This is a genomic window from Oleiharenicola lentus, assembly GCF_051660365.1.
Lineage (GTDB): Bacteria > Verrucomicrobiota > Verrucomicrobiia > Opitutales > Opitutaceae > Lacunisphaera > Lacunisphaera lenta_A.
This window is the reverse complement of record NZ_JBOZXB010000003.1, coordinates 1-230,686: the sequence shown is the minus strand read 5'-3', so window position 1 is coordinate 230,686 and position 230,686 is coordinate 1. Positions and strand designations below refer to the sequence as shown.

At 58.8% G+C, this 230,686-nt stretch carries 156 protein-coding genes, 3 tRNA genes, 1 other RNA gene and 1 pseudogene (1 of these 161 cut by a window edge); 98 read left to right on the top strand and 63 right to left on the bottom strand.

Annotated elements, in window-relative coordinates:
* On the top strand, positions 1-290 hold the 3' portion of the coding sequence (locus tag ACRRQW_RS20300) for a RidA family protein (RefSeq protein WP_438483456.1). 172 nt of this gene lie to the left of the window's left edge; the window shows 290 of its 462 coding nt (coding positions 173-462); its start codon lies beyond the left edge, outside the window; it ends in the stop codon at positions 288-290.
* Between the two features lie 67 nt (positions 291-357).
* Here the strand turns inward: ACRRQW_RS20300 and ACRRQW_RS20295 are convergent, their stop codons facing one another.
* The 3 genes from ACRRQW_RS20295 to ACRRQW_RS20285 all read right to left on the bottom strand — a co-directional run bounded on the left by ACRRQW_RS20295 (position 358) and on the right by ACRRQW_RS20285 (position 4,493).
* Positions 358-2,385 (bottom strand): ATP-binding protein, encoded by a 2,028-nt coding sequence (locus ACRRQW_RS20295; RefSeq protein ID WP_438483455.1) that lies wholly within the window; start codon positions 2,383-2,385, stop codon positions 358-360.
* A gap of 125 nt (positions 2,386-2,510) precedes the next feature.
* Positions 2,511-3,809 carry an amino-acid N-acetyltransferase gene (argA, locus tag ACRRQW_RS20290; RefSeq protein WP_438483454.1) on the bottom strand — a complete coding sequence of 433 codons (1,299 nt, stop codon included), beginning with the start codon at positions 3,807-3,809 and terminating at the stop codon, positions 2,511-2,513.
* A 60-nt stretch (positions 3,810-3,869) separates the two neighbouring features.
* Positions 3,870-4,493, bottom strand: coding sequence for a hypothetical protein (locus ACRRQW_RS20285; protein WP_438483453.1), 624 nt, complete (start codon positions 4,491-4,493; stop codon positions 3,870-3,872).
* Between the two features lie 83 nt (positions 4,494-4,576).
* Between ACRRQW_RS20285 and ACRRQW_RS20280 the strand changes: the two genes are divergently transcribed.
* The 7 genes from ACRRQW_RS20280 to ACRRQW_RS20250 all read left to right on the top strand — a co-directional run bounded on the left by ACRRQW_RS20280 (position 4,577) and on the right by ACRRQW_RS20250 (position 11,381).
* Positions 4,577-6,364: a proline--tRNA ligase gene (locus tag ACRRQW_RS20280; protein WP_438483452.1), complete on the top strand. Its 1,788-nt coding sequence runs from the start codon at positions 4,577-4,579 to the stop codon at positions 6,362-6,364.
* Positions 6,361-6,666: an ATP-dependent Clp protease adaptor ClpS gene (locus ACRRQW_RS20275; protein ID WP_438483451.1), complete on the top strand. Its 306-nt coding sequence runs from the start codon at positions 6,361-6,363 to the stop codon at positions 6,664-6,666. Before ACRRQW_RS20280 ends, ACRRQW_RS20275 begins: the two co-directional genes overlap by 4 nt.
* Entirely contained in the window at positions 6,653-7,111 is a 459-nt protein-coding gene (locus tag ACRRQW_RS20270; protein ID WP_438483450.1) for a hypothetical protein, read from the top strand. The genes ACRRQW_RS20275 and ACRRQW_RS20270 overlap by 14 nt, the downstream gene beginning before the upstream one ends.
* Before the next feature lie 61 nt (positions 7,112-7,172).
* Positions 7,173-7,354: non-coding RNA, 6S RNA (gene ssrS / locus ACRRQW_RS20265), on the top strand.
* Between the two features lie 23 nt (positions 7,355-7,377).
* Positions 7,378-7,728, top strand: a complete 351-nt coding sequence (locus ACRRQW_RS20260) for a SirB2 family protein (protein ID WP_438483449.1) — start codon at positions 7,378-7,380, stop codon at positions 7,726-7,728.
* Positions 7,729-7,734: 6 nt separating this feature from the next.
* On the top strand, positions 7,735-9,906 hold the full coding sequence (locus tag ACRRQW_RS20255; RefSeq protein ID WP_438483448.1) for a DNA polymerase domain-containing protein: 2,172 nt from the start codon (positions 7,735-7,737) through the stop codon (positions 9,904-9,906).
* Positions 9,906-11,381: a hypothetical protein gene (locus ACRRQW_RS20250; RefSeq protein ID WP_438483447.1), complete on the top strand. Its 1,476-nt coding sequence runs from the start codon at positions 9,906-9,908 to the stop codon at positions 11,379-11,381. Before ACRRQW_RS20255 ends, ACRRQW_RS20250 begins: the two co-directional genes overlap by 1 nt.
* A gap of 44 nt (positions 11,382-11,425) precedes the next feature.
* Here the strand turns inward: ACRRQW_RS20250 and ACRRQW_RS20245 are convergent, their stop codons facing one another.
* The 4 genes from ACRRQW_RS20245 to ACRRQW_RS20230 form a co-directional block, all read right to left on the bottom strand.
* A complete protein-coding gene (locus tag ACRRQW_RS20245; RefSeq protein WP_438483446.1) occupies positions 11,426-13,663 on the bottom strand; it encodes a molybdopterin cofactor-binding domain-containing protein in 2,238 nt (745 codons plus the stop codon).
* The gene (locus ACRRQW_RS20240; RefSeq protein ID WP_438483445.1) at positions 13,660-14,139 is read right to left on the bottom strand and encodes a (2Fe-2S)-binding protein; all 480 of its coding nucleotides are present in this window, start codon (positions 14,137-14,139) and stop codon (positions 13,660-13,662) included. Before ACRRQW_RS20240 ends, ACRRQW_RS20245 begins: the two co-directional genes overlap by 4 nt.
* Before the next feature lie 123 nt (positions 14,140-14,262).
* The gene (locus tag ACRRQW_RS20235; protein WP_438483444.1) at positions 14,263-14,796 is read right to left on the bottom strand and encodes a DUF5069 domain-containing protein; all 534 of its coding nucleotides are present in this window, start codon (positions 14,794-14,796) and stop codon (positions 14,263-14,265) included.
* Between the two features lie 59 nt (positions 14,797-14,855).
* On the bottom strand, positions 14,856-17,099 hold the full coding sequence (locus ACRRQW_RS20230) for a ribonuclease R family protein (RefSeq protein ID WP_438483443.1): 2,244 nt from the start codon (positions 17,097-17,099) through the stop codon (positions 14,856-14,858).
* A 99-nt stretch (positions 17,100-17,198) separates the two neighbouring features.
* Here ACRRQW_RS20230 and glgA point away from each other — a divergent pair, with 99 nt between their 5' ends.
* The 4 genes from glgA to ACRRQW_RS20210 all read left to right on the top strand — a co-directional run bounded on the left by glgA (position 17,199) and on the right by ACRRQW_RS20210 (position 20,771).
* Positions 17,199-18,641, top strand: coding sequence for a glycogen synthase GlgA (glgA, locus tag ACRRQW_RS20225; protein WP_438483442.1), 1,443 nt, complete (start codon positions 17,199-17,201; stop codon positions 18,639-18,641).
* A gap of 6 nt (positions 18,642-18,647) precedes the next feature.
* A complete protein-coding gene (locus tag ACRRQW_RS20220; RefSeq protein ID WP_438483441.1) occupies positions 18,648-20,099 on the top strand; it encodes a cryptochrome/photolyase family protein in 1,452 nt (483 codons plus the stop codon).
* Between the two features lie 118 nt (positions 20,100-20,217).
* Complete coding sequence (gene ndk, locus ACRRQW_RS20215; RefSeq protein ID WP_438483440.1) at positions 20,218-20,637, top strand: nucleoside-diphosphate kinase; 420 nt, start codon at positions 20,218-20,220, stop codon at positions 20,635-20,637.
* Between the two features lie 59 nt (positions 20,638-20,696).
* Positions 20,697-20,771 (top strand) — tRNA-Glu (locus tag ACRRQW_RS20210).
* 62 nt (positions 20,772-20,833) lie between these two features.
* Here ACRRQW_RS20210 and ACRRQW_RS20205 read toward each other — a convergent pair.
* From ACRRQW_RS20205 to ACRRQW_RS20185, 5 genes are all read right to left on the bottom strand, one after another.
* Positions 20,834-22,507: an ABC1 kinase family protein gene (locus ACRRQW_RS20205; RefSeq protein WP_438483439.1), complete on the bottom strand. Its 1,674-nt coding sequence runs from the start codon at positions 22,505-22,507 to the stop codon at positions 20,834-20,836.
* 107 nt (positions 22,508-22,614) lie between these two features.
* Complete coding sequence (locus ACRRQW_RS20200; protein WP_438483438.1) at positions 22,615-22,998, bottom strand: hypothetical protein; 384 nt, start codon at positions 22,996-22,998, stop codon at positions 22,615-22,617.
* Between the two features lie 57 nt (positions 22,999-23,055).
* Positions 23,056-23,259 (bottom strand): hypothetical protein, encoded by a 204-nt coding sequence (locus ACRRQW_RS20195; RefSeq protein WP_438483437.1) that lies wholly within the window; start codon positions 23,257-23,259, stop codon positions 23,056-23,058.
* Positions 23,260-23,389: 130 nt separating this feature from the next.
* Positions 23,390-23,944, bottom strand: a complete 555-nt coding sequence (locus tag ACRRQW_RS20190) for a glycine zipper domain-containing protein (RefSeq protein ID WP_438483436.1) — start codon at positions 23,942-23,944, stop codon at positions 23,390-23,392.
* Between the two features lie 242 nt (positions 23,945-24,186).
* Positions 24,187-25,593: a phospholipase D-like domain-containing protein gene (locus tag ACRRQW_RS20185; protein ID WP_438483435.1), complete on the bottom strand. Its 1,407-nt coding sequence runs from the start codon at positions 25,591-25,593 to the stop codon at positions 24,187-24,189.
* 123 nt (positions 25,594-25,716) lie between these two features.
* Here ACRRQW_RS20185 and ACRRQW_RS20180 point away from each other — a divergent pair, with 123 nt between their 5' ends.
* Positions 25,717-26,448 (top strand): TVP38/TMEM64 family protein, encoded by a 732-nt coding sequence (locus ACRRQW_RS20180; protein ID WP_438483434.1) that lies wholly within the window; start codon positions 25,717-25,719, stop codon positions 26,446-26,448.
* A gap of 40 nt (positions 26,449-26,488) precedes the next feature.
* Here ACRRQW_RS20180 and ACRRQW_RS20175 read toward each other — a convergent pair whose 3' ends face one another.
* Positions 26,489-26,728 (bottom strand): hypothetical protein, encoded by a 240-nt coding sequence (locus tag ACRRQW_RS20175; RefSeq protein WP_438483433.1) that lies wholly within the window; start codon positions 26,726-26,728, stop codon positions 26,489-26,491.
* A gap of 105 nt (positions 26,729-26,833) precedes the next feature.
* On the opposite strand from ACRRQW_RS20175, the gene ACRRQW_RS20170 reads away from it, so the two are divergent.
* The gene (locus ACRRQW_RS20170; RefSeq protein WP_438483432.1) at positions 26,834-27,577 is read left to right on the top strand and encodes a hypothetical protein; all 744 of its coding nucleotides are present in this window, start codon (positions 26,834-26,836) and stop codon (positions 27,575-27,577) included.
* On the opposite strand, the gene ACRRQW_RS20165 is transcribed toward ACRRQW_RS20170, so the two are convergent.
* From ACRRQW_RS20165 to ACRRQW_RS20145, 5 genes are all read right to left on the bottom strand, one after another.
* Complete coding sequence (locus tag ACRRQW_RS20165; protein ID WP_438483431.1) at positions 27,465-29,879, bottom strand: endonuclease/exonuclease/phosphatase family protein; 2,415 nt, start codon at positions 29,877-29,879, stop codon at positions 27,465-27,467. The two genes, ACRRQW_RS20170 and ACRRQW_RS20165, sit on opposite strands and share 113 nt — an antisense overlap.
* Before the next feature lie 2 nt (positions 29,880-29,881).
* Positions 29,882-31,156 carry a glycosyltransferase gene (locus tag ACRRQW_RS20160; protein ID WP_438483430.1) on the bottom strand — a complete coding sequence of 425 codons (1,275 nt, stop codon included), beginning with the start codon at positions 31,154-31,156 and terminating at the stop codon, positions 29,882-29,884.
* Positions 31,153-33,411 (bottom strand): hypothetical protein, encoded by a 2,259-nt coding sequence (locus ACRRQW_RS20155; RefSeq protein WP_438483429.1) that lies wholly within the window; start codon positions 33,409-33,411, stop codon positions 31,153-31,155. The genes ACRRQW_RS20160 and ACRRQW_RS20155 overlap by 4 nt, the downstream gene beginning before the upstream one ends.
* 97 nt (positions 33,412-33,508) lie before the next feature.
* Complete coding sequence (locus ACRRQW_RS20150) at positions 33,509-33,931, bottom strand: hypothetical protein (RefSeq protein WP_438483428.1); 423 nt, start codon at positions 33,929-33,931, stop codon at positions 33,509-33,511.
* 6 nt (positions 33,932-33,937) lie between these two features.
* Positions 33,938-34,258 (bottom strand): DUF2934 domain-containing protein, encoded by a 321-nt coding sequence (locus ACRRQW_RS20145; protein ID WP_438483427.1) that lies wholly within the window; start codon positions 34,256-34,258, stop codon positions 33,938-33,940.
* Positions 34,259-34,494: 236 nt separating this feature from the next.
* On the opposite strand from ACRRQW_RS20145, the gene ACRRQW_RS20140 reads away from it, so the two are divergent.
* The 4 genes from ACRRQW_RS20140 (at position 34,495) to ACRRQW_RS20125 (ending at position 36,853) form a co-directional block, all read left to right on the top strand.
* The gene (locus ACRRQW_RS20140; RefSeq protein WP_438483426.1) at positions 34,495-35,247 is read left to right on the top strand and encodes a response regulator; all 753 of its coding nucleotides are present in this window, start codon (positions 34,495-34,497) and stop codon (positions 35,245-35,247) included.
* 161 nt (positions 35,248-35,408) lie between these two features.
* A complete protein-coding gene (locus ACRRQW_RS20135; protein WP_438483425.1) occupies positions 35,409-35,747 on the top strand; it encodes a hypothetical protein in 339 nt (112 codons plus the stop codon).
* A gap of 111 nt (positions 35,748-35,858) precedes the next feature.
* A complete protein-coding gene (locus ACRRQW_RS20130) occupies positions 35,859-36,218 on the top strand; it encodes a hypothetical protein (RefSeq protein WP_438483424.1) in 360 nt (119 codons plus the stop codon).
* Positions 36,219-36,256: 38 nt separating this feature from the next.
* Positions 36,257-36,853: a DUF4142 domain-containing protein gene (locus ACRRQW_RS20125; protein ID WP_438483423.1), complete on the top strand. Its 597-nt coding sequence runs from the start codon at positions 36,257-36,259 to the stop codon at positions 36,851-36,853.
* Positions 36,854-37,159: 306 nt separating this feature from the next.
* Here the strand turns inward: ACRRQW_RS20125 and ACRRQW_RS20120 are convergent, their stop codons facing one another.
* On the bottom strand, positions 37,160-38,374 hold the full coding sequence (locus tag ACRRQW_RS20120) for an NAD(P)/FAD-dependent oxidoreductase (protein WP_438483422.1): 1,215 nt from the start codon (positions 38,372-38,374) through the stop codon (positions 37,160-37,162).
* A 216-nt stretch (positions 38,375-38,590) separates the two neighbouring features.
* On the opposite strand from ACRRQW_RS20120, the gene ACRRQW_RS20115 reads away from it, so the two are divergent.
* The 5 genes from ACRRQW_RS20115 (at position 38,591) to ACRRQW_RS20095 (ending at position 48,531) form a co-directional block, all read left to right on the top strand.
* Positions 38,591-39,229 carry a response regulator transcription factor gene (locus ACRRQW_RS20115; RefSeq protein WP_438483421.1) on the top strand — a complete coding sequence of 213 codons (639 nt, stop codon included), beginning with the start codon at positions 38,591-38,593 and terminating at the stop codon, positions 39,227-39,229.
* A gap of 168 nt (positions 39,230-39,397) precedes the next feature.
* Positions 39,398-40,675: an aspartyl protease family protein gene (locus ACRRQW_RS20110; RefSeq protein ID WP_438483420.1), complete on the top strand. Its 1,278-nt coding sequence runs from the start codon at positions 39,398-39,400 to the stop codon at positions 40,673-40,675.
* A 30-nt stretch (positions 40,676-40,705) separates the two neighbouring features.
* Positions 40,706-40,861, top strand: coding sequence for a hypothetical protein (locus ACRRQW_RS20105; RefSeq protein ID WP_438483419.1), 156 nt, complete (start codon positions 40,706-40,708; stop codon positions 40,859-40,861).
* Between the two features lie 154 nt (positions 40,862-41,015).
* Positions 41,016-43,073 carry a PAS domain-containing protein gene (locus ACRRQW_RS20100; protein ID WP_438483418.1) on the top strand — a complete coding sequence of 686 codons (2,058 nt, stop codon included), beginning with the start codon at positions 41,016-41,018 and terminating at the stop codon, positions 43,071-43,073.
* A gap of 118 nt (positions 43,074-43,191) precedes the next feature.
* The gene (locus ACRRQW_RS20095; RefSeq protein WP_438483417.1) at positions 43,192-48,531 is read left to right on the top strand and encodes a PAS domain S-box protein; all 5,340 of its coding nucleotides are present in this window, start codon (positions 43,192-43,194) and stop codon (positions 48,529-48,531) included.
* Here the strand turns inward: ACRRQW_RS20095 and ACRRQW_RS20090 are convergent.
* Positions 48,528-50,192: a peptide chain release factor 3 gene (locus tag ACRRQW_RS20090; RefSeq protein WP_438483416.1), complete on the bottom strand. Its 1,665-nt coding sequence runs from the start codon at positions 50,190-50,192 to the stop codon at positions 48,528-48,530. The two genes, ACRRQW_RS20095 and ACRRQW_RS20090, sit on opposite strands and share 4 nt — an antisense overlap.
* 140 nt (positions 50,193-50,332) lie before the next feature.
* Here ACRRQW_RS20090 and ACRRQW_RS20085 point away from each other — a divergent pair, with 140 nt between their 5' ends.
* A complete protein-coding gene (locus ACRRQW_RS20085; protein WP_438483415.1) occupies positions 50,333-51,493 on the top strand; it encodes a class I SAM-dependent rRNA methyltransferase in 1,161 nt (386 codons plus the stop codon).
* 15 nt (positions 51,494-51,508) lie between these two features.
* Here ACRRQW_RS20085 and ACRRQW_RS20080 read toward each other — a convergent pair whose 3' ends face one another.
* The 3 genes from ACRRQW_RS20080 to ACRRQW_RS20070 form a co-directional block, all read right to left on the bottom strand.
* Positions 51,509-52,003, bottom strand: a complete 495-nt coding sequence (locus tag ACRRQW_RS20080; protein WP_438483414.1) for a hypothetical protein — start codon at positions 52,001-52,003, stop codon at positions 51,509-51,511.
* A 181-nt stretch (positions 52,004-52,184) separates the two neighbouring features.
* Complete coding sequence (gene eno, locus ACRRQW_RS20075) at positions 52,185-53,462, bottom strand: phosphopyruvate hydratase (RefSeq protein WP_438483413.1); 1,278 nt, start codon at positions 53,460-53,462, stop codon at positions 52,185-52,187.
* 111 nt (positions 53,463-53,573) lie between these two features.
* Entirely contained in the window at positions 53,574-54,602 is a 1,029-nt protein-coding gene (locus ACRRQW_RS20070) for an ankyrin repeat domain-containing protein (RefSeq protein WP_438483412.1), read from the bottom strand.
* Positions 54,603-54,735: 133 nt separating this feature from the next.
* Between ACRRQW_RS20070 and ACRRQW_RS20065 the strand changes: the two genes are divergently transcribed.
* Positions 54,736-55,158 carry a response regulator gene (locus tag ACRRQW_RS20065; protein ID WP_438483411.1) on the top strand — a complete coding sequence of 141 codons (423 nt, stop codon included), beginning with the start codon at positions 54,736-54,738 and terminating at the stop codon, positions 55,156-55,158.
* Between the two features lie 18 nt (positions 55,159-55,176).
* On the opposite strand, the gene rpoN is transcribed toward ACRRQW_RS20065, so the two are convergent.
* Both rpoN and ACRRQW_RS20055 read right to left on the bottom strand, forming a co-directional pair.
* Positions 55,177-56,634, bottom strand: coding sequence for an RNA polymerase factor sigma-54 (gene rpoN, locus ACRRQW_RS20060; protein ID WP_438483410.1), 1,458 nt, complete (start codon positions 56,632-56,634; stop codon positions 55,177-55,179).
* A 12-nt stretch (positions 56,635-56,646) separates the two neighbouring features.
* Positions 56,647-57,654, bottom strand: a complete 1,008-nt coding sequence (locus ACRRQW_RS20055) for a serine/threonine protein kinase (protein ID WP_438483409.1) — start codon at positions 57,652-57,654, stop codon at positions 56,647-56,649.
* Positions 57,655-57,761: 107 nt separating this feature from the next.
* Between ACRRQW_RS20055 and erpA the strand changes: the two genes are divergently transcribed.
* Positions 57,762-58,106, top strand: a complete 345-nt coding sequence (gene erpA / locus ACRRQW_RS20050; protein ID WP_438483408.1) for an iron-sulfur cluster insertion protein ErpA — start codon at positions 57,762-57,764, stop codon at positions 58,104-58,106.
* Positions 58,107-58,146: 40 nt separating this feature from the next.
* Here the strand turns inward: erpA and ubiE are convergent, their stop codons facing one another.
* Positions 58,147-58,842 (bottom strand): bifunctional demethylmenaquinone methyltransferase/2-methoxy-6-polyprenyl-1,4-benzoquinol methylase UbiE, encoded by a 696-nt coding sequence (ubiE, locus tag ACRRQW_RS20045; protein WP_438483407.1) that lies wholly within the window; start codon positions 58,840-58,842, stop codon positions 58,147-58,149.
* Positions 58,843-58,922: 80 nt separating this feature from the next.
* On the opposite strand from ubiE, the gene ACRRQW_RS20040 reads away from it, so the two are divergent.
* Genes ACRRQW_RS20040 through ACRRQW_RS20025 form a run of 4 tightly spaced genes read left to right on the top strand, consistent with a single transcriptional unit; the run spans position 58,923 to position 62,217 of the window.
* Positions 58,923-59,291, top strand: a complete 369-nt coding sequence (locus ACRRQW_RS20040; protein ID WP_438483700.1) for an HU family DNA-binding protein — start codon at positions 58,923-58,925, stop codon at positions 59,289-59,291.
* A 25-nt stretch (positions 59,292-59,316) separates the two neighbouring features.
* Positions 59,317-60,630, top strand: coding sequence for a histidine--tRNA ligase (gene hisS, locus ACRRQW_RS20035; RefSeq protein WP_438483406.1), 1,314 nt, complete (start codon positions 59,317-59,319; stop codon positions 60,628-60,630).
* 3 nt (positions 60,631-60,633) lie between these two features.
* Positions 60,634-61,416 (top strand): alpha/beta hydrolase, encoded by a 783-nt coding sequence (locus tag ACRRQW_RS20030; protein ID WP_438483405.1) that lies wholly within the window; start codon positions 60,634-60,636, stop codon positions 61,414-61,416.
* A 9-nt stretch (positions 61,417-61,425) separates the two neighbouring features.
* Positions 61,426-62,217 (top strand): alpha/beta hydrolase, encoded by a 792-nt coding sequence (locus ACRRQW_RS20025; RefSeq protein ID WP_438483404.1) that lies wholly within the window; start codon positions 61,426-61,428, stop codon positions 62,215-62,217.
* Here ACRRQW_RS20025 and ACRRQW_RS20020 read toward each other — a convergent pair.
* The 7 genes from ACRRQW_RS20020 to ACRRQW_RS19990 form a co-directional block, all read right to left on the bottom strand.
* Positions 62,209-62,628, bottom strand: a complete 420-nt coding sequence (locus tag ACRRQW_RS20020; RefSeq protein WP_438483403.1) for a cytidine deaminase — start codon at positions 62,626-62,628, stop codon at positions 62,209-62,211. The two genes, ACRRQW_RS20025 and ACRRQW_RS20020, sit on opposite strands and share 9 nt — an antisense overlap.
* On the bottom strand, positions 62,625-63,815 hold the full coding sequence (locus tag ACRRQW_RS20015) for a glycine C-acetyltransferase (protein WP_438483402.1): 1,191 nt from the start codon (positions 63,813-63,815) through the stop codon (positions 62,625-62,627). The genes ACRRQW_RS20020 and ACRRQW_RS20015 overlap by 4 nt, the downstream gene beginning before the upstream one ends.
* A gap of 5 nt (positions 63,816-63,820) precedes the next feature.
* Complete coding sequence (gene tdh, locus ACRRQW_RS20010; protein WP_438483401.1) at positions 63,821-64,861, bottom strand: L-threonine 3-dehydrogenase; 1,041 nt, start codon at positions 64,859-64,861, stop codon at positions 63,821-63,823.
* A gap of 102 nt (positions 64,862-64,963) precedes the next feature.
* Positions 64,964-65,980, bottom strand: a complete 1,017-nt coding sequence (locus ACRRQW_RS20005; protein WP_438483400.1) for a magnesium transporter — start codon at positions 65,978-65,980, stop codon at positions 64,964-64,966.
* A gap of 34 nt (positions 65,981-66,014) precedes the next feature.
* Positions 66,015-66,623, bottom strand: coding sequence for a DNA-3-methyladenine glycosylase family protein (locus ACRRQW_RS20000; protein WP_438483399.1), 609 nt, complete (start codon positions 66,621-66,623; stop codon positions 66,015-66,017).
* A 127-nt stretch (positions 66,624-66,750) separates the two neighbouring features.
* The gene (locus ACRRQW_RS19995; RefSeq protein ID WP_438483398.1) at positions 66,751-67,278 is read right to left on the bottom strand and encodes a methylated-DNA--[protein]-cysteine S-methyltransferase; all 528 of its coding nucleotides are present in this window, start codon (positions 67,276-67,278) and stop codon (positions 66,751-66,753) included.
* Between the two features lie 26 nt (positions 67,279-67,304).
* Positions 67,305-69,557 (bottom strand): S9 family peptidase, encoded by a 2,253-nt coding sequence (locus ACRRQW_RS19990; RefSeq protein ID WP_438483397.1) that lies wholly within the window; start codon positions 69,555-69,557, stop codon positions 67,305-67,307.
* Between the two features lie 45 nt (positions 69,558-69,602).
* Between ACRRQW_RS19990 and dgt the strand changes: the two genes are divergently transcribed.
* The gene (gene dgt, locus ACRRQW_RS19985) at positions 69,603-70,874 is read left to right on the top strand and encodes a dGTP triphosphohydrolase (protein WP_438483396.1); all 1,272 of its coding nucleotides are present in this window, start codon (positions 69,603-69,605) and stop codon (positions 70,872-70,874) included.
* Positions 70,875-70,889: 15 nt separating this feature from the next.
* Here dgt and ACRRQW_RS19980 read toward each other — a convergent pair whose 3' ends face one another.
* Positions 70,890-71,768, bottom strand: a complete 879-nt coding sequence (locus ACRRQW_RS19980) for an alpha/beta hydrolase (protein ID WP_438483395.1) — start codon at positions 71,766-71,768, stop codon at positions 70,890-70,892.
* A gap of 432 nt (positions 71,769-72,200) precedes the next feature.
* Here ACRRQW_RS19980 and ACRRQW_RS19975 point away from each other — a divergent pair, with 432 nt between their 5' ends.
* Positions 72,201-72,716: a hypothetical protein gene (locus ACRRQW_RS19975; protein ID WP_438483394.1), complete on the top strand. Its 516-nt coding sequence runs from the start codon at positions 72,201-72,203 to the stop codon at positions 72,714-72,716.
* Here the strand turns inward: ACRRQW_RS19975 and ACRRQW_RS19970 are convergent.
* From ACRRQW_RS19970 to ACRRQW_RS19960, 3 genes are all read right to left on the bottom strand, one after another.
* Positions 72,713-73,207, bottom strand: coding sequence for a hypothetical protein (locus tag ACRRQW_RS19970; protein ID WP_438483393.1), 495 nt, complete (start codon positions 73,205-73,207; stop codon positions 72,713-72,715). The genes ACRRQW_RS19975 and ACRRQW_RS19970 overlap by 4 nt on opposite strands.
* Before the next feature lie 18 nt (positions 73,208-73,225).
* The gene (locus tag ACRRQW_RS19965) at positions 73,226-74,833 is read right to left on the bottom strand and encodes a rhamnogalacturonan acetylesterase (RefSeq protein ID WP_438483392.1); all 1,608 of its coding nucleotides are present in this window, start codon (positions 74,831-74,833) and stop codon (positions 73,226-73,228) included.
* 78 nt (positions 74,834-74,911) lie between these two features.
* Positions 74,912-75,538: an HD domain-containing protein gene (locus tag ACRRQW_RS19960; protein WP_438483391.1), complete on the bottom strand. Its 627-nt coding sequence runs from the start codon at positions 75,536-75,538 to the stop codon at positions 74,912-74,914.
* 172 nt (positions 75,539-75,710) lie between these two features.
* On the opposite strand from ACRRQW_RS19960, the gene ACRRQW_RS19955 reads away from it, so the two are divergent.
* The 7 genes from ACRRQW_RS19955 (at position 75,711) to thrC (ending at position 86,450) form a co-directional block, all read left to right on the top strand.
* Positions 75,711-77,858 (top strand): prolyl oligopeptidase family serine peptidase, encoded by a 2,148-nt coding sequence (locus ACRRQW_RS19955; RefSeq protein WP_438483390.1) that lies wholly within the window; start codon positions 75,711-75,713, stop codon positions 77,856-77,858.
* 182 nt (positions 77,859-78,040) lie between these two features.
* Positions 78,041-80,179: a prolyl oligopeptidase family serine peptidase gene (locus ACRRQW_RS19950; protein ID WP_438483389.1), complete on the top strand. Its 2,139-nt coding sequence runs from the start codon at positions 78,041-78,043 to the stop codon at positions 80,177-80,179.
* 116 nt (positions 80,180-80,295) lie between these two features.
* Positions 80,296-81,339 carry an alkene reductase gene (locus ACRRQW_RS19945; RefSeq protein WP_438483388.1) on the top strand — a complete coding sequence of 348 codons (1,044 nt, stop codon included), beginning with the start codon at positions 80,296-80,298 and terminating at the stop codon, positions 81,337-81,339.
* Positions 81,340-81,527: 188 nt separating this feature from the next.
* The gene (gene serA, locus ACRRQW_RS19940) at positions 81,528-83,117 is read left to right on the top strand and encodes a phosphoglycerate dehydrogenase (protein WP_438483387.1); all 1,590 of its coding nucleotides are present in this window, start codon (positions 81,528-81,530) and stop codon (positions 83,115-83,117) included.
* A gap of 3 nt (positions 83,118-83,120) precedes the next feature.
* Positions 83,121-83,741 carry a glycerol-3-phosphate 1-O-acyltransferase PlsY gene (gene plsY, locus ACRRQW_RS19935; protein ID WP_438483386.1) on the top strand — a complete coding sequence of 207 codons (621 nt, stop codon included), beginning with the start codon at positions 83,121-83,123 and terminating at the stop codon, positions 83,739-83,741.
* 96 nt (positions 83,742-83,837) lie between these two features.
* Positions 83,838-85,058, top strand: a complete 1,221-nt coding sequence (locus ACRRQW_RS19930; protein WP_438483385.1) for an aspartate kinase — start codon at positions 83,838-83,840, stop codon at positions 85,056-85,058.
* Between the two features lie 33 nt (positions 85,059-85,091).
* Complete coding sequence (gene thrC / locus ACRRQW_RS19925) at positions 85,092-86,450, top strand: threonine synthase (protein ID WP_438483384.1); 1,359 nt, start codon at positions 85,092-85,094, stop codon at positions 86,448-86,450.
* A gap of 73 nt (positions 86,451-86,523) precedes the next feature.
* On the opposite strand, the gene ACRRQW_RS19920 is transcribed toward thrC, so the two are convergent.
* From ACRRQW_RS19920 to ACRRQW_RS19880, 9 genes are all read right to left on the bottom strand, one after another.
* Positions 86,524-87,972, bottom strand: a complete 1,449-nt coding sequence (locus ACRRQW_RS19920) for a phospholipase D-like domain-containing protein (RefSeq protein WP_438483383.1) — start codon at positions 87,970-87,972, stop codon at positions 86,524-86,526.
* A 105-nt stretch (positions 87,973-88,077) separates the two neighbouring features.
* Positions 88,078-88,164: transfer RNA gene (locus ACRRQW_RS19915), tRNA-Tyr, on the bottom strand.
* A 100-nt stretch (positions 88,165-88,264) separates the two neighbouring features.
* On the bottom strand, positions 88,265-88,984 hold the full coding sequence (gene radC / locus ACRRQW_RS19910) for a RadC family protein (RefSeq protein ID WP_438483382.1): 720 nt from the start codon (positions 88,982-88,984) through the stop codon (positions 88,265-88,267).
* Positions 88,985-89,028: 44 nt separating this feature from the next.
* A complete protein-coding gene (locus ACRRQW_RS19905; protein WP_438483381.1) occupies positions 89,029-90,030 on the bottom strand; it encodes a peptidylprolyl isomerase in 1,002 nt (333 codons plus the stop codon).
* Positions 90,027-93,386 carry a transcription-repair coupling factor gene (mfd, locus tag ACRRQW_RS19900; protein ID WP_438483380.1) on the bottom strand — a complete coding sequence of 1,120 codons (3,360 nt, stop codon included), beginning with the start codon at positions 93,384-93,386 and terminating at the stop codon, positions 90,027-90,029. Before mfd ends, ACRRQW_RS19905 begins: the two co-directional genes overlap by 4 nt.
* Positions 93,387-93,443: 57 nt before the next feature.
* Positions 93,444-94,160: a ribonuclease III gene (rnc, locus tag ACRRQW_RS19895; protein ID WP_438483379.1), complete on the bottom strand. Its 717-nt coding sequence runs from the start codon at positions 94,158-94,160 to the stop codon at positions 93,444-93,446.
* 2 nt (positions 94,161-94,162) lie between these two features.
* Positions 94,163-94,960 carry an ABC transporter permease gene (locus ACRRQW_RS19890; protein WP_438483378.1) on the bottom strand — a complete coding sequence of 266 codons (798 nt, stop codon included), beginning with the start codon at positions 94,958-94,960 and terminating at the stop codon, positions 94,163-94,165.
* 3 nt (positions 94,961-94,963) lie between these two features.
* The gene (locus ACRRQW_RS19885) at positions 94,964-95,776 is read right to left on the bottom strand and encodes an ABC transporter permease (RefSeq protein WP_438483377.1); all 813 of its coding nucleotides are present in this window, start codon (positions 95,774-95,776) and stop codon (positions 94,964-94,966) included.
* A 37-nt stretch (positions 95,777-95,813) separates the two neighbouring features.
* Entirely contained in the window at positions 95,814-96,644 is an 831-nt protein-coding gene (locus ACRRQW_RS19880) for a ParA family protein (RefSeq protein ID WP_438483376.1), read from the bottom strand.
* 107 nt (positions 96,645-96,751) lie between these two features.
* Between ACRRQW_RS19880 and ACRRQW_RS19875 the strand changes: the two genes are divergently transcribed.
* The 4 genes from ACRRQW_RS19875 to ACRRQW_RS19860 all read left to right on the top strand — a co-directional run bounded on the left by ACRRQW_RS19875 (position 96,752) and on the right by ACRRQW_RS19860 (position 99,018).
* Positions 96,752-96,826, top strand: a tRNA-Cys gene (locus ACRRQW_RS19875).
* A 173-nt stretch (positions 96,827-96,999) separates the two neighbouring features.
* Complete coding sequence (locus tag ACRRQW_RS19870; RefSeq protein ID WP_438483375.1) at positions 97,000-98,058, top strand: tyrosine-type recombinase/integrase; 1,059 nt, start codon at positions 97,000-97,002, stop codon at positions 98,056-98,058.
* 62 nt (positions 98,059-98,120) lie between these two features.
* Positions 98,121-98,546 carry a hypothetical protein gene (locus ACRRQW_RS19865; protein ID WP_438483374.1) on the top strand — a complete coding sequence of 142 codons (426 nt, stop codon included), beginning with the start codon at positions 98,121-98,123 and terminating at the stop codon, positions 98,544-98,546.
* Between the two features lie 4 nt (positions 98,547-98,550).
* Positions 98,551-99,018 carry a hypothetical protein gene (locus tag ACRRQW_RS19860; protein ID WP_438483373.1) on the top strand — a complete coding sequence of 156 codons (468 nt, stop codon included), beginning with the start codon at positions 98,551-98,553 and terminating at the stop codon, positions 99,016-99,018.
* Positions 99,019-99,206: 188 nt separating this feature from the next.
* Here the strand turns inward: ACRRQW_RS19860 and ACRRQW_RS19855 are convergent, their stop codons facing one another.
* Positions 99,207-99,548 carry a hypothetical protein gene (locus ACRRQW_RS19855; protein ID WP_438483372.1) on the bottom strand — a complete coding sequence of 114 codons (342 nt, stop codon included), beginning with the start codon at positions 99,546-99,548 and terminating at the stop codon, positions 99,207-99,209.
* Between the two features lie 723 nt (positions 99,549-100,271).
* Here ACRRQW_RS19855 and ACRRQW_RS19850 point away from each other — a divergent pair.
* Complete coding sequence (locus ACRRQW_RS19850; RefSeq protein ID WP_438483371.1) at positions 100,272-101,351, top strand: PA0069 family radical SAM protein; 1,080 nt, start codon at positions 100,272-100,274, stop codon at positions 101,349-101,351.
* 171 nt (positions 101,352-101,522) lie between these two features.
* On the opposite strand, the gene ACRRQW_RS19845 is transcribed toward ACRRQW_RS19850, so the two are convergent.
* The 4 genes from ACRRQW_RS19845 to ACRRQW_RS19830 form a co-directional block, all read right to left on the bottom strand.
* The gene (locus ACRRQW_RS19845; RefSeq protein WP_438483370.1) at positions 101,523-102,365 is read right to left on the bottom strand and encodes an MIP/aquaporin family protein; all 843 of its coding nucleotides are present in this window, start codon (positions 102,363-102,365) and stop codon (positions 101,523-101,525) included.
* The gene (locus ACRRQW_RS19840; RefSeq protein ID WP_438483369.1) at positions 102,365-102,868 is read right to left on the bottom strand and encodes an arsenate reductase ArsC; all 504 of its coding nucleotides are present in this window, start codon (positions 102,866-102,868) and stop codon (positions 102,365-102,367) included. Before ACRRQW_RS19840 ends, ACRRQW_RS19845 begins: the two co-directional genes overlap by 1 nt.
* The gene (locus ACRRQW_RS19835) at positions 102,865-103,275 is read right to left on the bottom strand and encodes an ArsR/SmtB family transcription factor (protein ID WP_438483368.1); all 411 of its coding nucleotides are present in this window, start codon (positions 103,273-103,275) and stop codon (positions 102,865-102,867) included. Before ACRRQW_RS19835 ends, ACRRQW_RS19840 begins: the two co-directional genes overlap by 4 nt.
* A gap of 203 nt (positions 103,276-103,478) precedes the next feature.
* Positions 103,479-104,687 carry a flavoprotein gene (locus tag ACRRQW_RS19830; RefSeq protein ID WP_438483367.1) on the bottom strand — a complete coding sequence of 403 codons (1,209 nt, stop codon included), beginning with the start codon at positions 104,685-104,687 and terminating at the stop codon, positions 103,479-103,481.
* 416 nt (positions 104,688-105,103) lie between these two features.
* On the opposite strand from ACRRQW_RS19830, the gene ACRRQW_RS19825 reads away from it, so the two are divergent.
* From ACRRQW_RS19825 to ACRRQW_RS19750, 16 genes are all read left to right on the top strand, one after another.
* Positions 105,104-106,825, top strand: a complete 1,722-nt coding sequence (locus ACRRQW_RS19825) for an outer membrane beta-barrel protein (RefSeq protein WP_438483366.1) — start codon at positions 105,104-105,106, stop codon at positions 106,823-106,825.
* An 11-nt stretch (positions 106,826-106,836) separates the two neighbouring features.
* Positions 106,837-107,454 carry a polysaccharide biosynthesis/export family protein gene (locus ACRRQW_RS19820; protein WP_438483365.1) on the top strand — a complete coding sequence of 206 codons (618 nt, stop codon included), beginning with the start codon at positions 106,837-106,839 and terminating at the stop codon, positions 107,452-107,454.
* 12 nt (positions 107,455-107,466) lie between these two features.
* Complete coding sequence (locus tag ACRRQW_RS19815; RefSeq protein WP_438483364.1) at positions 107,467-109,623, top strand: GumC family protein; 2,157 nt, start codon at positions 107,467-107,469, stop codon at positions 109,621-109,623.
* Positions 109,620-110,939, top strand: a complete 1,320-nt coding sequence (locus tag ACRRQW_RS19810; protein WP_438483363.1) for a hypothetical protein — start codon at positions 109,620-109,622, stop codon at positions 110,937-110,939. Before ACRRQW_RS19815 ends, ACRRQW_RS19810 begins: the two co-directional genes overlap by 4 nt.
* Positions 110,936-112,384 (top strand): tetratricopeptide repeat protein, encoded by a 1,449-nt coding sequence (locus ACRRQW_RS19805; RefSeq protein ID WP_438483362.1) that lies wholly within the window; start codon positions 110,936-110,938, stop codon positions 112,382-112,384. Before ACRRQW_RS19810 ends, ACRRQW_RS19805 begins: the two co-directional genes overlap by 4 nt.
* Positions 112,385-112,558: 174 nt before the next feature.
* Positions 112,559-113,836, top strand: a complete 1,278-nt coding sequence (locus tag ACRRQW_RS19800; RefSeq protein WP_438483361.1) for a hypothetical protein — start codon at positions 112,559-112,561, stop codon at positions 113,834-113,836.
* 34 nt (positions 113,837-113,870) lie between these two features.
* Positions 113,871-114,728, top strand: a complete 858-nt coding sequence (locus ACRRQW_RS19795) for a PEP-CTERM sorting domain-containing protein (protein WP_438483360.1) — start codon at positions 113,871-113,873, stop codon at positions 114,726-114,728.
* Positions 114,729-115,368: 640 nt separating this feature from the next.
* On the top strand, positions 115,369-116,964 hold the full coding sequence (locus ACRRQW_RS19790; protein WP_438483359.1) for a ShlB/FhaC/HecB family hemolysin secretion/activation protein: 1,596 nt from the start codon (positions 115,369-115,371) through the stop codon (positions 116,962-116,964).
* Between the two features lie 17 nt (positions 116,965-116,981).
* Positions 116,982-118,853, top strand: a complete 1,872-nt coding sequence (locus tag ACRRQW_RS19785) for a DUF2341 domain-containing protein (protein ID WP_438483358.1) — start codon at positions 116,982-116,984, stop codon at positions 118,851-118,853.
* Positions 118,854-118,859: 6 nt separating this feature from the next.
* A complete protein-coding gene (locus ACRRQW_RS19780; RefSeq protein WP_438483357.1) occupies positions 118,860-119,267 on the top strand; it encodes an ExbD/TolR family protein in 408 nt (135 codons plus the stop codon).
* A 6-nt stretch (positions 119,268-119,273) separates the two neighbouring features.
* Positions 119,274-119,975, top strand: coding sequence for a TonB C-terminal domain-containing protein (locus tag ACRRQW_RS19775; protein WP_438483356.1), 702 nt, complete (start codon positions 119,274-119,276; stop codon positions 119,973-119,975).
* Positions 119,976-119,992: 17 nt separating this feature from the next.
* Positions 119,993-121,894 carry a putative porin gene (locus ACRRQW_RS19770; protein WP_438483355.1) on the top strand — a complete coding sequence of 634 codons (1,902 nt, stop codon included), beginning with the start codon at positions 119,993-119,995 and terminating at the stop codon, positions 121,892-121,894.
* A 2-nt stretch (positions 121,895-121,896) separates the two neighbouring features.
* The gene (locus ACRRQW_RS19765; protein WP_438483354.1) at positions 121,897-122,532 is read left to right on the top strand and encodes a phage major capsid protein; all 636 of its coding nucleotides are present in this window, start codon (positions 121,897-121,899) and stop codon (positions 122,530-122,532) included.
* Positions 122,533-122,603: 71 nt separating this feature from the next.
* Positions 122,604-135,443: a filamentous haemagglutinin family protein gene (locus ACRRQW_RS19760; protein WP_438483353.1), complete on the top strand. Its 12,840-nt coding sequence runs from the start codon at positions 122,604-122,606 to the stop codon at positions 135,441-135,443.
* Between the two features lie 11 nt (positions 135,444-135,454).
* Complete coding sequence (locus tag ACRRQW_RS19755; protein ID WP_438483352.1) at positions 135,455-135,934, top strand: hypothetical protein; 480 nt, start codon at positions 135,455-135,457, stop codon at positions 135,932-135,934.
* Positions 135,935-135,965: 31 nt separating this feature from the next.
* Complete coding sequence (locus tag ACRRQW_RS19750) at positions 135,966-136,286, top strand: hypothetical protein (RefSeq protein ID WP_438483351.1); 321 nt, start codon at positions 135,966-135,968, stop codon at positions 136,284-136,286.
* On the opposite strand, the gene ACRRQW_RS19745 is transcribed toward ACRRQW_RS19750, so the two are convergent.
* The gene (locus ACRRQW_RS19745) at positions 136,283-138,337 is read right to left on the bottom strand and encodes an ATP-binding protein (RefSeq protein WP_438483350.1); all 2,055 of its coding nucleotides are present in this window, start codon (positions 138,335-138,337) and stop codon (positions 136,283-136,285) included. The genes ACRRQW_RS19750 and ACRRQW_RS19745 overlap by 4 nt on opposite strands.
* A 184-nt stretch (positions 138,338-138,521) precedes the next feature.
* Here ACRRQW_RS19745 and ACRRQW_RS19740 point away from each other — a divergent pair, with 184 nt between their 5' ends.
* Together ACRRQW_RS19740 and ACRRQW_RS19735 are read left to right on the top strand one after the other, a co-directional pair.
* Positions 138,522-139,712, top strand: coding sequence for an MGDG synthase family glycosyltransferase (locus ACRRQW_RS19740; RefSeq protein ID WP_438483349.1), 1,191 nt, complete (start codon positions 138,522-138,524; stop codon positions 139,710-139,712).
* Complete coding sequence (locus tag ACRRQW_RS19735) at positions 139,709-141,169, top strand: glycoside hydrolase family 1 protein (protein ID WP_438483348.1); 1,461 nt, start codon at positions 139,709-139,711, stop codon at positions 141,167-141,169. Before ACRRQW_RS19740 ends, ACRRQW_RS19735 begins: the two co-directional genes overlap by 4 nt.
* Here the strand turns inward: ACRRQW_RS19735 and ACRRQW_RS19730 are convergent.
* Together ACRRQW_RS19730 and ACRRQW_RS19725 are read right to left on the bottom strand one after the other, a co-directional pair.
* Entirely contained in the window at positions 141,166-141,471 is a 306-nt protein-coding gene (locus ACRRQW_RS19730; protein ID WP_438483347.1) for a hypothetical protein, read from the bottom strand. The genes ACRRQW_RS19735 and ACRRQW_RS19730 overlap by 4 nt on opposite strands.
* Before the next feature lie 224 nt (positions 141,472-141,695).
* Positions 141,696-143,819, bottom strand: coding sequence for a beta strand repeat-containing protein (locus ACRRQW_RS19725; protein WP_438483346.1), 2,124 nt, complete (start codon positions 143,817-143,819; stop codon positions 141,696-141,698).
* On the opposite strand from ACRRQW_RS19725, the gene ACRRQW_RS19720 reads away from it, so the two are divergent.
* From ACRRQW_RS19720 to ACRRQW_RS19710, 3 genes are all read left to right on the top strand, one after another.
* The gene (locus ACRRQW_RS19720; protein WP_438483345.1) at positions 143,798-144,202 is read left to right on the top strand and encodes a hypothetical protein; all 405 of its coding nucleotides are present in this window, start codon (positions 143,798-143,800) and stop codon (positions 144,200-144,202) included. The two genes, ACRRQW_RS19725 and ACRRQW_RS19720, sit on opposite strands and share 22 nt — an antisense overlap.
* A gap of 479 nt (positions 144,203-144,681) precedes the next feature.
* Positions 144,682-145,782, top strand: coding sequence for a hypothetical protein (locus tag ACRRQW_RS19715; protein ID WP_438483344.1), 1,101 nt, complete (start codon positions 144,682-144,684; stop codon positions 145,780-145,782).
* A 73-nt stretch (positions 145,783-145,855) separates the two neighbouring features.
* Positions 145,856-146,308, top strand: a complete 453-nt coding sequence (locus tag ACRRQW_RS19710; protein ID WP_438483343.1) for a hypothetical protein — start codon at positions 145,856-145,858, stop codon at positions 146,306-146,308.
* 51 nt (positions 146,309-146,359) lie between these two features.
* Here ACRRQW_RS19710 and ACRRQW_RS19705 read toward each other — a convergent pair whose 3' ends face one another.
* Positions 146,360-147,007, bottom strand: coding sequence for a hypothetical protein (locus ACRRQW_RS19705; RefSeq protein ID WP_438483342.1), 648 nt, complete (start codon positions 147,005-147,007; stop codon positions 146,360-146,362).
* 31 nt (positions 147,008-147,038) lie between these two features.
* Positions 147,039-147,731: a phosphatase PAP2 family protein gene (locus ACRRQW_RS19700; RefSeq protein ID WP_438483341.1), complete on the bottom strand. Its 693-nt coding sequence runs from the start codon at positions 147,729-147,731 to the stop codon at positions 147,039-147,041.
* A 96-nt stretch (positions 147,732-147,827) separates the two neighbouring features.
* On the opposite strand from ACRRQW_RS19700, the gene ACRRQW_RS19695 reads away from it, so the two are divergent.
* From ACRRQW_RS19695 to ACRRQW_RS19670, 6 genes are all read left to right on the top strand, one after another.
* Complete coding sequence (locus ACRRQW_RS19695; RefSeq protein ID WP_438483340.1) at positions 147,828-148,721, top strand: diacylglycerol/lipid kinase family protein; 894 nt, start codon at positions 147,828-147,830, stop codon at positions 148,719-148,721.
* A complete protein-coding gene (locus ACRRQW_RS19690) occupies positions 148,718-149,530 on the top strand; it encodes a metallophosphoesterase family protein (RefSeq protein WP_438483339.1) in 813 nt (270 codons plus the stop codon). Before ACRRQW_RS19695 ends, ACRRQW_RS19690 begins: the two co-directional genes overlap by 4 nt.
* 145 nt (positions 149,531-149,675) lie before the next feature.
* Positions 149,676-151,202: a hypothetical protein gene (locus ACRRQW_RS19685; RefSeq protein ID WP_438483338.1), complete on the top strand. Its 1,527-nt coding sequence runs from the start codon at positions 149,676-149,678 to the stop codon at positions 151,200-151,202.
* A complete protein-coding gene (locus tag ACRRQW_RS19680; protein ID WP_438483337.1) occupies positions 151,199-152,659 on the top strand; it encodes a hypothetical protein in 1,461 nt (486 codons plus the stop codon). The genes ACRRQW_RS19685 and ACRRQW_RS19680 overlap by 4 nt, the downstream gene beginning before the upstream one ends.
* Positions 152,656-152,865 carry a hypothetical protein gene (locus tag ACRRQW_RS19675; RefSeq protein ID WP_438483336.1) on the top strand — a complete coding sequence of 70 codons (210 nt, stop codon included), beginning with the start codon at positions 152,656-152,658 and terminating at the stop codon, positions 152,863-152,865. Before ACRRQW_RS19680 ends, ACRRQW_RS19675 begins: the two co-directional genes overlap by 4 nt.
* A gap of 367 nt (positions 152,866-153,232) precedes the next feature.
* Positions 153,233-153,772, top strand: a complete 540-nt coding sequence (locus ACRRQW_RS19670; RefSeq protein WP_438483335.1) for a VOC family protein — start codon at positions 153,233-153,235, stop codon at positions 153,770-153,772.
* A gap of 12 nt (positions 153,773-153,784) precedes the next feature.
* Here the strand turns inward: ACRRQW_RS19670 and ACRRQW_RS19665 are convergent, their stop codons facing one another.
* Together ACRRQW_RS19665 and ACRRQW_RS19660 are read right to left on the bottom strand one after the other, a co-directional pair.
* The gene (locus tag ACRRQW_RS19665) at positions 153,785-154,243 is read right to left on the bottom strand and encodes a response regulator (protein WP_438483334.1); all 459 of its coding nucleotides are present in this window, start codon (positions 154,241-154,243) and stop codon (positions 153,785-153,787) included.
* Positions 154,244-154,347: 104 nt separating this feature from the next.
* Positions 154,348-155,196: a formate/nitrite transporter family protein gene (locus tag ACRRQW_RS19660; RefSeq protein ID WP_438483333.1), complete on the bottom strand. Its 849-nt coding sequence runs from the start codon at positions 155,194-155,196 to the stop codon at positions 154,348-154,350.
* Positions 155,197-155,357: 161 nt separating this feature from the next.
* On the opposite strand from ACRRQW_RS19660, the gene ACRRQW_RS19655 reads away from it, so the two are divergent.
* On the top strand, positions 155,358-155,999 hold the full coding sequence (locus ACRRQW_RS19655) for a dihydrofolate reductase family protein (RefSeq protein ID WP_438483332.1): 642 nt from the start codon (positions 155,358-155,360) through the stop codon (positions 155,997-155,999).
* Between the two features lie 34 nt (positions 156,000-156,033).
* Positions 156,034-156,462 (top strand): DUF1579 family protein, encoded by a 429-nt coding sequence (locus tag ACRRQW_RS19650; RefSeq protein WP_438483331.1) that lies wholly within the window; start codon positions 156,034-156,036, stop codon positions 156,460-156,462.
* On the opposite strand, the gene ACRRQW_RS19645 is transcribed toward ACRRQW_RS19650, so the two are convergent.
* Positions 156,459-156,962, bottom strand: a complete 504-nt coding sequence (locus tag ACRRQW_RS19645) for a nucleotidyltransferase family protein (protein WP_438483330.1) — start codon at positions 156,960-156,962, stop codon at positions 156,459-156,461. The genes ACRRQW_RS19650 and ACRRQW_RS19645 overlap by 4 nt on opposite strands.
* A 604-nt stretch (positions 156,963-157,566) precedes the next feature.
* Between ACRRQW_RS19645 and ACRRQW_RS19640 the strand changes: the two genes are divergently transcribed.
* The 3 genes from ACRRQW_RS19640 (at position 157,567) to ACRRQW_RS19630 (ending at position 159,994) form a co-directional block, all read left to right on the top strand.
* Positions 157,567-159,183 (top strand): response regulator, encoded by a 1,617-nt coding sequence (locus ACRRQW_RS19640; RefSeq protein WP_438483329.1) that lies wholly within the window; start codon positions 157,567-157,569, stop codon positions 159,181-159,183.
* Between the two features lie 10 nt (positions 159,184-159,193).
* The gene (locus ACRRQW_RS19635; protein WP_438483328.1) at positions 159,194-159,436 is read left to right on the top strand and encodes a hypothetical protein; all 243 of its coding nucleotides are present in this window, start codon (positions 159,194-159,196) and stop codon (positions 159,434-159,436) included.
* 126 nt (positions 159,437-159,562) lie between these two features.
* Entirely contained in the window at positions 159,563-159,994 is a 432-nt protein-coding gene (locus ACRRQW_RS19630; RefSeq protein WP_438483327.1) for a DUF1801 domain-containing protein, read from the top strand.
* Positions 159,995-160,014: 20 nt separating this feature from the next.
* Here ACRRQW_RS19630 and ACRRQW_RS19625 read toward each other — a convergent pair whose 3' ends face one another.
* Positions 160,015-160,365: a hypothetical protein gene (locus ACRRQW_RS19625; RefSeq protein WP_438483326.1), complete on the bottom strand. Its 351-nt coding sequence runs from the start codon at positions 160,363-160,365 to the stop codon at positions 160,015-160,017.
* A 245-nt stretch (positions 160,366-160,610) separates the two neighbouring features.
* Here ACRRQW_RS19625 and ACRRQW_RS19620 point away from each other — a divergent pair, with 245 nt between their 5' ends.
* The 16 genes from ACRRQW_RS19620 (at position 160,611) to ACRRQW_RS19545 (ending at position 186,477) form a co-directional block, all read left to right on the top strand.
* Positions 160,611-163,412, top strand: coding sequence for a TonB-dependent receptor (locus ACRRQW_RS19620; protein WP_438483325.1), 2,802 nt, complete (start codon positions 160,611-160,613; stop codon positions 163,410-163,412).
* Positions 163,409-164,431 (top strand): metallophosphoesterase, encoded by a 1,023-nt coding sequence (locus tag ACRRQW_RS19615; RefSeq protein WP_438483324.1) that lies wholly within the window; start codon positions 163,409-163,411, stop codon positions 164,429-164,431. Before ACRRQW_RS19620 ends, ACRRQW_RS19615 begins: the two co-directional genes overlap by 4 nt.
* Positions 164,432-164,670: 239 nt before the next feature.
* Positions 164,671-165,135, top strand: coding sequence for an energy transducer TonB (locus ACRRQW_RS19610; RefSeq protein WP_438483323.1), 465 nt, complete (start codon positions 164,671-164,673; stop codon positions 165,133-165,135).
* Between the two features lie 185 nt (positions 165,136-165,320).
* Positions 165,321-165,536, top strand: coding sequence for a hypothetical protein (locus tag ACRRQW_RS19605; RefSeq protein WP_438483322.1), 216 nt, complete (start codon positions 165,321-165,323; stop codon positions 165,534-165,536).
* 203 nt (positions 165,537-165,739) lie between these two features.
* Positions 165,740-168,826: a polysaccharide lyase family 8 super-sandwich domain-containing protein gene (locus tag ACRRQW_RS19600; protein ID WP_438483321.1), complete on the top strand. Its 3,087-nt coding sequence runs from the start codon at positions 165,740-165,742 to the stop codon at positions 168,824-168,826.
* 36 nt (positions 168,827-168,862) lie between these two features.
* Positions 168,863-169,789, top strand: a complete 927-nt coding sequence (locus tag ACRRQW_RS19595; RefSeq protein WP_438483698.1) for an alpha/beta hydrolase — start codon at positions 168,863-168,865, stop codon at positions 169,787-169,789.
* A gap of 19 nt (positions 169,790-169,808) precedes the next feature.
* A complete protein-coding gene (locus tag ACRRQW_RS19590) occupies positions 169,809-171,362 on the top strand; it encodes a tannase/feruloyl esterase family alpha/beta hydrolase (RefSeq protein ID WP_438483320.1) in 1,554 nt (517 codons plus the stop codon).
* A gap of 290 nt (positions 171,363-171,652) precedes the next feature.
* The gene (locus ACRRQW_RS19585; protein ID WP_438483319.1) at positions 171,653-172,675 is read left to right on the top strand and encodes a LacI family DNA-binding transcriptional regulator; all 1,023 of its coding nucleotides are present in this window, start codon (positions 171,653-171,655) and stop codon (positions 172,673-172,675) included.
* A gap of 170 nt (positions 172,676-172,845) precedes the next feature.
* On the top strand, positions 172,846-175,482 hold the full coding sequence (locus ACRRQW_RS19580; RefSeq protein WP_438483318.1) for a TonB-dependent siderophore receptor: 2,637 nt from the start codon (positions 172,846-172,848) through the stop codon (positions 175,480-175,482).
* A gap of 75 nt (positions 175,483-175,557) precedes the next feature.
* Positions 175,558-176,937 carry an MFS transporter gene (locus ACRRQW_RS19575; protein WP_438483317.1) on the top strand — a complete coding sequence of 460 codons (1,380 nt, stop codon included), beginning with the start codon at positions 175,558-175,560 and terminating at the stop codon, positions 176,935-176,937.
* 5 nt (positions 176,938-176,942) lie between these two features.
* The gene (locus ACRRQW_RS19570) at positions 176,943-179,228 is read left to right on the top strand and encodes an FAD-dependent oxidoreductase (RefSeq protein WP_438483316.1); all 2,286 of its coding nucleotides are present in this window, start codon (positions 176,943-176,945) and stop codon (positions 179,226-179,228) included.
* A gap of 75 nt (positions 179,229-179,303) precedes the next feature.
* Complete coding sequence (locus ACRRQW_RS19565; RefSeq protein ID WP_438483315.1) at positions 179,304-181,253, top strand: glycoside hydrolase family 2 protein; 1,950 nt, start codon at positions 179,304-179,306, stop codon at positions 181,251-181,253.
* Position 181,254: 1 nt separating this feature from the next.
* Entirely contained in the window at positions 181,255-182,541 is a 1,287-nt protein-coding gene (locus tag ACRRQW_RS19560; protein ID WP_438483314.1) for an MFS transporter, read from the top strand.
* 34 nt (positions 182,542-182,575) lie between these two features.
* Positions 182,576-183,484 carry a helix-turn-helix domain-containing protein gene (locus tag ACRRQW_RS19555; RefSeq protein WP_438483313.1) on the top strand — a complete coding sequence of 303 codons (909 nt, stop codon included), beginning with the start codon at positions 182,576-182,578 and terminating at the stop codon, positions 183,482-183,484.
* A complete protein-coding gene (locus ACRRQW_RS19550) occupies positions 183,481-184,971 on the top strand; it encodes an alpha/beta hydrolase fold domain-containing protein (RefSeq protein ID WP_438483312.1) in 1,491 nt (496 codons plus the stop codon). Before ACRRQW_RS19555 ends, ACRRQW_RS19550 begins: the two co-directional genes overlap by 4 nt.
* Positions 184,972-185,076: 105 nt before the next feature.
* Positions 185,077-186,477 carry an FAD-dependent oxidoreductase gene (locus tag ACRRQW_RS19545; RefSeq protein WP_438483311.1) on the top strand — a complete coding sequence of 467 codons (1,401 nt, stop codon included), beginning with the start codon at positions 185,077-185,079 and terminating at the stop codon, positions 186,475-186,477.
* A 174-nt stretch (positions 186,478-186,651) separates the two neighbouring features.
* On the opposite strand, the gene ACRRQW_RS19540 is transcribed toward ACRRQW_RS19545, so the two are convergent.
* Positions 186,652-187,119 (bottom strand): response regulator, encoded by a 468-nt coding sequence (locus ACRRQW_RS19540; protein WP_438483310.1) that lies wholly within the window; start codon positions 187,117-187,119, stop codon positions 186,652-186,654.
* 1,256 nt (positions 187,120-188,375) lie between these two features.
* Here ACRRQW_RS19540 and ACRRQW_RS19535 point away from each other — a divergent pair.
* Together ACRRQW_RS19535 and ACRRQW_RS19530 are read left to right on the top strand one after the other, a co-directional pair.
* Positions 188,376-188,816: a dihydrodipicolinate synthase family protein gene (locus ACRRQW_RS19535; RefSeq protein ID WP_438483309.1), complete on the top strand. Its 441-nt coding sequence runs from the start codon at positions 188,376-188,378 to the stop codon at positions 188,814-188,816.
* A gap of 382 nt (positions 188,817-189,198) precedes the next feature.
* Complete coding sequence (locus ACRRQW_RS19530; RefSeq protein ID WP_438483308.1) at positions 189,199-189,678, top strand: response regulator; 480 nt, start codon at positions 189,199-189,201, stop codon at positions 189,676-189,678.
* A 70-nt stretch (positions 189,679-189,748) separates the two neighbouring features.
* Here the strand turns inward: ACRRQW_RS19530 and ACRRQW_RS19525 are convergent, their stop codons facing one another.
* Together ACRRQW_RS19525 and ACRRQW_RS19520 are read right to left on the bottom strand one after the other, a co-directional pair.
* Entirely contained in the window at positions 189,749-190,504 is a 756-nt protein-coding gene (locus ACRRQW_RS19525) for an efflux RND transporter periplasmic adaptor subunit (RefSeq protein WP_438483307.1), read from the bottom strand.
* Between the two features lie 18 nt (positions 190,505-190,522).
* The gene (locus ACRRQW_RS19520) at positions 190,523-192,058 is read right to left on the bottom strand and encodes a TolC family protein (protein ID WP_438483306.1); all 1,536 of its coding nucleotides are present in this window, start codon (positions 192,056-192,058) and stop codon (positions 190,523-190,525) included.
* 197 nt (positions 192,059-192,255) lie between these two features.
* Here ACRRQW_RS19520 and ACRRQW_RS19515 point away from each other — a divergent pair, with 197 nt between their 5' ends.
* From ACRRQW_RS19515 to ACRRQW_RS19500, 4 genes and pseudogenes are all read left to right on the top strand, one after another.
* A complete protein-coding gene (locus ACRRQW_RS19515) occupies positions 192,256-194,088 on the top strand; it encodes an efflux RND transporter periplasmic adaptor subunit (RefSeq protein WP_438483305.1) in 1,833 nt (610 codons plus the stop codon).
* A gap of 10 nt (positions 194,089-194,098) precedes the next feature.
* The gene (locus tag ACRRQW_RS19510; RefSeq protein WP_438483304.1) at positions 194,099-196,273 is read left to right on the top strand and encodes a hypothetical protein; all 2,175 of its coding nucleotides are present in this window, start codon (positions 194,099-194,101) and stop codon (positions 196,271-196,273) included.
* A 5-nt stretch (positions 196,274-196,278) separates the two neighbouring features.
* Positions 196,279-198,267 (top strand): DEAD/DEAH box helicase, encoded by a 1,989-nt coding sequence (locus ACRRQW_RS19505; protein WP_438483303.1) that lies wholly within the window; start codon positions 196,279-196,281, stop codon positions 198,265-198,267.
* 130 nt (positions 198,268-198,397) lie between these two features.
* Positions 198,398-230,686, top strand: a pseudogene (locus tag ACRRQW_RS19500) (hypothetical protein); the annotation flags it as partial.

The window sequence follows — 230,686 nt, the reverse complement described above, 5'->3', positions numbered from 1 at the left end:
CCGTGGAAACCGCCTATGAGTCCGCTAAAGTCTGTGCACTCAATACGCTCGCCGTAATCAAGCTAGCGACCGGCAGTCTCGACAGCGTGAAGCAGATCGTGCTGGTGACCGGCTTCGTAAACGCGATCAGTGGCTTCGAGAACAGCCCGGCCGTCATCAACGGCGCATCGGAACTCTTTGGGAAGGTTTTCGGCGACGCCGGTAAACATGCACGCGCGGCGGTCGCGGCGGCGGGTTTGCCGAAAGGCTCTACGACCGAAATTCAAGTGATCGTCGAGTTGAAGAGCTAAACGCGGTTCTCGAAGGCTTGAGACTCTCCTCGAAGGGCACGCGCGAAAGCGGGTGCCTTTTTCTTTTCTAAACGGCGGGCGTTGTGGTCGTGATGCTCGCTGACTTGCGCGGCAACGTCACCGTGAACGCGCTGCCGACACCGAGGCTCGATTCAGCAGTGAGTTGGCCGTGGTGCAGCGCGACTAATTCGTGACAGATGGAGAGGCCAAGTCCGGTTGAACTTTCGCCACCGGTGGGCTTGGCGGAAAGGCGGGTGAAAGGCGCGAAGAGACCCTTCAAATCGTCGGGGGTCAGGCCCACGCCGGTGTCTAGAATCTGCGTGGTGACGTAATCCGCGTCGCTCGTAATCGTGACGGTTACTTTGCCTCCTGGTGGGGTGTATTTAACGGCGTTGTCGACTAGGTTGGTGAATACTTGGTGCAACCGCTGCGCGTCGCCCGCGATTTCGCAGGAGCCGGCGTTTGTGTTCACGACGGAGAGCGCGATGGATTTTTGCGTGGCGCGGGTTTGCTGGGCAGTGACGACGCGGCCGACGAGCTTGGCCAGATCGAGCGGCTCGCAGTCCAGTTTGAGTTGGCGGGATTCGAGCGCCGCGTGATCCAGCAGGTCGCGAATGAGGTCGGACATGTGCTCGCTTTCGGCGAGCAGGAGGTCGATGAATTGCGTTTCGCTGGGCATCGATTCGCGCAACTCAACCAAGCCACCGGTGATGGCCGAGAGTGGATTTTTGAGATCGTGCGAGGCGATGCCGAGCAGCCGTGTCTTGAGAGCGTCGGCTTGTTCCGCGGCTTCCTTGGCGATCTCGGTCTGTTCGATGATCCGGCGCTTGCTTCTTAGTTTAAGCCGTTGACGGCTGATGATGGCGGCGAGTGCCACGAGGCCAACGCCCGCGACGCAAATCAGCCAGTAACGTTGGGCGCGCGTCCGGGCGAGTTCAGAGTCTTTTAAGGCCTGATCGCGACGCAGCAGCGTGACCTCCAAGTTGCGGCGTTCCGCAATATAGCGGCTGTTGAGGACGGCGAGTTGCAGGCTTGAGCGCTCGTTGAAAAATGCTTCGTTGGCCGAAACCAGATTTTGCTGGGCTTTGTAAGCGGCGGGCAGATCGCCGGCGGCTTCGTAAGCGCGGGCGAGTTCGCGATAACTGTAGGCGATCAGCGAACGGCTTTTAAGATCGATGGAAAGCGCGAGCGTGGCTTCGAGTTCCTTGACGCCCTCGGAGGCGCGCTTGAGTTTTACGAGGAGGCGGCCGGATTGGCGCAATGCGTTGACGAGTTGGCGGCGCAGCGCGAGGCGCTGGTAAATTTCAATGCTCTTGCGGGTTTGTTCGAGAGCGAGGGAAAGTTCGCCGAGGTGTTCGTTCGCGTAACCGAGGTTCTGCCACGCGTCCGCGATGCCGCGTTCACTGCCGGCTTCGGTGTGGATTTCGAGCGAGCGTTGCTGGGATTCGAGCGCGCCTTTATAGTTGCCGCTTGTTAATAGGTAATTGCCACGGATTTTGTAGTAATCACCGAGCCGCACCTTGTCGTTGATTTCGTTGGCGATCCGGCGGGCTTGTTCGAGATGGTAGTCTGCTTGCTCGGGCTGCTTGAAGTCACGAAACAGCGCGGTGATGCCGCTGTGCGCATCGAAGGTGAGCCCCCTGTCGTGCATTTCTTCCGCGAGTCGGAGCGTCTGGAGGAAATGCTCCATCGAGGTCGGATAATTGCCCAGGTTCCACTCGGTGCGGGCGAGCACGTAGTTGAACTGCGCCATCAACGAACGGTCGTTCAATTCGGTGGCGCGCGCCAGACCGCGCGTGCTGAGTTCGTGGGCCTGCGCGTATTCGGTAATCGCGCGATGCAAGCGCGCCATCACCGCCTCGGCTTTGAGCTGGGTCATTTCGTCAGGCGCAATCGTGCGGGCTTGTTGCGCGAGCTTTAAACCTTGCTCGGGATTTATCGCGTCGAGCGCGTCGGCCTGGGCGAGCAGAGTAACCGATTGTTGGGTGGCGTCGGGCGGCGTGGGTGCGGGCAGCGCGGCGAACGCTTCGAGCGCAAATGCGACCGTGCCGACCCAGAAAAGGACGGTCACGATTAATTTTTGTGACGACCGCATACGGAAAATTACGAGGCGGGAATCGCGCAGCGCAACGGCGGACTCTATTTTTCGTGGCTTATGCGCAAAAACTTCAACCGCTCGGCACTGGGATTCAACGCGCTTATGGGCAGTCGGCGCGAACCTCAGATTTTCTTTGCAAGCACTTTGGAATTACGCCCGCTTTCCTCGTAGGCTTTGAGGCGGGATTCGGGGAGCACATCTTTATCGGCTTCTTCGAATCCGCAGACGGAGGTGAAGAACGAAAACGCCTGCGTTGAGAGGGCGATGACCTTAGTCACACCGAGTTCGCCGGCGCGCATGCAGGCGAAGTCCACCATCTTTTTGCCGATGCCGCGGTTGCCATAGAAAGGCATGACGTAAAGCGAACCGATCTCCGCGACCTTCGCGTCTTCGGGGTAAAGCGTGAGCGAAATGCAGGCGATGAGATTCTCGTCGATTTCGAAAACGTAGAATTGGTCGATCGTTTTTTCGATCGATTGCTGCGAGCGCGCGCGGAGTTCCTCGCGCTTCATGCCGGAACGCGTGAGGTTGTAGATCGCGCGGACGTCGCGCTTGGTGGCTTTGCGAATCTGTTGGTATTCGTTGCCGTGGATGAGCGTGCCGACGCCTTCGTTGGAGAAAATTTCCGCGAGCAGGCCTTCCGGTTCGCGTCCATCGATCAAGTGGATGCGCGGCGTGCCGTTATCGATGGCTTTGATGGCTTGCTCGGCCTTGCTGCGCATCGGCTCGTTAATTGATTCCGGTTTCGTTTCGAGCAAGCGACGCAGCGCGTCGACCGGGATGTTGTGCTGAAGCTTACCGTTGATCTCGAGACCTTGGTTCGGCGTGAGGTAAATAATCTTCGTAGCTTGCATCGCCTCGGCCAGTTCGGCGGCGAGCGCGTCGGAGTTGATGCGCAGCGGTTTGCCGTCGCGGTCGAAACCAATCGGATTCACGACTGGCACGACGCCCGACGTGATCAGTTGCTGGAAAAAATCCTTGTCGATGCGATCGACGCGTCCCGTGAACTGGTGATCGACGCCTTTGATGATGCCGAAGGGCATCGCGCGCACGGCATTCGTGAGCGCGGCTTTCAGCGCGTTGGCGGTTAGGCCTTCGATGACCAGATGGGTGACGCGTGATGACGCGCGGATCGCGAGGTCGAGCGTGGCGGCGTCAGCGACGCCGGTGCCGATGGCGTCCGTGATGGCGATGTTACGGATCTTCGCGAGCTCGACGATCTGCTGGCCGATGCCATGCACGATGACGACTTTGATGCCCAACGAACGCAGCACGGCGATATCCGTGAGCAAATTCGGGATATTGTCATCGGCGACGATGCTGCCGTCGATCGCGATGATGAAGATCTGTCCCTGGAAACGCGGAACGTATTTCAGGATGCCACGCAAATCCGTGGGCTTGATGTGGGCGCCGTTGCTCATCGTTGGTTGAGCGCGATTTAATCAGGCATGTCGCCGCGCTCGTCAATGGATTGTTGCGCCTCAGCGCACCGTGAAACTCCACGTCACCGCCGGGCCGTTGGCGACAATGCGGATTTGATACGTGCCGGCCGACAGCGAGGCTGTGGAAAAACTGAACGCGTAGTCCGCATCTTCCCAACGGCTGCGCACGTCGCCGGGCAATGTGTCGAGCGTGGGCACGAGGACGAGTTCGTGGGCTTTGAAATACAGCGCGAGATCGCCGAGTTCGGTCTTCAGGTCAGGCGTGATGCGCGCGGTAAAGAAGCCGCGGTAGGTTTCACCTTGGTTGATGGAAGCCGGCGCGGTGACGCGATCGATGGCGGCGAGCAGCTTGGGTTTTTCGGCGAAGTTGGCTTCGAAGTTCAGGCCGAGGCCCATGGAGCCGCGTCCGGTCTTGGCAATGTTCTCGGTCGGCGGACGTTCGGTGGGGCGGCGGAGGTCGACGGGCAGGGTGTGCCAACCGGCGGCGACAAGCCGGGCGAGCGTGGCGCGATCCTGGGCGTCTTGGTAAGGGCGGTAAGCGGGGCCGGGCTTCCGGAAGTAAAGGTTCACCAAGGTGTAACCGACCACGAAAATGACGATGGCGATGATGGGCCATTTCATCGACCAGGGTTTGCGTTCAGGACGGCGCGGAGGCGTGGACATTTCAGGGGTTAAAACGGGGGAGGGCGGCCGGGCGCAAATACATTTGCGCCACCGTGGGCGACTTGTTCTCGTCGCAGGCTCTCATGAAATATTGGTCCCAGACTTTTATTCCCACGCTCAAGGAAAGCCCGGCGGATGCGGAAATCGCCTCCCATAAGCTGCTCGTGCGCGCCGGACTCGTGCGCAAATTAAGCGGCGGCCTTTATACGTTCATGCCGCTCGGCCTGCGCGTCATGCAGAAGATCTCGCAAATCTGCCGCGAGGAAATGGAGCGCGAACAACCAGCGCAGGAACGCGGTGGCGCGATCGAACTCTGGATGCCGCACGTGCATCCGGTTGAGCTTTGGGAAAAAGGCCCGCGTTGGGCGGCGGCGCGCGAAATCATGTTTCGCGTCGACAGCGCAGGTGCCGGCAAAGGCCGCTCGAAGGAGCCGGAGTTCGTGCTCGGGCCGACCCACGAGGAAGTCATCACGCCGCTCGTGAAAGCCGAGATCACGAGCTACCGCGACCTCCCGAAAAACTTTTATCAAATCGCCACCAAGTTCCGTAACGAAATCCGCCCGCGCTTCGGCCTGATGCGTGCGCGCGAATTCGTAATGATGGACGCGTATTCGTTCGACGCGACCGACGACGGCGCGATCAAGAGCTATCTCGCGATGAAGACCGCTTACGAAAACTTCTTCCGTCGCATCGGCGTGACCGCGATCGCGGTCGAGGCCGACACCGGCGTGATGGGCGGCAGTTTCTCGCATGAGTTCATGGTGCCCGCCGAAATCGGCGACGACGACGTGATCTACAATGAAGAGAGCGGCTACGCGGCGAACCGCGAGAAAGCCACGAGCGGCCTGGTGCCGGCTGATCTCGTCGATGCGGCTCCGGTGGGCGAATTGGAAGAATTCGCAACGCCGGGGGTCGTGACGATTGCCGCGCTCGAAGCCGCGCCTTACTCGGTGGCGGCGGACAAACAATTCAAGACGCTCGTTTACGTGGGCGACGGCAAACCGTTCCTCGTGATTCTGCGCGGTTGCGACGAACTCGAAGAAGCGAAGATTGGCTCGCTCGGTTTTACGGTGTTCCGCCCGGCGACAGCGGAAGAAATCGAGCCGGTGTTGGGCGCGAAGCCCGGCTCTCTCGGTGCGGTGAATGGTTCGGTCAAAAACCAGAGCGCGCTCGCCGGTATTTTTGCCGACCACGCGATTCGTCTCGTGGGCAACGGCACGACCGGCGCGAACAAAGACGGCGTGCACGTGCGCAACGTCAATGTTACGCGCGATCTCGCGATCACGAAGTTTGGCGATTTCCGTCGCGTGCGTCCGGGCGAGCCCGACCCGAAATCCGGCCAGCCGCTCAAGGTGCGCCGTGGCATCGAAGTCGGCCACATTTTCAAACTCGGCACGAAATACTCCGAGAAATTCGAAGCGGTTTACACCGACGACAAGAAGCAGTCACACCCGATGGTGATGGGCTGCTACGGCATCGGCGTGAGCCGCACGCTGCAAGCGGTCATCGAACAGAGCCACGATGCCGACGGCATCATCTGGCCGTGGGCGATTGCCCCGTGGCAGGTGCTGGTCGTGAATCTCGATCCGCAGGACGCCGCGGCCACCGCTTTGGTCAAACAACTCGCGACTGCCGCCGAAAAGGCTGGAGCCGATGTGTTGATCGACGACCGCGTCGAACGTCCGGGCGTGAAGTTCAAGGACGCCGACCTCATCGGCATTCCGCTGCGCTTTACCGTGGGTGGCAAAGGCCTCAAAGAAGGGATTTTCGAGTTCAAGCCGCGCAGGTCGAAAGAAGTGCGTAAAATCGCGATCGCGGACGCCGATACGGTGGTCGCGCAAGTCGTGCACGAAGCCGCCGTGAAGGCATGATCGTAGTCGCGGCCAAAACCAAACAGGCGCCACAGCCGGCCACGGAAACGCAGGTGCAACCTGCGGACATGTGGCGCGTGGTCGTGTTGAACGATCCGGTGAATCTCATGTCGTATGTCGTCATGGTGTTCAAACGGGTCTTTGGGTTTCCCGAGATGCGGGCGCGTCGGCACATGCTGGAAGTGCATGAGAACGGCCGCTCGGTCGTGTGGAGTGGCGTGCGCGAGCAGGCCGAGGCTTACGTCTTCACGTTGCAACAATGGCATCTCACGGCGGTGATCGAGAACGATGAAACGAGTTGAGGTTAGGTTAAATCTCGAAGCGGTCGCGCCGTTGCTCGACGTCATCAAAGACGCCGTCGACGATCTCGGCGTGAAACTCGCGGTGGCGCCGCAGTTGCCCGCCAACGAGGAGGAATTGGCGTCGGAGTGGTCGCACGAATTGCTCAGCAGTCAGCGCAGCGACGTGGCGGTGCTGCTTTCGCTATTCGGAAGCGAGTTTTTCGCGACCGGTGTGGTGCCGTTGGAATCCACGAACAGCGAGCCGGTCTTGCGCGCGTGCTCGGCTGTGCGCCTGCGGTTGCGCGAAAAGCATTTAAAGGAACTCGGTGACGAAGCGTTGGAGACGGGTGAAGTGAATTTGTCCGAATTATCGGAAACCCAGCAGAAGGCGTTCGCGGCGTATGTGTTTCTCGCAACCTTGCAGGAACTCGTCGTGCAGCACTTGGATCCGACCGTGATGGAGTAAGCTCCGTTTTTATTGAAGCTTTCATTTGACGGGAAGAAGGGGAGGACTACGGTCTGCGGCTGACACCCTGTAGTGTTCGAGGTGCTCTATAATTACGCTCTTTGCCTTTGCTATAATTTGGGAACCGCTGACAGGCGGGTGGATGTCAGGCCGCAACCGGAAGACAGAAGCTCGTCGGGTGGTGCCCACCTTTAACTTAAAAAGGACATGAGCCTTGGGGCATACGGCACAAATGGGGTGTCTTTAATTTTTTCCACACACGCTAAATGAGCCCCACGTTCTATCACATCCTCCACGTCTTCTCTTTGTTCGTCCTGATCGCGCATACCTTCATGGCTTTTGCGAACCCGGATCCGGTGAACAAAAAGCGCACCATGATCATCACCGGCGTCGCTGGCCTGTTGGTGTTGGTGAGCGGTTTTGGACTGATTTCGAAAGTGTATTCGAATCAATTTTACGCGTGGATGTTTGTGAAACTGGGCTGCTGGCTCGTGCTCGCGGCGCTTGGCGGCGTGGTGTATCGCAAGCCGCACCTGCGCGCGACGCTGAGTTTTATCACGCTCGCGTTGGTCCTCGTCGCGCTGGTGATGGTGTATCTGAAACCGTTTGCAGGTTAAGCCTGCATGGCGGACACCCTTTGCGGCCTCTGGATCGACGATAGCGGCAAAGTGCACACGTGCTACGCCACGCCTGAGGGCGGGCGGCGTGAGCAAACGGAGGAATTCAAGCCCTTCGCCTGGCTCGGCGCAGAAGTCGCGCATCCTGGGGTGACAGTGGAACGTTTGCAGGGCGACGGACTCTTCACTTGGCTCGCGCACGCTGACTCGCTCGCGACGTTTGGCGAGTTCCTCGATAACCTCCCGCAAGGCACGCCGATCGACGTGTTGAAGCCTTACGAAAACCAGTGGCTGGTGCAGCAACGCACGCGGCTTTTTGCGGAGTTGCCATTCACGGAATTACGCCGGTGCCAGCTCGACATTGAAACGGGTGCGGCGGATCCGGGCGCGTTTAGCGATGCGAAGAAAGCCGGTGATCGCGTGCTCGCCATCGGCCTGCAGTGCGGCGGACGCCGCGAATTGCTCGTGCTCGAAGAAGAGAGCGATGCAGGCGAAAAGGCGTTGTTGATTCGCTTCACGGAGATGCTGCGCGAACTCGACCCCGACGTCGTCGAAGGGCACAACATTTTCAAATTCGACCTCGATTACCTGCGCACGCGCTCGAAGCGATATAAGCTCACATGCGCGTGGGGCCGCTTCGGACTGACGGCAGAGTTTCGCAATAGCCGCATGAAAGTGGCGGAGCGTTGGATTGATTTCACGCGGTGCGACATGCCGGGACGCTCGGTGATCGACACGTATCTGCTCGTGCAAGCTTACGATGTCACCGCGCGAGAAATGACGGCCTACGGATTGAAGGATGCGGCGATTTATTTCGGCATCACGCCGGAATCGGGCGAGGGGCGCACGTATATCGACGGCGCGGAAATTCAGAACTTCTTCCGCACGAATCGCGCCGATTTCCTCGCGTATCTCGGCGACGATCTGCGCGAGACGCGCGGCCTGGCCAATGTGCTTTTGCCGACGTATTTCGAGCAGGCGCGAGCGTTTCCGATTTTGCTGCAGGAAGCGGCGCTGCGTGGAAATGCCGGGAAGATCGACCTGTTGTTTCTCGAAGAATATTATCACGGTCGCGCGAGTTGTCCGGGGCCGGTCGAAGTCGCGTCGTTTGAAGGTGGGTTTACGCGGAGTTTCCAAGAAGGTGTTTTCAAACACGTGCTGCATTTCGACGTCGCATCGCTTTACCCGAGCTTGATGTTGAACATCGGACGCAATCCGAAGGGCGACAAACTTGGCGTTTTTATTCCGCTCTTAAAACGGCTGCGGGATTATCGATTGAAATACAAACAGCTCGCGAAGAAAGCTCCGTCGCAAGCCGAGCGTGACGAAGCGCAAGCGCGGCAAACGGCCTTCAAGATTCTGATCAATTCGTTCTACGGCTACCTCGGCTTTTCCGCGGCCCGCTTCGGTGACGGCGAGTTGGCGGCGGAAGTCACGCGCGAGGGTCGTGAACTACTTCAACGCTTGATCGAAGAATTTCAGCGGCACGGCTGCACGATTCTTGAGGCGGACACCGATGGAATTTATCTTTCGACGGAAAAATATTTCAACCAGCCCGAGGCGTTGCTCGCCGAGGTGGAAAAGATCCTGCCGCCCGGGATCGAGCTGGAATTCGATGGCAGCTACGACGCGATGTTTTGCTACAAAGCGAAGAACTACGCGCTGGTTTCGAGCGGCGAGGTCACGTTGCGCGGTTCGGCGCTGCGCTCGCGTGGCATCGAACCGTTTTTGAAGCGCCTCAGCGATCAGCTGATCGGCTATTTGCTCGGCGCGGTGGCAACGTCGCCGGTGGACGAAGTGAGTCGCTTGAAGAAATCCATCGCTGCGCGCGAACACCCGGTGAACGATCTCATGAAATCGGAGACCTTGAGTCAGAATCCAGCCGCGTATGAAACGTGGATTGCTGGCGGAGGTAAACCGCGGCGCGCCGCGGCCGAAGTTGCGTTGAAAATGAGCCCGCGTCCGCGCATGGGCGAACGCGTGAGTTATTACATCGGCCCGAAGGCCAAAGGGCAGACTTCCGACTGGCAGCGCGCGCAGCCGATTGCGGGCTACCATCCCGCGACTGCGCCTTACGATGCTGACTATTATCTCGTAAAAATCGACGACTGGTTGGAACGCTATGGACGTTTTCTTGGGGTTAAGCCAGAAACCGACCAGCAGGAAATGTTTCTTTGATGAGCCGCACCCGACTTTGTTTCTATATCATTTTGCTCACACCGCTGCTGGTTTACTGGCAGACCGTATTCCTTGATTACGGGTTGCGCGACGATTACTCGCACCTGCGTGAGTCGCGCGAGGAGCCGGGCAAAATGGTGAAGTTTACGACGTCGCAAGGGCGTCCGCTTTACGGTGCGTTGCTCGAGACGAGTTTCGGGCATGTCGAGACGGTCTCGAATCTGCGCTGGTTGCGGCTCGGCGGCGTCGTGTTGCTCACGCTGCTCGCGTTTGCGCTATGGCGACAACTGTATCGCTCGGGTTGGTCGGAAGTCGAAGCGATGGCAATTGGCTTGGGCGTCGCGCTGCTGCCGGCGGCGCAAGTGACGGCGGGTTGGGCCATCGGGTGGCCTTATGCACTGTCGTTGCTGCTCGCGGTCGCGGGCTTTTCCGCGATTGAAACTGAACTGGAGCGCGGCGGCTTGAAGCGCGTCGTGGCCTTTCTCGGCGGTTGTTTGATCTACATGCTGGCGGGATTGATTTACCAATCGAATGCCATGTTCGCGGTCGTCGTGATCGGCGCGGTGCTGCTTGTGCGCACGGGGCGCGAGCCGCTGCTGGATTTACGCTGGCTGGTCATTCATCTCAGCGCGCTTTTTATCGGGTTGGTTGCGAGCTATGTGTTGGTAAAATTTCTTTTTGCGAGCGGCATGTTCGAAGCGTCGCCGCGCATGCGTCTGGAGAGTGATCCGGTAGGGAAACTCGTTTGGTTTTTCGCGAATCCGCTGCCGAATGCGACGGCGCTCTATGCGTTGCGCGATATGTTCGGCACCGGCGCGGCGATTTTTTGGAGCGCCACTGGTTTGATGGCGGCGTTCATCGGGATCGCGGGAAAATTCGTGCCGGATGTAGTGACCAAAAGGAAGTGGCTGCTGTGTGTGTGCGTGCTGCCGTTCGTCGCGCATGCGGTGAGTTTCGCGGCCGCAGAGCGAGCAGTGGGCTACCGGGTCTTATTTGCGCTGTCGGCGTTGATGCTGGTATTGGTTGTTTTTACCCTGCGGCTGCTGCGTGAAACGAAGCGCGTGCACCGCAAGGCGACCTACGTGGCGTTTGCAGCGTTGCTTGGCATCGCGGCGATTTCGGCTTGGTCGAATTCATTGGGACTCATCGCCGAGCCGCAGGGCCGTGAGTGGGCGTTGATCAAAAACGGCGTGCAGCGCTATAATTTCAAAACTGCCACCAAGGTTTATATCATCACACCGACGCCGGACGACCGGAGCACGGAGCGGATGTTTGCGGACGAGTTTGGGTCGCTAACGTCGGATTCAGACTGGGCTCCGCGAGAGATGTTTCACAACGCCATCTATGAACGCTACGGCGAACGCTTGCCGAAAGGCGCGAGCTACACCGTGGTGCTGGGGCGCGAGCAACCGGCGGTCGGCGCCTACGATGTCGTGATCGACATGCGGCAGTTACGGGCGGCGCGCTCGCCTTGAGTGGGTGAGGCGGGATCGGCGATCCCGCCCTGCAGGATTTCAACTTACGCCCATTTCAGATCGTTTTTGCTGATCGGAAGACTGCGGGTGCGTTTACCGGTGGCGGCGAAGATGGCGTTGCAGAGCGCGGGCGGCACGACCGGGTAGGCGGGTTCGCCGAGGCCGGTGGGCGGGTTTTTGCTTTGGATAAAATTCACCGAAATCACCGGCGTTTCCGTCACGCGCAGCAGCGGGAAATTGTGATAATTACTCTGCATTGCGCGACCGTTCTCATAGGTCATTTCCTGTAGCCACGCCATGCCCAGGCCGTCGATGACAGAGCCTTGGATCTGGTTTTCAGCGCCGCTGAGATTGATGATCGGACCGACATCGACGGCCGCAGTGACCTGGCGGACTTTCAGCGTGCCGTCTTTGGCCACGCTGACTTCGGCGACGATCGCGACGTAACCTTGATGGCTGAAATGAAACGCGATGCCCATGCCTTCGCCTCTCGGGAGTTTTTTGCCCCAACCGGATTTTTCAGCCGCATGTTTGACGACGCCTTTCATGCGCGCGGTGTCGTAGGGCGCGCCGCGCTGACCTTGACTTGGTTGCACGACGCGATCTTCGCCGAGCAACTCGAGACGGAATTCGACTGGGTCGCGACCGGCGGCGTGGGCGAGTTCGTCGATGAAACTTTGCATCACAAACGAAAGCCCGTTGCTGCCGGGTGCGCGCATCGGGCCGGTTGGAATAATCGTCGGGATGAACGATTGATCGAGACGGTAGTTGGTGGTGAAGCGCGCGGGCAGTTCGTCGGTGCTGAGTGCGGCGCTGGAGGCAGGTCGCTCGGTGGTCTTATAACCGAAGCTGACGAAGTGATTGTGCCACGCGGCGAGTTTGCCGTCGGCATCGACCGCGCCTTTTAGAAAGTGAAAAGCGGCCGGGCGATAGAAACAGTGCTGCATGTCGTCCTCGCGGGTCCACGTGAGTTTGACGGGCGCGCCGTTCGTGCGCTGGGCGATAGCCGCAGCTTCGACGAGGTAATCATTGGCGAGACGCCGGCCAAAGCCGCCGCCACCGCGCACGAGGTTAAGCTTCAGTTTTTCTTTCGGGATGTTAAGCGTGCGCGACACCAATTCCTGGCCGGAGCCGGGCGTTTGCGTAGTCGTCCAAAATTCGATGCCGTCTTCGCGGACTTGCGCGGTGCAGCCTTGCGGCTCAAGCGTGGCGTGATTGAGGAACGGGTAAAAATAAGCGCCTTCGACGACTTTGGCTGTGGGCGAAGCGAAGGCTGCGGCGACATCGCCGTCGGTGCGCACGGTAGTTCCGCCGGCTTTGGCAAGTTCCTCGGCTTTCTTCGCGTAAACTTCAGTGGTGTGGCCGGCACCGGCGCTTTCGTCCCACGTGATGCTGAGTTGTCGTTTTGCGGAAAACGCCGCCCACGTGGAGTCGGCGATAATCGCGACGCCCGGGAGCAGGCCGTTGATGTTGTCGGTGCCTTCGATGACGAACGCGTCGCGGACGCCGGGAAGTTTTTTCACTTCGTCGAGATTGGCGCTGAGCACTTTTCCGCCGAAGACCGGGCATTTCGTGTAAGCCGCGTAAACCATTCCGGGTAATCGCTGGTCGATGCCGAAGAGTGCTTTGCCGGTGACGATGGAGGGATTATCGACGCCGCCGACGCGGGCGCCGAGCACGGTAAATTCCTCTTCGTTTTTTAGTTTAATCGTCCGCTCATCGGGAATCGGGAGCTGCGCGGCCTTCGTGGCGAGTTGACCATAGGTGAGCGAGCGACCGGAAGCAGCGTGATGCACGACGCCTTTTTCCGTGGTGAGTTCGTTGGCGCGCACGCCCCAGGTTTGTGCGGCGGCTTCAATGAGCATGGCACGCGCGGTGGCGCCGGCGCGACGCAGCAGCATGTAGTTATCCGGCGTCGAGCGACTGCCGCCGGCAAACTGCGTGCCCATATCCGTGCGCAACGCGGCTTGTTCGATCACGACCTTGGAGAAATCCACATCCAATTCCTCGGCCACGATCATCGGCAGCGAAGTCTTTACGCCCTGACCGGTTTCGGGATTTTTTGCGAGAATCGTGATGATGTTTTCCGGCGTGATTTTGATGAACGGGCCGGGCGTGAATACCTTGGCGGTGTCGTCGAGCGCTTGGGATAGCTGGCCAAATGCGTTGACGGGAAGGGCGAAGCTTAGCGCAAAACCGCCGCCCGCCAGCGTGGACACGCGGAGGAATTCGCGGCGCGAGACCGTTGAGCGAGGTGAGGAAGAAGCGGATGCGGAGCTCATTTGGCGCCTCCGGTTTGCTGCATCGCAAGGGAAGCGTCTTTCACGGCGTTGCGGATGCGGACATACGTGCCGCAGCGGCAAAGATTTCCCGCGAGTGCGTCGTCGATTTCTTTTTCAGCGGGTTTGGGATTTGTTTTGAGAAACGCAGCAGCGGTCATGATTTGGCCGGCCTGACAATAGCCGCACTGCGGGACGTCGTGGTCGCACCACGCTTTTTGCAGCGGGTGTGAACCGTCCGCTGAAAGCCCCTCGATCGTGGTGATGGCCATTTCAGTCGCAGCCGAAACCGGGAGTTGGCAGGAGCGCACCGCGGTGCCGTCGACGTGAATCGTGCAGGCGCCACACAAGCCCATGCCGCAGCCGTATTTTGTCCCGAGTAATTCCAGATTATCGCGCAGCACCCATAACAACGGCGTATCAGCGGCGACATCAACCGGGCGGCTTTGCCCGTTAATTTTTAGGGTGTAAGCAGGCATAGGTAATTCTCAGAGTGAAAATTACCTGCAACCGGTCAACGCCGCTTTCAGTCCGCGCACTAGAAAATAAAAAAGGGGGGCGTTTGCCCCGCTCGGATGAAGCGATTGAAGCCCGCTCTCTTTTTATTTCTTGGCCGTGGCGCTGCGTGCGACGACCCAGTCGATGATGGCGTCATCGTTGTTTTCGTTGCGCCAAACGAGACTGAGAAACTCGGCCGGATTAATGTCGTGTTGCTTGAAGAAATTACGGTCACCGCCGCACGAATACATGAGCGAATCCGGAAGCTCTCCGCGCAGCTTGGCTTTCGTCTTCGGAATGATGCGCGGAAGCCATTCGATGCCTTTCACCGTATCCGTTTTTCCGGGCATCTTGGTGGCGTCGATGACGGTGGTGGACGCTTTGCCTTTTTGCGCGTTGAGGAAGTAGTCGCGGCGGATCGTTTCAATCTGGAGCGCGCGATCGTAACCGGGCTCGCCGTAGTTGTTATGATCTTCGGCGTAGTCGTAAAGGTTTTGGGCCGAGAGGCCATTGGCCGCGAGAAATGCCTGCTCGTCGGCGTCGAAATATGTCCCGGCTCCGGTTTTGCCGGAAGCGAAGAGCTTGACGGCTTTGTCGTAAAGAGCGCGGAATTTATCGGCGAATGCGTAGTGTTTCATGATGGGTGTGAGTCACGAAACCAACGATGCGGGGAAAGGCAAACGACGGCGCCCCAAACTCATTTGCCCTCTGGCACGGTGAAATCGATGAGGCGTTTCTGGCGGTCGACCTTGTCAACGACGACCTGAATTTTGGCCCCGAGCGTGAAGGTGCGCTTGGTTTTCCGTCCGATGAATGCCGAGCCAGCGGCGTCGAGCATGTAGAAATCGTCCTTGAGCGACGACACCGGCACCATGCCGAAAGCGCCCGCCTCCGCGATCTCGACGAAGAATCCGTGGCTGCGGACGTCCGTGATGATGGCGTTGAACACCTGCTTTTTCTTTTTCTCCGATTCGCGTTCGAAATATTCCATCAACTTCACTTTCACCGAGTCGCGTTCGGCTTCCGTGGAATTGATTTCCGTGAGGCTGATGTGTTCCGCGAGCTGGTCGATCTGAGCGATGCGATAACCCGGCGTCGGCTTACCCTGGATTTTGCCGAGTGCGGTGTCGAAGACGCGATGCACGATGAGGTCGGAGTAACGCCGAATCGGCGACGTAAAGTGCGTGTAGTCGGCTTTGTTGAGACCGAAATGGCCATCGGGTGAGGCGCGGTAACAGGCTTTGCGCATCGAGCGGAGCAACTGCGTGCGCAAGAGGTAACCTTGCGGGTGCTCTTTTAACAATGAGAGCAGGCGCACGATTTCGTCACGGTTGGTGAGGTCGCTGACTTTGATGCCGAACGTCACGAGGTATTGGCGGAGATCGTCGAGCTTGGCTTCGTCGGGTTCGTCGTGAACGCGGTAAAGTGAAGGCAAGTGATTCGAGCGCGTGAGGCGGGCGACGGCTTCGTTGGCGAGGAGCATGAACTCTTCGATGAGTTGATGGCTTTCGTCGTTATGAATGAGTTCGATGCGGTCGGCATAGCCCTCGGCGTCGACAAAGATTTTCGTCTCCGGCATGTCGAGATCGAGGCTGCCTTCCTGCATGCGTTCGCGACGGATTTTGCTGCCGAGGGTCCAAAGTTGCCGCACCCATTTTTGCAGGTCGTGCAGTTCGTCGTCGGAAAGACTGCTGAGCGCTCGGCCGGTCGAGCCGGTTTGATGCGCGGCAGGCAAGGGGAGTTTGCGGATCTTGTTGAGGTCGTCCTCGAACATGAGCGCGAAGGCTTGCTTGTAGGTGAGGCGCTTGACGCTGCGAATGACGGTGTTCGCGAACTGCGTGTCTTTCAGGCGGCCTTTCGCGTCGAAGGTGAAAATCGCAGCTTTGGTGAGACGGTCTTGCGCTTCGACGAGCGAGCAGAGGCCGTTGGATAATTTTTCCGGCAACATCGGAATCACCGTGCCGACGAGGTAGGTGGAATTGCCCCGGCGTTGGGCTTCGCGGTCGAGCGCGGTGCCGGGTTTCACGTAGAAGCTGACGTCCGCGATATGCACGCCGACGCGGATGTCTCCATTCGGGAGATATTCAATGGAGAGAGCGTCGTCGAAATCCTTGGCGTCGTCGGGATCGATCGTGAACGTGGAGATGTTGCGATAATCGAGTCGCTTGGCCGAGTCAGCGGGATTTACGGTGTTGGGAATCGCCGCGGCTTCGCGCACGACTTCATCGGGGAAAATCGGCGTGAGGCTGTATTTGTGATAAATCGCGGCGAGTTCGGCGCGCGGTTCGAAGGCACGGCCAAGTTTTTCAATGATCTCGCCGTCCGGGATGTGATTGCGGTCTTTCCACTCGCTAAGTTTGACGACGACCTTGTCGCCGACTTGCGCGGGCGGACGCAGCGCGGCTTTCGCGGGATCCTGCACAAGGATATCGCGGCCCATGCGCGGATCGTCAGATTCCACATAGAAATAGCTGCGCCCGCGACGAAGTGTGCCGGTGAGCGTGGCATTGCCACGTTCGAGCACGCGGATGACGGTGCCGGCTTCTTCACCCGGTTTTAGAAAATGCGGATAATCACGCGATTTTGGCGAACGCAGACGCACGACGACCTTGTCGCCTTGCATCGCGACGTGGGTGTCTTCGGCAGCGATGAAAATGCCGGCCTTGCGCGACTCGGTAGCTTTCGTTTCCGGGAAGACCATCGCCGAACCTTTTTGGCGGAAGTTGATTTTGCCGGTGATGAGGCCGACTTCGTCGGGCGCGCTGAGGCGGTCGCCTTTAATGATGGTGATTTTGCCCGCTTGGACCAGTTCCTCGACTTCGCGCTGAAATTTGCGGCGGTCTTTCGGTTTAAGTTTCCACTGGTGCGCGATGGCATCAGCGGCGGCAGGGACGTAATTGCGGCGCTTAAGGTGAGCGAGAAGACGATCAGAGTAATTCATGAATTTTGATAACAAACCGGGAGCCAGAGTGGCTTGAACGTAACAAACGTTCCGGGATTTTCTAGTGGCAGGGTGCTGGGCAGCGTGTAGGGTTGCAACATGCGAATTGTCCACGCCACGAGCGAATTGTTCCCTTACCTCAAGACGGGTGGCTTGGCTGACATGGTGGCGGCTTTGACGGGAGCGCTCGCGGACAACGGCCATGAACTCGCGATCTTCATGCCGGGCTATCGGTCGGTGCTCGATGGCCCGCATGTCGCGGGCGCAAAACCGAGTCACAAATTGAAGGTCGAAATGGGCGACGCGTTTCTCGCGGGCGATGTTTACACGATCGAGCTGCGCAAAAATGTTTCGCTGTATCTGGTGTGTCGTGAGGAATTTTTCGACCGCAAGCTGCCGTATTGGACGGGAGAGCGCGATTACGACGACAACGATGCGCGATTTATCTTTTTCCAAAAAGCTGTCGTCGAACTGCTGCGGCTGACCGACTTCAAGGCCGACATCGTGCACTGCCACGATTGGCAAACGGGATTGCTGCCACTTTTCCTGCGCGAGGCGGAGCGGCGTTATTCAGTGACGCTCGCGCTCAAGACCGTCTTCACAATTCACAACATCGCGTATCAGGGGATTTTCCCGCGAAAATCGTTCAAGCTGACGAATCTTCCCGACGATCTGATGACCATTGATGCGTTGGAATACTTTGACCAGATGTGCATGCTCAAGGGCGGCATCGTTTTCGCGGACAAGGTCACGACCGTGAGCTCGCAGTATGCGAAGGAAATCCAGACGCCGGAATTCGGTAACGGCATGGACGGCGTCATCGGCACACGGCTCGACGATTTGCATGGATTCATCAACGGCATCGACACGGCAGTGTGGAATCCCGCGAAAGATAAAACCATTCCCGCGCGTTACAGCGTCGATAACATGCAAGGCAAGGAGGCGTGCCGCACGGCGCTGCTCAAGGAATTTGGCTGGAATCCAAAATTCAAGGGCCCGATTTTTGGCAAAGTCTGCCGCTTCACCGCTGCGAAAGGTTTGGATCTCGTGCTCGGGGCGAAGGATTTTTTCCTGAAAGAAAACTGCCGGCTGGTCGTGCTCGGTAGTGGCGAGAAAAAATACGAGGAAACGTTTCGCGAACTTGCGAAGGAGCACTCGGGGAAAATTGCCGTATGCGTGCGTCATGACGAGGCGATGAGCCATTTGGTGGAAGCCGGCTCGGATTTCTTTTTGATGCCGTCGCTGTTCGAGCCGTGTGGCCTCAACCAGATGTATAGCCAGGCTTACGGCACCATACCGCTCGTAAGCCGCGTCGGTGGCCTTGCAGACACCGTGACCGATATTGACGCGGATGTTGGCGCCGGCACGGGGCTCGTATTCGCCCCGAAGCAGGAAGAATTCGAGGCCGCGCTGAAACGTGCGCTCGCACTTCACGCGGATCGTCCGCGTTACGCCGCCGCGCAACGCCGCGCGATGCAGAAGGATTTTTCGTGGACGAAAGCCGTGGCGGCCTACGAGAAACTTTACACGGACGCGCTCTGATTGCTCATGGGCGCGACGATTGTCTGGTTCCGGCAGGATCTGCGGTTGCACGACAATCCTGCGCTGACGGCCGCGTTGAAAAGCGGAGGCGCAGTGATCCCGGTCTACATTTTCGATGAACAAGGCGAGGGCGACTGGCGGATCGGCGGCGCGTCGAAGTGGTGGTTGCATCATTCGCTAAGCCGGCTCGATGAATCGCTGCGGGAGCGGGGATCGCGGCTGATTCTGGCGAAAGGACGCAGCGCGGACGTGCTGGCTGCGGTGATTAAAAACAACGGAGTAACGAGCGTCTTTTGGAACCGTCGCTATGAACCGGCGGTGATCGAGCGCGACAAACAGTTGAAAACGTCGCTGCTCGCATCCGGCATCGAAACGAAAAGTTTCGACGCCGCACTGCTCTTCGAACCGCATACCGTCAAAAATAAATCGGGCGGGCCGTTTCAAGTATTCACGCCGTATTGGCGGCATTGCCTCGCGTTGCCAGTTGAAGAGCCAGTTAAACTTCCGACGGGCGAATTCTCCGCACCAGCGAAATGGCCGGCGTCGATCGAACTTTCGCAGTTGAGTTTGTTGCCGAAAATAAAATGGGACACGGGCATTGCCGCTGCGTGGGAACCGGGCGAAGCGGCGGGCATGAAACGCTTGAAGAAATTCGTGGCGGACGGGTTGGAGGATTATGACGACGCGCGTAATTTTCCGAACAAAGACGGCACGTCGTCGATGTCGCCGTATTTGCATTTTGGGGAAATCGGCCCACGGCAGATTTGGGCGGCAGTGCGGGCACTTTCAAAAAGCAGCGGGGTGTTTCCGGCACATCTCGGCGGACAGGTTTACTTGAAGGAGATCGGTTGGCGCGAATTCGCGCATCACTTGTTGTATCATTTTCCGCAGACGCCGGCGGAGCCATTGCGGGAGGATTTCAAAAAATTTCCGTGGCTGAAAAATGCGAAACAACTTCGCGCGTGGCAGCGCGGGCTGACCGGTTACCCGATTGTCGACGCCGGCATGCGGCAATTGTGGACGACAGGCTGGATGCACAATCGCGTGCGCATGATCGTCGCGTCATTTCTCGTGAAACACCTGCGCATGTCGTGGCAGGATGGCGCGGCGTGGTTTTGGGACACGCTGGTCGATGCCGACCTCGCGAACAACACGCTCGGCTGGCAATGGTCGGCGGGGTGTGGGGCGGACGCGGCGCCGTATTTTCGGATTTTCAACCCGACGTTGCAGGGCGCGAAGTTCGACCTCGAAGGTGATTACGTCCGCGCGTGGGTGCCGGAATTGAAAGACTTACCGAGCAAGTTTATCCATGAGCCATGGAACGCACCGGCCGAAACGCTTGCGCGAGCTGGGGTGCTTTTGGGCAAAACGTATCCGACTCCGGTGGTCGAGCACGGTCAGGCGCGCGACGCGGCGCTCGCGGCGTTGAAAACGATTCGTCGGGCCGGCCCCGTCTGAATCGAGTTTCGTGGGCTCTGCGGTCATTTGCTTGCATAAACCGCTGTGGGGAAGTGGCTAAAGATTTCTAAATCTAGACTTTTCACGGAAGTCCCGCGGTGTATGTTCGTCCGTTCATATGCAAAGAACATTCGTGATTTTTAAGCCTGACTGTATGGCGCAACGCCATGTGGGTAGCGTGCTCAGTCGCTTCGAAGGCGCTGGTTTCACCATCGTTGGTGCGAAGATGACCCGCCTGACGCCTGCGCTCCTCCGCGAGCATTATGCACACGTGGCCAGCAAACCGTTTTATCCTGAGATCGAGCAATTCATGAGCTCGCGTCCGGTGATCGTGCTGGCGCTTGAAGGTGACAACATCGTCGCCCAAGTGCGCGATTTGCTCGGGCCGACCGATTCTCGCAAGGCCGCCAAAGGCACCATCCGTGGTGATTTCGGCACCGAGATGATGAAGAACGTCGTGCATGCTTCCGACAGCGACGAGAACGCGAAGATTGAACTCGCGCGCTTCTTCAAGCCCGAGGAACTCTACACCGTCTAACGGGATTCTGTGCACTTGACGCACCGCGTCGCGTGCACATCTCTAACGACAAGTTTTTCGCCCTCATCGTCTAGCGGCTAGGACAGTTGATTCTCATTCAATAAACCGGGGTTCGATTCCCCGTGAGGGCACCAATTAACGCTGAATTCCGAAACGGGATTCAGCGTTTTTTTTGTCTAGTTGTTCAGAGTTGAGATTAGCGTCGGTATTTTTTCCGCGTGCGGTAATCGTGGAGGAAGATACTGATGACCAACCAGAATCCGCCGATCGCGGCGGCGACGAAGCAGAGCATGGCAAATCCGGGGTAGCCGAAAATTTGGAAACGCGTTTGGACGCGCATCAACAGAGAAGCGCCGACGAGCAGCCCTGCGAGCACGATGCCGCACGTGATGCGGTTCGCGATCTTCTCCATACCTTCCATCATCACGGTGGAGTCGACGGCTTTGACTTTGATTTCCAACTCAGAGTTGGAAACGGCGTCCATGATTCGGTTTAGCCGCGACGGCAGCATCGACACGAAATCTTTCATATCGAGCATCGAGCTGAACACGTTGCCGCGACTAAAATCCTTGCGCATGCGCTGCGCCATTAAATCGGAAACATTGCGGCGAATCGCGGCGTTCGGATCGAATTCGGGGTCGAGTGCGCGGCCGATTTCGTCGAGTTGAAGCAGCGTTTTGCCTAGCAGGGTGAGCTCGCTTGGAACGAGTAGGCCGCTCTCTCGTGAGTGTTTACCCATGTCGAGCAGCGCGCGGCCAACATTGAGTTCTTGGAGCCCCTGATCGCGTCGGCGAGCGACGAGACGGCTAATGTTTTGGCGAAACGCCGATGAGTTGAATTCAGGAGTTTTCGTGCTCATACGCACCACGATGTCGGCGGCGTCCTCGCCATTGCCGTCGCTGAGTGCGAGGAGGAGTTTCAAAAGATTCTCCTGCATACCAGGCGTGGAGTGTCCGACCATGCCGAGATCGAGCAACGCGAGGCGATGATCATTAGTGATGAACACATTTCCTGGATGCGGGTCGGCGTGGAAAATCCCGTCGACCAGCACTTGTTGCAGGTAGGCTTTGAACAGCTCCTCGACCAGCGACTTGTTCTGCAATTCCATGCGATCCAGCGGCCCGATGGCCGTGATCTTGCGGCCTTCGATGCGCTCCATGGTGAGCACACTCTTCGTGAAATAATCCGGGATTGGCTGCGGAATCTGGATGAGCGGAAATTTCGCGAGGTTGCGCCCGACCGTGATTAAGTTTTGTGCTTCGAGTTCGTAATTGAGTTCCTGACGCAGCGTGATTCGAAACTCCTCCACGACATCTTTGAAACGATAACGGTGCCCCATTTGCGTATGGTCGTCGAGCAAGGTGGCGATTTGATCGAGAATCTCGAAGTCCTCGGCGATCTGTTTGCGAATGTCTGGACGCTGCACTTTTACGACGACGAGCCGACCATCCCGCAATACGGCTTCGTGCACCTGACCGAGTGACGCGGCGGCGATGGGCACGGGGTCAAATGACGAAAATGCTTTCGAGAGGCGCACGCCGAGTTCGTTGACGACGATCTGTTCTACCTCGGCAAACGAGAATGGCTTTACCTTATCCTGTAATCGCGAGAGGCCTTCTTGATAAGCGGGCGGCAAGAGGTCGGGACGCCCGGCGAGGACTTGGCCCAGCTTAATATAAGTCGGGCCCATCGCCTCGAGATCATCCGCGAGTTGGTCGGGAGTGATATCACCTTTGGCCTCAGCAATGAGCTCAGCTTCGTCACCATCGGCGGCGGCATTGGCGCGACGAACGATGTCGGAGCGGCTGTATTTCCACAGCAGCTTGATGATTTCTTTGTAACGTTTCAGGTGGGTGCCAGACAATTTCATGGGTGGGTGCAGGAGTTGAAAAATAAGCATCGCCCGAGCGGTGGGCTCTGCGCGCGCGTTCAGTTTCGAGGAACGTGCGCGGGGTGATTTTCAGGAAGATGACTGCGTCAGTCGGTTCGTTTGCGACGCGAAGCAGCAAGCATTTGATCGTGTTGGGCTTCTTCAACGCCTTCGGTGACCAAGCGCTCGACTGATTTCTGTTCATCCTGCGCTTCCACGGCGGGCACTTCATGACCGTAATCTGAAATCGGTTCACTTGGATCGCGACTGGCCCCACGGGAAGTGATCTCGTCGGTGCTCGTGGAATCGGGAAGATTGGTTCCGCGCAGTTCTTCGCGCGCTTGGCGAAGCTCGTCTTTACCGATGTGTTTACGGCCATCGATAATTGCATTTTCCTGTGCGCGCCGGGCGACATCTGCGGGCGAGGAGATGCCCGCACCGTCGCCATGGCGGAGAATTTTTCCAGAGGAAGGAGGAGGTGTTTGTTTCATTTTAAATTTTAGTTGAAGGTTGGTGAATCGAGTGCGGGAACTTCGAGGAAGGGTGGTTTATGCCGGTGGAGTGTGTTTCTTGGCGGATGCGATTTCAGCCGGAGTCGCCGTGACGGAGCGATCGGGTGTCGGTTCTTCGGCGGCGGGCTTTGTGTGTCCGACCGGAGCGGGCTCGGATTTTTTCCGGCCGGGGATAATTAGCGCAGCAATGACGAGCAACAGCACCAAGCCTGCACCGATCAGAAACATCGAGTTGTTCATGAGGGTAGTTTAGTTCGCGCGATGTCTTTTGGATATCCGGCATGAGCCCAGCGTCGCGCTCGGGAAAATCCTCATGGCAAAAAAAAACCGGCCACGTGGACCGGAATGAAAAAGCGGGGTGATGAAAAATTTATCCGCGCCAGTAGCCGCGCACGTAGACGTGGCTGTGACCCCGCCGCACCCAATGCGGCGCGACGTAGTGCCGGTAGCTCGGTGGCGGCACTTCCCAGTGGCCGGGCACCCATACGTAGCCCCGAACGCGCGGGGAGTAGTCCCAGTAACCTTCGACCCACACGGCGTCCGGACGCGACCGCGCGACGATGACTTCTTCGCGGACCATGGGTGGTGGCGGGGGAGGCGGCGTGGTGATGACGACTTGGGTGGCTGCTTCCGGCTCGTTGGCATAGACCACCGGCGGTTGGCGGTCGTAAGTGGAGCCGCGTTCGCGATCGGCGGCATTGCCAAGCGTGCCGCCCGCGAGTCCACCGGCAGCCGCGCCAATGAGCGCGCCTGACGCGGCATTGCCGCTGCCGCTGTTGTTACCGATGATGGCACCGGCAAGCGCGCCCAATGCGGCGCCGCCGACAGCCCCCCGTTGCGTGTTCGGCCCGTAAGACGAGCATCCGCTAAAAAAGCCCACCACCAGCGTGGCCGGAATGAGAATGGCTTTGGTGAATTGTTTCATAACACCAGAGACGTTTCCGCAGGGAGAGCGGTTCCTGCGGTTACCAGAAATGCGCAGATTTTCTCGGGAACAAAATGCTGTCGCGGCGACAGATTCTGGGCGCATGCATAGTTAGGCCTAACCAAGTCACGTTAACCACAGACTAAACGCAAATGGACACAGATGACTGCATGAATAGGCCGGAAGCAGATCTGGGCTCATCCGTGTTTATCTGTGAGCAATTCGGTTTGGCCGTAAGAGTTTTAAAATTGTGACCGAAAGAGGCCGCAGAAGTGATCGGCGAGTTTGATATACCAGGCGCGGGTGGCAAATTCGTCGAGTGTGAGCGGGCGCGAGTGCTTCACGTCGCTGTCGAAGAGTTGCAGATTATCGCGCACGACGGCGCGGTCGAGGATGTTGACGTTGACCTCGTCGTTGATGCGAAAAGAGCGATTGTCGAAATTAGTGGAGCCAATCGTCATGAAAACGTCGTCCACGATCATGGTTTTGCAGTGATACATCGCCGGTTCGTAGAGGTGGAATTTAACGCCCTTGGCCAGCAACTTGCCCCAACGCGAACGCGACGCGGCGCGCCCGAATTTGGAATCGTTGATCGCAGGCACGACGACATCGATTTCCACACCGCGATCACGCGCGGCGATCAGCATGTTAATTGCGAGATCGTCAGGCACAAAATAGGCGTGGGCGATCTTGATCGATTTACGTGCCGAAGCGATGGCGAGCAGGTAGGAGATTCGCGCGTTTTCCGGGTCTTCGTCCGGGCCGCTTTTGTAGCAGAGCGCGACAGTGCCAGCTGGCTCAGCAGAATGGGGGATTGATTGAAAATAATCCGGCCCCACCAACAGTCGCCCGGTGGTTTGAATCCAGTTGGTGGCGAACACCGCTTGCATCTGGCGCACCACAGGGCCTTCGAGTTTTAATTGGGTCTCGCGCCAATGTTCAGGAGAGGTCGCGTTGCCGAGCCAAGCATCACCGATGCACATGCCGCCGGTAAAACCGACTTTGCCGTCGACGATGAGCAGCTTGCGATGCGTGTGGTGATTGATGTTATATTTTACCTCCCACCAGTGTTCGCGACCGTAGGCGACGTATTCGACGCCGGCATCGAGCAGTCGGCGTTGATCAGCGTCTTTGAATTTCAGCACGCCCATTCCGTCCACCATGACGTGGACTTTCACACCGGCGCGGGCGCGCTCCGTAAGTGCGGCGATGAACTGATCGCTGATAATTCCAGATTCCCAAATATAACTTTCGAGCGTGATGGTTTTCTTGGCTTCACGAATCGCTTGCAACATCGGTGGAAAAAATCCGTCGCCGTTCGCCAGCGTTTCAATGCGATTGCCCCACGTGAATTCTGAACTCAGCAGCGGGCCAAGCGTGTCGCGGAAAATTGCAGTCTCCGGGCCGTAGTCCACTTCTACTGGCTCTGATAGCATGCGCGCGGAGGTTGCCCAGAAAAGCAGCCCCAAGCCGACGGCCAGTGCGCCGAGGCTGATCCACCACTTACTAATGCCCTCATCTTTACCGGATGATTTCTCGCGCGTCGCGGCGCTCTTGCGACGGCTGCGGCGAGCTCTGAACTCATGCCACCAATTCGCCGGCGCCGTGACGATACGTTTAAAAAAGCTCGGCGCAGGATTGGTTTTCATCGGTGGGGTAAAGTGGTGAGTGCGCGCGTGTGACCGTGACATCCATGATTCAGTTCCGATGTATCGACATCTTACGTAACCCTTCGGTGAAATGCGTGTCCGGTGTCATGACTAATCGCACGCATGACCGAAAACCATTCAGCCTCTTCACAAATTTCCGCCGCGCACTTGAGGAATTTTTTAAAGGGTCGTTCCGCGGATGGAAAACCATGGAAGCCTGCTTCCATCGCAAAATGGTTGATCGCTGGCACCGTGCTGGCGGTGGCGGCGGTTTTTATTTTACTCAAAACGGATTGGCGCGCGATTCCCGGGTATCTGGCGGGCATCAATGCTTTCCTGCTCATCGCATTGATGGCGGTTCTGCCGATGGGTGGATTCTCGATTGGCATTATCTATCTCGTGGCGGGCGTGCGTTTCGGACCGATCTGGGGCGGGGTGGTGGTCACGGGAATCACGGCAGTGCATTTATTGCTCAGCCACTGGATTGCGCGCGGACTGCTGCGCGGGCCGCTTGAGCGCTTCATGAAGAAGCGTCGTTACCAACTTCCGGAAATTCCGAAAGGCGAAGAAATTGGTTTTTCGCTCTTGGGAGCACTCATTCCCGGGCTGCCTTATTTCGCGCGTAACTACCTCATCTCGCTCTCAGGATTGCCGCTGCGGATTTATTTTTGGGTGTGTCTGCCGGTCTATGTTATCCGATCCTACCTCGTGATTTTTCTCGGGGATTCCACGACCGATCCTGATCTTACGCGAATTCTCGTCCTCGGGGGATTCTACGTTTTAAAGCTCTCCATTTGCGCCTACGTCATCTGGCGTTTGCGGAAACGTTATCAGCTAAAAAAAGCGCACCGCTGAGGCAGTGCGCTCGAAGTTGGGAGAGAATTTAGGCGAAGCGTTACTTTGCTTTGGCGACTTTGCGCGCACGCGCTTTGGTCTGCGCCTTGACGAGTTTGACCTTGGCTTTCGTTTTCACGGATTTCGCTGCACTCTTAGTCGTGCGGGCAACGGCTTTCGTTTTGGACTTCGTGGCGATGCTCGCTTGTTTTACGAGCGCCTCGGCTTTTGCAACGAGGGTGCTAAGGCGGGCGACAATTTTCTCACGATCTTTGGCCGGAGCCGGTTTTTTGTTTTTCATTAAAATTGAGGATTCATTTGCGCGGCGACTCTAGCAGTTCGGTCGTGATCTTCCTATCAGGCACGCTGCGACGTTGTTCACCCGATAATTCCCGATGAGCATTTCGTGAATCGACTTCGAACTGCCGAGCGAAACACGTGTCGCAGCGTCATGTTATTTCGCATCGGCTCATTCGAGGTCACGTGGAAAAGATTATTGATTGCCCTCGTCGTGATCGCCGTGTGTGTCACGCCTGCTGTTCTCGGCACGGGCATCGACATCGATAAGCTGCACCAAAAGGCCGCAGCGCTAAACGGCTTCGCCGTGTTCGCCGCGCTGGCGCTCCTCCCGCTGGCCGGCTTTCCGGCGACGGTGCTGCATATCGTAACCGGCGCGCGATTTGGTTGGGGCGTGGGTGCGTTGCTGATTGGGGCGTCGATTCTGTTTCAGTTGCTGGCGAGTTATGCCCTGGTGCGTATTGCGCCGGGATTTTTCAAACGGAAACTGCAACCGGTGCGCGAAAAAATCCCGCGGGGCGCGCACACGAGTGTCACATTGTTCACGATGTTGCTGCCCGGCGTGCCTTACTTCGTGCAGAACTACACGCTTGCGATGATCGGGGTGCCGTTCTGGACGTATATTTTAATCTGTCTGCCACTGCACTGGGCGCGCTCGCTCGTAAGCCTCACATTTGGCCACATGGTAAGCGACCTTACCCCCATGCGCATCCTCGGCTTCGTGCTCTACAACCTGACGATTATCCTGTCTTGCGCGCTGGCGTTTCGGCGGCTGCGGTCTCGGTTAAAAGGTCCACGACCAGCGGCAAGTGATCGGAAGCCACGCGCGTCAACGCGTTCCGCGGGACGGTAATTTTTTGTGGCACGAGAGCCGGTGACACGAAGATGTGATCGATCCGCGTGAAGGGTCGCAGTGACGTAAACGTGCTGAGCGGACTGTAGCCGGGCATGCTTTTTTGGATGTCGCGCAGTTTGGACGCGGCCAGACGGTAAGGCTTGCTGCCAGGAGTGCAGTTGAAGTCGCCGCACACGATGATCTCTTCTTCGGGCGGAACCGCGCCGACCCATTCTTCGCCCATGAGTGCCTGCATTTGCAGCTGTCGTTCTTGAAGTCCAAGCCCGAGATGAGTGGTGAAAATGTTAACGCGGCGCGCTCCGATGATAACCCGCGCCCACAGCGCAGAGCGCGGTTCCGGCCACCAACTGCCCGGGGCCGACGGAAGGAAAGCGCGTTTCACGACTTCGATTGGCCAGCGACTCAGCAAGGCGTGGCCATAGTGCTCGCCGTCACGCGTCACGGTCGGGCAGAACACATACTGCATTTCCAACTCGCTCGCGATAAGCGCGGCTTGGTCTTCGGCGCGGGAGCGACGTTTGCCGAGATCCAGTTCTTGTAGGGCCACGATGTCTGGTTCGCTGTTGGCAATGACGCGGGCGATTCGTTTCGGTGAAACGCGCCCGTCCACGCCGCTGCAGCTATGCGTGTTGTAGGTCATCACGCGCAGGGCCACCACGTCGCCCGACACCGGCACAATCTTTTCCATCTCGAGTTTTCCTCGACCGAGCAAATTAAGCGCGGCGGCGCGTAACGCAGCGGGACGGATGAAATGTTCAGTGCCTTTCGGCAGACGCGTGTGACGAGGTAACAGCACGAAGCCGCGCGTTTCCTCCGGACCGGGCCCGCCATGCGCGCCGTGTTCGGGCGCGAAACTCCATGGCGCTTTATCGGGACTCCAGCCCATGAGAATGATGTCACCGGAATGCGGATTCTCGGCGAAAGCGACAAGATCCTGAGCGAGTTCGTTACGCACGGGTTCAGAGTGCGTTTTCGCGAGAAACGCCGGCACTTCTTCGGGAACCGCAATCGCCCCGCCGGCGTGGAGCCATTGGAGTTTTCCGGCTTCAGAACGGAGCATCACACCCGGCACGTCTTTCGCAATCAAGCGGAGCGCGAGCGCGTGGAGTTTGGCCGGTTCCGGTTTGTGCGTGAAATAAACATGCCCGACCGGGCCCATCGACGCGATGGTGAACGTCGCTTCTTCTTGCGGCGTGAGCTGGGCTTGCGCGGAGCGTCGACGGCGCGAACGCATCCAGGGCGCGGCGGGACGGCGCTGCGAACGCGGCCGCCACGCGTGATCGAGCTTCTGCGCATCTTCGAGGCACTCGTGGACGATGCGCTCAACGCCGCCCGGAAATTTCAACGCGAACGATTCGGTGCGTTCCTGGCCGTGATCCGAAAAGACCCACACGGCGTAATCCCGCCGCGACGCCCCTTGCGCGGTGTAGTAAAGATTTTTGATATAACGATCGATCCCGCGCAGTGACCAATGGGCGAAACGCGACCCTGGGCCACGGCGGTGGGACTGTTCATCGTAACCGAGAAAATTCATGTGGATCACCGGCAGTCCGCGCGTGAGGTCGATCGACACACCGACTTTGACGACCTCGCGCAGCCCGATCGCCACGACTGCACGCGAGAGTGCCATGTGCACTTCGTGGATGAAGCGCTCGCCACGTTTGAGACCGACGATGACATCGCAGAAAGCGAGCACGAGTTCGACCAGCATCAAGACGATGATCTTGATCACCGACACGAAATTCATGATGAGAAACGCGAAAAACTTCAGCACCGCGCCGCTGCGCCACATGTCGCGCCAGCCAAGACTCGCGCCGCAGAAATGACTTTCCTCCTGCTTGGCACCGCCGGTGTAGATGTTCGACCAGCAACTCCCGTCTTTCATCAAGCCTTCGGCCTGTGCCGCGTAGCTGGCCTCAAAATCCTTGGCCCACTCGGGGTAGGCCATGAGCCCGTGCTCTTTTTTGACTCGGTCGAAAAAACTAAATGCCGGCACCGCCGCGCGCAGACCGTAATACAGCTCCGCTTGCACTGCAGGCGTAGTGGAAGGCATGCCCGGATAAAAATCGTGCATGCGATAGTTTTCGCGGTTCAGCAGTTTCTTGAGAAACGGCATGCGACCAGACGCGATGGCGCGCTCCACTTGCGTGCGCGCGAGGCCGTCGATCTGGATCAAGAGTAAGCCGGGAGCCTCGGAGGTGCCGGTTGACGGCGTGAGACCGAGATTGCGGATGGCCCATTCGCTGCGACTGGAACGGGCCCGGGTTTGACGAAACCATGCTTCGATTTTGGCGAACATGGTCAGGACGCGATCGCGGTGGTGAGGGTGCGCGCGTTACGAGCGAGGATTTCCCACTCGATGCTGATTCGATTCATGACCGTGCCGAGCGGAGTAAGATGATCGACGAGGCGTTGGCGGCGCGTGTCCTGCCGGATTTTTTCGTAGAAGGCCAAGGCGAGTTCCGCGCAGTGCTCGCGCGAAAAATTGAGCGACGTCTTGCTCGCGGCCTTGGAAAATTTTTTGAGGAGCGTGCGATTGCCGTGCAATTTGATGATGTGCGCCGCAAACGTGCGTGAGGGCGTGCGCTCAGGCAACAAGTAGCCGTTGACGCCGTGTTGAACCACTTCACGCACACCAGACGCGTTGAGCGCAACCACGGGCAGACCTGCGGCCATCGCTTCGGCGATTACCATGCCTTGGGTTTCGCTGAACGAGCTGAAGGCAAAAATATCCATCGCGCGATAGGCATCATGTAGGGAGCGTCCGGTGTGTTTTCCGGCCATCGTGAGTTGCGGTTCGATGCCGTGCTTTTGAAAGACGCCGCGTAATTTCTCTTCGTCAGGCCCGCCGCCCACGACGAGGAAACGGCTGTTGGGAATCTTTTTAAGAGCAAGCGCGACGCTCTCTGCGAGGTAAGCGAGATTCTTCTCCGGCGCCAAACGACCGATATGGCCGACCACAAAAGCGTTGGCTGGGATTTTGAATTTCTTGCGGAAACGTGCGCCGTTGCCTTTCGCGAATGATTTCACATCGATGCCCGTGGGCACGACGGCGATGGGCGCTTTCACGCCGCGACGACGGATGAGGCGCGCAAGGCTTTCGCTCGGAGCGATGACCCCGTCGCAAAGATTCGCGAATTCGGTGGAGAGATTGACGGCGGCTTTCTTTAACGCGGGCGAATCGTAGGGGACGTAATGGACGTAATCCTCATAACGCGTGTGATGCGTGAAAATCACCGGCACGTTTTTTCCCGCGGCCACGCGCAGCGCCGTGTCGCCGAGCAGGAAAGGGTGGTGGGCGTGGATGATATCGGCTTCGAAAAGATCGATCCGATCAGAAAGAGCCGTGGCGAGCGGCAGACGGACGGAGAAATCGCTGCCGTTGAAATTTTGGATGGCAGCGACGCGTTCGACGATGGCCTCCTGTTTTTTCGGCACGGCGGCGCCATCGAAATTCGGCGCGATTACGAGCACTTTGTTTCCGAGCTTTTTATACTCTTCGGCAAAAGTGCTAACTGAGCGTGCCACCCCGCCGACGTGCGGCAGGTAGGTGTTGGTCATCATGCAAATCTTCATAGAGGGGAAAGGGCGAATTCCGTGCGGCGATCGCCGGCGGAAATTTCAATCGGCGCGTAGCCGGGAATGTAGAGCGAACGGGCAGGTGCGCCGTTGCGCCATTGGCCGATGATATGCGCGACGGGCTGGGCGCCAGTGATGAAACGAACGCTCACCGCGCCGTGCGGCGTGAGCGTCGGGCCGAAGGAAAGTTCGCCGGATTTCAGCCACTCCGTTTTGAGACCGGAGCCGATGATGAGCGCTTCGCCTTCTTCGCGAACAAACAGGTTTCGCACCATCATGAGCCAGTCGGACGCGGCCCAGATATGCTGACCGTCGCCCATGCAGCCACCGCCGGTGCGGGGATGCACGGCTTCGGGCCATTGACCGGTCGGCGAGGCGAGTGCGATGACGCGTTCAACGAGCGTCCACATCGCGTCGGGCTGATTTGCGCGCAGTCGGATTTGGGCGAGATGAAGCGTGAGATAGATGTTCACGCCGGAGTGAATCATGTCCTGATAAAACGCGCCGCCGTGCGAGCTGTGGTCACGCAGGAAATCGACGGTTTTGATGATACTTTCATCGCCCGCCGGGAACAGATGCAGCGGATAATCCGCGACAATCGAGCCAATCGCACCGGAATCCATGCGTCGATAAGGTGACGCTGGAATCGAACCCGGGAAACGGCGATGAGGGCCGCTCGGGACCGAGCGCATAATGGTCGCGAGAAACTCCTCCGCTTCGGCCGCGCAGGCTTCGGCATGCTTCGCGTGTTTGCGATGATCGCGCAACAAGTCGTGAGCTGCCCGCAAACCCGAGACCGCCCAGAAATCGTCCCAATAATAGAAATCGTTCGGCCCGAGATGCTCCGCACTAAAACCGGCGGGCAGGAGGCCAGCTTCGCGTTTGCCAGTGTTTTTGGGTAAACGCTTGCGAGTGATCCAGCGGGCGCCGCGCGCGACGGCTTCAAGCCACTCTTCCGGGAGTTTCTCGCCGGTGAGTTTTGCGAAGCGGTGGAAGAACCACAGGGCCTCGCCGTTGCTGTCCCATTCGCCTTCTTGGGAGAGAAAGTAGCCGTCGCGTCGTTGGCGGGGAGTGAATTCGTGCATCACCCGGCGCGTGCGTTCGACGCCACCGAGCGTGACGAGTGCGTTCAAAATATAGACGGCGTCGCGAAACCAAAAGCGTTTGTAGGTGTAGGGGCCCGGATAAACTTCCTTTGGCGAATGCAGCACGAGATTTGCGAGCGCTTGGTCGTAGAGACGTTGGATGCGCTCGTCGGGCACCTGCAATTTCGCGAGAGGCGCCATCGATTCCTTCCAGGAGACGGCTTTGAAATGTGCCGGCTTTTTTCCCGGAGCAAGTTCATCGAAAATCGGCGAGCGAATTTCGAGACCGTGCTCGCGCAGCGATTCAACGGGGAATAATGCGACTGCGGTCGCCATGCCCGCAGGACAAGAAATCTCCGTGGCGTCCCTCTGCTCGGCGAGGCGCAGCGAGACATCACCCTCGGCATAGTTGGAGAGCAATTGGCGTTCGGGTGGACGACTGAAGTCGACCGATTGCACCTTGTTGACGAGCCAGCCGCGGCCGCCCGGAGGAAATTTGACGCTCTCAACGAGACTGACGCCTTCAGGATTGAAGGGCCGCAACGCCACCGCGAGGTAACCGGTGGCGCACGCGTTCACGGTTACATTAATACAGCATTGCGGTTCACCTTTGGCGAGGCACATGCGGACATCGGAGGTGAGTTCCATGCCGTCGCGCTCGGCGCTGGAGCGCACGTGGAGATTTTCATCGAACAGCAGTTCCTGTTTGAAATTCTCCAACTTCGACGGGAGCAAGCGTTCGCCCGCTTCCGGGAGCAGCCAGAAGTCCAGCGACCAACCGTCGAACAACGGCGTGACGAGACCGCGCGGATCGACGATCGGGTAAAACGGCACGTCCGGCAAACCGACTGCAGTCCAGTTGCGATGCGTGAGATTGATATGGCTGAAAGAGAATGCGCGCGGGATGAACGAGGCGCTATTGGGATTGAACTGCTGCTCGACCCAAAATGGCCACACCCAGTCGAGATTATGCTGAATCGCTTTTGTATTAAGAAGACCGCGGGCGTGAAATAACAGGCCCGCGCGCAGCAACTCAATCGGTTCGCCGACTTCGGAGGCTTGCGCGAATTGACGCAGACGCCCGAGCAAACGAACTGGGTCGAGAAAACCATAAGCGCGTGCGACTCGAGTGACGAGATAACGGGTGGGTTTTGAGTTCAGCAGCATGGGAGTTGTGTCCGCGGATTGAGGAGAAAGTGCCGCGTGGCGCGCGTTTCACGCACGAACTCCGCGTAACCTTCCGAGTGAGAATAGCGCGACTCGCTCAACGACTGGCGGAAAAGGCGGGCGGTAAAATCAACAGCACGTAGCGGCACACATCGGCACAGGTGCGGCCATTTTCCACGCAATGATCCCAGTTGCTGAAATCGTGATAACGCGCGCACAATTTCGCGCAACGATCGCACAACTCGGCGCATTCACTGAGTTGCAGGCGAAGAAACGTAAGCTCTATTTCTGCAAATTCCAAAAGCATGTTTCCCGCGCGTTCGCAGCGCGCCTGGCAGTCGTTGAGCATTTCGATGCAAGCCATCAAGCCGTAGGATCCCACCGTTTCATCTCCCGCCGTCTCGCAGGAGTCGCGGCACTGCTTGAGCGCGTCGAGCGCGCTGATGAGCGCGGAAGTCGGCAGCAGCGGAGCGCTGACTTGGTGAGGAGATGTTTCGTGTTTGAGGGCGAGGGCGTGCATGGGAAATCAGGCCGTGAGATTGCGGGCGGCGGGCTTCGTCGCGGCCCCGAGGGCGGGAGCGGAGACCGCGCCAGTTGCTTGTTGATTGATGCGGGCATCGGAGCCCAACAGTTGGCGTTCGGCTTCCAGCCAGATTTCAGCGGAGCGACCGTCGGGTTCGCCGTATTTTTGCCAGAGATAATAAGCGCGCTCGGAAATTGTTTCGCGCAACGAAACTTCGCGGAGATCGGGTGACACCGGGGCGTCAGGCGTCGGCAAATTATTGGATGATTGCTTCGGGAGCGTTGTTTCCGGCAAAGGGGTTTTCGATTTCGAAGTCGGTTTCATCGGCGCGAGACTATAGCGCGAACTCCAGAAAAGAGTATCGGGCCATTGGCGCTGAGTCGGGCAGGTGGAATGCGGTGTGAGTGGACGGCAACGTTTCCGGTATCAAATGGGAGAATTTCCGGTGGAGTAAGTGTGCCATCGCCCGCTAGCGCGACCGATCGCATTCCTTTAGTCTCGCAAGAATAGGCTGCGGCGTAGTGCTGCGCTTTCGCTTTAACTCCTCTTCATTCTTCTCAATGCCAACTCCAGCTGCCAAGACGCCACGCAAATCCGCCGCCGAACCCACGGTCCTGCCAACCGCCAAACCTGCCGTCACCCCGGTAGTTGAAGCGGTGAAGAAGACGAAAGTTCTGCTGGTCGACGATCATCCGATCACGCGCCAAGGCATCAAAGCGCTTGTGGAGCAGTTGCCGAATGTGGAAATTTGCGGCGAAGCGGATAGCGCGCCGAAAGCGATGGAGCTCGTTTCGAAATTGGAGCCTGATCTGACCATCGTCGATATCACGCTCAAGTCGACCAACGGCATCGAGCTCACAAAAAATCTCCGGGTGCAGGCGCCGAAGATGCAGATTCTGATCGTCTCGATGCACGACGAAAATATTTACGCCGAGCGCGCGCTGCGTGCCGGTGCGATGGGCTACTTGATGAAGCAAGAGGCGAGCGAAAATATCATCACCGCCATCAAGCGTATTCAAGGCGGCGACATTTACCTAAGCGATCGCATCAAGGAGAAGATGCTGCATCGCCTCGTGAATCATCGGAACGAAGAAGTGGTTTCGCCCATCGAGACGCTGAGTGATCGCGAAATGGAAGTGTTCCAGCTCATCGGCAACGGTTACGGCACACGGCAGATTGCGACGAAGCTCAATCTGAGCGTGAAAACCATCGACTCGTATCGTGAGCACTTGAAAGAAAAGCTGAATTTGCCGACAGGATCGGAACTGGTGCGCTACTCGATTCAATGGGTGAAGAGTCAGGGCAGCATGTAGCATAGGGGAGCACCTGCGGGTTTTCCCCTTGGAGGTGCGACGTTGTTCACCGGCCTTGCTGGCAGGTAGCAGTCGGATTGCAGGCATTTTGCAGCTGGGGTAAAGTGGGGCATCCTCAATGAGGGCGCGACGCCTTCGTAAAATTTCAACCCATCATTACCATGGCATCATCTTCATCGGCATCGATGGATTCTGCGGACGCTGGCGACGATCTTTCGTCCGGACGTTCAGGCAGTGAACGTAAAGTTTTTTCCAGTGAATCGCGGCGGTCGTTTGAGCCAGCGAGCCCGGAGGTGGCGGAGCAAGCGAGCAAATCGAAGAGCAAGCCGCAACGTGAGCAGGCCGCGGACGAGACAAAAAAAGTAAAAGACGAGACGAGCTTGCAAGATGAGGGCAGTGCGAAAACTCCGGCTTCGTCGCGCGAACCAGACATCAAAAAACCGGAAGGCGACGAGCCGCCAGCGTCACTCGACAAGTCGGTGGACGAAGGCCCGCTATAATTTTCGGCGCGCAGGCGAGTGCTTTCGGTAGGGCGCTTGGGGTGTCCTCGGCAACCCGCCTCGGGAAGCGGCCTGATACCGCGGTGAATTGATCAGGTGTAGGGTAGTCGCATGAAAATTATCGCCCAACTCGCTTTTCGCGGTGCCTTGCTCGCGCTGCTTGCGCTCGGTTTTTCGTCCCTGACCGCGAAAGCCCAAGCGGTGCTTGAAGTGCAGGAATCCGCTCGCGAAACGAATCAGGTCGCGAGGCTCAAGTTAATCGCCGAATCGCCCGTGCCGCTTGCCCACGAGACGATTGATACCTGTTCGCCACAGAAATATTTGTTGCACGTCAGCGATCGCGCGCAACGTGGCCGCGTCGAGCCCAAGGAAATTCGCGGCGAGTCAGTGTTGCCCGAGTTGAGCGATTCGGTGCCGACGGAAACGCGGAGCCAAGTGATTCGCGAAGAAAAAACCGAGCCCGGCGAATAATTCACTGCCGGATCGAAACCCTCAAGCTGGAGACAGCCATGAATTTTTCCAATGCAACGTGTGCCACGCTGGATCAGTTCGGGATTTTTTATTTGTTAGACAATACCACTGCTGCCCGAGCGGCAATTGGTCTGCCGAAAGTGCAGCTCAACCCTGACATTGTCGTAGTGAACGCGCAGCAAATTGCCTTGCTGATGGCAGAGAAACTTCGCCGTATCGAGCTGCGCTTTTTCAAGCAATCGCTTGCGATCGGGAATCGCGGCGTGCGGATGGCGCGCCTCACACTGGAACGTTCGCCGAATCAATCCCTGCGAATCCTCGCTCGTGGTGTCGCCAGTTTGAGCGAAAAAATAACTGGTGAAATCGCCCAGCTTGCGTGCGCACATGGCTGCGATGTCGGCCAGCTCGCGCCTGAAACTGAAGTGAATCCGCTGGCGGCCGTGCCAGCTGGAAATTTCGACGAGAGCTATTTGGAATTTCTCATCACTGACTGTGAAAACTTAGTCACGCTGTTCGAAGACGTCGCGCGAGGCATGCAGGATCCCGGCGTCCGCTCGTTCGCTGCCAAATATCTGCCCGCGTTGCATGAGCAGCTTTCTCAAGTTGAGAAATTGAGGTGCGAAATCACCACCTGATTTGTTTCCGATAAAATCCTTAAATAAGTTACCCCAATGTCAGCCACGCCTTACCCCCGTGCCCGTTCGTTGTTTGCCTCCATGTGGCGTCCCTCTTCTGCGGAAGTGGAAAGTTACGCCCGCCTTATCGCTGAAAAAGAAGGCTGCCCGATAGAAGCCTGTCGCGAACAGGCCGAACTCCAATTGTGGACGAGCCGGCCGTTTCGTCCCCGTAAAATCACCGCGCGTCGCCTTGAGCTGAACTCAAGTCCGCAGGCTATCAGAGTTTGATGCGGCACGAGTTCGGATCGTTTGCCGCCGTGCTTTCTAAAGTTCGCCGCAACGGGCAAAGCCGAACAACTCAGCGTCCGGATGCGTGCGTCCGAGGCAGCCTTCGCGAATGATTTCCGAGGCAATCTGGCTGTAGATGATGCCGTTGCCACCATACCCGAGGGCGAACCAAGTGTGTGGCTGGCTCTTGACCCGCCCAATATAGGGCAGGCCGTCGTCAGTGGTCGCAAAAGTGCCCGTCCACGAATACGCCAGTTCCGGTTTGATTTTCGGAAGCAGTTTTTCGAAGCGATGGAGCAGCCAGCGCACTTTGGCTTGGAGAAGTTTGTCGCGTTCGACCGGGTCGCGGAACGGCACATCACCACCACCGATGATGGCGCGCCCGTCCTGGGTCGTGCGCAAATACACGTAGGGCCGCGCGGTTTCCCAAATCAACCGGCGACCGGGCCAGCCCGGAAATTTGTCCAACGGTTCCGTAACTAACGCATACGTGCTGTGCAGTTCCATCACGGGCTTGGGCAAAAATTGCGCCGCTTCGTATCCGCTCGCAACTACGAGGTGACGGGCCCGGACGCGATGACCTTCCGCGGTGCGGAGTTCGACTCCGCGCCGCGTCGTGCGATGGCTGACGACTTCGGTGCGATCATGGATCCGCAAACCCGAGGCCACCGCCGTGCGGAAAAGCGCATGCGTCATGCGGTAAGCGTCAATCTCCGCCGCTTCGTGAGAAATAATCGCGGCACCATACGGCAATGAACATTCATCCCTGATGTGGGCGCGCTCCCAGAAACTGGCTTTGAAGCCGTGCTGACGCCGCAATTCGAACTCACGGCGCAATCCGGGAATATCGCGTGGATTACTCGCGCCATAAAAACTCTCGCGCCAAATGAAGCCATTGTCTCCGCCGACACGTTCGGCGAGCCGACCAATTTTTGCCAGCGCGTCGCGGCAGGCGCGGTAACTGCGCACGGCTTTGTCCTCGCCGTGGATGCGGGCGAGCTTGGTGAGGTGAGTGTCGACTTCGTATTGGAGCAGACAGGTGCTGGCTGAAGTGCTGCCGAACCCGATGTCGCGCTTGTCGAGCACGACGGTGTTGAGGCCGGCCTCTTGCAGGGCCTGTGCGGTAAATGCGCCGGTGATGCCTCCGCCGATGATGACTACGTCACAATCGATCGGCTCATGCAGACGCGGGTAGGCGGCGAGCAGGCCGCTGTTAATCGTCCAAAACGGACATCCAGAAATCAGATCCATGAAAGGTGAGGGGTGGGCGCGCGAGGTGCGGCGCTGGTGCGACCGCGAGCTTTGGCGATTGTGCCGGCAGTTTGGTCTTGTTGGAGAGACGCGGGTCTCATTTCATGGAGAAACACCCCGCTGATGAAATCGCCGAGCAAGCACACTACTGCCAAGTCAACCGCAACGCCTCCGACTTCCACCCCGGCCCCTGCGGCCCCGGCAAAAGTGCGCATCATGATCGTCGATGACCACCCGATCACCCGCCAGGGTTTGAAAGCACTCATCAGCCAGCAGCCGCGTTTCGAAGTTTGCGGCGAAGCCGACAGTGCCCCACAGGCCGTCGACATGCTCGGCAAGCTCAAGCCCGACCTCGTCATTGCCGACATCACGCTGAAGACGACCAATGGCATCGAGTTGATCAAAAATCTTCGCGCGCAATCGCCGCAGCTCCGCGTGCTCGTGGTTTCGATGCACGACGAAAATCTTTATGCCGAACGCGCGTTGCGCGCCGGCGCGCAGGGTTACGTGATGAAACAGGAAGCTAGCGACCAGATCATTCCTGCCATCGAGAAAATCCTCAGCGGCGACTTGCATCTCAGTGCAGCCGTGAAGGACAAAATTCTGCACCGTTTCGTTAGTAACAGCGGCGAAAAAAATGTTTCCGCCATCGAAACGCTCAGCGATCGCGAGATGGAAGTATTCCAGTTGATCGGCAACGGCCACAGCACGCGCCAGATTGCCACGCGCTTAAATCTCAGCACGAAGACCATCGATTCGTATCGCGAGCATTTGAAGATCAAGCTCTCGCTTGCGACTGGTTCAGACCTCGTGCGCCATGCGATTCAGTGGGTGAAGAGCGAAGGCTTGGTTTGATTCTGCGATACGGTTTTTAAGTTTTTCGGGGCGTCCAATCGGCGTGCATCGGTAATCGCCCGATGGCGCTTCGGTGGGGCCCGATGGGGCGCGTAGTATGCCGCTCCACCACCTGCGGGCGGATTCAGCCTGATGGTAGAGTTTGGCGCGGTTTTGTAGAGTAGTGTCATGTCAGCTTACACCGGCTCAATGATCCCTGCTCCCATCGGACGGGGTATTGTTTTTCCCGGTAAGCGCGTGACTTCTCAGTCAGGCAATTCGAGAAGTAAATTGGGTGTCGGTCTGCTCGCCGTGGTGGCCCTGGTCGCGACGGGTTGCCTGGCCGGATATTTTTTGAACTCGCGCAGCGAACAGAAGACGATCGCAACAAAGCCGTATGAAATCGGGGTGCCAGCCAACGTGGTCGCGAATCTTTTCCTGGTTGAATCCACCGGTGCATATGGCGAGCCCCGCCGTTTTCTCATCGATACGGGTTCGACGATTACGCTGGTGTCGCCGGAATTTGCGGCGCGCTACGCGACGGCCAACGCAGGTGGAGCCGATGCCCAGATCCAAGCCCCGACAGGTGCGGAAGTGGTCAAGTCACGCGTAACGGTTTCCAATCTGAAATTGGGCAAGGCCAACTTCGCACAAGTCCCCGCAGTGATTTCCGATCTTGGTGAACTTTCCCATTACCTTGGGCTGCGAGTGGACGGGATTGTCGGCTTTCCGGTTTTCAAAAATTATCTGCTCACGCTCGACTACTCCGAGAAACGCATGACCATCGCGCTGCGTCCGGTGAACACCGATTCAAGCAATCGCGGCTTGGTGTTTTCGACGCGTGGCGATACCCGTGTGCCTTTCGTTAATCTTTCCGTGGGCGGTCAGGCGTGTGAAGTTTTGATCGACACCGGCAGCGACGGCGGCGTGAGCCTCAATCCGGAAGGACTTAAACTCAATCTCGTCGGTCCGGCGCGCGCGGGTGCGCTGGTCTCCACGGTGGCGGGGGATCGTCGCCAGTATCTCGCGCGGATCGAAGATCACGTGGAAATCGGCGGGACGAGCCTGCAGCGCCCGGTGGTTGATTTCACGTTTGGAAAATCGTCCGTCGGTGGTGAAGTGCTGCGGAACTTTGCGCTGACGTTCGATCAGAAGCAGGGTGAGGTCACTTTCCGTCGGGTGACGGAAGGCGCGGTTGAACTGGCCGCACGTCGCACCGTGGGGATGAGTTTCTCGCGCGCATCCGGCAGTTGGGAAATTTCCGGAATCGTGCCGCAGACGCCGACGTCACGCCTTGCGCTGCAAGCCGGTGATCGCTGCGTGAGCATTAACGGCGAGAGCGTCGATCGCTGGCCGGCGGAGCGTTACGCTGCGCTGATGCGCACGTCGGACAAAATCACTTTTACTTTTGCGCATGGTGACATCCAAACGGATTACCAAATCCCGGTCGTCAGCTTGCTCGAATAAACCATCCACCCAACTCAACCCCCACCCATCATGGCTCAACTATTCCTCGCGATCTTCCTTATTGTTTTTGGCGTTAACATCCTCTTTGGCCTTGGTCTTCCCGGCTGGGTGACCGGCTCGCTCGCGCTCATCGCAGGCGTGTTGTTGCTCGCGGAACGTTTCCGGGTGCGCGTTGACCGGAAGTAAAACCTTCGCGCAGTTTTAAGTTTCGATTGAACCGGCCTGCATCGGGGTTTTCCCGATGGCAGGCCGGAATTTTTTTGGCCTCCGCGTAGGTTAGTTGCGAACGCGTCAATTCTTGTAAAAGTGGTCGGAACGCCGGCTTAATCTCTTAACCCTTATGATAAAGAAATCAGTTCAAGTGCTCGTGGTGGATGATGATGAAAACGATTTCTTTCAAGTCTCGCACCTACTGCGCCGAAGCGAGTTCGTGGACTATCAGTTCACGTGGGCGAAGAACTATCAGGAAGGCCTGACGACGATCCAAAAGGATAGCTTCGACGTCGCGCTTTTTGATTATCGTTTGGGCGCGTCGACGGGATTGGAACTGCTGCAAGCCGTCCAACTTTATCGCGCGGATCTGCCGGTGATTTTACTCACCGGTTACGACAATCCGGAGATCGACTTTCTCGCATCGCGCGCTGGTGCGGCGGACTACCTTTGCAAAAACGGACTCACCCGCGCACAGCTCGAACGCTCCATTCGCTATTCGCTGCGGCATGCCAGCACACTCGCCGCGCTGCGGCATAGCCAGAAACAACTCGAACTTTTCATGCATAGCGTGCCGTGCGCGGTGTGTATCTGCGATGAGTCGGGCGTGCCGATTTTCCAAAACCAACTGGCGAAGACGCACTTCGAAGCAGGGGACTTGGTCAAGTGGATGAATCCAGACGTAACCCGTCCGCCATTATTGCATCTCACCGGCGACCGGCACTGGTTGGTCAGCACCTTTCCGATGACGGATTCGCAAGGCACGGCGCTGCAAGGTTTCGCCGGCACAGATATCACCACGCAAGTGCTCTCCGAGCAGGCGTTGCGCCGCACATCGAATTTATTGAACGGTATCCTAAGTAACCTTTCCGTCATCGCGGGCCGGCTCGATTCCGACGGCAATATCCTCGAGATGCGCGGGAGTGGCCTGCGGGAAATCGGCATGACCGAGGAGGGCATGCGTGGCGTCAATCTCGTCGAAAAATGTCCGGCGACCGCCGCAGGTTTTGCCAAAGCCAAACTCGGCCAGAAAGCGAACTACGTGTGGGAAATGGAGAACGAGGGACGCAAACATTACTTCGAAAATTATCTCCATCTCGATTCCAGCGAGGGCCAGCAAGGCGCAATCATGTTCGCGGTCAATGCGACTGCACGCATCGAAGCGGAAGCAGAGCGAAATCGTCAGGCGCGTCTGCTCGATGGTTTGATGCAAAAACTACCGATGCTCATCGGGCAACTTGATCGCGAAGGCCGCGTGACCGACGTGCAAGGGGAGCGCCTGGCGCGCTACGGTTTGTCGGCGGATCAGCTTCGCGGGAAACTGTTTTCGGAAGTGTTTCCTTCGGCGAATCAGGCCATTGAACGGGCGTTACGCGGCCAAGAGGTGGCATTTTCCCTGCGCGGCACGACCGACGATGATCAGGAGTGGCACGTCGACTTGACGATTGCACCTGCGGGTGACGGCAACCTTGCGCTGTTTGGTCGCGACGTCAGCGAACGCCGCTGGCTCGAGCAGCAAGTGCTTACGGCCAGCGACGCGGAACAGTCCCGCATTGGCGCGGATTTGCATGATGGCCTCGGTCAAAAATTGACCGGGCTCGCCTGCCTGGCCTCCGCATTACGCGAGCGCTTAAAAACCGGTGACCCAAAACTTGCGGAGCAAGCCGCGCTCATCGCGAAATTTTCCAATGAAACGATCTCCGAGGCGCGGGCGCTCGCGCGCGGTTTGTGCCCGGTGGAGTTGGAGCAGATGGGACTTGTTTCCGCCATCCACGAACTCGCCGCGCAGGCGGAGACGATTCATGGAATCCAAGTTTCGCTCGACATGAAGGCCGCGGCGGTGGAGTGCGATCACCTGACCGCGACGCACTTGTATCGCATCACGCAGGAAGCGATTAATAACGCGATTCGCCACGGCGGCGCGCAGAAGATCGAGATTACCCTCGTCTCCAAAGGCGACACGCACCGCTTGACGATCAAGGATGATGGCAAAGGGTTTGATCTGGAAGCCCAGCGACGCGCTCGCAGCAATGGACTTAAATTAATGGATTATCGTGCCACGATGATCGGCGGCTCTTTCAACGTGGAATCCAAGCCCGGCGAAGGCACGCGGATCACTTGCGACTTCAACACCGAAGTCGACGCGGTTCCGAGTGTGCATGCGTTGTCGGCGGATGTTATTACCTGAGCAGTGATGCAGCTTGCGGTCGCGATCCTTCAGAAAAACAGTCTGGATTTAACACAAGCGTTCGCGGTAATTCGCGGTGCAGTGCTATCCGGGATTCAACAGTTCGCGAAGCGTGCGTATGCCTGAGCCGCAGAATATCCAGCAGTTACACCTGGCTGCGTTGTCCGTCATGGCGGTCGGCGTTTACACCTGCGACGTGTCGGGACGCATCACGTTTTTCAACCGGCGCGTGGCGGAATTGTGGGCGCGCGAACCCAAAGCGGATGACCCCGCGGATCGGTTTTTAGCGGGAGGAAAACTTTATCAAACTGACGGTGAAGTCATCCGAATCGAAGAGACTCCAATGGCGGTCGCCGCGAGAACGGGAACGTCGTTCCGGGAACTGGAACTGATCTACGAACGGGTGGATGGTGTGAGGTTTTTTGCGTCGCTGAATATCGAAGTGATGCGTGACGCCAGCGGAGTCATTACGGGTGTGGTGACTTCGTTCCAGGATGTCTCCGACCGCAAACGGCACGAAAATGTGCTGCTCCAGCTTTCCAAGCGCATGGAGACACAGGCGAAGCTTTTCGATACCACGCTCTCGAATCTCACCGATTTGACTTATGCGTTCAGTCAGGACGGTCGGTTTCTCTACGCAAATCGTCCGCTCTTAGCGATGCTCGGGAAAACGCTGGAAGAAGTGGTCGGCCGGAGTCTCTACGATTTAAATTATCCCAACGACGTCGCGGAGCGCCTGCTCTCGGAAATGAACCACGTGTTTAACACGGGTGAAACAATTAAGAGCGATATCGTGATCGCGCTGGGCGAAGGTCGCGAAGAGCACCACGAGTATATCTACAACCCGGTGAAGGATGAAGCAGGCCGTGTGGTCGCGATGGCAGGATCGACGCGCATCATTACCGAACGTCGCCGCACGGAAGACCGGATCAAGTTGTTGGCCGAGTTGGTGGAGAAAGCGGATGCCTCCGAGAGCCCCGATGAAATCATCCGTTTCATTTCGCGAAAGGTCGGCGAGCATCTGCAGGCGCAGCGCTGCTTGTTCTGTGAATGGGACGCTAACGCCGAGCGGGTCAACACGGTGCATGACTGGCACGTCGCCGGGTTGGCGAGCATCGCGGATAGCGATACGCCGGTCGATTACGGGCCGTCGGCCTGGGTGCAGCAATTGACTTCGGGACCGGTCAGCGTGCCTGATGTGGAAGTTGACGTGCGCTTGCGCGGATACGCACAGAGCCACCGCAAGAACGGCGTGCGCTCACTGGCCGTCAGTCGTTATCTCCGTCAGGAAACGGGCGGAGTCACGCTGTTTGTGACGTCGGGGGAAGTCAGAAAATGGACGGACGATGAACTCGGATTTTTGAGCGAGGTCGTGATGCGCATCTGGCCTTCGGTGGAGCGAGCCCGCGCGATGCAAGCATCCCGCGCTGGCGAGCAACGTTACCGCGAATTGGTGCAAAGCATGCCCGTGGCGGTTTATACCAACGATATCGACGGGCGCATCCAGCTTTACAACGAGGCCGCCGTGAAGTTGTGGGGCCGCGTCCCTGTTCTCGGTAAGGCGGAATTCTGGTGCGGCTCGGAAATGATGTTTACCAATGCGGGCTTGCAAATCCGCCATGCGGATTCGCCGATGGCACGCGCCGTCCTGGAAAAACGCACCGTTCGGGAGGAAATCGTGATCCGCCGCCCGACAGGGCAAATGCGATATGTGATCGTGAATTCCGAAGTGACGCGCGATGCGACGGGGGAAGTGACGGGAGCTGTCAATGTGGTTATCGACATCACGGATCGTAAGCGCGAAGAGCAGCGCTCGGCTTTCCTGCACCAGTTGTCGAACCAACTGGCCTTGCTGAATGATGAAGCCGAAATCATCCGCGTAACGACCGCGGAATTGGGGAAACGTCTGAATGCGGATCGCTGTTATTTCGTGGAATGTCACGAAGTGCGCGATGTGATTATTGTCAGTGAGAACTGGCTGCGTGATCCCAACAAGGCGAGCTTGGCAGGCTCCTATGCGCTCTCGCAATTTGGCGACCGCAAGTGGTGGAACGCTTATGCGAGTGGCAATTTTCGCGTGGAAGACGTGACCGAGCATCCGCTCACGCAAGCGACGGCGGATCCTTATTTAAAACTAGGGGTGCGTTCGTATGCGGTGCAGCCGTTTCGCGAAAAGGGAGCCTGGCAGACGGTAATCAGCGTCACGGAGAAAGAACCGCGCGCCTGGACCGACGACGAGATGGCGATCATGGAAGACGTGGTCGCGCGCGTGTGGCCGATGGTGCAGCGCGCGCGCGCCATGGCCGCTTTACGCCACAGCGAAAACGATCTGCGTTTTGCGTTGGACGCAGCCCAGCTTGGTTCGTGGGAGTGGGAAATCGACACGGGAATCCTGCGCAGTTCGGATCGCTGCAAAATAAATTTCGGCCTGTCGGTGGATGCTGATTTTGTGGATGGCGATTACTCGAAATCCATTCTCGCAGCTGACCGGCCCGGCGTGAATCGCACGATTGAGCAGGCGATCAAGAACCGCACCGTTTACGAAACCGAATATCGGGTCGTCTGGCCCGACGGTAAAATTCATTGGATTCTCGAACGGGGACAGGGCGTCTATGATGAAAACGGAAAAACCCTTCGCGTCGTCGGTTTAAATTTGGACATCACCGAACGAAAGGCGACGGAGCAATCGTTGCGCAATTCGGCAGAACGGCTGCAACTCGCGTTGGACGCGGCCAAGCTCGGCATCTGGAGCTGGGACGCCGCCACGGACCGTCTTGAGACATCACCCCGCATGGATCAGATCATGGGAATTCCGGCCGGCGGTGAATTCCAACGCGCGAAATTGCGCGAGCTGCTGCATCCGGATGACCGCGAACGTTCCCGCATTGCGAATGAACACGCGATGGCGACGCACACCGACTATGACGAGGAATACCGCCTGCACCGCGACGACGGGCGGAACTGGTGGATCTCGTCGAAAGGGCGCGGCATTTACGACGCAGAGGGAAAACCAATTGGCATGCTCGGCGTGGTGCAGGACATTTCCGCGCGGAAAAGCGGCGAAAAATACCTGCGCCAGCAGCGGGATGTTCTTGAGCAAGTGCTCAAGAGCACCTCGCTGGCGGAGATCATGAAAAGCCTCGTGCAACAAGTGGAGTCACTGGCCGAGCGCCGGTTGATTGCCGCGATTTCGCTGTTGGACGAGCAAGAGAAAACCCTGCGCCCCGTGACCGGCTTGAGCGTTCCGGCCGACTGGAATCGCTACATTGATTTCCTCAAGCCGAGCCTCGAAGCGGGTTCCTTTGGTGCGGCGGTATTTACCGGTCGCCCCGTCACGGTCGACATTATCGCGACTTCACCTTTGTGGAGAAATCTCCGCGAAGAAGCGGCACGACATGGTTTCAAGGCATGCTGGTCGACGCCGATCGTTTCTGCCGGTGGTAATGTGCTCGGTGCGTTCAGCATTTATTATTTCGAACACACCGAGCCTACGCAGCATGAACTGGAGATTGTCGATATCGTGGTGCGCACCGTGAGTATCGCGATCGAGCGCCGTCGCAACGAAGCGGCGATGCGCAACAGCGAGGAGCGTTTGCGGCTGGCCACTGCGACCGGCAAGGTCGGGGTGTGGGATTGGGATATCGCCGCCAACCGCATCACGTGGAGCGATTCCGTGTATAAAATTTACGGGATCACGCCCGATCAATTTGACCGCACGCTGGAGGGGTTTGCGCGTTTCGTGCACCCCGAGGATCGAAATGCGCTCTCGCACGCGTTTGAGATGGCGACGCGCACCGGACAATCGTTCGAGTTGGAGCATCGGTCGCTGCGTGCCGATGGCCGGCTCGTGTGGCTCTTTACGAATGCCAATGTGCTGCGTGAGAACGGTGTCGCCCTGCGTTTGACCGGAGCGACGCTCGATATCACCGAGCGCAAGCGCGCGGAGGAGGCGTTGCGCGTGAAAGAACAGCAGCTCAGCCTGGTGGCCGGGACCGCGCCAATTCTTCTTACGCAATGCGACAGCGACGAGCGTTTCACCTTCGCCAATCGCGCCTACCTGGAAAAACGCGGTTTGAGTAGTTCGGAAGTGATCGGACATCGGATTAGCGAGGTGCTCGACCAGCAATCCTATCGCAGTGTAAAGCCATACATCGACCAAGTGCTGCGCGGCGAAAAAGTGGTGTTTGAAGCGAATCTCACTTATCGCGGTGAAGTGCGCACGATGGAGGCGAACTACGTCCCGGAAATCGACGCGAACGGAAAAGTGAAAGGGTGGGTCGCTGCGGTGAGCGACGTCACCGAGCGCAAACGCGTGCACGACGCCGTGCGCCAGCTGGCGGCAATTGTCGAGTCCTCGGACGATGCGATCATCAGTCGCACTCTTGACGGTCGGATCATGAGTTGGAACCGCGGCGCCGAACGACTTTTCGGTTACGCGGCCGCCGAGATTTTAGGCGAGTCGGTCATGACGCTGATTCCGGTGGAGCGGCACGGAGAGGAATTTGAAATCATCGGAAAAATCCGCAAAAACCAGAACGTCGAGCACTACGAAACCAAACGGCTCCACAAAGACGGCACGATGATCGATATTTCCCTGTCGGTATCGCCGATCCGTGATGAGCATGGTCACGTCGTCGGTGCTTCGAAGATTGCGCGCAACATCACGCAGCAGAAACGATACGAAGCGCAGTTGGAGGCTGCGCAAGTGCAGTTGCAGGCCCATGCGCAAAATCTTGAACAAAAGGTCACGGAAAGAACCGCCGCGCTGCGCGAGGCCGTCACGCAGATGGAAGAATTTTCCTACACGGTATCGCACGACCTGCGCGCGCCGTTGCGCGCGATGAACAGTTACTCGCAAGCCTTGATGGAGGACTATGGGCCGCAACTAGACGCGACGGCTAAGGAATACCTGAATCGTATCCAGCGCAGCAGTCAGCGCATGGAGCAACTGACGCACGACGTGCTGATGTATAGCCGCCTGGTGCGCTCGGAGGTGGTGCTCGTGAATTTGAACCTGGAAAACATGGTGCTGGATGCGATCGACCAATTCGACGTCTTGCAGCAACCCAAGGCGCAGGTCGAAATTGTTTCCCCGCTCGGGCACGTGATCGGGCACGAAGTTTCGCTCGGGCAATGTCTGGCGAATTTAATGACGAACGCCGTCAAGTTCGTAGCACCGGGCGTTAAACCGCACGTGCGGGTCGTTTCAGAAAAACGCGAGAGCCGGGTGCGCCTGTGGATCGAGGACAATGGCATCGGCATCGCGCCGGAACATCAGGCAAAAATCTTCATGATCTTCGAGCGTCTGCATGGCCGTGAGCAATACGAAGGCACGGGCATGGGCCTCGCGATTGTGCGCAAGGCCATGGAAAAGATGGGCGGTTCCTGCGGAGTGGAATCGACGGGTAAGGACGGCAGCCGCTTCTGGCTGGAATTACCGCAAGCTCCGTCGGCTTAACTCTCGCTACTCAGTTCGATCGGCTGCTCGTGCAGTTTCAGTTCGGGATTTTTTTCGCTGAAATAACGCATCGTCCAGTCATTCGGGAAAAGCACGACGGGCTGGCCAAATTTATCAGCGCCGAAACTTACGCCGGTTGCGACCACGAGGCGGGAGTAGTCGAAACTCTTGCCCGGAGCCGGCGCGATGGAGGGCGCGAACGAAAGCCAGCGGAGTAAGGTCCACGGCGTCGGGGTCAGGCGCGACTCGGCGTTGTATTCGCTTTGAAGGCGCCATTGCACGACTTCGAACTGCAGCGGGCCGACAGCCGCAAGCAGCGTGGCGCCGGCGGGTGCATTCTTCGCGGAGAAGGATTGCACGACGCCTTCCTGCAACAGCTGCTCGAGGCCGGCGCGGTATTTTTTCGCATCACCCGTGTTCGGATTGGAAATGTAAGTGAACACTTCGGACGGGAACCGCGGAATCTCGTCGTAGTAAATGGTGCGATCCGTGGTGAGCGTGTCGCCGATGCCGAACTCGCTGTGACCGACGAGACCGATGACGTCGCCGGGCCAAGCCACGTCGACGGTTTCACGTTCGCGCCCGAAAAGTTTGTGCGAGGAGGAAAGGCGGACTTGCTTGCCGGTGCGCTGATGTGTGACGACCATGTCGCGCTCGAACTTGCCTGAGCACACGCGAAGAAACGCGATGCGGTCGCGGTGCTTGGCGTCCATGTTCGCCTGAATCTTGAAAATAAAGCCCGAGAATTTCGGGTCATCGACCGGAATCTCGCGGGCTGTCGTCGGTGCGGGTGCGCCGGGCACCGTGACGGTGACGGACGTGCGCGGAGCGGGCGGCACAGAGTCTTTTAAAAAACCGTCGAGGAGGAGTTGGATGCCGAAATTATTTACCGCTGAACCGAAATAAACCGGCGTCTGCTGACCGTGCTGAATCGCGTTGAGATCGAAAGGGTGGCCCGCGCCATCGAGCATTTCGAGCTGCTCTTTGACGGCGTTGTAGGTGTCGTCATCGAGCTTTTCCCGGACGATCGGATCGTCGAGCGAAGCGACACTGACGGGCGCTTGGAATTTGCCGCCGGGGACGCGTTCAAATAAATGCACCTCGCGCGTGCGACGGTCGAAGACGCCTTTGAAGGACGGCCCGTTGCCGAGCGGCCAGATGACCGGTGACGACTGGAGACCGAGCACGCTCTCAAGCTCGTCGAGGAGGTCGAGCGGGTTGCGCGTCGGCCGGTCGCACTTGTTCATGAATGTGAAAATCGGCACGCCGCGACGACGACACACTTCGAAGAGTTTGCGCGTCTGTGTTTCCACGCCCTTCGCAGCATCGATGACCATCAGCGCGGCATCGACGGCGGTGAGCACGCGGTAGGTGTCTTCGGAGAAATCTTTGTGGCCGGGGGTGTCGAGCAAGTTGACCGCGCAGCCGGCGTAATCGAATTGGAGAACCGTGGACGAAATGGAGATACCGCGCTGCTTCTCGAGTTCCATCCAGTCGGAGGCCGTGGCGCGCTGGTTTTTGCGATCTTTGACGGCACCCGCGAGGTGGATGGCGTTGCCGTAAAGAAGGAATTTCTCGGTCAACGTCGTCTTGCCCGCGTCAGGGTGCGAGATGATCGCAAAGGTGCGGCGGCGGGCGATTTCCTGAGCAGGTGTGGACATGGAAGTTGACCACGCAAATGAGCAAACGCGTGGAGGGAAAGCCTGAACTTTGGGGCGCAGCGGCCGGTTAGCGAGCTTCGGGGCCGGCCAAGGGCTATTTTGTGCTTCGTAAGCGCGGGCAGTTGGGCAATCGTGCTGGCATGTCTGCGAGCCTAAAACTCAAACCAAGCATCAAATCACGCGTCATGGCGGGCCACCCGTGGGTGTTCGGAAACGAATGCGAGGCGCTGTTGCCGGCTGAGCACGACGGCGAGTTGGTGGAATGCCGCGACCGCAACAGTCGGTTTCTCGGGATGGGCATCTACAATAGCAAATCGCAGATCGTGTGGCGACGGATCAGCCGTGATCGCGTGGCCTTGGACGAAAACTACTTGCGCACGGCCTTGACGCGGGCGTTGAAGCGTCGCGAAGGCATGGGAAATTTCAAGCGACTCGTGTGGAGTGAATCGGATGATTTGCCCGGCGTGGTCGTCGACCAGTTTGGCGATACGCTCGTGGTGCAGGTGCAGACGCTCGCGCTGCACAAACGCGAAGGGATCCTGAGCGATCTGCTCGCGGAACTCGTTCGGCCGGCAGAAATTATTTTTCGTAACGACGCCAACATCCGTAAACTCGAAGGCTTGCCGTCGGAAGTGCATACGCGTTCCGGCAAGGCGTGGGAGTCGCGCTGGGTAAATATCGATGGTTTCGACTATTGGCTAGATTTGCAGAACGGCCAGAAAACCGGATTCTACCTCGATCAGCGCTTGCAGCATCAAGCGGTGGCGAAATACGCGAAAGGCCGGCGCGTGCTTGATGCGTTTTGTAACCAGGGTTCGTTCGCGTTGCACGCGGCCAAGGCCGGCGCAGCGAGCGTGCTTGGTTTGGACAGCGCTTACGATGCCGTGGGGCAGGCGAAGAAAAATGCCGAGCGCAACGGGCTGCAGGCGGAGTTTCTTGGCGAAAACGTTTTCGATTGGTTTACCGCACGCCGCGACGATGCACCCGCTTGGGATTTGATCGTGCTAGACCCGCCGCCGTTTGCGAAATCAAAGTCGGCGCTCGAAGGCGCGTTGCGCGGCTACAAAGAATTGAATTTGCGCGCGATGAAATCGCTCACTCCGGGTGGCGTGTTGGCCACTTACACTTGCTCGCATCACATGCAGGATGCGCAGCTCCGTGAGGTGCTTTCAGAAGCCGCGGCGGATGCGAAGCGCCGCGTGCATGTGTTGGAATTTTGCCACCAGCCGCCGGATCATCCGGTGCTCGTGACGATGCCGGAGAGCGAATACCTCCGCGGCTACATCCTGACCGTGGAATGAAACACGGTCGTTAAATTAACGCGAAGCGCGCCCGATATTGTCGAGGTTGCGGCGCGTGATGCGGAGTTGATCCAGTTCTTTTTCCAAGGCGGTCACTTCGGCTGCATCTCGCGGGCGCTTTAAACTTTCGAGCACGACGCGTTCGTTTTCCATGAGACTGACGCGTGTGGCGGCGACGTCCGAAAGGTGAGACGCGGAGTTACCACCTAAGAATGCGGCGGCCGTGGTGAGCTTGTCGTTGTTGAGGGCTTTATCCAGTTCGCTGGATTTTACCTTCTTCTTTTCGCGGGCGATGAGCTTGTCGAGTTTGCGGATGGTCGAATCGAGTTCGCGAATGCGGCTTTCCTGGACTTTAAACGTTGGCAGCTCAATCACAGGGCCGACGGTTTTCGGGGCGAGCTCCGCTTTTTTATCCGGCTGGGCGGATTTGGTTTCGGCGGCCTGCAGGGTGATGCCGGTTAGAACCAACGTAATGGCCAAAAATGTGCGGATAGCGGAAATCGATTTCACGACGAGAAGGTGTTGGGATGGGAGATACGGGCAAGTCGGATGTCGGCAGGCTGGAAAAGTTCCGCCAAAGGAAAAGGCCGAACCTTGCGGCTCGGCCTTTCCTCAGTGTGTGTGTCGAAGCTTAGTGTTAGGTCGGCTTCGTAGACGTTTTGAATAGCAGTTCGCGTGCCGGAGGCAAGGATTACAACTGGCCGCCGTAAACCGCGCTCGCGCCGAGCTCTTCCTCGATACGGAGAAGCTGGTTGTATTTCGCCACGCGGTCGGTGCGGGAAGCGGAGCCGGTTTTGATCTGGCCGGCGTTCGTGGCGACGGCGATGTCAGCGATGGTGACGTCTTCCGTTTCGCCGGAGCGGTGGGAGATGATCGTCGTGTAGCTGTTGCGCTGCGCGAGGGCGATCGAATCGAGCGTTTCGGTGAGGGAGCCGATTTGGTTTACCTTCACGAGAATGGAATTTGCGGTGCCGGTATCGATGCCCTTCTGGAGGAATTCGACGTTCGTGACGAAGAGATCGTCGCCGACGAGTTGCACCTTGTCGCCGATGGCGTCGGTGAGCTTCTTCCACGTGGCCCAGTCGTTTTCAGCGCAGCCGTCTTCGATGGAAACGATCGGATATTTCGCGCAGAGGTCTTTGTAGTAAGCGACGAATTCGTCACCGGTGAAGCTGCGACCGTCAGATTTTTTGAAGACGTAAGTCTTCTTTTCCTTCACGTAAAACTCCGACGAGGCGACGTCGAGCGCGAGGAAGATGTCCTTACCGAGCTTGTAGCCGGCGCCCTTGATGGCTTCGGCGATGGCGTCGAGCGCGTCAGTCGTGGAAGCGAGATTCGGAGCGAAGCCGCCTTCGTCGCCAACGGCGGTTTGCAGGCCTTTCGCTTTGAGCACTTTTTTGAGCGAGTGGAAAACTTCGGCGCCGGCGCGGAGGGCTTCGGAGAACGTTCTGAAGTTTTTCGGCACGATCATGAACTCTTGAAAATCGATCGGGGCGTCGGAGTGCGCGCCGCCGTTCATGATGTTCATCAATGGAACCGGGAGGACTTTGGCGTTCGGGCCGCCGATGTATTTGTAGAGCGGGATTCCGGCGGCGGCAGCTGCGGCTTTGGCGGTGGCGAGCGAGACGCCGAGGATGGCGTTGGCGCCGAGGTTGGCCTTCGTCTTGGTGCCATCGAGTTTGAGCATGGCGCGGTCGACCCCGGTTTGATCAAACGCATCGAAGCCGAGGAGGGCGGGAGCGATCTTGGCTTTGACGTTGGCGACAGCCTTGAGCGTGCCTTTGCCGAGGTAACGTTTTTTGTCACCGTCACGGAGCTCAATGGCTTCGTGTTCGCCGGTCGAAGCGCCGGAGGGCACAGCCGCGCGGCCGAAGGCGCCGTTGGCGAGTTTCACATCGACCTCGACGGTCGGATTGCCGCGGGAATCGATGATTTCGCGGGCGTTAATGGCGGTGATGGTGGTGTTCATGCGATAAAGGAAGAGGTTAACGTTAACTGGTCACGCTAGGCGCGAGAAAGCCGAGCGCGAGACGTCACGCTGGCATAAATCTCCGTCGCAGGTCGAGCCTCGCGTGGCGTTTTAGCCAAAAGGCGGACGCGAGGCGCCGATACGATACATAAACTTCTGCACCGCGTTCGGCTTCTTCGGGATAAATTCCTCAGGCAACTGGTTTTCGTGGCCGTGCCGGATCGCCGCGCCGATGGGGGTGCCGCCGTTGTAATTCCGCATCATCATCGTGGAGCGATTCATGAACTGAGTCGGAATTTTATCGAGGTGGCCTTCGACCGCCGCTGCATGCAGGGGAGTGTCGCCAAAATCGTTACGGCTAATCATCAAATCGATCGTGAGAAGTCCCGTGGGGATTTGCGTAATGCTGCCTGATTCGGCGGCGGCGTGGATCGGCGTGTGGCCAGACTTGCTGGCGAGCACCAGATTGTCGTGGGTTAAAAATTCTTCGGGAATCTGGTCAAGGTGACCGGAGATCGCGGCGGCGTGCAGGCAGGTGTCGTGGTTCGCGGTCTTCGTCAGCAGCGTCTCTGTCGTGAGCAGTTCGGCGGGCACTTGGTCGAGGTGGCCGTTGAACGCGGCGACGTGTAACACGGTTTCTCCGCTGATGTTTGGCGACAGCACGGTTTCACGCGTGATAAATTGGCGAGGGATCTTGTCGAGCGTGCCGGCCTCGGCGGCTTCGTGAAGCAGGGTGTTGCCGTGATCGGTTTTCGTGAGGATGATCTCAAGCGAAAGCAGGCTGGAAGGGACTTGATTGAGTGTGCCCGCGGAAGCGGCTTGATGCAGCGGAGTGTAACCGCTGTTGGAACGAATAAGCAGATTGTCGCGCGTGAGAAGCGAAGCGGGAATCTGCAAAAGGAATCCGTGGCGCGTCGCCAGATGGACGGGCGTGTAGCCGGCATCGTTTTTGCGCAGCAAGGATTCGGCGACGAGGAGTTCAGCCGGGAGTTTGGCGAGCGACCCGTATTTTGCGGCGATGTGCAGCGGGGTGTTGCCGGATGCATTGGCTTGCGTGAGTTGCTCCAACGAGAGTGAGCCGGCGGGTAATTCGGAAAAATTTCCTTCACGCGCAGCAGCGAAAAAATCGATTTTAGCCATGCGCGTTTCAGAAAAAACACGGCGTCTGAACACGCAAGCAAACTAAAAATTTCACATGATTTTCATCATCTTTGGGTTCCGGGTTTTTGATTTGGGTTTGCCAACGTTTTCAGGGGTAACAGCATCCGCGCTAATGACAGCCCCGTCCCCTGCGACAAACCCGAGCAAAACTCCTTTAAGTGCCGTTTTACTAGTCGATGACGAAAAACCGTTGCTCGCATTGTATGCCGAAGCGCTGGGTTCGCAGTTCGAGGTCGTCACGGCGGGAAGTGCCCGCGAAGCCGGCTTTGTTTTGCACAAAAAGAAATTCAAGGTGGTCGTGTCGGATCATTTGATGCCGGGCGGCAACGGGCTGAGTTTTCTGATCGGCGTGCGCGAAGAATATCCGGAAATGCAGCGGGTCTTGGTCACCGGCTACATGAAGCCGGAAATGTTGCTGCGCAGCGTGAACGAAGCGGCGCTCTATCGCTATCTGCTGAAACCGGTGTCGCTTCCCGAGTTGGTGAAGACGGTGCAGGAAGCGGTGAAGCTCTACGACCAGACGGTCGTCAGCTGAACGGGCATCTGCGGTGCGTCAGTCGTAACGACGGCGCAGGTTGCTGGGCAGCAAGCCGAGTTCTTCGCGATATTTCGCCACGGTGCGGCGGGCGATTTTGAGGCCTTTGCCGTCGAGCAGTCCGACAATTTCCTGATCGCTGAGCGGTTTGCCCGGATCTTCGCTGGCGATGATGTCGGCGATCATTTCCTTGACGCTCGTATTGGCGACAGACTCGCCGGCGTCGGATTGGTAGCCCGACGTGAAGAAGTATTTCATTTCGAACACGCCATGCGGCGTCTTCATGTATTTGTTGGCGAGCGCGCGGCTCACCGTGGTCTCGTGCACGCCGATGATGTCCGCAATCTGCGTCATCGTGAGCGGCTTGAGTTTCGAAATGCCTTCCTCGAAAAACTCGATCTGGTGCTTGATGATCTCGTTCGTGATCCGCTCGATGGTGCGCTGGCGTTGCTCGATGGCGTTGATGATGAATTTGCCCGAGCGTAACTTCTCGCGGAGATAATCGCTCTCTTGCTTCGAGAGTTTTCCTTTTGCGATGAGATCTTTGTAGGTGTTGCTCAGGCGAAGGCGCGGGATGTAATCGTTGTTGAGCGATATCTTCCAGGCGCCGTCATCTTTTTCGACAGAAACATCGGCTACGACCACACGATTGGCGTCATCGGCGAAACGACGACCAGGTGCGGGATCGAGCGTGCCGATTTCTTCGATGGCTTCCTGAATGATGTCGGGTGCGAGGCCGGTTTTGCGCGCGAGATCGGGAATGCGGCGACGCACGAGGAGTTCGAAGTAATCGCGGATGATGCGCGCAGCGACGGATTTTTCGCGGCCCTTGTGCGTGAGCTGAATCAACAGACAGTCGGCGAGGTTTTCCGCACCGATACCGGCAGGGTCGAACGTTTTGAGGAGACGTGAAGCCTCCTGCATGGTGTCGAGCGGCAGGCTGGCGAGCAGCGCGAGATCGGAAAGCGTAGACGTGAGGTAACCGCGGTCGTCGAGACTTCCGACGAGAAACTTTAACGCTTCGAGAAGTGGCGCGGGGCTATCCGACAACTCTGCTTGCTGCATCAGGTGCTGTTGCAGCGAAACCTCGGTGGTGAGGGAGTCAAAAAAGTGTTGGCGACGTTCGTCTTCTTCGCCGGTGGTTTGCCGCACGCCGCCGGTGTCGGTCATGTGATCTTTCCAATCCTGCCCGATTTTTTCGAGCACTTGGAAGTCCTTCGAAAAGTCCATTTCCTCGCGAGGATCGTCGTTGGTTCCGGAGTTTTCGTCACCGCTCGAGGCGGATTTATCGAGGCTGACGTCGTCCATCGACATCTCTTCGAGCGTCGGGTTCGCCTGCAATTCCTCCTGGATGGCCGCGCGCAGATCAAGCGCGGCGACTTGCAAAATCTTGAGAGATTGCCGCATCTGCGGCGCCAGCACGAGTTGCTGGGTCTGCCGCTGGTGAAAGCCTTGGCTGAAGCCGGGTCCGCTCATACTCGATAGGAATTAACGCTGGCGATCGAGTGGGGTTGCGCGGGGTAGCAAGGGTGGGGTAGTGGCGGGGTTCGAGCCTACTTTGGCCGGGGGAAAAACGTCTTCGAGATAGACCGCGAGCTTTTCGTTGGTCGGGCCGTAACGGTCGCTGTAAAGATAAAGCTCCAGGTCAGTCAGCATTTCGCTCGCGCTCTGGTAACGCTTGTCGCGTTCGCGGTTTAGCGCTTTGTGCAAAATAACCTCCAGCTTCTCATCAATATCCGGGCGCAGTTTCGAGAACTTCGGCAACTGCATCGATAGCACGTTGCGGCGCGATTCAAGCCGGCTGGCACCGCGGAAAAGGTTTTTTCCGAGCAAGATTTCCGTCAGCACGATCCCGAGTGAAAACAAGTCCGAGCGTCCGTCCGTGACCGCGTAGCTCGCGCCTTCGGGTGAAAGATACTCGTCTTTGCCCGGGATCACTTTCCCTTCCTCGTTATACATCAGGTCGAGGGCCTTCGCGATGCCGAAGTCGGTGAGCTTCACGTCGCCTTCCATGGCCAGCATGACGTTCTTCGGATTCACGTCGCGGTGAACAATGCCAAGCAAACGGCCTTCCAGGTCACGCTTGGCATGCGCGTAGCTCAAACCACGGCACACGCGTGACGCGATAAACACCGCCATATCGACCGGCACCTTGCGGTTCAGTTCGATGTGGCGGTCGATGAGTTGCTCGAGGTTCACCCCGCGCACGAACTCCATCGTCATGAAATACTGCCCGCCGTTGACCTGACCCAAATGGTAGGTCTGGACGATATTCGTATGAATCAGATCGGCGACCAAGCGGGCCTCGCCGATGAAATTTTTCTGGAATTCGGGGATGCTGGAATATTCCTCGCGAATTAATTTGATGGCCACAGTCTTGCGGAAATTACCCGAGCCACGCTGCACCGCTTCATACACCAATCCCATTCCGCCCTCGGCGAGTTTGTTGGTGAGCTCGTATTGGAGCTCGTTGAAGATGTGCTTCAGGTTGGTCACCGGAAGCGAGAGAAGCGGTGTCAGTTCCGGGTTGCAAGAACACAGCTGCGCAATTTGCACGATTCCTGCTACGCGGAAGAATTTTGCGGGAAGCGCCGGTTGACACGATGCGGCTCGCTCCTACGTTGCGCTTCATGATCACGCTCACCAATCGCGCCGCCCGCCAGGTTCAAGCGATGCATTCGAACCAAGATGACGCTCAGAAAAAACTGCGCGTGTTCGTGGAGAGCGGCGGCTGCTCGGGCTTCGAATACGGCATGTCATTCGATCTGCCGAAAGCTGACGACAACGTGTTCGAGAGCGAAGGCGTTCAACTGCTTGTCGACCCTACGAGCTTGGCTTATTTGAGCGGGATCACCGTCGATTTCGATGACGGCCTTCACGGCAAAGGCTTCGAGATCAAAAATCCCAACGCGCAAAGCACGTGCGGTTGCGGGAAATCGTTTAATTAAAACTTAAACGGGTAGGCCGCCCGCCGCTACTGCTCGGGTATTAAGCCTGCGCTTCGTGCAACGCCACGATGCCAAATGTCAGCGGTGTGGCGTGAACCGATTTGAATCCGGCGCGCAAAATTTCCTGCGACATCGCCTCGCGACCGGGAAATAATTCGATGGAGCCGCAGAGGTATTCGTAAGCGGAACGATCCCCGGTCACGATTCCGGCCACGGTCGGCAAAATAAACTTTAGATAGAAATAATAAAACGGCCGAAACCAGAAAAACGGCTGCGAAAACTCGAGCACGAACAACTGTCCACCGGGCCGCAGCACGCGGCGCATTTCGCTGAGGGCTTTGTGGCGATCGGCCATGTTGCGCAGGCCGAAAGAAATGGTCACGGCGTCGAAGGTCGCATCGGCCAAGGGCAGTGCCATGCCGTCACCTTGTTTGAACTCGATGCTCGCCCAGCGCGCGCTTGCCGGACGCTTTTTCACGGCCTCATCCAGCATCGGCTGGCAAAAATCCATGCCCGTGATGCGAACCGCTGGCGGCAAGCCGTCGGCGAGCGCAAAAGCCACATCTCCACTGCCAGTCGCGAGATCGAGCACCGCTTTCGGATGTGAATCATGCACGACGCGCACGAGGCGTTGACGCCACCAAAAGTCTACGCCGCCACTCAGCAGATGGTTCGCCACGTCGTAACGGGCGGCAATGCGGGCAAACATCGAGTTTACGGCCTTTGGGTCGGGCATGGTTGGCCTTTAGCCTTTGTGCGCCTTTGCGGTTGACGCAAGCACTGGGTGGTGAATTGTTTGTGCTGTAACCAACAGGCATTAACTTTAACCCACGCCTAGCCATGTCGACTAACCTGACCAAACGCGAAATCGTGCTGGAAATCTACGAGAAGACCGGCTTTCCGCAGAAACAAATCCAAGATACGGTGCAGATGACCCTCGATATCGTCATGGAGGCGCTCGCCACCGGTCGCAACGTCGAGCTCCGCAACTTCGGCGTCCTCGAAGTGCAAGTCCGCAAAGCTCGCGTCGGTCGCAATCCGAACAAACCGGAGACGGAAGTCGTTATTCCTGAGCGCGCCGTGGTGAAGTTTAAGTCCGGCAAGATTCTCAAGCAGAAGATCAAGCAACTCAGCTTGGATAAACTTCGCAACAATCCGCCGGCAGAGCCGACGGACGACGTTTAAGGCGTCTTAACAGTCGCAGCGAGGCATGGCCGGGTTTCAATCGTTGCCGGGCTTCCGTGATTTTTATCCGGAAGACTTTTCCCGGCGTCAGCATATTTTCCGCAACTGGCGCAGCACCGCGTCCGCTTTCGGATTTCAAGAATACGACGCGCCCGTGTTGGAGCCCTTGGAGCTCTACACGACGAAATCAGGCGACGAAATCGAGGGGCAGTTGTTTAGTTTCAAGGACAAGGGCGAGCGCATGGTTTCGCTCCGTCCCGAGATGACTCCGACGGTGTGTCGCATGGTCGGAGCGAAAGCGGGCGCGCTCAAGCGTCCGATCAAGTGGTTTAGTATCGCGGAATTCTACCGCTACGAGCGCCAGCAAAAGGGCCGCCTGCGCGCCTTCAACCAGTTCAACGCCGACATCTTTGGGGAAGCTGGCCCTGAAGCGGAGATCGAACTTATCGCACTGCTCGTGCAGTGCATGACTGGCTTCGGGCTTACGAAGGAAGATTTCTATGTTCGTCTGAGCGATCGCGATCTGTGGTTTTTCTATCTGGAAGCGCTTGGTTTTAATGACGCGCAAGCGCGCGGTATTTTGTCGGCGGTCGATCGCTTCGAAAAGATGGGCGATGATGCGTTCAAAGGTTACGCCGAAGCGCATGGCGAATTGCCGGCGGATAAAAAAGCCAGCGTGCTCGGTTTTCTCAAAATTCGCGGTCTCGAAGAGCTTTCCTCTGTCCTCGCTCCTTTTAATTCTGAAAAACTTTCGGCGCGGCTCGTCGATTGGAAGCGAGTGCTCGATGGTTTGGCGGCGATGGGATTGAGCGACTTTATCACCGTCGATCTCGGGGTCGTGCGCGGGCTCGCGTATTACACGGGTTTCGTTTTCGAGGCGTTTGATCGCAAAGGCGACTTGCGCGCGCTTGCGGGTGGCGGGCGCTACAATGATCTGGTTAAGAAATTGGGCGGCCCGGATTTGCCGGCGGTGGGGTTCGCGATTGGCGACGTCACGACCGGCTTGCTGCTCGAGCAGCGTGGCTTGATGCCCGCGTTCGCCGCGGCGCCAGACGTCTATGTGGTTATCGGTGGCGCGGCGGAAAGGACGGCGGCCTTTGCGGATATCCACGCGCTGCGCGCGACGGGGATTCGCGTCGAATATCCGTTTAAAGACACCGCGTTCGGTAAACAATTTAAAGTCGCCGCCGAGTCCGGCGCGAAGCTTGCGCTGATTTACGGTGGCGACGAACTCGCAAAAGGCGTGGTGAAAATCCGCAATCTCACCGATCGCTCCGAGCGTGAAGTCGCACGCGAAGCAGTGGGTTTAAGTGTGCGCGAATTCTTGTCGGGCCGGTAAACCATGAGCCGCAAGTTCGCACTCAAAGCGGCGATTGCGGCGATCGTGTGTTACGGGCTGGTAGCGATTGCGGCCCAAGGGTTGGTCGGATCGATGCTGTATTTCCCGGAATATGGCTCGCGGCGGGAACCGGCAGGAGCGGTGCGTTTGAAAATGGCGGACGGCGCCGAACTCTGCGCGCTGTATCTGCCCAATCCCAAAGCGCGTCACACGCTCTGGTATTTTCACGGCAATGCGGAGGATCTCGGCGATATCGAGCCGCGCCTACGTGAATTTCATGCGCGCGGCTTCGCGGTGTTTGCGTGCGATTATCCCGGCTACGGTCAGAGCGGAGGGCAGCCGAGCGAAAAATCTATCTACGCAGCCAACGAAGTCGCCAAAACCTACCTGAGCGAAACGCTGCGGGTGCCGCTTGCTCAAATTATCCTCTATGGGCGATCGTTGGGTGGCGGCTCCGCTGTGGATTTGGCGAGCAAGCATGGAGTTGGTGGACTCGTTTTGGAAAACGCGTTTACGAGTGTCTTTCGGGTGATGACGCGCTGGCCGCTGCTGCCGGGCGATCAGTTTAAGAATGCTAAAAAAATCTCCACGGTGCGTTGCCCGGTTTTGATCATGCACAGTCGCGAAGATCGCGTGGTGCCGTTTCACCATGGCGAAACTCTGCTCAAGCAAGCGCGGGAACCGAAGCAGCATTACTGGGTGGATCTGGCGGGGCACAACAATCTCGGATTCACCGCGGGTGAGGAATATTGGAAACGGCTGCTCGGGTTTACTTCTGGAATATAATCTGAACCTGTGAGCGTGTTTTTCATCAGCGTCATTGCACTGGTCAGCTTGGGCGCACTGATTGCGGTCGGCATCCGGCTCGCGCATCACGTTTCGCTCACGATGTTGTTTCCGCGGTTTCCTGCGAACTACCAACTTTCCGAGGAATACTTTCACCTGACGGCTCACGACGGAGTGAAACTCGCGGCGCGCTACTGGCCTAATCCTACGGCGAAATACACCGTGCTTTTTCTGCACGGTAACGGTGAAGATCTCGGCACCATCAGTGAATATCTCCCGCTTTATCATGCGGCTGGATTTGCAGTGATGGGCTTGGATTATCGGGGATACGGCCACAGTGGCGGACGCTCGACGGAGTTCACGGCGTATGACGATGCCGAGCACGCACTCGCGTGGTTGCAAGCGGAACACAAAACGCTGGCCGAGCGCGTCATCGTCATCGGCTTTTCGCTCGGGAGCGGACCAGGTGTTGAAATGGGAGTGCGCCATCAGTTGGCCGGTTTGATTCTGATTGCGCCGTTCGCGAGCGCTTACCGGGTGAAAACGCGCTGGGCGATTGTGCCGGGCGACAAATTCCAGAACGCGAAAAAAGCCCCGCGGCTGCGTTGTCCGCTGTTATGGGTGCACGGCACCGAAGATCGCACCGTGCCGTTGTGGCATGGGAATTTGATCTACACTGCCGCGCCCGAACCGAAAATGAAACTCGTCGTCGACGGTGGCTATCATTCTAACGTCATCGATGTCGCGGGCGAACGCTACTGGGACGCCGTGCGCCAATTCACGGCGCAACTCTCACGCTAAATCCGCCGGACCAAACGCACCCGGCAACAGCGCGTCGATCGAAACATCGACTTCCTGCGAGCCATCGCACGTGGAAATGACGCGCGAATCCGGACCGAATTCAAAAATGACCTGACGGCACGCGCCGCAGGGAGCGGTCGCGGTTTTCGTTGGCGTGTAAACGACGACGCATTCGATCTTCAGCGGCTTTTCGCCCGCGGCGACGGCGCTAAAAATCGCGGTGCGCTCGGCGCAATTGCACAGGCCATACGAAGCGTTCTCCACGTTGCAGCCGGAATAGATTTTTCCGGAGCCTGCGAGCACGGCAGCCCCGACGCGAAATTTGGAGTAGGGTGCGTAAGCGCGACTCGCGGCCGTTTTGGCGAGGGCGCGAAGCTTGGCGAGTTTGGCGGGGGAAATCTTGGTGTTCACAGGCCGAATTCCTGTTTCACCTCGGCGAACTTCTCAATCGCAAAGGCGAGGTCTTCGCGAGTGTGCGCGGCGGACACTTGCGTGCGGATGCGCGCGGCGCCTTGCGGCACGACGGGATAGAAAAAGCCAATCACGTAAACGCCTTTTTCCAGCATGCGCGCCGCGACTTTTTGCGAGAGCGCGGCGTCGCCGAGCATCACGGGCACGATCGGATGCGTGCCGGGTTTGATCGTGAGGCCGGCTTTTGTGAGGCCGTCGCGGAAGAATTTCGTGTTGGCTTCGAGTTTATCGCGCAACGCGGTGGACGCACTGAGCATTTCCAAGCATTTGATCGACGCGGCGGCGACGCTGGGGGCGATGGTGTTGGAGAACAAATACGGGCGTGACCGCTGGCGGAGCAGATCGATGATCTCTTTTTTCCCGCTCGTGTAACCGCCGGTGGCGCCGCCGAGGGCTTTGCCGAGCGTGCCGGTGAACACGTCCACGCGGCCTTCGACGCCGCAATGTTCGTGCGTGCCGCGGCCGGTTTTGCCCATGAAGCCGACGGAGTGGCTGTCATCGACCATGACGAGTGCGTTGTATCTGTCCGCGAGGTCGCAGATGCCTTTCAGATTGGCGATGAAACCGTCCATCGAAAACACCCCGTCAGTCGCGATGAGTTTGAAGCGCGCTTTGTTGGCATCGGCTTCTTTCAACTTCGCTTCGAGGTCTTCGAGATTGTTGTTTTTGTAGCGATAACGCTGCGCCTTGCAGAGGCGCACGCCGTCGATGATCGAGGCGTGGTTGAGTTCGTCAGAAATCACGGCGTCTTCCGCGCTAAGCAACGTTTCAAACAAGCCGCCGTTCGCGTCGAAGCACGATGAGTAGAGAATCGTGTCTTCCGTGCCGAGGAACTTGGAAATCGAGGCTTCGAGGTCCTTGTGGATTTGCTGCGTGCCGCAGATGAAGCGCACCGACGCCAAGCCGTAGCCCCAGCGATCCAGCGAATCGCGCGCGGCCGCGATGAGTTCGGGATTGTCGGCGAGGCCGAGGTAATTGTTCGCGCACAGATTGAGCACTTCCCGACCGCCGGTAACCGCAATGTGGGCGGTTTGGTGCGTCGTGATGATGCGCTCGCGTTTGTAGAGGCCGGCGGCTTCGATTTCGCCGAGCGTTTTCGTGAGGTGGGCTTGGTAGGCGGAATTCATGCGGATTACTCCCAGTTGAGCACGATTTTGCCGGACTTGCCTGCGCCCATGAGTTCGAAACCTTCCTGGAATTTATCGACCGGGAAGCGATGGGTGATGACCGGCGTGATATCCATGCCGCCCTGGACGAGCGCGGTCATCTTATACCAGGTCTCGAACATTTCGCGGCCGTAGATGCCTTTTAAGTGAAGCATCTTGAACACGATTTTATTCCAATCGACCTCGGCCTTCGCGGAGTGCGTGCCGAGTAGCGCGATGCGTCCGCCCATGATCATGTTGTCGATCATTTGATTGAGCGCGAGATGACTGCCGGACATTTCCAGGCCCACATCGAAGCCTTCCGTCATGCCGAGTTCCTTGTGCCAGACATCGGCGAGATTTTCTTTCGCCGTGTTCACCGTGCGTGTCGGGCCAAACTTTTTCGCGAGTTCGAGGCGACCATCGTTGATGTCCGTGATGACAACTTTGCGCGCGCCCGCGTGTTTCGCGACGGCGATGGCCATGCAACCGATCGGGCCCGCGCCGGTGATGAGCACGTCTTCGCCGACCATGTCGAATGACAGCGTGGTATGCACCGCGTTGCCAAGCGGGTCGAAACACGAGACCACATCCAGATCCATGCCGGCGGGCACTTTCCAGACGTTGCTCGAGGGAATCGAAACGTAATCCGCGAATGCACCGTCACGATTCACGCCCACGCCGATCGTGTTCGGGCAAAGGTGGCGGCGGCCCGCGAGGCAATTGCGGCAATGGCCGCAGACGATGTGGCCTTCGCCGGTGACGATCTGGCCTTTTTCAAAACCGGTGACGCCATTGCCGACATCTTCAACCGTGCCGACGTATTCGTGACCGATGACCAGGGGCGGTTTGATGACGCGCTGGGCCCACGAATCCCATTTGTTGATGTGGACATCAGTGCCGCAGATGGAGGTCTTTTTGATTTTGATCAGGACGTCGTTCACGCCCGGGCGGGGCTTGGGACGTTCGGTCATTACGAGGCCGGGGCCGGCGGTGGGTTTTACGATAGCACGCATCTGCGAAGACATGGCGGAGAGGTTTAAATGTTTCCCAAAAACTACTTCGCCCATCCTATGACACAACTGCGAACGCGGTGTGCGGTCCGCTATTCGCGGCGCTGTGCGGCGCAATTAGAGCAGCCAAAAAGTTGCCAGCCCGAGAAAGCAGCCCATCGAAATCACGTCGTTGAGCGTCGTAAGAAAAATTGCCGATGCCACCGCGGGATCAGCGCCGCAACGCCGCAAAATCACCGGCACCAGCACCCCCGCGATGCTGCTGCACGTGCACGCCACCGTCATCGCGGTGCATACGATGATCGCGAGCACGAGGGGTGGTTCGGCGGCGTTCTGCTGTCCGGCGAAAATATACATGCCGACGCCCGCGAGCACGCCGACGACGAACCCGTTCATCGCGCCCAGCACCGTTTCCTTCCATGCAAACGACCATACGTGGCCGCTTTTCATTTCACCTAGCGTCATGCCGCGCAATGCCACGGCGAGCGATTGGCAACCCGTGTTGCCTGACTGGCCCGCGATGAGCGGAAGGAACACTGCGAGCACGATGATCTTATCAATCGAATCCTGAAACGAGCCGACCACGCTCGCCGCGAGCGCGGCGGTGGCGAGATTCACCAACAGCCAGGGATGACGAAATTTAAAGCTGCGCAGCCACGGTGTCGCGATGTGTTCTTCTTTATCAACACCGACCATCGATCCGGCTTGGGCGCTGATTTCGAACGCCTGCTTTTCGAACAAATCCGAACCACGCACGACACCGAGAAGTTGCCGGCTCGCATCGCAAACAGGGTAGGTCGGGAAATGTTTGTTTACCGTGCTTTTCATCGCGTCCATGACGGACGTTTCCGGCCGCAGCGAAAACGGGTTGCGCAGCATGAAATCCTCGAGCGGAGCAGACTTCGACTGAAGCAGCAGATCACGCATCGTGATTACGCCCACCAAAATCCCGGTGCCGTCGACGACGTGCCCGTAAGTAAAACGCACGGATTGATTCGCAAGATCACGGACGATTTCGGTGGCTTCGCCCGCGGTAAGGGTTGGCAGAAACACCGCGACCGGCGGTTCCATCAACCGACCCACACTCAATTCAGGATAATCTTCAGTGCTGGTCGGAGATTCGCTTTGAGGCATAGGCGCGTTGGCTCACGAAGCTCTAAAAAACTTTTCAGCCACTGTCGAGCGAACGCCAGAGATACCAACTCGCGACCGAACGATACGGCTGCCATTTGCGCGCGTGCTTAAGGATCGCCGCCGGCGTGGGGTCTTTTCGTTTCCGATAGAGTTTTTTAAAACCAAGGCGGATGGCGAAATCGCCGGTGGGCATCACGTCGGGCCGGCCGAGTTGGAAAATCAGCAGCATATGCACCGTCCAGGGACCGATGCCACGCACGCGGGTGAGCCGGGTGATCAGTTCGTCGTCAGTTAAATCGTGCGCCTCTTCAAGCGAGGGCACGGTGCCTTCGAGGCACTTCGCGGCGAGATCGCGCAGAGCGAGCAGTTTGTTTTGCGAGAGGCCCGCGCCGCGAAGTTCGGCATCGGTCGCTTTGGCCAGTGCTTGCGGTAGATGGCCTCCGCATTTTACCAAAAGTGCTAACACTCGCTCATGGATTTTCGCGGCCGCTTTCCCGTGGAGCTGTTGATAGATGATCGAGCGCAGCAACGCTTCAAACAGACTGTCAGCTGCGTGCATCTCCATCGCAAACGGCCCCACGCGTTCTATGAGTGCGGCGAGTTTCTCATCGCTGCGCAAATGCGCGAGCGCGTCTGCGGGCACGAAGCGATATTTAGGTCTCACGTTTAGCTAAGGATGAAGGTAGGGCCCGACCTCCGGGCGGGCCGATAGGTATTCTCCGATCCTGAACGGCCCGCTCGGAGATCGGGCCCTACCGTCGCGGCTAATTTCATTCGGAAAGCAACTCCGCGCCTTCGATTGCGAGCAATCGGGTCTTGGTGCGAATGCCGCCGGGTGCGGAGAAACCAGTCATTTTGTCGCTCGCAGAAACCACACGGTGACAGGGCACGATAAGCGGCCAAGGATTGGAGCCGAGCGCGACGCCGACGGCGCGGGCCGACTCGTTGCCGAGGCCCATCAATCGGGCGATTTCTCCATAGCTTTTTTTGTAGCCGGGTTTGATCGCGTGCGTGTGTTCATAGACCCCGCGTTGGAAATCGCTGACCAGCGACCAGTCGAGCCGGCTGACGTCGAAATAATCCTGAAGCTGCCCGTCGAAATGCGCTTGCACGCTTTCGATGAGTTGCTGACTCCACGCGGGAGTTTCTGCGAGGGACAACTCAGTCTTTGCCCGGCCGAAAAATTTCTGCCGAAGCTGGGCTTCATCGGTTTCGGGAAACGAAAATGAACTAAGCCCGATTTCGTTCCACGCGAGGCCGCACGTGCCGAAGTTGGTTTTAAAAAGCGTGAAAGGCATCGCGTGGATCGCCGCGTGGCGGGGGCTTAGTTTTCGCCGAGGTAACGGCGGAAAAATTCTTCGTAGCGCACGAGGCGATCAAGGCGCTGCTTGGGCTCGCCGCTGCGGGAAAGTTCGTGCGTGGCGCGCGGGTAACGCACGTATTCGACATCCCGACCGAGTTGTTTAAGGCTCTTGTAGAGAATCTGGCTTTGGATCACGCCGGTGCGAAAATCGGTATCGCCATGTTTGATGAGCAGCGGCGTTTTGATGTTTTCCACGTAGGTGAGCGGGGAATCGTAATTGAGTTTTTCGCGCACGGATTTTTCCCACGGATAACCGCCCCAGTAAAGCGGCACAAGGAACCACGCGTTGCCTTCGCCGTAGAATGTCGCGAGGTCATACACGCCGCGTTGCGCGACGGCGGCCTTGAAGCGGTGGTCGTGGCTCACGATCCACGCGACAAGGTAACCTCCGTAGGAACCGCCTGTGACGACCTGACGATCGCGATCGACGTAGGATTCTCCTGCGGCGAGTTCGGCGGCGGCGAGGACATCGCTCGACGGGCCGTCGCCCCAGTTTTGATAATTGGCGCGTTGAAATTCTTTGCCGTAGCCGCCGGAACCGCGCGGGTTCGCAAAGACGACGACGTAACCACGCGCGGCGAAAAATTGCATTTCGTGCCACGTGCTCGCCTCGCCCGGGCCCCACATCGCGGTCGGACCGCCGTGGATGTTAAGGAGGAGCGGGTATTTTTTTGCCGGATCAAAATTCGCCGGTTTCACCACCCAGTATTGGATTGGTAGGCCGCCTTTGTTCACGAAGCTGTGCGCCTGGTAAGCGCTCAAGGTGCGCTCTTGCAACCACGCGCTGTTGTGGGTGGTGAGTGGCTTGGCAATTTTTCCATCCGGTGTGCTGGCGTAGAGTTCCCACGGATTTTTTGGGTGGGTGACCACTTGGACGAGCGTGCCGGCGGCGACGTCGTAATCTTGAACTCCCCATTCGGCTTGATGCGTGACGCGCCAGATTTCCTTCCGGTCGAGCGGGATTTGGTAGAGCGGAAACTGGCCCTGATCCGCCACGGTAAAATAAATCGATGCGCTGTTGCTCGCCCACTTGAGGTTCTGCACCGCGCGGTCGAGGCTCGCCGTGAGCACTTTAATTTCACCGCCGTTGACGGGAATGAGGGCGACCTTGGGCTGATTGAAACTGAAAATGCCGCCGGGCGTGAATGAAAATGCAATCCACTGACCGTCGGGCGACGGCGTCGGGTTGCCGTAGTTCTCTTCCGCGTTGGCGAGGAAGACTTTCGCGGCACCGCTTGCGACATCGATGGTGTAGAGGCTGGTTTCGCGGCTGCGGTCGGGATGCTCGTCGAGTTTGCGGGGGCCGACGGCGATGAGGGTCTGGCCGTCGCGTAACCATTCTGCGTTCGCGAAACCTGCGTAGCTTTGCGTGATGGGTTTCGGTTCGGCGCCTTCGCGGGCGTCGACGACGTAGAACTGCGGAAAGTTCGGATCGACGGCGAGGTCGCCCTCGGCGAGGAAATTCAAGCGGTCGGTGACGCGCGGGTTGTTGTCAGCTTCGTTTTTCGCAAGCCATTCGCGGATTTCCTGGAGCGTGCCGTCCGGATTAGTCGCCGGTTTCTTGGCGGCTTCGTCGTCTGGGCCTTTCGGTTTATCTTTGTCGGCACTTTTAAAGGCCCAGTTGGCCGTGTCGTTTACTTTGCGACCGGGGATTTCTTTGCTCCAGTCAGGCGCGGCAGGCTTTTCGGATTTTTCGAGCGCGGCGCGCACTTGCGCGTAAGTCTGCGAAGAGGTGAATAGAATCTTTGAACCATCCGGCGACCAGCGCGGTGCACTTGCGCCGTTTTCAAGTTTCGTGAGGGGCATCGCTTCACCACCGGCGAGCGAGAGCAGGTAGAGTTGCGGCTTCTCTTTTTCCACCGTGCGCACGAACGCGATTTGTTTGCCGTCGGGCGACCAAGTGGGGTTTGCGTTCCCGCTGCTGCCAAACGTGAGCGCACGGGGCGCGGTTTTTCCATCGGGCGCGGCGAGCCAGAGTTGGGTGCGGTAAATCCAGTCGTCCTTCGCGTCGGGTTTTGGTTCGATGCTGCGGAGAACGTAAACGACCCATTTGCCATCGGGCGACAGAGCGGGAGTTTCGACCTGCTTGAGGTTAAAAAGATCGGCGGCGGTGATGAGCGATTGCTTCGGTGCGGTGACTTCAGCGCTGCGCAAACACGGCACAGAGACCAAGCATAGAGCGGCGAGCCAGAGGAGGGGAAATGAACGCGGCATAAGGCTGGCATCCTGTGCGTTCTCCTGTTTCTGTCCAAACGAATCATGCCGCAGAACCGATTCTACAACGCCTTCGATACGCAGGAGTGGGGCACGTCGCGCAAGACCGACTATCGCAGCCCGTTTCAGATTGATCGCGACCGGATCATCCACGCGCACGCGTTCCGGAAATTACAGTCGAAGACGCAGGTGTTTCTCTCGGGTGAATACGATTTCTACCGCACGCGCCTGACGCATTCGATGGAAGTCGCGCAAATCGGCCGCTCGATTTGCCATTTCCTGCTGAGTCGTGGCGATCCGCTTAAAGAAGATTTCTACATCGATTCTGATTTGGTCGAGGCGAGCAGCCTTGCGCATGACATGGGGCATCCGCCGTTCGGTCATTCCGGCGAACGCACGTTGCAGGAACTGATGAAGCGTCGTGGCGGGTTCGAGGGCAATGCGCAGACGCTCCATTTGCTGTGCGAAACCATGTATCAAAACGAGTCAGGCGTAAAAGGCATGCAGCCCACCCGCGCGCTGCTGGACGGCGTGCTCAAATACAAAAAACTCTACACTGAATTCGCGACGCCGCCGCTGAATCATTTCATCTACGATTCGCAAGGCCCGGTGCGGGATTTCGTGTTCGGCGGCAATCGCATTCCCGGTGGCCTCACGAAGAGCGAATCGCTGAACGATTTCAAAAGCGTCGAGTGCCAGATTATGGATTGGGCGGACGACGCGGCGTATTCGCTCAACGACATCGTCGATGGGGTGCGCGCGGGTTTCCTCACCGTCGAGCGCGTGGAGCGCTGGGCCGGCGGCGAAAAGATCGGCCCGCTGGAGCAACGGCATCTCGATTCGTTTTTCGACGCGATTCGCAAAGACCGGCTTGAAAACACGTTTTCAAAAAAGATTGGCACGTTCATTCAAGCGTGCCGGCTCAAAGAGCGGGACAACTTCATGGCGGGAAAGACCAACCGCTACAAATACGACTTGGTCGTCGAAGAAACTGCGCGCACCGAGGCTAACTTTTTTAAGAAAATGGCGAACGATGTCATTTTCGAAAGCCCGCAGCTGGAACAACTGGAGCACAAGGCGCGCGTGGTGATCATCGCGATTTTCAACGCGATTTGGGAAAACTACGCCCAGCGCAACGAGCGTGTCATCCGCATTCTTCCCGGCAACGTGAGTCGCCTAATCGAAGCCGAAAAAACGCAGGATGGCAAAGCGCGCCGCATCTGTGATTTCCTCGCCGGCCAAACCGACGGCATGATTTCCCGCACGTATCGCCGACTGTTTGATCCCGAGTTTGGTTCGTTTCGGGATCTGAACTAAGAGCGGTGAATTGCGTCAGAGTGCGCGCGAGATTTTTTGATTTTCCAGCCAGTCACGGAAAAGCGAAATCCACGTGGCGGCAGCATGGGGTGAGTTATCCGCTTTTAGGCCAAAGCCGTGGCCCAGGCCTGCGAGAATATGCAACTCCGCATCCACGCCCGCCTTTTTGGATTTGAGATAAAATTCGGGCAACACTTCGGAAATGCGGGGGCGATCGTTGGCTCCGCACAGAAGAAACAATGGGGGTGTTTCCTTCGTGATTGGGAGATCAGGATGATCCAGACCTCCAGGATAAATGGGAGCCGCGAAATTCAATTTCGAGGAAGCTCGGTCAATTGGATCGCTCGCATGCGGTTGGCCCTCGGTGCCATGAGTTGCCGCAAGCAGAGTGACGAGCCCGCCGGCGGAGAAGCCCATCATGCCGATGGCATTGGGATTTAAGTTCCACTCCGTGGCGCGTGCGCGGATGAGGCGGATGGCGCGCTGCGCGTCGCCGAGTTCATCGCGCTCAATCGTGTAAGGTTGAGGCGTGCCCGCAGGCGTCGCGTTGTCCTTGGCGAGTCGGTATTTCAGGACGAACGCGGCGACCCCATGGTCCGCGAGCCACTGGGCCACGGCATAACCTTCGTGCTGAATCGCGAGCCGTTCGTGACCACCGCCGGGTGCGATGAGCACCGCGCAACCTGTCGCGGTGTCGGGTGACGGGAAATACGCCGTCACACTCGGGTTGTGAATATTCGACACATTGGTGCCGGTGATTCTTTCCGATTCACCTCGTCGTGCTTCCGAGCCGGGTGCGCCGTTCTGATATAGAAAGATGATCGGTTTCGGTGCTTCCGCGTGGGCAGAAATTCCAAACAAGATGGAGGCGAGCGCACCAAGGAATAGTTTCATGAGGGGAGGCGGTGATTACTGAGGCGAATCCTATGACGTCACTTTTGTTAAGCAGATTACACGAGCAGTCCAAGGTCACTCGAGCATGGCGCGCGGCGCGTTGACGGCAGATTTTGCAGGGTTGGTCGCAACGCGGTCGACTCGCACGCAATGCGCGGGTGGAGTGGGTTCATGAACCCGGCTCCGCCTGCACAGACCATTTTCTTTGGCCGCGTGTTTTATGGGACGGCGATAATTTTCTTTGGAATAGTGCATTTGGTCTCGGGGAAATTTCTGACCCGGGCGATGCCGCCTTGGCCGAGTTGGCTGCCGATGCCTGAACTGTGGGCTTATGGGATGGGGCTTGGATTTTTGGCTGCTGGGATAACAATCTTAACGAAGCGGTTCGCTCATCGTGTGGCTATGGGGTTGGGCTTCGGCATTTTAATTGGAGTGGTGCTACTCGCCTTACCGATGGCGATGAAACGGGCGGCGTGGGGCGCGGAATGGACTTTTGCCGGGAAAGGTTTCGCGCTCGCGGGTGGGGCGTTCGTGGTGGCGGACTACATCGCAACGCGATTTAACCAGCCGCGATCTGCGTGGGTTCTCCCGCTGGGCACGACGTGTTTGGGCGGGTTTTTAATTCTGGGTGGAATCCAGCATTTTATCTGGCCGAAATTCGTCGCGCAACTGGTGCCCGCATGGATTCCCGGGGCGACGTTTTGGACTTACTTTTCCGCAGGGGCATTAATCGCGGGCGGAATCGGAATACTGATTCCGCGCACGGCGCGATCTGCGGCGACGCTCGTCGCGTTAATGATTTTTTCGTGGGTGGTTATATTGCATATCCCGCGAGCGTGGACCACGTCACCTTCTTTAAACGAATGGCTGGCGGCGTTCGAAGCGCTTGCGATGAGTGGAACCGCTTGGCTGATCGCAGGCGCGAATCGCCGAACTATCGGGGATTAAAGTTTTTTCCCGTGTAGGAAAACCCCGCCATAGTAAGCAATGTAGTAGCCCGCGGTGAGTCCGAAAATTCCCATCGTGAGGCCGCCTTGAAAAAACTGGGGCTGCGCCAACGCCTGCACCGGCGGTGCGGCGAAGAGTTGCATCATGCGATAGGCGATGCGTCCGACGAAAATCAAAGTCAGGCCGACGCCGATTACGGTGTTGGGGGTGTAGAATTTTCCTTCGGTTGTGATTTCAAATTTTGTCAGACGCAGGCTGTAGAGCGCGAGCGGCACGCCTAACCCCAAGCCGATGGCCAAACCGATGAGCACCGATGGATGAGTCATGCCTCCGTATGTGAGCAGCGCCGTGATCACGCCGAAGATCACCACACTCGCCAGCAAACGGCGTGATTTGAGCTCCTGACGTCCGACGTTTTTCTTGAAACGGCGATACATGCGCCACGCGACAAGCGGGATGACGATGGCCGGAACGAGTTGGGCAGAAGTCATGGCGGTGACGCCAAGGTGCTATTTCAGGACTGACGATGCGAGTGGATTTCCGGATAAATTGCGCAACGCCGCTGTGACTACCTCGGCGTTGAGATCAGCGCCGGCTTTACTCGTGTGCGTGTGGGCGTCGGCGAAGAGCGCGTTCACTTTTTCTTCCCCGAGGGATTCGTAACGCGTGGCGACGAGGTCATTGAGATCGATGAACGCGACGTCTTCTTGCGCGGCGACTTCGCGGGCCCAGGTGCGGTAGCTGTCGTCGGAGCGGACAATTTTGCCGTCCTTCCATGTTTTGCGCGGGACGGGCGAGCAAACGATCGGGGTCGCGCCGGCAGCTTTGGCCTCGCGGATGTAATTGCGCAGATACCAACCGTAGGTGTGCACGACTTCGTGTTTTTTGGTGAGGAGATTGTCGATCGCCTCGGTTTCTTCGCCGATGCCTTTGATCGTGCCGCGAGCGCGCGTGGTGTCGTTGAGGGCGATGTTGTCGTTGTGGCCGAACTGCATAATGACGACATCGCCGGGCTTGATCAGGGTAAGCGCGCGTTGCCAATGGCCTTGGGTGAGAAAGGTGCGGCTGCTGAGTCCGCCGACGGCGCGGTTGGTGATGTTGAGTTTCGTGAGGTCGAAATGTTGCGCGAGCGAATCACCCCAGCCCCATTCGCCATTTGCACCGTCACCCCGACCGTTGCGCACCGTCGAGTCGCCGATGAGCACGAGCGTTGGCAGGGCGGCGTTCGCGGGTTCGGGCAAATTAAGCCAACCGATTTTGTCGGCTTCGACCGCGACACCTTTTGACGAGAGCAACGCCTCGAACGGGCCTTTGCGAATGCCCTTCAAGCCTGCGACCACGGCGGCGGCATTGAAATCGGCGCCGGCGGTATTCGTGTGCGTGTGGTCGGTGCCGAACAGCGCTTTCACTTTTTCAACGCCAAGCTCATGGTATTGATCGGCGATGATTCGCGTGAGATCGATAAAGGTTAGCCCGGAAGCTTCGGCGATTTCGCGATCCCACTGGCGGTAATTGCCCGAGCCGCGCTCGACTCTACTGGCTTTCCAGTTGTTGCGGACGGTGAGCGAAACGATGAGCGGTGTCGCGCCCCGGGCTTTTACGTCGGCGATCATTTTGCGGATATACCAGCCGAAGGTATGAATTGTTTCGGGCTTGTTTGTGATCACGTTTACGATGTCGCGGGTTTCTTCGCCGAGGCCGGGAAGGGAACCGCGTGAACGCATCTTCTCGCGCGGAACTGAAGCGTCTTCGTTCACCGGGCTGGCGTCGTTGTGGCCGAACTGGATGAGCACGAAGTCGCCCGTCTTCACGTCGGCGAGCAATTTATCCCACAAGCCTTCGGTGATGAAGGTGCGGCTAGAGCGTCCGCCGCGTGCATGATTGGCGACGTTGACTTTTGCTGCGTCGAAATACTCGGCGAAAGGTTCGCCCCAGCCCTGCGTGGGATTGCCGTTATTTTTTGCGGCGGTGGAATCGCTCGCGATAAAGATCGTGGGCAACGCGGGGTTGAGGACGCGAGCGGTTGCGGCGGGATTGAGCGTGAGATCAGGGGCAGGCGGCGTTTGGGCGACGGCGGCAAGCGGGAGCAGGCAAAGCAAACGGAGAAGCGCTTTCATTGGGTGACGGGGTAATTGGGCAGCATGCGCGGGAGTGGCCGGCTGTGGAGCGTGCGTGAACCTGACAGTTCGCGTGGATCAAGGATTCGCCTCGGGCTTGGGCGCGAGGTGGCCGGCGCCGACGGCGTCGTCGATCATCTTGACGGCGTATTCCCAAATCGTGGTCGAACCGTCGGCGACGTGGGCGTTGCGCGCGAGCACGCGGTCGTGCGTGACGCCGTGGCGCTGCCAGGCGTGGCCTTGCGTGAGGCAGTTCAGCAACATGGGATGAAAGCGATCGCACGCGGTGGCGAAACGCGCTTCAGGGGTGGCGCGTTCTTCGAATTCATCCCAGAGTGCGCGAAATTCCCGCGCTTGATCCGCCGGCAACAGGCCGAAGATGCGCGTCGCAGCGACGGACTCGCGGGCGTGTTGGTCGGCCATGTTTTTTGTGTCGTAGGCGAACGTGTCGCCGGCGTCGATTTCGACGAGGTCGTGGATCAGCACCATTTTGAGGATGCGTAGGACGTCGAGCGGCTGGTGGTTCGAATGCTCGGCGAGCACGATGATCATGAGCGCGAAATGCCACGAATGCTCGGCACTGTTCTCAGCACGCCGGCTTTGCGTGAGAATCGTCTGGCGGAAAATTTCCTTCAGTTTGTCGACTTCGGTGATGAACGCGATCTGCTGGCGCAGGCGTTCGGCGGACGAGAGGAGGATGGACACACGCGAACGCTAGTTGGTCGATGTCGCGTTGCGCAACTCAGCGCTTGTGCTTGAAACGTGGGTCGGGCCCGACCTCCGGGCTGGCCGGATGTCAAAGTAAGTCCCGCCGGGCCGCTCGGAGATCGGCCCCTACCGGCTTGCGCGCCGTAGATTTCACCGTTTGCTGGGCGGCATGCTAAAACTTGTCCGCTTGTCCCTCGTGGCAGCGACGGCGCCGATGCTGGCGCTCGCTGCGGTTAATTATCCGGTCAGCAAAACGGTCGAGCATGTCGACGATTACCACGGCAACAAAGTCGCCGATCCGTATCGCTGGCTCGAAGAACTCGATTCCGCGGATACGAAGGCGTGGGTCGCCTCGCAGAATGCGCTCACTGATTCCATTGTGGATGGATTGCCGGAACGCGCGTTGGTGCGCGAGCGCCTGACGCAACTATGGAATTACTCGCGCACGGGCCTCCCGTTTAAGGAAGCGAACTGGTATTTCTACACGAAGAACGATGGCCTGCAAAATCAGTCACCGCTTTATGTGCAGGATGGTATCAGCGGCACACCGCGCGTGCTGATCGATCCGAACACTCTATCGACTGACGGCACGGTGGCCGTGGCACTGACCTCACCCTCGCCAGACGGTAAGTGGCTCGGTTACGGCCTCGCGACCGGTGGCTCTGACTGGCGTGAACTGAAATTGCGCGACGTCGCGACCGGCGAAGATGGGAGCGACCACGTGAAGTGGGCGAAGTTTACGGGCATGAGTTGGACGCACGACAGCAAAGGTTTCTTTTATTCGCGTTATCCGGAGCCGGCGGGCGGCGACAGCAAGGTGTTCAGCAAACTTGCGAACCGGAAAATTTATTATCACCGCGTCGGCACCGCGCAGGGCGAAGACAAACTCGTGTTCGAAATGCCGGAGCAACCCGCGTGGTCTTTTGGCGGCGGGGTGTCCTCGGACGGACGTTATTTGGTCATCTCGGTTTCGCAGCCGGGCAAGCTGGGCAACAGCGTTTACTACCTCGATCTGGTGGACGCGCAAAAACCGTCGCTCGAGGGCAAGGTCGTGAAACTCGTCGATCAATTTGTGAATAGTTACGGATTTATCGGGAATATCGGCACCGATTTTTATTTCACGACCGACGAGAGCGCGGCGCGCAATCGCATCGTCGCGCTGAACATTGCGCAACCAGCCGCAAAGGCGAAAACCGTCGTGGCGGAATCGAAAGACACGATCGAAGGCGCGCGGATTTCCGCAGGGAATTTCATCGTTACCTATTTGCATGACGTGGTGAATCGGGTGGCCGTGTTCCAATTGGACGGCAAGCCGGCGGGTGAGATTCCGCTGCCCGGTCTTGGCGCGGTCGCAGGAGTTTCGGGCAAATTCAAAGACCCCGAGGTTTTTGTCGCGTATTCGTCGTTCCTCGCGCCGGGCACGATCATGCGGCATAATTTGCAGACGAATATCAGCGAGGTGTTTAACGAAACCAAAATCGCGTTTCCCGCGAGTGGGTATGAAGTGCAACAAGTGTTCTTCCCGTCGAAGGATGGCACGAAGATCCCGATGTTTCTCGTGCACAAGAAAGGCCTGAAACTCGACGGCACGGCGCCAACCTGGCTTTACGGTTACGGTGGTTTTAATGTCGTCATGAAACCGCAGTTTGCCGTGCCGCCGCTGGTGTGGATCGAGCGTGGTGGCGTTTATGCGATGGTGAATTTGCGCGGCGGTGGCGAATACGGCGAGGAGTGGCACAAAGCCGGCACGAAGGAGCGCAAACAAAACGTTTATGATGACTACATCGGCGCCGCTGATTGGCTCGTGGCGCAGAAATACACGCAACACGCCAAGATCGTGCTCGATGGACGCTCGAACGGCGGCTTGTTGCTCGGCGCGGTCTTGAATCAGCGCCCTGATCTGGCCGGCGCAGCGGTGCCGGCGGTCGGGGTAATGGACATGTTGCGCTACCACAAATTTACGGTCGGCGCAGGCTGGGCGTCGGACTTCGGCAACTCGGACACGCTCGATGCCTTTAAATATCTCGTTGCTTACTCGCCGCTGCACACGGTCAAGCAAGGTGCGAAATACCCCGCCGTGCTCGTGACGACGGGCGATCACGACGACCGCGTATTTCCGGCGCACTCGTATAAATACACCGCCGAGATGCAGGCGAAAGTTTCGCCCGAGAGCGGCCCGATTCTGATTCACATCGAAGCCAACGCCGGCCACGGCGGCTCAAGCGGCACGACGCCCGTTTCGAAAACCATCGAAGACTGGGCGTATCGCATGGGTTTCGGCGCGCATTATACCGGTTGGAGCGCTGAGAAAAAGTAAGCGTTGCGCAACTCTGCTCTGAATGGAGGCGGGGCCATCAGCCCCGTGAGTTGTAATTCGAATCCGTGTAGGGTGCTTGCGTGCCACCTACACTGGCCGATCATCTGATTAACCGCGGGGCTGATGGCCCCGCCTCCCATCTTCGGCTTGCGGGATGCACACGCGTTGGCAGTTTCGTTCAAATGAAACTTATGTCCGTCCTGACGATTGCCGCGGCGGCGCCGCTTTGTGCGTTGGCCGCTCCTTACAATTATCCTGCCAGCAAGACCGTCGAACACACCGACGATTATTTCGGCACCAAAGTCGCCGACCCGTATCGTTGGTTGGAGGACGTCGATTCCGCCGACACGAAGTCGTGGGTCGTAGGCGAAAACAAAGTGACGTTCGACTTCCTCGCCACGCTGCCGCAACGCGACACGATCAAGCAGCGCTTGCTGGAACTGCTGAATTATCCGCGTTACGGCCTGCCGTCGAAGCAGGGCGGGCGTTATTTTTATTCTTACAACACCGGCCTGCAGAATCAGTCGCCCTATTTTGTCAAAGACACGCTGAGCGGCGAGGGACGCGTGGTCATCGATCCGAATACGATGTCGAAAGACGGCACGGCGGCGTTGACGGCGGCGACTGCTTCCGAAGATGGCAAGTGGCTGGGTTACGGAATCGCGAAAGCCGGTTCCGACTGGAATGAATTTCGTGTGCGCGATCTCACGACCGGTCAAGACACGAGCGATGTGATTTCGTGGGTGAAGTTTTCCGGCATGAGTTGGACAAAGGACAGCAAAGGTTTCTTTTACTCGCGCTATCCAGAACCGCGCAAAGAGGGTAATAAAACCTTCAGCGATCTTGCGGATCACCGGGTTTATTATCATCGCCTCGGCACGTCGCAATCGGAAGACATTGTGATTCACGAACGTCCTGACCAGCCCAAGTGGAATCTCGGCGGTTCGACGACGGAAGACGGGCGTTATTTGATCCTGACAACTTCTGCTGGCACGGATCCGCGCGACGGTGTCGCGTTCATCGATCTCGGTGATCCGCTCTCCCCGAATTTGAAAACCGACGTGGTGAAAATTGTCGAGCCACTCGACGCGAACTACAATCCGATCGGCAATCATGGCACGGTGCTTTTCCTCACGACCGACCTCGATGCGGCGCGCAAGAAAATCATCGCCATCGATCTCAGGCAACCCGATCGCGCGAACTGGAAAACGCTGGTGCCTGAAGCGAAAGGCGTAATTGCTTCTGCGAGCTACATTGGCGGAAAATTTGTCGTGAATTACATGGAAGACGCGAAGAGCCGTCTCGCCGTGTTTGCGACCGATGGCAAATCACTCGGCGATATCCAACTGCCCGCGATTGGCACGGTGGCGTCGGTGAGCGGGCGTGAAGACGACAGCGAAATGTTCTTCAGTTTCACGTCGTTCACTTACCCAACGACGAATTTCCGCACTGATCTTTCGACGGGAAAAACTGAGGTGTTCCAAGCCCCCAAGGTCGCATTTGATCCCGCGATCTACGAAACGAAGCAGGTCTTCTACACCTCGAAGGACGGCACGCGCGTGCCGATGTTTATCACGCATCGCAAAGGCATCAAACTCGACGGCTCGCACCCGACGCTGCTTTACGCTTACGGCGGTTTTAACATTTCCCTGCAGCCCACGTTCTCCACGTCGAATCTCGCGTGGCTCGAACTCGGCGGCATTTACGCGGTGCCGAATCTGCGCGGTGGTGGCGAATACGGCAAAGAGTGGCATCTCGCGGGCACGAAAGAGCGCAAACAAAACGTGTTCGATGATTTCATCGCAGCGGGCGAATTCCTCATTAAGGAAGGTTACACTTCCTCGGCAAAACTCGTGCTGAGCGGCGGGTCGAATGGCGGCTTGCTGGTTGGCGCGGTGGTCAATCAACGCCCCGATCTTGCGCGCGTCGCCTTCCCGGCGGTCGGGGTGATGGACATGCTGCGCTTCCAAAAATTCACCATCGGTTGGGCGTGGGCGAGCGACTACGGTTCATCCGACGACGCGGAAGGTTTCAAATATCTTTCTGCTTATTCGCCGGTGCATAACGTCAGGAAAGGCGTTACGTATCCTGCGGTGCTCGTGACGACGGGCGATCACGACGACCGCGTGCATCCGGGGCATTCGTTTAAATACACGGCCGCGCTTCAGGCCGCGAATCCGCAGAATCCTTATCCGCTGATGGTGCGCATCGAAACCAACGCCGGTCACGGCGCCGGTAAACCGATCTCGAAGCAAGTTGAGGAAACCGCCGACAAACTCGCCTTCGCGTTGAAGTTTACCGGCGGCAGTTCGAGCAACTAAGTTCGACCCACAGTCCCGTTTAACCCACCCCGCCCATTCGGCGGGGTTTTTATTTAACAACAAATCGTGGTGCCGAGTTGCGCGAGTTGCCGGCCTGACTATTAAATCAAAATCTCATGCCCACACTGAACGATCCTCTCCGCGTCGGCGCGCTGACTTTGCCGAATCGGGTTATCATGGCTCCGCTGACGCGCTGCCGCGCCGGCGCCGGTCGCGTGCCGAATGACATCATGGTTGAGTATTACCATCAGCGCGCGAGCGCAGGTTTGATTCTCACCGAAGCGACGTCGGTCGATCCGATGGGCGTGGGCTATCCGGACACGCCCGGTATCTGGTCGGAAGAGCAGGTGGCGGGTTGGAAAAAAGTCACCGATGCAGTCCATGCGGAAGGCGGACGCATCTCGCTGCAACTTTGGCATGTGGGGCGTTTTTCAGATCCGTATTATCTCAATGGTGAACTGCCGGTCGCGCCGAGCGCCATCGCCGCGCCGGGCAACGTGAGCATCTTGCGCCCGCAACGTCCGCATGTGGTGCCGCGGGCGCTCGAGCTAAACGAAATTCCCGGCGTGATCGTCGCCTACAAGCGCGGGGCGGAGAACGCGCAGCGCGCCGGTTTCGACGGCGTCGAGGTGCACGGCGCGAATGGTTATTTGCTCGACCAATTTTTGCAGGACAGCGCGAACCAGCGCACCGATGACTACGGCGGCCCGATCGAAAATCGCGCGCGTCTCGCGCTCGAGGTCACCGACGCGGCGATCTCCGTGTGGGGCGCGGATCGCGTGGGTTATCACATCAACCCGCGCGGCATCGGCGACAGCAACCTCGTGGCGACGTTCGGTTATCTCGCGCGTGAACTTGGGAAAAAGCATATCGCGTTTCTCTTTTCGCGGGAGTCGCTCGCGGAGCCACGCCTTGGGCCGGACTTGAAACGCGCGTTTGGTGGCGTGTTCATCGCCAACGATAGTTTCACGGCCGAATCTGCGCAAAAAGCGCTTGATGCGGGTGAAGCCGACGCGGTCGCGTGGGGGAAACTGTTCATCGCGAATCCCGATTTGCCGCGGCGCATCGAACGCGGGCTCGCGCTCAACGCGCCTGTGCCGGCGACATTTTACGGGGGCGATCACAAGGGCTACACGGATTACCCTGCGTTTGTGACGTAAGTGAGAAAGCTGGCTGCAGCAGGTGGTCGCCGGTCTCCGCACCGGCGATTTATCGGTGATTGCTCAGAGGCGTGGGTGAGGAGACCGACGCCCACCTGCAACCTGTCATAAAACTTTCTCCCGGAGCCTGATTATTCACGCCTGCGGGGTTGCCTTTTGGGGCCGACGGCTGCTTTTTGGACGGCTCTATGAAGATTCTCGTAGCCGATAAAATCTCACCCAAGGGAGTTGCCTACCTGCGCCAGCAGCCGGGCTTTGAAGTGGTGGAGGCTTACGGCTCTTCTCCGGAGAAAATTTTGGAGCTGGTGAAGGACGTTCACGCGATCGCGGTGCGTTCGGAAACGAAAATCACGGCGGAAGTTTTTGCCGCGGCACCGTTGTTGAAAGTTGTCGGTCGCGCCGGCGTCGGCGTGGATAATGTCGATGTCGATGCCGCTACGGAACGCGGCGTCGTCGTGATGAACACGCCGGCGGGTAACACCATTTCGACGGCGGAACTTACTTTCACGCATATTCTCTGCGGCGCTCGCCCGATTGCGCAAGGCGCGCAATCGATGAAAGAAGGGAAGTGGGATCGCAAGACGCTCAGCGGCGCGGAACTTTATAAGAAGACGCTCGGCGTCGTTGGCCTCGGTCGCATCGGCGGCGAAGTGGCCAAGCGCGCGCTGGCGTTCGGCATGCGCGTGCTGGCTTACGATCCGTATCTTTCGCCGGCGCGCGCGAAGGCGATGCAGGTCGAAGGCGTGACGCTTGAAGAACTGCTGAAGCAGTCGGATTTTATCACGGTGCACATGCCGTTGACCGATGCGACGAACAACATGATCGACGCGGCCGCGATTGCGAAGTGCAAGAAAGGCGTGCGCCTTTTCAACTGCGCCCGCGGTGGTATCATCAACGAGCAGGCGCTCATCGATGGACTCAAGAGCGGCCACGTCGCCGCCGCCGGTCTCGACGTGTTCGTGGAGGAACCGCTTTCGAAAGACAGCGAACTCCGCAAGCTCCCGAACGTCGTGCTCACGCCGCACATCGCGGCGTCGACCGCCGAAGCGCAGGAAACCGTCGGCATCGAAATCGCGGAGCAAATCGCGGCAGTGCTCGCTGGCGGTGTGATCAGTAACGCCGTCAACATGCCTTCGCTCGACGCGACTGCGTTGAAAATTTTCGGTCCGTATCTCGAACTCGGCGCGAAACTCGGCTCGCTCGTGCAACAACTCGCGAAAGACCGCGTGGAGCGCGTGAAGATCACGTATTGGGGCAAAATCGTCGAACTCGACGCCAACCCGGTTACGCGCGCGATCCAGAAGGGTTTCCTGCGTCGTATCAGCGGCGAGAGCCTGAATTTCGTCAACGCGCCGACGATGATGCAACGCCTCGGCATTGAAGTGGAGACGGTGAAATCGAATTCCAACGCCGACTACACCGACCTCATTCTCGTCGAAGCCGTGCAGGCCAACGGCGAAACGGTTTCCGCGTCGGGCACGTTGCTCGGCAAAGCGAGCTCGCCGCGCCTTGTGTCGCTGAATGGCCGCGACGTCGAAGCGGTGCCGTCGGGTTTCCTTTTGGTTTACGAGAATCACGACGAGCCCGGCATCATCGGCATGGTCGGCACGTTGCTCGGCAAGGATGGTGTGAACATCGCCGCCATGTCACTCAGTCGCAATAATGCGGGTGGCACGGCGCTGTGCGTGTTGAATCTCGATAGCCAGCCCTCGGATGCGGCCCTTAAGGAATTGACCAGTCACCGAGCCATCAAGCAGGCTTTCGTGGTCAATCTCTAAGGAATGCCTCACGCCTGGCTCATTGCTTCAGCTCTCGTCGGATACGTGCTCGGGTCGCTGCCATTTGGTTGGCTGGTGGCCCGCGCGCACGGCGTTGATATTTTTAAAGTCGGCAGCGGCAATCCCGGCGCGACGAACGTCAAACGCGTGCTCGGCTCGAAGGCGGGCAACACCGTGTTCGCGCTCGATGCGGTAAAAGGGGCGCTCGCGGCGGGTTGGCCGATGTTGCCCTTCTTCGCGGTGCCCGATCCGCGCATGGCGGGCTTGGTTGGCGTGATTGCCGCCGTGCTCGGACACTCGTTCTCGATGTTCACGAAGTTCAAAGGCGGGAAGGGCGTCGCGACCGCGGCGGGCGGCCTTGTGGTGTTGATTCCGATTTCCTGCCTGATCGGCGCGGCGGTGTGGGTGATTACGTTCTTCGTATCGCGTTATGTGTCGCTGGCCTCGATCTTGGCGGCCGTGGCGGTGCCGGCGGCCAGTTGGCTGCGGGGAAATCCTTTATCTTTGAATATCGTCGCGACGGCGCTCGGCCTTTTCGTCATCATCCGCCACCGCGAGAATTTGAAACGGCTCCTGAACGGCACCGAGAGCCGTTTTTCTAAAAAGAAACCTACGCAACCCTGAATCACTGCGGTGTTTCAGCAGTTGCGTATGACGCGAGGGTGATACTCGCGCCTTGCCAACTGCCGTTCCGCTAAGGCATCAAAAACGGCTCACTCCATGGCTCTTATCGTTCAAAAATACGGCGGCACTTCTGTGGGCGACGTTGATCGCATCAAGAATGTCGCGCAGCGCATCCTCAAAACGCGCTCGGAAGGTCACAGCCTCGTCGTCGTGGTCTCGGCGCGTTCCGGCGTGACCAACGAGCTGATCGCTCGCGCCAAAGCCATCAATCCGAATCCCGACACCCGCGAAATGGACATGCTGCTGGCCGTCGGCGAGCAGGAGACGATTGCGCTGACCGCGATGGCGTTGCACGCGATCAATATTCCTGCGGTTTCCTACACGGGTGCGCAGGCGGGAATTTTTACCGACCAGGTTTTCACCAAAGCAAAGATCAAACAGATCAACCCGAAGCCGATCCTCAAGGATTTGAAGGAAGGCAAAGTCGTGATCGTGGCCGGCTTTCAAGGGATCAACGACGAAGGCCAGATCACCACGCTTGGCCGTGGCGGCTCCGACCTCACGGCGATCGCACTCGCGGCCGCCGTGAAGGCCGACAAATGCGAGATCTACACTGACGTGGACGGCGTTTACACGGCTGACCCGCGCATCGTGAAGACGGCGCAGAAACTCAATGAAATCAGTTACGACGAGATGCTCGAACTTGCGAGCCAGGGTTCGAAGGTCATGCAGTCGCGCTCGGTCGAGTTCGCGAAAAAATACGGCGTCGTTTTCGAAGTCCGCAGCAGTTTTAATTTTAACCCAGGAACCATCGTGAAAGAAGAAGTCGCTTACATGGAAAAAGTCGTCGTGCGCGGCGTCGCCGTCGACAAAGATCAAGCCAAGGTCGTCATCAGTGGTTTGCCGGATAAACCGCTGGCCGCTGCGACCATCTTCAACGCGCTCGCGGATGCCGCGGTCAACGTCGACATGATCGTCCAAAACGTCGCGCACACCGGCGGCGTCGATTTGACATTCACCTGCCAACGCGACGATGCACAAAACGCGGTTCGCGTGCTCCCGGCGGTGCTTAAGAAACTCGGCGGCGGCGAAGTCGCTTCGTTCGACAACATCGCCAAACTTTCGGTCGTCGGTGTCGGCATGCGCACGCATTCCGGCGTGGCCGCGACCTTGTTCACCGCGCTCGGCGACAAAGGCATCAACATTCAGCTCATCGGCACGTCAGAAATTAAAATCACGGTGGCCGTCGACCGTGCCTCGGCGGACGAAGCTTACCGCGCCGCGCATACGGTGTTCGGTCTCGATAAGAAAAGCTGAGCCGGCTTGCTGGCTCAGCGGGGGAAGCGCTCCATGAAATTCATCTCCACTCGCGGGCAGACGCCGCCGGTTCGTTTCAGCGAAGCGGTCGCGATCGGCCTCGCGCCGGACGGTGGATTGTTTTTGCCGGAAAGCTTGCCGGATATTTCCGGGCAACTTTCCAAATGGGAAAAACTGAGCTACGCGGAACTTTGTTTCGAGTTTTTGAGTTTGTTCGCGACGGACATCGAGCCGTCGGTGTTGCGGGGGTTGATCGAGAAATCTTATGCGACGTTCTCGCACCCGGAAATCGCCCCGCTGAAAAAACTCGGCGCGAAGCTGTATGTGCTCGAGCTGTTTCACGGGCCGACACTGGCGTTTAAGGATTTCGCGCTGCAACTGCTCGGCAATCTTTACGAGCACCAGTGCCAGCGCGACGGCCGCAGCATCAATGTGCTCGGCGCCACTTCGGGTGACACCGGAGCCGCCGCGATTCACGGCCTGCTCGGAAAGCCGAATACGGCAATTTTTATTCTTTATCCGGATGGCCGCGTGTCGCCGTTGCAGGAACGTCAGATGACCTGCACTGGCGCGGAGAATGTGTTCTCCATCGCGGTCGACGGGAGTTTCGATGACGCCCAGGCGGCGATTAAAACAATTTTCGGAGAGAAAGATTTTTCGGCGAAGCACCGGCTGTCAGCGGTGAACTCCATCAACCTAGCGCGCGTGCTGGCGCAGTGTGTCTATTATCTCTTCGCGTGGCTGCGCGTGCCGGCGAGGGATCGCGCGAACATTGAATTCGTGGTGCCGACCGGAAACTTCGGCAACGTGCTGGCGGGTTGGCTGCTCTCACAGATGGGCGTAGGCGTGGCGGGATTTAAAGTCGCCACGAATCAGAACGATATTTTGCACCGCTTGTTTTCGACGGGCGAATACCGCGTCGGCGACGTGCAGGCGAGCCTGGCGCCCTCGATGGATATCCAAGTCGCGTCGAACTTTGAACGTTTCCTGTATTTCTCCGTGGGCCGCGATGCGGACAAGGTGCGCGCAGTAATGGCTCAGCTGAAAGCGACGGGTGGCTACACGTTCGAAAATTTAAACACTTTCGGCTTCAGCTCGTCGCGAGCGAGTGACGCCGACATCACGGCCATCATTCGCCGCGTGCACGCGAACCACGGTTACGTCATCGATCCGCACACGGCGTGCGGCTTTCAGGATTTGAATCCAGATCGCGTGAGCGTGGTGTTGTCCACTGCGCACCCGGCAAAATTCCCCGACGCGATTCGCGCAGCAATCGGACAGGAGCCGGTTCACCCCGCGCTCGAAGCCCTCAAATCATGCCCGATCGTGAAGCATTTACTGCCAGCCAAAGTGGAGGCGATCAAAGCTTTCGTCGAATCGCGCGCGGTGTGAGGCACGCGCAGGAGCGGCATGCGCCGATTCGTTGCGTGAATGACCAGAACTCAGTTCGAGCATAACGCTCGAACTACAACAGCGGCGCGAGCAGGCGCGCGACTTCCTCGCCGATCGACGGGATGAGTCGTGGCTTCTTGCGGGGCTCGGGCGCGGGTTTCGATTGCGCGAAGACGTCCTCCATCCACGCGGTGATGGCTTTGGCTTCGGATGCGGAGTAGGTCACGGCGCCGACTTCGAAATTAAGAAAGAGGCTGCGCAAATCCATGTTGGCTGAGCCGAATAAGCCGACCTTGTTATCGACGAGGAGCATTTTGGCGTGGTTCATGCCGCCTTGATAAAGGAGCACTTTCGCACCTGCAGCTTGCAGCCCGCGTAAGTAAAAACGTCGCGCGAGATCGGTGATCAAGTGGTCGGAGCGTTGCGGCACCACGAGGCGAACATCGATGCCCGCGCGCGCTTGCACGAGCAAGGAGCGGTAGAGCACTTCGTCGGGAATGAAATACGGCGTGACCACCCACACGCTTTTCTCGGCCTGTTGCACCAGAGAGAGAATTCCTTCGTAAAGCGCATCGCCCGCCACATCGGGTCCGCTGGCGACGATTTGCACATCGCTCGTGCCGGCAGGCTTGAGGGCTTCAGCGACGAGATCGCTTTGCAGGTGGGCGAGTGGTTGACCGCTGGCGAAGCACCAGTCGGCGTTGAAAATATCATTCAGCACCGCGACGGCGGGACCCTCGATGACGGCGCCGAAATCGCGCCAGCGTTTTTTGCGCGGCGTCGGGCCCATGTATTCGATGGCGAGATTGCGGCCGCCGAGCGCAGCAATCTTGTGGTCGAAGATCGCGATTTTGCGGTGATTGCGGAGATTGGCTGAGCCGCGGGTTTGCAGCGGCAACACCGGCATGAAGCGAACTACTTCGCCACCGGCTTTGCGCAGCGGATCGCAGAAACCACGGCTGCTTAAAAAGCACCCGAGCGCGTCGAGCATGAGGCGCACGCGCACGCCTTCGCGCGCGCGCTCCGCAAGGAGTTTGATGAGGCGTTTGCCCACGGGATCGCGGCCGAGGATAAACGTCATGATGTGAATGCTGTGCTTGGCTTCGCGGATGTTGCGTTCGAGAGCTTCGAACGATTCCTCGCCGGACGCCAAAAACTGCACGCGATTGCCACCGAGGGGAGGGCAGCCGCCGTTGAGTGTGAGCACGCGTGCCGCCGGTGTGTTGGAATCAGCCGAGGCGGGCGTGTCGGGCGCGATGGGGCAGAGGCGGGCTTTGCGCGCGGCGATTTTTTTCACTTTGCGACCACCGAAAATCAGGAAGAGCGGCACGCCGACGTAAGGGATCAGCGTGATCGCCAAGAGCCACGCGAAGGTATTGCCGGGTTGTTTGCGTTCGCTGATGAGTCGCGCGATGGCGAAGAACGCCAGCAGGAAGCCGACCACGGTGTAAAGGTGCGGCAGTAGGCCGTTCGCCACGGGGTGTTCGACGAGCGAATCGTAGGCCTGATTAACGGAATCCATCGCGGGTTGAGCGTTGCAAGGTGGGCGGGGTTGGCAAGCGGAGGTTGTGAGGCTCAGGAGGCAGACACTAAAAATCCCTTATCGTTGCAGATAAGGGATTAAAAGTGGTGGTGGAGGCCGGATTCGAACCAGCGAACTGCAGTGCAGAATTGATTTACAGTCAACGCCCTTTAGCCACTTGGATACTCCACCAACAAAAGCGAACGGTGAAGGTATGGGAGCGTTTCAGGCTTTGCCAAGCGGTTTTTGTCGGAATTTTTGGGCGGCGAATCCGGACTGTGGCCAGTAGCGCTCAGATGAGTCCCGCTTCGCGAAAACTGTAGTAACCGAGCCCGAGCGGATCGGTTTTGACCGAACCGATGATGACGTGGTCGAGGAGGTCGATATCGACGGTCTTGGCGGCTTCGCGGAGTTGTCGCGTGACTTGGATGTCGGCGGTGCTCGGTGCGGGATCACCGCTCGGGTGGTTATGCACGCAAATGATGGCGGTGGAGCCTTGCGCGATGGCTTCGCGATAAACTTCACGCGGGTGCGCGAGGCTGGCGGTCGCAGTGCCGGAGGTCACTTCGACGAGTTTGATCAGACGATTTTTGCGACTGAGGCAAAGCGTCCAGAATTTTTCCACGATCAGGTCGGCGATGAGCGGACGGAAATGTTCGAAGACGAGTTCGGGGCGATTGAGAATCGGGGTGAGTTCGCGTTCGGCCGCGACGACGCGGCGCGCGATCTCCATCACCGCCAGCAATTGCAGCGCTTTGACCGGGCCGATGCCTTTTATTTTTCGGAAATCGGTTTCCGACCAACGCGTGAGTCCGGAGAGCGAGCCGGCTTCGGCGATCAGGGCCTGCGAGAGCTGGACGACGTTGCGGCCTTTCTGTCCGCTGCGGATCAGCATCGCGAGCAGTTCGGTATCGCTGAGCGAGCCCGCGCCGAGGCGGGCGAGGCGTTCCTGCGGGCGGTCGTTGACCGCGAGGTCTTTCAGCCGAAGCGGCTGGTAGGTTTCGTTGCTCATAGGGCCGGAGGGTTGCGCTCGCGGCCCGGCGAGCTGGATGCACTTTAGAAGTGCTTAACGTAGGCGTTGCGCCGCAATTTCTCGAGCCAGCGCTCGGTGGATTGGCGGGTGCCCTGAGAAATCAGCATGCGCTCGATCTCGGGGCGAACCTCGTCGATTGGGAGGATGCCGGCGTATTTGCGATCTTCCGCGAGGAAGATAAATGCGCCTTCGGTCAGAATGATCGGTTCGCTGTATTTGCCCTTTTCGAGGCCGAAAATCGCGTCGCTGAATTCTTTGCGCAGCGCCGAGCGGAGCTGCCAGCCCATGTCGCCGCCTTTGCCCTTGCGGGAATCCTGGCTGTATTTGCGTGCGACGTCGCCGAAGTCGGAGCCAGCTTTGAGTTCGGTGACGATGATTTCCGAGCGGCTGCGGAGGGTTTCGTCGGTATCGCCGGCGTTGCGCGAGAGCTGGATGACGCGGAGCTTTACGCTGTCTTCCTGGTTAAACTGATCTTTGTGCTCTTTGTAGAACTCTTCGATTTTAACCGGGCTGACCGTGCTCGAAGACTTGCGCTGCTGCGACTGCATGTAGCCGTAAATCATGTCCTCCTCGCGTTCCTTGCGGTAGTCGCGCTGGGAGATGCCGCGCTCGCGCAGGTAAGCGAGGTATTTGCTGCGGTCACCGTCGAACTGCGTGATGATCGTCTCGGCGACCTCGTTATCAATATAGCTCGCCGGCACCTGACGCTTTTCGTCTTTGTAGAATTCTTTCACGATCAACACCCGATCGATCAGGTTCTGGATGACGTCTTCCTGATACGCTTCGAGCTTCTCGTTGAAATCCTGTTCGCTCTTCGCATCGCGTTGGATTTGGGCCACGACCGGCGCGATTTCCCGGCGGATATCGTCCACGGTGATGATGCGGTCTTCGACGATGGCAGCGATCCCGTTGGCGTAGCGTAGGTTAAGATTGTCCTGCGGACGATTAGCTTGGGCTTGGGCGTTAAACGCAGCTGCCACGGCCAAGGCCAAAAGTGAGGTTAAACGAACGAAACGGTGACTCATGAAACAGCGGGGAGATTTTGCAGAAAAACGATAATTTCTTTCAACCTTGAGAGGGGAGTGGGAGCGGTCAAGCGGGGAAAGCGACTGCTCAATTGGATGAAATCGTCACGTTTTCCCGAATTTCGCAGGCACTTTAGGCGGTTGCCTTGGGTTTCGACGGAAATGACCCCTTTTTGTTCCGCACGCGAACGGATTTCCGTGACCAACAGCAGCGCCTTCACCGGCTCGCCGAACTTGCCAAAACGATCGCGCAATTCCGCTTCGATTTCCTTCAGGTGCTTCGGACTCTCCGCCATCGCCAAGCGCCGGTAAAAATCGATGCGCAACCGGGTTTCGCCGATGTAGCTGGCCGGTAGTCGGGCTTGGATCATGTCGATTTCGCCTTCGACGCGTTCGGCCTGTTTGAGGGCGGTGAACGTGTCGGTGGCCTCCGCACGGACTTTTTCGCCGTCGCCACCTTCGCCCACGAACACGAAATCCAGCTTCACGCTCGCGCGAACGAGCGACGCGTGTTTCTCGCCCTTCAAGCGCGCGACGCTTTGCTTCAACAACTGGCAATACAGTTCAAAACCGACGCCCACGATGTGGCCGCTTTGCTCCGCGCCGAGCAAATTGCCCGCGCCGCGCAGTTCGAGGTCGCGCATCGCGATGCGGAAGCCCGCGCCGAGCTGGTTGTGCTGGCGAATCGCGCTCAACCGTTGTTTCGCGATGTCGAGCAGTCGCGCATGCCGATGCAGCAAAAGATACGCGTATGCCTGATGCTTAAACCGCCCGACGCGGCCGCGCAGTTGGTAAAGTTGCGAAAGCCCGAACCGATCCGCTCCTTCGATGATGAGGGTGTTGCAATTCGGAATATCCAACCCGCTCTCGATGATCGTCGTGCAAACCAGCACCTGATATTGGCCCGCGACAAACTCCGTCATCACGCGCTCCAGCCCTTCCGCGCCCATTTTGCCGTGGCCGACGCCGACGGTGAGATTGGGCAAAAGTTCTTTGAGCCGCGCGGCGACCAGATCGATCGTCATGACGCGGTTGTGGAGGTAGAAAACTTGTCCGCCGCGCCGAATCTCGTGCTGAATCGCTTCGACGATCACTTTTTCGTCGTAGCTTTTCACGATGGTCTGAATCGGCAGCCGGTTCGACGGCGCGGTTTCGATCGTGCTGAGATCGCGCGCACCGGTGAGCGCGAGATAAAGCGTGCGCGGAATCGGCGTCGCGCTCATCGAAAGCATGTCGACGTGCGCGCGCCAGCGTTTGAAAACCTCTTTGTGTTTCACGCCGAAGCGCTGCTCTTCGTCGACGATGACCAGGCCGAGATCTTTGAACTTAACATCGTCCTGCACAAGGCGATGCGTGCCCACGACAATGTCGATTTTTCCCTCGGCGAGCGCGGCGATGATCGCTTCCTGTTCTTTCTTGGTGCGGAAACGACTCAGCATTTCCACCGCGACCGGATAACCCGCCATGCGTTCGCGAAACGTATTAAGATGCTGCTGTGCGAGCACCGTCGTCGGCACCATGACCGCGACTTGTTTGCCGCCCATCACCGCTTTGAACGCACCGCGAATCGCGACCTCGGTTTTGCCGAAGCCGACGTCGCCGCACACGAGCCGATCCATCGGGCGTGTGCGCTCCATGTCAGCTTTGACGTCGACGATCGCCTTTCCCTGATCGCGCGTTTCGGTAAACGGAAACGCGGCCTCAAATTCCTTCATCCACACGTTATCCTCGGCAAATGCATGGCCGGGTTGCGCCTCGCGTTGCGCTTGGATCGCGAGCAACTCGGCGGCGAGATCGAGCGTGGCTCGCTCGGCCGATTGACGCGCTTTTTCCCAACGACCGGAGCCCACGCGGCCGAGTTGCGGTTTGGTTTTCGTCAGGCCGACGTAACGGCTGATGAGGTGCGATTCCTGCAGTGGCACGTGCAGCGTGACTTTATCGTCGAACTCTAACGAGATAACTTCGCGGATGCCGTCGTGCGTTTCGAGTTTTGTCAGCCCGCGGTAAAGTGCGATGCCATGTTGGAGGTGCACCACGAAATCCCCTTCCACTAATTCCGAGAAATCCAGCAATTGCTCGATAGCCGATTGCGTCGCAACCGCGCGTTTCGGTGCGGAGCGACGCGCGCGACGACGACCGAAAATTTCCGTTTCGGTGACGACGACGAGGCCTTTTGTCTTCGCCGAATCGGCACGAGTCGTGCGCCGAAACCCTTCATTGAGCGCACCGCGCAGGTAGCGCGGTTTGATTTTTTTTAACGCGGAGTCGCTTTCGATGAGTTCGCGGACGCGTTGCTCTTCGCCTTCTTTCGAAACGACGACGTCGACAGCGTAGCCTTCCGTTTTCCATGTTGCGACCTGAAGCAGAAAATCGCGGCGCGCGGATTCCTCGGCTGCAAGCCGTTCATGCGCGAGCAAACGATCTTCCGGATACGAGCGGTGATGCGAAAGCGATTCGGTGTCCCACGTATCTTCGCTCGTCGCTTGGTCGAAGAGTTGCGTGGCAAGATCGAGATCGCTCACACCGAAAAGCTGCGCGCACGTGCGAGGTAACTCGCCAAGAATCGTGGGGCCATCCGATGCGTGCGCGTGAAAAATCTCTTCAAGCGACTTGGGCTCAAGCAGCGCGGCGTGTGCGGCGGGATTTAGATAGTCCAGCAGCGACGCCCGCTCCGAGGACGTATGCAGTTTCGGCGCGGCCGTCAGCGTGATGCGTTCCGCCGGCTCGCCCGAGCGCTGCGTGACCGGATCGAGCGCGCGGATTTCTTCGAGCGTGTCACCAAAGTAATCGAGGCGATACGGCTGCGGTGCCGTGATGGGATAAACATCCACGATGCCGCCGCGCACCGCGTATTGGCCGGGCGCTTCGCACACGGCTTCACTGTCGTAATCGAAGGAACGCAGCAGATCCAACAGCGCTTGAAAAGAAAGTGCGTCGCCGCGCGAGAGTTCGGTTTCACGCGTCGCAAAATCGACGAGTGGCGGCACGTTTTGCGAGAGCGCGGCGGGCGTGGCGAGCACGACGAGCGTGCCGGCGTGAGCGGTGACGTTGCGCAGGCCGCGGAGTTTGCTCAACACGCCGAGGCGATCGCTCGCAGCATTGAAAGCCTCGCGCATTTCCCGATTCGTCGTCTGGGCTTCCGGAAAAGAGATGATTTCCAGTTTCGTTTTTGCTCCGGAAGCGTGATGGAAAAGAGCGATGTCCTCGCCGAGTGAATCGGATTTTTGCGCCTCTTCATGCACGACCAGCCAGATGGGCGAGGGCGCGGTGCGGATGAGTTCGGCCACGGCATGTGCCTGCGCGGCGGGACAAACGCCGGTGAGCTTGGTGCGTGGTGCGGGTGAAGAGGAATCCATCGAACGGAGAGGGCGCTACGAAAGGCAGATTTCCCGGCGGCGCAATTCTGCGCTGGGCTATTTTGCGGAGGCGCGCTCGTTTTCCAACACGGTCAGGGCGACGCGCGCCGCGGCTTCTTCGGCGACTTTTTTCGAAGGGCCGTTACCCACGCCGAGTTGCCGGTCGTGGAGAAACACGGCGACGGCGTATTCGCGTGCGTGTTTCGGGCCGGTCGTGTCGGTGACCTCGTAACGCAACGCAGTGTTGCCGTGCACGGGTTGGATGAGTTCCTGCAAACGGCCCTTGGGATTCTCTGCGTCTTCGGTGTGCGTGAGGCGCTTTTCGAGCGGCCCATACCAGCTGAGCACGAGGCGCTGCACCGTGGCCAAATCACTGTCGAGATAGAGTGCACCGACGAGGGCTTCGAAGGCGTCCTCCAAAATCGATGCGCGCGAACGGCCGCCGGCATCGTGCTCGCTTTTGCTGAGCAGCAGGCACTCGTCGAGCCGGAGGTCGCGCGCCATCTCGGTGAGAAATCCGCCTTTCGAAAGAATCGCGCGACGACGACTCAACACGCCTTCGCGTTCCGTCGTGTAGCTGCGGAAAAGGGAGTCCGTCAGAATAAATTGGAGCACGGAGTCGCCGAGGAATTCGAGGCGCTGATTGTGCGCCACGACGGTGGGATCGTCCTGCAAATAAGAACCGTGCGTCAGCGCTTCCTGCAACAGCGCGGGCGAGCGAAACTCGTAGCCGAGGCGTTTTTGGAAATCGTGGATGATGTCGGCGTTGGCCATGGTCAGGAACTGGCGCTGGTGTAACGCCGCAGTCCGCGATGAAAGGTGAAAATCGCGGTGCCCAGCCACACCACCGTGATGCTCAAAATCCAGAGCACGAGCTGGAGATCGAAACCCTTCATCAGCGTTTGCGCGGGAATGTTACTGACCGCGACCATGGGCAGCACCCAGACGAAGGCCACCTGCGCAATCCCGCGAAAAGCCTGCCGGGGGATGCGCGAAAATTCGCTGAGCGTGAAATAACTTCCTTCGATGCCTTGCGCGCTGGTGATCCAGAATGCGGCGGAGATGCTCATCACCAGCACGCTGTAGTGGATGATCACACCGCACACGACGAGCAGAGCGTAGAGTGCAATGTCGAGCCAACTGGGCGAGAGGTGCAATTGATGCGCCGAATACGCCACTACGGAGATCGCGACGAGGGAATTAATCAGGCTGTCGGGATCCAGTTTCCGCGTGGTCGCGGTGAACATGACGTTACCGGGCTGGGCGAGAAAAAAGTCGAAGTTGCCGGTGCGGATATTCCGGCCCATCTCGAAAATGCTGCTCCAAAAAAATCCCATGAGGAAGCGCTGGATAAGCATCGAAGTGCCCACGAGCAGCATCATCTCGTATTGGGTCCAGCCAGCGACGGTATCCGTGTGTTGGTAGATTACCGAAACGAGCATGACATTCACCGTCATCCAGAAAAGTTCGACCATGGCCCACACAAAGAAATCTCCGCGGAACATGAGCGTGCGCGTCACCGCATAGCGCGCAGAAGCGAGCCAGATACGAGCGTAATGTCCGATGGAAAACATACGTTAGCCTCCGACTGCGGTGTGCAGACGTAATCCCCGGCGCCAGAGCAACTGGCCCGTGCATAAAATCACCACGGTCCAAAACAGTTGAATCAGCAGCATGTTGCCTGCGGTTGCCGGATCAGTGATGCGCCCGGTGAGCAGGGCTACGGGAAAATACATTTGATAAAAATACGGCAGACCGGTCGAAAGGTCGAAGATCCATTTGGGCAGCAGATCGAGCGGGAAAATCTGCCCGCCTAACACAGACTCCAACGCCATCGAAAGAATGACGAAGCCTTGGATCTCCAAGAACCAAAACGTCAACATGCCGAAGCAATACGCGATGCCGAACTGGATTAAGGCCGACATCATCAACGCAGGAATCGCGTAAAGGTAAGGCCACAGCTCCTGGGGTAAGGTCAGGTAATTTTTAAGCAGCGGATACGTGACGATCAGCGGCAGTAAAATGAGCAGCCCGGTCACGAGTCGCGCCGACAGGTAAATGCTGAAGCGGTAAGCGAAATAATTAACCGGCTTGAGGAGGAACTGATTGATGAGGCCGTTGCGGATTTCCTCGCTGATCTGGTAGTCTTCATTGAAGGCGCCGATCATGAACTGCACCACGATCAGGGCCACGAAGTAGGTGATCGTTTGCTCCAAGCTGAACCCGCCAATGGAATTATTACCCGCATACGCCGCGCTCCACAAAATGAACACGACCACCAAATGGAAAAACGAAAAGAATCCGCGGATCGCAAAGTTCACCCGGTAAATCAGGTTGCTTTGCAGGCCGACGAGAAACGCCGTGTAGTATTTGGAAAAAGTGGCGAGCACGGAGGGTGCAGGGAAACGCGAACCGCCTTAAACGCAACTAGGCGCTCGGCGCGGCGGGCGCTGCTGCGACCGGAGTCGGCGCGGGTTTGTCTTTCAAATTGAAACGTGTGGCGACTTCACGGCCCAACGCGCGATAGGCGACCGCACCGGGGCTGGCGTTATCGTAAGCAAAGATTGGTTTGCCGAAGCTCGGGGCTTCGCTGAGGCGCACGGTGCGCGGAATCACCGTGCTGAAAATTTTGTCGGACAAATGTTGCTTCACCTCGTCGACGACTTGCTTCGAGAGATTCGTGCGACTGTCGAACATCGTCATCACGACTCCGCCGATATCGAGGGCGGGATTGACGCCGGCGGTTTTGAGGCGGTCGACGACTTTAAGAATCTGGCCCAAGCCCTCGAGCGCCATGTATTCGCATTGGAGTGCGATCAAAAGATGATCAGCGGCCGCCAAGGAGTTCATCGAAAGCATGCCGAGCGCGGGCGGGCAGTCCAAGATGATGGCGCGGTAGTTGCCGGAGTTGCGAATCGGGTCGAGGACGGCGCGAAGTTTGAGGAGATAATTTTCCTGCTGGGCGAGTTCGATTTCGATCGCGGCCAGATCGACTTCCGAGGGGATGACCGAGAGATTCGGCCATGCGGTGGGCGTGACCATTTCCAAGGCGGTGCCTTCACCGCGCAACGGGCCGTAGAGGCTTTTGCCCTCTTGTTTCTCGATGCCGAGGGCACTCGTGGCGTTGGCCTGAGGGTCGAGATCGACGACGAGCGTCGGGATTTTTTGCTCGGCGAGAGCGGCCGCGAGGTTGATCGCGGTGGTGGTTTTGCCGACGCCGCCTTTTTGGTTGGCGATGGTGAAAACAGTGCAGGGCATGCCGGATTAACCGGAAACGCCGCCGCATAGTCTAGCGCGAAGTAGGTGGCATTTCAGTTCTTGCAGAACGTGAAAAACTGACCCAACTTGCGCGCTCGTTTGATTTGGGTGCGGTAGCCAAGTGGTAAGGCCGAGCTCTGCAAAAGCTCTATCCGGCGGTTCGATTCCGCCCCGCACCTCCAATTTCAACTGCCTGCGCAGCTCTGAGATCGGAGGGTCGATGTGGAAACGGACACCAAAACGGACACCAGATTTTCTACTCCTAGAAAATTTGGCGTAACGGGAAGTAACTCGCCCGCTACCCGCTAACGCTGCGGAACCGTTTCCGGCTATCGTCGAGCTTGTGCTCACCACCATGAAAACCCGCTATCGTTTGACCCGCCGCGGCAGCCGCGGAGATACGTTTTATTGCAAAGACACGCTGACCGGAAAGCGAACCAGCCTTGCGACGAACGACGAGGATGCCGCCGAACAAATCGTGCTGGCGAAAAACCAGGCGGAACGACAACCGATCCTCAATTTGCAGATCGCCCGGGCGTATTTGATGGGAGCAGACAAGGCCATCGGCACGCGCACCTGGCGGGATGCGGTCACGGCATTAACGGAGACAAAGTTGGGCTCCAACAAGGACCGGTGGATCACCGCGCAAAAGGACAAGGCGTTTGCGCCGCTTTGGTCCCGGGCACTGGTCGAAACCCAAGGAGAGGAACTCTTGAAAGTCATGCGGGCGGGCTGCGTGTCCACCAATACTCACCTCAGGAGGCTGCATAATTTCTGCGTGGACATGAATTGGCTGCCCTGGCCATTGGTCCCGAAACGGCAATGGCCGGCGATCCGGCACAAAGAGAAACGCGCCATTACGTGGGAAGAGCACGCCCGCATCGTGGAGCGTGAAGGCAATGCCGAGCGTAAAGCGTTCTATCAGTTGGCGTGGTATCTTGGACCGTCCCAAGGCGACCTCGCGAACCTCCATGCGGAGGACATCGACTGGGCCAGCCACACGATCACGTACGTCCGCATGAAGACGAAGTGGCGCGAGAATCAGACTCCGCCCCAGGTTAAGTTCGGTCAGAGCGTCGCGGAGATTCTGCGGACGCTGCCGAAAGCCGGACCCTTGTTTCCATACCTTCGCGGCCGGAAGCCGGGCTACCGCGCGAACGAATTTCGCGAACGCTGTCTTGGTCTCGGCATTCACGGGGTGAGTTTGCACAGCTACCGTTACGCCTGGGCGGAGCGCGCGAAGACCGCCGGTTATCCGGAACGTTTCGCGCAACTTGCTCTCGGTCACAACAGCAAGGCCGTGCATCGCGCTTACGCGCGCAAGGCTCGCGTTACGCTGCCCGCTCTGGAGGACTATGAAAAAAACGAAACCCCTGCGGCAGTGATCACTCTCCCAGTTTCGGCAACGGCGTGATCATATCGTCGAGTGGCGTCAGGAAGACGCGACAAGGCGCCAAGCGAAGCGCTCATCCACGCATGCTTGCCTCGGTGTCCCACACTGGCTTTCAAACTCCTGTGCCAAAACTCAGTGCTCTCATTTTCTGTTTACTGTTTGTCTGTGGATTTGGAGCGGCTCCCGAATCGTCAATCCCCGGGCCAAGTCTCGTAGGTGCGTGGAAGCACAATGCCTCAACCAGCGGCAAAGTCGTCGTGCTGCGTTTCCATGCCGACGGCAAGTTCGACGGCACGATCGAACTGAAGGATCAAGGAAGCATCCGCTTCGCTGGGAAATGGGAGTTCAGCGCAGGTAAAATTATTTACGCCTACCAGAAACCGAACGCCTTTCAGGATGAAGACAAAGTCATCACGTTAGAATCGGACTATTTTATCATCCAAGCCCTTGACGGTGCACAGCGTCGCTACGATCGAATCGGCAAATCAAAGAAATCAGTTCGCCCGTGAAGGTATGATCCGACTCTACCGTAAAAATTCAGATGGCCTTGAATATTGGGAGACGTGGGAGGCCGACGGAAAGCACACCATTCATTCGGGACAGGCCGGCTATCGTGGAAAAAGCGAAACCGTCCGGGGTTCCTTGTTTCGGTCATCAGCGAAGACGATTGATGCGCTGATCGCCGAGAAAAAGAAAGAAGGGTTTTATCAAATCCCCAATTTGGAGACCATGATCATTGAGTTCACTATTCGAGGCAGGGGCACGCCTGAAGATCTTGAGAAGCGCCACCGCCTCGAAGACCGCATGAACGAAACCCTAGGATGGACCGGCCTCGGCCATTGCGACGGGGGGAGAATTGGCAGCGGCACGATGGAGGTCCGCTGCTTCGTCGTGAATTTCGAGATCGCCGCAAAGTCTGTTACAGCTGATTTGGCTGGAACCGAGTTCTCACGCTTCTCGCGCATTTACCGACGGGACTAGGAACGCGCTCAATGAAGTTCATCGAGTGTTGGTCGGGCGCCGCGATCTTCTGAACCGAGCCATCTTCCCGATTATGTGAAAAGCTAAGCCCCGCAGTCCCGATCACTCTCCCAATATTGGCGACAGAGTGAACCTCGCGGAGAAAATTCCAGAGCAATGTCCACGGACGCCGCATGGGCTACTCGAATTTATCCGACCGCCGAGCGTGGCGGTGAAGAACCTGCGGCCCCGTCGGTTTGGAATTCGACAGGCGCGCCCGCGCGCCGATTTTTCTTTTGCCAGTGCACGCTGAGCGCGACCGTTAGCTTTGACAGCCATGCGGTGTCCTCAACCGCCGTGAGGATTTCTGTCGTCGCGAAATACTTCACTGAGTTTGGTTGAGGTTTACCTAGAGGTTTGAGTAAACGAGCTGCAATTAGCACGGGCACGTCGTGTGGTTGGCAATTGAGGATCCATGCAGTTTGTTCAACCGTCAGACGAGCCGGAGGCTTTCGGAATAGGCTCAGGAATCGGTGCTGATCGTCGCGCATTGAGGACGTTTTTCAGGGCTGCGCGTGCGATCGACTACTAGGAAAAACGCTCTTTTGCGGCACGCGGCGGTGCGACCGGTTCCGGGCTAGCGAGTGGGCTACGGAATTTTGCGCTAAAATCGCGCAGTTGATCGTATGGCTAATGGTGGCAGAGAAATTCGACGATGGGCACATAGTCACAGTTTAACTCGATTACGTTGTTGGAATCACGTGCGCCGTAGTGACGGCCGCGACTTGTGGGTGATTCGTTTCCCAGCAAGCTCTTGGTTCCCAACTATGGGGTCATGGTGCGCTTTTAGCGCACAACAGGGTTAATATAGCGGTTTTTTTTGCCTCGTCAAATCAGCCCCTCTAGCCGCGAACGCGTTGATGCATGTCGTGCGCCGGTCAACGCTGACGGCGCAATTCCGGTGGGATCGATGAAAATGGTGGCCGACTCGGGCGCTGGATGGTCGCGTAGGTTTTCGCTTCCACGTTCCGCGGTCGGCTGAATCTACGCCGGAAGAATGCTTTCGATCACGGTTGAGCAGAGCTTCTCGACGGGCCGACTTCGGCGCAGACCATCACGTTGGCCATCTCTCATTTGGTCCCGAGGCGGGCATATCAAAGTTCTAATGGAAACAATTTGACAATACGTGTTCAAATGAACACGTATGGTCAAAACTGCAGATCTTCACAGGCATCTCACGGTTTCTGCTAAACGAATTAAAACGTTTCGAACCCATGCAACCGAACACGCGAATTACAGGTCGGGGCCCAAATATAAATCCGCCGAATCGATTTGATCCACTCATCGTGGCTCCCGATGAGAGCTATGGTGAATTCGATGAATTCACTGGTGTCCCGATAGAGCGAGGCAGTCCCAGAACCAAATATTACTTCGACGCTTCCGAAAGTATCATCACAAAAAACGAAAGCCCCGACCTCGGCAGGCATTGGGGATTGAACAGTTACAGGGGATGTTCTCATGGATGCTCATATTGCTTCGCCCGTCCTTATCACGAATACCTCGGTTGGAGCAGCGGCATAGATTTCGAGACGAAGATTCTCGTGAAATTGCGGGCGCCAGAACTACTGCGCTCAGAACTGGAATCACCCAAATGGATTCCCGAGCCGATCATGATGAGCGGAGCAACCGACTGTTACCAGCCAGCGGAACGACACTTCCGAATCACCCGCCAGTGTCTCGAAATAATGGCCGAATTTCGTCAGCCGGTCAGCATAATCACTAAGAACTTTTTAGTAACCCGGGACATCGATCTACTTCAAGATCTCGCCAAGCATAATTGCGTTTCTGTGCACATCTCTGTCACATCTCTCGATGCCAATTTAGCTGGCAAGCTGGAACCTAGAGCCGCACGACCCGAACATCGATTGCGCGCGATGAGAATGCTGAGCGACGCGGGCATTCCAGTCGTGGCCATGGTGGCACCCGTAATTCCGGGACTCACTGATCACGAGATTCCTGCTATTCTCGACGCCGTTGCTCAAGCAGGAGCGAAAGGATGCAGCTGGGTTATGCTGCGCTTACCGCACGCGGTGAAAGATGTTTTTCTCAGCTGGCTCGAAGATCACGCTCCAGGAAAAAAAGAAAAAATCATCTCGCGAATTCAAGACGTTCGGGACGGAAAACTCTACGATTCAAACTGGGGGACGCGGATGCGAGGCACAGGGATTTTCGCCGAGCAGATTGGTAAGGTCTTTGAAGTCACTGCCCGGCGGGCAGGGCTGAATCGCGAGCGCCCGCAACTTTCCGGCGCAAACTTTCGAAGGCAAAGTCGCGGACAACTCGAGATGTTTTAGTTGGCCGGTGAACTCCAGAATAGCTGAGAGTATTCAATTATAGCCGGCATACGCGCTCGCCTCGTGGGAAATCATGCAGCACAGCCGTCAGCACACGCAGCGGACTTTTCGGGTCTTCGATAGCACCGGCGAGTTGTCCGCTTTCCGAAAACCTCGCGCTCCCGAAGTTATCTAGGAGGCTTCTCCGCTCGCTGCGGAATAGTGCGGCGCAAGGAGCCACCGATATGCCCCACCGCCCAGCACCGCTCCGACTAACGGCGCGACGACATACACCCAAAACCAGCCGGTTTCGTTCGTGGCGAACGGGACGCTTTCCCATCCGGCGAATGCACTAAAGATGCGCGGCGCTAGATCTCTGGCCGGATTAAAAGCAGCCATCGTGAGCGCGCCGAAGACTGAGATGAGAATCGTGACCGTTAGCCCGATCATCGCCGGTGCGAGAATGCCCGCGCGTGTCTTATTTCTCAAATCCGTGATGCTCATCACAGCGAGCGCGAGGATGCCCGCGCCGATTGCTTCGATGAAGAACGCGGTTTCGAGGGTGACGGCAGCGCGCGCCGCTTCCGTGAGCGCTTGGCCTGCGGGATTAGGAAAGAACTCGCCGAAAATCATGGCGGATGCCTCGCTGCCCACTGCGCCCCGCGTAATATCGTTCGCGGCCTCGTAGCTCCGCAGCGCGCCGTGAAAGGCAGCGTAGAGTGCGGCGCTTGCCGCGAACGCTCCGAGAAACTGCGCGGCGACGTATCGCGGAACGAGCTTCCATCGGAAGTCCGTCCATGTCGCGAGCGCGACGGTGATCGCGGGGTTGAGATGCGCTCCGCTCAGTCCGCCCGCAATGTGAATCGCGAGGGCTATTGCGATGCCCCAAACAACCGCCACTTGAAACACGCCCACCTGCGCGCCTGTGAGCACCGCAGAGGCGACGCCCCCGCAGCCAAAGAACACGAGGATAAACGTGCCGAGGAATTCACCGACGAGCCACGCCGGAAGGAATACCCGTTTGCCTTGCCTCATTATCGAGCCATCTGATTTTCGCCTTCGAGCTTGTGCGCGTCGCCGATGGCGCGCACGCGAGTCGCGTCGAGTTGGCCGTCGGGGAGCGCGCAGAAAAGTTCGAGGCGGCGGGAGATTTGAGACGCGACCTGCACGAAGAGCCACTTGCGTTGGTCTTCCGTTCCTTGCGCATCCGCGGGGTCGGGCGAGCCGAAGTGCGCAGCGACGGGCATGCCGGGGAAGATCGGGCATGCCTCTTTGGCGTTGTCGCAGACCGTGATAACGAAGTCGAAGTCAGTCGCTTTGAATTCGTCCCATGACTTGCTACGCGCATCGCTCGCATCGATGCCGTGGTGTTCTTTGAGCACCCAGAGGGCCAGAGGGTTCACTCTGCCAGTGGGCTTGGAGCCGGCGCTGTGCACCTCGAAGCGACCTTTGCCTTTTTTGCGAAGGAGGTATTCGGCGATCACGGAGCGCGCGGAGTTGCCGGTGCAGAGGATGAGGACTTTGTAGGGACGATTCATGGGTAGCAGGCTTTTGAAGCTTTCTTTTTGGGCGACGGCGGACAGCAGACGGGACTCTCTTCGAAAATCTTTTTTTTGATTTTCTGCTTGGCCTGTCGGTCGCGGATGAAGGTCTTGTGCTCGGAGGTGCAGTCTTGGAGGCAGGCGAGGTTCGCGGACAACTCCTTGGAGCGCTTCTCCGGGATGCTGTAGATCATCCAGTTCGCTTCGCGGCGCGCCTCGACCATCCCACGGGCGCGTAGGTAGGCGAGGTGCTTGGATATCTTCACCTGCGGCTCTCCGAGGATTTCTTGGAAGTGGCAGACGCACAGCTCTCCGTCATGGAGTAGATTCAAGATGCGTAGGCGCGTCTCGTCGCAGAGGCACTGGTAGATTTGAACGAGGCTCATGGCGTCAGCAGCACTCATCTTCGGTTCTCCTCGTCGTTCGGGAGGACGAAGCGGAGTTCTTTTTCCGAGTGCTGCAAAGCGCGGACCTGAATTCGATTAACTGCATGCCTAAATAGGAATATGCTTTTTAAAGAATATGCAGCAAATTTAAAATTCAGATTTCCATGTCTTCAGTTTCTAAATCAACCTGCCGGACTTCCATTAGACCGGATTACTCGCACCTAATCCGATGCGAGTTGGTCGAACAATTCTTTTTCAAGCATTCGGGCTGTTGCGGGTAAGTTGGCGGCGCTTGCAACGAGTCCTTGGCCTGTCTTGGAGAGATAAATTTCTCCCGCAGGATCCACTGCGAAAGGAGATGCACTGTGCATGACGTAGTCTACACTCACTCCCGGCCTTCTGTCGCTTAGCTGACCATCTCTATCAATGGGAAATTCGCCGCGCTGAGGTTGGAACACCGCAATCAGCACAGCGGGGTTTTTGCTCCGTTCACGGATTCCATCGAAATCGAACGGAGCAGTGCGCTGATTTGCGGGTTCGCTGCGTTGGGATTTTTTTGAAAGAGCATCTGACTTGGCTGCATCGAGAAGGGTTACTTCGAAGTTCTCCACTGTCGCCGCATGTAGCACCAAGTCGAATGAATGCGTTTCCACCGCCGCCGTGAGTAAGGTGAATAGTTCTTTGGCCGTGTCGAAATATTCATCTGCTTCGTCTCCGACCCCGACGGGCTGTCGGCTACCCAACAACTTGACCTCATGACCACGCTGGATGAATTCCCGAACGAATTCCGCCCCCGCTTGGCCCGCGCTCGGATGCGGGGACAGCTTCCATCCTCCGGTCACGGCAAAGGTCTCCCCGCTTGTCACCAAAATGCGCAGGCGCCGTTTCGGACGAGCGAGTGCGACTTCGATCTTTAGCACCGCTTCTTCGGCAGGCATCATTTCGTCGCCGGCATGGTTGCTTGGCTCCGGGGACAGAGCGGTAGGGGAAAAAATGTGCACTCCCGAGTCGGCGAGACGGGCAATCGCCAAAAGCGAAGAAGAATGCTGCGCCATTTCACTGGTCATGGCGGAGACAATTATTCGCGCTTTGTGACGATAGTGAGCAAGGAATAGTTCGCTCAGGAAGTCTTCTGTTACGCCGGCGGACAACCGTGTCATCGTGCTGGCCGTTCCCGGACAGATGATCAGGCAGTCGGCCCAAGTGGCGAGAGTGGCGTGGTCAGTTCCTTCTTGGACGCCCCAAGTTAGCTCGAGCACCGGCCAGCCCGAGAGCGTCTCGAGCGTGGCCGCGCCCACAAAACGCAGTGCGGCCGGAGTGGCCGCCACGCGCACAGGGTGTCCGTTGCGGACGAGGCGTGTCAGCACATCACATGCTTGGTAGCAGGCGACCGACCCCGTGAGGACGAATAAAATTTTTGCATCACTCATGGGAATAAGTGCGCAGGCATGCGTTCGCGTCCACTCGACCGGTGCCTCGATTCTTAGAATAAGAGGGACGGTTCGATGAAGCTGAGCAGTCGCGTTGCAGGCGGCGCGACCGAATGATTTGGAAGAATGGTTTCAACGAAGGGGCGTTCAGGTGTGCACGCCGAGGCAGGTGAACTGGCCAGCGGCGAGGTTACAGAAACGCGTTCCGTGGATTGGGGATTACGTGTGTGTGTCGAAACGGAGCAGAGATCGTTCGACGCGTGACGCTTTCGGTGCGTGTCACCGTGGCGGCAAATTGAAAAGAGGCCGTAACCGCGAATTCACTTTCGCGCTTATTTTTGGGAGATTCGTTACGGCAAAGTAACGACGGCGTAGCGAGTTTGGCATATACAATCGTTAGGATGCTCCGCTTCCCGATGATCACACCCTCATCCCCGTTTTCAATTTGGTGCAGCCTTGCTCAGAAAATCCTTCGCGCTGCTTCGTGCGTGCTGGCGTGGACGCTCGTGATGTCCGTTCACGCCGCCACGGCCCCAGATGGTCGGGCGCTGGCCGAACAGGTGCGCGAGATCGCCAACGAGACCGGCACCTCGCGTGCGAAAAAAGAAAAACGCATTTCCAATGCGGTGCGCGTCGCGACGGTCGCGGCCACGGCCTATCAAACTGAGTCGTCCAAGATCTCAGCCGTGGCGTTGGAGTTTGCCGAACGTGCGGCGGCAGCGGCGCCGAAATTTTCTGAGACGATCGGTAGTGCCGTGGCGTTTACGCCCGCGGTGACGAAGATCGATGGCATGACCGCGCGCGTGCGCGCCACCGCGGCGGCAGCGGCCAAGTTGCCTGCACCTCGCTATGAAGCGGTGGCTGCGGCACCTGCAGGCGCTTCGCGTGCGCGCACGCTTACGCCCGAGACAGTGGCGGTCGCCCCGCATGTTAACGTTGAATATGCGCCGGTTGCGCAAGCGCGTGCGCCCGCTATTCAGGAAGAAGTTGAACGCGCCGCCTCTCCGCGCGTGGGATCCGCTCGCGACGGCGACACCGGTCTCAAGGCGACGGACGTTGTCCTGTCGCGCCGCTATCGATTGCACGCGACGCTTGATGTCGGTGCGCGTTACGATGACAATGTTTACCTGAATCACGGGGATGAAGCGGACGACGTGATTGCAACCGTGGCCCCCGGTATTGATTTTGCGTGGGGTGAACGGGCGAACGCTCACGGTGCGCTGGCCTATCGCCACGCTTTCCAGCACTACCTCGACGATACGTCTGAAAACGTGAATCTCGGACGCGGCAGTGCAGCCTTTGGCTTCATCGGCAACCGTCTGAGCTTTCAGTCATCGGCTGCATTCCAGCAGAGTAACCAAAACAACGGTGACGTCGCGGTGCTCGGCGAGAACGCAGCATTTCGGCGAGATCAATTAAATCTCGGCGCGGCTTCGGCCTTCAGCATCTCGGAAAAAACGAGCGTCAATGCCGGCGTCGAATACGATCAGGTGCGTTATCGTTCCGATACATTCAGCGGCAGCGAGGCAGTGTCGTTGCCGGTTCGCTTATTCTGGAAAACATCGGCCAAACTTGAAGTGGGCGGCGGCGCGACTTATCGCGTGGAAGAACCGCAACGCGTCGGAGCAAAAGCGAAAGACTGGTTTTATAATCTCGGGGCCAAGGGAGATTTTACCGAGCGTCTCACAGGACGTTTCTTCGTTGGCTATCGCACCCGCGAGGTCGAAGGTTTCGAACGCGATGACGGGTTGGGCCTGGAAGGTGGTTTTGATTATAGGGCGAGCGCTAAGAGTCGGCTTGCGTTGTCACTCTCCCGGGATTTTGCACTTGGTGCACGCGGTGAATCAGTGACACGCAGCCGCTATGCACTTCGCTGGATTTCGACTCCCACGCCGTTTCTGCGATTCGAAGTGGGCTCGACTTACCAAGCTAGCGACTACGGTGCGTCGATTTTTACGGGCAACCCGAACTTGGCCCGCACTGACGACTTTTGGTCGGGCGACGTTTCCATGGCCTATAGTTTCAACCAGTGGATCAGCACCTCGCTGGATTATCTGTTCCGGAATAATCAATCGTCGATCGCGACGGCGGAGTTCTCCAACAATATCCTAAGTTGGAACTGGCAGTTGCGGTATTGAACGGAGGCATCATGACCGCACGCAATTCACTTTTCTCGAGTCGGCTTTTTTGGACGTTGTTGATTTCTATCTTCGCGCTGGCGGGCGGTGAGATCTCGGCGCAAGAAAAGCGCTCTGCTAATCAAGCGGCGTATCTTTTGCGTCCGATGGATGTGATCCGCATCGAAGTCTTTCAAGAGCCCGACTTGGTGCGCGAGGTGCGTGTGTCGCAGGATTACATGATCGTGGTGCCCCTCGTAGGCGCAGTAAATGTCGAGAATCGCACACTGCGCGAGGCGGAGTTAATCATCACGGAGCGTCTCGCAAAAGATTTTATCAAGAATCCCCAGGTTAACATCATTATCGCGGAATATTCGCCGCGAGTTGTTAACGTGCTTGGAGCAGTCAATGTGCCTTCGTCCGTCAGTATCCCGCCGGAGCGCAACTTCACCTTGCTCGACGCAGTGGCGCGTGCCGGTGGATTTTCACGTCTGGCCAACCGCAATCGCGTGATCTTGACGACCACGCGCCGCGACGGCGCCAAAGAAAACGTGGTGATCGATGCCGACCAAGTCGTTAACGGCGGCGCAGCTAATCGCTGGATCATCCAAGATGGCGACGTGGTTTACGTGCCTGAGCGCATGCTCTGATTCTAAAGTTCAATGCAATCGCCTCTTCATTCAAACCCACCCGATTTCCACAACGGCGACGATGGCTCGTCGTCAGATATTCCTCTCGGTGTGAAATTACGCCAAGTGTGGTTTTTGCTTCGTGAGCGGAAATGGTATTTGGTGCTCGGCTTTCTGTTGGTATGCGTGGCTGGCACCGTGTGGACATTTGGCCCCAAGCCCATCTACGAAAGTGTGGCGTCGGTGCAGTTACTGCGGCGCGCACCTATTCTCCTCCGCACTGTCGATATGGTGGAAAGTGGAGTGACCAGCGATGCGGACTTCAATACCCAGTGGCGGCTGCTCGACAGCGTCGCGGTGTTACAGAATGTAGCCGCCCGCCTAACGCCTGAGGAACAGCGCGACTTGTTGGAGCCCTTGAAGTCCGGTGGCGAAACCACGGCCAACGTGGTTGATATTCTTTTTCGCGGACGCAAGATCATGCCTGTCCGGATGAGTCTTGTAGCCAACATCCGCTTTGCCCATCCCAACGGAAAAGTGGCGGCGCGAATGGCAAATTTGATCGCTATCGAATACATCGCTTATAACACGCGCCAACGCATCGAAGAATCGATGAAGGTGGTGGACGATCTCAAAGCGCGAGCTGACCAACAACGCAAACGCGTCGATGAAATCGCTACCGCGCAACAGACTTACCGTCAGCGCGGCAACCTCGTTTCGCTCGTGCAAAATAAAGACATCGTCACCGAGAAGCTCAAAGCGCTGAACCTAATGGGCACGCAGACGCAATCGCGTTTTCTCGATGCCGAGATTCGCTGGCAGCAGGTGCAGCAATGGACCACCGAGGGCCGCGATTTACTCGAGCTTCCGTTCATCGCCGAGCAAGGGAAAGTTACGCAATTGATACTTGAGATCACTCGTTTGAAACTTGCGCAGGGGCAACTTGAGGAGCGTTACAACGCGCTCCATCCGCGCATGATCGAGGCGGCGCACGCCATCGCTCAAGCGGAGGCGGAGATGGCGATTGCAATCAAGGTCGCGGCTTCGTCGATCCGCGCGGAATACGAGAATGCCAAACGCCGTAATGAGGAAGCGCGTAAAGCGCTCGGAGAACAGGAGGCGCACTCGCTCGCCGTGGATAAACTCGCGGTGGAGTATGAAAATATCGACCGTGAGTTCCGGGTGAACAATCAATTGCTTGAGGCGATGATCGCCCGGATCCGCGAGGCTTCCGTCACCGGTAACATGGAGTTGGAGACCGCCCGGTTCATCGATCGCGCGTTCGAACCCATGCGACCGGTTTCGCCCAACATTCCGCTTTATCTTGGTGCTACGGTGGTGCTCGGGATTTTCGTTGGATCAATGTTCGCATATGGAGTGGCTCGGCTCGACGACAAAGTGATGACGCCGACTGATGTGGAACAGTTCATCGGCCTTCCACTGCTGGGTATCATCCCGGCTGAAGAAAAATCACGGGATCCGCGCGGCACGCTGGGGCGGAAGGACGGTGCGGTAAATGAGGCCTTCCTTTCGCTCTATTCACTGTTGCGCGTGTATGCCGAGACGAGCGGCGCGCGCGCGATCGCCATCACCAGCACCATGCCGGGCGAGGGCAAATCATTCGTTTCGTCACGCCTCGCGGAGACGTTTGCTTGCCAGGAAATGCGCACGGTCATTGTGGATTGCGACCTGCGAAAACCGACGTTGCTGCAAAATTTCCAATTGAGGAAAAACATTGGCGTCGTCGATTATTGCCTGCGCGGTGCATCACTGGAAACGATCGTGCAGAAATCCGCGACGCCGAACCTTGACGTGATCGTCGCCGGCACTGGCACCCATAGCCCTGTAACGGTGCTCAATAGCGTTCGCTTCGCGGCATTGGTGGAACAACTCCGCGAAAAATACGACCGCGTGATTTTCGATACTCCGCCGCTCGCCGCCGTCAGCGATGTGATGAGTCTGTTGCCGCTTGTGGACGGAGTGCTCTACGCCGTTAAATTCAGCGGTGTGAACCGCCATGCGGCCCAACACACGGTGCGGAAACTCGCCCAAGCCAATGTCCCGATTTTTGGCGCAGTGTTGAACCAGGCGGACGCCAGCTCCGGTGCCATTTACTACGGACGGACTGATCGCAAAGCCCTGAAGGCCTACCAGCAGGCGACGATGCCTGAATCCGGAGTGCCAGCATGAGGAATGCACGAAACGCCGTTTCGCTGCCGCTGGCCGCGCTGCTCATGGCGACCTCGCCTCTCGCGATTCGTGCGCAGCTGGTTGAAGCGTCACCCGTCGCACCGGTTGGAGAAAAAGGATTCACGAGCGACAACTTGCCCGATGCGCGTTTTTCCGCCGGGCAAATCGCGCTCGTAACCAGCTGGATCGAACGGGAAACGTCGGAGTGTTCGCCGGAAATCCTGACGAAGGTCGTGGCCGCGGTGCTCGCGGAATTGAAAGAGCGTCGTCCGGTGTTGTTTGACCAACTCGCTGATTTTCCTGTGCCCACCTCCGAATTGCGGTCCGTGGTGCTGCGACACTTAGCGGCGAAACTCATGGTATTGTCCGATGCTCCGCTCCGCGTGGAACTGGCGCGCCGTCGCGTGCTCGCTCTTGCTCCGACACAAGCGGGCGATACGGCGAGCCCCGCACCGCAAAGTGGCGAACAGTGGCTGGAAAAAATTAAAACGCGTTCCGATGTTTTTTACCGGCGATTGCTCGATGGAAAATTGGAGGACGACGATCTCGTGCTTTTGCTGGCGTCTGCTCGGGCACCTCATGCAGGCACCTCGCCAGATGTTACCGCTGCCACTGCGTCACCACTTTTGGCCATGGATATTCTCGGCGAGTTCGCGCGACGAAATCAAAATGGTGCGGCGTGGCAGAAGTTTGCCGCGTATCAGGTTCGCGCGAAGTTGCATGCGGCCGATGGTAGCACGCAGGACATCATCCTGCTCAAGCTCCGGCCCGCGAAGTTTCGCCTCACCGTGATGAACCAGGGCCTCAGCCACTACCTGTTGGCGGGTGATGGTGAACGTTTCTGGCAGCGTTCGACCACGCTGCCGTTCAGTCCTGTCTCGGGAGAGGCGCTCGGAGGCAGGCGTCACCTGGGCGAATTTGAAAATGCTCTGTTTCGGCCCGAGGGTTATCAATTCGAGCGGCTGCCCGATGGCGTCGTCGCGGAAAAACCGGTTTACCGGATCGCGCTGAATCGCGCGGACGGTTCCGGTTATACGGCATGCATCGATCAAGCGAGTTATCGGGAAGTGGCGCGGGAGATCAGCGATGGCTCCGTGGTGCGTTATGATGATTTCCGCGAAGTAGCCGGCGTCACGTTTGCGTTTCGCGAAGTCGTGACTGATGCCAGCGGCCGCACCGGTTCGCTTCAGATCGAAACCATCGCGCCCAATCCCGGTGTGTTGCCGGCATTCTTCCAACCACCACCGCGTAGCGGACCGGACTTTTTTGCTTTGGAGCGTCTTTGGGGAGCGAGTGCCGCCGAGAGTCAGCCATGAATTCCGCCGCACCGAGTGAATCGCCGAAGGATAATGCACCCCTGACTGCACCGATCGTGCGGGTGCCTCGCCGCCGCTGGGGGCGCTGGATTCTCATCGCACTTTGCGGATTGTATGTGAGCGGAGCGGTGGGCGGGTGGCTCGTGCTGCGCTATGCGGGCAAGCAGCGCGAAGTGCGTTTCCTGGATGTTGCGTTGCTGCGCTGGCAGGAAGTGCGTCGTTCCGTGGCCGCGCAGCAATTCACCCGGGCTCGCGCCGAGGTGGAGGCAAAAGATTTTCGTGCGGCGCACATGCTGTTCAATTCTGCGTTGCGCCGCGATCCCGGCAACCTCACCGGGCGGCTGGCAGCGGCGGATTTTTTCCAAAAGCTTGGCGCTACCGATCTCGAGATCGAAGTGCTGGAAGCCGGCCTCGCACTTTCTCCCGATGAGCCGAAATTGGTGCAACGTCTGTTCGCGCTGCTCACTTCCACGGGGCGCGATCAGCATGCGTTGAATTTGCTGCGGCAAAATTATGGTGCCGGCTTCGCGGGCCGCGCCCAAGCCGACTGGCTGCAAGTTTACGAAATCGTCGCGACGCGAAATGTGCGCGGGCCGGCAGAGGCGCTGCAGTTGCTGCAGAAAAACCCTCGCCTGCGGGACGCGACGACGACGGCAGCCGTGATTGCGCCGATCTTATGGGACGGGGGGGAAGCGGCGGCGGCGATCGATTTGCTGGGGAAATTTATTTCTGCTGAGTCGGCGCTGCCTGCAGCCTATGCCACGCTCGCGAGCTGGCAGGAAGCGGCGGGTCGGGTCGACGATGCTGTGCGCACCGCCGAAGCCGCGTCCCAGCGCTTTCCGCACGAGGTCGGTTCGCAGGTGCTGCTGGTGGAAACGCTTTCGCTACGGCCGGCCTACGCGTCGCGCTGGTCGCAGCAAGTCGGGTTTTTTCTCCACACCTTTCGGGGAGATCCTGCCGCGCTACACTTGCTGGCCCGCGCGGCCGGTCGACGTGGTTGGCTGGAACTTGCCTGGACGCTCTACGAAATCGGCGCGACCCACGATGCGGGCGCGAGTCAGCTGGCGCTTTACTATGCCGACGCGCTCGCGTTTCGGGCGCGTTTTGCGGACACGTGGCAGGTCCTCGCCGATATCGAAAAACAATCGGCGGCCGCGCCGCTCGCGTTTGTGGTGCAACTCCGTCAGCGGCAAGTGATGACGGCCGCCGCGTTGGATAATCAGGAAAACGTGCGCGAGTATGCGCGGCGTTTGGCCGAGCAGGTGAGGGGCGATGCGGGAAGTTTTGAGCTGTGTCGTCGCCTTTTCACGAAGCTGAATATCGCGCTTGCCGCCGCAGAATTTTCGCCCGAAGCCGAGCGGCGCTCACCCGCAGCAAAAAATCTCGCTGATCTTCCCGCGCCGTCGCCCGTTGATACGCCCGTTGCGGAAAACGGCGGGAGTTGAAGTTCACACGGTTGTTGCAGAGCGCGCGGCGCGTCACGCAAACGTCGCGACGATGTGACGGCGGTGTCCTCACATTGCCACAATGCACTGCTAGGATGTTTGGACTGAAGCGCCGGCACACACCCTGTGAGTCAATCGTCTTCAGTAATAATCACACCCTATCAGTTCCTGTTTATGAAACTCTTCAAAACACTCGCCGCGAGCCTGCTCGCTGTCGCCTGCCTTAACATGGCCTCTGCGGCCACGATTAAGATCTCCGGCTCTTCCGCATTCCGTCGTGCGCTTTTCGCCTCGGTGATCAACCACCTCGGTTCCGGTTCTGTCAAAGCGCTCTACGTTGGGTCTGCGCTCAATGGCGCCAACCAAGTTATCTTCACCAACGGCACCGACACGGTTCAAGTTTGCTTGGCCGGCTCGGTCGGCGGCGTGAACTGGATCGTGAATAACGTCAATGCGGCCACTTCCATCGGCGGCAACACTGCGCAAGCCTGGCTCTCCACCACGAGCAACAATGGTTCCGCCACGTGGGCGACGGCCTCCGTCGCCAGCACCGCTCCGTATGCGGTGACGGGTGGAACGTCCACCACCGCGGTGGGCTCCGGCACGGTGGCTTTTGAAGCAGCCGCTGCTCCCACGGTCGTGATGTCCGACTCCTACCAGGACTCGACGGCTTTTAGCAGCAGCAACACGGGCGTGACCCTCACCGATGTCAGCGGCGGCGTTGGCGTCGTCACCTTCGTTTGGGCCAAGGGCACGAAACACCCGAGCGTCGCTCAGGCTTCTTACGATCGTCTGACGAACATCTCCTCGCTGCTTACCCAAAACTTGGTGGCGAACGGCATTGCGCCTCTGGCGATGTTCACGGGCAACGATTCCGACCTCGGCGTCGATGTGGTTTTGGTCGGTCGCGACAATGACTCCGGCACCCGCCTCGCGGCCTTTGCCGAAACCGTCACCGGTGACGTCAATACGCCTGCTGCTCAATACCGTGCCTTTGATGCGTCCAACGTCGACGTAGGCCCGAACTCCGGTGCAGGCTCGATCAACAGTCTCGCACTCGCCGCCGGTGTTAACGGCAGCGGTGGTTATTCCAGCGGCGGCCATGTGAAAGCGGTTCTTCAAAAAGCCATCCTCTCCACCGCGACCAATGCGAACGGCAATCGTTTCATCCTCGTCGGTTACCTCGGCACCGGCGACACTCCCGGCGCCGCTCAAGAACTCACCTACAACGGCGTTCCGAACACCGTCAACGGCGTGCTCCGTGGCTCCAATACGTTCTGGACGCTCCAGCACATGTATTATCGCTCTGACCTCGCCAGCGGCCCGGCGGCGCTCGCTGACGTCATCGGCCAAGGCATGGCTGATACCTACGCCGTCGCTTCCGGCACGCTCCTCGCGAACATGAACGTCGTGCGTTCGGTCGAGGGCGGCGTCGTCAATCCGATCTACTAAGTTTTACCACAACACTCGTTACGGGAAAAATAATATGAAACTAAAATTCCTTCGCAGCGCTGTGCTCGTCGCCACCTTGGGCGTCGTTTGCAGTGCGTCCGCGCAGGTCGCATCCACGACCAGCGATTTGATCCTTGGCTTCCGCCAGGGCAACACGTCCAACAGCCTCGAAATCAACCTGGGCAACATCAACTCGTTTACGGGCGCGAGCGCTTCCGGTATCTCCGGCACGCTTTCTCTCGGCAATATCAGTTCCGTGCTCACCACGGCCTACGGTGCAGGTTGGGCTTCCGACTCCACGTTGGTCTGGGCCGCCGCTGGCACCGCCGGCACGGGCGGCGCAGCTACGAACGGCCAGGCCGCGCGCACCTTCTGGGTCACCAATCGCTGGACGGATGCCGGCTCGGCGCTGGGCGTCGCCAATGATACCGCCTACGGTAACATCGGCACGTCCCTCGCGGGCACGGCTGCCTCCAACATCGGTTCGGTCTACAACGGTCTGTCCCTCGCTTCGTCGGGACAAACTCTCGACTCGGACACCGTGTTGCTCCCTGCGGGTGGCAATGCGTGGGTGACCAAGGCCACGACGGGTGCCAATTCGTTCGGCGTTACCGGTCTCACCACGGCCAAGTTTGTGAACCCGGTGACGAATACCTTCACGGGTTATTCGGCTTCGGATTTGTATTCGATCACGCCGACGGGTGGCGGCACCAGCACGAACCTGTTCTTCGGCACGTTCGCGCTTTCGAACACAGGTGAACTCTCGTTCACCGGCTCGAACTTTGCGGCCATCCCGGAACCTTCCACCTACGCCGCCATGTTTGGCGCCGCAGCGCTCGGTCTCGTGATCTATCGCCGTCGCCAGCAAGCCAAGGCCGCGCAAGCTGCCTGAGTTCGCGATCACTAGAAATCCGGTCGCGTCTCACGCTGGCCGTTAACTTTGTGGCCGCGCTATTGAGTGGGCGCGGTCACTTTTTAAACTTGGGCAACGGGCTTCAGTCCCCCGTTGCCCAAGTTTTTTTTGGTCTCCATTTTCAGCTGAGTTGGCGCAAGCCTGACGCTCGCAGTGGCTGCGAAAAAGGCACTTGAAACACAGGATCTGTTTGGGGATTTCGGTCACTACGGTGACCTCTGAATTTTTGAGCAGGGGTGATTATATCGAAGGCGAGAGATTTCCTCTTAATAAACGCTGAGTGGCGTCTTTGATTCAGGTCAGAAGACCGCGCATTTCTCTGATGATTTTCTGAATCCAACGCCGATTTTTTGGCGCGTGAAAATCACACGACGTCTGTGCGACGAATAGGTGACGAACCCACGAATTTTTCGGGCGCGTTGTTACAATCTCGCTCTCGACCCGAGCGCGCTTGAAAGGGTGAAAACGAAATCTTCACTCGCCCCGCTGTGCGTATTTCCGGCGACTGATTGCGATTCAGGCCGGGTCAATGCGCACCGCTCACACACCTGTTTCCTTGCCGCGCTTTTTTTCCAGTTTCGATTGTATCCGTCGTCGCGTGATTTTTTCACGGACAACGATGGCAGCCACATGGCTTGGCTTGTGCGCCGCGTGTGCGACGCCCGTGATGGCCCAGACGACCGGTCGCACGGAGAAGGCGTGGTTCATCCAGGAATATCGCGTCGAGGGCGCGAAGAAACTCCCGCGCCTCGCCGTCGAAGAAGCTGTGTATCCTTTCCTCGGCCCGGATCGCACGGCGGAGGATGTCGAACTGGCGCGGGCTTCGTTGGAAAAAGCTTACGCCGATGCTGGCTATCAAACCGTCGGGGTGCAGATTCCGGAACAAACCCCCGGTGGCGTCGTGCGTCTGCTTGTCATCGAGCGTCCAATCGGGCGGCTGCGTGTGCGCGATGCGCGCTACTCGCAGCCTTCGCGGCTCAAGGAAATGGCTCCGTCGGTGGCCGAGGGAAAAGTTTTGAATTTTAACGAGCTCACGCAGGACGTCATGGCGCTCAACCGGCTTTCCGAGCGGCAGGTCACGCCGTCGCTGCAAGCGGGCGTCGCGCCGGACACGGTGGACGTCGAACTCACGGTGAAAGAAAACGCGCCGTTTCACGCGAGTGCGGAAGTGAACAACCGTCGCAGCGCCGACACCACTGACTTGCGCGTGAATGCGTCCGTCAGCGCCACGAACTTGTGGCAGCGCGGCCACGCACTGAATTTCAGCTACCAGACTTCGCCGCAAAATACCTCCGAGGTGAAAGTGTTTTCCGGTTACTACCTCGCGCGTTTCGAGCAACCCGACTGGTTCGCGCTTATGGTGCAGGCGTCGAAGCAGGACAGTAATGTTTCCACGCTCGGCAGTGCCGCCGTGCTTGGTCGCGGCGAGACCGCTGGCGTGCGTGCCATGATCACGCTGCCCGGTCCGGCCACCACGGCCGACGGGCGCGGCTTTGTGCACTCCGCACATGTCGGCGCGGATTTCAAAAACTTCGATCAGCTGCTCCAACTTGGCGAGCCGCAGCCGGACGGCTCGACGGAGATTTACACGCCGATCGCCTACGTGCCACTTTCCACCGGCTATAGCGCGACGTGGCTGACGCGGAAAACGTCGACGGAACTCAACGCGACGGTCACGTGGCATTTTCGCGGACTCGGCGACGACGGCAGCGGGTTCGGCAACAACCGCTACAACGCCGACGCGAACTTCGTTTATTTTCGAGGCGACCTCGCGCACACGCGCGAACTGCCCGCAGGCTTCCAGGCCTTCGGAAAAATTCAGGGCCAGATTTCCGACCAGCCGTTGCTCAGCCAGGAACAACTCACGGGCGGCGGGTGGGGCACCGCGCGCGGCTACCTCGAAGCCGAGCAAGCGGGCGACGGCGGCGTGTTCGGCACGCTCGAACTGCGCAGCCCGTCGCTGCTCAACCGTTGGAAGTCCCTGCGCAGCGAGTGGCGCCTGTATGTCTTCGCTGATGCGGGTTGGTTGAAAATCATCGATCCGCTGGCGTCGCAAAAAAATCATTTCAACTTCGCCAGTTACGGCGTCGGCAGCACGGTGCGCGTTTTTGATTTCGTCGACGGCACCGTCAACGCCGGGTTCCCGCAAATCACCCAGGGCGAAACCAAGGCGGGCGACGTCCAAGTCACTTTCCGCCTCGGCATCGAATACTGAGCCCTCTTTCCCTTCCCATGCACCACACACCCTCCCGTTTCGGAAAAATCCTCACGCTGCGCGCCACGCTGGCCTGGCTGGTGTTTGCCGCCACCGCGCTCGCCGCTCACGCGTCGTGGTGGAACAAAGAGTGGCAAGTTCGCAAACCCATCACGCTCGACGCATCGTCGGCCGGCGCGAACATTGCCGATGCCGTCGGCACCGTGCCGCTGCTCGTGCGATTGCACGACGGAAATTTTAATTTCGCCGGTGCGCAGCCCGACGGCAGCGACCTGCGCTTTGTCACGGAGGACGACACCACTGTGCTGCCGCATCACATCGAGAAATACGACGGCGTGCTGAACGAGGCACTCGTGTGGGTGAAAATCCCGGACGTGAAGCCGGGCGCAAAAGTTTCCCTCTGGCTCTATTCCGGACACGCAGCCGCCGCCACGACTCCGGCGGAAACGAAATCTTCCTACGACGATGCGACGGTGTTGGTTTACCATTTCGGCGAGCGCGGCCAGCCGCCTTACGATGCGTCGGGGCAGGGCAACAATGCGCAGACGTCCGGCTTGCTCGTCGAGGGTTCGTTGATCGGTTCCGGCCTGCGCCTCGACGGCCAGACGACGGTGAGCATTCCGAGTTCCGCCTCGTTGTTCTGGGCCGAGGGCGGCTCGGTGACGTGGTCGGCGTGGGTTAAATTCGGCGCGCCCCAGCCGCGCGCGGTGTTTTTCAGCCGTCGCGAAAACAGCAAATATTTTCTCATCGGCGCGGACAACGGTTCGCCGTTTGTCGAAGTCACCTACCAAAGCGCGGTCACCCGCAGCACGGCGGGCGCGCCGGTGGCGGCCAACACGTGGCATCACCTGGCGATCGTGGCGTCGGGCGAACGCATCACGGTTTTTCTTGATGGAGCCGTCTACGGCACGGCGGCGGCGGCGTTGCCGGCGATGACCGGCCCCGCGTTTCTTGGTGGCGACGGCGCGAATGGCTTGATGAACAGCGGCGGCGGAAAATTCGCCGGCGAGATCGACGAACTGCGCATCACGCGCGACGCACGTCCGGCGGGCGCGCTGCGGTTTGCCACGCTGGCCGAGGGCCCGGATAGCGCCGCGCAACTTGTCACGTTGGGCGCGGATGCGCAGCCCTCGTCGTGGATGGCGGCGTTCATGACCGGCTACATGGGCGTCATCATCGGCTCACTCACTTTCGACGGTTGGGTGGTCATCGTGATTCTCTTCATCATGTCGATCGTCAGCTGCGTGGTGATGTATCAGAAAGCCGTTTACCTGAACCGCGTCGGGCGCGGCAATTCGCAGTTTCTCACCGAGTGGCGCCACGTCGCCCGCGACCTCTCCGTCCTCGATTCCGAAAACGCCGAGCAGGCGAAAACGATGGGCGGACGTTTCAACGCCGGCAATCAACGCGCGATGCGCAACTCCTCGCTTTACCGGATCTACCATATCGGCGCGGAGGAAATTCAACATCGCCTCGGCTCCGGCAAAAACGCGGAGAACAAGGTGCTCTCCGGCCAGTCGATCCAGGCGATTCGCGCTTCGCTCGATGGCGGGCTCGTGCACGAGATGCACCGCCTGAACAGCCACATGGTGCTGCTGACGATCGCGATTTCCGGCGGCCCGTTCCTCGGATTGTTGGGCACGGTGGTTGGCGTCATGATCACTTTCGCGGCCGTCGCGGCGGCGGGCGAGGTCAACGTCAACGCTATCGCACCCGGTATCGCCGCGGCGCTTGCGGCAACGGTCGCCGGACTGGCCGTCGCGATCCCGGCGCTGTTCGGTTACAATTATTTGCTTACGCGAATCAAGGCGGCGTCGAACGACATGCACATCTTCATCGACGAATTCGTGACGAAGCTCGCGGAGTTTTATTCCGGCCCGAACTCGTAACCCACCATGCAAGTCCAAGGCGAAGACAAACCCTACGACGACATCAACATCACGCCGATGTTGGATCTCGCCTACGTGCTGCTCGTGATCTTCATCTTGATGACCACGGCGTCAGTCGCGGGCACGAAGGTCAACCTCCCGCGCGCGAGCGCCTCGACGAGCCTCGCGAAGCCGAAGACAAAAGCGGTCTCGATCAACAACGAGGGAAAAATTTTCCTCGATACGATCCCCGTCTCGTTGCCGGAACTCGAGCAACGGCTCGGACGGTTGAAAACCGAGATACCGGACTTTCCTCTCGTGATCCGTGGAGACAGCCGCACGCAGTATCAGACCGTGATGGACGTCCTCGATGTGGCCGGACGGCTTGGCATCACGCAGGTCGGCCTCGCGACGAAATCCGTGAACGCGAAATAACCGTCGATGGACTCAGGCCCTTTCAACTATGATGAAACGAAGCGCGGCTTTTGGGCGCGCTATGGCTTTGCGGTCGGCATCGTCGTCGTGGTTGGGCTGTTGATTTTTCTCGGCAGCAAAATGCTTTCGCAACACCAGTCCACGCCATCCGCCAAGCCTGCGGATTTGGTGATGGTGCGACCGCTGCCGGCACCACCGCCGCCACCGCCACCCCCCCCACCGCCTCCCCAGGAGATGCGCCAGGAAATGGTGGAGCAAAGCGCGCTGACCGAAGCCGACATGAATCCGCCCGAAGAGGCTGCGCCCGATGCGTCGCCTGACGCCGGCACCAACATCCAAGGCGGCAGCGGCTCCGACGGTTTCGGGCTGAGCGGTCCGGGCGGCAGCGGCCTCGGTGGCAAAGGCGGCCCGCCGCGCGCGAAGGGCAGCCGCTTCGGCTGGTATGCGACGCAAGTGGTGAAGACGGTCGACGACGCGCTGCGCCGTCATCCTAAAACGAGTTTTGGGAATTTCGATTTGCAGGTGCGCATCTGGGCCGACGAGTCCGGAAAAATCACCCGCGCCAAACTCGCGCGCAGCACCGGCGATGTGAGCGTGGACACCGCCATCGAAGTGGAAGTGCTCGCTGGCAAACAACTCGCCGAAGCGCCGCCGGCGGACATGCCGATGCCGATTGTCCTGCGGATCAAAGCGCGCCGTCCCTCCTGAAATTTTAGATTTTCCACATGAGTCACCATCCTCGCCTGGTTACAAAAATTCTCGCCGTCGTGCTGGCCGCGACGCTGGTGCCGTCCGGCGCCTACGCAGTTGAGCCGGCTGCGGCGTCGCCGGGCCTGACCGTTGCGTTGATCCGCCGGCTCGCCGAGCGCGGGGCGATCACATCGGCCGATGCCGAAAGCCTGCTCTTGATTGCGGAAGCGGAGGCCGCCGAAGCCCGCGCCCACACGGCGCGCGCCGAAGCTATGCTGGCGGAAGCCAACGCGGCGCTCGCCCGCGCTCGCGCTATCGCGGCCACTCCACGGATCGATCCCGCTCCCGCCGTGGTGATGGCGCAGGTGGCTCCAACCGTTCCGGTCTCGAATCCCGCGCGCACGGTGCAGGCCGCCGCTCCGGAGGAAATCGTGCCCGACGAAACCGTGCGCGTGACTTACGTGCCCGAGGTCGTGAAGCGCCAGTTGCGTGACGAAATCCGCCGCGATGTGCTCGCGCAGGCCCGCGAGGAAAACTGGGCCTCGCCGCGGGCGCTGCCGGACTGGATTTCGCGTTTCCGCTTGTTCGGTGATTTGCGGGTGCGTTACGAGGCCACCAATTATCCGCCGGAAAATCTCACCGGTTTCGGCAGCAGCTTTTGGAATTACAACGCGATCAATACCGGTTCGCCGTTCGATTACACCGGCCTGGCGAATCCGCCGTTTGCCAACGTGACCGAAGACCGCCAGCGCGCGCGGTTGCGGGCGCGCCTCGGCACGGAAATCGACCTGAGCGAAGGTTTCGCCGGCGGCATCCGCATCGCCACGGGCGAAAATAATTCCCCGGTCACGCAAAACCAAAGCCTCGGCGCCGCCGGTTCGGGGCAGGGCGGTAATTTCAGCAAATACGCGCTGTGGCTCGATCGTGGTTTCTTGCGCTACCAGGTCGGCGGTCTGCCGGATCAGGATTTTACCGTCAGCCTCGGTCGTTTCGATAATCCGTTTTTCTCGACCAATATGATCTGGGCCGACGACATCGGCTTCGACGGGCTTGCGATGCAGGGTCGCGCCGGGCTCGGTGACAGCCTGCTGTTTTTCTTTTCCGGCGGTGCGTTCCCCGTGTTTAACACCGATCTGAATTTTGCGACTACGCAGCCCGTGAAATTCAAGAGCAACGACAAATGGCTTTACGGCAGCCAACTCGGCGTGACGGTCGAACTCGGAAACCGGTTCTCCGCAAAAATCGCGGCGGGGTATTATCATTTCGAAAATATCGAAGGCCGCGTTTCCACGCCGTTTATCCCGCTGACCGCGACCGATGCCGGCGACACCGATGCGACGCGCCCGACGTTTGCGCAGAAGGGCAATACTTACATCGCCCTGCGCGACATCACGCCTGACGTCACGCTCAACGCCAACGGCACGATCAACCAATGGCAGTATTTCGGTCTCGCGACGCCGTTCGAGGAACTCGCGTCGACCATGCAACTCGACTACACGATCGCTGAGACCTTCCAAGTTTCGCTGCTCGGCGAATACGTGAAGAATCTCGCATTCGATGAAGTGTCGATTCTCGCCGGTGGCCCGGCGCAATTGTCCGGCCCGGTGAACAACAACGCCGCGAACGGCACGACGTTCGGCGGCGGCGACACCGCGTGGAACGTGAGCTTGAAATTCGGTTCACCTGCGTTGCAGGCGCGCTGGGATTGGTCGCTGGCGTTCGGTTATAGAAAAGTCGAAACGGATGCCGTGATCGACGGATTCACGGACACCGATTTTGGCGGCGGCGGCACGAACTCCAAAGGCTTCACGCTCGTCGGCAATCTCGCACTGTCGCGCCGCGTGTGGCTCGGCTTCCGCTGGCTCAGCGCACGCGAAATTACCGGTCCGACGTTCGAGAGCGACGTCATGCAGCTCGACTTAAACGGAAAATTCTAGTCATGAAATCTTCACTTAAACTTTGCGGCTGGCTCTTCGCCGGCAGTTTGCTCACCGCAGCGACCGGTTGGTCGGCTGACGCTCCCAAAGCCGGCGGCGATGACCGTGTGCGCGCCGCGTTGCGCGAAACCACGCTGCAACTTCGCACCGCGCAAGGCGAACTCGCCACGGTGCAAGCCGCGCAAGTTACGCTCACAGAAGAAAAGCGCGTGCTGGCTGAAAAATTCGAAGTGCTGAAAAAACAAAGCCTCGCCGACCGCACCGAAAGCGACCGCGAACTGGCCGCGTTGAAAAAACAACTCGCCGCGCTCACCACCGGCAACGACGGCTTGAAAGTGGCCTTGACCAAGGCAAGTGCCCACGGCGAGCAGACCTCCGGCGCGCTGCGCGAAGCTGAAGGCAAAATTACGCAGTTAACCTCCGAGAAAAATGCGTGGGAGCGTCGCGCCGCTGACCGGCAGGCCAAGAACCTCGCGCTGTTTCTCACCGGCAACGAAATCCTCACGCGTTACGAGGAGTTCGGTCTGGGCACTGCGATTCGCGCGAAGGAACCCTTTGTCGGCACGATGCGCGCGAAGCTCGAGACGCTCGTGCAGGACTACCGCGACAAGCTGCTCGATCAAAAGACGGAACTCTGATGTATCGACGCGGGCCTGAGCTTCGTGAACGCGAAAGTGCGCTTTATCTGGCGCGCTGCCTGCCTGCGCGAATGACCCTCGTTGCGCTGGTGAGCGCGATGCTCGTGTTCTCGCCTGTGCACGCGATCGAAATTCAGCGGCCCACTGCGCGCGTCCCCGTAAGCACGCCGGCCCGCCCGATTGTCGATGGCGCCGATGCGGCACAGCCCGCGCCCAGTGCACCGATCCAGAGCGCGCAGCAACGCCTCGCGCGCACCGATCAGGCATTGCAAGCGGTGCGCGCCATGCAGGCGGCCGCGCGCAACCTCGCGCTCGCCGGCCCGAATAAATTACGCCCGGATCTTCCGGACGTCCCGGTAAACAGCTACCTGCAACCCGGTGGTCTCGTGCCTGCGTCGGCCGGCCCGCGTTCGCCGTGGACGGGCGCGAACCAGCCCACCGCCGTCACGCAGACCGCCGGCGGCACGACGACGAGCACCGTCACCGTTACGCAAACGGCCCAGCAGGCGTTGCTCACCTGGCAAAGTTTCAACATCGGCAAAAACACCACGCTCGTGTTCGACCAGAGCGCCGGTGCGGCCAATGCAAGCCAGTGGATCGCGTTCAATTACATCCGCGACCCGAGCGGCAACCCCACGCAGATTCTCGGCGCGTTGAAAACCATCGGCCCGCCCGACGCCAAGGGCGGCGAACAAGTGGGCGGACAGATTTACGTGCTCAACGCGAACGGTATTCTTTTTGGCGGCTCGTCGCAGGTGAACACGCACGGCCTCGTCGCTTCGTCGCTGCCGATCAATTACAACCTCATCCAGCGCGGCCTGCTTAACAATCCCGACGCACAATTCCTCTTTTCCGCGCTGCCGCAGAACGGCGGTGGGAAAGGCCCGACGGGCGCGTTCGATCCGGCCGTGGCGTCGGAGACCGGCCTCGCACCGGAACAAACGTCGTTTGCGCCGGGCGGAGTTTACGGCGACGTCATTGTGCAAGCTGGCGCGCAACTCACTGCGCCGACCACCGCCGACAAGGTGGGCGGACGCGTCGCGTTGCTCGGCCCGAACGTCACCCAAGCCGGCACCGTGTCCACGGAAGACGGGCAGACGATCATCGCCGCCGGTTTGGAAGTGGGCTTCTCGCCTCACCGCAGTTCGGACCCGACCCTGCGCGGCCTCGACGTATTCGTCGGCAAGATCGCGAGCGGACTTTTGTCGAATCAACCCAGCGCGGGCCGCGCGACGATCGCGGGCCTCGATGCGCCCGGCGTCGCGGGTAACACGGCATTCAGCAACCCAACGACCAATCCCGGCGGACTCAATGCGCTCGGCCTCATCAACGCTCCGCGAGGCAGCGTGTATGTGACCGGCGCGCAAGTGCAGCAGGCGGGCGTGATCGAGAGCAGCACGTCGGTGTCTTACAACGGGCGCGTCGATCTCGTGGCGGGCTACAACGCGGTGGCTAATCCCAAGTATGACCCTTCGGTCGACGCGACGGCGGATTTTACGGTAGCGTTGCCGTTTTATTATCAATCGCATGTCGGCAACGATCCGACCGCGGCCGCCGTCGCGAACGCAGGCGCCGTGACTTTCGGGGCGGGCAGTGTGTTGCGCATCATGCCGGAACTCGGGAGCGAAGATGAAATCGCCGGCGACCTTTCGCTGCCGTCGCAGGTGAACGTGCAGGGGAGTTCGATCTATTTCGCAAAGGACGCCACGCTGCTCGCACCAGGCGCGTCGGTGCCAAAGCCACTCGTGCTGGCCACTGGCGGCACAGTGACGCGCAATGCGCTCGGTGCCGATGGTGCGTCGCTCGGCGCAGGCGTTTCGTTACGCGCCGGCTCATGGTTTAATCCCGGCTCCACAGCGTATCGCTTCGTGCACTCCGCCGGCACCCAGCAGATTTATTTGTCCACGGGCTCGGTGGTCGACGTCGCCGGGCTCACTGAAGTCGCGGCATCGGTGACGGACAATATCGTCACGGTGGAATTGCGCGGCACGGAAGTAGCGGATTCGCCGGTGCAGCGCGACGGGCCGTTGCGCGGCAAGACCATCCAGGTGGATGTGCGTCAGCACGGCGAATGGGATCAGACCCTCAACAACGGTTTTGGCGGCTACACGTGGGTCGGCACGCGCCTCGCTGACACGGCGGGTTGGATTGGCCTCGCCACCCACACGGTCGGCCAACTGTCGGTGGATGGCGGATCGGTTTCGTTGCAAGCCGGCGGGCCGGTCGTCGTGCAAACGGGCGCGACCGTGGATGTCTCGGGTGGATTCATCGATTATGCGGGCGGCGTCACGCGCACGACCCAGATGACGGCCAACGGTCACCTTTACAGCATCGGCTCGGCCGACCCAACGCGCGTTTACGACGGCGTGTATGATGGCAAGACGACGGCTTCGGACAACAAGTGGGGCGTGACCACCACGCACACCGATCCGCTTTCGCTCGGCGGGGTCTTTGAGCAGGGCTATCGCCAGGGCGGCAACGGCGGCAGCCTCGCCATCACGGCGCCGGTCGTGGCGCTCGACGGCAGTTTTCGTGGCACCACGCTGGAAGGCCCGCTCCAGCGTTCGCTCGCGCCGAATTACCAGCCCGCGAATCCGCCGAACGCCGCGAGGCCGTCCGTCGCTGGAGTGAACAACTGGCTGTTGACCACGCTCAGCCGCCCCGTGGCCTCGCAATTTTCGCTCACTGTGGGTCGCTCGCAACTGGCCGACATTGGCGGCAACTTCGATTTCCGCGCGTATTCGCCGAACCCGGCCGACATCGTGATTCGCTCCGGGTCGACGTTGCCGAAAGCGGACAATTACAACGTGACGGCGGATTATCTTTTCCCGACGCAACGCGATTACCGTCTCGATTTGGATCCGGTGCTCTTCAGCGCAACGGGCGGCGGCTTCGGAATTGTGAGCATCGATAATCGCGACGACGACACCGGCGAAAGCGCCGAGGCCGGCAGCATCACAGGGGCCGCCGGCACGACGGTGTCGCTCGCACCCGCTGGCAGCCTGAGTCTGCTCGCGGGAAATGTCACGGTGCAGCAGGGCGCGACGATCTCGGCGCCTGGCGGTTCGATCCGTCTCGAAGCCTACGGTGTGTCGACTTCCGCGGCGGCGAAAATTGCGCTGGAACGCAGCGTGGGCGCGGTGGAAGCCGCGGATCTTCCGAAGTATGATGCAACGCGTGGAAATATTTCGATCGCGACGGGCGCGCGGCTGACCACGGCCGGATTGCTGGTGGACGACAGCGCACGCTCGGCGGAGGCCGGCACATCCCCGCTCGCGACGGCTGGCGGAGCAATCGCGCTGAGCGGCAACGATGTGACACTCGCTACCGGCAGTGTGCTCGATGTGTCCGGCGGAGCGCAGGTCACGGGCGCGAATAAAATTTCCTACGCCAACGCGGGCAGCATTGCGCTCACCAGCGGTCGCGCGCTGGGCAGTGGATTCGGCGCGGTGCTCGGCGGCGATCTTTCGCTCGGCGCGGAATTGCGCGGCTATGCGGGCACGGGCCGCAATGGCGGATCGCTTTCGATCCAGGCGCCCTCCGTGCGTGTCGGCGCGCTCAACGCGGGTGTCGTCAATCGCACGGATGCCACCAACGGACAATTTTTGGTGGCGCCGGAATTTTTCAACCAAGGCGGCTTCGCGGCTTTTTCGCTGACGAGCTTGGGCGTAACAACGGGGCGGACGCCGTTGAACATGCCATCGTTCTGGGTGACGGCCAACACCGTGGTGGCGCCGCAAGTGCGCAGTTGGACGGAGTTGCCGGGGGGCGGCACTTTTCTCGCGCCCGAGGGGGTGCGACGTGCCGCGCGCTTGACTTTCCGTGCGGGCGCGGCGCTGCAAGACGCGAATGGTTTGGATATTTTCAACGACACCGGGTTTGTGCTCGGCGGCGGTGCGGTCGTGCGCACTGATCCGCGCGGCAGCGTGACTTTTGGCGGCGGCAACGTCGAGTTGCTCGGCCGGGTGGAAACTCCCGGCGGCACGATCACGGTGACGCAAGGGGGCGACAGCCGTTATCTTTTCACGCCGGGCCTGCATCTCGGTGGCGCCGCCGTGTTGAACGCGGCGGGCGCGATCACTTATTCCGCCGATGCCACGGGTTATCGCGCAACCGATGTCGCGGCGGGCGGCACGATCGCGCTCACCGGCAACATCGTCGCAGAGCGCGGCGCGGTGCTGGATGTTTCCGGTGCGGCTGGGAAAATCTGGGTTGCCGCCGCCGAGCAGGATCCCTCGGTGGCCGTGGGCGTGGCTGGACGTTTGACCGAAGTGGAAAAAGCCAGCGACGGCGGGCGGATCACTTTGCAGGCGGAAAGAATGTTGTTCACCGATGCGACGTTGCGCGGTGCGGGCGGACGCACGGCCGGCGGGCTCGCGGGACAAGGCGGCGAATTGATCGTCGACTCGCAGCGCAGCGATTATGATTTGTCTGCGGTGCGGCCCGACGGCTCCACGCGCACCAAGCCGTCCGACGTGGTGCTGAGCCTGACAGCGAGTGCCCCGGTATTTGTGTATGCGGGAATCGGCAACACGATCAGGACTGGCGCGGGTGCGGCTTTTGGCGATCAATTCGGCCTGGGCCTGATTTGGTTTGGCGCGGATCGTTTCACGTCGGGAAATTTTGGTTCACTGCAACTGTCGGTGGGCTCGGGCGCGACTCAGGTGCACGGCAACGTGGCGCTGACCGTGTCGCGGCAAATCGCGGTTGCCGACGGCGGCGTGTTGTCATGGCAGCCTGAAACAGTAAACGGCAACGTCGTGCCGGCCACGCTGGCGATCACCGCGCCTTACGTCGCGATCGGCAGTCCGTTCCTCGCCCCGACGGGCGTCGCGCCGAGTAATCCTTTCGGGCAGGGCGTCGCGCCCACCACGGGCGAGGGGCGTTTGACCGTCACAGCGTCGTCCTTGATCGATGTCGGCTCGCTGCTTTTGCGAGGCGCGAATCAAGTGACGCTCGATGCGACGGCGGGCGGCACCACCGCGGGCGCGATTCGCGGTAACGGCCAGGTCGTGGCGAGTGCGGATCTCACGTTGAAAGCGGGGCAGGTGTATGCGCCGACCGCGACGGATTTTTCCATCACCACCTTTGATCGGGTCGCGCCAGATGCGACCGTCACTGCGAGTCGCGTCACGATCGCGGGAGCGCCGGGCGCGTTGCCTGCGCTGCCGTTGTCGGCGGGCGGCAGCCTTTCGATTTATGCGTCGGAGATCGACCAAGGCGGCGTGTTGCGCGCGCCGTTGGGCTGGATTAATCTCGGCGACAACTCAGGCGGCGTGGAACCGATCTCGGGCCTCGCGCTGCCGACGACGTCGCGCCTCACGATTGCCGCGGGCAGCGTGACTTCAGTGTCGGCGGTCGATCCGCTGACAGGGCAGGCGATGATCGTGCCGTATGGCATCAATTTGAATGGCGAAGCGTGGATCGACCCGGCGGGCGTGGATATTACGAACATCGGGCCGAATGCGAAATCCATCACGCTGTCCGCAAACACGGTCGACCTGCAGGCCGCGAGCGGCGGACGCGCGGATGCGTTGATCGATCTCGGCGGCGGCGGCGAATTGCTCGCGTATCGCTTTGTGCCCGGCGCGGGCGGCACGCGCGACACGTTGGGCGCGACGAGCGGCGCGTTTGCGATTTTGCCCGGCGATGCGACGAAACAGATCGCGGCCTATGCAGATCACTTTGCGCCCTTCGCGCCGTTTAACCGCAGCTCTGACGCGCTCCTGACGCTCGGCAGTGACCCGGGCTACGTGGTGGCGAATGCGGCGTTAAATTATTCCGTCGGTGATCGAATCCATTTGGCTGGGGGCGGCGATTTGCCGGCCGGCGACTACACCTTGCTGCCTGCGCGCTACGCGCTTTTGCCTGGCGCATACCTGGTCACGCCGACGACGAATGCCGCCACGGCGGGTCCAGCCGCGAACGCTGCACGCACCGACGGCTCGGTGGTGGTGTCGGGTTATCGTTTCAACGGCTTCGATCCGGCAGGCCGCAACCAGTCTGTGTATGCGCGCTACGAAATTGCGCCCCAGAAAGTGGCGCTGGCGCGCTCGCGCTATGAAAATTACGAGGCCAATAAATTTTTCACGGACGTCGCGACGAACGCCGACGCGGTCGCGCCGCGCCTGCCGATGGATGCGGGCCGACTCTCTTTGCTGGTGGGAACGGGCCTGAGTTTGCGGGGCGCGGTGAAAACCGGGGCCGCGACGGGTGGACGCGGCGGCCTCGTCGATATCGCCAGCCCGAACGACATTGTCATCGCCACGCCGGCAGTCGCCGCCGCTGCGCCGCTGGGCACGGTCAACGACCTCGTGCCACCGCCGCTCGTGTTGGACGCGACGGAACTCAGTGCATTCGGCGCCGCGAGTTTGCTGGTCGGTGGCGTGCGCACCGAAACGATCGAGGGCACGATCGTTTCCGTCGTTACCGATAATCTCAAAGTGGACAACGCCGGCGCGCCGCTGGCCGGCACCGATGTGATTCTCGTCGCCAATAAAACCATGGAGGTCGCGGCCAACGCCGAGATTGGCCGCACCGGCCAGACCGCCGTGGCGGGTGACGATTTAATTTTGCAAGGCCGCGCGGAACTCGGGCTCGTCGGCGATACGCTGGATTTCACGCGCGGCGGCGTCCCGATACTTTTGCCGCAGGGCACGCCGGGGAATGGACGTCTCACCTCCACCAGCGCGGGCGTCGTCACGCTGGCGGACGGTTCCACGGTCCCGTTCCTCGCGACAACTCCACTCTTAGCCAATGCGTTTACGGTGCCGGCGGGGGCGTCGATCACGTTGAACAGCGCGGGCACGATCAAGTTTTCGAGTTCGACGGATACCGTGGTGAGGCCCGTGACCTTTGCGGTTTCCGATGGCGTCATGGTGCGCGCCGGCAGCGTGACCTCCAATCTGTTCCGCACCGATGTCGCGGGCTTGGCGAGTCCCACGCTGACAATCGGTGCAGGGGCGCGCACGGTGGGTGCAAGCGTGGTGCTCGACTCTACCCAACGGCTCGACCTCGCCCCGAATCTGAGTTTCGGCGGCACGCAAAGCATCGCGTTGGCCAGTGGCGCAATCAGCGTGCGGCTCGATGCGAATGCCGCGCCGGCCATCGCGGGCAGTCTCGATCTCGGGCCGGCGACGCTGACCAATGTTCTGGGTGGCGCGCGGAGCCTGCAACTCGTCAGCTATTCATCGCTCGATTTGCTCGGCACGGGCACGCTCGGCTCGGCGAATCTCGAAGCGCTGCGACTCAATGCGGGTGTGCTGCGTGGCGATTTAACCGGCAAGGTCACGTTGCAGGCAAAGACAGTTTCGTTTGGCAATGTTGCGGGAGTCACGCCGCCGCCTGCCTCGACGGTGGCGCCGGTCAGCACGGGCGAACTCGTGGTCGCGGCTGATCAGGTTGAACTGACTTATAATTCTCTCGCGGTGCGGCAATTTGCCCATGTCACCATCAACGCCACGGCGGCGCTGACTTTCCTGCAGGATGGCGCGTTGAATGTCGCGAACGGCGCGCTGGCCGTGACGACGCCGTTGATTTCCGGCGCGGCTTCGAAAAATTACGCGCTCTCCGCGGATGGCGCGATGACGTTGCGCGCGCCGACCAGCGCGGGCAAAACGACGATCGAGCCAGGCTTGGGCGCGCGCTTGAGTCTCGCCGGTGGCTCAGTGGACATCGGCACAAAAATCGCGTTACCCAGCGGGTCGCTCGCGGTGACGGCGACGACGGGCAATGTCTCGGTGCTCGCCGCCGGTGCACTCGATGTCGCGGGAACGAGCCAGCAATTTTACGACCTCTCCAAATTTACGGACGGCGGCAGCATCGCGCTTACAGCGGAAAAAGGTAACGTGGTCGTCGCAGCGAAGAGCTCACTTTCCGTGAGTGCGCCGACCGGCGGCGGTTCCGCGGGTGACATCGCTATCGCGGCACCGCTCGGCACAGTGACACTGGCGGCGGGCACGCTCGTCGGGCGCGCGGGGTCAGGCGGGGAGGGCGGCAGTTTCAGTCTCGATGCGAGTGCAATTCCCGCCAGCGCGACCAATGCGGCGAATAGTTTGTCGGCGCTGACGACGGAATTGCAGGCGGGCGGCTTTGCGCGCGCGCAGGAATTTCGCGTGCGCACCGGCGATGTGCTCGTGGACGGAAAAGCGCGCGCCCACACGTTCGCGGTCGCGGCCGACGCGGGCGACATTCGAGTCACGGGCAGCATTGATGCATCGGGTTTCACCGGAGCGTCAGCGAGCAACGTAATGCCGACCACGTTCGATCCCAGTAATCCAGCGGGCGGGGTAATCCAGCTTTCGGCTGCGGGTGATGTGGTGCTCGCAGCCGGATCGTGGTTGTCGGCGGCAGGCTATGCTTTCGATAACGCAGGGCAGGGCGGTCGGGTGAATCTTTCGGCCGGCGCTTACACGCACAACGGCACGGCGGCGCAATTCGACCAAGCGGCGCGCGTCGACGTTCAGGCTGGCGCGCAAATCGATCTCGGCGTGAAAAATCGTTTCACGGTGGAAGACATGTTCCTCGCCGGCGGCGGCACGGTGCCGGTGAGCACGCGTCCGGATTTTGCAACGGGCGTGCTGCACATCCGCGAAAGCCTGGCAGCGTTCGGCAGCGGAGCTCAATTTGCCGCGCTCGGCGATCGCGTGAACGGTGCATCGTCGATCGTGCTCGAAGGTTTTCGCGTGTTCGATGTCTCCCTTGGCAATGGTTTGGTGACGACGAGCGGCAGCGTGACGCGCGTCGGTTCAGGCGGATTGATCGACACTGCGGTGAAACGCGAAGTGTTGAACAATGGCACGGCGTTTCTCGCGGGCGTGGACGCGGGCCTGCTGGCGGACACGCGTTTCCAAGTGCGGCCGGGCGCGGAGATCGTGAACCACACCGCCGCCACTGGCGCGATCACGCACCGGCTGGTGACGATGACGCGCACTACGGGTGTGATGAATTTTTCGCTGAAGCCCGGTGTCGGTATTTTCACTAACGTCGCGATCCCGGGCGGGCTGCCGACGGGCGTGGGTCTGCGTCCGACCACGGGTCGTCAATATACGCTCACCTTCGCCGATGGCACCACGTCGGCCCTCACGACGGCCAACGCGAGCACCACGATCGCGTCGACCTCCGACACGAATCCCGTGATCGCGGTTAACTTCCGCAACGCTGGCGCGACGGCCTTGAGCACGGCGGTGACTTACGTGAGCGGCAGCGGCGCGTTCACGGTGGCGCTCACGCCCGACATCACGCTTGGCACGCTTACCAACACCGTGCTCACCACGGCACTCGCGGGCGACCTCACTTTGGCCAACACGTGGGATCTCGCAGCGTATAAATTCGGCGCGGCGCAACAGCCCGGTTATCTCACGTTGCGTGCCGCCAACAATCTCGTGTTCACGCATGGCGCGAGTTTGAGCGATGGTTTCGATGCAACCAAATCGACCGACGTCACGATGCCGTTGTGGACTGCGCCGCTGCTGCGCGCGACCGCCCCGGTCGGCAGCATGGCGGTGCCGGCGGGTCTCGCGTCATGGTCGTATCGCCTGGTCGGCGGCGCGGATTACACGTCGGCGGATTCACGCGAAGTGCAGGCAATTTCGAAGATCGGCGCAACGAACGGCATGGTGGTAGTCGGCAACGGCGGTCCCGCGCTGCCTACGACGACGGCCGGCACCGCCGTGGCGCGTTCGGTGATCATCCCGCAATTTTTCCAAACGATCCGCACCGGCTCCGGCGACATCGAGGTAGCCGCCGCGCGCGATGTGCGCCTGCTCAATCCGCTCGCGACGATTTACACCGCCGGCCGCGCGGTCGCGAACCCGGCATCCGTGGCCGGCCTCAACGACTTCGATCTGCCCCTGCTCAATGTGGCTCGCGACAGTGTGCAGGCGCTCCAGCCCTACGGCACCGCGCAATACAGTCAGGGTGGCGGTGATGTTTTGATCACGGCGCAAGGCGACATCGCGCGCTATATTTTGAACGGAACCGTGCTGCGCGCCGATTCGAGCAAGGGCCTGCCGAGTAACTGGCTCTATCGTCGCGGCACCGTCGGTTCGGATGGGCGTTTCGCCGCGTTGCTGCCGGTGGGAACCTCGCTGGCACCGACAACGGAAATTCAATCGACGTCGTGGTGGGTGGATTTCAGCAATTTCTTCGGCGACGTCGGCGCGCTCGGCGGCGGCCATGTGAGTCTCGCGGCGGGCCGCGACATCAGCAACGTCAACGCGGCCTCGCCCACGAATGCGCGCATGCCCGGCAAGAGCGCGACGGGCACCCCGCTCGCGCCGAATCTCGCGACCCTCGTCGAACTCGGCGGCGGTGATGTGCGCATCGCGGCCGGTCGCAACATCGACGGTGGAATTTATTATGCGGAGCACGGCGCGATCGACTTGCAGGCGGGCGGCGAGATCACCACCAACGCGACGCGTTCGGCTTTCGGCAACAACGGCCGCCTCCCGATCACGTGGCTACCCACGACGATTTTCCTCGGCAAAGGTGAGGTCAGCGTCGCTGCGGCGGGCGATGTGCGCATGGGCCAGGTGGCCAACCTTTTCTGGTTGCCACAGGGCGCGAACAATCGCGCTTACGAAAAAACTTATTTCACCACGTTCCATCCCGGCAACACCGTCGACGTGTCCTCGCTAGGCGGAGACGTGTTCCTGCAGGGCCGCCCGGACAGTTCGTCAGCCAATTCCGTGGGCTCGGCGGCGTGGCTCGGCTCCTGGTATGGGAACGTGCTTTCCTCCGCGACCACGGCGGCGGCCGCGCCGCAACCGTGGCTGCGTTTGAACGTGACCTCCGGCTCGGCGGTGGCGGCCATCCTGCCTTTCCAAACCGTCGCGTCGGTCCAGCCGGCCACGTTGCGGGCCACGGCCTTTGGCGGCGATATCACGGTGAGTGGCACGCTGACGCTCGCGCCGTCGCCGACGGGCACGATCGATTTGCTCGCGGCAGGCAACCTGAACGGCATCGCCGAAAACGGCGCGAGCAACGTGATCTCGGTCATGGGCTCGGCGGTGATCAACCTTTCCGACGCCTCGCCCGCGCGCCTGCCGGGATTGATGAATCCGATTTCGTTCAGCACCTACACGCCGACGACGTCGCTCACGTTGCTGAACGCGATCAACGCACTCTTCGCGGAATCGGGGAAGAGCAACTTCAGCCTCGAGGAAAAACTCGCGTTGCACGGCACCACACCGAACGCGCAAGGCGTCAACGGCCCGCTGCACGCCGCCGACTCGCGCCCGGTGCACCTCTACGCCGCCGACGGCGATATTTCCGGCCTCACGCTTTACTCGGCCAAGTCCGCGCGCGTCGTCGCCGAACACGACATCACGGACATCGCGCTTTACGTGCAGAATGTCCGCAGCACCGACACGACGGTCGTGATGGCGGGCCGCGATCTCGTGGCCTACGCGCCAGCCTCACCGTTGCGCCTCGCCGCGCAGCAACCTGGCAATTTGCTGCCCGGCACCGCCGGCGACACGGGCGCGGGCACGGGCAATCCCACGACGGGCGACATTCAGATTTCCGGCCCGGGTGAATTGAAGGTGATCGCCGGTCGCAACCTGGTGCTCGGCAGCGGCAATCGGGCCACGCGCGACGGCACAGCTGCGGGCATCACGAGCGTCGGCGCGTCGCGCAATCCCTACCTGCCACTAAGTGCGGGCGCAGACATCTTGGCTGCCGCGGGCGTCGGTAGTATCTACACCACATTGGCGGCGAATCAGGGAATCGCGCCCGGCCTCGCCACCACCGGCCTGGGTTTCAGCGCGTTTATCAAACAGTTCCTCGACCCGGCGACCGCCGGGCAGGCGGCGGTGCGTTATCTGCCGCAACTCGCCACCGCCATGGGTCGGAGCGAAACCAATTTGGACGCGATCTGGAGCGCTTTCGGTTACGTGCCGGATCAACCGCTCACGGAGCGGCAGGCGACCTGGCTCGTGAAAGTATTCTACGGCGTGTTGCGCGACACCGGCATCGATCGCGACGACGAAAAGAGCCCGAATTTCGGCACGTATGCGCAGGGCCTCGCGGCGATCGCGGCGTTGTTCGCGGACAGTCCGTTGCCCGCGAACGAACAGACCAAGGGAGACCTCACGGAACCGCCGGTGAGACCGTTGACGGGGCCGTGGCGCGGAAACATTTCCATGCCCACGCGGCAGATTCGGTCGTCGGAAGGTGGCAGTATTTCGCTCCTGATTCCGGGCGGCGCGGTCACGGTGGGTCGCGCGACCGACGCGCAAAAAGCCGATCAGGGCATCCTGACGGAACGCGGCGGGCAGATCGATATCTTTGCCGCCGACAGCATCGAGGTCGGCACGTCACGCATTTTCACGCTGAAAGGCGGTGACGAAATTCTTTGGTCGACGTGGGGCAATATCGCGGCGGGCAGCGGATCGAAGACGGTTTCCTCAGCCCCGCCCACGCGCGTGCTGATCGACCCGCAAAGCGCCGACGTGCAAAACGATCTCGCCGGTTTGGCGACCGGCGCTGGCATCGGCGCGCTCGCGACCGTGAGCGGAGTAAAGCCGAGTAACATCTATTTGATTGCCCCGGTCGGCACCGTGGATGCGGGCGACGCGGGCATCCGCTCGTCCGGCAATGTGAAGATCGCCGCGCGCGTCGTGTTGAACGCGGCGAACATCAACGCCGGCGGCAGCGTGGCGGGCACGCCGCCGCCGCCCGCCGCGCCAAACATCGCGCCGATTTCCGCGGCGGCCTCCGCAGCAGCCGCCAGTTCGAGTGCGGCGACCGAGACGGCGCAGTCGAAAGAGGCTCCGGCACCCGCGGCGGATTTGCCCTCGATCATCACGGTCGAAGTCATTGGTTACGGTGGCGGCGAGGAAGAGGACGACGAAGAGAAAAAAAACGAGACCGAGAACGTCGCACCGACTGAAGCAGGCGTGGCTCGGTAAAATTATTTCCCATGCCCGAACTCACCCAGAGATTCGAATTGGAACGCCTGTTGCGAGAAGTAGTGCCTTTTGCATCCAGGATGCTCGCGGAGTTCCCCCAGTTCTGTCCGTTTGGCGGCTATCTTACGGCGACTGGCGAGGTCGTTTTGAGTGGAGCGGATCATGCGGCGCGCGATCCGCTTAAGCCGCAGGCACTGCACGCGCTGTTAAAAAAAACGTTTCGTCGCCGCGCGCGAGTCGAGCTGTGGCGCGGAATTGCTATTCTGAGCGTCGTCAATGTGGTGTCCGCTGCGAGCGGCCGCAAAGGCCCGGCCATCCAAGTTTCGCTCGAGCATCGGGACGGATATGCGGTTACGCTGTGGTTGCTTCACCCGAAAAGAGGTAAGGTGGTGCGCTGCACGCCCATTAAGGAACGAATCGGAACGCCGGATATTTTTAAGAACACGACGCGACGCGGTCGCGCTCCGTTCCGGCTGGCTGCCCGCGTGTAGCTTTTGCATTTAACACCTGACCTCTCTTTCGATGAAAACATTCCGACAGCTTTATTGTGAGCGTGAGAAAATCGATCCCGCTCAATTTGACGAAACGGTGTTTCGCCGGAGTCTCTATCCGCAGGCCTGGCTGGCGCGGGGATTACTCCGATTGTGGAACAGCGATTATTTTTTGCCGGATTATGATTTTGTGAACGGCGTCGGCGGGCTCGCGTTCCACAGCGATTTCCGAACGGAGCTTTCGGAGTATTATTACCATCCGCGCAATCGCGGTTTCCTGCGTCGGGTGTTGCGGCTGCGCGTGTCAGCTGAGCGCCTGCGCCGGCAGTTCGAGCAGGAAATAACTTCTTAACGCAAATCCGTGCCCGCGCGTTCCAAGTAGGGCCGGCAGATAGCGCGAATGCTATCGATCGTGAAGGGCTTGCGGATGACGGGGCACGAGATGTTTTCAAGACCGAGGTCGAGGTGCATGTCGCCGGCGTGGCCGGTGACAAAGATAAAACGTTGGCCGAGCTCGGGCTGATGTTGCTGGATCCATGCCCTGAGTTCGAAGCCATTTCGTCGCGGCATGCGAACATCCGAGAGCACGAGATCATAACGCGATGCCCCGATTGCCGTGATGGCTTCGTCGCCATCAGCGGCGATATCCACTTGGCAGCCGAAACAGACGCGAAGCGCTTCCTGCATAAACTGGCGCACAAACTCTTCGTCATCGACCACGAGGACTTTGATGCGTTGCGGATTCTCCACCGACAGCGTGCGATTCCCGGCGGAAATGCTCGGTGAGGCCAGCGGAAATACTTCGGTGGTCGAGGCGAGCGGCAGTTGCAGCACAAAGGTCGCGCCTTCGCCGGGCACGCTCGTCACGCTGATTTCGCCGCCGTGTTGCCGGGCAATGCTCGCGGAAATGCTCAAGCCCAGTCCCGTGCCCTTCGGCCCTTTGGTCGTGAAAAATGGATCGAAGATCCGGCGTAAATTTTCCGGACTGATTCCCACTCCCGTGTCACGCACCTGCAAAAACGCACTGCCATCGCGCGGCTCCAGCGAGAGATGCACCGAGCGATTCGGCGCTTTCTCCATCGCATGGAGTGCGTTCAGGATGAGGTTGATCAGGATTTGTTTTAACTGGGTGAAGTCACCCTCGGCGCGCACCTCCTTGTCGGGTGCCGCCCAGTCCAACACACAGCGCGCTTCACGCAGTTGGTAACGCAGCATGGTCGCCGCTTCGTCGACGACATTACGCACGTCAAAAATTTCGCGTTTGGCGGAGCTCGGTTTGGACAAATTAAGCAGTTGCCGGATGATCGCGGCGGCTTCTTCCGCGCTGGACTGGATGCACTGGGTGTGCCGGCGAAGTTCGGGTGGCACCAAGTGCTGCAACAAGTCCGCGAAGCCGAGCACGGGTGTCAGCTTGTTGTTCAGTTCATGGGCGACACCGGCCGCCAGTGTATCCAGCAGGTTTTGTTTTTCGCGTTGGGCGAGTTGCTTTTCCAGCTGACGCTCCTGCGTCACGTCTTCGAGGAATGCGCAAATTTGCCCGGTCTCGGTCACCCAGCTCAGATGCAGTTCGAATTTGCGCGGTCCGATCGGCAGCTCGAAAGCGAACTCCGCCACGATGGGCTCACCGTTGGGCGCTTGGCGCTCAAGTTTGTTTAACGTGCTGGCGAACGCCGGTTGATCAGTCGCGGCGAGCCAATGGCGCAGATTGCTCGTCGCCGCTTCGTTCTCAGAAAAGTGCAGGAGTTGCTCGAGGCGGCGGTTGTGGGCGAGCAAGTCGCCGCGCACATTCAGGATGGCGACGCCGAGGGCATTATTTTCGAAAAGCACTTTGTAGCGGCCTTCCGATTGCCGGAGCTGGTGGTTGATCTGGAAGAGATCGAGATTTTGCTGCCGCAACTCCGCGTCCTGCCGCGCGGCCCGGGACAATTGCGCGCCGAACAACTGCGACTGCAAACGAGCCAGTCCCGGCACCGGCACGAGACCGATCAAGCCGCCGTTTTTATCCACGAGCACCACGTCTTCGAAAAACTCCGCGCCAGTCCGGGATAAGGCCGTGTCCAACACGTCGCGCAACGGAGTGTTCGGATAAAATATCAGCGGACGCGGCGCGCGCGCGGTCATGATCGGACTGCTGCCGTAGAGAGAAAACCCGTAACGCGAGCCAAGCATGAAACCGACGTTGGCGCGGGAACAGAGCCCGGTGACGCGATCCGATTCGATGATGGCAAAAAAATCCTCGCGGGAGTGTTTGAACTTCAACTGCACGTCCGAGAGGGCCATGTCCGCAGGCACGCTTTCTGCGTGGGCGACGAGTGAAGCGAGTTCAGGGGATTCGGTCAGCAGCTGGTTTTGTTCGGCGGCATCTTCGGTGGTGCCGGGGGGCGATGGCGGGGCGGGGAGCATCGGGCGCGATTTTTAATTTTCACAGCGCTTCCGCAAGGGACGTGGGTGACGTTTCGGTGAATTGGCGGGAAGCAATACCTGGCGCAACCGACTTGGTCTGCGGCAAATGTTACAATCGAGTGCCACGGGGTTACGCGCCGTCCTCAAGCTGGCATCGGGCTCGTGAACCGCCTATTGCGTGCGCATGGAAAAACAGCGGGTGTTGATCATTTCCACGAGTGCCGGCACCGGCCACGTGCGCGCGGCGCAAGCGTTGGAAAAAGAATTTTCCCGCGATCCGCGCGTCGCCGAGGTCGTCCACGAAGATGCCCTGAAATTCACGAACAAACTATTTCGTGAATTCTACTCTTCGCTTTACCTCAAACTTGTGCGTTCGGCTCCGAGCGTGCTGGGCTGGTTTTATCGGGCGAGCGACGAGCCGTGGAAAGGTGAGGCGGTGCGGACGCAACTCGACCGGCTGAACACGCGGAGTCTGGTGAAATTCATTCGTGAGTTTCAACCGCACCTGATCGTTTGCACGCACTTCATGCCGGCAGGGATCATTTCGCACCTGCTGGAAAAAGGAGAAATTCAGACGCGGCATGCGATCACCGTCACGGATTTCGATTGTCATGCGATGTGGCTGACCCACTGCTTTCACCGTTACTTCGTGGCGCTGGAAGAAACCAAAGCCCACCTCGAAGCGCTCGGGCTCCCGCCTGAGCGCGTGACGGTGTCGGGCATTCCCATTGATCCGGTCTTTGCTGAAAAATTCGACCGTGCGGCGATCCGCAAAAGTTTCGGACTGGATCCGAAGCGCACGACCTTGCTCCTTTCCGCCGGCGCGCTCGGGGTCGGCCCCACTGAACTGCTGGTCGAGCGACTCAACGAGTTGCAGCACCCGTTTCAATGTTGGGTCGTGTGCGGAAAAAATCCGGAAATTCGGGAGCGTGTCGAAGCGGCGGCGCGTGATTTTCCGAAACGATTTTGCGTGCTTGGCTACACTGACCGCATGCACGAACTGATGCACGCGAGCGATCTCTACATCGGCAAGCCCGGCGGCCTGACGACTTCGGAAGCGATGGCGTGCGGATTGCCGCTCGCGGTGTTCGCGCCAATTCCCGGGCAGGAAGAACGCAACAGCGATCACTTGCTGGAAAATGGTGCGGCCATCCGTTGCAACGAACTCACGACGCTGGCGTTTAAACTGGATCAACTCTTCGCCTCGCCGGGGCGGTTGATCGCGATGCGAAAAGCCGCGAAAGTCTTGGGGCGGCCGCACGCGGCGCGTAAGGTCGTCGCGACATTGTTGGAAGATCGTCTGCCCACAGTCGCTCTGGAATCTGAACAACGGGAAGCGATGACCCAAGCCGCCGCCCGTGCCGCCGGCCGATGAAGAATTTTCTGTGGGGCGTCGCAATTTCGGCTTATCAAGCGGAAGGTGGCTACAATCGTCCCGGTGAACCCGAGACCAACTGGGCGGAAGCGGAGCGTGCGGGCGAGGTCGCGCCGGTTGGAAATGCGGCGGATTTCTGGACCCGTTTTCCGGAAGACTTCGCGCGCTGTCGGGAACTGGGGCTCACTGCGTTTCGCCTGAGCGTGGAATGGAGTCGCGTGCAGCCGGTGGGACCAAACGTGTTCGACCGGGCCGCGCTCGAACATTACGCGCGCATCCTGAAATCCTGTCGCGCGCACAGCTTGGAGCCGGTGGTGACGTTGCATCATTTCGTCCATCCCGCCTGGCTGGGCCCCGATCCGTGGCTGGAAGAAAGCACGCCGGAACTGTTCGTCTCGTTTGCCCGCACGACGATCATGTTCCTCAACGCCGCGCTCGCGGAGCCGCTTCGTTGGCTGATTACCATCAACGAGCCAAACATGCTCGTGCTCAACTCCTACCTCGCGCGGCAGTTTCCCGCCGGCCCGCACCGCGGTGCCCGGGTGATGATGCAGGCTTACAACCAGCTTTTGCGGGCGCATGTGCTAGCTTATAACGCCGTGCACGATGTTTACGCGGAGAATGGCTGGGCGCCTCCGCAGGTAACCTTCAACAACTACTGCAGCGACGTTTACTGGTCAGACAAAGTGTTGCTCGATCTGGTTTGCGCGCGGGAGCGGGGGATCGCGCGAGATCAGATCGAGGATCATGTCGCAGCGCGAGCTCGCGAATTCGACCGGCTGTTCCGCGAGGCGCGGCTGCCCTTGCACCGCGATATCGCTTTTTATTTCGGCACAGCGGCGAAACGGTTGGGCAACTGGTTTGGGTATAAGTTATTTTCGGCGGAAATCTTTTCCTCGTTTCTCGACACGCTCTACGCGTCGCCGCGCGCTCGGTTGATGGATTACATCGCGATCGACTATTACGATCCATTCGCCGCGCACGCCTTTCGTCTGCCGGTGTGGTGGGATCACGAATTTAAGAACAAATCGTTTCGCTCGTGGATGCTCGCCACGGTAACCAGCAAATGGTGGGACTGGCGCGTGCTCCCGAGGGGGCTGGATTTTTTTTGCCGGCATTACGCGAGCGATTACCAGCGGCCGGTGTTGATCGCTGAGAACGGCATGGCGCTGCGCCGCCGGGCGGATGGCCGTCGGCCGCGCCGGGACAAAATCACGCGCAGCGAATTTCTCCGGCTGCATGTGCGCGAAGTCAGCAAGCTGGTCCGCGACGGGGTCCCCGTGATTGGTTACCTGCACTGGTCGCTGTTCGACAATTATGAGTGGGGCACGTTCACGCCGCGATTCGGACTGTATGCGATCGATTTCTCGCGCGGCACGGAGCGCGCACTCACCGATCCCGATGGCGACCGGCCGGCGGAAACCTATGCGGCGCTCATTCGTGAGGTGCGCGACTAGGAAATATTTTCCGGGAAGGGAGGCGACGTGGGCGAAAACGCCATCGGTTTTTGGTCGACGCGATTTTTCACGCGCAGCCAGTGTTCTTCCATCCACGTGTTTTCGAGCAGCCCTTTTTTCTCAATCTCGGTTAAGAGTTGAAAGAGCTCAGCGCGATCTGCGGGACGGAATTTTACTGTTTCCTTTTTCAACCTTTGCCAGACCGCGCTGAATGGCGAGTTGTCCAGTCGGCCGTCATCATCGGCGGCGTCGAGCAGGGAATAGAGTAATTTTGCTTCGTGCGAAGTGAGGATCGGAATCACGGGAGAAGAAACCCGAGCGTGGCGGCTTCAGTCAGTTTCGCAACCGAAGCGATGTTACATTCCTGTTTAGGAAAATGAAAAGGCCGCCACACCCCTGTGGCGGCCCTTTAGGCAAACCTACACCAAAGCTACACGTGAGCAGAGACGTCGACCGGCGCGAAGTGTTCAAACACGCCGAGGGCGTCACAATTTTGTCACATGATGAAAGGCACGGAAGGAAAGTTTCAGGCCTTGCGGCACCGACGGCGCACGAGTGCGAGGCCGAGCACGGCGGCACCTGCGATGGCCGCGACGGTGCTGGGCTCGGGAATCGCCGTCGCGCTGGCGGTGAACTCGAGTTGCGAGCCATTGAACGAAAACACGCCGGTGAAACCGCTCGCGAGATTCGTGTAGTTGAACTGGCTCGCGCTGGTGAAAGTCGTGCTGCTATCCCAATCGACCAGGATGAACGTGGCCGCAGCACCCGTGCCGAGGAAGTCGAAAGTAAAATCGCTGCCCGTGCCTTGCAGGAAATTTCCGCCGATGATCAATTGATCGGATGCACCGGCGAGACCGAGTTCGAATTGCCACGCATTGCCCGAAGAGCCGTTCCACGTCGCGTCACCGTTCACGGTCAGTTCACCGATGCTGTTGCCCGGGACGACGAGGCCGGAAAGTTCGACGCTGCCGCCGATGATGCCCGAACCTGCGAGGATCGCGTTGCTTGCGAGCACGAGACTGCCGCTGCCTGTGGCGGAGCCTGAGGAATTATTTACGCGGAGCATGCCGGCGGAAACCGTAGTGCCGCCCGTGTAGTCGTTGGCCGCGGTGAGTTGCAACGTGCCCGCGCCGGTTTTGGTGAGGCTTGTGCCGCTTACTGTGCCAGTGAGCGAAGCGCTGCCGGACGCGACGGTGATGGTTTGAAAATTTTGCGTCGCATAGTTGTGCGTCACGCCGTTGCCGAGGCTGAGGGTGTTCGCGCCCGAGCCGCCGTCGATTGCACCGGTGATCGTGCCGGACTGGTAATTCAAAGTGTCGTTGCCACCTTCAAGGCTGACCGCGACGGCGGAAGTGTCGTGTTGGATCGTGCCGTTATTGGTCACGATGTCGTCGCCATCGCCGGTTTGCAGGACGGCGCCAGCGCCGGTGCCGCGCAGCGTGCCGCCGGAGCTATTGGTGACGGTGTCGGCAAAGTTGCCGATCAGTTTCACGGCGAAGCCCGCTTTTCCTTGGATGAGGCCGCTGTTGGTGACGGTTGTGACGGCGAGAGCGTTGCCGCCGTTGCTGTCATCGATCAAGATGCCGTTGCCGCCGCGCAGCGAGTCGCCGTTGGGCGCGTCGCTCGAGAGCGAACTGCCGATGATCTGGCCGGTGGCGGTGTTGGTGATGCTGCCACCGCCTGCGGCGACGCCTTCCGCGTTGTTGGTGCCACCTTTGGCGCCCAAGCCGAGCACATCGCCGGAATTGGTGAGCGTGAGAATTCCGTCGACGTCGATGCCGTCGCCGTCGCCTTCGAGGGAAGCGGCGAGCAAGCCGCCTTTGATCGTCGCGCCGGCGGCGTTGGTGACCGTAGCGGTGACAGAAGTGCTGACACCGTCAATGTTGAGGCCGGAGCCGTTCAACGCCGTGATCGTGCCAGCGTTGTTGTTGAGTGTGAACGTGGACGGGCCGGCGTTGGCTCCGTCGGTCGCGATGCCGTGACGACCGGAGATCGTGCCGGTGTTCGTCACGCTGATGCCCGTGAATGTGCGCAGGTCGATGCCATCGCTGCCGGACGGGGCAGTGGTGCCCGAGGGAGTGGCTTGAATGGTGCCGGCATTGTTGACGACGCCGTTGGTGCCCGGACGGACCGCATCGTCGCCCACTGCGGAAATTACGCCGCCTAACAAATTGTTCAGCGTGTTGCTGCCCGTGGTGATCGCGGCCCAGTCGATGGCTTGGCCACCGTTGGTGACTTGGATCGAGCCACTGTTGGTCAGGGTGACGCTCGAAGCAGGCGTGTTGACGCGAAACGCATCGGAACTGACGGTGCTAATGAGGCCGGTGTTGGTGACGGTGAGATTGGCAGTTCCCGAGTTGCTATCAATGGCGCGGCCGGTGCCGGTTTGGCGAATCGTCCCGTTGTTGACCAGAGTGGAAGTGCCGCTCATTCCGAGCGCCACGGTCGAACCTGCAGTGCTGATGATGCCACCGACTGCGACCGTGCCCGTGCCACCGGTCAAAGTTTGCGCGCCCACGGTGCCCGTGACAGGATTGGGGCCGGGATTAAATTGAGCAAAGGCCGATTGCGTGGCGAAAGCCAGCGACAGGGCAAAAACGCGACTCAACGGAGCGCGGAGAACGAATAATGAAAAAGCGGATTGGTGCATGCGCCCTAGAAAAAATGGGACAGGTGCGCCTGCCTCGATTGCTATTTCGATTGCTGGGTGACAGCCGGGTTACGCCAAGGAAAAATTCTGGTGACGGGACTTTCTGGGCTCTGCGGGTGGCCTCGAAAAAAATTCGCGCAACTGAAAACCAATTCAGACACGTGCCGAAAGGCGGCGCGAATCGACGTAAACCGAGATGTCGTCAACGTGCGTTCGTGGTGCGAAGAATGAAGTTTGCCGCAGTTGAATCGAGATTTGTAGTGCCCTCGAAAATTGCGGCCTATTCTGAAGCAAAGAGTTCAAAACTCTCTCGCCTTTGCCGCGCAAAGCATCGAGGCGGAAAATCTTTAACTCGCGACAGGGAGTTCGTGCAGCACAACTGACAGCACAAAACGTGGTCTTTTCCCGTCTTTTGATGACATTCGCAGTCCTTCGCTGTCCGTTCTGACTGCCCTGAAAAATCTCAGAACTGGTTTTGGTGAGGGTATTTGTCACCTCTAGTCGACCATTGTCACTTCCAGTCAATGGTCGGGACGGAGAGATTCGAACTACTTTGCCAACAATTGGAGGAATTTCGAAAACAACTATTTAAGGTGGGGCGCACTACCTTTGCAGCACAACTATCAGCACACGCTGAAAAACCGCGCTTTCGGGGCATCCCATCGCATATTCGGAGGCAGCTTCCACCGGTGGTAAATGGCGTCCGACATTTCGAGGAGCAAAAAAGAACGCGGAATGCTTGAGTAAATTCAGCGGACTATATTTCGCAAGGTTACCTCCCGCCGCTGTGTAATAAAATTCGCTTTGGGTTACTGATCTTCGGCGTTGAATATTTGAGTAGGTAAGGTGCGATACATCTTCCATGTCTGGACCTCTCGCCTTCAAGCAGGGGAGTGCCGCCAAGTCCGTCTCGCCATGCCCGTGTAGCCGGCGCTATAGGGATGCGGTGGACACTTTTACCGGCTCCTATGCCAAAACCCCGTTCTGGATCGGTGAAGAGCCAGATTTCGATGGTCCTGGAGGGCGGGATAAAATAAACCCGGTGACTAGCACCGTCGTGTACCACTCGGCGCACGGAGGGACCTTCGTGCGTATGTACCGGGACGGGTGCATCGAGGTTCGCGTGCCTGAGTTGGAGCAGATCCTTACTGCCGCAAACAAGTCTTTCGATGACTCAGCCAGAGCATCGGCGGGTTACGCCAAGCATCTGAACGTTCTTTTCCTGTGCTTGGAGATTGTGTGCTTAAAAGTTCAGAACGCCGCCGTTCTCAGTCATAGTGAACTAACGATTCCCGATCTGTTTCGCGCCAATTATCGCCCCGGCAGCACCGATGCATCGGGTAACATCTGCTTCGATTCCCATGTCGGTGCCTACCAGCAAGGCCGAATGCAAGGCCACTATAAGCAAGAACTGCCGCCTTCGTTCGACATGCGAATCTTCCTGCGGCGCAATCGGGTCGTGGACCCGCGCTGCTGTGAAGCGGCGTTTTTGTGCTACTGCGCGATTCGCAAGGATCCGGCTCTCTTCCAAGATGTATCCTCACTCTCCAAAGCTGTCGGCGAATACAAAGGGGGCAATTTCTCCACCAGCACGGTTCTCTGCTGGTTCATCCTCGAACGCTGTCTCAACGAACGCTTTGCCGCCTACTTGGAAACGAAGATGGAAACGCTGGACCAAAAGCCCCGCATTACTTCGGAGCGGCGTAAATTTCTCACTGGCTCGGCATTCTCCGCCGCCGTCGTCAGCAATGTCCTAGAACTCGCCGATCTGCTCACGCACGAACAGTTCCTACGCATCAATGAAATCCGCAAGATGCGGAACGATATCGCCCACAGCCTCAAGGACGACGTGGTGACGGTAGATCGATGCAGGAAAAACATCGAATTCACTGCGGATTTCCTCCTTGGCGGAGTAATCGAAGGGCCACGTCTCAATTTGGGATTGATGACAATGGGGAGCTGAGAACCATAGGACACAGGCGCGATTCGTAGGAGCTATTCCGGCGACTCGTGGTATGTTTGCTGTCCATTGAGAAATGAAGTCACTGCTTGTTACCGCATTCATCTCGGTCGCATTATTACTGCCTTTCGCATCGGCAAAGGAGGCAGATTGGAAAATTGCGCGGGCCGACGTCGTCCTGATTTCTGATCACCGAGTTTCGGATTGGCGCGCGACTCCGCTCAAGATCGTGGATTCGAAAATAGTTTTAGAAATCGTCGGACTTTTGAAGCAAACTGAGGGGAGTTGGAAAAAAGGTTGGGCTACTGCACCAACCGGCGAGGTGAGTTTTGCTTTTTATCGGGGCGAGGAATACCTCGGTATCGTGGGTGTCGGAGATAAGTTTCTTATGCGCGGCCGAAAGGGCGGTTGGGAAAGTATTCCGATTAGCTCGGAAATGAGGGAGCGCTTGCGAGCTTTCGCTGAGAACAAACCCAAACAGTCTACCGATACAAAATCAGAGATTCGCCCTGCCGACCCCCAGCGTTAGCGAACGCAAGTTCCGGTATATGTTCGATGGGATATTTGAGGTGCCCGCCTTCTAAATTTTTGTGTCAGCCGCCTCTTTGAACCAATTGTGTAGTTCAGCGTATTCACGGGAAAATGGCTCAATCCGGTTTGCCCAAGGAGCGAGCTGTTCGGTCTGCTCTCTGTCTTCGATGTTTCCGGAGCGTCGATTTTTAAGGATCTTTTCTATCTCCGCGTGGCAGTCCGCAATTTCTGTTTTGAGGTATTCCAACCGGTATTTTTTCGCGTCAAACTGAAGCACCTTCAGCGTGGCGGCCGTTTGCTCCGCCATTTTCGCCAGCTGCGCTGCATGCTGCTCGTTTCGGCGTTTAGCATCCGCGTCGCGCTCGGCCGACTCTTTCGCTCGTTGACGCTCATTTTTCTGATCGCGCAATCGCTCCAAGGTAAATGCCAGGATTAATATCATGATCGTGGCCGCCTGGAAAAATGAGTTCAGGCCCCCGAAACTGTCGCCGAATTGTCCGAGCCGGGCCAGCAGCGCAGCATCGTCTGCGCTGTCCTTACCCGATTCCACCAGCGGTCGATACAACTTCCACCAATCCAACGCGGCCCCGAAAATCCTGAGCAGCAATGCGCCTATCGCTACCCCGCACGCGAACACCAACGCCGTTCTCCCGCTGAATCTTTCGCCGTTGTTTAGTGCCTTTACCCACGAAGTCATGGGCTCACTGCATTAGCCTGCGCCGCTTATTCTACAACGGCAAAGGTCTGGGGCGTGAAGCCTGCCACAGGACCATGAGCCACAGGAGAGCCCACGCGGCGCCGATACTCCATCCGGCCAGAACATCGCTGGGGTAGTGGACGCCAAGGAACACCCGACTGAGCCCAACTACGCCAATTAGCCCGAGAGCCACGCTCAAGATCGCAACTTTGTCACGACGTCGTGCCGCATGCCGCGAAAGCAGCGCGGCCAGCGTTAGATAGATCACAGAAGAGGCTTGGGAATGGCCGCTGGGGAAACTTGCCGAGCTTACCTCGGCTAAGTGAGGAACAATCGCAGGCCGTTCGCGGGCATACTCGGATTTCAATGCATGATTCAACGCGTAGCTGCCTGCTACGGTAACCACGACTAACGCCACGTAGATCCATTCCTTCCGACGACCGAGGTAGCCGATCATCAAGACCGCCAGTGCGACGACAGCGAATGCGCTGCCCAGATGAGTCACCAATCCGGCGAACTGGCCTAACCAGTGTGGACCGACGGTCTGGGTCAAATCCGTCGGTTCACGGAAACTCAGCAAAATCTTTTCGTCGAAGGCGCGCGTTGCGTCTGCGCCAACAGAATTCGCGATCGCGATGAAAAGCCATGCGCTCGCGCACACCGCCAGCACGGTGCTCAACAGCACGAACCCGCTCCAACCGGAGATTCTTTTGCGATCTGTCATAGCCTGAGATTCAGACACGCATCACGGAAATTAGACCCACCCAGATGGGAATTTCTCCGGGCAACCAACTTTGATGAGTGGGGTCGGGATGCACCGATGCAATGGATGGTAATTCTGAATGCTCAAGCAGGACCCGCGGCTAAGGGAGATCCGGCCGTGGAGGTGCGCACGCTCCTCCACGCTGCCGGAATTTCTGGGGAGGTTCGCATGGTTGAGCCCGATGAGATCGAACGCGCTTTGAGTGCCGGCGTCACGGCTCGGCCTGATGCAATCATTATCGGAGGAGGGGATGGGACCGTGCGCAGTGCGGCCGCCGCCTTGGCGGATTCCGGCATTTCTCTCGGAGTGCTCCCGATGGGCACGCTCAATCATTTCGCGAAGGATCTCGAAATCCCGTTCACATTGCCCGAGGCGGTGGACGCGCTCGTCAGCGGCACCGTGCAATCGGTCGACGCCGCCGAAGTAAACGGTCACCTCTTTATCAATAACTGTTCGCTCGGCACCTATGCGGAAGCCGTCAAACGCCGCGAGGCCCTGCGCCGCGAACAGGGTCACGGCAAATGGCGGGCGATGTTTAAAGCATCTTGGCAGGCATTTCGTCGCTTCAAACGGATGCGGATGCGCGTGAGCATTCCGGGGGTTGCCGTGCGCGATCTGCACACTCCGCTGATCGTCGTGGGTAACAACGCCTATTCCGGGCATGTGCTCCACGGCAGTCTGCGGGCCCGTCTCGACGAAGGAAAACTCTGGCTCTACATCGCGCATGTGCACCGTCACCTCGCCGCGTTGCGCATGGCCTGGCAATCGTTGACGCGCCGACTGGACGCCGCCGACGCTTTGGCTGCGGAACCAGTCACTGAATTCACGATCGAAAGCGACACACCTATTCACCTCGCCGCCGACGGAGAAATTCTCGAACTGCCGAGCCCGTGGCGTTTCCGCATCCGTCCGGGTGCACTACGCGTAATCGTGCCTAAGACCACGACTTGAAAACGATCGCACATATCTCCGATCTGCATTTCGGCACCGAACTGCCCGTGCTCGCGGCAGCCTTGCGCGATGAATTGCAGAGCAATCCGCCCTCGCTGCTCGTGGTGAGTGGAGACCTCACCCAGCGCGCTCGTCGCCGTCAGTTCTCGGCCGCGCGCCAATACCTCGACGAACTGCCGCAGCCCCAACTGGTAGTGCCCGGCAATCACGACGTTCCGCTCTACGATGTCGTCCGCCGATTTCTGTTTCCGCTCACGCGGTATCGGAAATTGGTCACCGACGAACTCGATCCCATTTTCGAAGATGGCGACTTGTTCGTGGCCGGCCTTAACAGCGCGCGTTCCTTGACCTGGAAAAGTGGCCGACTTTCGCTCGAACAAATCGAAGCCTTGCGCGCCCGACTGCTCGCGACCCGAGCCGCCTTCAAAATTGTGGTGACGCATCATCCGTTTATTCCCCCTCCAAAAGGATCAAGCGAAGCGCGCATCGATCTTGTCGGGCGCGCGGCTCAGGCGCTGGCGGTTTTGGATGCGGGCAAGGTGGATCTGCTTCTCGCGGGGCACCTGCATCACGGTTATTCTGGCGACACCCGACCCTATTATCCTGGAAATCGAGCGATCGTCTCAGCGCAAGCGGGCACTGTGTTTTCGCGACGCGTTCGCCCCTCCGACCCCAACGGTTACAATCGCATTACTTTAAACGGTAATTCGATTCGCATTGAAGTGCGCACGTGGCAAGAACGTCGGTTTGAATCCCTCCGCACGACGCACTACCAGCGGGTCGAAGATGGATGGCATATCGTCGAATAGCCGCGAGGACGTGGACTAGTTCGCCCCTTGTCGCCACGAACGTCGGGTCGTCTAGTCTATCGCCTGCGAGGCTTGCGTTTACTCATTCCGACGATGTGCTGGCCGCCTTTCAATGCGCACGCTCGCCGCTTCAATTTTGGCCGTCATGGCTGGCTTGCTTTTTGTTTCTCGCGGCAATGCCGAAGGTTATCTTCTCAGAGAGGAGGGGCATTACTCGGGGGTGCTGGATTTCTTTAATAACGAACCCAACCTGAGGAATCGAGTCACGCATCCCAATCCCGCCGTTAATGGATTTCAGGGGAACGGCGACGGGTGGGTGGGCACCGAGGAAATCAGAGTCAAAGGATTGATGCGTTCCGCTCGTCTGAGTGTCGACTGGTGGACGCTTTTCGATGAACCAGTCGCCAATTACTTTTTTTATTGGGAGAGTTCCGGGGGCTATTCGATTCAATACCGTGATCCAGCGAAAGGATGGATTTCCGCAGACATCGACCGCAACCGCCTGATGAAACATCCATTGCTCGCGAGACGTTTCGATGCGCTCAAACCGGAATCCGTTGCCTTCGAAATTCTCTGGAATATCGGCAATCAAGGCGACGCGGAACGCGAAGCTTTCAAAAAGCAGTTTCGCATCTTCGGGAGTATCGGCGGAAGCGCTCCGTTCACAAAAACCGCGATGCGCACGCCGGTCATTTCCGGCCAGCTGATCACCGAGCCGTCAGGCAAGAAGCCCTTCGCCGTTCCGTCCAGTCCGCCCGGTGGATGGAAAACTTTCGGCACCCGCAAGGACACTCTCACCGATAAAGAAAAGCGCATGCTCGCCGCTTATTTCAACCTCGCCGATAACCAAACGGTCCGGGATTTCAAAGCCACGCAAGTCACGTGGCCGTTGGTGACAATGAAACAAATCGCGGTCGACTTCGCGCGCGCGGAAGCCGGAGAACGGCCGCTTTCTCCGACTGAAACCGCCGATCGCGCGACGCAACCGCCCTTATCGGCCTATCGCCAAACGGACACCTGGGCCGAGCCGAGCGCAGCCCCCCGGCCCCCAGTTCCGCCGATTCCTTACCGACGCACCGCAGACAACCTCGCTTATTTCTATCGCCCAGACGGCACCAAAGCTTTTCCGCAAGGCTTCATCCACGCCGATCCGTTCGATTCCAAAGAAAAACTCTCGTCCAAACTTACGCGCGTGGTGACCCATGCAACCCCCCAATGGCACTACAATTACTTGGATCGCGAGGGTCGCCTGCAGTTCGATACATCGCGAACGATCCTGGAGGAGATTTCCCCTGATCTTTTTGAAATTGGCGATCGGGCTTTGGTGGGCCGTTACGGCAAGCGGGTTGCTGACCGGCGGGGACTCTATGATCGGCGCTCCAAGCGTTACCTTATTCCCGAACAACTTCTCACGGCGGTGGGCATACGCAGCGAATCTCCCGGACCGGGAAAAATTGCTGTTCGTGCCACGCGAATCGCGCGCATCGGGCAGCCGTATGTTGGCCGCGACACCTTTGTGAACCGGCAGGTAAATCTGGTGGAAGTCAGTTTCGAGTTCATCGACTACGAACTTGATCTGAACACCCGCCAGATTCGTGAAATCAGCCGAGAGACCACGCCGTATCGGTCTACGGCCGCGAGCAATATCTTAGGTATTCCTCACGAAGTATGAAAGCTGGACTCAGCCTGTTCCTAACACTCGCAATTGCGTTGCCTGCGCAAAACAGCGCCGTCTCCGATCTGTGGGAGAAAGCAGTAAGCGCTGCGAACGAACAACGTGCCGGGGAAGCCCTGCAATTGGCAGCAGAAACCGAAAAAATCTTGGGGCGGCCCGCGCCAAAAATCGAATCGCTGCGCGTGTACCTGTATGTTGCACAGAGCGACTGGATCCGTGCACGAAGTGCGCTCAATCGCTATAAACAACTCACGGGGCCAACGGCGAATTCGCCCGCGCACACTGAAGTGCTCGCATTGCAGACACAAATCGATGCCGGTTTGAAACCGCTGGAAACGAAATGGGCTGCGGAACGGCAGCAAGCCGTCGCGGCGGAGGTGGCGGCATTCGATCACCAGGAATCGGCAGCCCGCCAGAGTGCCGAACGCACGCTCAAGCAGCAGTGGCCGCAACCCGCCGAAGGTCCGGCAATGTCGACGACCGAGGAACCAGGAGCGGAAAACGAAACGGTGACCGACGCGCAGATTCAGTCGCTGGCCGGGGATATCAAAGAATTGATGGGCTGGCGCAACGTGCACGGCACCGGTGAAGCTAACGCCGCGTTGTGGGCGCGCTTGAAAGAGGCTTTCAAAAATACCCCGCCCAAGGGCGAACTCGTTTCTAATTGGGGTGGCAACATGCTGATCGGATTCGCCCGTGAAACCCAAACCCAAGTCTTTCTTGATCATGACGGGGAGGGGCGCGTGGACCAGCAGCTCGCGAAGATTATCGGCGGCAATCAAGCCTACTTGGTTTCCTTTGGTGGCACGTCCCTGGAATTCGCGCCTCGCATGCAACCGGCATACCCAACTGGCAAATTTCAAGTCACGTTCTCCAAGGGATTTCCCTCCGAGGAATTCGAACGTTATCAAAATCAGGGATACTTCTGTACCGGCCTAAGCCCATCGCTGGACGGCGCGCACTGGATTGCGTCTTGGTATACGGCCCCGCTGCGCGAGACGAAGCCGGAGCCGTGGGTGGACATGCCCGCCGTGCAAAAAATCACGGCCCCCTCGGCAGCCTTTCCCGCAGAGATGATCAACCAGCGTCTCTCTGCCGGTGAAAAACTCGTGGACGTTTTTTGGTCCCAAGCGGGTTGGCAGACACTTTTTTTGGTTCCACCTGCCACCAAGCGGGTCCCGTTCGACGATGTCCTGCTGAACTACGAGAGCCATCGGTTCGTCGCATCGCCCGATGCCGCTCAGCTCGTAGAACTGCTCCAACCCTACGTTGGTAAGGCGACCGTGGTCAAAATCATTGGCGGCGCCGATACCTGGGTGGCTCTGCTGCGTCCGGGCGCATCAGAGGAAGTCGATTGGGTGATCAGCGAATACATCAACGGCGAAAACGTGACGTTTATTCATGGTCTCGGTCGCCAATATAAATTCATGCGAGGCCGGATGTTTGACCAATGAGTTCATCACGAAAAAAAATCCTCGTAGTGGCCGTGGTCGGTTTGCTCGTACTCGGCGGCGGCTTCGGTTATTGGCATCAGCAAAAAACGCAGCGCGACGCAGCATGGCGCGCCCAACAACTAACGGAAGACGTGCTATTGAAAGATGCTTCCGCCAAGAGTCTCGCAGAGTTGAATCGTTGGCTGACTGAAGAAAGATTTCGCTGAGATTCCTAGCAGACGCTTCGCTTTTATCCATGCCATCGCTCCCACGCAAATCCGCGAAACCGGATCGCGCCAAATCCAAAGAAAAGATTTCGGTGCAGCCGAAACGGTCGACGCGGAGCAAACGCGACGATGCCCCGCGCGTAGGCGGGGGAGGAACGTTTGGTGGCGAGTCTAGTTACGTTCCCCGGATCGGCCTCGGTAATTTTCTACGCCCCGAACAGAATTCCGCCTGATTTACCCGTGGCCTGAAGGGTGTTAGATTGAGCGCTTTTGGTGTAGGAAAAAACTCACTTGGGAAGTGGCAAGGGGAGCCATGGATCAAGTGAGTTTTTTTTGCCCGATCATTTCTCGAGAACCACCCGTTTCCATGAAAACGTCCAAAAACAGAAAACGCGCATCACGTGCCAAGTCTTCGAAGATCGATGGACTGGAATTTGCGCAAGTGTGCTGGGTCGTGCCTAACCTGCGCGCGGCAGTGAAATTTATCTCGGGAGCGTTGGGAGTCTCCGGCTTTCCCAAACCTACTCGGATGAACGCGGAAAAAATCCAAATGTCCTATCGCGGGCAACTCGTGCCGGGCAAATGGATCACGACGCAAGCATTCAACGGCCATACGTTTCTCGAAATCGTGCAGCCGCTCTCGGGGCAAAGCATGTTTCACGATTATCTGGCGCAACATCCCGAGGGCGGAATCCAGCACGTTGCGTTTCGGCTGCCGATCGCAGGGTTTGAACGCGTTACCGCAAAGCTACGAAAGCAAGGTCACGCGATCATCGGCGAAGTGGATCACCCGATTGCGCACATGACGTTTTTCGACACTTACGCAACGCAGGGAGTCGCGACTGAGATCATGGGCGTGAAGGCGGACGGGTGGAAGGCGATCAAGGAGCTGGAGAAAGCGTGCTGACGCATTTCGCGGTCACGCGATGCCTCCATGCAGCACCAACCACTTTCCTTGGCGTCCTGACCGCATCAGGCTAAGCAAATCCTGCACCTGTTTCAACTGGTCCGCGATATTGGAAAGTTTTACGAGGTAGGCGTCCGCGCCGTGAGCTTTGGCGAGGGTGACGTCGCTGAGCAGTTCCGACGTGGAATACATCACCACCGGCGTGGCACCGAAAGCCGGTCGCTCACGCACCCACTTCAAAACATCGATGCCGTCGGCTTGGGGCATTTTTTTATCGAGCAGGATCAGGCCGGGATAGACGGATGATTCGCCCAAAAGTTGATCATTCAAATACGTGATCGCCTCCCATCCGTTCAGGGCGCGAATCAAGGGCCACACGATCCCAGCGCGGGTGATCGCCCGCTGAAGCAGAAAGTAATCTGCGTCGGAATCGTCCGCGTAGAAGAGAGGAGGAATGGATGCGTTGCCCAAGCATGCTCACTTTAACCCCTTTGATCCGGATGAAGAGACATTTCGGCAAAGCGCTGCGTCCGAAACCGAGGTGTTAGTTTCGCTAAGCGAAGCCATCACTGCGTTTATTTACCACGGCGGTAAGCGAACCAGTAAGAAATTCCGATGAGCATGCCACCAAGGATATTTCCGAGAGTCGCTCCCGCCAGATTACGTGCGAGGCCTCCCAAGGTAAGTCCGGCGAAAGCCTCGGGCGAAACCTGAACGCTCAACCAAAATTTATCCGCCGCGGACATTTCGATAAAAAGTCCCATCGGAATGAGGGACATATTCGCGACGGAATGCTCGAGCCCCGCCGTAACAAACGCCGCGATGGGAAAAATAATCGCGAGGATTTTTCCCGGTGTCGTGCGAGCGCTCAACGAAAGCCACACCGCAAGGCACACCAACATGTTGGCCAGAATGCCTGACGCCACCGTTTGCAAGAATGGCAGTTCTGATTTCGCCGACGCGGTTTTTAGCATGACCAGTCCGACCTGGCCCTGACCCGCGGAGTGAACCCCGGCGAGAAAAACTAGGTAGGCAACGGCCACCGAGCCGACCAAATTACCCACATAGATGATGCCCCAAGCCTGCCCGATTTCTGCGGTGGTAGCCCGTTCCTGCGCGCGCGGAATTACCATTAAGATATTTCCGGTGAACAACTCCGCGCCTCCCACCACCACGAGAATGAGGCCGACGGAGAATGCGGTGCCCGAAAGCAGTCGCGCGATGCCAAACGGCACCACGCCTTCAGCCCCCGCCAACACAACTTGCGAGAACACCGAACCGAAAGCGATGTAGGCTCCCGCCAGAAGTGCGAGGATCACGAGATTGCTCGTCCGCACGTCCGTCTTTTGCGCATAGGTGGTTTCAGCTTTCTTCGCGATGTCTGCCGGCATCCTGTCATCAACGCCAAGGGGTGGGGTGGGCATGCTGAGATTATAGCGTTTGCGGCTGTCTTGAACTATCGGGGGCTTTACCGGCGGGCAGGCCGGAACATGGGAGCTATTTTCTCCTCATAACGGGAAAGAGACCCCGGCAAACGCGGATCTCATCCGGAACTTCTGTGCATAGGCGGCGGTCGCTTGACCGAATGAAAACGCTGCGTCTCAAGATGTCGCTCTCGGCAGATGGGTTCTGTGCCGATGCCAAAAGTAAACTCGACTGGCTGTTCGAAACAGAAAGCAAGGACGCGACAAAGTGGGATGTCGCCGCCTGCACCGACGCGAGTCTCCACCTCATGGGCAGTCGGACGTTTCGCGACATGGCCGCGTGGTGGCCGACATCCCGCGAGCCGTTTGCGCCCGCCATGAATACGATTCCGAAGGCGGTATTCACGCAGCGCGCGTTTGATCCCGCAGCAAATCGCAAGCTCACGACGCTCGGCCTGAAGAGCGCGCAAAAAGCCATGGGCCATACGCAAGGGGCCACACCTTCGGAAGAGGTCATCAACTCTTGGCTCCATCCCCAGATTTTCAAAGGTAAGCTCGCCGCATCGATAAAACAGCTCAAGCACGGTCATGGAAAGCCGCTGCTTGCTCACGGCGGCGCTGGCTTCGCGCGGAGCCTGATTGCCAGCGGTCTGGTGGATGAGTACTGGCTCCTGATCCACCCCGTAATTTTGGGTCGAGGGCTGCCAATTTTTTCGGAAGCCGGCGGACGCATTGACCTCAAGCTCGTAGACTCCAAGCGCTTCAAATCCGGAGCGGTCGCTCAAATCTATTCCGTGAAGTAAGTCGCCTCTCTTCGAACATTCAAAATTGAACATCATGACCAAAAATCGAATGGATCGTTTTCAATGCTTCATCGGCACGTGGAATACCACCGGTGAAGTCTACGCAACGGAGACCTCACCTGCGACCACGTTGGTGGCGACGGACACGTATCGTTGGTTGCCCGGCCGTCATTTTATCGTCCATGACGTAGACGCGCGTTTCGGCGGCGACGTCTCTCGCTCTCTGGAAGTTTTTGGGTACGACACTAAATCTAAAAAATACCTCGCGCGCTCCTATGACGACCAAGGCGCGAGTGAGGATTTTACCGTGAGTCTAACGGGCAAGCGGTGGGTGATTTCAGGCAAGAGCGTGCGTTTCGATGGCAAGTTCAGTGGCAACAGCAACCAGCTGACGGGGCTTTGGGAGATCAAAGGGAAGCGCGGGTGGCAGCCTTGGATAAAGCTCAACTTGTCGCGCGCCTAACGTTCCCGATCAGGGCGGCCGTTGTCACCGGACATATTCTGCAACGCCCAGAAGTAACTCCGCCCAAAGAGGGAAGGCGGCATGCGCGCCCCTTGAGGGGAAGTCGTGACGATTCCGTCGGCTCGTTCGTGGGTCGCGATGAGCCCAGTGATGGTTGCAATCTGAAAATCCATCTGGTCGCCCAAGGTGAGGATGACTGCCTCAGGATCCGGCTTTCGGAGAGTGCGCATTCCGCAACCAATCGAACTGTTAAGTCCGTCCTCCCACCGCCGGTTCGTGACGACAATCACATGGAGATCATTGATCGTTCGTCCGATCATCTCCGCGTTCGAGCCGAGGACGACCAACACGTCGCGGGCTTGGCTCGCCGTTGCAGCCGACAACACATGCCGCAACTGGGGAACACAGCCAGCTTCCATCAGTTGGGCTGGCAGTCCCATTCGGGACGAATCGCCGGCGGCCAAAACGATCACATCGTAGTGTTTGCTGAATGCCGACATGCTGGCTCCGTGACGGTTTCCTTTTTAGCAACCGCAGAATTGCGGTCGCAGGACCGGTGTATCGGAGACAGCGCGGAATGCACAGACTTCATTTCCGCTGCATGGCGGTGCCCGTTCGCCCGCACCGTTCACTCCCTGCGAATCAAAAATGCGTTCTCGACCAACGCTCGGGCTGGGGCCGTGAATGACCTAGGATAGTCGATGGGCCTCAATGACGTTTGACGCATCTTACAAATTCGCCCAACATACTCATCTCCACACGGGGCCACGCGCGGAGTTTTCATGAGAAAACGATACGTGGTGTCGATCGACTTACTCGTGCTTGTGCCCAATGCATTTGGGCGGGCATTTCCTCAAGTGCGGCTCATCGGGTTGCCGCGCAAACGCACTGTGTTCGTAGCGACCCTTGATGAAGTGGTTTCGATGATTGTCTGGCTGCGCGCTCGCACCGAACAAGAAAGGTGCGCGTATGAACAGGTTCGGCTATGGAGCGCCATCGCCGGTCTGGAGGCGGTTTGGAATATGGAATCAGAGCACGCTGCGACACCGCGGACTGACTAATGGTCGAAGCGCTATCGGAAATTCCCTGATACCATTTCTGCGCGTGAACGGTTATGTTACTCCGGACGGCTGGGGCCCGCTGTCGTCAATGAACTCTTCGAAGAGCGAAGGCTTGCGCGTGTTGCACATCGAAGACTGCGTCTCCGACGCAGCCTTGATTCATCATTCCCTCAACGAAGCCTGGCCGAACTCAAAGATCCATCGTGTAGCCTCGGAGGAGGAGGTGCGAGTCGCACTCGATGAAAAACAAGAATGGGACGTAATCCTCTCGGATTATTCCATGCCCGGCTTCAACGGTCTCTCCGCGCTGGAGATCACGCGATCACGCGGATCCACAGTGCCGTTTATTTTTCTGTCCGGCACCATCGGCGAAGTGAAAGCCGTCGATGCACTCAAGCGCGGGGCGACTGATTACGTGTTAAAAGACCACATGGGCCGGCTCATCCCGGCCATCCGTCGCGCGCTGAACGACACGCAGCGAGAAACCAGCCGTCGTAGTTTGGAATCTCAACTCCGCCAAGCGCAGCGTCTCGAAAGCATCGGTCTCCTCGCCGGTGGCATTGCTCATGACCTCAACAACATGCTCACGCCGATCTTCATGGGCATGGAAATGCTGCGCCGCAAAGTGCCCGACGAGCACTCCCAGCAGCTGATCGATCTCATGACCAAAAGTGCAGAACACGGTGCGGGACTCATTCGGCAGGTGCTCTCTTTTTCCAAGGGGACGGAAAGCTCGCGACAGATTCTCGCAATCGGCCCGGTGATTGCGGATGTCGCCTCCCTGCTGCGGGAAACGCTTCCGCGCACCATCGCGATGAACGTATCGATCCAAGACGATTTGCCCGGCGTTCGGTCCGATGCGACTCAACTCAGTCAGGTGCTCATGAACCTCTGCGTGAACGCACGTGATGCGATGCCCGATGGAGGACGTATCGATATCAAAGTAGTCGCTTGCTTACTTACCGCCGCTGACTTGAGAGGAAAGGCTGCTGTGTTGCCGGGGGACTTCGTCAAAATTATCGTGCACGACACAGGCACGGGCATTTCGCCCGAAGTGCTCTCCCGCATCTTCGATCCCTTCTTCACCACCAAAGCGCAACGTGGGACGGGACTGGGCCTCTCCACGGTGGTCAGTATCCTCAAAGAGCACGGCGGGTTCATCGACGTGGAGACCGAAGTGGGGAAGGGCACCACGTTCCACGTATTTCTTCCGTCGGCTACGACCGCCATCATTACCCTGCGGGAGCGCTCGGCATCACCGTTCGCCCAAGGTCGTGGGGAAACGATTTTGGTCGCAGACGACGAGCAAACGCTGCGAGAAATGATGCGCTCGATTTTAGAGCAATCAGGCTATCACGTACTGTTAGCTAGCACCGGGCAGCAAGCCATCGAACTCTTTAGTCAATATTCGTGGTTGGTAGCCGTGGTCATTGCCGATTGCACCATGCCCCAGCTGAGCGCGTCGGCCATGGTTACGGGACTGCGGGCCCTCAATCCACAGATTAAAATTATTCTGATGAGTGGATTGGAAGGTGCCGAATCGGAGGCCGCTCGATTCGGTGCAAACCGCTTTCTCGCCAAGCCGATGAGCGGAAAGGTTTTAGTTCGCGCCGTCGCTTACACCCTCGAAAATAATCAAGTAGAAACCCCGCCACACTAGTCTGGCGGGATTGCTTTTCGCTTTCCCGGACTGGAGTTGCACAGACGTTGAAAGACATCTGGTCGCCGGCGTACGGCGAGAATCAACCCGATGGAAGGTTACCTGCGACGCGTTGGAGTTTCTCGTGCGAGAAGTGTTTGATCCTCAATTCGGTGCGCGCCCTTTTAGCAAGACGTGGATCGGCAACAAAAGGACGCGGTGGTTTACGAACTTTTTTGTGCGACCTGCCCGCACGTCGCGTCGCCCGTATTAACCCAATTGGGGCGTTGCGCACCGAGTGATTTGTGCGCGGTTGCCGAAAAGATCTCGGATATGTCGCGGTCGCGCGCGGCGAACTTGCCTCGCGATTCCGTGTGCGATAGCTGATAAACAATTATCCATGCAACGCTTCAAAGATTCTTCAGTGGCTAGCGTATTTGCGGGGTATCCCCAGGGCGTGCGGATAAAATTGATGGAGCTGCGCGAACTTGTTTTTTCAACCGCGGCTGAAGCGGCGGAAGTGGGTCCATTAAAAGAAACGTTGAAATGGCGTCAGCCGAGTTACCTGACAGAGCTGACCAATAGCGGCAGCACGATTCGGATGGACGCGATTACTTCCGGACAAGGCGAGTATGCGCTCTACTTCAATTGCCAGACGACATTAGTCGCAGACTTTCGAACGCAGTTTGGATCCTTGTTCCGGTATGAGGGCAACCGAGCCTTACTGTTTAATGAATCGGACGTGGTGCCCGCGCGGGAATTGCGGCGGTGTATCGCAGAAGCCCTCACTTACCATCTGAGGAAGCGGCACCACCGCCTTACTAGCAGCTAGATCCCTGAATCGAACGTCATTTAAGCGGACGCTGCACTCGTTTCCCCTTGGGTCGGAACGTTTGAGGAAGTGTCCGCGGGCGTCGTGGGGACAGGCTTCTTCTTCGCAGAATTTTTCGAAGCACTGGGCTTCTTCGCCGCCGCTTGCTTCGCCAGTTTTTTCGACACGACGGTCAACTCCGCCTCCAACACCTTCAAAAATTTCTTATCTTTTTTGGCCGTTTTCTTCGCGTCCTTAAATTGCTTCTTCGCATGTTGCAGGTCGGCCTTGGCATCTTTCGCAATTTTCTTGGACGCATTCGCCTTCAGTTTGGCGCTGGTGATTTGGGAGACCAATTTGTTTTTCTCTAAAGGGGTGACAGTTGGTTTCATAGATAAGACGCTAGGCCGTTTCATCATAAAGAGCAATGCCGAGAAAGTTGATTTCATTGGGAGTGCATTGCAGCGAGTGAGGTTATCCGCAGGGCTTCGAATTGCCGAAGGGTGAAAGCTTCAGCTTGGGCCGCCGGCATCATTGCGTAACCCAACTTTCACGGTGATTTCACCTCAAGGTTAAGACTGAGTGACGGATCTGCTCGTGCATTGACCGTTTTCATGCGCTCGCGTCTTCAACGCGGGTGCATACCCACGCTCACACCAAACCCACCTTAATTCTTCGCGCGAACTTGTTGCGCGCAGCCTTCTCACTCACGGCCTTCGCCCTGACGTGCCATTCCCTCAGCGCGCAAGCTGATGCCAGCACGGTGACTGTGGCTGCGGAAGCATCCGTCGGCGGTCATGTGACCAATGCCGTCACCGGCAGCCTGCTCGAAGGCGCCACGGTCCGCCTTGCTCCCGCTAATCGCACTGCGGTCACCGCGCGCGACGGCAGTTTCAGTTTCACGCGCGTGCCCGCCGGTTCCTACAACCTCATGGTGTCCTACGAGGGGTTGGAAACCTACGAGGCGGCCATTGAAGTCGGCCAAAATGCCGCCGTGACCAACGTCGCGCTGCGCTCCGAAATTTTCCAACTCGATCGCGTCATGGTCTCCGCCCGCCTCGAAGGCCAGGCTGCCGCGATCAACAATCAGCGTGTTTCGCCCAGCCTCCGCACCACGATTTCCGCCGATGCCCTCGGTCAAATTCGCGAAGGTAACATCGGTGACGCCCTTGTCCGTCTGCCCGGTCTCTCCGTCGAAACTCGCGCCGGCGTGCTCCGCACCGCCACGATCCGCGGCCTCGCTCCTCAGTATAACACCGTCAACGTGGATGGTCTTCGCATGACCAACGTCGATGGCGACCGCAACATCGCGATCGATTCGTTTCCTGCCAACATGCTGGCGCGCGTCGAAGTCGTCAAAGCGCCCACGCCCGATCTTCCCGCCGACGCCATCGGCGGCACCGTCAACCTCATCACTCGCTCAGCCTTCGACCGTTCCGGTCGCACGCTCACAGCGGAAGCCGGCACGTCCTACAACGAGCGCATCGGCAATTGGAATTCCCAGTTCGGCGGTTCCTACGGCGAACGCTTCGGCAAAAACAAACAGTTCGGTGCCCTCGTGGTCGCCAACTACTACCACGACCTACGCGGTTACGATCAGCTCGACCAACAATACACCGTTAACGCGACGACTGAGGCCTACACGGTTTCCCGTGCTTACTATTACGATCGGGCTGAGGAAAAAGTCCGCATCGGCGGCGGGGCGGCGTTCGACTATCGCCCGTCCGATACCTCGAAGTATTTCGCGAAGGCGCTCTACAGTTACGACTACCGCGACCTCAATCAACGCGGCACCGATTACCGTCCCGCCGACAGTCGCGTCGATGTGATCAACAACTACCGCGAACCGAAAAATGTTTTCCAGATGTATATCGTCGGCGGTGAAAATCGTCTACCCGCCGACATCCAACTCGATTACCGCGCATCGTATTCGAAAGCCAAAAAAGATTATCCCGAGACGCTCGTCGCCACCAGTTCGTTCAACAACGTCACGCTCGCGACGGATCGCACCAATCCCGACTTTCCGACATTCACCGTGACCAACGGCGTCGATCTCACCAACCCCGCGCTGCTCGCATTCCGCCAAGTCGAAATCAGTCAGGTTCCCCGCGTAGAAGACGAGTGGAGCTATGACGTCAATGCCACCAAGGAATTTGTCGGGGCGCGCATTCCGTGGTCCGTCCGCGGCGGTCTGCGTTTCAGCCGTAAAGATTCCTCGCAAGCGCAGCCGCTCACCGTCCGCTACAGCGGTCTTACGACACCCACCGCCGGGTCGCTCGTGGCCCCTTACAGCAGCAGTGACTTCATGTCTGAAACGAGCAATGGCCGCTCCGTCATCCTGCCATTCTATCCGAACTGGAGCCTCTACAAAGATCTCGTCCTTAATTCTCCCGGACAATTCTCCCAGAACGCCGCCGCGGTTAACTTCACCAACCTCACTCGCGCCAACGCCGACTTCGCCACCACGGAAGACATCGATGCCGCCTACGTCATGAGCACGGCCGATTTCGGCAAGCTGCGCTTGATCGCCGGCTTGCGCGGGGAGGAGACGACCAACACGAGCGCTTCGAATAACGTCACGCTTTCCAGCACCGGTGCCGTCACCAGCGTAACCCGCGTGAACGCCGCCCGCAGTTATTCAAACATCATGGCCGGCCTTCACGCCCGTTATCTGGCGCTCAACGATCGGCTCGTCTTCCGCGCTGCCTACACCGAAGGGCTCTCGCGTCCCGCGCCCGCCGACTTGATCGGTTCAGTTCAAGAAAACGTGCAGATCAATCAACGCAATCTGGGTAATCCCGACCTTCAACCCGCCGAGTCGCAAAATTTCGACGCCAGTGCGGAATACTATTTCGGCCGCCTCGGTCTACTCTCTGCCGGGGTTTTCCACAAAGACATCAAGAAGTTTGTCTTCACCAGCACCCGCACCGCCGCCGACGGCGTTCGCGAGAACCTCAAAGTAAACGGTGAGGGCGGCACAGTTACGGGCCTCGAACTCGTGTGGCAGCAAAACTTCACCTTTTTGCCTGCGCCCTTTGACGGTCTCGGAGTCGTCGCTAACTACACGCGACTGGATTCCGAAGGAAAATATCCTGGGCGTGAAACTGAAAATCTGCCGCTGGCCCTCGCACCTGACTTCATCTTCAACGGCATCGTTTCCTACACCAAAGGCCCGATCAGCCTGACACTGTCGTACAACGAACTCGCGAAACGCATTGAAGCTGTCGGCGCGAGCCGTCTCCTCGACACGTTCAACAGTGCCACTTCCAGCTGGGATGCCGCCGCCAAATACCGCGTGTTCAAGGGAGGCAACTTCTTCTTCAACGTCAAAAACCTGACGAACGAGCCGACCGTGATCTATCAAGGCAATCGCGCCAATCCGACCTCGGTCGTGTATTACGGCACGCAATATAACTTCGGCATCAACTTCGAACTATGAACCTGCTCAATCGTCTGATGCGCCGCGCCTGGATCGGCCTCGCACTCGCCACGGTGCTGCAAGCAGCACCGCCCGAACCGGTCAAGGGAGCCTTCACCCTCGTCGTTTTGCCTGACACGCAGTTCTACGCCGCGAGTTACCCGGAGACGTACCGCGTGCAAGGCCGCTGGATCGCCGCCAACGCGCAACGCTACGCGGTCCGCCACGTCCTCCACGTCGGCGATGTGACCGACAACAACAACGAAGCGGAATGGGCCGTCGCTCGGGAAGCGCACGCGCTCTTCACGGACGTCGTGCCGTGCGTCCTCGTTCCGGGCAATCACGACTTCGGCCCCGGCGGTAAAACCTCCACCCGCGACACCCTCCTGACCGAAACGTTTCCCGTTACCGAAGCGCGGCGCGGTGCCACCTTCGGCGGCACCTACGATCGCGAGCCCACTCGGATGGAAAATACTTTCTATCTGTTCGAAGCCGGCGATCGGCGGTGGATCGTCGTCGCCCTGGAGTTCGGTCCTCGCGACGACGTCGTCCGGTGGGCCAACGAGGTGGTGCAGCGTCACGCAGATCGCTCGGCGATCCTCCTGACGCACGCGTATCTTCGTCCCGACAACACGCGCTTTGACCGGCAAGTGCCCGACACAAATCCCAAAGCCAAGTCACCGAACAAAGGCATCGATCACGTCGCGGTCAGCAAGTCGCCCGAAGGTTTCAACGACGGCGAAGACCTCTGGCGGAAGCTGGTTTCACCAAACGGTAATTTCGTGCTCACGATCAGTGGCCACCAAGGCATCGCCGGCCACCTCGAAAGTGTCGGCGCCAAAGGCCAACGCGTGCAGCAAGTAGTCGTTGACTATCAGGGCATCGCCAATGGCGGCAACGGCTTCCTCCGTCTCCTGCAATTCCTGCCCGATGGCCGCACGGTGCGAGTGAACGACTATTCACCGTTGCTCGACGAAACGACGACCGACGCACGGAGCTCTTACGATTTTACTCTCTCCTCCGCGCCTTCTTCGCGCTAACGTGGGACTCAGCTTCGAAGGGCTATGATGTTCGGCTTAATGAACGAGTGAACCGAAAGCTCTCTGCCAAAGCCTGAGAATCACTGCGGGGTGATATTCAACCCACCACGCATTTTTACATTCTAATACTCTATTTGTCTGTGAAGAGAACATCGACCTCATCGCCAAGCCATCAAAGAGATCATACTCGACCTCTTACTTCTAAGTTCGCGCCCGTCTTAAAAAGACGGGTAGTGCTCATGGCCGCGTTGACCCTCACAACCTTGGTCGGCTGTTCGACCCCCGAGCCAAGCAAGGAATCTGCCTACGTAAAACTTGCCAACGAACAGGGAGCAATGATCTCGGACGAGACCGCGACACCCGAGCAGGCAAAACTAAGTGAAATCCATCGGAAGCTATTTAAGACACCGATTCATACGATTTCGGAGAATGATGCGATAGAACCGCCAAAGCTTCTGAAAGTGGTGCAGCCGAAGTACCCTGATTTAGCGGTTAAAACCCGTATGACGGGCACGGTAAATGTGTCTGCGATTGTTGATGAGTCGGGACGCGTTGCAGAGGCCAAAGTCGTTTCGTCATCGTGGCCGCTTTTTGAGGCGTCAGCACTGGAAGCGATCAGCCAATGGATATTTTCCCCAGCGAAAAAAGACGGGCGGCCCATCAATATGGTCGTGACGATTCCGGTCGTCTTTGCTCCGCAGTAAAAGACGGTTTTTCTTGCTTGGGACCGGTGCGCAAAAATTTAACAAGTCGCGATGCGTTTTCGTTCGCCACGCCTCGGGATCAAATTGAGTTTCTGAACCCCGATGGCGCTCTGGCAGATCAGCTTTCTTTTCCTCCCAAAAGCGCTCGTCGGCGGTGTCGCGGAACTTCCCTTAGACCTCGTCGCGTGGCGCTTCGCTTGTCGGAAGCCCGCTACCGGCAAGGCATGGATAATCACCTGCGCTACTTGGAAGCCCAGCGCACCAGCTACGCGGATTTGATCACGCTCATTGAGGTCAAAGCGCAGAAACAAATTTCTCTCGTGATCTTGTTTAAGGCTTTGGGAGGAGGATGGAATCCTTCGGAGAACGGTGCCACATCCATCGGCGTCGCCTCGCACTAGTTGGCCATTGTGTTCAAAGCCTTCTGATAAATTCGTGTAACGGTTTGGGAAGCCTGCGTAACTACAAATTGTTGATCTGACGAAGAGTGTGCGTTGTCTTTGCCCGTGCCCCGAAGTCAGTGCACACGCACATGATTTCACCCTAGGCGTGTCCCCCTCAGTCAGACCGGATGCGCTAAACTCAGAACGTTCCTACCCCGAATATGAAAACTCGCGTCTTAGTTTGGTTTCTCGCCGTGGTGTGTCTACTCTCAAACGGTCGGGCCGATCCCGTTGAACCCGACAAATACGATCTGGTTCGCCTCAAGTGGCGGGAAAATCTAGTAGGCCCGCCGTCATTCACATTAACCACGGCGCGCACGACTCAATTGCAGACCCTTGCGCTGGCGGTGGCATCCAACGGTTCGAGTAGAAACACAACCACCGGCACTGGGCATTGGGATCGCATGGATACATCGCCAAGTAGGACGACTTTGTGGCCAGATCTTGATCCGGAGACTGAGTCGGCTGACATCACGGCCACCTACAGTCGGCTAAAAGCGATGGCGCTGGCATACGGGAGCTATGGGGGCGCGATGTTTGGAAACACCAGTTTGCGCGATGATATCATCGCGGGCTTAGACTGGATGAACACCAATTGCTACGGCGGATTAAATGCCAGGGTTTCCGGTTACAACTGGTGGGACTACGAAATCGGTGCGCCGCTTTCTCTGAATGACATCACGATCATAATGTTCGACGATTTAAATCCGACGCAAAAATCTAATTATATGGCTGCGGTGGAGAAATACAAGACGAGCAAAGTCTACACAGGGGCTAATCTTACGTGGACAAAGAAAGTGGCTGGATTGCGCGGTTTGATTGTCAAGGTTGACAGCAGGGTCGAGGGGATGAAGACCGCCGTTAACACGGTGCTCGCTTACAAGGAATTGGGCTCTGTTTCGGATCCGGAATCTGATCCGGATGGATTTTACCAAGAGGGATCTTTCCTCCAGCACCGGTATTTTGCCTACAGCGGCGGATACGGTTTGGCAGCGATTATTGATATTTTTGATCTGATATATCTGCTCAAAGGCTCAGAGTGGGAAGTAAATGGCACGAACACGGCCAATGCTTTTACAGCGCTTTATAACACCTTCGAACCGCAGATTTTTCGTGGAGAAATGATGGACATGATGCGTGGCCGGGAGGTTTCACGTTATGATTCACCCTCGCACAAAGCGGGTCGTAAAGCGGTGGGCGCTTTTATCCGGGCTGCGCAAACCGCTTCGGCGGCGGATGCCTCCCACTACAAGAGCCTCGTAAAACATTGGCTGCAGGTGGACAATACCCTCGGGAGCACTTATGCGGGGCTAACCTTGAGCCAGATTATTGTAGCAGAGAGTATTGTGGCCGACGGAGCGGTCACACCGCAGCCAGAGACGCCCGGCTTCCTCGTTTACCCGGTGATGGATCGCGCCGTGAAGGTGGGTTCGGGTTGGGCCGCCGGATTATCCATGCACTCGACGCGAATCAAAAATTTCGAAGTGTTCCCGACGGAGAATTTCAAAGGATACAACCATGGGTTTGGAATGCTCTATATCTACAACGGAGATTTGCAGCAGTTCAGCGAAAACTATTGGCCCACGGTTGATCCGTTCCGCTTGCCTGGAACTACCACTGAACGAGGGCGAGCAAATTCTGCCAATCAAAGCGGCGCCAATTTTGTGGGCGGAGTTGAAGCGCTGGATCTTCAGCGTGGCGTGAGCGTCATGGATTTGGCTCCTGCAGGATCTAATACGATCAGAGGAAAGAAAGCGTGGTTCTTCCTCGATAACGAAATCATCTGCCTTGGTGCGGGCATCACAGCTCCCTATAATGCGAACCGGTCAGTGGAAACGATCGTGGAAAATCGAAAACTAAATACTGCAGGTGATAATGTTTTCTTGGTGAATGGCGTGTCCAGCGTCACCGCGTTCGCCACCACCACCAATCTCACTTCAGTCACGAACGCACATCTCAGCGGTAACGTCTCCGGGAGCGACATCGGTTACTATTTTCCGGGCGGCGTTAATTTGAGTGCGGTTCGTGAACAGAGAAGCGGCGCATGGACTGCCCTCAACACCAGCCCCTCTCGGATCGATTACACCACCGTGTTCACCAATCGATATCTGGCGCTCTATTATAACCACGGCAATGGCCCGACGGCGGGCTCTTACAGCTATGCGGTGTTGCCAAACTTCACCGCCAGCCAGGTCCAAAGCTATTCGGCTAATCCCCAATACGAAGTCTTGGAAAATAGCACGGCAGCTCAGGCTGTTAAAGATACAGTGAGCGCGGCGATTGGCGCGGTATTTTGGCAAGCCGCGACCAAAACGGTGGGCAGTGGAACTGAAGCGATCACTTCCAGTGGGAAAGCCGCGACCTTTGTTTCGTTTGGCAGCACGATCGACGTCGTGATTTCCGACCCCACGAAATTAAACACGGGAGTAATCGAGTTAGAGATTGCCCGACCTGCGTCGAGTGTTATCGCCGCCGATGCGTCGATCACGGTGACGCAACTTACGCCAACGATTAAGTTTTCCTTCAATGCGAATCAAAGCTATGGGCTGACTAAAACGGTGCGGTTTGCCATCTCAGCTGCGGTATCAGATGTCACCGCGTATGCGGGTGATGGCCGGGTCCTGCTCGCTTGGCCCGCAGTGAGCGGAGCAGTTTCCTATAACGTGAAGCGCGGAACCGTTCCGGGAGGCCCTTACACGACGATCGCCACCGGCCAAACCGCTAACGCTTACACCGATTCTGGAGTCAGCAATGGCTCTGCGTGTTACTACGTGGTCACATGGATCAATGCGAGCAATGTGGAAAGTACTCCATCGGGAGAGGTTTCGATTGTTCCCACTACCGCAACGTTGATTGCCGACAATGCTGACGCGAGTGGCGTGACGATTGCGGGGAGTTGGGTGGCGACGACTGCGAGCACCGGCTACTATGGGTCTAATTATCTGCATGACTACAATGCTGGTGGCACGGGCGGCAAAAGCGTGACTTATGCACCTTCGGTTGCGACGGCCGGTTACTATGACGTTTACGTGCGGTGGACCGCGGCAACCAATCGCGCGACTAACGTTCCCGTGGATGTGATCACGACGGAAGCGACCACGACCTACACGGTGAACCAGACAGCGACTGGAAGTGCATGGGTATTGCTGGGGCGCCATCTTTTCAAAAACGGAGATAGTGTGCGGGTGCGTAACGATGGGACCAACGGATATGTCGTAGCAGACGCGGTGCGGCTGATCTTGCGATAGGTGTGCCGCTGGCTATCGACATTGCCTCACGCCGTGATGATATTTCCTCGACTCGCTCAGATTGGTCTTCTTTTGGTTTCCTTTTTTTGGGGAAATCTCTGGGCGAGCGAGGAAGTGCGAGTCGTCAATTTGTGGCCAGAGGGCGTGCCTGATTTGCGAGCAGATGCTGCTCCCGAAGTTGTTCGAGGCAGCATTATCTCTAACATCCACATTCCCTCCATGATGGTATTTCCAGCGCCAGCGGGAAAAGCAACGGGCACTGCGGTGATTATTTGTCCAGGCGGTGGCTATGTCAGTCTTTGGATCGAAAACGAGGGCAGGAAAGTGGCGGAGTGGCTGAACTCGATTGGAGTAACGGCTTTCGTGCTCAAATATCGTCTGCGGGAATATGGACATCCGGCACCGTTGCGGGATGTTTTGCGCGCGGTGCGGACGATTCGCGCCGATCCAAGAGCGTTCGGCATATCGAGTGATCGGATTGGAGTGTTAGGTGCATCCGCAGGCGGCCACCTCGCGGCTTCAGCTGGAACTCTTTTTGAGAGCTCTGACGGGAAAACCGGCGATGCGTTCGATGCGATTTCCGCGCGCCCGGATTTCCTAGTCCTCCTTTATCCCGTGATCACCTTGAAAGGTGCGTTTGCGCATGCGGGATCGCGCGAGGCGTTGCTTGGCTCGAAACTGAATGACCGATTGATTGAAGAACTTTCGTTAGAGACGAAGATCACAAAACTCACGCCGCCTACATTCATCACTGCCACGGAGATGGATAAAACTGTGCCGGTTGAAAATTCACTGATGTTTTTTCAATCGCTGCGTTCAGCTGGGGTGCCAGCAGAGCTGCATGTTTACGAGAAGGGACCCCATGGGTTCGGGATGCAGAAGGATTTGGGAACCGTAAGCAGCTGGACAGGGCGGTGTGAAGACTGGCTGCGAGCTAACGGTTGGCTTACGCGTGCAAATTAATAAAAATGCCAGCTAGACCGTGAGTAAGCAGAGACTGCTGATTAACTTGCTGGTTGTGTCCGTGGGTGTCGTGTCGCTGGCGCACGCAGGGATGGATCACGTCGCGCGCCTCCGCATTCCGCAGGTTGAGATTGTTTGCGTGGAAAATATCACTGACGGCCGATTGGAAGCGGCGGAATCAGTGCTGGGAAACGAGACGTCGTTGGCTCCTTTCGTCCGTGTTGTAGCGGTGGCGAAACCCTCGGCTGAATCTCGAATCAACATCGAGGTCTGGTTGCCTAATGAAAATTGGAACGGAAAGCTTCTCGGCACTGGGAATGGCGGTGCGGCAGGAGTGATCCGATATCAAGGGCTCGTGGGTGGTTTGGGAAGAGGATATGCGGTAGTTAATTGCGATCTTGGAACCGCTCCGACCGCCGACGTTCAAGGTTCTTATCCTGAACGGTGGATAGATTTTGGTCATCGAGCTACGCATGAGATGACGGTGGTCGCTAAAAAGGTAGTGGCTGCGTATTATGGTAGCCCCGCTCAGCGAGCCTATTTTATCGGCGCTTCCACAGGGGGTCAGCAGGCATTGATGGAGGCGCAAAGGTATCCTGACGACTACGATGGGATTATCGCCGGAGCGCCGGCTAACAACCGCACCAGCCTGCACGCGATGTTTGTTTGGAACTGGCAGGTGCTGCGAAGAATTCGCGACGAAGCATTCACTTGTGAAGAAATTAACCTCGTGACGCAGGCCGTGATTAAGGCGGGAGCGGGTAAGGACGGTGGCGCACCGAGCGACAATTTTCTCACCGACCCGCGCCAGTTTCTCCTCGAGGCAAAGTTGTTTGAGAATGTTCTTTCTTTGGAGAAAGTCGCCGCGTTGCGCCAAATCTATGCGGGCGCAATCAACCTGCGCTCGCAGCAGCAAATTTATCCCGGCCCGCCGGTTGGCAGCGAATCCACAATGCATCTAGGTAGTCTGAACGAGTTCCCGCCGCACTCGTATCTCTTACGTTGGGCGTTAGGTGTTGGCTTTGATTTCGAGAAATTTGATTTTGATCGCGACTTGGAGCACACCCGAGCGCGCTTGGCTCATGCGCTTGATGCGAACGATCCCGACCTCCGCCATTTTGCCGAAAACGGTGGAAAAATCCTGATGTATGCAGGCACTGCCGATGCGATCACTCCGTTTCAAGCAACGGCAGATTATTACGAGCGCGTAGTAGCCGCGAATGGGGGCTGGGAAGAGACCAAGTCGTTTTTTCGTTTTTTTGTCGTGCCGGGCCTGGCCCATGTAATAGGCGGGCCGGGACCGAATCAGTTTGGACAAACTCTTGAGGATAACCTTCCTCGTGATCGTGAGCGCGACATACTGATGGCGCTCGAGTCTTGGGTCGAGGACGGGCGCGCGACTGATAGGCTGATCGTTTCTTCTGTGGTGGGTGACGGATCTGCGCCTAAGGTTCAGCGGCAACGACCCGTTTACCCTTATCCCTACTTCCCGCATTACGTCGGGGGAGATCCCGATCAGGTTGAGAGCTATGCGCCCATGATGCATAGAACTAGGCCCACTTTCGACCGATGACTTGAGGTCAGAATTCGGTTAAGTGATGACAGATTTGTGACATTTTTTGCTAGGCATGGAGTGTAAATGGTAAAAACGTGTAACTGTTTGACGAAGCCGAGCAAGTGGTCGATGTTGAACGAAAGCGAAGGATCCCATTTTCTGGAGACGTCCAATTTCTGGCGGCCTTTTAGCATGATAAGTGTTCAGTTTTGATTCTTACTTAACCCCATTTTCGCCGTGTCTTTCTGTCCAGTTGCAGCTCTCTTTAGCGCAACTTTGTGTGGTGAGAGCGCGAACTGTCCTCCCAAGTGAATCCTTGCACCCTGACCAGTGTTGCCCGCGCAGCAGGAGTAGGTGTTTCCACGGTTTCCTACGCATTGCGGGGAAACCCCAAAATTCCTCAGGAGACACGGGCGCGGATTCGCGCAATTGCGACTCAAATGGGCTACCGGCCAAATCCTGCAGTTGCGGCGTTGATGTCCCATGTGAAAGCTGGGCGTCGTCCCAAGGCTCCTTCAAAAATCGCGTTTGTCTGGATCGAAAAAAATCCGTCGGGGAAGCAAACGCCGTTTCACCGCCAGTCCATTGCTGGGGCGCGGCGGCGGGCCCAGCAACGCGGTTACCTGCTAGAAGAATTTTGTTTGTTCGATGCAGGGATGACCTCGTTGCGCTTGAGCCAGATACTGCATGCGCGAGGCATCAACGGGATCGTTTTCTCCGGTTGCGAAACCAATACATGCTTTCATCTCGAGATGAAATGGGATCAACATTGCGCAGCGATTATCGGTAACGCGCGGTGCACTCCGGAGCTCCACCGTGCGGGGCATTATCATTTCATGGGAATGCGACGAATCATGACAGAGTTAGTGGAGCGAGGTTACCGGAAGCCGGCGGCAATCCTGGAGTCGGTCGTGAATGAGCGGGCAAGTCGCACAATGGAAGCTGCATTTTTGGCGTATCATCCAACCCCGTCGAACGCGCGAAAATTAATGGTGCAACTCCCGTCGCTGGATCCCTCGCCAATCGAGCGATGGCTAAAGATGCATCAACCTGATGCGATCATTGTCAGTAAAAAGGGTATGATCAATCCACTCCGAAAAATCTTGGAGTCTGCGACAGAAAAACCTGGCTTCGCGGTGATCTCTATCGAGGACGAATCACCCGCCGTATCGGGAGTGGATCCAGGACATGAAATGGTCGCCGCTAATGCGGTTGATATGGTAGTCGACCAGCTGTTACAAAATGCGATGGGTGTCCCGGAGAATCCCAAAGAGCTGCTGTTCGACGGGCACTGGATTGAAGGTTCGACTTTGCGCCCTGTGCGCGGTTGAGGCTCGCTGCAGTTTAAGCGTGAAATGAACAATCTGCGCCATGGTGAACGTTTTCACCGACGGCGGGATTTCAAAATAGAGTCTCTCATTTCACAACGGAATCGTTCTTCAAAAAAACGCTCCGCCGTTACGCGGAGCACCCGTTCAGTTCTAACACCCCTAGCAACCCCATGAAATATCAGCTCTTCGGCTCCGCCGTTTCATACAAGTCGCCCGCAGCGGCTTTACTCTGCCTTTTCGGCACTTCGCTTTCTGCACAACAGGCTCCTGTCGCTCCTTCTGCGACGCAAGATCCGGAGGTTCTGACCCTGTCGGTGTTCGAGGTTCGCAGCACAAAAGACTCGGGTTATCGGGTGCAGAATTCTGTCGCGACCACGGGCGTTGCCCAAGCGTTGGTCGACACACCGCTGCCGATTACCGTAATCACTGGCGAGTTTCTGCGGGATGCAGGCCTCGATGGTTTCATGGGATCGTTGCGTTATGTCAGTGCGATTAGTTTCGACCCGCACACGAGCAATGGAAATTTTGCTCCTGGTTTCAATCGCGGCAACTCCCAGCCTAACGGAACGACTTTCCGTGGACAGCCCTACAACGGAACTTTCCGCAATGGCCTCCGGCTGCAATTTGGATTTGCGACCGAGAACGTCGACCGCATCGAAGTTGCCAAAGGCCCGATGGCGGTGTTCGTGGGCGGGGCAACCTTGGGCGGCGAAGTAAACGTCGTGACGAAGAAGCCGTTGTTCGCTGCTTCGCAGGAAGCGTTCTTTCAATATGGCTCGCACGACAGCTATCGCGCAGCGTGGGATAGCACCGGGCCGATTTCAAAAGATTTCGCGTATCGGCTCATCGCTGAATACCGCGACGGTAATACGTGGCGCGATTATTCCCATTCGAGAACTTTGTTCGTTAATCCCCAAGTGCTTTGGCGTCCGTCCGATAAATTTTCTACCAAGCTCGACGGCTATATCCGCAACTCGACTGGTAACCTTGTTTCGCAGAATGTGGTTTCCACCCAAAATTATCAGCGGGACTACAACGATCCTAACCAAGCGTTGCTCAACTTGGGCACGCGCCGGAGCGTGGGTGCCGCGCCTTATACGGTGGCAGAATATCGCACGCGTATCGGTCAGGCTTTCGGCACGTGGCGGCAGGACGTTTTTGATGTCACTGGTAAGTGGGTGACGCTCGGTTCACCCGAAGAAGATCTGATTGATGGCTCGGGCGGACGTAGCTACAACTGGTATGGCCCGAATGCGAAATTCGACGAACCGGTGCGACTTTTGGAAAGCGACTCGACGCTCGTTGTAACTGATTGGCTCCAATTCCGCGCCATCGGTCGTTACGCGGACGTAGATCTCGAGCACAGCTTCTACAGCTTTGCCCAGCGCGCTTATCCCGATGGCAACAACCCGCTCGATTCCGGCAGCGGCACGCGCGTGGATCAAAACGCGCTAGACGGAAAACTGGAAGGTGTGTTGAAAGGAAGCCTTTGGAAGATCGATGCCACTCTGCTCGCGGGCACTCAATACAATCGGACGGAAAGCCAGTATGAGGATGCGTTTTTCGACTACACGAGCGCTGTCAGCGTGGCTGCGTCACCTAACGTTAACAACAATCCCACGCCGACACTCGTCGGACAAAACGTGTATCACTGGTTCGACCCGCGCGTGCATGCATTCCCGGACACGCGTCTCGTGACGCGCTGGCCGAGCGAAGTGCGTTCAGCGGGTCAATTGGCCTACAATCACGCTAAGGAAACCAACCAAGCTTATTACGCCGCGACTAGCCTCAGCGCCTTCGATCAACGTGTAACGGTCACTTCTGGCGTGCGCCGCTCAAAGGCGAAGAGTGAAACGGTGCAGCTGGACTTGAACGAAACAGCGCTGCCTGGCTCGGCGACCAGCAGCTCTACTCCCACCACGACATCTTACATGTATGGTCTGAGTGCGCGCATCGTCAAAGGGCTGAATGCCTACGCGAGTTTTAACAAAGGAAATACGGCTCGCACGGGTTCGCTAGTCAGTCGTGTGTCGTTCGGGATTTCACCACCGGACATCGTTACGCCAGCCGAGCAAGCTGCGAACCCTGTGCCCAATGATCTCGGTGAGGGCATGGAGGCCGGTTTTAAATTCGACATCATTCAGAATAAGCTCACCGGCAGCATAGGCTGGTTCCGTCTCACGCGTGGTAACATCCTAGTCGCGGACACCGATCGCAACGGCACCGATCCACGAAACGTCGGCACGGAAGTCGACAGCAATCCAGTCACGGCCAATCCGGCGGTGCGCCAGCGCGTGGCTTGGTTGCAACCGGTCGACGGTAATATTTCTGAAGGATTCGAAACCGACATCGTTTGGACTCCGAATCGTAACTACAGCTTGGTGCTAGGAGCTTCCCATCTGACAAAAAATGCCATCACGGTTTCCCGTCCGCTCGGCACCGACGCGACGACTAACCGGACTTATCTGCTGCTCAATGGCCGCAAGCTTGAGTTGGCTCCGGATGACACGCTGCGTGTTTATCAACGCTACGAGTTTGTCAGTGGCGCGCTTGAGGGTGCCTCCGTTGGTCTCGGCGTTCGTTATCAAAGCGACTTTTTCCCGCAGTCATCGAACGCCAACTGGGGCGTCAAATTCCCCGCGTTCACCGTGTGTGATCTCACGCTGGGTTACAAAACGAAGCTCATCAACCGCGATGTCACGTTCACCTTGAACGTGAACAACGTGCTGGATTCGACCTACATCGAAGGCCGCAATGTGTTCGGCCCGCAGCGAGAATTCTACCTGTCGACCCGGCTTTCGTTCTGAGGTCGTACGGTTGATCGCTTAAAACTTTGGATCGCGGCAGTTTGTCACGCAGCGATCCAATTTCAGACCCAAAACTTGAGAAAAATCCCTTACCTTCGTTGGTGGATTGCCGTACTTCTGTTTGGAGCGGCGGTGTTGAACTACGTGGATCGTCAGACGCTTTCCGCGCTTGCGCCGACGATTCAGCGCGATCTGGCGATGAACGACCGTGACTACGCCAATGTGGTCAATCTCTTCCTGATCGCCTACACGATTGCATACTTGATCTCAGGTCGACTCACCGACGCCTTGGGCACGCGCGCAGGGATGGCGCTTTTCGTCTGTTGGTGGTCGATCAGCAACGCACTTACGGCTGCGGCCACGAGTGTGCACTCGCTCGGGGTGTTTCGTTTCGCACTTGGCTTGGGCGAAGCGGGAGTCTGGCCTGCCGCCTCCAAGGCCGTGTCGGAATGGTTTCCTTCACGAGAGCGCGCGCTGGCGATCGGATTTTACACGATGGGTGCAACGATCGGCGCTACGCTTGCCCCTTACATCGTGATTCCATTGGCCGCGTGGCCATTTGCGGAAAACTTGCCTTGGGTGAGCAATTTGCTCGGGCAAGGTGCAGGCTGGCGGATGGCTTTCATCTTAACCGGTTTGGCAGGAGTGGTCTGGTTACTGCCTTGGTGGCTGATCTATCGGAAGCCCAAGGACAGCCCGATAGTTAGCGAAGAGGAACGTCGGCTGATTCTGGACGACACCGCAGGGCAGTCATCCGACACGGAAACGCCTTGGACTTGGAAGCAAATTTTCACCAGCCGCATTGTTTGGCTGTTGCTGTTGGCGCGACTGATCACTGACCCGGTGTGGTATTTTTTCCAATTCTGGTTCGCGAAATACCTGCACGCGATGCGTGGGCTTGATCAGCAACAGCTCACTATTACATGGGTGATTTATGCGGCGGCGGGAGTGGGCAGTTTGTTCGGAGGATGGATTTCGGGGCGGCGAATTCTCCGTGGAATCAAGCCTTCGGAGAGTCGATTGCAGGTGATGCTGGGTTGCGCGTTGCTGTTGCCGCTAGCACCATTGGTTTCGACCGTTTCGAACTTCGGCCTTTCGATTGCCTTTGCGTGCGTGATCGTCGCCGCAGCGTTGGCGTGGCTCATCAATTTGTCGGCACTGGTGGTTGATTTGGTGCCGAAGCACTCACTCGGCAGCGTTTTTGGGGTCGTCGCGGCCGGTAGCACGGTGGGTGGTCTGATTATGAACACCCTCGTGGCATCGATGGTCGCGACGCAGGTGTCGACGGCCGCCGGCTTTTTGGATCAGGCAATCTATGCGGTCTTTGGGAAGCTGCTCGGAGCTTTGCAGGGGCAAGGTTACGGCCGCTGGTTCCTGATCATGGCGTTTCTCCATCCGCTCGCCTGGCTTTTACTGAAGGGCGGAAAAATTTCGCGTTCAAGCGCGGCAAATTAGTTTTCATGATTTTAGAACCTGCTGTTTCCGAACGGAAATTAAAACTGGTCAGCACTGTAAGCGACCTCGTCGTCGTGGGCGGCGGCCTCGCTGGCACGTGTGCGGCAATCGTCGCGGCGCGCGCGGGCTTGCGCGTCACTCTGGTGCAAGACCGACCTGTGCTTGGGGGAAATTCCTCGAGCGAAGTGCGCTTGTGGGTCTTGGGTGCCACGTCTCATCTGGGTAACAACAATCGCTGGTCCCGCGAAGGCGGACTCATCGATGAACTTCTCCTCGAAAACCAATTCCGTAATCCCGAGGGCAACGCGCTCATCTGGGATTCGATTCTTCTCGAGAAAGCCGTTGCGGAATCACGGCTCACCTTGCTGCTCAACACGGCGGTTCACGAGGTTCGTAAATCTGGGCCCGACGCGATCAGCGGCGTGAGAGCGTTTTGTTCGCAGAACTCCATTTCCTACGAACTGAGTGCACCCCTGTTCGTCGACGCCTCCGGTGACGGGATTGTCGGGTTTCTGGCGGGTGCGGCGTTCCGCATGGGGGCGGAATCCTCGCAGGAGTTTGGCGAAGGCTTCGCGCCGCGCGAAGCGGGCACAGATCTTCTCGGGCACTCGGTTTATTTTTATTCGAAGGATGTTGGCCGGCCGGTTGCCTTCGTGCCACCGAGTTTTGCTTTGCGCGACATCACGCGCGTGCCGCGTTATCGGGATTTCAACGCGGCTGATTACGGCTGCCGGCTTTGGTGGATCGAATACGGTGGAAAGCGCGACACGGTGCATGAAACCGAGGAGATCAAATGGGAACTCTGGCGCGTCGCTTACGGTGTGTGGGACTACATAAAAAACTCGGGCCGGTTTCCCGAAGCGGCTAATTTGACACTTGAGTGGGTCGGCACAATTCCCGGCAAACGCGAAAGCCGCCGCTTCGAGGGCGATTACATTTTGACGCAACAGGACATTGTGGAGCAACGGCTCCACGCGGACGCGGTCTCAGCGGGGGGATGGGCGGTCGACCTGCATCCGCCGGAAGGGGTATTCAGCGCTCAACCGGGCTGCCAGCAGTGGCACGCCAAGGGGGTTTATCAGATCCCGTATCGCTGTCTTTATAGCCGTAACATCAACAATCTCTTCCTCGGGGGTCGGATCATTAGTGCTTCGCACATCGCATTTGGATCGACCCGAGTGATGGCGACCTGTGCACACAACGGACAGGCGATCGGTCTGGCGGCGGCGTTGTGCGTGAAGCACGTCGTGGCACCGCGGGCAATCGCGCAAGGCGAATTGTTGGAGGAGTTGCGGACCGAGTTGCTCCGCACGGGGCAGTTTATTCCGGGAGCTGTCTTGAGCGATCCGGTGGATCTTACGCGTCACGCGAGCATCCATGCTTCAAGTGAATTTCGTCTGGGCGAGCTCATGGCGGGCAAGGAGCGGGTCGCGCTGAATTTTGCCCGCGCCATGCTGCTTCCCTTGTCAGCGGGCCGCTGCCCGAAGTTTACGTTCGTGGTGGATGTCGCGGTGGCGACTACGATCGAATTCGAGCTACGCACGGCGAAGCGCGTTGGTAATTTCACGCCCGATCTCACGCTGGCGAGTCGTTCGATCTCGGTCGAAACCGGCCGGGCGCAAAGTGTAGCGGTCACATTCGATGTGTCGATTGATCAGGCACGTTACGTATTCGTCTGCGCCGCAGCCAATCCTGCGGTGCAAATTCATCTCAGCGACGCGCGGTTGACTGGGGTTCTTTCAGTGGCGCAGAGCTTTAATAAATCAGTTGGCAAATCGCCGCGTCAGGAGCCGCCGGCGGGTGCTGGGTTCGACAGCTTTGAATTTTGGCTGCCCGCGCGACGACCGGGTGGAAAGAATTTCGCGCTCAAGGTTGAGCCGCCGTTGCGTGCTTTTGACTCGGAAAGCGTCCGCAATGGCATCGACCGTCCGACCAATGCGGTCAACGCGTGGCTCGCCAGCCTTGATGATCGCCGTCCCGAGCTGATACTGAAATGGCCGGAGCCTGTTCGCGTGGCTAGGGTGGTGCTGCGTTTCGATAGTGATTTCGATCACCCGCTCGAATCAGTTCTCATGGGAAATCCCGAGCGAATAGCGCCTTTTTGCGTCCCTGAATTCACGGTCCATGATGACGGTGGCCGGTTGCTCGCGCATGCGCAGGGGAATCATCTGTCCCAACGTGAACTCATCTTGGAGTCGCCAGCGTTGGTTCGCGGGATCACGATCCGTCTTTCTCCCCCTTCAACCGGCGTTCCTGCGGCGCTCTTTGCGGTGCGTTGCTATGCCGAGTGAGTGAACGCAAAGTCTTGCCTGCTTATGAAAACGAAACTCTCCGGACGTTTTTTTGCGCCGTTATTTTTTTTGATCATGGTTTCGTGCGCTTGGGCGCAACGCACGCAGGTGGATTTAGGCGGGGAGTGGCGACTGGCGCTTGATCCGGTGCAAGTGGGCGCGACACAGGAATGGTTCCAACCGTCGTTGCCTGTCGATAAATGGGATAAGGTTACGGTGCCGCACAGTTTTTCGGTCGACCCGCGTTATCATCAATTCACGGGGAGCGCGTGGTATCGCAAAACATTCAAAGCCACTCGAGTCGCCGGGAATCGGGCGTTCGTTCGCTTCGAGTCTGTCTACTACACGGCTCAAGTCTGGTTGAACGGCGTGTTACTGGGAAAACACGAAGGCGGCTACACGCCGTTCGAGTTCGATGTCACCGATTTGCTCGCGGAAGAAAATTCGCTCGTGGTGCACGCAAACAATGCGTGGAGCCAAACGACGATCCCCGGCGCGAAGACAAAGGTTGATTATCAAAGTCTGAATTACGGGCAGATGTTTCCGTGGATGAACTACGGCGGCATCATCCGGGAAGTGAGCCTCGTGTCCCGACCGGAGGTTTATTTGGAGAAGCTCAAGATCGAAACAATTCCCGACCTAGAGCGTAAGACCGCAAAGATCAAAGTGGCTGCGGTGGTTCGGAATCGTTCCGAAGCGACCTGGAAAAACGGTGAAGTTAAAATCGATGTTTTACTCCGGGGCCTACGCGTCCCGGTGAAGTTCGCGATTACGGTGGGCGAGGTAGCGGCGCGCGCAGACGGATTAATTCACGCGGAAGCGGAGTTCGGCGAAGTGCAGCTATGGAATTTAGGTGATCCGGTGCTCTATCGTTTAGAGGCGAAGTTGGGCAAAGACCTCGTGAGCTCTCATTTTGGCATTCGGAAAATTGAAATTCGCGGAACCAAGTTTTTTCTAAACGGCGATGAAGTCGCTCTCGGCGGGGTGAACCGCCCCCTAGATGCTCCCGGCTACGGTTCAATGGATCCGACCGACATCTTGGAGCGCGACATGCGGCTCATCAAAAGCGGTAACATGGAACTCTCGCGTCTCCTCCATTATCCTGGCTCGACGCAGCTGATGGATTGGGCGGATGAACATGGCATGTTGTTGATCGGCGAAGCGGGAAACTGGCAGATGACTCCCGAACAGCTGGCGGATCCGGTGATGCAGGAAAAGTTTCGCGCCCAGATGCAGGAAATGGTGGAACGCGACTGGAATCATCCCTCGCTGATCGGTTGGAGCGTCGGCAACGAATATCCTTCGCAGACGCCGGAAGGAATCGCGTGGACGCGCACGATGAAAGAGTTTGTGCAGTCACTCGACGCGAGTCGTTTCATTACGTTTGCGAGCAATGCGCTGACGCGCATGTCGATCAAACGGGCGGAGCAGGAGGCCTCGCACTACGTGGATTTTGTCAGCGTAAATATCTATGACCGGCATCGCGAACACCTGGCGACGATTCGTGCCGTTTATGCGGACAAACCAATTTACGTGAGTGAATTCGGAATACGGGCTGACGCGGTCAAAGAGGAGGGTGAGCGCATAAAACATCTCCGGGAAGCAATGGCTGCATTCCGTGAATTTCACGTGATGGGCGCGTCCGTGTGGACGTTCAACGATTACCAAAGTATCTTTCCGGGTTCGGACGCGAAAGGTTACCGTCCGTGGGGTTTGGTTTCCGCTGAGCGGGAAATCCGAGGGATGTATACGGCGGTTCAAGAGGAGTTTTGTCCGGCGGTGGTCACGTTGCGTTTCCGCAGCGGCGCACCGACTGAAATTGTTGTGAAGGCGCGCAACGATTTTCCGCGATACACTTTGAGAGGCTATCGACTTCGCGCAGGATCTGAGACTTTCGTGATCGATAATCTTCCACCCGGAGAAGAAATTTATTTTCCGATCAAAGAGGTGAGAAGCGGAGAATCGGTTGAGGTCGCTCTGGAAAAACCCAACGGCTTCGTCGCTCTGCGCAAGAGCCTCCGTTGATATGGAAAATTCAAGCGATCTTTCAAAATCACTCCTGACGCCGGAACGGCGGCGCTGGATCATACTCGGGCTCATCTTCTTCGCGATGGTGCTGAACTATGTCGATCGACAGATCGTCTCGGTGCTCAAGCCTACGCTCAAGGCGGTGTTCGATATCGATGACCGCGGATATGCGCTTCTGATCAATGTGTTCATTATCTGTTACGCGATCACTTATGCGGCCGCCGGTTGGTTGGTGGATCGTTTTGGAGCGGGGCGGATTATGCTGTATGGAATCATCGCCTGGTCCAGCGCGTGCATCGGCGCCGGGTTCACCAAGACATTTGGGCAGCTCGCATTCTTCCGCGGGGCGCTCGGCGTGGCCGAGCCGATGGGCTTCCCGGCGCAACTGCGCGTCGTGACGATCTGGTTTCCGCCGGGGTTGCGCGCGACGGCGAACAGTATTTGCGCGGCCGGCAGCACGATCGGTGCGATCATCGCTGCGCCGCTTGTGGCCTGGCTCGCGCTGAACTTCAACTGGCACGCGGCATTTTTTGTGCCCGGTGTGTTGGGGTTGGTCATCGCGGTCTTGTGGTGGATATTTTATCGCGATCCGCCGTCGGCAGCTTTCTCTGGTGAGAAAGCTGCCGCGCCCGCTTTTCGCTGGGGCCAACTATGGCGCACACGCAGCCTGTGGGGTATTTTGATCAGTCGTTTTGTCAGCGATCCAGTTTGGTATTTCTGCCTCTTCTGGCTGCCGGGGTACTTACAGGAAAGGTCAGGGCTGACGCTGGCTCAGATTGGCATGGTCGGATGGATTCCCTTTCTCGCTGCGGATATCGGCGGAGTAGGAAGTTCGCTGTTTTCAGATCGATTGGTGAAGCGCGGCGTGGAGCCATTGCGTGCGCGCAAGCTGACTTTGCTTGGCGCGGCTCTGCTGGCGCCTGTGTGCGTGCTGACGCCGCATTTTCCAAGTGCGGTCGCGACGTTGATCATTTTCAGCATCGTCGGTGCGGTGTGCCTGACGTGGTTGTTCAATCTTGGGGTGGTCGTGGCGGAGGCATTTCCGTCCGCCAATGTCGGCAGCGTGTGGGGTATTGCGGGAGCTTTCGGCGCGGCGGGTGCCATGTTTTTCAACACGTGGGTCGGGGAGATCATGCACACGTTCGGCCCGGTCCGGGTTTTCGCGCTGATGGCTGTGCTGCATCCACTGGCCATTTTGATTCTCTGGAAAATGGTGAGAAAAGAAACACCGTCCTCAGGAAACGGAAGTGCTGGTCACTTAACGCCGGCCGAGGCAATCGGTTAAGAACAACATGGGCAAGCCCGTCGCTGCACCCGGAATGCACAAGACTTCACTCGCGGAGTGGGCTAATTTGCATGCCCATCTGCTTTGGATCTACGACGGCTTGGTCGATCCGAACGGTCGGGGGAACGTGATGGCCTACGACATCACCGCGTGGTTGATGCGGAAGGGTTCGGTCAAAGTTGTATCGAGCAGCGGCACCTTATGCGCAGGAGCTGGAGAGTGGCTGTTTCTTCCGCCTGGGAAAAGACGACAGGAATTCTCCCCAGATGCGCACATTCTCTCGGTGCGGTTTAGGGCGCGGTGGCCGACTGGCGAAGATATTTACCAAGGCGACTTCGGACTCGCGCTCGCCGCGACATCACACCCGCAGTTGCTGAAAGCTGCAATGCCGCTGATGCGAACGGTCGCACAGAATTTTCCGACTTCGACTGTAGATCTCATGCAAGCGCCGGCGGATCTGGCGTTGCACGTCCGCTTGCAAACGCTCTCAGCGAAATGGTTCGAAGCGGTGGTAGCGGTGTTCAATCGCTTTGGAATCCAAACCACGCGCATGGGGAAATTCGACCCGCGCTTGCTGCAAGCAGTGCGCCGACTGGATCGGCAGCCGCTTTCGAAACCGATCTGCGAGGCGGAAGTCGCGATGGTCGCAAATTTCAGTGTCAGCCAGATGAACCGGCTCTTCCACCGGCAGTTTGGGGTGAGTTCGCGAGGGTATTTCGAGCGTCGTCGTTACCAGCATGCGATTGCTTCCTTGGAAAGTTCGTCCGCCGCGATCAAGGAGATCGCGTTCGGCCTGGGATTTTCCTCGCTGCCGCATTTCTCGGCGTGGTTTCGCAAGCGGAATGGAGTTTCGCCCCGCGCATTCCGGCTCGCGCCCATCGCCAATTTTCACTCGATGAAAGCAAGCGCTCGAAAGAGCGACCGGCGCACGCTTCAATCATGAGTCGATCGCGTTTTCACCGCGGGAGGGGATTTTTGGCCGCGATTTGTCTGTTCGCGGCGGCGTCGGTCGCAGCGGGAAAACCGTTAACGATCATGGCGCTGGGGGATTCAATTACGGAAGGAGGCGAGAATTTTTCTAGTTACCGAATGCGCTTGTGGGAACTCTTGTTTGGGCACGGCTATGTGGTGGAGTTTGTGGGGTCCCGCTCATCTGACGAACGGATCGGTGCGCTGAAACACGAAGGCCACAGCGGAAAGTCAGCAGAGTTTTTGAATGAACGCATCGCGGAACTTTACACGGCAAACCCAGCCGATGTCGTGTTGCTCCACGCGGGGCACAATCACTCCAGCGAGGAGACAGATCCGGTGGCGTCCATCATGGAAGCGACGCGGGACATCGTTGCGGCGGTCCGCCGAATCAATCCGCGGGTCGTCATCTTGATCGCCCAGCCAATCACCAGCGGGAAGCTGCCGAAGTATAGTTACATTCCCTCGTTGAATGAGTCGCTCGCGGAATTTGCGGAGAAAGATCGCCTACTGCAGGCGGAACAAGGTGTTCGTCCCGTAGTTTTGGTGGATCAAGCGACCGGCTTTGATTGGCGCGACGACACGATCGAGGATCGCGTGCATCCTAATCCTCAGGGAGCGCAGAAGATTGCGAATCGATGGTTCGAAGTGTTGAGAAAAGTGCTGCCCGCGCCTCCCAACAAAATTCCCGAGCCGAATCGATTCGTCTACAGGCGGGTCGAGGGCCGCGAACTCGCTTTGCATGTATTTCAGCCCGATTCGGCGACTGTGAAGCCGGCACCGGCAGTAGTTTATTTTTTTGGCGGCGGCTGGCGTTTCGGGACACCGATTCAATTTTACCGCGAATGCGCGCGCTTGGCGGCGCGAGGCATGGTCGCGATCGCGGTCGACTATCGCATTCATGCGACGAGCCAGACGACGCCGATCGCCAGCGTGGCTGATGCGAAGGCGGCGATGCGGTGGATTCGAGCGCATGCCCTTGAGTTGGGTTGTGATCCCCATCGCATCGCTGCGGCGGGTTCTTCAGCGGGAGCGCATCTGGCGGCAGTGCTCGCGTTCGTGATTGTTCCCGAAGATCTGAATGAACCGGCAGATTCGAGTCGGCCTGATGCGATGGTTCTGATCTCCGCGGCGCTGGATACGAGTCCAGATGGTTTCGGTGCAGATCAGTTTGGCGAACGCGCGTTGGAATTTTCTCCGTTGCATCATGTTTCTAAACCCGCACCTCCCGTGGCGCTCTTCGTGGGTTCGAAGGACCCGGTGCTGCCGGTTGAAAAAGCGGAACTTTTCAGGAATCGAATTCTGGCGGCTGGCGGCACCTGCCAGTTGTTTGTTTATCCTGAGGCAGGGCACCAGCTTTGGGCCTACCGTTCGGGAGAAAACGAGATTTCTCGTGATGTTGATTCCAAGACCGCGTCGTTCTTCGAGTCGCTGGGTTGGATTAGGCCGACCGTGCCGTGAAAATAGTAAAATCGTGTAACTCTTCGCGAATACAGGTAACCGAGCTGCTTTGCTGTCGGCGCGATTGATTATGATTTTCGACATCATTTTTTTTAAAAATACGCCATGATCATTGAGACTTTACCGAACGGAAACTATGACCTGATCGTTATCGGCGGAGGCGTCTCCGGTAGTATCGCGGCGATTGCGGCGAGTCGCGCTGGTGCCAAAGTGTTGGTCGTGGAAGAGCAGGGATTTCTGGGCGGCTCCCTCACGGCAATGGGCGTCGGCCCAATGATGAGTTTCCACAACCCTGCGGGCGAGCAGGTGGTGCGCGGTATTCCTGACGAAATGATTGAACGGCTTAAGGCTCGGGGCGCGAGTCTCGGACATATACCCGACACCACGACCTACTGCAGTACCGTTACGCCCTTCGAAGCTGAGGAGTTGAAAATTGAGCTGGAGACGATGCTCATAGAAGAAGGTGGTGAATTTCTCTATCACACACAGCTGGCTGCGGTGGAGAAGAGGGGGGATCGCATCGATTCTGTGACCGTGTGCAACAAGAGCGGACTTCTTCGGCTTCAGGCGAAGATGTTCATCGATGCCACGGGCGATGGGGATGTCGCTGCCCGCGTGGGCGTGGCTTTTGAAGTTGGTAGGGAGGGCGACGGGGCGATGCAGCCCATGACGATGAACTTGAAGCTCGGTAATGTGGACATTGCCGCAATCAGGCAATACGCCATGGAGCATCCGGAGGACTTTTTGTTTCACCCGGTCGGACAGGAGGAAGCGTTGCGTCGTATCCGGAGTTCCCCGCGATTAAGTTTAGCCGGATTCCTAAAGGAATGGTCGGCGGCCCGGCAGCGCGGCGAGGTTGATATTCCCCGTGACCAAGTGTTGTTTTTCGAAACACCGACGCCCGGAGTCGTGATCGTCAACACCTCGCGCATCACCGGCCTCGATCCCACGAACCCTTTCGAACTCAGCCATGCGGAATCAATCGGACGGAGGCAGTGCGTTCAAATTTTTAACTTTTTACGCGGACACGCGGTCGGTTTCAAAAACGCCATCCGCATGGATACGGCGGCGAAAGTAGGTGTACGTGAAAGCCGGCACATTCACGGGCGATATACGATCACGGCTGACGACATTTTATCGGCGCGACACTTTGATGACTGTATCGCTTTGGGCGGCTACCCAATCGACGTGCATGCACCGAGCAATGCAGCGACGGTTACGAAACATTTAAAACCACACTCGAAATACCAGATTCCGTTAGGGGCCCTGCTCCCTCCAGGTGTTGAGAATCTGATCATCGTGGGCCGTTGCATAAGCGCGACCCATGAAGCTGCAGCGGCCTTTCGCGTCACTCCGATCAGCATGGCGATTGGTCAGGGGGGGGGCGTGGCCGCAGCCGAAGCCGTAAGGGCAGGCACGTCGCCCGCCTCCGTACCGTTTGACAAAATCCGCGAGAAGCTGCTTTCGCAGGGCGCGTTACTGCCCCATTCGAAATTTGGAAGTTGATGTGTGCGCTTACATCGAAGCCAGTCATCCGCCGCGGTGAAATTGAAGAGAACAGATGCGCTCGGCATTTGGAGGATTAATGCATGTGCCTGCAAAAAATCTCCGTGGATGCAATTGTGACGTCCGACCCCGATGAATTACCTGCCAGTGGTTCGCTAGTCCCGAAGCGGTAAGTTACCCGACTCCACCATGGAGCACCACCCACTTTCCGTGACGCCCTGTCTTCATTAAGTGCAACAAGTCGTGAACCTGCTTAAGTTGGTCATTGGTGCTGGCTAGCTTTACAAGATAAGCATCCGCCCCGTGCTCCCTCGCCAGTGCGACGTCGGTCACTAAATCCGAAGTCGAATACATCACCACCGGCGTTGCATCAAACGCAGGCCGTTCGCGGACCCACTTGAGCACGTCAATGCCGTCGGCCTGTGGCATTTTTTTATCGAGCAGGATTAGGCCTGGCTTCACGGCAGTCACGTTCAGGAGTTGTTCGTTGAGATGGGTGATAGCTTCCCAACCGTTGTTAGCCCGAATCACTGGCCAATTCACCCCTGCGCGAGCGAGTGCGCGCTCAAATAAAAAATAGTCCGCTTCGGAATCGTCCGCGTAAAAGAGAGGAGAAAGGGAGATGGAAGATGCGTCAGCCAATCGCGCCAAATCCTATTCATTTTCTTTCATTGCAGAAGGAATTTCGAAGCGATCCGCACTGGAAATTCGGTCGTTAATTCCACACCGCAATTCGAACAAAAAATTTTATTTTCGACGCCGGTAGGCGTACCAAGCTCCAACTAAGGTTTTCTTTAAGGCGAGGAGGTATGTTGTGATCGAACAAGGAGAACATCACTCCCTTCGCGCAAGCATCCGTATCCACTCCGCACACGGTGACTTCCTTCACTCCACTCGCTTTAATCTTTCGGACGTCTTTTTCCTTGAGACCATAGCCGGTCTTTTCGATCACGATGTCATCTGGTAACGGCTAAATCAGTAAACGCAAATCATCCGATCCGGGTGCGCAGCATTTTTGGCCCAAACGCTTTCTAAATAGGGAATCGGGTGGATTGACGAACACGGTGAAAATTCTGCGCTTGAACAGATGGGAGCATTTTCGAATCCGTGCCACCACTGCGGGCGGAATGTCGAATGACTCTTGAACGTCGACAATACCGGAATCGTGCTACCAGTCATGGGTGGGACGACGGTAGGTGGCTGAATTTTCGGATCGCAGCAGATATCCGCTTCCGCATGTGCTCCTCCTTGATCTCAAAATGCCGGAGCTAACCATGTTTTAAAGTGTGAGCTTCTCCGTCGTGAGCAAGAAATCGGGGCAGCACCACATCGTCGGCCCGGTGACCGACCTCTTGGAGAAGTCCCATTACTTGACCAACCTGTCGCGCATCTGGGAGACGGTGGAGATGGGCCCAGTCCGCTACTTGTCGTCGGAGCGAGCGTTTCGGAGCGAGGAGGTTTCGAGTCTTAATTAGAGTCGCGGACATGCTCCGATGAAAATCTGCCCGCAATTTCCCGCAAGCGACCCAGCACGGTGTCGCCTGAATGTCACATCGATCGCACGCATCTTTGTTACAGTTGTGTAAACGTGAGTCTTCGTTTGAACGAAGATGCCCTACCTCGGTCTTTCTCGACGTGTAAAGTTTGCTTGGTGTTAGGTAAAAGGCCGTCTCAGGGGTGAGGCGGCCTTTGTGTTTTTTCGAACTCGTGAGACTGCGCGCACAACTTCGCCACGAATCGCCGCCGCTGCGAGTTTTCACACCAGCCCAGCCTCTCGGAACGAATAGTATCCGAGGCCGGTCGGATCTGCGTTAACGCGTCCGAGGATTTCCAAGGAAGCGATTCACTCACTGCACCAATGTTGGTTTTCTTCAGTCTTATAAATTTTTCGAAAAAATATGTCCGCTTCAGTCCCTCGTAAAGGCATCCTCGCTGCGCTCTGGCTGCCGACAGATGCATCCGGTAATCTGCTAGTCGCTGAATTGTCACGACACCTATCATTTCTCAAGAGCAAGGGTGTCTACGGCGTCCTCGCATTAGGCAGCACGGGAGAATTCCCGCAGCTGGATATCGAGCAGCGCAAACGGGCGCTCGCCACTGTCGCCGAACTGGCAGCGCCGCTTCCGGTCAGCCGCTTCGATGCGCTTCTTAACTTCCGGCGACTGCTGGTCGAAAAACGCTTGCATGTAGGGCATTTGGCGCTCGATCCGCTTCATCGTCCCCTCGAACGCTTCCAGATCCCGCAACATGAGCGTCCGGGCGGCGCGCTCGGGATTTTCTGCGATCAGTTTCGTGTAGTAGGCGAGATCTTTGGGATGCGCCGCGATATAGGGATTTAGACGTTCCTCGACTTTTCGGCTGGTGCGATTTCCTGGGGTAGATTCAGGAGCGTTGCCAGCGGCTTGGCCTTCGCCGGCGGGCTGCGTTGACGGGGCCGGCGTTTTCGCGGCCGGAGTTTCAGGTTTCTTTTCAGGGTTGGATTTATTCGAGCGCATGAGGGCTTTGGTTTGGACATGCCGGCCTCTTAAATTGGTGCGGGCCGGACGGGGAGCACCTGGCGATAGCGCCTTAATTCAGAACCGGGTTGAGCGGAGGCGGTGCAGCGGTAACCACGCGCAATGCGAGGTCGAACTGGTCGCTGACGTCTTTCGCGTCGTAGCGGGAGAGGGTGAAAGCCATGAGCGATTTCGCATCAATCTTGGGCTTCGTGTCGCCGAAGCGTTGGTTCAATTCATCGGCTGCCTGATAGTATTCGGCGGCGATCAGCAGGAAAAAGTCGCCACCGCTTCGCCGTTGCCCGCGCCCACGGACAAACTCGCGGCCACGCTGCCATTCCGAATCCTGCTGGCGGATGATAACACGGTGAATCAACTCGTGGCCAAACGCGTGTTCGAAAGGTTTGGTTATTCCCTGAAAATCGTTTCCACGGGTTTGCAGGCGGTCGAAGCCGCCCGGACGGGAAATTACGAGGTCGTTTTTATGGACATCCAGATGCCCGAAATGAACGGCTACGAGGCCACGGGGCGCATTCGCGAAATCCTCCCGGCGGACAAGCAACCGTGGATTGTGGCGCTCACCGCCAATTCGCTGGAAAGTGACCGTGAGACGTGCCTGCAAAATGGCATGAACGATTTTCTCACGAAGCCGGTCCGGTTCGCTGAACTTGAAACCTGCTTAAAAGCAGTGCCGCGCCGGAACTGATTTTTTTTCGCGACAAACCTAAAACTCTGCGGCGCGAACTCACGGCCCTGCGCGCCTTCGAGCAGCGAGATTACTCGATGATCACATCTGCGCGCAGGCCCGGCTTGATGACGCGCTTCGGATTAGGCACGAGAACTTTCACCCGCAGCAAACCGCTGGCGGCATCGACGCGGGGATCGATGAAATCAACTTTACCGGCGAAATTTCCCGTCGTGCCGTCGGTGATCGCAACCGAGCAGCGAATTTTCACATTGTCGCCAACCTGAAGTCGGCCGAGCTGTTCTGAGTGAAGGTAGAACTGAACATACACTTGATCGATGTCGACGATGCGAAACATCGGTTGGGTGGCAGTCACGCTTTCGCCGACCTCCCGCATCCGCTCGACCAATAAGCCGTTGATTGGGGCAACCAGGGTGCGCTGGTTGAAAAGTTCGGTCGCCTGTTCCGCCTGCAAGCGGGCGAGGTCGAGTTCGATCCGATTCTTCAACGCTTCATCTTCGGAAATGATTTTGTCGGCGTAGAGATTTTTCGAGCCCTTGAAATCGAATTCGCGTTTTTCCAGCGCCGCTTTCGTGCGCTGCATGTCGAGTTCCTCGATGCGTCCGTAAAGTTTCGCCAGCACGTCACCCGCCTTCACCGTGTCGCCTTCTTTGAAATGAATGGACTGAATGCTGCTTTGCACCGGCGACGAAATGACAACTTCTTTGAACGGTAACACCAGGCCATCGAAGCGCAGCGCGTCGGCGGCGTGGGCTTGCACGAGGTTAGTCAGACATCCGACGACGAATGCGAAAAATTTGAGACGGGTGACAGTCGATACATTCATGGAAAAGGACGGCGGCGGTTAATTGACGGCGAGGGAGACGCGAAGATTTGAGTCCAAGGTGCCCAGCACAAAATAAAGCTGAGTGATCGCTTTGTTCAGGTCGACGTAGGTGGCGAGTTCGCGTGAACGGGCCTGGCTGAGGTCACGTTGCGCTTGCGCGACGTTGAAGCTGGTGGTCTGGCCCGCGCTGAGACGGCGAAGTTCGACGTCGAGTGTGGATTGGGCGAGGCGCACCGTGTCTTTGACGAGCGTGACGCGTTCCGCGGCATTGGTGATGTCGCGCATGGCGTTGTCGAAAGCGGAGAGGAGGGTGACTTCCGTGCGTTTAAGTTCGAGCAGCGCCTGGGTTTTGCGTTGCTTGGCTTCAAGCACGCGACTGCGACCGGTTTTGTTGAAGACGGGAATGTTTACCACCACGCCCGCGCTCCAAGAAGGATCACTGCGTTCCCAGTAGTTTTTGTAAGACATTTCAATCGTGCGATTGAGACCGTTGTAACCGATCGAAGCTTTCAGATCCACGCGAGGCCAGCGCTGATTCTCGGCGTAAGCGATACGCACGTCCTCGGCCTTCGTGACCTCGCGACTCGCGAGATAGGATGGATTGTGGTTAAACAATTCGCCGAGGGCTTGATCGCGGGAGATCGCCGGCACCTCGGTCGTCGCGAAAGAGGTGTCGACGATGAATTCATTGGTGTCATCGAGATCGAAATTATCGCGCGTGAGTTCGCGCAGCACGTTGCGGCGTTGCGCGAGAAAATTCCGGGCGATGAGCAGTTCTTCGCGCGCTTCCGAGGAACGGCTCTGAGCCTGCGTGACATCGATTGGCGCCATACGGCCTTCGTCGACGCGACGCTGATTTTCGCGCACAAGATCGTTGGCGACTTTCACCGCTTCATTTTTCACCGTCACGTTCTGCTGCGCAAAAGCGAGTTCGTAGTAGGCGTTGGCGACATCACGCATGATGCGCAGCGCCACGGTTTGCAGTTCGTAGCGCGCGGCGGTCGTTGAGAATTTCAGCAACCGAATCTCCGCGAGGTTGGAGGTCGGTCCGAAATCTTTCAGCAACGGTTGCGTGAGCGTGAACGTGGAAGTCGCGACGTATTCCGTTTGGAAGTTATTGTAACTGTTGCGCAGACGATCGGACCCCGTGAGTAATTCGTAGACGGTGCCGGTGGGCAGGCGGCCGTTTACACCGACCTGGCTGCGCACAATATTTTCGCGGAGGATCGGGTCGCTCTTACCGCCGAAAATTGCGCCGAGCGAAGAATTCTCCTGTGCGGTTTTCGGACGCTCATTTTTGATGTAGGAAAAACCGCCGACCAAACTCGGCTCGAAGGCGCCACGCGCGGCTTCCGTGCGTAACTCCTGAATTTTTGGGTCGATGCGTTTCGCTTGCAGTTCGAGGTTGGCGTTCACGGCTGCGACCAAAAGATCGTGCAGCGTGACGACCTGCGAAGTGGCGGGTGAAGGCGTCGCGACGGCGGGCGTTTCGGCCGCGAGCGCCATGGAAACCGCACTCAAAAATCCGGTTAATGCAAAAGAGAGACGAGTCATTTTTAGAGAGGAATTGAAAGTGAGTTGCGTGAGCACGTGCTTAAAAAAATTGAAAGGCACTCATCACGAAAATTTGGTGCTGTTCTTGAAATTTTTTTTTCGGATGTAGAGTAAAATCTTGCCGTCGCATAAAAAAATAAACGTAGCTCTCGCTTCCAAATCGCACGTTTCACACAGATTTTTTTTAGAGAGCTCCGATGAGTAATCCCAATTTAAAGGCGTCGTCCCTCAGCGAAGCCGTGGCCCGACTTGAGGCCTGCCGGTTGTTTGAAGGACCTGTAAAAGATTTCTGGCAGCTCTTCGCGCGCACGTGTTCGGAGATCGCCGGAGCCAACGGTGGTCGCGTGATCGTGCGCAGCGAAGGGCAGTGGCGCCTCGCCGCCGCGTGGCCGGATCCCTGCGAATTCGCGGTGCCCATGACTGGCGCCGCTTTCGAAGCGCTTGCGGGACAAGCGCTCAATGAGGGTCTCGCGGCGTCACCGACAAACGCAGCTCATTTGCCTGGACTGCTGTTGCTCGCTTTGTCCACGGGCGAAGAAAAAGATGAATGCCTTTTTGCGGCGACCCTGGTGCCGGGCACGCGCGAAGCGCTGCTGACCGCAGGAAACTTGCTGAGACTCGCGGCAGACACGCCGCTGCTTTATCAACGGCAGCGTCAGCTCGAGCGCTCGAAACGCGAACTCGTTAATTTTTCGCAGGCGCTCGAAGTGCTTGCCGCAACCAATGTGCACACGCGTTTCCTTGGCGTGGCGATGGCGTTGGTGAACGAGCTCGCGGTGCGGCACCGCTGCACGCGCGTTTCGCTCAGCTGGCGCGTGGGCTCGTATCTTCGCGTTCAAGCGGTGAGCGGCACGGATAATTTCGAGAAGCGCATGGCTGTCGTGCAGCGCCTGGAAGCCGCGATGGAAGAAGCGCGCGATCAAGATGAGGAGATTCTTTGGCCGCCGTTGCCGGATTCCGACGCCATTGTGCGCGATCACCAAGCTTACGCTGAAACCGAACGCGTGGTGGGACTTCTCTCGGTGCCCGTGCGGATCGATGGCGAGCCGCGCGGGGTGCTTACATTAGAGCGCACCGAAGCCTTCGGGGAATTTGACGCACTCGCGTTGCGCGTCGTGGCTGATCAGGTGGCGCGGCGGCTCGATGATTTGCGCGCGCATGATCGCTGGTTTGGCGCGCGCTGGGTGGAGTCGGCGCGTCCGTGGTTCTCGCAGTTTCTCGGCCCGAAAAATACCTGGCTGAAAGTGGCGGCGATTGTGGTGACCTTGTTTCTGCTGTTCTCCGTCTTCGTGCCGTTGCCATATCGCGTGGATGGTTCGTTTATCGTGCGCGCGGAACAGCTGATGCATCTGCCCGCGCCGTATGATGGTTATTTGGGTGCGGTGAAAGTGCGCCCCGGCGATTTGGTGAAAGCGGGTGAAGAGTTGGTGCGTCTCGACACCAGCAATCTCCTGATCGAACTCGCTTCGGCTCAGGCCGAACGTCAGCGCTATGCGAGCGAGGCGGAAAAAGCGGAAGCGGATCGTAAACTTTCTGACATGCGTGCGGGACGTGCGTTGGAGGCTCAAGCGCAGGCGCGCGTGAATCTGATTCGCTACCGGCTCGATCGTGCAGTGATGAAAGCTCCGTTTGACGGCGTCGTGGTCGAAGGCGATTTGCGCGAACGCCTGGGCGCACCCGTGCGCGCCGGCGACGTGCTGTTAAAATTTTCCCAACTCAAAGGCCTCTACGTAGAGATGCGCGTGCCGGAGCGCGACGTGGATCTTATTGGTCGTAGCAAAACCGCGGACATCGCGTTCACCACGCGGCCGGAAGACAACTTTCAAGTGCGCATCGATCGGCTTGAGCCGTCGGCGGTGCCTGATCGCGAAGGAAATTTTTTCGTGTTGCGCGGTCAGATGTCGGGCACGGCGGAGTGGTTGCGGCCCGGCATGACGGGTGTCGCGAAGGTGGAAGCAGGGCACCGGAGCTTTCTTTGGATCGCGACGCATCGCTTGATCGATTTCCTGCGGTTGCGTCTGTGGTGGTGAGGGCACTGCAATGAGCGAAGCGCGCGCAATGTTCAGTGAGTCGTGGCACCGCGTAGCGGGGCAGCGCCTGCGTCTACGTCCGTCCGTGGAATTGCGCCGCCAGCGTTTCCGCGGCGAGCCGTGGTTCGTCGCCCACGACGGATTTACCAACACTTTTTTCCGGTTCCGACCGGAGGCCCACGATTTTATCGCGCGGCTGGACGGCACCAACACCGTCGAAGAAGTCTGGCTTGGATGTCTGCGACGCTCGCCCAATACCACGCCGAGTCAGAACGAAGTGGTGAGCATGTTGGCGCAGCTTTACCAAGCCAACCTACTGGCTTCCGATACGGCGGCCGATACGAAACGACTTTTTGAGCGTCACCAAAAGCGTGCGCGCCGCGAACTCGCCTCGCAAATTTTTGGAATCTTTTTTCTGCGCATCCGACTCTTCGATCCCGACCAGTGGTTGAACCGCACGTGGCCGTGGCTGCGCTGGCTCGCCACCCCGGCAGCAGGAGTGGTCTGGGCGTTGGTGGTGCTGACCGGGCTGGTGATGGTGCTGGGCAATTGGGATCGCGCCATGGATCAATCCCAGGCGGTGCTCGCGCCCGGCAACCTGCTTCTATTATACTGTGCGTTCACCGTTGCGAAGCTGATCCACGAGTTTGGCCATGCCTACGCGGTGAAAGCCTTTGGCGGCGAAGTGCACGCGATGGGCGTCACCTTGCTCGTGTTCACGCCGATTCCCTACGTGGACGCCACCGCCGCGTGGGCGTTTCGCGAACGCTGGAAGCGCGTCGTGGTGGGCTTGGGCGGCATGATTCCTGAATTGGCGTATGCGGGTATCGCGGCCGTGGTGTGGACATTCACCGGTCCGGGCACCTTGAACAGCCTCGCGTATAACACGATGATCGTGGCGTCGGTCTCGACGATTATTTTCAACATCAACCCGCTGCTGCGTTTCGACGGTTATTATATTTTGTCGGATCTCACGGACTCGCCGAACCTGCAGGCGCGATCGATGCGGCAGTGGCTCTACCTGTTTGAAAAACACGCTGTCGGCGTGGACGTGCTCGAAAGCCCGGCCCGCTCGAAAAACGAAGCGGTCTGGCTAACCATTTTCGGCGGGGCGAGTTGGGTGTATCGCATGATCGTGACGGTGACGATTATCCTGCTTGTGGCGGATCGTTACTTCGGCATCGGTTTGCTGGCGGGTATCCTGACTTTTGTCGGCGCGTTTATCATTCCGGCCGTGAAGGCGGTGCGTTATCTGGTGCGCGAGCCGCGGATCGAGCGTGAGCGTCGTCGCGCGTGGTGGGTTTCGGCGGGTGGCCTGGCTCTGCTCTTAATCTTTCTGGGCGTGGTGCCGCTGCCGCATCATTTCCGCGCTCCGGGCGTGGCCCGCGCGGCTGGATCGTTTGAAGTCTACACGCAAGTTCCGGGTTGGGTGTTGCGCACGGGCATGACGAGTGGATCGCCTGTCCAAAGCGGGCAGGAGCTTATCCGCATGGAAAGTCCTGAACTGGAATTTGCGCTCGCGGCGGCGCGCAGCGATCTGGAGGAAACCCGGGTGCGCGAGCGCCAGATGCTGTCTGATTTCGCGGGTGGGATTGAGCCGATGCGCGTGCGCCGCGAAGCCTCCGAACAACGCGTGTCTCAGTTGGAAGCGGATCGCACGCAGCTGGAAATGCGCGCTCCGGTGACGGGCGAATGGGTGGCACCGACCTCTGATGATTGGAGTGGGCTCTGGTTGAATCGCGGCGTGCGGGTGGGCGAGATCGTCGGGCGCGGGCCGGATTGGGAATTTTTCGCGATCGTTTCGCAGGAGGATGCGAGCGCGTTGTTTGGCGCCGCCAAAGACGGAGCGGAAGTGCGTTTCCCGGGCGTTTCCGGCGACGTGCAAGCGGTGCGCGAGTGGCGCGTGGTGCCGGGACGGCAGGAAATTCTTCCGAGTCCCGCCCTCGGCTGGAACGCCGGCGGCCCCGTGCGAGTGGCTGCCGATGACACGCATGGAGTGCGCGCAGCGGAACCGTTTTTCCTCGTGGTGGGTCGAATCGCGGGCGCGGGATCGGTGCAGGGTCACTCGGGCGTGCTCTGGCAGGGGCGTATCGGCGTGATGCGTTTTGATCTGCCGTGGAGTCCATTGTTGGTGCAGTGGTCGCGACAATTCCGACAGATGCTGCAGCAGCGTTATCAACTCTGATCGCCATGCCTGCACCCCTCACGGACGTGCGCCGCACGGAGTTAGCGCAACCGGAAAAACTTCCGTCCGGTCTCGATGCAGTGGTGCATCGGGCCCACGGCGCGTGGCGCAGCCGGCTGAAACATTCCGAAGAGCTGCGCGCACAAGCCATCGAGTTGCACGCCCGCGCCGGGGAACTGGCGAGTCTTACGAGTGCGGAGTTGAAAGTAGAAATGCGCCGGTGTCGTGAAGGAGTGCGCCGAGCCGGCAAAGCGTGGAAGCAACGATTTGCCGAGGCGCTGCCGGTTGTCGTGGAACTGGCCTATCGTTCGCTCGGATTGCGCGCGTATCCTGTGCAACTGATGGGCGCGCTGGGTCTGGCAGAGGGCCGACTGGTGGAAATGGCCACAGGCGAAGGCAAGACCCTGACCATTGCGCTGGCGGCAGCGGTGGCGGGCTGGCAGTCGCGGCCGGTGCACGTGATCACCGCCAACGATTATCTAGCCGAACGCGATGCGGATGCGTTACGGCGATTCTATGAGGAGTGCGGGCTGACGGCGTCGGCGGTCACTGGGCCGATGGAAGCTCCGGCCCGGCGCGTGGCGTATCGTGCCCACGTGGTCTATACCACCAGCAAGGAGTTGGTCGCGGATTTTTTGCGCGACCGCTTGGTGCTCGGAACGCTGGCGGATCCGGGACGACGCATGGTGGCGAAACTTGTGCGGGCGCGCGCAAGTGAGGAGCAGATCGTGTTGCGCGGAATCCACACCGCGATTGTCGATGAGGCGGATAATCAGTTGATCGATGAGGCCGTCACGCCGCTCATCATCAGTCGGCCGCAGCCGAACGAAGCGCTCGTGGAATTATGCCGTCAGGCAGACGCACTCGCGGCGAGCATGTTGCCCGAGGAACACTACGCCCTGAATCTCCGGCACAAAGAAGTGAAGTTGAACGAAGCCGGTCTGACGCGCGTCGAAGAATGGTGCGCCGGTCATCCCGGATCGATTTTTAACCAACCTTCGTGGGTGAGCGGTTTGGTCACGCAAGCACTGCAAGCGCGGCATTTTTTCCTGCGCGATAAACAATACGTGATCGTCGACGGACAGGTGGTGATCGTGGATGAATCAACGGGCCGATTGATGCCCGGTCGTTCATGGCGATTGGGCCTGCACCAAGCAGTGGAGGCAAAAGAGGGCGTCTCGATCACGCAGCCAAACGAGTCACTGGCCCGGTTGAGTTTTCAGCGCTTTTTCCGGCTCTTCCGGCGATTGAGCGGCATCACCGGAACCGCGGCGGAGGCGGCGCCGGAATTCTGGCGCATCTACGAACTGCCCTTCGTGAAGGTGCCCCCGCACCGGCCAAATGTCCGCCAACAGTGGCCGACGCGATATTTTGCGACGGCGGATGAAAAGTGGCAGGCCGTGGTGAAGGAAATCGCTTCACTGCATGACTTGGGTCGCCCGGTGTTGATCGGCACGCGGAGCGTCGCAGCGAGCGAACATTTAGGTCGTTTGTTGAAAGGGAGAGGGTTGAGTTTTACGCTGCTCAACGCTGTGCGCCACGACCAGGAGGCGGCGATCGTTAACCTCGCAGGCGATACTCAAGCCATCACGGTGGCGACGAATATGGCGGGACGCGGCACGGATATCCGGCTTGGAGCAGGGGTGGCTGCGAAAGGCGGTCTTCATGTCATTTTGACGGAGCTTCATGAATCCGCGCGCATCGATCGCCAGTTGGAAGGGCGCGCGGGTCGCCAAGGCGATTCGGGTTCGACGCGGACGTTCGCGTCCTTGGAAGACGATTTGGCCGAACGTTTCTTGAGTAAACCCAGTCGGGGAATCGCGCGAAACTTGCTCGCGAACCACGGAGGCGGAAACCGTTGGGTGGGTTATTTGCTACGTCGCGCGCAGCGCACCGCCGAGTCCGCAGCCTACCGGCAGCGTCGGTTGGTGATGGTGCAGGATAACGAGCTTTCCGAAGCGCTGATTCCCGGTCAGGCGCTCGATCAATTGTAAGGTCATATTTTTGCAACAGCATCGGAGAAAATGGAAGCGCATGAATCGGTGAATTTCCCTGAAGAGTTCCCCCTATTTGCTTGCGCTCGTCGTTTCCCCGCAGCTTTCATCCGCATCTGAAATTTTTCGTGTGAGTAGAACGACCAACACGTCTCGCAGCTCCCGTCAGTCCTTCGCCGTCGAAGCGTTGGAATCGCGCCTGCTGTTGTCGGCGACGCCGTTGAGTCAGTTGGAAATTTCTTCGCCTTCGAATGACGCGCAGGTGTTCGTGCTGGCCGATCAAGGTCACGCGTCGACGGTCAACGCGGCCGTTTCGGCATCATCGGATTTGTTCGACGATACTTCGTTGATCGCGCTTACCGCGGAGCCGATTGTTGCGGAAGTAGCATCGTCGGAAACCACCGGCCCGACTGCACCGCTCGCGCCGACCGCACCCGTTGCAATGACGGAATCGATCCAGCAAACCGTCGCGCAAGTGGCGGTCGCGGTCGAAGTTTCGTCCACGAATTCAACCTCCACCACGTCGACCCCGACCTCGGTGGCACTGCCGGTTTCGCCCGACGTTCCTTCTTCAGTTTCGCAACTTGTCACCTCACTTAACTCCGGCCAAGGGCCGCCCGCGAGCCCGAGCCCCACGGCAGTAACTTCTTCCGCCGCACCGGTTCCGAACTACACCCAAACCTCTTCGCAAACACTTACAGTCACCATCGGCGGGACTGCAGCGGGTGAGTTCACGCAAATCCAAGTAATCGGACTGGCCACGTTGGCCGGAAATTTAGAGGTCAAATTCAACAATGATTTTAAGCCCGAAGTGGGTGATGTGTTCGACATCCTGACGTTCGGCAGCATCTCCGGAAAGTTCAGTGAGGCCAAAGGCATCTTTGGTTTTGGAGATGGCAAAGTCTATTTGGAGATCGTGCAAAAAGCCGATCGCATCCAACTGGTCGCGCGTTCGTTTTCGATCGGCACCGACAACTTCGTTTTCAATCTCGCGGGCGATACCGTCAAGCAGCGGATGGGCGAGTTTTTTAGCTACTCGTATTTCGCTCTGACCTCGATCACGGTTACCGGCGAGCTGAACCTGAGTGGCTTCGCGCAACTCGCCGGGTCGTTCACCTTGACCCGCCTGACCGACTTTTCGGCGACGGTCGGATCTGCGACCAAAGTGCTTTCCGGTTTCACGCTCACGGCGACTAACGCCCGTTTGTTCGCCGGATCCGGCGGCCCGTATTGGATCGATTCCAACAACGATGGGGTGATCAACGACAGCGATACACCCGCTACGGCCGCATCCGGCGTGGCGGCTTCGGGGGTTGATGTGGCCCTCCTTTGGGCCAAGCCAAACGGCACGACCGACACCTCTTCTTATTATGCGGTCAAAGCCACGGCGGCCACGGCGGCATTGTTGGGCCTCGGTTCCTCGTTCACTTTTTCACTCAAGGGCCTGACCCTCGAACTCAACCGAGGAACGGATGCAGCCGGCAACTCCGCGACACCGATCAACTTCTCGGTGCGGGGCGGTGGCGGTTACACGATGGCCGTCGGAAGCGGCACGATGCTGCTCAACTACGCTGCGACCACCAAGACCGTGTCGGTGAAACAAGCGCTCATCCAAGTCGGCAGCTTCATCTCGTTTGAAGGCGGCATGGTGATCGCGCCGCAAGGTTACCGCGACGTCACGCTTTCCGATGGTGCGACTAAGAACGTCGCGTTGCTCGCGCTTACGTTTACCGGCGCTCGTGCCTTCGTGGGTGTTGCCGGTCCTTACTGGAATGATTCCAACGGCGACGGCACCATCGACAACGCTGACACTCCCGACGCCAACTCAGTCGGTCTCGCGGTTGACGGCGTTGATCTCGCGCTCGCACTCTTCACGCCGTCCGACAAATCCGACGCGGCCCGCTACTATGCGATTTCCCTTTCCGGTGACAGCGCCTCGTTGGTGGGCGCCGACGCGGTGACGCTCGCAGCGACCGGGTTTGCGGCCGAGGTCAACGGGGTGAGTGGCGTGGCGGCGGGTTCGCCGGTAATCAATTTCTCGAAGTTCGATGGCGGCGGCCTTTCGCTCGCGACCGGCGGCGATGCGGTCTTTTTTGATTTCTCGGCCAAAGTCCTTCGCGCATCCAGCAAGGATGCGACGCTGGTGTTGAGCGGGTTCATCTTTATCCGTGGCGGTTTTGGTTTCGATTTCACGCCGGATATCGGCGAACAACTCGAAGGCGGCGCCGTCCGTGAATTGGATGCGCTCGTCGTGGGCATGGCCAACGCTCATGTGTTTATCGGCGTCGGTGGGCCGTATTGGACAGACTCCAATAATGATGGGGCCGTCACCAGCGATGACACCCCGATTTCTGACGGCGTCATCGGTCTCGCGCTTTCCGGCGTCAATCTCGGCTTGGCCCTTTTACGCCAGACCGGCGTGCCGGCCGCTGATGCGGTAGAATACATAGCGCTAAAGGCGCACGCCGAAAGTGCCTCCTTCATTGGTTTTTCGACCACGCTGGTCGTGAGCGCTTCGGATATTGATATTGAAGTGAACCGCGCCGACGACCCGGCTGATCGCATCGTCGCCGGTGACTTCAGTGCCATGGACGGTGGCGGGCTCACGGTGGTGACGGGTGGGGAGAGCATCCTCATCGACTTCGATCGCGCAGTGCTGCGGGCCAGCGTGGGCCAAGCGACCATTCAAATTACCGAGTTCATTTACATGAGCGGTGGTTTTGCTTTCGAGAAGGGCCTGCCGGTCGTTGAAACGTTAGACGATGGCACGGAGCGCGATTTGGACGTGCTCACGGTGGGCGCGTCCAACGTCCACCTTTTCGCCGGAACTGGCGGCCCGTATTGGAACGATTCCAACGATGACGGCACGATCGACGGCACGGATACGCCTGATGCCAGCGCGGCGGGTGTCGCATTCAGCGGTGTGAATTTCGGGCTCGTGCTCCTGCGTCAAACTGGCGTCGCGGCGGCTGATGCCGTGCAATACCTCGCGATGAAAGTGTCCGCTGCCACTGCGTCGTGGGTCGGGTTCGGCGGTGCGTTCACCGTGACGTTGCGCAATCTCGTGGTTGAAGTGAACAAAGCTTACGATCCTGCCGGCGTGATTCGCGCGGGTGATTTTAGCAACATGACTGGCGGCGGCCTTACCGTCAAAACGGGAGGCGAGGACATCCTCATCGATTTCGAAGACGAAGTCACCCGCGTCCAAGTCGGCCAAGCCACCATCGGTGTCTCCAGCTTCCTCACGATTAGCGGTGGCTTCTCGCTCGTTCGTTCGCACGAAACGGTCACGCTGGCCAACGGCACGGAAGTGAAGGTCAACGCCCTGCGCCTTGGTGGGCACGACCTCACGGGATTTGCCGGCATCAACGGCCCGGCCGATGCGGCGAATGCTCGCGGCTTCCAACTCACCGGACTCACGTTTGGCCTCGCGCTGTTCACGCCGGACGCCTCCGAGACCGCGATGGAAGGACTTAGCTGGCAGAGTCTCTATGCGACCGCCAATGGATTCACGCTCCTCGGTCTGCCGAGCATCGCGGTTTCCGGTGCCGCGCTTTCCGTCTCTATTAATAGAGTGTTCGGGCTCCGTGAGGGAGAAGATGCCGATCAGTTCGTCATCGATTACGCGGATAAGCCATTCACCGTCGCGACGAGCAGCTCGACCAGCCTCAACCTGGCTTTCGCCGGATCAGACGGCGAACTCCTCCAAGTGGGCGGCAACCTCACGCTCACCGTGGGCCGCTTCTTCCACGTTTCCGGTGATCTCGCATTCCGCAAGTCGCTGGCACAGGTCAAACTGGCCGACAATACGACCGTCACCGCGAACATGCTGACCGTCGGCGGCCGCAATCTCACTGCCTTTGCCGGCGTGAACGGACCGGCCACCGCGAGCGGTGCCGTCGGCTTGAGTCTCACGGGCGTGACGTTTGCCTACGCTTATTTTAACGAGAAACTTTCCGAGGCTGACGCCGCGCTCTATATACCGCGCGAATGGGACGCGCTTCGTGCCACGGCGGAAAGCGCGAGTTTCACCGGGGTCAGCGGCCTGACGCTCGCGGTCAAGACCGTGACAGTGGAAATCAATCGCGAGATCGAGGTCGACCCGGACAACGATCCCAACGTGATCAACTTCTCGGCCGCGCCGCTCGAAGTCGCCACTTCCAGCACGAGCACACTCGCGCTTGATTTCGATTCCGAAGACGGCCCGCTGACCCGCGCGATCGGCCGGATGGAAATTAATCTTTTCGGCTTTGTCCAATTCTCCGGTGACCTCGCGTTCAGCAAGAGTGACGGCATCGTCAAAGTGGGCGCAGCCAACACCGAGGTCGCGGTCGATCGCCTGACGATTGGCGCGCACGGCATCGATGCTTTTGCCGGTCTCGCGGACGAAAGCGGCGCACCGCAACTCGGCTTTAAGTTGGAGCAAGTCGACCTCGCGCTCGTCATCCAAACGTCGAAAGCCGATCCCACCCTGGCGTGGACCTCGCTGGAAGCCGAGGCCGGCCGCGTGGCGTTTATCGGAGTCGAGGGCCTTACCGTTGAAGCGAGCACGATCAAGATTGCGATCAATCAAGCCGCCATCGACCACAGCATCGCGAACCTCGCTGCCGCGCCGGTCACAGTCACCACTGGCCCGACGACGACGCGAACAATCGCGTTGTCCTCGGCCAACGGCGAAACGCTGCGCGCCTCGGGTCAGGTCAACTTGGATGTCTTCAGCTTTGTGCAGCTCTCCGGTTTCTTCACCTTCGAGAAAACGGAAAAAGAAGTAACGCTCGCAAATGGGTCGAAAGTCGCGACCGAACTTCTTTCGGTCAGTGGGACCAACGTCGACGCGTTTGTCGGCGTGAACGGCCCGGTCGATTCCGGCTACGCCATGGGCTTCGGCCTGACCGGCGCGACCTTCGCGCTCGCGCTCTTCAACGGTGAAATCGACGACACCGCCGTCAGCTGGACGACGCTTAAAGCGTCAGCAGACAACTTCAGCGTCGTCGGCGTGCCCGGCTTGGTCGTTTCCGGCGACACGCTGAAGGTCGAACTGAATCGCTTTAATAATACTCTGGCGGGCCGCGATTCCGATGACCTCGTCATCGATTACACGACGACCACGCTTGGTTTTGAGCCGGTCGACGCGAAGTTCGATTTCGAAGGTTCCAAAGGCAACCTCACCCGCGCTGCAGGTGACCTCACCATTTCAGTCGCCAATTTCTTTTCGGTCACCGGCGGATTTGCCTTCGAACAATCACGCGGCACCGTTCGCCTCGCGGATGCCAACAGCACGCTGGTCGACGCAGACCTCCTTATGATCGGCGCCACCCGCGTCGACGCGTTCGCCGGAATTAACGGCGGCTCGGATGACGCAGTTGGTCTCAAGCTTGAGCAAGGTCAGATCGCACTCGCGCTGGTTGCCAATCGCGCGAATCCGGGTTGGCGTTGGATGGCCGTGCAGGCGAGCGCAGACCGCCTGGCGTTCGTCGGCGTCGATGGACTCGTCATCGAAGGCACCGGCGTTTTGGTCGAGGTGAACCGCAACACCAGTTCTTCGCATAACACGGTCCTCGCGCTCGATCTTGCCGGCACGTTGGGCACGGTGACTTTCACACTCGGCGGTTCCTCTGGTTCGCTCGAACTCACCGGCGACGAAAACGACTCTCAGATCGCGGCCTCGCTGCAAAGCGCGCTCGAAGGTATCACTGGCATCGGGGCCGGCAATGTGCTCGTCACCGGCAACCGCGGTGAAGGTTTCATCCTCGAATTTATCGGCATCCTGCAAGGCCACGACCTCACCGGCCTTTCGGTTGTCACGGTTGCGCCAACGCTCACGGCGACGGTTACCGAAGGCACGGCGGCCCGACCTGGCGTCAACGAAGTCCAACTGCTCACGCTCGCCATCAGTCCTTCCGCGCAAGGATCCTTCGCCCTGAGATTTGGCAGCCAACTTACCGGAACGATCAATTACCAAGCCGATCCGATTGCGCTCGCGGCGGCAATCCAATCGGCGCTTGCCGCACTTTCCACAATTGGCACGGGCAATGTTACGGTTGCAGAAGCGAGTGGCTCCACCGCCACGAAGCGCGTTTTCGCCGTCACCTTCAAGGGCGCGCTCGCGGCGCAGGACGTGCCGGAAATCGCGGTGCGCAATGTCGTCAGCGGTATCGTTGTTAACACGCGCTATACGCTGACCCTCGGCTCCGCCACTTCCACGCTGACCTTCTCGCGCAACGGCGATTCCGCCATCGTCGTCATCTACGACACTGACTCAAACAGCGCGATCATCGACGCACTCAAGCTCGGTCTTGAATCACTCGACACTGTTGGCACCGGCAACGTCCAAGTCACCGGCACGCGCTCCGCGGGTTTCACCATCGAGTTCATCGGCACGCTCGCTCGTCAGCCGGTCGCCGGCCTTTCGGTCACGACGGCGTATCCGCCAGTGCAGACGACCGTGCTTCAGCTCAACAGCAGCGGCACGAGCGCAAATGAAATCCAAGCGATCATCATCGACGCCAGCCTGTCCGCATCGGGCACCTTCACGCTGAGTGTTGGCAACTATACGACTTCGACCATCCGTTTCGCGAACAACGACATTGAGAATAATTCCCGCCGCATCCGCGAAGCGCTCGCTGCCTTGCCGATCATCGGCGATGGCAATGTGACCGTGGTTTATGATCAGTCTTCCACGATTACGCATCAGCGCTACGTCGTCACTTTCCGTAATGGCGTCGCCGGTCGCAATTTCCCCACCGCCACGGTCGACAACACCCGCCTCCATGGCGCGATTGTCTCGATCGAAGGCGTGCAGGACGGTGTTTCCGCCGCCCGCGCCAGTCAGCGCATCACCATCATTGCGGAAGAAGGCGGCACTTTCCGCCTGCAGATCACCGACAACGGCACGACCTACATCACCGCGTCGCTGAAGATCGGCGCTTCTGCTTCCGATGTCGCGCGGGCGCTGACCGCCGCGTGGAGTCCCGCTTCTTCCGGCACCGTCGAAAAAGAATCCGATACCGCTTACGTCATCAGCTTCAACCCGACGAGTTTCGAAGGCCGCAATCCGGCGCTCATCGTCGTTTCCGCCGTCGCGTCCGGCACGCCCGCGAAACTAAACCTCACGCAAACCGGCGGTTCGACGAGCTCGCTCGCCGGTGCGCTGCTCGTGACCGCTGGCACCAAGACCAAAGGTGCCTCCGCCACCGGTGAAACTCAGCACCTCGTCATCACTGAGGGCGCTAACGGCACGTTCACCGTCACGCTGCGGATCGACGGACATGTTTTCACCAGCGCCGCCGTCAGCCTCGATGCGACCGCGGAGGAACTCGTCGACGCGATCTTCAACTCGCTGAAAACCACCTACGCGACGCTCACCGTCACGGTCACCGAATACGGCCATCGCGTCTGGGATATTGAATTCGAAGGCGCGCTCGCGGGACGCAATTTGGCGAACATGGAAATCGCCGTCAGTGTTGTCATCACCAACGCGGATCTGGCTACCGAACAAGTGGGCGTCGTAAACCCGCAGGGCGGCGAAACGGTAATCGATTGGGAAGCGCAACCGCTGACGATCATCACCGGCCCGAACGTCGACGATAAGGTCGAAATCGAAATTTCCGGCGACGACGGCAACGTGGTGCGTGCCAGCGCGAATCTCCAAATTCAAGTATTCGGTTTCGCGACCATCGCGGGCAAATTCGCCTTCGAGAAAAAGGAAAACACAATTCCATCGACGGAAGAGGGCGGGGCGGAAGAAACCTACGATATCCTCACGATCGGTTCTGCAGACGCTTACCTTTTCGCCGGCATCGGCGGGCCGTATTGGGTCGACTCTAATAATGATGGCGCAATCACTGCCGCCGACACGCCCGCTGCCAATGGTGCCATCGGTATCGCCGTGGGTGGCGTGAACACCGCGCTCGCTCTACTCGTTAATCAGAGCGCGCCGTCGATCACCTACACTGCACTGCAAGTTCATGCGGATTCGGCGTCCTTCGTCGGCCTCGCCGGATTGCTCACGATTGATGCGCGCAACATCACGGTCGAAATCAACAAGGCGGTCGATCGCGACCACCCGAACGCGACACCGGATGTGTTTGATTTCAATCGTTTCGAAGGCGGCGGTCTCGCCGTCCTCACGGGTGGCGAAAAAATTACGCTCGCTTACGATCTTCCGCTCACGCGCGTCGTGGTGGCCGATGCGACCATCGCCATTTCTCAATTCATCTATGTTCGCGGCGGCTTCGCTTATGAGCGCAGCCCGTCGGTCGTCGAAGTGTTGCCCGACAACACCACGCGCACCCTGGACGTGATCAAGATCGGCGCCTCCAACGCTCACGTGTTCGCCGGCCTCGGCGGGCCGTATTGGACGGACTCGAACAGCGACGGTGTGATCGATGACAACGACGAGCCGCTCGCTGATGGTGCCGTGGGCATCGCGCTCGGTGGCGTGACCTTCGGCCTCGCACTTCTCAAACAAACTGGGGTCGCTGCTCCCGCGACTTACGTCGCGTTGAAAGCGGAAGCCGCGTCTGCCGCGCTCGTTGGATTTGAAAACTTCCTCGTGGCCAAAGCCGCCAACATCACCGTCGAAGTCAATCGCGCCAACGATCCGAGCAACAAAGTCGTCGCGGGCGACTTCTCCGGCATGGACGGCGGCGGCCTCACGGTGCTGACTGGTGGCGAAAATGTGTTGATCGACTTCGACCATGCGTTGCTGCGCGTCACTGCGGAGAGCGCCACGGTTCAACTCGCTGACTTCATTTATGTGAGTGGCGGCTTTGCTCTGGAGAAGGGCGTGCCGGTGGTTGAGGAACTGCCCAACGGAGACGAGCGCGACCTCGATGTCATCACGCTCGGTTTCTCCAATGCGCACGTCTTCGCCGGTGTCGGCGGGCCGTATTGGGTCGATTCCAATGACGACGGCGTGATCAACGCCAGCGACACTCCAGCTGCGGCCGGTGCGGCGGGTATCGCCATCGGTGGCGTCAATGCTGCGCTCGTGATGTTAAAGCAAACCGGCGTGACGACTCCGGTTACTTATATTGCGCTGAAGCTGCACGCCGCCTCTGCGGCGTTCGTCGGTTTCGAAAGCGTCTTCACGCTCAAAGCCACCGACATCACGGTAGCCCTAAACTACGCGAAAGATACGAGCGGCGCGATCCGCGCGGGCGATTTCAGTAACATGACCGGCGGCGGGCTCACCGTGCTGACAGGCGGCGAGAGTATTCTGATCAATTTCAGTGACGAACTTCGCCTCGTCACCATCGGCCACGCCGAACTGGTGCTCGGAGATTTTATTTTCTTGAGCGGCACGTTTGCGCTGCGTTCGGCTCCGCAAAACGTCACGCTGGCGGATGGCACCAAACTGGAAACCACGATGCTCACGATCGGCGGCACGAACGTGACCGGCTTCGCCGGCGTGAACGGCCCGGCGGACAATGACGGCGCAATTGGTTTCGGTTTCAGCGGCGTGGAATTTGCGCTCGGTCTCTTCACGCCAAACACGGAGCAGGCGAATCTCAAGGACCTGCGTTGGACGACGTTCAAGGCCACGGTCGAGAGTTTCAGTCTCGTCGGTTTCAGCGGGCTGCAAGTCAGCGCGGACGAACTCGTCATCAAACTCAATCAAGTCACCGGCGTGCCTACGACGGATGATGCAGACCTGCGCGTGATCGATTACAGCACCGAAGCGCTCGCGGTTTTGGTCGGGCCGTCTGCCACGGTGGAGTTCGATTTAGCCGGCGAGTTCGGTCAGTTGCTCGAAATTGGCGGCACCATCAATATTACGGTCGGTGGCTTCTTCTACGTTTCCGGTGGCCTCGCGTTCCGCCAAGCCACGGAAACCGTCAAGTTGTCCGACAATACGGAAGTCAGCGTGCGTGCGCTCACGGTTGGCGGCAAAAATCTCAACGCGTTTGTCGGTGTCAACGGCCCAGGCACACAGGCCGGCGCGGTGGGGCTGCGACTCACTGGCGTCGACTTCGCCTATGCTTACTTTGTCGAAAAACTCTCGGAGGACGATGCCGTGACCTTCATCCCGCGCGAGTGGGATGCGTTGCGCGCCACCGCCGCGACCGCGAGTTTCATTGGCATCACGGACGTCTCGCTCGCGGTGAAGACACTCACGGTGGAGATTAATCGCGAGATCGAGGTCGATTCCAACAACGAACCGAACGTTATCAATTTCTCCGCAAAGCCGTTTGTCGTGCCGACGTCCAGTTCGACCGAGATGGCGCTCGCGTTTGATTCCGTTGACGGCCCGTTGCTGCGCGCAATCGGTCGCATGGAAATTAATCTCTATGGCTTCGTGCAGTTTTCGGGTGACCTCGCGTTCAGCAAGAGCGACGGCGTTACGAAGCTAAATAATAATACAGAAGTCGCGGTCAACCGCCTGACGATCGGCGCGCATGGCATTGATGCATTCGCCGGTCTTCCTGATAAAAACGGTTCACCGCAACTCGGCTTCCAGCTGGAACAGGTCGACCTCGCGCTCATCATTCAAAGTTCGAAAGCCGATCCCACACTCACGTGGACGACGCTCGAAGCGGAGGCTGGCCGCGCCGCCTTCATCGGTGTCAACGGGCTCACGGTTGAAGCCAGCACGATCTCGATCGCGATCAACCAATCAGCTCTCGACAACACGATCGCAAATTTGGCCGCCGCGCCCGTGACGGTCACCACCGGTCCGACGACCGAGCGCATCGTGGCTTTGTCCTCGGCCAATGGCGAAACCCTGCGCGCCTCCGGCCAGGTAAATCTTGATGTCTTTGGTTTTGTGCAGCTCTCCGGTTTCTTCACCTTCGAGAAGACGGAGCAGGAAGTGACCCTCGCGAACGGGTCGAAGGTGGCTACGGAATTGCTTTCAGTGAGTGGCTCGAATGTGAACGCCTTCGTCGGCGTCAACGGCCCCGCTGATTCCGGTTATGCGATGGGTTTCAGCCTCACCGGGGCGACCTTCGCGCTCGCACTCTTTAACGGCGAGATCGACAACACCGCCGTCAGCTGGACCACGGCAAAAGCGGTCGCAAATAATTTCAGCGTGGTCGGCGTGCCTGGTTTCCAAGTTTCCGGCGATACGCTCACGGTCGAACTCAACCGCTTCAATAACACGCTCGCTGGGCGCGACTCGGCGGATTTGGTCATCGATTACACGCACACGACGCTCGGCTTTGAGCCGACGGCGGTGAAATTCGATTTCGACGGCGCCAAGGGCAACCTGTTGCGCGCAGCGGGTGATCTCACGCTGTCGATCGCCGACTTCTTCACGGTCAGCGGCAGCTTCGCCTTCGAGAAATCACGCGGCACGGTGCAACTCGCGGATGCCGACGATACAATGGTCGATGCCGACTTGCTCACCATCGGCGCTACGCGCGTCGATGCCTTTGCCGGTGTGAACGGTGGCGCGTCGGACGCCATCGGCCTGCGCCTCACGCAAGGCGAACTCGCGCTTGCGCTCGTGGCGGATCGCGCGAATCCGGCGTGGCGTTGGCTGGCCCTGAAAGCTTCGGCCGAGGAAGTGACTTTCATCGGCATCACCGGATTCGAAGTTACCGCGACGGGTATTCTCGTGGAGGTGAATCGCAACACCAGTTCTTCGCACAACACGGTGTTGAACCTCGATCTCGCCGGCACCGTGGGCACGGTCGCTTTCACGCTCGGCAGCTCCACGCAGTCGTTTGTGCTCAGCGGCGCCGAAAATGATTCCGCCATCGCGGACATGCTGCGCACCAGCTTGGAATCAATTACTGGCATCGGCGCAGGCAACGTCCGCGTCATCGGCAGTCGCGGCGAAGGTTTCATTATCGAGTTCATTGGTGCGCTGCAAGGCCACGATGTCACTGGCTTGGCGGTCCGCACGACTGCGCCAGTGCTGACGGCGACGGTCACCGAAACCCAAGCTGCGGTTGCCGGCTTCAACGCGGTGCAGGTGCTGACCCTGATGGGAGCGGCTGACACTTACGGTTCGTTCACCTTGAGCTACGGCACGCAAACCACCACGGTGATCCAACTCGTGGCCAATGCGGCCGACCAAGCGGCGGCAATTCAAGCCGCGCTCTCCGCGCTTTCGAGCATCGGAGCAGGGCAGGTGAGCGTTACCGTCGATGCCGCCTCCACCGCGACGAACCGCCGCTTCAAAGTCGCTTTTGGCGGCTCACTGGCCGCGACGGATGTGGCCCTGATTCGCGCGCGCGTCGTCTCTTCGGGCGTTATTCAAAACGCAATCTACTCGCTCTCGCTCGGCACCGCCGGGGCCACGTTGACGTTCCGCTATGGCACCGACTCCGCGGTGCTGATCGTCAGCGAGACCAACACCAACGCGCAGATTCTCAACTCGCTCAAACTCGCGCTCGAATCGCTCGACGGCATCGGCGCGGGTAATGTGGCGATTACCGGCACGCGCGCTGCCGGCTTCACGATCGAGTTCATCGGGGCGCTTACGGGCCGTCCGGTGAACGGCCTTACGGTCAACACGCTGTTGCCGGACATCAATACTCACGTCGAAATCATCGCCAATTCAGTCGCCGGTTCTTCGGAAGTCCAGGCCATCATCATCGACAATCCGCTGTTGCGCGGTTCCGGCACCTACACGCTTTCGCTCAACGGCGTCGACACCGTCGCCATCCGTTTTGCCGCCAGCGATGTCACGAGCAATGCCCGCTACATCCGCCAGGCACTGGAGAATCTAGTCACGGTTGGCGTGGGCAACGTCACGGTCACGTTTGACCAAGCGTCGACGATCACGCGTCAACGTTACGTCGTCACCTTTAGCAGCAGCGTAAAGGTCAAGAATCTCGCGGTGATGATTCCGGACAACGCGCGTTTGAGTTCCGCAGTCGTCTCCGTGCAAGGCGTGAGCGACGGCACGCCGTCCACGGGCCAAAAACAGGAAGTCACGTTGGTCTCCCCGAATGGCGGCACGTTCCAACTGCGCATCACGGATAACGGCATCACCTACACGACTGCGTTGCTGAAGATCGGCGCGTCGGCTTCCGAGATTGCTCGCGCGCTCACCGCAGCCTGGAGCCCGGCTTCGTCCGGCACGGTGTCGGCGGAAGGCGACGATGTTTACGTCATCACGTTCAATCCTTCCAGCTTCCAAGGTCGCACGCCGCAACTCGTGGTGGTGCTCACGACTCCGAGCGGAACTCCCGCGAAACTCACCGCCACCGCCGTCGGCGGCGCGCAAAAGAGCACGGCGGGGGCGCTCGTCGCGGGCGTCACGATCGCCACGAAGGGGGCGGCCCCGATTGGCGAAACTCAACGCCTTGTCATCACCGAAGGCGCGGACGGCACGTTCACGGTCACGCTGCGCATCGATGGCCACGTCTTCACCAGCGGCGCGGTCAAACTCGACGCCACTGCGGAAGAGCTCGTGGACGCGATCTTCAATGCGCTGAAAGCCACCTATGCGACGCTCACCGTCACGGTCACCGAATACGGCCATCGCAAGTGGGATGTTGAATTCGAAGGCGACCTCGCGGGTCGAAACCTGGCGAACATGGAAATCGCGATCAGCGTGGCCAGCACGGATGCAGTGTTGAAGATCGAGCAGGTTGGGGAAGTAAATCCGCAGGGCGGCGACACCGTGATCGATTGGGCCGAGCGTCCGCTCGATGTCGTGACCGGCACGCAAGTGGGTGACGTGGTTACTTTGGATATGTCCGGCGCCGACGGTAATCTGGTTCGCGCCAGCGGTTATTTGCAGATCAACGTGTTTGGTTTCGTCACGCTCGCGGGTAATTTCGCGATCGAGAAAAAGGAAACCACGCTGCCTTCGACCACGGTGGGCGCTCCGGATGAAACCTATGATGTGCTCACGTTCGGTTCTTCCGACGCTTACCTTTTCGCCGGCGTGGGCGGCCCGTATTGGGTCGATTCCAATGGTGACGGCAAAATTACCAACGCAGACCAACCGGAAGCTGATGGCGCGATCGGCGTTGCCGTGGGTGGCGTCACGGCGGGTCTCGCAATTCTTTCCCGCAGCGACGTCGCGAGCTCGATCGTTTACACCGGACTCACGGTGAAAGCGGACAGCGCGGAGTTTGTCGGACTCGGCACTCTTCTGACGATTCAAGCGCGCGATATCCTGGTTGAATACAATTCTGCGAAAGACCGGGCCAACGCAAACGCCACTCCCGCGGTGTTCGACTTCACGCGCTTCGGCACCAGCGGTCTCGCCGTGCGCACCGGCACGGGCACGGATCCGGTCAATGTTGCTCACGAAGAAAAACTCACGCGCGTCACCATCGGCGATGCGACCCTGATCGTTTCGGAATTCGTGTTCATTCGCGGCGCCGTCGTGTTTGAAACCGGCCCGGTGAAGACCATCAAGGACACGGCGGGCGTGGAGCACGAAGTCGCGACGCTCACCCTCGGCGGATCCGGTCTGCATGTGTTCGCGGGTGTCGGCGGTCCCTATTGGAATGACTCCAATGGTGACGGCCGCATCACTTCGGCGGACACGCCGAATGCCGACGGCGCCGTGGGAATCACTCTCGCGGGGGTCAGCGTGGCGATCGGTATTTTTACCCCCACCGACTTAACGAGCACGACGAGCTACCTCGGCCTCAAAGTGGTCGCGGAAGGTGCACAATTTGTCGGCATTGATGGCCTCACCATTGAAGCGCACGACATTGAGATTTCGGTCAACCAAGCCCGCTCGCGGACCGTGGGCGCGACGCCAGCCGCCTTGGACTTCACCAAGATTGTCACTGCGGCCGGGTTGGTCAGTGGCTTCGAAATTCTCACCGGTGGCGAGACCATCACGCTCGATTACGACTCCACGCTCACACGCGTGAGCGTCGGCGATGCGACCTTAGCGATTTCCGAATTCCTTTATGTGCGCGGCGGTTTCACGTTCGAAAAAGGCCGTCAGGTCGAAGTGAAGACGACAACCGGCGCGACAAAGACGCTCAACGTAATCACCTTCGGCATGGCGAATGTCTATGCGTTCGCCGGTATCGGTGGCCCGTATTGGGTCGATTCAAATAACGATGGGAAGATCACCAGCGCGGACACGCCCGATTCTGCCAACGCGCTCGGCGTCGCGCTTTCCGGTGTCACGCTCGGTCTCGCAGTCTTTAGTTCGACCGACGCTGCCGACAAGACCAGCTACACCGCGCTCAAAGCGAAGGCCAATTCTGCTGCGCTCGTCGGTGTGGGCGATTTCCTGACGCTTGTGGCCAACGATATCTCGATCGACGTCAACACCGCCTCGCGTCCGGGTGAAGTCGGGCCGCCATGGCCGGCCTCGCTCAACTTTACCTCCCTCGAAAACGGCTACCTGGCGGTTGCGACTACGGGCGAGGAGATGCGCCTCGACTTTAATTCGCGGCTCCTGCGCGTCGTGGTGGGCGACGGCACGCTGACGCTCGGCGAGTTTGTTTACGTGCGCGGTTCGTTCGCGTTCGAACAAGACCAGAAGATCACACTCGACGATGCAACCGGCACCCCGCGCACCGTGCGCGGCATCACGGTCGGCGCGTCCAACGCCTATGTGTTCGCCGGCGTGGGCGGCCCGTATTGGAACGACTCGAACGACGACGGCAAAATCACTTCGGCCGACACGCCGAATGCCACCGGTGCGATGGGCCTGGCGCTCGGCAACGTGACCGTGGGTCTCGCGATGTTCCGCCCGACCAATCTCGCCGACAAGACACGCTACACCGCGCTTTCCGTCACCGCTGAAACCGCCAGCCTCGTGGGCGTCGGCGTCGATATCACCGCGCGCGGCATCAGCGTCGAAATTAACACCGCCTCCAAGCTCGACGACGCGAACGCGACGCCTGCCGTGCTCAATTTCTCGAGTCTCGCTGGCGGCGCGTTGAACATCGTCACTGGCGGCACGCCGGTCGCGCTCGCGTTCAACAAGCAACTCTTCCGCGTCGCGGTGAAGGATGCGACGATCTCGATTTCCGAATTCATCTACATCCGCGGCGGGTTCTCACTTGAGAAGAGCGACTCGCTCGAAATCACGGATCTCGCCAACGGAAAGAAAGAAGTCTCGGTGCTCACCCTCGGCCTTTCGAATGCTTATGTGTTCGCCGGTGTCGGCGGCCCGTATTGGACCGACAGCAACGGCGACGGGGTAGTGAACAGCAGCGATACGCCCAACGCTGCGGGCGCACTCGGTGTCGCGCTGGGCAACGTCAATGTCGCCCTCGCGCTCTTCAAGCCAACTGACGTCAATGACAGCACGGCTTACACGGCGCTCAAAGTGGAAGCGGGTTCCGCTGAACTGATTGGCCTCGGCAGCCTGCTGACCATCGTCGCAAACGACATCACCATCGAGGTGAACACGGCGAGCGATACGCTCAATGCAGACGCTAATCCGCCGGTGATTGATTTCTCCAAACTCGAAGACGGCAAACTGCCCGTCTCGACCGGCAACGGCACGATCGATCTCGACTACACGTCGCGCCTGCTCCGCGTGGAGATCGGCGACGCCACCTTCGTCGTCTCGGAATTTATCTATGTGCGTGGCGCGTTCTCGTTGGAGCAGGGCAGGGTGCTCGATGTGAAAACGACCGCGAACGGCGCGCCGGAAAAGGAAGTTACCGTCCTCACATTCGGCACCGCCGATGCTTACGTGTTCGCTGGGATCGGCGGCCCGTATTGGACGGATTCGAATAACGACGGGAAGATCACCAGCGCCGACGTGCCGGCTTCGGCGGGTGCGGTGGGCGTGGCCGTCGGCGGGGTGCGTCTCGGCCTGGCACTTTTCAAGCCGACTGATGTTGCCGATACGGACAGCTATTTTGCGATGTCGGCCGAAGCCGCGACTGCGCGTTTGGTCGGGATCTCGGGGCTCACCTTGGAAACAAACGGGGTTTCGATCGACGTGAACAGCGTGCGCTCCACCAACCCGAGCGCGCCGGTGCTTGACCTTTCCAGCATCGGCACCGGCGGTCTCGAAGTCGCCACCGGCGGCGTTCCGGTCACGCTCGATTTCGCCAGCAAGCTACTTCGCGTCACGGTGCAAGATGCGACGCTCAGCCTCTCGCAATTCATCTACGTGCGTGGCGGCTTCTCGTTCGAGAAAGGCCCGCAAGTTGAAGTCACCGATACCACCGGTGCCAAGAAGATGGTCAACACGCTGACCTTCGGCGCGTCGAATGCCTACGTCTTCGCCGGCATCGGCGGCCCGTATTGGAACGACAGCAACGACGACGGCGTCATCGACGCCGGCGACACACCGAATGCCGACGGGGCGATCGGCATCGCGTTTGGCAATGTCACGATGGCGCTCGCGATGCTCACTCCGGTTGCCGTGTCAGATCTCACGCGCTACACCGCGTTGAGCGTCACTGCCGGCAGCGCCGCATTTGTCGGCTTGCCCGATGCATTGGATTTCGAGCTGAACGACATCACAGTTTCCTACAATCAAGCGAGCGGCCCGACCGCCACCGCGCCCCCGGCGGTTGACTTCACCAAATTGTCCGGCGGCGGCCTCACGGTCGGCACGGGCAACGGTGATGTGAAGCTCGCGTTCAGCGAAAAATTGCTGGGCGTTTCTGTGGGCGATGGTCGTTTGAGCATCGCCAACTTTGTGACGATCTCCGGGGCGTTCGCATTTGAGAAGACGGATGACCTCTTGTTGGTGGTGGCCGAGAACGTGAATGCCGGCCTCGCGGTGGGCGACTTTGCGGTCGGCATCGAGAATGGTGCGCTGGCCTTGGCGATCTTCTCGGATAGCACGGTGGCGCTCGAGGCGAGCGGCGAATTTTATCTCACCGGTCTCGATTTTGCGGGCGTCACGGTCGATTCGATCACGCTCCAATACAACACGAGTGGCATCGACTTCTCGGCAGATCCGATGGATCTCGAGATCAATGGCATCAGTGCTCCGCTCACGCCTGAACTCGGCACCGCGGCCCAGCCGTTCATCGCCTTCACCGCGCTCGGCCTTGCGGTCAATCTCGGCAATGTGATTCGCATCGAGGGTGACTTCTCCTTCTCGAAGGGCACCGATGCGGCCGGCCAGTCGATCATCAAGATCGGCGTCGATAATTTCTCCACCGCGCTGGGCGACGGCACGAAGGATTACCTTAGCATCACGCACGGCTCCGGCGCGTTCCTGCTCACTTCGGCCGGTTACGTGGCAACGCTCACCGCTACGGTCGCGCTGCAAAATGTCCCGGGCGTTTCGATCAACAACAGCGTCTTTACGGTCACGCTCGCCAACCTCACCGCGGCGGTAAATCAAACCGTCATCGTGGGCGGGACCACGTTCCACTTCGATGTCGCCGCCGGCTCGCTGGTGCGGGTGGTGGCCAATCCGCTCGATGTCACGGTGCTCGGCATTACGCTGAAGGGTCGCTTCTCGTTCGAGCAAACCACCAGCACCGCCGGCGCGAAGCTCATCGTGATTTCCGGCGCGGATATCGAAATCCCTGGATTTATCGGACAGGGCAGTGGTGGCAGCCCGATCAATATCGAGGACGCGCAAGGCTTGTTCGTCATCTCTGACGCCGGCCTCGCGGGTTCGCTCTCGTTCACGGCCAATCTCTCCTTCGGCGTCTTCTCCGCCGGTGCAACGCTCGTGTTCGAGATGAACGACACGAACCAAGCGGTCACCGCGGAAGGTGTCTTTGGCACGGTGCGGCTCGAAGCGGGCCGTTATACGCGCATCGTGCTTAACGACCTCAGGATTTCTTTCCCCGGCATCGAGATCACCGGAGACTTCAGCTTCAAGTCGGCCACCGTGAATGGCGTCACCACCCGCGTGATCGTGGGCGCGAACGTCACGATTTTTGTCGGCGACAATGTCAGTGGGAATCGCGTGGGCCTCGAACTCACCGGCGGCGAGGCGATCTTCGTGCAGGACGGCGAACTCAAAGCCGGTCAGGTCACTGGCACCGTAGCACTTGTCGGCGTGCCGGCGCTCACGCTGTCCGCCACGATGACGCTGCGCTTGAATCAGTTCGCGACGGCGATCAACCAGAGCGTGATCCTCAACGGCGAGACGATCGAACTCAATTTCGACGCGGACGAGACCAACGGCTTCATCCAATTCACGGGCGAAAACATCGCCTTCTCGATCGCGAACACGCTCGAGATCTACGGCAACCTTTCGTTCACGCGGAAATCCAACCAGTTCGCGATTGGGCTCGCCGGTGGCGAAGTGTTTGTCGGTTCCGGTCCGATGCGCTTGGCCAATGGCACGTTGAATCCAGATGCGATCGGCATCCGCGTTTACGATATCGAATTCGCGATGGTCGTCTTCACCAACGCGCCCGGCAAATACGCGTTCCGTGGCGAAGGCTCGGTGGGCTTCGTCGGCCTCTCCGGTTTGGACGCCGCTACCGACTCACTCGGTCTGCGCTTCGGGGTCGCGCAAAACAAGACCGGTGCTGCATTCTCGCAAGTGGTCGATGTCACCGACGACATCAGTATCCCGCTGACTTTCACCACGGCCAACGATGCGCCGATTTTCATCGGTGGTATCACCATCAAGGTCGGCGACATCTTTACTCTGTCTGGCACGGTGGAATTCCAACCGCAGGCCAACGGTGACCTGAATATCAATATCACCCGCGCGGAACTGTCGTTCGGCGGCGGTGACTACTCGCTCTCCGGCACGGCCGAGATGAAGATCACCAAGACGGAAGGCTTCAAGCTGGTGGCCTTCCGCATCACGGGCGCGACCATTGCCGGCTTCGAATTGGAGTTCGAACGCAATTCGCCGAGCCCAGCGCCGGCGGATGAGAATGCGCCTTCGGCGGCGACGCCGGCCCCGGTTGTTACCCCGACCAGCCAGAGCACGAGCACGTTCTCAGTCGGACCGTTGTCCTTCGCCAATCCGAGCGTCGGTCTCGCGGACTTCGGTTTCAAAGACGGCAAACTCGTCATCAGCCTGATGCTCTCGCTCGGTCGCGCGACCCTGGCGTTCGGCAGTTCTGCGTCTGCGGGCGCGCAAACCAGCTCCGGCATCGTGGCCGAACTCACCGGGCTCGATGTCACGTTCGACATCGGCGTCGATCTCGCGGCTGGGTTCGGCCTTTCCGCCACGGGCAAGTGGAGCGTGCACGCTGACGGTCTCGCGATCACGGTGCCGAAGGTCTTCAAGATCACGGGCACGAACATCGATGTCGCTTACGACCCGGCGGCGGGCGGCGACCAGGAAATTTTCGCAGCTGACGATCTGGCCATCCAGATTCTCGCGCTGCCGGGCAACACGATCACCGGACAGCTCAGCACCTATAATAATCCGGAAACTGGCAAGACGATGCGCGGCATCGTCGTCACCGGCAATGGCTTCACGATCGGTCAGGCGCAAATCATCGTCGGCGGGCCGTTCACGCTCGGGAGCTTCCTCAAGCTCGACGATATCCGGGTCGGTGTGACGAACTGGTCGGTGCGCTTCGACGGCACCGCTCAGCCGGCGTTCAACGGTTCCATCTTCGTCGCCACCGGCGGCGCGACCCTCACTATTGGTGGCAACGCGTTCACGGCGAAGATCAAGGACAGCGCCGACACCGGCACCGAGGCGATGCGCGTCGAACTCACGTTCACCGACGGCAACGTCGACGGACTCATCTTCAAGGTCGACACGCTCGACTTCACCATCGGCAGCTTCCTGCACCTGTTCGCCACCGACTTCGAACTTAACACAGCGGCGGGCGACGATGAAGTCATGGCCAGCTTTGGCACAGTGGGCGCGGATCTTTCCGTCGGTTCCGTCACGCTCGGCGGCGAAGCGCGCAACTTCTACATCACCGGCGATGGCAGCTTTCACGCCGGCGACCCGACCGATTCCACCGCGCGGTTCGGCGTCATTCTGCGCATCGGTGGCGCCAACGGAGACAGCTTCAAGTGGCCTTCCTGGCTGCCGATCCAGATCAAGAGCATCGGTCTCGACTGGGCGGATTTCGAAAACGATCCGGGCGACTTTGACATCCTGCTCTCCGCGACCATTGCCGGTATGCCGGGCGCGCCCGGCTTCTCGTTCACCGGCACGGTGGATGGCATTCGCATCCGTCCAAGCCTGCTCGCGGAAGGCAAGTTCCCGATCATCGATATCGGTGCGCTCGGCGTCTCCGTGTCAGGCAACGGCATCGAAGGCACGCTCATCGGTGGCTTCGCGCGCATGAAGGAAGCCAGCCCGGGCAATTACGTCCTCGCGAGCGATCTCGATTCCGAGTCGGTCATCGTGGATCGCGTTTTCTTCATCGGCATCACGGGTAGCTATTCGGTGGCGGGTGCGTCTGGTTTCGCGGTGCGGCTCGCCTTCAGTGAAATGGGACCGCTCGGCATGACCGTCAGCGTCAGCACGCCAACCGGCATCCTGCTCGAGCCGAACACCGGCCTCACGATCAATGATTTTACCGCGGGCGTGGAATTCTTCAAAACGCTCCCCTCGATCGACGAAGCCAAGCAACTTCGCAGCAATGAATTTTCGACCAGCGTCACCGCGCAATCCGCTTCGGAGTGGCTCGCCTCGGTCAAGCAACAGGTCGCCAACCAATATCAGGACATCCAGGACAACCCGAGTCGCAACGGCTTCGGCGCGGCGTTCACGTCGCCGTTCCTGATCAAGGGCTCGGCCAAGATCTACTCGGCCTACACCTCGAAGCAGGTCTTCAACGGTGAAGTCGGCATTATGATCAGCACCGACGGGAAGTTCCTCATCAGCGGTAAACTCAACTTCGCCGCCGACAATCTTTCTCTCTCTGGCAAACTCTACGCCGATCTCTCCAATATCTCCAACGGCGCGGCCACGGTGCTTTTCCTCGCCGATCTGCCGGACCAGTTCCCGCTCGTGACGATCGACGGCAAACTCAAGATGGGCTTCCGCAACGCCGCGGGTGAGGAAGTCGAGATTCCGGTGTTGCTCGCGCCGTCCGATGCGGATCTCGCCGGCACCAGCATCGCGCCCACCGCGGGCGTGGTGCTTCCGACCAGCACGAGTGCGGCTGACGTGGGCCGGCTCAACCTCGTGAAAGATGGCGGCAGTTACTACATCGATGTCACTTACTCACCCGGCGCGCGCGGCACGCTCAATTACACGTCCATTCTCGATGCGGATGCGGAATTCAGCGCCCTACTGCGCCGCGCGGATGGTAGCACCGTGACGCTGCAATTCGACCCGACTCCGGTGGGCATCGTTGTCGGCACGTCGACCGTCGCAGGGCAGGAGGGTAAAGTGGTCGAGACACAGGTCGCGGCTTCCGATCTCGGGGCGAATGGCGTCCAGCGCTTCCGCTACAAAATCACGACCGCCAACTTCGCGTGGGATTCCGGTGTGCTTGAAATCGCGTTCGCCGCTGGGGCCGTCGCGCAGACCACCATTGGCAGCACCACCGAAATCACCAACGAAGCTTCGACTGCGACCATCCTCATCCATGGCCCGACCGTGAACCTCTATTCGCTCGGCTCCGGCGGCAGCACCGGCATCGCGGCGCTGAATCGTCAGGGCTATATCGACTTCCTCGTCACACCGTCGAACGGCGCCACGCTGACCACACTCACCACCGGTCCCCCAATTCTTCTGGCAGGAATTGGCAAGGGATCGGCCGCGCTCAGCGCCACCGGCGTGCGGCAGGGCAATACGAACGTCTACCGTTACGCGTTCACCGGTGCGTTCGACTCAGGCGAAGTTACTTTCAGTATTGGCGCGGCGGCAGTCACCGATTCCGCGGGCTTCAAGAGCAACGCGACGACCATCAAACTGACGGTCGAAGGCAGCACGGGGGCGATGGCGGGCATCACCAACGGCACCACGATCGGTCTCAACGGCTTCAGGGACCGGGGTTACATTGACATCACCTTCAGCCCCGGCATGGGCGCAAAGGTAACGGCGGAATCGATTCTCGATGCGTCGGGTGAATTCACCCTGACACTCGCCGATGGCAGCCAGCTCTCCGTCGCCGGCACGCCGACCCTGCTGGCGGGCAACACGTATCGTTACAGTTACACAGGCACAGTCACGGCCGGCCTCGTCACGCTTAATTTCCTCGGCGGCACCTTCACCGACGACAAGGGCACGGATAACATCGAGACGAGCGCCACGTTCACGCTCTCACTCGGCAGCGCCGCCGCCGCCAGCTTCACGAACGGCGGCGCCATCGACAATGCCTCGCTGAACAGTCTTGGCTATTTCGATCTCACGCTCACCGGGGCGACGCGCGGCGCCGGCATCGACTTCAGCAGCCTCAGCGCGGCCGACCTCATTCTGAATGCCTACCGCACCCGCGTGGTGTCGGCGACGGGTGAGAACACGGACGGCACCACCAACACCTTCGAGACCGCCACGGCGCACGGTTTTAGCAGTGGAGCCAAAGTCACGCTCTCCGCCATCGGCACGCTCCCGTCCGGTCTGGCCGCGGGCGATTACTACGTCATCGTCGTCGACGCCTACACCTTCAAGCTCGCCAGCGAGTCCGGCGGCGCCGCGGTCGATTTCTCTACCAACACCGACACGGCGAATGCGAGCTACCGCTTCACGCTGCGCGGCGCCGATGTTACCGGTATCAGCATCAGCAGCGTCGAGGAACTCAAGGATGCGCAAGGCAAGGCGACCGGCGTCTATCGCTTCAACTTCACCGGCAGTTTCGCGCCGGCCGATTCCGCCGAGACGATTCAGGTCGAACTTTCGATGGCGCAGGGCGCCTGGAAGGATTCGAACGGCACCGACTCCTCCGCGTTCACCGCTTCGCTCACAGTTCGCCGCCCGGCCGAACAATTTTATATCCGTCTCGAAGGCGGCATCTCAATCGGCCAGGGCCTGATCAATCTCGGCCTCATCGACGAACCGATCCTCGACGTTCGCGGCTACGTAGAGTTTTCCGCGACGGAATCTCCGGGTGGCGGGAATCGGTTCGAACTCACTTTCGGCGGCACGATCCGGGTGATCTACCTCGGCAATCTCGGCTCTTCTGCGGGCAAGTTTGTCCTCGATACGACCTCGCCGGCGAACGATCCCGACCAACTCACCGCGGGTGACTTCTTCCGCGATTTCGGCGTCAGCATCGAAGAGGGGAGTTTCCTCGATGAACTCAAGCTGCCGAAGCTCTGGGGCGTCATCAAGATCGAGGCCAATCTCGCGTTCCTCCAGAACCTGGGCCTCGACATTCAGCTCGCGGGCACTTTCCAGATCAACACGACCAAGCGCGACAAGGTCGAGACGCTCACGCTCGAAGGCATCCCCGGTGATCTGATCGCCACGGGCGCGCTTATCGCCAACCCGACCGACGCTGACATCGCCTCGCTCAACGACGGTGTGTTGACGACGCAGATGGTGAGCGTCTTCGCCAACGCGGGCAAGACCCTCGGCGATGGTTACAAAGTCGTCACGGTTCTCGCCGGTTCGATGTGGCGCGTTGAGGACAAGGCAAACAGCAAACAATACTTCCTACAGCTCGGCACAAACAGCGACCTCAACGCTTCGGGCGAACCGACGCAGGTGCTCAACTTCCGTGGCGAAGAACAGGAGTTCACGCTCACCGCCAAAACCGTGCTCCTCGGCGGTTATGCGTTCGCGCGCTTCACTGTCGGCGGCGAACAGCTCTTCTCGATCAGCGGTGCTTTCTCGATCAAGCTTTCCACTTCGAGTCTGGAGATTTTTGCGGATGGCCAGATTTCCGTCACCCCGGGCGGAAATCATATTTTCGATGCCCGTGTCCAAGCGCTCTTGCTCATCGGCAACATCCCGCTCGGCGACCGCAACACCGACGGCGTCAACGACGGCAACGTCATTGGCATGGCCGGCAAATTCAAGCTTGGAGCCAGCCTCAATCTCCCGGGGATCGAACTGGGTGGAACGCTCGAGCTGCTCCTGAATACCACGAGCGAAGATATCCTCTGGTCCGTTCCCACCTTCCTGCGCGGCGCCACTGGCTACGATAGCATCACCATTTCAGGCCACCCGCCGAAGTTCGCTGACGGTTATGACCCGACTGCGGCCGCGACGACCGATCTCCTCGTGCCGGACCTCGGTCAGGCCGCGGCGCCTTATGTCGCCATCGGCGGCCTGGCGCACGCTAATGTCTTTGATACACTGACCTTCGACGGTGCGTTCATGCTGTCGATCAGCGGCAACGGGCTTGCGCTCTACGCGGTGGTGCACACGGAGTTCAAGATCCCGGTCGCCAACGTTACCCTGTTCGAACTGAAGGGCAGTCTCTCGCTCGTGATCGACTCCGAGGGCGCGCGGGGTGCGGCGTCGCTGCAAGTCATCAACTTCCCGGGTCTGCCGCGTCCCTTCAATCTCGATAGTGGCGAATTTGCGCTGCTCATCAACACCTCCACCTCGCAGCAAACGATCAACGCCTATCGTTTCGATGACGACAACAAGCTCGTCGCCGACGAGATCGTCATTCGCCCGCTGTTCTTCCAACTCGTCGCAAGTGCGAAGATTTCGTTCGTGCTGCTTGGCGCGCGTGCAGCCACGCTCACCGGTCGCTTTGAGTTCACCCTCGCGGCCGCCGATGGCTACGTGCAGGTGCTCGTCAGCGCCGAAGCCGCTGTCGCGGGCACCACGCTCGGCACCGCTTCCGGCGGCATGCGCATCGGCGTCAAGGACGGCACGCCTTACCTCGCAGCCTTCATCCAAATCCAGATTGGCATCGGCACGAGCGCGGACGCGGAGCCGACGGATGGCGCGCAGGCGATCATCGGCAACGTCTTCCAGATCGAGTTCAAACTGGCCTTCTTCCTCAACACGCTCGACGAGGATGTCGTGCTCGGCGGCATCACGCTGAAGGCCACGGAACTGAAACTCGCGGCGTCCGGCTTTATCCAATTCCAACTGCCCGGCGTCGACACCGGCTTCCGCATCGAGGGTGAACTCTCCGTGACGGTGAACGGTGACGGCTTCGAAATCACCGTCGCCGGCCAGATGACCCTGAAGGTGCTTGGCGTCGTCATCTTCCGCGCCACCGCCCAGGGCGCGCTGAGTATTTCCAAGATCGGCGAAGTCGCGGGGGTGCCGGTTTACGGCATGGCGGGATTGCTCAGCATCACGATCGGCACGGATGGCTTGCTCGACGGCAATGGCTTCGGTTTCCGCGCCTCGTTCCGTTTCGAGGTCAACACCACCAATCAGGAGAAGACCTTCAATTTCGGCTCCACCGGTTCGGTCACGCTCCAGGCGGGCATCTATGCGCGCATCCGCGCGGAAGGTTATCTCTTCGTCGGCACCGACAGCACCGGCTTCCGGATCGAAGGCACATTCTACCTCGAGGTCGGCTCGCGCGGTCTGATTATATCTGTCACCGCCGACATTTCGCTGCGCGTCGCCGATACCAACGTGATTACGTTCAACGGCATCGCCGCGCTCATGATCGGACCGAAGGGCATCGCGGGCAAAGTGTCGCTGAATCTCAGTGTCGATATCGGCTTCCTCGCGCTGAACGGCGGGGTGGTCGTGGAACTGAATACCACCGGTGAAGCGGTGCCCACGATCGGCACGGCAAACGTCAATCTCCCTGCGGGGCCCTACCTGCGCATGAACATCCATGGTGACATCACCATTGGCGGGGTGCTGCACCTCGAAGGCGACGCCACGTTCACGATCAGAGGCCTGCAGGTCACTCTGGAACTCGCTGCTATCGCCGACCTCGATCCGCTCGGCCACCTCGCGGCGGCGGGCACGCTGTCGTTTGGAGCCGAAGGTATCTGGGGCAGTGTCGAACTGAGTGGCGCGCTTGATGGCTTCGGGGTTGTCTCTCTCGAAGGCCGGTTCCGCCTCGCGTTCAATACCACGAGCGTAGGCCGCGTCGTCAAAGTCCTCGATGTCGATTCGAATAGTGGACAGGTCGCGGGCCTGAAAGACGAAACCCTCGAGGCGCAGTCCATTATCGTCAGCTTCGGCGGTGCGTTTAAGATCGGCTTCTTCACCATCGAGGGCGCGGCTTATCTCAAGCTCGGCACGAGCGGCTTCGAGATCCGCTTCAACGCGTCGCTCGACCTGAAACTCTTCGGCCGTCTCTCCGTGCGCGGTGCCGCCGCCATCGGCGTCGAAGGCGGCACGCCTTACTTCATGATCGATGTCGGTCTCGGTGTCAGCGTGCTTTCGATGGGCCTGATCGAGATTTCCGGTAACTTTAACCTCAAGCTCGATACGCGTATCAGCTTCTTCCAGGTCTCGATCGACATGAAGTTGAAGATCTGGGTCTTCGAGGTGAGAGGTGCGGCGTCGATCACCTCCACCTCCGAGTATTTCGAGATTCGCATCAGCAATCTCGGAATGAATTTCTTTAACATCATCAATGTGAACCTGAGCGGCTATGTCCGCTCGAACGGTCAGTTCGAGTTCACCGCCTCGGCCGGGATCGAACTGGAATTCGGGCCGATTTACTTCGGCGCCTTCTTCTCGCTCACCCTCGCAAGCTGGGGCTTCAGCGTCAGCGGCAGTCTTACGCTCGGCCTGCACATCGATCTCTTCCTCTTCGAGATCAACATCGATTTCACGATCAGCTTCGGCCTCACCTTCAACATCGCGAAAGGCGAAGCGACCGTCAGCTTCAGCATCGGGCCGTTCGATATCGATGTGGTCTGGAGTTTTGGCGCGCCGCCGATTCTTGCGACCAAGATTGGCAGCACGCTGCGCCTCAACATCGGCGTCGATGCCAACCAGCGCGGTGGTAGCTACGGCACCGATAACAATGAAAGCTTTACTGTGTCCCACGTCGGCGGCGCGAAGGGCAACGAAACCCTCAAGGTTTCCGCGATGGGCTACGATCAGACTTACGGCGGCATTTCCAGAATCCTCGTCAACAACGCCGGCAACGGTAACGACACCATCAACATTATGTCCGGCGTCCTTGCGGATACCGACATCTTCGGTGGGGTGGGCGACGATAAGATCTACAATCTCAGCTCTGGCACCAGCCTCCTCCGTGGCGGCGACGGCAACGACACGATCGTCGGCGGGCCCGGTGCCGATCTAATTTACGGTGGCAGTGGCAACGACACGCTCTACGGCGGTGGCGGTAAGGATAGGCTCTATGGCGAGAGCGGTAACGATACCCTCTTCGGTAACGATGGCGACGATATCTTGGAAGGCGGCACCGGCAACGATAGCCTGAACGGCGGGGCCGGCACGGACGTCTATATTTTCAGTGGCGACTTCGGCGAAGACCAAATCGATGACGGCACAGCCGACTCGGACGATCGCGTCGACTTCACTGCGATCACCGGCCCGATCACATTTAATCTCGGCAATACTTACGTCGCTTCCTTTAGCGGCAACACGGTTACCGACGCCAATCGCACGGCCGAAGTCTGGATAGGCGGCAGTGGCCGCGACGTTTACAATGTCACCTCCACGAACACAAATGACGTCACCCTCCAAGGCGGCAGCAACAACGACACTTACAACGTAACGTTCCGGCATCTCCAGGGCGAGGTGAACATCGACGACGATGCCAGCAGTTCGAACGTCGATGTGTTGAACCTTACGTCGCCGGACTCCGGTGCGATCCGTGTCTCCGACAGCGCGGGCGACTCGCGCATTTCGCAGGGCACGCAGGTCGTCAACTACGACTCGGGTTACAACAACGTCGAAACGATCACCATCGTCGCCAACGCCGCTCCTGTCACGCTCACCGGGCCGGGCGTCGAGGTCATCGACCTGCGCCGCGAACTCACCATCCGCGCCCAATCCGTCTCATGGACCGGCCGCGTGCACGCCGGGCTCATCGACTTCAACACCGCGTCGACCATCCAGATCGATTACGACTTGGTCGCGCGCCTCAGCGGGCCAGTCACGCTCGTCAACTCCGCCGGCAACATCAACCTCAACGCCGGTATTTACAGCGCTGCGGACGACGCCGGCTACATCGGCAACGGCGAGGGCGACATCACGCTGACTTCGACCACGGGCGCCATCACCACCACCGGCTTGGGCTGGCGCACGGGCTCCGACGACGGTGGCTTCCACCTCTGGCTCGATTGGGCGCTGCGTTTTGCGAAATACACCCAAGCCTCGGTCAACTTTGACACCGGCGCGATTGTGCAAGCGGGCGCGTTTGGCTGGGAAGAAACGCTCTACACGCCGAACGGCACGCAACTCCGCAACGCGAAGGGTGCATTCATCCAATCGGACAAGGGCAAGCTGGTGCTCACCGCGGCGCTCGGCGTTGGCGCCCCGGTCAACAACGACCAGATCAGCCCGCTTTCGATCTTCACCGATGTGGCCGAACTTTCTGTCAACACGCCGACCGACAAGGCCAGCTACATCATTGATCTGGACGAGGTGATCAACGTCGCGAGTTCCACCTCCGGGCGCCTTGAACTCGTCAGTCTCTTTGGCACCCAAACCGTCAGCCAGCCGATCAACACCACGGTTGAAGTCATCCTGTCCGGCAACCAGCTCGAAATTCTCCAACGCGTCGTCAGCTCGAACAACATCTTCGTCTTCCCGACGAATCCGACGCTGCCGATCGTCTTCATCCCGACGACCTCCACGCTGTCCGCCGTGCCGCAAGGCGCAGGCGGCCTGGTGCTCACCCAATCCGAGATCAATAATCTTATTTCGAGCAGCCTGATTTATTTCGGCTCGGACGAACTCCTCAACAAGCTTATCCTCGGCGACCGTTCGCTCACGCCGATTACGTTCACCGCGCCGGGTGTTGTGTTGCGTGGCGACACCGTAGACATCCTTTCACCGCTCTTTACGCAGCATCTTTATATCCTCGGCGACGGTTCCACCACCACGCTCTCCGCGGACATCAGCGGTCTCTCGCAGACGATCAGTGACACGCTAGAAGTAAACGGCACCCGCTCCATCACCGCCACGGCCGGTTCGATCATCATCGGCAATCCAGGCGGCCAGATCGACGGCGATGGCACCGGCATTCCCGACAGCCTCACGCTCAACGCCTCCGCCTCGATCACCGTCGCGAACGGCGTTGGTCAAAACAAAGCGCTCACCAATCTTACGCTCAACGCCGGTGGCGCGATCGACATCGGCGGCGCGGTCACGCTCGCGGGTTCGCTCACGGTGCAAAACGGCACCACGGTGCGCTTCCGCGGCGCGGTCACGATTGCCGGCGACCTCACGATCACCAACGCCGCCGACATCGTCTTCGACGGCCCGGTTACCGTCACCGGCAACATCACGATCGCGAAGGGCGCGAACATTTCCTTCAACGGCAACGTCGCCGCCGCCGGCAACGTCGCGATCGGCAGCAACGCCGCTTACGGCAACGTCGCCACGCTGACGTTCTCCAACAATGCGCGCTTCGACTTCAACGGCGCCGCCGCGATCTACGTCAACGGCAACGTGGTCTTCGGCAACGCGGTCGGCGGCATCGGCGGCGTCTATCTGCCTGACAGCCTGACCATCGGCACGAACGCCACGCTCACGTTTAACAGCAACGTGAACATCGCACCCGCGCCGCTGAGCGTGGTCAAAGCCAGCGCCGTCAACGTCAACGGCAACCTCACCGCTGGCGCGGTCACGATGACCAATGTCTCGGGCAACATCGCGCTCGATCTGACCACGATCGTCGCCTCGCTCGACATCACTTCGACCGGCGATGGCGCGAGCACGTTTGTCCGCATCAACACGCTCGAAGTCGGTTCTGGCAACGCGGTCGTTACGTCGAATCAGATTATTCTCCTCGGCACGATTTCCGACACAGGCGCGCAATCTTCGCTTACGTTGAAACCTTACACGGTCTCGCGCGCGATTGTGGTCGGTAACTCGCCGCCTTCGGCAACGACGCCGACGGTCAACAACCGCCTCGACCTTTCCGCCTCTGAACTTGGCCTCATCCTGCCGGGCTTCTCAGTGGTTAACATCGGTGACGCTTCCGCCGGCACCGGCACGGTGTATCTCGGCTACATGGGCTCGCAGATTTCCACCGGCGAATACTACAACAAGACCCAGATCTTCGGCGGCTCGATCATCGTCACGCGCGACCAGGACATCAACGCCGGCGTCTCCGAACTGCGCCTCGTAGCTCGCACGGGTGATATCACCGTCAATGCGCGCCTCGGCTACTCCGGCGACAATACTTACGGTGAGCGCAATCCGTGGCTCCGTCTCGAAGCTGCCGCGAACATCACCGTCAACGCCGCGATCTACGCCACCAACCGGATTTCACTGACCGCCGGACAGGGGACGGGCACAGGCAACATTACCGTTACCGCTAACGGCACGCTTACCACGTCGGATGCGAACGCGGTTGACCGTCGCATCGAACTCGCGGCTGGTCTCACCAGCGGTAGCATTTTCCTCACCTCTTCCGGCGCGGAGACCGCCATCATCACCGCCACCGGTGCTTCCTCGATCGTGCTCTATGCCCGCGGCGGTGCGATCAACCAAACGCAAGGCCGCCTTGTCGCCGACCTCTTCACGGCGCAGGCCGCCACGGACATCAACGTCCGCACCACCGTTGCGCGCATCGGCTCGGCGACGCTCGCCGGCACGATTTTCTCGGACGCCGCATCCCGCCTCGTTGACGGCATTGCGATCACCGGCACCGGCAGCCTGACCCTCACGGAAACAAATTCTGTTGCGGTCGACCGCATCACCACCGTCAGCGGCAACGTCACGCTCACGACCACCAATGCCGGCACCATTTCCGTCGCTTCCATCACCAGCACCTCGGGTAACATCACCCTCACCGCCGACGGTGCGATTACCGACGCGAGCTCGGGTGCGGACAGCAGCCTGAACTTCCAGACCGCCGGCCTGCTCACGCTGACGGCCAACACCGGCATTGGTGCCGCCGGTTTTGCTGACCTTGATCTCGACGTCGGCTCGCTCACCGCGACGAACACGATCTCCGGCGACATCGTCCTGCAGGACACCACCGCGCTCAACGTCGTCGGCACTGGTGTTCGCACACTCGCCGCCAACGGTAATATTTCTCTCACGGTCAATGCCGGCACCTTCAACGTGAACGCCGTCATCACCGCGCACGGTTCCGGCAACATCACGCTCACCGACACTTCGGGTGCTTTCAATCAAGCCTCCGGCGCAACGATCAGTTCGACCACCGGCACGATTGCGCTCAACGCCGACACCGTCACGCAAGCCGGTGCAATCGCCACCGGCGGCGCCGGCACGGTCACGGTCGTCGCGGACCTCACCAGCATCACCATGGCCGATGGCGCGACGACCACCACCGCAGAGGGTGCGATCACTTACACCGCTGCGGTCTCGATTGCGGTCGCCAACATTGCTTCCACCAACGGTGCACTTTCGCTCACCGCCACGAACGGTTCGATTACCGACAACACCGCCGCCGAAACGGCCAACCTTACCACCAACGGTCAAACGACGCTGACTGCCGCGACTGGCATCGGTGCCGTCGGTGCCGGAGACATCGACACCCTGATCAACACGCTGCAAGCGACGAACACAACTTCCGGCGACATCGTGATCGAGGAAGGGGACGCGCTGATCGTCAACGGCACGGGCATTCGCACGCTCGCGGGCAACGGCAACCTCAACTTCAAAGTGAATGCCGGA

What these genes read in the sequence shown, in the direction of transcription:
- ACRRQW_RS19610 (WP_438483323.1), top strand. Translation starts at nt 164,671, where the DNA reads ATGGCCGCGTTGACCCTCACAACCTTGGTCGGCTGTTCGACCCCCGAG.
- ACRRQW_RS20175 (WP_438483433.1), bottom strand. Translation starts at nt 26,728, where the DNA reads ATGAAAAACAAAAAACCGGCTCCGGCCAAAGATCGTGAGAAAATTGTC.
- tdh (WP_438483401.1), bottom strand. Translation starts at nt 64,861, where the DNA reads ATGTCTTCGCAGATGCGTGCTATCGTAAAACCCACCGCCGGCCCCGGC.
- ACRRQW_RS19565 (WP_438483315.1), top strand. Translation starts at nt 179,304, where the DNA reads ATGGTTTCGTGCGCTTGGGCGCAACGCACGCAGGTGGATTTAGGCGGG.
- ACRRQW_RS19865 (WP_438483374.1), top strand. Translation starts at nt 98,121, where the DNA reads ATGCTTGCCTCGGTGTCCCACACTGGCTTTCAAACTCCTGTGCCAAAA.
- ACRRQW_RS19550 (WP_438483312.1), top strand. Translation starts at nt 183,481, where the DNA reads ATGAGTCGATCGCGTTTTCACCGCGGGAGGGGATTTTTGGCCGCGATT.
- ACRRQW_RS19950 (WP_438483389.1), top strand. Translation starts at nt 78,041, where the DNA reads ATGAAACTTATGTCCGTCCTGACGATTGCCGCGGCGGCGCCGCTTTGT.
- ACRRQW_RS19695 (WP_438483340.1), top strand. Translation starts at nt 147,828, where the DNA reads ATGCAATGGATGGTAATTCTGAATGCTCAAGCAGGACCCGCGGCTAAG.
- ACRRQW_RS19720 (WP_438483345.1), top strand. Translation starts at nt 143,798, where the DNA reads ATGAAAAAGCGGATTGGTGCATGCGCCCTAGAAAAAATGGGACAGGTG.
- ACRRQW_RS20130 (WP_438483424.1), top strand. Translation starts at nt 35,859, where the DNA reads ATGAAAATTATCGCCCAACTCGCTTTTCGCGGTGCCTTGCTCGCGCTG.
- ACRRQW_RS19965 (WP_438483392.1), bottom strand. Translation starts at nt 74,833, where the DNA reads ATGAAAGCGCTTCTCCGTTTGCTTTGCCTGCTCCCGCTTGCCGCCGTC.
- ACRRQW_RS20270 (WP_438483450.1), top strand. Translation starts at nt 6,653, where the DNA reads ATGAAACGAGTTGAGGTTAGGTTAAATCTCGAAGCGGTCGCGCCGTTG.
- ACRRQW_RS19825 (WP_438483366.1), top strand. Translation starts at nt 105,104, where the DNA reads ATGATCACACCCTCATCCCCGTTTTCAATTTGGTGCAGCCTTGCTCAG.
- ACRRQW_RS19780 (WP_438483357.1), top strand. Translation starts at nt 118,860, where the DNA reads ATGCAAGTCCAAGGCGAAGACAAACCCTACGACGACATCAACATCACG.
- ACRRQW_RS20005 (WP_438483400.1), bottom strand. Translation starts at nt 65,980, where the DNA reads ATGCCTCAAAGCGAATCTCCGACCAGCACTGAAGATTATCCTGAATTG.
- ACRRQW_RS19660 (WP_438483333.1), bottom strand. Translation starts at nt 155,196, where the DNA reads ATGCCCACCCCACCCCTTGGCGTTGATGACAGGATGCCGGCAGACATC.
- ACRRQW_RS19745 (WP_438483350.1), bottom strand. Translation starts at nt 138,337, where the DNA reads ATGCTCCCCGCCCCGCCATCGCCCCCCGGCACCACCGAAGATGCCGCC.
- ACRRQW_RS20185 (WP_438483435.1), bottom strand. Translation starts at nt 25,593, where the DNA reads ATGAAAACCAATCCTGCGCCGAGCTTTTTTAAACGTATCGTCACGGCG.
- ACRRQW_RS19515 (WP_438483305.1), top strand. Translation starts at nt 192,256, where the DNA reads ATGAGTAATCCCAATTTAAAGGCGTCGTCCCTCAGCGAAGCCGTGGCC.
- ACRRQW_RS19995 (WP_438483398.1), bottom strand. Translation starts at nt 67,278, where the DNA reads ATGCCTTTCACGCTTTTTAAAACCAACTTCGGCACGTGCGGCCTCGCG.
- ACRRQW_RS20150 (WP_438483428.1), bottom strand. Translation starts at nt 33,931, where the DNA reads ATGCACGCCCTCGCCCTCAAACACGAAACATCTCCTCACCAAGTCAGC.
- ACRRQW_RS19845 (WP_438483370.1), bottom strand. Translation starts at nt 102,365, where the DNA reads ATGAGGCAAGGCAAACGGGTATTCCTTCCGGCGTGGCTCGTCGGTGAA.
- hisS (WP_438483406.1), top strand. Translation starts at nt 59,317, where the DNA reads ATGGCCGGGTTTCAATCGTTGCCGGGCTTCCGTGATTTTTATCCGGAA.
- ACRRQW_RS19645 (WP_438483330.1), bottom strand. Translation starts at nt 156,962, where the DNA reads ATGTCGGCATTCAGCAAACACTACGATGTGATCGTTTTGGCCGCCGGC.
- ACRRQW_RS20220 (WP_438483441.1), top strand. Translation starts at nt 18,648, where the DNA reads ATGGGCGCGACGATTGTCTGGTTCCGGCAGGATCTGCGGTTGCACGAC.
- ACRRQW_RS20245 (WP_438483446.1), bottom strand. Translation starts at nt 13,663, where the DNA reads ATGAGCTCCGCATCCGCTTCTTCCTCACCTCGCTCAACGGTCTCGCGC.
- ACRRQW_RS19840 (WP_438483369.1), bottom strand. Translation starts at nt 102,868, where the DNA reads ATGAATCGTCCCTACAAAGTCCTCATCCTCTGCACCGGCAACTCCGCG.
- rpoN (WP_438483410.1), bottom strand. Translation starts at nt 56,634, where the DNA reads ATGAGCGGACCCGGCTTCAGCCAAGGCTTTCACCAGCGGCAGACCCAG.
- ACRRQW_RS20240 (WP_438483445.1), bottom strand. Translation starts at nt 14,139, where the DNA reads ATGCCTGCTTACACCCTAAAAATTAACGGGCAAAGCCGCCCGGTTGAT.
- ACRRQW_RS19835 (WP_438483368.1), bottom strand. Translation starts at nt 103,275, where the DNA reads ATGAGTGCTGCTGACGCCATGAGCCTCGTTCAAATCTACCAGTGCCTC.
- ACRRQW_RS19680 (WP_438483337.1), top strand. Translation starts at nt 151,199, where the DNA reads ATGAAAGCTGGACTCAGCCTGTTCCTAACACTCGCAATTGCGTTGCCT.
- plsY (WP_438483386.1), top strand. Translation starts at nt 83,121, where the DNA reads ATGCCTCACGCCTGGCTCATTGCTTCAGCTCTCGTCGGATACGTGCTC.
- ACRRQW_RS20105 (WP_438483419.1), top strand. Translation starts at nt 40,706, where the DNA reads ATGGCTCAACTATTCCTCGCGATCTTCCTTATTGTTTTTGGCGTTAAC.
- ACRRQW_RS19715 (WP_438483344.1), top strand. Translation starts at nt 144,682, where the DNA reads ATGTCTGGACCTCTCGCCTTCAAGCAGGGGAGTGCCGCCAAGTCCGTC.
- ACRRQW_RS20125 (WP_438483423.1), top strand. Translation starts at nt 36,257, where the DNA reads ATGAATTTTTCCAATGCAACGTGTGCCACGCTGGATCAGTTCGGGATT.
- ACRRQW_RS19785 (WP_438483358.1), top strand. Translation starts at nt 116,982, where the DNA reads ATGCACCACACACCCTCCCGTTTCGGAAAAATCCTCACGCTGCGCGCC.
- ACRRQW_RS19700 (WP_438483341.1), bottom strand. Translation starts at nt 147,731, where the DNA reads ATGACAGATCGCAAAAGAATCTCCGGTTGGAGCGGGTTCGTGCTGTTG.
- ACRRQW_RS20145 (WP_438483427.1), bottom strand. Translation starts at nt 34,258, where the DNA reads ATGAAACCGACTTCGAAATCGAAAACCCCTTTGCCGGAAACAACGCTC.
- ACRRQW_RS19555 (WP_438483313.1), top strand. Translation starts at nt 182,576, where the DNA reads ATGCACAAGACTTCACTCGCGGAGTGGGCTAATTTGCATGCCCATCTG.
- ACRRQW_RS19830 (WP_438483367.1), bottom strand. Translation starts at nt 104,687, where the DNA reads ATGAGTGATGCAAAAATTTTATTCGTCCTCACGGGGTCGGTCGCCTGC.
- ACRRQW_RS19805 (WP_438483362.1), top strand. Translation starts at nt 110,936, where the DNA reads ATGAATTCCGCCGCACCGAGTGAATCGCCGAAGGATAATGCACCCCTG.
- ACRRQW_RS20295 (WP_438483455.1), bottom strand. Translation starts at nt 2,385, where the DNA reads ATGCGGTCGTCACAAAAATTAATCGTGACCGTCCTTTTCTGGGTCGGC.
- ACRRQW_RS19955 (WP_438483390.1), top strand. Translation starts at nt 75,711, where the DNA reads ATGCTAAAACTTGTCCGCTTGTCCCTCGTGGCAGCGACGGCGCCGATG.
- ACRRQW_RS20100 (WP_438483418.1), top strand. Translation starts at nt 41,016, where the DNA reads ATGATAAAGAAATCAGTTCAAGTGCTCGTGGTGGATGATGATGAAAAC.
- ACRRQW_RS19795 (WP_438483360.1), top strand. Translation starts at nt 113,871, where the DNA reads ATGAAACTAAAATTCCTTCGCAGCGCTGTGCTCGTCGCCACCTTGGGC.
- ACRRQW_RS20235 (WP_438483444.1), bottom strand. Translation starts at nt 14,796, where the DNA reads ATGAAACACTACGCATTCGCCGATAAATTCCGCGCTCTTTACGACAAA.
- ACRRQW_RS19765 (WP_438483354.1), top strand. Translation starts at nt 121,897, where the DNA reads ATGAAATCTTCACTTAAACTTTGCGGCTGGCTCTTCGCCGGCAGTTTG.
- ACRRQW_RS19650 (WP_438483331.1), top strand. Translation starts at nt 156,034, where the DNA reads ATGACCAAAAATCGAATGGATCGTTTTCAATGCTTCATCGGCACGTGG.
- ACRRQW_RS19930 (WP_438483385.1), top strand. Translation starts at nt 83,838, where the DNA reads ATGGCTCTTATCGTTCAAAAATACGGCGGCACTTCTGTGGGCGACGTT.
- ACRRQW_RS19600 (WP_438483321.1), top strand. Translation starts at nt 165,740, where the DNA reads ATGAAAACTCGCGTCTTAGTTTGGTTTCTCGCCGTGGTGTGTCTACTC.
- ACRRQW_RS20065 (WP_438483411.1), top strand. Translation starts at nt 54,736, where the DNA reads ATGACAGCCCCGTCCCCTGCGACAAACCCGAGCAAAACTCCTTTAAGT.
- ACRRQW_RS20165 (WP_438483431.1), bottom strand. Translation starts at nt 29,879, where the DNA reads ATGTTCGCCAAAATCGAAGCATGGTTTCGTCAAACCCGGGCCCGTTCC.
- ACRRQW_RS19890 (WP_438483378.1), bottom strand. Translation starts at nt 94,960, where the DNA reads ATGTTTTCCATCGGACATTACGCTCGTATCTGGCTCGCTTCTGCGCGC.
- ACRRQW_RS20195 (WP_438483437.1), bottom strand. Translation starts at nt 23,259, where the DNA reads ATGAACAACTCGATGTTTCTGATCGGTGCAGGCTTGGTGCTGTTGCTC.
- ACRRQW_RS20260 (WP_438483449.1), top strand. Translation starts at nt 7,378, where the DNA reads ATGAGCCCCACGTTCTATCACATCCTCCACGTCTTCTCTTTGTTCGTC.
- rnc (WP_438483379.1), bottom strand. Translation starts at nt 94,160, where the DNA reads ATGGCCAACGCCGACATCATCCACGATTTCCAAAAACGCCTCGGCTAC.
- ACRRQW_RS19855 (WP_438483372.1), bottom strand. Translation starts at nt 99,548, where the DNA reads ATGCGCGACGATCAGCACCGATTCCTGAGCCTATTCCGAAAGCCTCCG.
- ACRRQW_RS19990 (WP_438483397.1), bottom strand. Translation starts at nt 69,557, where the DNA reads ATGCCGCGTTCATTTCCCCTCCTCTGGCTCGCCGCTCTATGCTTGGTC.
- ACRRQW_RS20110 (WP_438483420.1), top strand. Translation starts at nt 39,398, where the DNA reads ATGTCAGCTTACACCGGCTCAATGATCCCTGCTCCCATCGGACGGGGT.
- ACRRQW_RS20115 (WP_438483421.1), top strand. Translation starts at nt 38,591, where the DNA reads ATGATCGTCGATGACCACCCGATCACCCGCCAGGGTTTGAAAGCACTC.
- serA (WP_438483387.1), top strand. Translation starts at nt 81,528, where the DNA reads ATGAAGATTCTCGTAGCCGATAAAATCTCACCCAAGGGAGTTGCCTAC.
- ACRRQW_RS20030 (WP_438483405.1), top strand. Translation starts at nt 60,634, where the DNA reads ATGAGCCGCAAGTTCGCACTCAAAGCGGCGATTGCGGCGATCGTGTGT.
- ACRRQW_RS19980 (WP_438483395.1), bottom strand. Translation starts at nt 71,768, where the DNA reads ATGAAACTATTCCTTGGTGCGCTCGCCTCCATCTTGTTTGGAATTTCT.
- ACRRQW_RS20160 (WP_438483430.1), bottom strand. Translation starts at nt 31,156, where the DNA reads ATGAAGATTTGCATGATGACCAACACCTACCTGCCGCACGTCGGCGGG.
- ACRRQW_RS19750 (WP_438483351.1), top strand. Translation starts at nt 135,966, where the DNA reads ATGAAAACATTCCGACAGCTTTATTGTGAGCGTGAGAAAATCGATCCC.
- ACRRQW_RS19525 (WP_438483307.1), bottom strand. Translation starts at nt 190,504, where the DNA reads ATGAATGTATCGACTGTCACCCGTCTCAAATTTTTCGCATTCGTCGTC.
- ACRRQW_RS19880 (WP_438483376.1), bottom strand. Translation starts at nt 96,644, where the DNA reads ATGCCCTGCACTGTTTTCACCATCGCCAACCAAAAAGGCGGCGTCGGC.
- ACRRQW_RS19520 (WP_438483306.1), bottom strand. Translation starts at nt 192,058, where the DNA reads ATGACTCGTCTCTCTTTTGCATTAACCGGATTTTTGAGTGCGGTTTCC.
- ACRRQW_RS20255 (WP_438483448.1), top strand. Translation starts at nt 7,735, where the DNA reads ATGGCGGACACCCTTTGCGGCCTCTGGATCGACGATAGCGGCAAAGTG.
- ACRRQW_RS19800 (WP_438483361.1), top strand. Translation starts at nt 112,559, where the DNA reads ATGAAACTCTTCAAAACACTCGCCGCGAGCCTGCTCGCTGTCGCCTGC.
- ACRRQW_RS19630 (WP_438483327.1), top strand. Translation starts at nt 159,563, where the DNA reads ATGCAACGCTTCAAAGATTCTTCAGTGGCTAGCGTATTTGCGGGGTAT.
- ACRRQW_RS19810 (WP_438483363.1), top strand. Translation starts at nt 109,620, where the DNA reads ATGAGGAATGCACGAAACGCCGTTTCGCTGCCGCTGGCCGCGCTGCTC.
- ACRRQW_RS19820 (WP_438483365.1), top strand. Translation starts at nt 106,837, where the DNA reads ATGACCGCACGCAATTCACTTTTCTCGAGTCGGCTTTTTTGGACGTTG.
- ACRRQW_RS19545 (WP_438483311.1), top strand. Translation starts at nt 185,077, where the DNA reads ATGATCATTGAGACTTTACCGAACGGAAACTATGACCTGATCGTTATC.
- ACRRQW_RS19570 (WP_438483316.1), top strand. Translation starts at nt 176,943, where the DNA reads ATGATTTTAGAACCTGCTGTTTCCGAACGGAAATTAAAACTGGTCAGC.
- ACRRQW_RS19725 (WP_438483346.1), bottom strand. Translation starts at nt 143,819, where the DNA reads ATGCACCAATCCGCTTTTTCATTATTCGTTCTCCGCGCTCCGTTGAGT.
- ndk (WP_438483440.1), top strand. Translation starts at nt 20,218, where the DNA reads ATGCAAAGAACATTCGTGATTTTTAAGCCTGACTGTATGGCGCAACGC.
- eno (WP_438483413.1), bottom strand. Translation starts at nt 53,462, where the DNA reads ATGAACACCACCATCACCGCCATTAACGCCCGCGAAATCATCGATTCC.
- ACRRQW_RS20135 (WP_438483425.1), top strand. Translation starts at nt 35,409, where the DNA reads ATGGCATCATCTTCATCGGCATCGATGGATTCTGCGGACGCTGGCGAC.
- ubiE (WP_438483407.1), bottom strand. Translation starts at nt 58,842, where the DNA reads ATGCCCGACCCAAAGGCCGTAAACTCGATGTTTGCCCGCATTGCCGCC.
- ACRRQW_RS19710 (WP_438483343.1), top strand. Translation starts at nt 145,856, where the DNA reads ATGAAGTCACTGCTTGTTACCGCATTCATCTCGGTCGCATTATTACTG.
- ACRRQW_RS19580 (WP_438483318.1), top strand. Translation starts at nt 172,846, where the DNA reads ATGAAATATCAGCTCTTCGGCTCCGCCGTTTCATACAAGTCGCCCGCA.
- ACRRQW_RS20285 (WP_438483453.1), bottom strand. Translation starts at nt 4,493, where the DNA reads ATGTCCACGCCTCCGCGCCGTCCTGAACGCAAACCCTGGTCGATGAAA.
- ACRRQW_RS20070 (WP_438483412.1), bottom strand. Translation starts at nt 54,602, where the DNA reads ATGGCTAAAATCGATTTTTTCGCTGCTGCGCGTGAAGGAAATTTTTCC.
- ACRRQW_RS20205 (WP_438483439.1), bottom strand. Translation starts at nt 22,507, where the DNA reads ATGAAATTGTCTGGCACCCACCTGAAACGTTACAAAGAAATCATCAAG.
- argA (WP_438483454.1), bottom strand. Translation starts at nt 3,809, where the DNA reads ATGAGCAACGGCGCCCACATCAAGCCCACGGATTTGCGTGGCATCCTG.
- ACRRQW_RS20250 (WP_438483447.1), top strand. Translation starts at nt 9,906, where the DNA reads ATGAGCCGCACCCGACTTTGTTTCTATATCATTTTGCTCACACCGCTG.
- glgA (WP_438483442.1), top strand. Translation starts at nt 17,199, where the DNA reads ATGCGAATTGTCCACGCCACGAGCGAATTGTTCCCTTACCTCAAGACG.
- ACRRQW_RS20140 (WP_438483426.1), top strand. Translation starts at nt 34,495, where the DNA reads ATGCCAACTCCAGCTGCCAAGACGCCACGCAAATCCGCCGCCGAACCC.
- mfd (WP_438483380.1), bottom strand. Translation starts at nt 93,386, where the DNA reads ATGGATTCCTCTTCACCCGCACCACGCACCAAGCTCACCGGCGTTTGT.
- thrC (WP_438483384.1), top strand. Translation starts at nt 85,092, where the DNA reads ATGAAATTCATCTCCACTCGCGGGCAGACGCCGCCGGTTCGTTTCAGC.
- ACRRQW_RS19790 (WP_438483359.1), top strand. Translation starts at nt 115,369, where the DNA reads ATGGCAGCCACATGGCTTGGCTTGTGCGCCGCGTGTGCGACGCCCGTG.
- ACRRQW_RS20090 (WP_438483416.1), bottom strand. Translation starts at nt 50,192, where the DNA reads ATGTCCACACCTGCTCAGGAAATCGCCCGCCGCCGCACCTTTGCGATC.
- ACRRQW_RS19655 (WP_438483332.1), top strand. Translation starts at nt 155,358, where the DNA reads ATGAAAACGCTGCGTCTCAAGATGTCGCTCTCGGCAGATGGGTTCTGT.
- ACRRQW_RS19970 (WP_438483393.1), bottom strand. Translation starts at nt 73,207, where the DNA reads ATGACTTCTGCCCAACTCGTTCCGGCCATCGTCATCCCGCTTGTCGCG.
- ACRRQW_RS20180 (WP_438483434.1), top strand. Translation starts at nt 25,717, where the DNA reads ATGACCGAAAACCATTCAGCCTCTTCACAAATTTCCGCCGCGCACTTG.
- ACRRQW_RS19505 (WP_438483303.1), top strand. Translation starts at nt 196,279, where the DNA reads ATGCCTGCACCCCTCACGGACGTGCGCCGCACGGAGTTAGCGCAACCG.
- ACRRQW_RS20230 (WP_438483443.1), bottom strand. Translation starts at nt 17,099, where the DNA reads ATGAATTACTCTGATCGTCTTCTCGCTCACCTTAAGCGCCGCAATTAC.
- ACRRQW_RS20085 (WP_438483415.1), top strand. Translation starts at nt 50,333, where the DNA reads ATGTCTGCGAGCCTAAAACTCAAACCAAGCATCAAATCACGCGTCATG.
- ACRRQW_RS19755 (WP_438483352.1), top strand. Translation starts at nt 135,455, where the DNA reads ATGCCCGAACTCACCCAGAGATTCGAATTGGAACGCCTGTTGCGAGAA.
- ACRRQW_RS19850 (WP_438483371.1), top strand. Translation starts at nt 100,272, where the DNA reads ATGCAACCGAACACGCGAATTACAGGTCGGGGCCCAAATATAAATCCG.
- ACRRQW_RS19905 (WP_438483381.1), bottom strand. Translation starts at nt 90,030, where the DNA reads ATGAGTCACCGTTTCGTTCGTTTAACCTCACTTTTGGCCTTGGCCGTG.
- ACRRQW_RS19760 (WP_438483353.1), top strand. Translation starts at nt 122,604, where the DNA reads ATGACCCTCGTTGCGCTGGTGAGCGCGATGCTCGTGTTCTCGCCTGTG.
- ACRRQW_RS19920 (WP_438483383.1), bottom strand. Translation starts at nt 87,972, where the DNA reads ATGGATTCCGTTAATCAGGCCTACGATTCGCTCGTCGAACACCCCGTG.
- ACRRQW_RS19595 (WP_438483698.1), top strand. Translation starts at nt 168,863, where the DNA reads ATGATATTTCCTCGACTCGCTCAGATTGGTCTTCTTTTGGTTTCCTTT.
- ACRRQW_RS19560 (WP_438483314.1), top strand. Translation starts at nt 181,255, where the DNA reads ATGGAAAATTCAAGCGATCTTTCAAAATCACTCCTGACGCCGGAACGG.
- ACRRQW_RS19535 (WP_438483309.1), top strand. Translation starts at nt 188,376, where the DNA reads ATGTCCGCTTCAGTCCCTCGTAAAGGCATCCTCGCTGCGCTCTGGCTG.
- ACRRQW_RS19815 (WP_438483364.1), top strand. Translation starts at nt 107,467, where the DNA reads ATGCAATCGCCTCTTCATTCAAACCCACCCGATTTCCACAACGGCGAC.
- ACRRQW_RS19860 (WP_438483373.1), top strand. Translation starts at nt 98,551, where the DNA reads ATGATCCGACTCTACCGTAAAAATTCAGATGGCCTTGAATATTGGGAG.
- erpA (WP_438483408.1), top strand. Translation starts at nt 57,762, where the DNA reads ATGCGGCTCGCTCCTACGTTGCGCTTCATGATCACGCTCACCAATCGC.
- radC (WP_438483382.1), bottom strand. Translation starts at nt 88,984, where the DNA reads ATGAGCAACGAAACCTACCAGCCGCTTCGGCTGAAAGACCTCGCGGTC.
- dgt (WP_438483396.1), top strand. Translation starts at nt 69,603, where the DNA reads ATGCCGCAGAACCGATTCTACAACGCCTTCGATACGCAGGAGTGGGGC.
- ACRRQW_RS20280 (WP_438483452.1), top strand. Translation starts at nt 4,577, where the DNA reads ATGAAATATTGGTCCCAGACTTTTATTCCCACGCTCAAGGAAAGCCCG.
- ACRRQW_RS20190 (WP_438483436.1), bottom strand. Translation starts at nt 23,944, where the DNA reads ATGAAACAATTCACCAAAGCCATTCTCATTCCGGCCACGCTGGTGGTG.
- ACRRQW_RS19735 (WP_438483348.1), top strand. Translation starts at nt 139,709, where the DNA reads ATGAAGAATTTTCTGTGGGGCGTCGCAATTTCGGCTTATCAAGCGGAA.
- ACRRQW_RS19945 (WP_438483388.1), top strand. Translation starts at nt 80,296, where the DNA reads ATGCCCACACTGAACGATCCTCTCCGCGTCGGCGCGCTGACTTTGCCG.
- ACRRQW_RS19615 (WP_438483324.1), top strand. Translation starts at nt 163,409, where the DNA reads ATGAACCTGCTCAATCGTCTGATGCGCCGCGCCTGGATCGGCCTCGCA.
- ACRRQW_RS20200 (WP_438483438.1), bottom strand. Translation starts at nt 22,998, where the DNA reads ATGAAACAAACACCTCCTCCTTCCTCTGGAAAAATTCTCCGCCATGGC.
- ACRRQW_RS20155 (WP_438483429.1), bottom strand. Translation starts at nt 33,411, where the DNA reads ATGCTGCTGAACTCAAAACCCACCCGTTATCTCGTCACTCGAGTCGCA.
- ACRRQW_RS20275 (WP_438483451.1), top strand. Translation starts at nt 6,361, where the DNA reads ATGATCGTAGTCGCGGCCAAAACCAAACAGGCGCCACAGCCGGCCACG.
- ACRRQW_RS19685 (WP_438483338.1), top strand. Translation starts at nt 149,676, where the DNA reads ATGGCTGGCTTGCTTTTTGTTTCTCGCGGCAATGCCGAAGGTTATCTT.
- ACRRQW_RS19625 (WP_438483326.1), bottom strand. Translation starts at nt 160,365, where the DNA reads ATGAAACCAACTGTCACCCCTTTAGAGAAAAACAAATTGGTCTCCCAA.
- ACRRQW_RS20095 (WP_438483417.1), top strand. Translation starts at nt 43,192, where the DNA reads ATGCCTGAGCCGCAGAATATCCAGCAGTTACACCTGGCTGCGTTGTCC.
- ACRRQW_RS20120 (WP_438483422.1), bottom strand. Translation starts at nt 38,374, where the DNA reads ATGGATCTGATTTCTGGATGTCCGTTTTGGACGATTAACAGCGGCCTG.
- ACRRQW_RS19775 (WP_438483356.1), top strand. Translation starts at nt 119,274, where the DNA reads ATGGACTCAGGCCCTTTCAACTATGATGAAACGAAGCGCGGCTTTTGG.
- ACRRQW_RS19675 (WP_438483336.1), top strand. Translation starts at nt 152,656, where the DNA reads ATGAGTTCATCACGAAAAAAAATCCTCGTAGTGGCCGTGGTCGGTTTG.
- ACRRQW_RS19510 (WP_438483304.1), top strand. Translation starts at nt 194,099, where the DNA reads ATGAGCGAAGCGCGCGCAATGTTCAGTGAGTCGTGGCACCGCGTAGCG.
- ACRRQW_RS19870 (WP_438483375.1), top strand. Translation starts at nt 97,000, where the DNA reads ATGAAAACCCGCTATCGTTTGACCCGCCGCGGCAGCCGCGGAGATACG.
- ACRRQW_RS20015 (WP_438483402.1), bottom strand. Translation starts at nt 63,815, where the DNA reads ATGAATTCCGCCTACCAAGCCCACCTCACGAAAACGCTCGGCGAAATC.
- ACRRQW_RS19705 (WP_438483342.1), bottom strand. Translation starts at nt 147,007, where the DNA reads ATGACTTCGTGGGTAAAGGCACTAAACAACGGCGAAAGATTCAGCGGG.
- ACRRQW_RS19740 (WP_438483349.1), top strand. Translation starts at nt 138,522, where the DNA reads ATGGAAAAACAGCGGGTGTTGATCATTTCCACGAGTGCCGGCACCGGC.
- ACRRQW_RS19670 (WP_438483335.1), top strand. Translation starts at nt 153,233, where the DNA reads ATGAAAACGTCCAAAAACAGAAAACGCGCATCACGTGCCAAGTCTTCG.
- ACRRQW_RS19770 (WP_438483355.1), top strand. Translation starts at nt 119,993, where the DNA reads ATGAGTCACCATCCTCGCCTGGTTACAAAAATTCTCGCCGTCGTGCTG.